Source organism: Rhodococcus sp. FH8 (assembly GCF_019266085.1).
Taxonomy (GTDB): Bacteria; Actinomycetota; Actinomycetes; order Mycobacteriales; family Mycobacteriaceae; genus Rhodococcus_F; species Rhodococcus_F qingshengii.
The window spans coordinates 1,141,838-1,365,398 of sequence record NZ_LPNQ01000057.1 but is presented as its reverse complement, the minus strand read 5'-3'; the positions used below and the strand labels follow the sequence as shown (position 1 = coordinate 1,365,398).

Genomic DNA, 223,561 nt, shown 5'->3' with positions numbered 1-223,561 from the left:
CGCAATCGGCGGCCGGATTGACCTGTGGCGCTCCGGAATCTGCGGGATCGACGCCGGTGGGAGGAATTTCGGTGGTCGTCATGGCAAAGCCTTTCAGATCGTTTGGGGTGCGGGCTGAAGATGAATCGGGGTGAACGAAGTGGTGGCGTCGAACCAGCCGCTGTGGGGGTCGTCCTGACTTCCGTTCCAGACTGTGGTCGACGAGGTAGCGCCTAGATCGTGAAAAGTGCTTCGGTAGAACAGAAGCGGATCCTTGCCACTCGACTGAGCGTCGACGATCTCGCCGATGAAGATGATGTGGTCACCGCCGTCGTACTCCCTCCACGGGACGCACGAGATGGTTGCTGCGGCGCCGTCGAGCAGGGGAGCGGTCGGTCCGTCGATCCACCTCGGCTCGGTGCGCTGCGGTCGGCCGGCAAAATGCATGGCCGTGTCCACTTGGTCGGAGGCAAGGATGTTGACCGCAAACGGCGCGTTGCCGAGGTAGCCGCACGCCTTGGACTTGCGAGTCATCGTGATCTGGCACAGCCGTGGTTCCAGGGAAATGGCCGTGAATGCGGTGACCGTGGCTCCGTGTGGTTGACCGTCGGCATTGGTACAGGTGATGACGGTGACGCCGCTCGCGAATTGACCGAAGATTCCTCGAAGCTGATTTTGTTCCATGACCGGACCTCCTTGTCGGATGGCGGTTGAGTGAGAGTGCCGCGAAGTGCGGGAGGGAAGTAGTGGGCGACTCGCGCCGGGAGTGAAGACGAACGTACGGCGGGCGCAGGCTTCGGTCGATCCGTACAGCGCGGTGGCTATCCGGATTGCGCACCCGATCGCGGCCCGTACCCGTTTTCTCTTGGAAGTGACCGGGGACACAGTGTTCAATGATGTTCAGCGCCCTTGCTCGGCAATGTGGCTGGTCACGGGTTTGGAAGGTGAAGAAGGACGATGGTCGACTCCATGATCGGTACTGCTCCCCGCGACTGGGACGAGGCGTGTCATGCGGTTTCGGACGCCTATTTTCCGCACACGCTGACGCCGTTGTCTCGGCATGCGGCCAGTGGAGTCGGGGTGTGCACCACCGAGTTGGGACCGCTGAGGATCGCTCATATTCGGTGGGGAGCAGACGTCGCCGTCGAATCCGATCATCCCGGTGCCTATGGGGTGAACATCCCGCTCTCGGGCGAGCTCGAGTCGGTGTTCGCGGGCTCGCACGTGCTCTCGACGCAGGGTGTTGCGACGGTATGTCCACCCGACATCACGACAAGAATTACGCGGTGGAGTGCGGACTGCGAGATCGTCGGAGTCCGGATGGACCGTCAGTACCTCGACCGTGAGATGGAAAAGGTTCTCGGTCGACCCGGAATGCACTTGCCTGATCAGGTGGATCTTCGGGGCGACGACGGAGCCAGATGGCTGAAATTTGTTCGCTCACTGTCGGATCAGATACTCGGCCCGGTCGGCGTGCTGCAAAACGAACTGGTCGCAGGTCAGCTCTCCGGCGCCGTGGTCACGGCATTCGTCCTTGCCGCAATGCCCGAAAGCGAGGACGCGGTGCGACACGCCAGGCCACGCATCGTCAAGCGGGTGCTCGACGAGATGCACGACGACCCGGCCCGCGTGTGGACCGCAGCCGAGATGGCGGAGGTGGCGGGCGTCAGCGTACGGAGATTGCAGGAGGGATTTCGGCAGTACGTGGGCCGGAGTCCGTCGGAATGCCTGCTCGACATCCGTCTCGCGCGGGTCCATGCAGATCTGGTGGATGCCGACGACTCGACGACGGTCACCGATGTCGCTGTGAGATGGGGTTTCACGCACACCGGACGGTTCGCGTCGTCCTTTCGGCGTAAGTACGGATTGCTGCCTTCCGAGGTGTTGAGGCGCTAGCTTCGGTACCCCATGTCCGCGCTGAGTTGGTTCGCCTTCTCGACGAGGAAAGGCGCGACGTCGGCGCGGAAAGCTTCCGGGGATGTTCGTCCGGCCGAGGTCGAACACGCTGTCACTCCGACGACGCTTCCACCGGCGTCGCGGACGGGAGCAGCGAGGGAAATCAGGCCGTCTTCCAGTTCCTCCGATGTGAGCGCGTATCCCTGCTCGCGCACCACCCGGAGGGCGGTATGGAATGCGCCTTCGTCGGTGATCGTGGTGGGTGTGAGGGCGTCGAACGTGGAGTTCGCGATGACGTTGTCGACGATTTCGGTTGGCGCCCAAGCTAGCAGGGCTCGACCCATGGAGGTGGCATATGCAGGCACTCGGGTGCCGACGCTGACGTTGATGCTCATGATCCGCCGGACGGGTACACGCGCGGCGTAGACCACGTCGACACCGTCGAGCACCCCGAGCGACGCCGACTCGTGGGTGTGTTCTGCGATCTCCAACAGACGAGGGAGCGCCGCCTCTGTCAAAGCATGTGATGCCGAGAAGTGCTGCCCGATACTCAGAACGCGTGGGGTGAGCGACCACCGACTGTTGTTGCCGGTGACGTATCCGAGCTTCTGCAGCGTGAGGAGGATGCGCCGGACCGCGGGGCGGGAGAGACCCGTTTCGGCGGCAAGATCGGCGAGCGACGGGTTGGGGTTCTTCTCGTCGAAGGCCGTCAGCACAGCAAATCCACGCTCGATGCTCTGGATGTAATCGCGATCGTTCTCGCTCACGGAATGGCCTTTCATCTGCGGGTATGCCCGATCGACGCCTTCGAAGGTTGACAAACCTTGTGACTGGGCGCACAGTACAAGCGTACGCACAGCGTAACAGATGTACGCAAAGCGTACAACCCAAACTTGGGGAGCCGACGCAGCCCAGCAGTACGGCACCCACCCGGTAACAGCCACATACGGCCCCGAGGAGGACCACATGACCACTTCCGAGAGCCCCACCGCAGTAGGTTCGGGTACTGCCGCCACCGACAAGTTCCTCCAGGAACGAGTCAGCGCGGACACCCCGCCCGAACGCGTCTCGGCCATCGCCAAGGACGTGCTCGAGGCACTCGCAGGCGTCATCGACAAGCACGGCATCACCTACCCCGAGTACCGCGTCCTCAAGCAGTGGCTCATCGACATCGGCCAGTTCGGCGAGTGGCCCCTGTGGCTGGACGTCTTCCTCGAGCACAACGTCGAGGAGGTCGCGTACCGCGGCCAGCACGGCACCAAGGGAAGCATCGAGGGCCCGTACTACGTTGCCGATGCCAAGACGTTGCCTGCCAAGTGTGAACTTCCGATGCGTGACAACGAGGTTGGATCGAAGCTGGTCTTCGAGGGCCAGGTTCGCGATCTCGACGGCAAGGGGTTGGGCGGTGCAACCGTCGAACTCTGGCACGCGGACGACGAAGGCTACTACTCCCATTTCGCGCCGCACATCCCCGACGGCAACCTCCGCGGAACGATCGTCGCCGACGACGAGGGACGCTTCGAGATCACCACGATTCAGCCTGCGCCGTACCAGATCCCGACCGACGGCCCCACCGGCTGGTTCATCGAGAAGGCCGGCTGGCACCCGTGGCGTCCGGCTCACCTGCACCTCATGGTGAAGGCTCCCGGTAAGCGCACCATCACCACCCAGCTCTATTTCAAGGATGGAGAGTGGATCGAGAACGACGTGGCAACGACGACGAAGCCCGAACTGATTCTCGATCCGAAGCCAGGTGCCGACGGAACCAACCGGGTCACATACGACTTCGTGCTCGATCCGGCCTGATCCACAACTGCTCTGAAGAAAGTGATTTGATGACAGACCTGTCGATCGTCTCCATCGAGACGACCATCCTCGACGTTCCGCTGGTTCGCCCCCACAAGTTCGCCACCACGTCGATGACGGCGCAGCCGTTGTTGCTGGTCGCGATTCGCACCTCCGACGGGGTGATCGGATACGGCGAAGGAGTCGTTCCGGGCGGGCCGTGGTGGGGTGGCGAATCGGTGGAGACGATGCAGGTCATCATCGAGAAGTACATCGCTCCCGTGGTGGTCGGCAGGCGCGTGGATCACATCACCGCGATCATGGCCGACATCGAAAAAGTTGTTGCCAATGCACGATTCGCGAAGGCCGCCGTCGACGTGGCGTTGCACGACGCCTGGGCGCGTAGCCTGGGAGTCCCCGTGCACACGCTCCTCGGCGGGGCTTTCCGCGAGAGTGTCGACGTCACGTGGGCACTGGGTGCTGCGCCGGCGGACGAGATCATCGAAGAAGCTCACGAAAAGCTCGAATCCCGGCTCAATTTCAGCTTCAAACTGAAAATGGGAGCACTCGATCCAGCAGTCGACGTCGCGCGCATCGTCAACATCGCGCAGGCGCTGGACGGCCACGCCGGAGTCCGTGTCGACGTCAACGCACGGTGGGATCGCTTCACTGCCCTGCGGTACTTGCCACAACTCGCCGAGGGTGGAGTCGAACTGATCGAACAACCCACTCCGGCAGACCAAATCGAGGTCCTCGCCGAACTCAGTAGGCTTCTACCGATTCCGATCATGGCCGACGAGAGTGTGCAGACCCCACACGACGCTCTGGAAATCGCCCGCCGGAGCGCCGCCGATGTCATCGCCCTCAAGACCACCAAATGTGGTGGCCTCCAGCGCAGCCGCGACATCGTCGCGATTGCCAAGGCCGCCGGTATCGCGTGCCACGGTGCGACGTCCATCGAAGGCCCGATCGGCACCGCCGCTTCGTTGCACTTCGCGTGCGCCGAGCCCGGAATCAACTTCGGAACAGAGCTTTTCGGCCCACTGCTCTTCAGCGAAGAGTTGCTTCAGGAACCCCTGAAGTATTCCGAGGGTCAGTTGCACCTCCCCGCCGGACCTGGCCTGGGAGTCGAACTGAACATGGACGCCGTCAAGACCTGGACCAGGAACTAGAGGATAGAAGAACATGGCACTCTTTCACGTTCGGATGGACGTCGATATTCCGCGCGACCTGGATCCGGAAATACGCGCCGATACCGTCGCAACGGAGAAGGCGTACTCGCAAGACCTTCAGCGACAGGGAAAGTGGGTACATCTGTGGCGAATTGTGGGACAGTTCAGCAACATCAGCATCTTCGATGTCGAGTCGGCTGACGAACTCCATGAGATTCTCTGGAACCTGCCCCTGTTCCCGTACATGACCATCGAGGTCATGCCGTTGACGCAGCACGGATCTTCGATCAAGTAGCCCGCCATGTCTGCCGTGTCTGCCACGCCTGCGAGCCTGCCGGAATCTGTGCAGCAGTGGCACTGCGAGATGTCGGAGACCTTCGGTGGCCTGTGCCCCGAGAGTTCCGTCGATGCCGCGCCTGTCGGTACGGTCAGCGGCGTAAGTCTCGGGGACGTAGGCGCTTTCGACATCTCCGGTTCACCGCAGATACTGCGGCGGAGCGCACGCGCAGCAAAGCGACACGGTAGTGATCTGCTCAAGATCTGCACGGTCCGAACCGGGAGCGCGATACTGCGCCAATCGGACCGCGAGTTGACGGCCCCGCCCGGCGCGATGATTCTCTACGACGTCGAGCATTCGTACGCGCTGCGTTTCGACGGTCACTGGTCGTGCACCGTCATGACCCTACCGCGCAGTGCGGTGAGTCTGACCGAGCGAGAACTGAATTGCGCGCTCGAGCGCACCCACGATGGTCGGCGTGGGTCCGGTGCATTGCTGGAAAATTTCATCTCGGGCGCTGTTGCATCCCAGGTCGACGGCAGCGCAGCCGGGCTTCTCGGAGATGCTGGAGTCAATCTCGCTTCGGCAGTTCTGATGCAAGGATCTGCGCCCGCGACACCCGGACGTTCGACGCGAGAGGAGATCTTGCGATATGCGCTTCGGAATCTCGACTCACCAGACCTCTCGGTCGCGTCGATCGCCGGTGCGTTGCACCTGTCGCCGCGAACCGTTCAGCGTCACTTCGGTGACGGGGATCTGACCCTCAGTGCGCTGATTCGCCGCGAACGGTTGATCCGCGTACGCCGCGATCTCACCGACGTCTCACTGCGGGGTCATTCGATCTCCATCCTGGCCGCACGATGGTGTTTCCATGACGCACCAGCGTTTTCGCGTGCGTTCAAAGCGGAATTCGGTGCGGCGCCGTCGGAAGTACGTAACTCGCCTGATCCGAACGCCCGCGAACGTCACTGATCTGTCGCATCCGAACAACAAACGTGTCCGATCACGACAACTGGGAGCCCGAATACCGGGGCAGAGTGTGTTTCAGATCGCTTTTTCAGGCTCGCGAAGAGCTCAGGTCCACGAACAGCGAGGACCGCAGCGAAAGCTACGAATCGAGGAACGCATGACGAATCTGCTCGCTCATCAGCAATGGCACGGAAAGATTTTCGACGGCCAATGGATCGACGGAGGCGGTGACACCGTCGAGTCGCTCGAACCGGCTACCGGCGAGGTGCTCGGTGTGATCGGCACGGCGTCTGCTGCGGATATCGATCGAGCGGCACACATCGCGTCGGCCGCGCAGCCGGCGTGGGCGGCGACGATCGGGCAGGCTCGCGCTTCGGTGATCCGTAAGGCAGCGCAGATTTTGGAAGCCGAGCGAGCCGAGGTGGAGCGCTGGTTGATCCGTGAAGGTGGTTCCGTACCAGGGAAAGCCGCATTCGAAGTTGATCTTGTCATCTCTGAACTGTGGGAAGCCTCGGCACTGCCGACACAGCCGTTCGGGCACCTTCTGCCCGCCAGCCAGGAGGGGCGCACGAGCATCGGTCGCCGGGTGCCCCTGGGTGTGGTCGGCGTGATCAGCCCGTGGAATTTCCCGCTTCTCCTCGCCATGCGCGCTGTCGCCCCCGCCTTGGCGCTCGGAAATGGCGTCGTTCTCAAGCCGGATGTTCAAACCGCGATCAGCGGGGGTGCGGTCATCGCGGAATTGTTCACGTCCGCAGGTCTTCCCGAAGGCCTCCTGCATGTGCTCGCCGGTGACGCGGAACCTGGTCAGGCATTGTGCGAGAGCCCGAGCATCGCGATGGTGTCCTTCACGGGTTCGACCGCCGTCGGCCGTCAGGTCGGGGCAACTGCCGGTCGCACGCTCAAGCGTGTCTCGCTGGAACTGGGTGGGAACAATGCGCTGATTGTCCTCGACGACGCAGACCTGGATGCCGCGAGCTCGGCGGGCGCGTGGGGTTCGTTCCTGCATCAGGGGCAGGTCTGCATGACCGCAGGCCGCCACATCGTGTTGGAATCGGTCGCCGATCAGTACCTGGACCTGCTGGCCAAGCGCGCAGCGGCGGTCCTGCCGGTCGGGGATCCCAATACAGGCGACGTCGCTCTCGGACCGCTCATCAACGCGCGGCAGATTGCGAACGTCGATCGAATCGTCCAGGGCACCAAGGCGGCCGGCGCCGAAATCCGCGCCGGTGGAACATACGAAGGGCTCTTCTATCAGCCGACCGTCCTGGCCGGAGTCACCTCGGACATGCCCGCGTTCCGTGAAGAAATCTTCGGGCCCGTGGCGCCCGTCGTGATCGTCAAGGACGAAGACGAGGCAGTCAGGTCGGCCAATGACAGCGAATACGGTCTGGTTGCTGCCATTCAAACAGGATCGGTTGAACGCGGCGAGCGGATCGCGGACCGACTGCGTACCGGCATCGTGCACATCAACGATCAGACTTTGAACAACGATGCCTATGCACCATTCGGTGGCACGGGTGCCTCCGGAAACGGCGCGAGATTCGGAACTCAAAGCAGTTGGGACGAATTCACCACCTGGCAGTGGCGAACCAGCCGGCCAGCGGCGCAGACCTTCCCCTTCTGAAGTCGAAAGGTACTCCTATGCGCACCATCTCGGCTCACGATCTTCCCATCGTGTTGCAGGACGGCGAATTCGAATTGCGGATGCGAGAAGAAGGCGACATGATCGTCAACTTCGTCAAAATTCCTGCTGGTGCAGACTTCGCCGAACCGTTCGCACAATTGGAAGGCGGGCGCTGTCAATGTCCGCACTACGGATACGTCTTGAAAGGAAGGATCTACACAGATTCCGAAGCAGGTCGGCAAACCTACGATGCCGGCGACGTGTTCTACTGGGCACCCGGTCACGTTCCCGGAGCGATCGACGACTCGGAGTATGTCGACTTTGCTCCCAAGGCTGAATTCCTCGAACTGATCGACGGAGTGCGTAAGGCGATGGGCGGCTGAGCTGTTCGGCTGCCACCGAGGTCAGCGTATTCCGTCGCGACGTAGTGCGACGGACACTGCGGCAGAGCGGTTATCGACACCGAGTTTGGCGTAGATGTGCCCGAGGTGTGTTTTCACCGTCGCTTCGCTGATGAAGAGTGCTTTACCCAGCTCGCGGTTGGTCATCCCCTCGGCGAGCAGGCTGAGCAGTTCGGACTCACGGGCGGTGAGCGCTTCCTGCGGGCGCTGCATCTGCTGGACGAGACGAGAGGCCACGGCGGGGGAGAGGACGCTGCGCCCGGCGAGTGCGCCGCGCACCGCGCCGAAGATCTCGTCAGGAGTCGAGTCCTTGAGTAGGTAACCGATGGCACCGGCGTCCACGGCCCGCACGACGTCGGCGTCGGTGTCATACGTCGTGAAAACCAGTACGGGAACATCGACACCGTCGCTTCGCAGGCGTTTGATCGCTTCTGCACCGTGCATGCCGGTGCCCATGTCCAGATCCATCATCACCAGATCCGGTGAGGCCGACGGTATCGCCGTGGCCGCCTCCTCGCCGGACGATGCTTCGCCTACTACTTCGACGTCCGGCTGAGTGTTCAGCAGCGCTCTCAGCCCGGCTCGCACGACCAGATGATCGTCGACGAGGAACACGCGAATGGTGGTGGTCACCGGATCCTCCGTTCGAGAGGGAACTGGGCCGCGACGACGGTGCCGTCTCCCGGTGCACTTTCCACGGTGAACGATCCGCCGAGCTGTGCGACGCGGCTTCGCATCGCACGCAGGCCGTATCCACCGTACCGAGAATGGTCGGCGAGCTTTCCCGGATCGAAGCCGACGCCGTCGTCGAAGATGTCTACGGAGACGGAGTGGTCGAGATACGTGATCGTCACGCCCGCCGTTTCGGCGCGAGCGTGGCGGGCGATGTTGGAGGACGCGCTCGAGACCACTCGCACGACGGCATGAGCTACGTCCGAGGGCAAGATGACGGCTTCACCGACGGTGCGGATCCGAACGGCCGGGACGAACTGGCGGGCGGCGGCCACGACCAAGGCGTCGAAGTCGCCCGTACCGCCCTTGGTCGGCGCCAGATCGTGGACGAGGTCGCGACTCTGCATCAAGCTCGTTCGGATGTTCTCTGCTGCGGCATCGACATCGGCTCGAGACGGCGAACCCGTTGTATTCCACGTTTGTTCGGCTGCCTCGAGCCGTAGAAGGGCGCTCGCCAGTCCCTGGGTAACGGTGTCGTGGATTTCGCGCGCGAGGCGCTCTCGCTCAGCGGCAACGCCGGCAGCGCGTTCGGTATCTGCCAATGCAGATTGCGCTTCCGCTACCTGACGCAGAAGCCGAAGGCGTTCTCGGGCATCTCGTTCCATCTGCCCGTACGCGGCCGCGACCAGTGCCGCGGTGCACAGCGGCCCGAGAAGTGTCACCAATTCGGCACGACCGGTGACCCGGTAGAACGCGACACCGGCGAGGACGCCCAGGATCCCGACGAGGGGGTAGGCGATCTTGCTCGGATACAGACGAATGCAGAGGAAGAGAACGGGAAACGCACACCACGCGAAACTCGGGGCAAGCCAGACCAGCGCTGCCCATGCGCTCAGTACCGGCCACATCCACAGCCGTTGGCGAACGACATCTCGCGAGGACACCGTGGCCATGACGGCGTAGAGCAGGGCGAGGACCACGGCCAGGACGAGTACCACCCCGAACCGACCGCTGGTCCCGTGGACTGTGACGTACCGAACTCCCGATGTAGACAGCAGTACGAAGAACGACGCGTGGATCGCATACGCCAACGGGCCGCGTAGGCCGCGTTCGGCGTCGGCGTTCATGGCTCCGTTACTCATCCCTCGAATGTTACGGAGGGCACCAGGCCGTCGTATCAACCATTCGGATGATATCCGGGTAGCCGTAGGGGGCACGGTTCGTCACCCGAGCGCCCGATGTGCGCACCCGCCCCCGGACGCGACGCTGTAGTGGACGGTTTCGAACCATTCGATTGAAAGTGTGCCCGACATGAACCACCGCATTTACACACGACTTCCCCGTACGCTCGCTGTCGCCGTTCCGGTTGTCGCAATCCTTGCCAGCGCCGCATGCTCGACCACCGACACACCGGTGGCGAACGCATCGAGCACGACGTCGATTACTGCCACGCAGCAGCCTGACGCGACCGGTGATTCGGCGATTGTCACTCAGAATCGACTCAGTGCCGACGCAGCAGTGAAGGCTGCTGGTGCGGCCCTGGCGAAATGCCGCGCCGACGGTCTGGGCTTCGTCACCGTCTCCGTCGTAGACCGCGCGGGAAATGTCATCGCCATGGTGCGCGGCGACAACGCAGCCCAGCACACGGTGGAAGCCTCACGCGAGAAGGCATACACCTCTGCAGCTTTCGGAGCCGACACCAGTGACCTCTCGCAGCGTACCAAAGGCGAAGGATCAACCATCGCCGACCTTCCCGGCACTCTCTTCCTTGCAGGTGGAGTCACATTGAAGGCTGGAGCCGGGTCGATCGCCGGTATCGGTGTCGGTGGCGCTCCAGACGGAATGCAGGACCAAGCGTGTGCTGCCGCAGGTCGTGATGCGATCGCTTCGTCACTCGGCTGAGTGAGCGCATTCAGCGTGCTTCGTGAATTGTGCTTTTCGCCACCTGGATTCGCTCGGCACGACAGTTGTCCGATTGTTGCGATGACCTCGACTTTGTAACACCGGAGCCCCCGGAAAGGGACAAACACGTCGACAGTGGAACCGACGATGCACTTACCGAAGCGAGTTTCTTGATGCGCAGTTTCGGGGAAAGACACAACCTTGCAGAGAATCAGATTCACGTTGCCCGAACGCAATACACGGCGGGTGCGGGTGCTCGTAGCGGCGTTGTTGTCGATGTTCCTGCTCGGCGGTATGTTCGGTCCGACCGCCGCGAGTGCTACTCCGGCGCGCTCGGCGCCATGGGGTGGGTACGACGAGTTGTGGGTCCCGTCTTCGATGGGAAACATCAAGGTTCAGGTGCAGTGGGCCGCGCGCGGTGGCAACGCCGCGTTGTACCTGCTCGACGGTCTTCGCGCGCAAAACGACAGAAATGCTTGGAGTTTCGAAACGAACGCACTCGATCAGTACCGCAATGACAACATCACGTTGGTGATGCCGGTCGGCGGTGAGTCGAGTTTCTACACGGATTGGTACGCGCCGTCCAATTTCAACGCTCAGCCGATAACGTACAGGTGGGAAACGTTCCTCACCCGCGAGCTTCCGGACTTCCTTGCAGGGTATGGCGTTTCACCAACCAACAATGCGATCATCGGGTTGTCGATGGGCGGCAGTGCCGCGTTGAACCTGGCGGGGCATCATCGGGATCAGTTCAAGTTCGCCGGCTCGCTGTCCGGCTACATCAATATCTCGGGTCCGGGTATGCGTGAAGCGATCCGCGTAGCCATGTTCGACGCCGGCCGGTACAACGTCGATTCGATGTGGGGCCCGCCGTGGTCATCCGGATGGCTTCGCAACGACCCGTTCGTCAACGCGGAATCGCTTCGCGGACTGTCGATGTACATTTCGTCGTCCAACGGCATCCCGGGACCGTACGATCATCCCTCTGCGCCGATCGATTACTTCCACACGGCGACGGGTATGGGGCTCGAGGCGCTCTCGTGGGTGCACGCGCGTGCATTCGAAATTCGCCTGAAATCCTTGGGAATCCCAGCGACGTACAGCTTTCCGCCCGCCGGAATTCACTCGTGGCCGTATTGGTCTGCTGAATTGTGGATGGCCAGAGGACAAATCCTCGACACCATGAATGCCTGGTGAAGCTGTAGTGAGGATCTCTCCGGACTTGCTCTCGATCGAAAGTCCGGAGAGAACTCGCTCAGAAGGTGATGATGCCACGGAGGTTGCGACCGGCATGCATGTCGGCGAAACCGTCGTTGATCTGGTCGAGGGTGTATCGGTTGGTGATCAGTCCGTCAAGTTCGAGCTTGCCGCTGGTGTAGAGATCGATCATCCAGGGAATGTCGGCGGTGGGATTGGATGCACCGAACAGGGATCCCTGAATTCTCTTCTGGTACAGCGTGAGTTCCATCAGGCTCACGGGAATTCCGACGTCCGTCATCTTCCCGAGGCCGGTGACCACGCAGGTTCCTGCCTTGCGGATCGACGAGAATGCCTGCGCGACATGTTCTCCGGTGGTGACACCGACGGTGACGATGGCCGAATCCGCGCCCTGGCCGTTGGTGAACGAGCGCGCTATGTCGGTGGCTTCCTCCATGGTGGCCACGGCATGGGTGGCGCCCAACTTCAATGCACTGTCGCGCTTGAACGCAACCGGGTCCACCGCGATCACGTGGGCGGCGCCGGCATGCGAGGCGCCCTGCACCGCGTTGATTCCGATTCCGCCGACGCCCATGACGATGACAGTCTGCCCGGGATACACCTGAGCGGAGTTGACCGCGGCGCCCCAACCGGTTCCGACGCCGCAGCCGAGCAGACACAAAGCGTCGAGTGGCAGGTGCTTGTCGACTTTCACAGCCGAGAGAGTGCTGACCGTGGTGTATTCACTGAAGGTGGACAGGCCGCAGGTTTGTGCGACGGGCTGACCGTCGAGAGACATTCTGTAGCTCGAGGTTTCGCCGGGTCTGCTGCCAGTCATGATGGCGGCGCCGTTGTCGCAGAGGTTCTGGATTCCGCTTGCACACCAACGGCAACGGCCGCAGGCGGCGAGGAACGAGAACACGACATGATCGCCCTCGGACCATCCTTCCGTGTTCGGCCCGACCTCGACGACGATTCCGGCGCCTTCGTGTCCGCCGCAGATGGGGTAGCGGCCGACTCCGTGGTCGCCGCTGGCGATGTGATCGTCCGAGTGGCACAGGCCTGAGGCGACCATTTTGACAGTGAGTTCGCCGCTGCGGGGTGAATCGAGTTCGAGATCGACCACCTCGTATGTGCCTGGTGCTTGGCGAATGACGGCTCCACGAGTGCGCAAGGTATCTCCTGAGGTAAGAGTTGTTCTTCGGCTTCCTCAGTTGTCTACTCGAGAGTTCAGGACGGGCTCGAGGCCTATCTCACTGATCGGACGTTTCGTATCTTTCAGACTCGTCCGGGGTGCGTCCCAAGATGGCGAGTTGCAGTTCGGTGAGCAGTCGCGTATCCGGCTCGTCCAACGAAATGCCCATGATCTGTTCAGCGCGCCGAATGCGGTAGCGCAGCGTGTTCGGATGTACTTTCAGAGACGAGGCGGCCTTCTTCACATCCCCGAAAGCTGTCAGGTAGGCCGTGAGCGTGAACTGCATGTCAGAGGTGTTCTTGTCGTCGTAGGAGACGAGTCTGTCGATACGAGGGTCTCGCAATCGCTCGTGATCAGCAACGAGGTCGAGTATCTCGCCCAGCAACACCGCGGTGCGTGACGCCGCGAGTGTGGTGACCTTCGAGGTTTCGTGATCATCGGTGGTATCGAGCACGCGGTCCACTTCTCGACGCGCCTCGGGTACGCCGTGCAATCGCGCGATCGGGACCGCGACGGCGGCGCGCACGCTGATGCCCGCACGGGCCTCGACTACTCGCACGGTGTCGTAAGCCCAGTCGCTGATCGCGACCTCGTGTTCGGCCTGAGGAAACAGCACGTAGATCCGGTTGTCGATGATCGTTGTGACCGCGTCGCTGCGGAATGCGCTGGCGCGCAGGCGCAAGGCGTTGGTGATTCGATCGAGATTCGATCCGGGCGCGAGTGATGTCGCAAATCCGATGACCGCAGACGGTCCGTCGGTGTTGATGCCGAAGGAGCCGGCCAGCGAGTGCATGTCGACTCCGCCGGAGCGAACGCCGAACAGCCTTTGCAATTGGGCATTCTCGCGGCTGGAGGCGTCCAAGGTTCGCATGAGAATGCGTGCGGCGACTGCCGCTGCACCCCGCAATACCCCTTGGGCGTCGTCGGAAAGAGGTTCAGAGGCGCGCTGCACCCAGATGCTGCCGAGATTGTGTTGGTGTGCAACAGAACCCGTCGGCGCTGACAGGTCCGGGCGGGTGATGCTCACAGCCAACCTGTGCGCGGCTCCGATGCTCGGCTCGGAGGGCAGACTGATGACCTCGTCCGATCGCCTGAGATGCTCGAACACGCCTCTGCGCTCTATCCATTCGGTGTATTCGATCGGCCACTCCCGGCCCAGTATGGAGAGCTGACGGAGTTCGTCTTCACCTTCGTGAGCAGCTGAATATGCGATGACATGGAGTGCCGTGTCGTCGATCGTCACGAGTCCGCCGGTCAATTCGGCGATCGTCTCCGAGAGCGCGAACAGATCCGAATCGCCACCGGCCACAGCTCCTGAGACGGCCCGCGAACGGTACATGCTCTGTGTCAGAAGTCGTTGTACGAGTGAATAGACGTGTCCGGAACTAGCCTGCGGATGTACCGCGGCCACTGCGATTCCGATGTTGCGTGCGGCGGTGAGAAGCGTTGTCGCCTGGCGCGCATTCTTGACGAGCAAGAGCTTCGGACGACGCCTCGCCGGCCTGCCTTCGAACTTTCGCAGCCACTGCGTCAACGTCGATTCGGGAACCCCCACGGGGAGGTAGATGTCGGAGATCGCACCACGGCTGTCGGTGCCGTCGATATCGGAGGACTCGACGAGGGCGATCGAACGGATTTCGACATCGAGTCCGTCCGGGCTTTCCAGAAGCTCGATCACGGACTTGTCCGTGGAATGCATGAGGGCGCCGAGGGTGGTGCCGACACTCGGCCCGTTATTCCTCGGACCTGTCGACGCTTGCGGGAGGGCTACAGAAAGTGGCTGCACATTTGCTCCTCGGCCAGTGGGTCATTACAGGCTAACCCCGACAGACGAAATGCAGAATAAGGAAATAGGGGACAAATTTATTCGTCAGGCATGGTGATGCCGAGTTCCTGCACCTTTTCGGCGACTGCCTCTGGAAAAACGTTCTTGAACAGATAAAGGTCTTGTCCGATCACCCAACCAGGTGCCAACGCTGTCGCATATCGCTCGAAGTATCCGAGTTGTTTACCGAAAAGAACCAATTCCTCGGGACTCGCAACGCCCCACTGCTTGCCCAACTGAATCAGTGCCATGATCAATTCACTGAGCTTGAGTTCACCCAGGTCACGGCCGAGAATCGGGGCCAGGGCCGTTGCGACCTGCATACCGAGCTGATCGTCGTCGACCTCGTAGTCGGTTGCATATCCCAAGGATCGAATTCCGCGGGCGACACGGGCGAAATCACCGTCGATGAGGGTGGCTCGGAACATGTCGGAAAGGATGGATCTCCAGGTCTCGGGAAGGACGCCGACGATGCCGAAGTCGAGCATCGCTATCCGGCCGTCGTCGAGGACCCACAAATTTCCCGCGTGGACATCTCCGTGGAACGGACCGTGAACGATGACTGATTCGAGCCAGACCTTCACTCCGCGCCGGATCAGCATGCGGGCTTCGTCGATGCCGTCCGGACCGGCGACGAACCGATCCAGTGGAACGCCGCGCATGCGTTCCATACAGATGACTCGGGGGCCGCAGTAGTCCCAGTACACCTCCGGTGTCGTGACTCCTTTGTTGTCACCGAATGCGCTGATGTTGTTCCGGAATGTGGTTTGCCGGTCGGCCTCGACCGCGCTGTTCAATTCCGTCATCGTGGCGTTGTGCAGATCGCGAATGATGGCGGTGGCATTGGCAATTCGAAGGAACTCGACAAATTTCTCGAGGATGTTCGCGCCCCAGTACGCCGCCCGCAGGTCGATCAGCATCCGCGCATAGATGTCCGGACGCTGGATCTTGATGACCGCCTCTCGGCCGTCGTGCAGAACGCACGCGTGTACCTGCGCTACCGATGCGGCCGCGAGAGGTACGTCGTCGAATTTCGCGAACAGGTCGTCCACGGAGTAACCGAGGTCCTTCTGCACGACGCTTCTGGCCTGCTCGGCCGGGAAAGACGGAACATCGTCGAGGCAGCGTAGGCATGCATTGGCGACGGGGGCCGGGAACAGGCCGGACGACGACGCGACCAGTTGGCCGAGCTTGACGAAGGTGGGCCCCAGCGCGATGAAGCCGTCGACCATCCCGTCGGAAGCAGCGTCTGCCCAGGTGCGTCCACGCTTGCGGAAAGGCCACACGATCAGTGCCAGCATGATCGACGTGGACAACACGACGGCGATGATCGCGGAACGCCACAACTGGGCGAGGCCGAAGCGTTCGAGGTCCGGCATGCGGACTTCGAGGGCAGTGGCGGGCACTCCTGACGAGTACGGCCCGACAGGTCGCGTTGGATCCAGCACAGCTCTCCCTCGTTCAACGAGCGCATCCAGCATTTTGCCGTGAGATCACTTACGCGACCCCTTCCGTTAGTCAGTATGCCAAGTCACACATAACTGCCGGAACCGCCTACGCGTTCAGCCTACGATCGGTGAATGCGTGAGCACTTGATCCCGATCGGCGAGGTTGCAAAATCGTTCGGAATCGCGGCGTCGACCTTGCGGTATTACGAGGACGAAGGACTGCTGTCCGCGCGGTCGCGAACTGGCGGCAAACGCTGGTACGGGCAGCGTGAGCTGCGACGGCTGGCATTGATCCGGATGTACACCGAGACGGGAATGTCCTTGGAGCAGGTGCGGTCCTTCATCGAAACCGACACCACGTCCGAGCAGTTCTCCACGGTTCTCGCAGATCAAGTGTCGACGCTCGAGGCACAGATATCCGCAGCCAACCGAGCGAAACTGATACTCGAGCATCACCTGACGTGTCGGCAAGAGCGTCCGATGCAGTGCCCGTGGTTGCTCGAGCAGCTCGACATTCGTGTCGAAGCGGCGCTTGACTTCAAGTTGACTTGAACCTTCATAGTTAGGGCGCACTTACCGCCCTACCTGGAGGTTGACCATGTCGGCACGACGATGGCTGCCGCTCATCGCCGCATGCATCGGAACTTTCCTGTTACTGACGTACGCCACGATCACAACGATCGCGGTGCCGGCCATCGCAGTCGGTTTGGACGGCAGTACGGGCGCGATGTCATGGGTCGTCGACGCCTACACGCTGGCTCTTGCCGCGCTTCTGGTGGGCATGGGCGCACTCGGCGATGCGTGGGGACGCAAACGCCTCTACATCTGCGGACTGGTCGTGTTCCTGGTTGCAACGGCCGTGTGCGCGATTGCTCCGGACGTCACGGTTCTGGTCGTTGCTCGCGGCGCGCAAGGAATTGCCGGTGCGGCGATGTTCGCGACACTCCTGCCTCTGCTCGGCGAGGCATATTCGGGCCGCGATCGGCACGTGGCTTTTGCCGCGTGGGGTGCCGTCGCTGGATTGGCGGCGGGAATCGGCAATGTTGCAGGAGGGCTGCTGACGCAGTTCTTCGACTGGCGTGCGGTCTTCTATTCCGGAATCCCCGTGGCCGCAGTGGCGATCGCAATGGCTGTGTTCTGTTTCGCCGACAGTGAGCGCGGCGACGACAACATCGACTGGGCCGGAATCGTTTTGTTCACCCTCGCTGCCGTTGCCGCGGTTCTCGGCGTGACGTGGGGCGGCGACATCGGGTGGGCTTCGTCGTCGACAGCTCTTGCCTTCCTGATCGCAATCGGTGCGCTGACGGCGTTTGTGTTCTGGCAGCGTCGAGGCAGCAGTCCGATGCTCGATCCGGCATTGTTCCGATCCCTGAAATTCGACGGCGTCCTCGTCGCTGCTTTCGGGTACTACCTCGCGGCCTACGGCCCGCTCGTAGTCCTTTCACTGTGGCTGCAGAACGGGCTGGAACTGTCGGCATTGGCGGCCGCACTCGTGCTCTCGATTCAACCGCTCGCTTTTGTCTTCGTATCGGCCTTGTGTAGATCACGGCTTCAGCGCGTCGACCTTCGACTGTCGCTCGGATTCGGGACGATCCTTTGCGGAATCGGTTGCGTGGCCATGCTGTACGTTCTCGCCGAGCCGGTCTGGCCCGCACTGATCGCCGGGCTGATTCTGACCGGTGTCGGTTCGGCGATGGTGTCGCCGGTGCTGCCGGGTGCCGCGATGTCGGACGCCCCGGCAGAGCGCGCCGGGACGGCTTCGGCAACAGCCAACTCGTCGCGTCAATTCGGGCTTGCCGTCGGAATTGCGTTGTGCGGCTCGCTCTTCGTCGGTCCGGACGAGTTCGCCTTGCTGTGGCCGTTGGTCTTCTGTGCCGGCGTCGGAATGCTCACGGGTTTGGTGTCGATCCTTCTCTTTTCTCGTTCGTCAACTCCTGAAACAGTTCAACCAATCGCCGAAAGGGCACACACATGACCACGCTGTTCACTCCACGACCGCACCGGCGTATCGAGATGGACTGGAATCGCCGCAGGTTCCTCGGCGCTGCAGCAGGATTGGCTGCTGCGCTGGCAGCGGCCGGTTGCTCGCGTTCGGACGCAGACGCCGGGGACGAAGGCGACGCAGGCTGGTCCTTCACCGATGATCGCGACAATCTGATCGAATTGGATTCACCACCAAGGACATTTGTCACCTACACCGGTATCGCGGGTGCTCTGTGGGATTACGGACTGGTGCCTGTCGGAGTTTTCGGGGCACTGACACGATCGCCGGGATCAACGGACACCAGCATCTCCGGCAATTTGGATTTCTCGAAGACCGACATGGTCGGGCAGCTCTGGGGACAAGTGGAACTCGAGAAGATCGCTGCGCTGGAGCCGGACGTCGTCATAGTCCCTCAGCTGCGTGGTTCGGCACTACTCGACGAGGCGAACTTGGATGCGGTGAAAGGCTTGTCGACAGTACTGTTCGTGGAAACGGCAGCAGGAACCATCGACCGAACCGTGCAAGAGATCGTGGAACTCGCCGTGGAACTCGGGGCGGACCAGGATATGGAGGCTCAGCGAAAAGACTACGACGCTGCGCGTGCACGGATCTCCGAAGTTGCTTCTTCGCTGAATAATTCACAGGTTTTGTTCGCGTCCGCAGATCCGGACACGATTCGTGTCAGTCGTTCGGGATTCCCGATCCTTGCAGATCTGGCGGGATTGGGCCTTGCCGGCGTCGATCCGGCCGCGGGATCGTCGGTCTACGTCGAGAAACTGGCTTGGGAGATGGCGGACCACTATCCGGCCGACATGATCTTCCTCGACGATCGCCCGTCCAGTTTGCAACTGGATACGCTCGGAACCAATCCTGCGTGGTCCAACTTGCCCGCGGTGAAGGCGGGGAAGATCGGGACCTGGAATCCGGAACCCGTGCTCAGTTATGCCGGGATCGCCCGTACGTACAACGATCTGGCTGACCAGCTGCTGGCATTCTCACATTCCTGACCGCCGCGTCGTCTACGACGTATGGACCTCTTCACCGCTCTGTCTGCTCGTGTTGAATCCCTCGATTGGCCTGCGCTGATCGAGGGAATCGACTCCAGTGGGTGTGCCCAGACGGCGCCGATACTCGACGAGTCGGAGTGCCGCGAAATTGCTTCCTGGTACTCGGACGTCGACCGGTTCCGGAGCACCGTCGACATGGCTCGATACCGTTTCGGACAAGGGGAGTACCGGTACTTCGGTGATCCCGTACCGGAGCCGATCACGGCTATGCGATCCGCCTTCTACCGACACCTCCTGCCCGTGGCGCGGGAGTGGGCGTTCAAGCTGGGCGAGGGTGCACCGTGGCCGGATTCTTTCGAAGAATGGATCGATCAGTGTCACGACGCCGGTCAGAATCGCCCTACCCCGATCCTTCTGTCCTACGGACCTGGTGACTGGAATGCATTGCATCGGGACTTGTACGGAGAGTTGGTGTTTCCCTTGCAAGTCGTGATCGGGCTCGACAGACCTCGCATCGACCACGTCGGCGGCGAGTTCTTGCTCGTGGAACAGCGGCCGCGCGCCCAGTCGAAAGGGACGGTGACAGTTCTCGAGCAAGGTCACGCGTTGATCTTCACCACGCGGGATCGACCGGTGCAGAGTTCTCGTGGGTGGTCGAGAGCCCCTGTGCGACATGGTGTCAGCGTGGTGCACTCGGGTACGCGTCGAACATTGGGATTGGTGCTTCACGATGCCGAGTAAGACGTACATTCTCCGCGACGCTCGCAACAAACCCTACGAGAGTTCGACGCCCGGTGTGCTTGGCGGGCACCGGAAAACGAAGATCTACGGGCGACTCGACTGTCGAGGGGCTGCGCAGGCAATCGCGCGTGGCGGGTATGTCGCCAGTCGGGTGTTCTTCGCGGACGAGCCGACCGCGATTGCGGCCGGCTATCGCCCCTGTGCCGTCTGCATGCCCGAAGGTTACGCAGCCTGGAAGGTAGTTGCTACGCGCCGAAGCGGTCGCGGTACTCCTTCGGAATGAGCGGCTTGTCGCCGCGGACCTTCAGCTGCTGGACAGCCCAGGTATTGCCGTCCGGGTCGGCGAATCCGAAGAAGGTGCCCCCGTCACGCTCGTCGAAGACGGTGACTTCACTGGCATCGACGCCGCGGCCGATGAGCTCTTGGCGAGCCGCTGCAGCGTCGGCCACGACCAACTGCAATCCCTTCAACGAACCAGGGGTCATCTCGGTCTGCGACGGCAGGTTCCCGATGACGATCGAGCAGCCCGAACCACGCGGAGTGAGCTGGGCGACCGTCATGTGTTCGTTGACGGTGTGGTGGTCGAGATCGAAACCGACCTTGTCACGGTAGAACTCGATGGAGCGGTCGAGGTCACTGACGGGAACGATGACTACTTCGAGGGTCCAGTCCATGAAACTGCCTTTCGCTGAGGAGGTTCGGGCAAACAGGTGGTCAGAGTTGCGCGACGATCTTGTCCAGGCGTTCGTAACCTTCGGTGACGCCGAGCTCCATATTGCTCTCGATCATTCCGTCTCGCGCTTCGAGGCTCGGATATACGGAATGGCCGGAGAGGCGGGTGCGTCCGTTGCCCAGATCCTCGAACGTGATCGATTCGATGCTGACGACGTCGGGAAATCCCTCGTATTCGAAGGTCTGGATGGCAAAGTCGTTCTCGCGAACGACGTGAAATACACCGTTGAACCGGAACTCTTCGCCCTCGGGGTTGCGATGGACGTACTTGTATCGACCGCCGCTCACGAACTCGTATTCGTCGATCTCCATCTCGTATCCGTTGGGGCCGAGCCACTGCTTGACCAGATCGGGATTCGAATGAGCTGCGAAGACGGCACTGACGGGTGCGTCGAATTCGCGGGTGATGTCGATGTACGGCACGCCCTCAGGAGCCGTGATGGTGACGGGATTGGTGGTAGCCATGGCTAAGTCTCCTTCTGTGTGGTGCTGAGTAGGTGATCGAGCTTTCGGAACTGTTGTTCGTGGATCAGTCGATAGCGGTCGATCCAGGCGGTCAAAGCCTCGAGAGTTGCGGCGTTGAGATGTACCGGCCGCCTCTGGGCTTCGCGGCTGCGAGTGACCAAACCCGCGGCTTCGAGTACCTGAATATGTTTGGAGATGGCCTGTTTCGTGATCTCGAACGGCTCGGCCAACTCGTTGACCGTTTGGGGGCCGGTGCTCAGGCGGGCGATGATCCGCCGTCGTACCGGGTCGGCAAGCGCCATGAACGCTTTGTCGAGACGCTCGTCTGCCCCTGGATCCACGATCACTTGTCAACCATCTCCTTTATCAACCAACCTGTTGATTACGATACGAGCCCATGCCGAGGGTGTCAATGCTTCGAAACCGATTAGCGTGGAAACCATGAACGCTCTGATTCCTCGGCCACGATTGGAAGTGGCGCCGGGGGCGATCCTCGTTCCGGATTGGCTCAGCGTCGAACAGCAACGCTTCTTGGTGGCCGAGTGCCGACGGTGGGCGACCGCACCCGTACCGATGCGCTCCGCTGTTGTCCCTGGTGGGCACAAGATGTCGGTGCAAACAGTCTGTCTCGGTTGGCATTGGCAGCCGTACAAGTACACGCGCACCGCCGACGACGTGAACGGTGCGCCTGTCGCAGCGGTGCCTGACTGGCTCGTCGACCTCGGCCGGGCCGCAGTTGCCGCTGCCTATGATGATCCGACTGCGGGGGAGCGGTACACGCCGGACACCGCGCTGATCAATTTCTACGACGAGGGCGCTCGGATGGGCATGCACCAGGACAAGGACGAGCGCTGCGACGCTCCCGTCGTCTCACTGAGCGTCGGGCAGAGTTGTGTCTTTCGATTCGGGAATTCCGAGAACCGGAACAAGCCGTACACCGACGTCGAACTCCATTCGGGTGATCTCTTCGTCTTCGGTGGAGAGTCTCGGTTCGCATATCACGGAGTGCCGAAAGTTATTGCGGGAAGTGCAAGTCCCGACATAGGTCTGCCGTCCGGGCGGCTGAACATCACCCTGCGGGATACCGGAATGTCGTGACTGTCTCACCCCTGCTGTGCCACTGGTGCAGCAGGGTCGAAGTCTGCGCTCGAAGGTCCGTCCCCGACCATCTCGATCAACTCGGTCGACGGTGGAGTTGGCAGCGTGCGCCAGCGCTCTCGTTCGAGGTTGTGGGGTTGTGTCTCGTTCATGCCCTCATTATCGACTTCCGGCTCCGATCCACCAGTCGGGGATGGGCCGGGTGCAATTCGGTAGGCCGTTGAGCGCCCCGCTGTCTCGTCGACATCCTCGGACCTCAGCACGTCGACGACAGTTCGGGTCGCGGCACGGGTCTGGGGAGGTTGGTGGGTGGATTCGAGGCGACCGTGGTTCGCTTATCCCAGTGTCTTGTTGCGGCCGGCGAGGGAGCCGAAGACGAGTTGCACGGCCAGCAGCACCAGCAACGCGATCAGCGGAGTCGTCCAGGAATCGACGGCGTCGTGCAGTGCACCGAAAACGAGAGGACCGGTGGCGGCCAGAAGGTATCCGACGGACTGTGCCATACCCGAGAGTGCCGCTGCTTGACCGTGATTGACAGTGCGTATTGCGAAGAAGGACAAGGCAATGACAATCGATCCGCCGATGCCGATGCCGAGGAATGCATTCCACAGCAGGGCCCAGGAGGGGAGGAGGAGTTGGCCGAGAACTGCCACTGCGGCGACCGACACCAGCCCGAGGACGGCTCCTCTCTGATCCTTGGGCAGTTTGTGCAGGAGCACTGCTGTGAGGAGGCTGCCGACGATCGAGAATATTTGCATGATGCCTTGATGCAGTCCGGCGGTAGCCGCGGTAGTGCCGTGTGATTCTTCAATGGTGGGCCACCATGTCAGAACGGTGTAGAAGAAGAGAGATTGGACGCCCATGAATATTGTGATCTGCCACCCGAGTGCTGAGCGCCAGGGGGAGCGATGGCCGCCTGGATGGGAATCCAAAGCCGCAGCATGATCGTGTTTCGGAAGCGTGCGTCGGCGAAGTTGGGGAAGGAACACCCCAAATCCTATGAGAGCCATAGCAGCCCAGATTCCGAATGCGATCCGCCAACCGTGATCGGTGAGACCGGCGATCGGCACGGCAAGTCCGGATGCGGTTGCGGCGACGGCTGCAGAGACCGCCGAGAAGATGCCGGTCAAACGGCCGGCTTCGGTCGGGAAGTCTCGTTTGAGGAGCGCCGGCAGTAGAACGTTCATTGTTGCGATGGACATGCCGAGCGATACGGTACCGATCCACAGCGCAGGCATCCACGGAACAGAGCGGATCACGATCGCTAAGGCGAGCATGCCGAGTGCTGCTGCGAGTGTCCGTTCCATTCCCCACCGAGCTGCGATGACCGGGGCAACGGGGGAGAACACTGCGAAGCACAGCAGTGGAAGGCTGATCAGCGCTGATGCTGTTGTCGACGAGATATCGAGATCGGTGCGTACCTCACCGAGTAGCGGGCCGACGACTGTGATTGAGGCTCGAAGATTGGCTGCGATGAGAAGAATGCCAGCGATAACGAGTCCTCGGCGCATTATCGGTATCGCGCTCGGGGCAGACGCCACGTTTTCGGTGTCGGAGATGACGTTAGCCATAGGTGTGCCCTTCTGAGATTGTCTGTGCGCTGAACCTCTTGTGTGTCAGCTACTTCGGCATGTTTTGCAGAAAGAGGGATCGGCTGTGGTCCATCAGTCGGACCACTGCGGCGGCTGCGCCGTCCGGATCGCGGTCACGGATGGCCGCAAGCAGCTGCCGGTGTGGGTCGTCGTCGGTCCAAGGTCCGATGAACAGCTGTCGAGTCTCCTTGTCGGACTTACCTTGTGGGATGCTCATGGTGTCAGAGCGATCGAGACTGCGGTAGATGTCCGTGATCAGTTGGTTCCCGCTCGCTGCGAACATCTCCAGGTGGAAGTCGAGGTCGTACTCGACGGATTTGGCGACGTCGGGCTCAGCGTCTCGGCCATCCAAAGCCCGAGTCATTCGGTCGATGTCTTCGGGCAGGGCTCGTTCGGCTGCGAGTCGGGCGGCGTAGAGCTCCAAAGCTTCACGGGCTTCGAAGATTTCGAGCACGTTCTCCGCCGCTGCACGTCTTTGAAGTGCAATTTCGAGTTCTGAGCTCGCGCAGACGTAGGTTCCGTCTCCCGGGCGTGCTTCGAGGAGGCCGGCATGGACGAGGCCGCGAATGGCCTCCCGGACCGTATTGCGGCTCGCGCCGGTCATTTCGACAAGTTGATGCTCGCCGGGGATCTTCTCCCCTAATTCCCAGTTGCCAGAAGTGATCTGGGACCGCAGTTGTTCCGCGATCTGCACTGAAAGTGGGATGTTGCGTGCGGTGGGTGCGATACGGGAATCCGGCATGAGTCAAATGTAGGACATTTGGCGATTTGTGGATAGGTTTACCTTTGTGATCTAGGGCACTCGGGTTCGGATCGGCCTGGGCGGGGTACCGCCCTTCCGCATGTCTGCGTGCACGTGAGTGCTCCTGCCGACCGCGCACGGGGCAGTTGACTCGACTCGAAGGGCAACTGCGATCGATTCCTCACGGAACCTCATGCCTAGCAGACCCTCACGTGCGGGTCATTGCTGCGATTCCAGCGTCCATGCGGGCTGGTCGGTCACTTCCGGGCCGTCGTGCAGCACCCAAGCACACGGCTCGGAAATGTAGGTGGCAGCATCGGTGAACCAGTATGTTTCGTCGGGTGCCCAGCCCGCGATGACGCTCGCCGTCTCGGTATCGACCTCGATCGCGGTTCCTGCTGCCGCGAGGTATCCCGTCACGGTAAGGTGCACTCCCTCAAATCTTTCCGCGACCTGCACCCAGTCGGGGATGACCCACCTGCCTGATCGGCCGGTAGTCCGATACCAAACCTGCCGCGTTTCTGCGGTGACCTCGAGCGGGAACCGTCTGCACAGCTCCGACCAGGCTTGCGCGCTGTCGATCTCGTAGATGCGTGCGCCAGTCGGTGGCCGCAATGCTCGGACGACGACCCGTTCCCATCCCATGCTGTCTTCGACGAACCACAAGCCCGCCGGAGTCCCGTCGAACAGCGCCCTCGTCGAACCCTGAGTGGGTGGATTCGACCACCAATAATCTGACCAGTTCGCCGCGGGGTCCACCGGGCGGTCACGTTCAGCTCTCGCTTCCGATTCCAGGGTGCTCGTGCGCCACTCGCTGAGGAGTTGTTGCGCAGCAGGCACTTCGTCTGTGTCCGGAGATTCCTCACCTCTGCTCAGAATCGACCATTGGTCGGATGAGGCGAGCGAGGTTGACCACCACCGCGCGCATTCGGAGCCGGCGATGTGCTCGGCGACGCGTCGAAGCTCGTCTCGCATAACTTCGGTGGCGACGAGGACGTCTTCTCCGTCGGGATCCTGCCAGTAACGCGCCGCATCGACCGCTTCTGCGAGGGCGGAGCGTAGATCGACGGCGGTGACGTCGGGGAGCGATATTTCCGTGAGGCTGCGCGCCACGCCCTCCGCGGTGACTATGGTCTGCCGGGCCTCTTCGGCGCCCGGGCCGAACAACACTTGGGAGGTTCCTTGTCCGATGTCGAGGTGATACGCCGCCCGGTGAGCGTTGATGCGGAACATGTCGTCGCCTGGCTCGGGACGCAGGGCGCGTTCGGCGTCGATCGCATACGCGAGCAGCATCCGGCGTCCGCGCGGGCCCGACAGCAAAATATCCGCAGTGAGCATCTGTTCTCCCGTTTTCTGGTTCAGATGACGGTAGCCGAGGTCGTTGAGACGGAGAACTTTCTCCTTTGATGTCGGAAATCCCGACGGTCCCGTCGCGCACGACATGATCGCCACACACTGCATTCGGCGGCGAAGGCGGACGGAAGGGAGCCCCAGGCTGCTGCCAGTCGCGTGAACGCCGCTTCTTTGGTGTGCGCGATCACTGCCGTCTTTGTGTAGCCGTGGTTTTCGTCGATCAGAGCTCTCTGTTTGCCTGTAGTGACTGCGAAATAGGTCGTATTGATTGCTGAGGCTGAACAATGGAGAGGGCTGAAAAGGTTGGGAGACAGGTGTTTTGGCGAGAGTGATCCGTGTGCCATCAGTACAGTCTCGACCGGAACCAGTGATCGAGGCTGATCATGTCGATCTGGTGCATGTCGAGACTCAGCTGGGCAGCAGCTTTCACCGCGTCGGCGCGGGGGATGGAGTTCTGGGGCAGAGTCCAGTTGGTCTCCCGTGCATGTTGCTCGAGAAGGTCGATGACTGTCCGCGGGACAGGCTCGTTGACGTGAAGTGTTGAGCCGTAGCGAAATTGCTGTTCTATCGACAACTCGTAGATGGATCGGGCGAGTAGGTCTACGTCGACTACCGACAGGACAGCGCTACCGCCGTCGATGATCGAGTCGAGGCGAGAGACAATTCGCGTCAGTGTCGGAAGAAACCATCTGTCGCCGGGTCCGTACACGAGATGCGGCCGGACGACCAGGCCTCCGGCGTCGCGCACGAACTTCTCGGCGAGAGCGCGCGTGCGACTGGCAGGTGAGAAGGGGCTGAGAGGTGCGCCGTTGACCGGCAAGTCTCGAAACGGTCCCGGCCCGTACACGGCCGCGGTACTGACGTAGAGCAAGCGTTCGACGCCGACGTCGGCGGCCATCGACGCAACGTTCTGTACGCCGTGTTGGTTGACGTGAACGCACTGTTGTTCGTCGTCGCCCACGTACGACACGCAACAGATGACGGTCGACGCCTGACTCATTGCAAGTCGTAGAGAAGCACTTTCGTTGATGTCGCCGATCACGGTGGCGATTCCTTCACGGCCGAACTGTTTGGCTGCGGTGGCCGTGCGAACGAAACCGATTGCAGCGTTTCCGTCGCGGGAAACCAGCTGTTTCATCACTGCGGAGCCGATGAAACCAGTGGCCCCGAGTACCAGAGTCGTCACGGTGTGTCCGTGTCGAGAGCGTTGCTGCGAGCTCTTTCGACGTATCGTTGAGATTCATTCCGTCGGCAACGAGAGCTGGGTAGATCATGCAGGAGCGTGCTGTCCTGACGCGCCAGGCCGTCATTTTGGGTGCTGCGAAGAGCTTCGAGAAGTTCGGGTACTCCGCCAGTTTGGGCACGATCTTGCAGCACGGGGGTGTGTCGAAGGGGGCGATGTATTTTCATTTCGCGTCCAAGGAGGAGCTTGCGCACGCGGTCATCGCAGCGCAGCACGGTATGGCGATGGAGGGTACCCGGCGGGTTGCTGCGCACTCCGACATCGCGGTCGAAACCCTGGTGCTCGTTTCGCAGGAGATGGCTCGGCAGCTTGTGACCGAGCCCATCGCGCGAGGTGGCATGCGGTTGACGATGGAGATCGGCAGTATTCAAGGCCCCATCGAACAGCCGTACCTCGATTGGATCGAGGCTATCAAGCAGGTGGCAACCCAAGCGGCCGAAGCCGGCGATATCGTCCCGGGCACCGATATCGACGCGTTGGCTCGATTTGTGGTGGGGTCGTTCACCGGAGTGCAGATTCTCTCGGAAATGCTGACGGGCAGAACCGATCTGTACGAGCGGTTGAGTCAGATGTGGAACCTGGTGCTGCCAACGATCGTCCGCGAGGACAAGTTGGCGCACGTCATGCAACTGGCGGCGCTTGCACCGAGAGAGTGGGAAGCACCGAGCGCTTGACGTGGAAGACGCGACGAGAAGAACGTGTTCGTTCCCTCTCATGATTGGTCCGCAACTGTAATTTCGAGTTCCGCGGTGGTTTCCAGTTCTTGAGTGAACCGAACTCGGTGCACATGGCCCGACGCGTCAAGGGGGATCATTGACACCTCGCACGGCGTTTCCCATTCAGTGAACCTCGGAAAGACCGCCGAGAGTGAGGCGATCTTTGTTGCTGGGTTGCCGATGTGAAATCGGAGCGCTTGTCGGGCGGCCTCGAAAAGAATCATTCCTGGGATGTGGTCGACGGGGTGATCGAAAAGGGAGTGGTTGCGCGGATCGGGAGCGCAGAACATCGCGTGCCGAGCAGGATCAGTGCTGATGAGCACATCTCCATCGGTTAGGCGTCCGACTCGCTCCGATCCGACCACCGCGACTCCGGAAGGAAGGATGCGTCGGCTCGGGCGGTGGTCTTCTCGTCCTTGCCGAATTCGACGGTATCCCTCGGGGCTGACTCCTCGCGCAACAGCGTTGCATCTGGCGACGTGCCGGTTGCCCTCGCTGAGGATCCCCGATACTTCGACCCCCGAAACCGCTCCGTCGCGATGAGTGAGGTTGTCCACTGTCATCGAGAAACTCAACGGCTCCGCGACTGATTGCACGTCGAGCGCGTCCAGCATCTCGAAGCTGAACGTTTCCATGAGGAACTTGTAGTGCAGTGGAATCTCGTATCGGGTGTGGCACAGAAGCACCACTGCCTGTCGAAATGCTTCTGCCACCCCGAGCGGATCGTGTTGCTCGCTCGATACGTCGAATATCCGGTGCGAGACCGGGAGTTGCACAGCAACCTGGTACGCCGAGTCCGATTCGATCCGGTAGTCCGTCAAGAAAACCTCGGCAACAGCATGTCTGTGGACGAGATGCCGCGGCACTGTGCGTGTGTATTCCATTGATTGAATGCACCTTTCGATGTTCACTCGTGTCTTCGGTGTCGTGTAGGACCTAATATTCGACGTCCGGGCGCGTCATCGAATCGTCAAAATTGACGATCTTTTCGAAGGTCGAGTTCGATCAGGGGCGGCACCCCATCTCGGCGAGTGTGTCTGGGGCACTTCCTGCTAGAAGCGTCCGATCCGAAGTTCCAGTGGGTGTCTGCGTGCGTCGTGACCAGAGCGGCGGAGCATCGCGCATGCCTCCAGCTGGGAATGCACCCCCAGTTTTTGCAGGATGCTTCGGATGTGGGCGCGAACCGTGGTCGGTGCGATGTGGGCGGTTCGAGCAATCGAGTCGACATTCGAGCCTCCGTAGAGAAGGCCCACGATCTCGAACTCGCGATCGGTGAGACTGCTGATTCGTGCGAATTCTTCGGTGCGCAACCGGATGCGTTGTACGAGCGAGGACTTGTCGTGTGCAGACCGAGCGGAGTTGGGGTTGATCGCGGCCTGCAGCTCATCGAGCAGGGATGCGAATGGCAGTTGAGAGTTGAGCACGGCGTGGGCGCCCGCTGCGAGCCCCCGAATCATGGAGTTGCCGCTACTGAGATCGCCGACCAGGACCGATCCCTCGAGCGCGGAGAGCTCCTTCACCTGCCAATCGACGCCCCCGAGTGGTAGGAGAACGAGCGCTCTACCGTGATCGCTGGTGTGATGCCTTAACAGGCTCATGTCTGCGGTTTGTGGCTCGGAATAAGCCCTGGCGCTGATTCCGGCAGCGATTGCATTGGCGAACTCTCGATCGCTATGAGTGGTGTACAGGGTGACTGTGCTGGAGAGTGTCATAGCGACTACATCTCCGGTGGAGGTCCACTCCGCCCGCTCTCTTCGCTGCGGAACCAAAACCGTTGCTTTCAGCGTGGTTTCGTCAGCAGGTTAGCTATCGCAGTGACCTTTCCGCTGATGCGCACGAAGGTTACGGCGATATCGCAGTTGCCCGTCCTCCCATGGAAACTCGCGCGTTCGACACCTGATCGTGGACCTTCGAATTATGCTAGGGCGCTGAATATTTGGGCGATGAGTATCCCGCGTAGACGAGCCATTAGGCGTTCCGTCGACGACGTGAACGACTCCCCAATGGCTCGAGGCATTCAGGCGTCTCGATCGAGTTTCCGCGAGGCCGGTGCGTCGCGCCTCAATGTTCCGTACGCGGCCGGGTCGAGATATTGACTGTTACCGTCAGTTGCACATACCCTGTTCATTGGCGCTGACCTTAGGGAACCCGGCCTGAACCGGCCGATCGTTCTCGGTCACTGCCGACGCCAGAAGTAGCTTCGCGACGACCGACGAAACGAGTTTCCTCATGACACAGCATGTCGACGTACTGATCATCGGCGCTGGCTTGTCCGGAATCGGCGCGGCTTGCCACCTCATTCGTGAGCAGACCGGAAGTACTTACGCGATCCTCGAACGCCGCGAGAACATCGGTGGCACCTGGGACCTGTTCAAGTATCCCGGCATCCGATCGGATTCCGACATGCTCACCTTCGGATTCGGTTTCCGTCCGTGGATCGGAACCAAAGTGCTCGCAGACGGCGCCAGTATCCGTGACTATGTCGAGGAAACCGCCAAGGAATACGGCGTCACCGACCACATCAACTTCGGCCGCAAGGTCGTGGCAATGGACTTCGATCGCGCGACTGCTCAGTGGTCCGTGACCGTCCTGGTCGAGGCGACGGGGGAGACCGAGACGTGGACCGCGAACGTCCTCGTCGGCGCCTGTGGTTACTACAACTACGACAAGGGATACCGCCCCGCCTTCCCCGGTGAGGACGACTTCCGTGGTCAGATCGTGCACCCGCAGCACTGGCCGGAGGATCTCGATTACACCGGAAAGAAGGTAGTGGTCATCGGTTCCGGTGCCACCGCGATCACCCTGATCCCGTCGATGGCCCCCACTGCCGGTCACGTCACCATGCTGCAGCGCTCGCCCACGTGGATCCAGGCGCTTCCGTCCGAGGACCCTGTTGCCAAGGGTCTCAAGCTTGCACGCGTTCCCGACCAGATCGCTTACAAGATCGGTCGAGCCCGCAATATCGCACTGCAACGCGCCAGCTTTCAGCTCTCACGTACCAATCCGAAGCTGGCGAAGAAGCTGTTCCTCACCCAGATCCGCTTGCAACTCGGCAAGAACGTGGACCTGCGTCACTTCACCCCCAACTACAACCCGTGGGATCAGCGCCTGTGCGTGGTTCCCAACGGGGACCTGTTCAAGGTGCTCAAGAGCGGCAAGGCCGACATCGTCACCGACCGTATCGCCACGTTCACCGAGAAGGGCATCGTGACCGAGTCGGGCCGCGAAATCGAGGCCGACGTCATCGTCACGGCGACCGGCTTGAACGTACAGATCCTGGGCGGGGCGACCATGAGCATCGACGGCGAGCCCGTCAAGCTCAACGAGACGGTCGCCTACAAGAGCGTGCTCTACTCCGACATCCCGAACTTCCTGATGATCCTCGGCTACACCAACGCATCCTGGACGCTCAAGGCAGACCTGGCCGCGTCCTATCTGTGTCGCGTACTCAAGATCATGCGTAAGCGCGACTACACGACTTTCGAGGTTCACGCCGAACCTGAGGACTTCGCCGAAGAATCTCTCATGGGCGGAGCCCTGACCTCGGGCTACATCCAGCGCGGCGACGGAGAGATGCCGCGTCAGGGTGCCCGCGGTGCGTGGAAAGTGGTCAACAATTACTACCGCGACCGCAAGCTGATGCACGACGCCGAGATCGAAGACGGTGTGCTGCAGTTCAGCAAGGTCGATATTGCTGTCGTGCCTGATAGCAAGGTCGCCAGCGCATAGTCGGCTCCACCGGGGGATGGACCGGTCGTACCAGTGGGGACGTCGGAGAATGTGCTGGAGATGTTGCGTCGACGTACCCGCGTCACGGGGTTTGCGATCGGTGAGTTCGCTTCCGTAATCGTCGGTTGTGCACCACCACGGGAAGAACATAGGTAGCGACCATGATCACGGCGAGCAGTCCGAGATAGAGATATGGCCAGGTCCATCCCGCTGCTCGTATGGCCAGCAACGATCCGCCCATGATCAAGGGCATCCCGGCCCCGGCGAGCAGGTCGACGTCACGGGGCGAGACGGGTGGGGTTCCGAGCAGAGGTACGCGGCTGCACGAGTTTTCTCTGATCGTGCGCATCACTGACATGCAGTAGAGGGCGGCGCCGGCGATCGCGATCGCCGCGCCAAGTGCAACTTCGACGACGCCGGTTCTCGCGGACATCAATGCGTAGGCAAACACACCCACCGTTCCCAAAGTGACCGGTGCCGACTTCCAGATCGGCGTCGACTTATGGGTGTCGGCGGGAACACTGACCGGGCGCATCGGTTCGAGAGGCTCCATCAGCTCAGCGTGCCATGCGCCGCTCGGGAAACAAACTGCCTGTGCCGTTTCTGGCAGACTCCGGCTGCCTGGCCTGGATGTCGGGACCCCTCACTACGATTCTCGTCGTGACCGATTACGACGATCTCGACATGTTCGGTGGCCTCGACGCCTCCTCCCTGCCGCTCCGCCAGCAGCAGATTCTGATGACCATCCGGGATCTCGTGGCTGCCAACGGGTGCACGCCGAGCACACGGCAGATCGGAGACGCGGTTGGTCTGCGCTCGACGTCGACGGTGTCCAAGCACCTCAAGAGTCTCGAAGAGAAGGGCTTCCTCCGTAGGGGAGCGGCCATGGCTCGGCAGTTGGACGTGCGGCCGTTCCTCGTAGGCGCGAAGGAACAGTCGTCGTCGAATACGGTGACGGTTCCGGTCGTCGGTGACATCGCGGCCGGCGCGCCGATCCTCGCGGAGGAGCACGCCGACGAGGTGCTTGCGCTTCCTCGCGAGCTCGTCGGCTCCGGCACGGTGTTCGGACTTCGGGTGCGTGGTGAGTCGATGGTCGACGCAGCGATCTGTGACGGTGACGTCGTCGTGGTGCGCCGCCAGGACGAAGCTCATTCCGGTGAGATCGTCGCCGCGATGATCGACGGCGAGGCCACGGTGAAGGTGCTCCGGCGTCGCGACGGTCACGTGTACCTCGAGCCTCGCAATCCCGCGTACAGCGTCATCGACGGCGATCGCGCGGTCATCCTGGGCAAAGTTGTTTCCGTGATGCGACGTATCTGAGAGGTGTCCGGTCTCAGCGATGGTTGGCGCGGGGACCGCCGTATTCCTCATCGGTGACTTTGTCGCCCCATGTAGTTTCGGTGCCTCCGTCGCCGGGTCCTTCCCACAGTGCGAGGTGGCTCATGAAACGGTCGGGTGCCGCGCCGTGCCAGTGTTCCTCTCCCGCTGGGGTGTAGACGGTCTCACCCGGGTGGACTTCGACGATCTCGCCGCCGCGAGCTTGAACCAGCGCGGTCCCGGAGACGATGTGGAGGGTCTGTCGGACTGCATGGGAGTGCCAGTCGGTTCGCGCGCACGGTGCAAAGCGAACCATGTTGGCGCGCATCCTCGACGGCTCCTGTCCGGCGTAGATGACGTCCCACCAGACGTCGCCGGTGAAACAGTCGCTGGGTGCTTTGCTGGTGGGCTGGGGCTTCAAGATTTCCATGAGGTCTCCTCGGAATCGAAAGGGGCGGTTCAGTTCTGCGTCAGCGGAACAAGTCGAATGGTGTTGGGTGCGGCGGCGCGGCCGGTGACGGAGCCGACGATCTGCGGGCCGTAGCGGTCGTACTTGGTGTGATAGGCGGAGTCGATCGACGTGTGGGCATCCGGTGCGGCGGACTCGAACGCCACGTCCCGCTCGATTCCTCCTGCTCGGATTCGGCCCGTTCCACTTGCCGTTGCTCGGACGAACCACGGGTTGTCGGTTCCGTAGGCCGAGCGAACGTACAGTTGGTTGTCGGTACGGACAACCCAAATCGTGACGTACGGCCTTGCGGTTCCGTCTCGGCGGTACGAGGAGACCTGCAACTCCTCGGCGTCGCCGATCTTGGTCAGTTCAGCCTCGGTCCACGAGTGCGACATCTCGGCTTCCTTTCTCCTGGTCGAATTGCTTTGCGGTACTTCGCGTTCTCGTAGCCGGGACGATCAGTGCGAGGACGATGACGAGACAAGCGGCGAGCAGGGCGGTGCCTGCGGTGAGAGCCGTTGATACGTGATCGGTGAGTGCCGTTGTAGCGTCGTCGGCAGAGGATCCGGCGCCCGCGGAGACTGCGACGAGGATGCCGAGTCCGAGAGCACTGCCCAGTTGATGTGCAGTGTTGACCAATCCTGATGCGGCACCGGCATCTTCGGCCTGTACCCCGGAGATGCCAGCAGAAGTCAGTGGGGCGAAAGCCAACCCCTGTCCGGCGCCGATCAAGATCATCGGAAGTGCTATCGCAGTGAGGTACGTGCTGCCGGGATGGACCAGACTGAGCCACGCCATCCCGGCTAGGGTGACGGCAATGCCAACCGACAGAATTGCGGAATTTCCGAATCGCGGTGTCAGTCGCGGAATAAGCATCGCCACAGCAAAATTGACGATCGTCATCGGGAAGAAGGCGATGCCTGCTTGGAACGCGCTGAAGCCCATGACGCCTTGGAGTAGCTGAGTCGTGAAGTAGAAGAATCCGATCATGGCACCCAGATAGAGCATTCGGGCGGCGTACGCCCCGGATCGCTCCCGGCTACGGAACAACCTCAGTGGCATGATCGGCTGCTCCGCTCTCGCTTCGTTGAGGAAGAGCAAGGTCAGTAGTATCGCCCCGGCCGCCAGTGTCGCAACGGTGATCGGTGAGGTCCACCCCGCTTCGGCCGAGTTGACGGTGCCGAAGACGAGCGCGGTCATCCCGAGTGTGGCGAGAACAGCGCCGGCCACATCGAAACGTCCGGAGTTGGGCTCGGTTTCCGGAATGAACCGGGGAGCGAGAGCGATCATCGCGATACCGATCGGAACGTTGATGAAAAAGCCTGCGCGCCAAGACACCCAGTCGGCAAGGGCGCCGCCGATCACGAGTCCGAGGCTGGCGCCTATTCCCGCAGCAGCGCCGTACCAGGCAACAGCGCGCGTTCGCTCCGGGCCGGGCGGGAAACTGGCGGTCAGCAGTGACAGCGACGCCGGGGCGACCACTGCTGCTCCGACGCCTTGGAGAGCGCGCGCTGCGATGAGCCACCAACCGTTCGGCGCGACCCCGACGAGAAACGACGCAATCGCGAAAATCGCGAGACCGGCCACGAATACGCGACGACGGCCGAAGATGTCCCCGAGACGAGCACCCAGCAGGAGAAGCCCGCCGAACACCAGGGTGTAGGCGTCCTGGACCCAGGACAGCCCGGTTGCCGAGTAACCCATGCTGCTTTGGATGCTGGGTAGCCCGGTGAAGATGATCGAATTGTCGAGCAGGATCATGAAATAGCTGATCAGAATGATCGCCAGGATCGCGGTGGGATTGATGCGACCGGCAACAGGACGGGTGGCAATGTGGGTCACGCGCATCTTCTTCGCAAGTGGTGGACTTTCGCAAGTGGTGGACTACGGGCGGACGAGGACCTTCAACGATTCACGGGAGTCCATGGCTCGGTAGCCTTCCGCTACGTCGTCGAGTCCGACGGTGTGGTCGAAGACCTTGCCCGGCTCGATCTTTCCATCGAGCACATCCGGCATCAGCTCTTCGATGTACGCGCGCACCGGGGCCGGTCCACCGGTGAGTGTGATGTTGGGTCCGAAGAGTGTCCCGAATCCGATTGGAGCTTCTTCGTATTGGGGTACCCCGACTCGGCTGATGACGCCGCCCGGTCGGACAACTCCGAGCGACTGCTCGTAGGCAGGCATGTGACCTACCGCTTCGAGGACGACATGAGTGCCGTCGCCTCCGGTCAGTTCGCGGACTTTCTCGATGCCCTCATCTCCACGTTCGGCAACCACGTCGGTGGCTCCGAACTCGAGACCGAGATCCGTGCGGGTCTTGTGGCGCCCCATGAGGATGATGCGCTCGGCGCCGAGGCGTTTGGCGGAGAGCACTGCCATCAGCCCCACGGCTCCATCGCCGATGACCGTGACCGTCGTGCGTTGGTTGACGCCACCCTTGACCGCCGCGTGATAGCCGGTGCCGAAGACGTCGGAGAGTGTGAGCAGTGACGGTAGGAGTTCGGAATCCTCACCGACCGGCGCCTTGACCAGGGTGCCGTCTGCCAACGGCACTCGGATGGCCTCTGCCTGACCGCCTCCGATCCCGTTTCCGGCCCAGAATCCACCGTGTCGGCAAGACGTCTGCAAGCCTTCGCGGCAGAAGTCGCACGTCCCGTCGGACCAGGCGAAGGGGGCGATGACGAAGTCGCCCTTCTTCAACGTGGACACCTCGCGACCGGTCTCTTCGACCACTCCGACAAATTCGTGGCCCATCGGGGAACCACCGGGCGTGGCCGGCATGTTGTGGTAAGGGTGCAGGTCAGAGCCGCAAACGCACGCCCTGACGACCCGCACGATCGCGTCCGTCGGCTGCTGCAGTGCCGGATCGGGCACGGTCTCGACTCGAACGTCTCCGGCGCCGTACATGATGGTTGCTCGCATGGTGTCCCCTCTTGCTTCTGGTGTCGCGTGCTTCGAAGTCGACGTTTCGGCGTGGACCGGTCGACTGCAATCAGTCAACGCCGCGCCTCGCGGGCGCGGGAGTGTCTGTTGTTCCAGGTAACGGCAGTACCTCCCTCGGTCTTCTCCGCTCGAGTAACGTGAACTGCATGGACAACCGAGCCGAGATCCGCGAATTCCTCAGCTCCCGTCGTGCTCGCATCACACCCGAGCAGGCAGGGCTGCCGGCCTACGGCGGGAACCGTCGCGTCAAGGGGTTGCGCCGTGAGGAAGTCGCTCTGCTCGCCGGTGTGAGCATCGACTACTACGTGCGCATGGAACGCGGAAATCTGGCGGGAGCGTCGGACTCGGTGCTCGAAAGCCTTTCCCGAGCACTGCAACTCGACGAAGCCGAAACTGCCCATTTGTACGACCTCGCGAAGGCCGCCAGTGCAGGCGCACCGAGTAGAAAGCGGCCCGCCCCCAAGGGCGTGAGCCCGGCGATTCAGCAGATACTCGACGCCATCACCGACGCGCCGGCGTGGGTACGTAATGCCAGGCACGACATGCTGGCGGCCAATCGTATGGCGCGCGCGTTGTATTCGCCGGTGTTGGCCGATCCACGTAGGCCGGCGAACAACGCCCGGTTCGTGTACCTGGACCCGGCATCGCAGGACTTCTTCGTGGATTGGGAGCGCGCGGCAGACGACATCGCCGCGATGCTCCGCTCGGAAGCGGGGCGCAATCCCCATGACAGGGCGCTGACCGAGCTCATCGGTGAACTTGCCACTCGCAGTGAGGTATTCCGCACCCGGTGGGCGAAACACAATGTGCGCTTTCATCGGACGGGATTCAAGAAGGTTCGTCACCCCGTCGTCGGCGACCTGGAGCTGAACTTCGAGGCGATGGAACTGCCGTCCAATCCCGGGCTGACACTGCTGGTCTACACCGCGGCGCCGGGGACGCCCACGGCTGACGCACTCAAACTCTTGGCGAGTTGGGCGGCAACCCAGGATCAGCTGGATCCGGCGAACGACAGCGAAGCGGCGCTCTGAATTCGATCGACAGGTAATCGTGTCGATTCAGCTCAGATGCGTTACTGCCCAAGCTACCTGGTCTCCACCTCGTCGTTTCGCCCGATACATCGCGTTGTCGGCGTCGGCAAGAATCCGATCGATGGTTCCCGAAGCGTCCGGGATTGTCGAGGACAGCCACACGCTGGCTCCGACGCTCACGGAAATCGACTGCCGGCCGGCGGGCCGCGATATCGAATTGTGAATGTCCACCACGGTTTGTTCGATGCGACGTGGCTCCACGGGCATGAGAATCACGAACTCGTCGCCGCCAGTCCGCGCAACCAGTCCGACCTCTCCGACCACCGAGTTCAGGCGCCGGCCGACTGTCACCAGCATCCGATCGCCTTCCGCGTGACCCAGTTTGTCGTTGACGCTCTTGAACGAATCGACATCGATCACCACCGCAAGGACTACGTGTCCTTGGAGTTCGCCGACACCGAACAACTGTTGCCAGACATTGTGCAGCCCACGTCGATTCAGGGCAGCGGTGAGTGGATCACGCCAAGAGTGTCGTGCGTCGTCGGTCAAATACAGGACGAGGAAATGCACGGTCATCGAAGCTGAAGCGATAACACACCCGATGACGAATCCAGTGGACACCGACAGCGAAGAGTCGGTATCCGGATCGGTTACAGCTCGAATTGTCAGTAGCGCAACGACGAACAGCGCGCCGGTGATCTGTGCGGTGACTATTCGAGGGCTGTGGAATACCGACGAATAGTTCGCGACGACCACGAACAGGACGGTGCCGGTCAATGCCAGGAAGCTCGAATGGATTCCGGCGAGAAGTATCAAGGACAAGCAGATATTGGTGAGCGAAACGAAACGAACGGATTGATGGTGACTCGGCCAAGACCGTCCGAGTGACCAGCGAATCATGCAGTAGAGCGCGATCATGCATGCTGCGCCCGCCGCGAGCCGTTCAGGGAGCTCGGTTGCGCCACCCTTCACGAATTGAGCCAGTACGGCGAGTGCCACGAACACAGCACACCAAAAGGTGACGACCACCCTGGCTGTCCCCAACATCGATCGAGCAGCCAGGAACCTCGGGAACCATTCGCCGTCGTACGCAAGAGACCACCAGCGACTCAACAGTCCCGTTGTTTGACGAATGTTCTGCCCCAACCCCGCAGCGCCACTGACTCCCATGAAACCCCCTCCGAGATCTTGCGAAAATTCCCGGAAGATTCTTCGTCAAGATTTGATCCCCGAACAAGGTACCCGATAGTTGAACGATGGATTGCCGTCTCGTGGGGTGTGGGCTGCTCTAGGGTGTGATCGGTGTGGTCAGGATCTTTCTGAGTGCCGGAAGGTCCAGGGTTGCAGCAAGATCTGCAATAGTGACCCCCGACAGTGATGCGCGCCAGGCTTTTTCGGCGTCGGCCATGACCTTGGCGATTCCGCAGGCGGAACGGCACTGTTCCGGTGGGGCGGCGAGGATTCCTTGCTGTCGAATCTCCGTGCACCGGAACGCAGGTTCGGTGCCGTCAACGGCCTGTACGACGTCGAGAACGGTGATCTTCTCGGGAGCCCGGGTGAGAACGTACCCGCCGTCTCGGCCCTCGGTCGGATTGACCAGACCGGCGTGCGCGAGCGCTCGCAGATGCTTCGCCAGGTATGTCTTCGACACCCCGTGAAGTTCGGCGAGTCTGGCTGTGGGTACCGGCCCTTCGGACTGGCTCAGAACCACGCAGCAGTGGAGTGACCACTCCACGCCTCCGGAAAGCTTCATGATTGGACTCTATCGACGCCGCGGAAAGCGGTGCGGGCCGGACGTCGCTCGAGTTGTCGACGTCAGGCCTTCTCGGCAAGCCACGCGTCGTATGTTGTCGGCGCGATCCATGCATCTGCACCGGGCGTCGGGGTCAGTGCCGAGTTGTCGAGTTTCGCGCCGAAGTAGCCGGCTTCGGGATCGGAGATAACCGAACGCTTGTCGCCGGTGACGAGGAACAAGCGCCGGACCAGTTCGTCGATGCCCAGCGGTTCGGGTCCGGCAATCTCGACCGTGCCGTTTTGCGGCGCGCCGGTCACTACCTCGGCGACGTGGGACACGACGTCTCGAGACGCGATGGGTTGCAGATGTCCCGGCGTTGCGTGGACGGCGCCGTCGGTGGTTCCCGCGTCGGCGATTCCGGCGACGAACTCGAAGAATTGGGTCGATCGGACGATCGTGTAGGGGGTCGGGCCCGCTTTGACCAGGTCTTCCTGGGCGACCTTGGCTCGCATGTACCCGGAATCGGGCAGTCGATCGGCACCCACGATGGACAGTATGACGTGGTGCCCGACGCCTGCCTTCTCTTCCGCGGCGAGGATGTGGCCGGTTCCGTCGCGGAAGAAGGCCAAGACGTCGTCGTCCGACCACGAAGGGGAATTGGTCAGATCCACGACGACGTCGGCACCCTCGACTGCCTCGGCGATACCTGCGCCGGTGGTGATGTCGATCCCGTCGCCGCGACCGAGCGCCTTCACGTCGTGCCCGGCGTCAGCGAGCTTGGCGGCGACCTGGCTTCCGATGAGTCCGCTTCCGAAAATGACGATCTTCATGTTTTTCTCCTTTACTCGGATAAGTAGTGTCCAAGTATACTCGGACACTACTTATCCAAGTCAAGGGTTGCCCGGTCAGTCGAAGAGTTCGGCGGCCAGTGCTTCGTAGGTCGCGATCGGATCACCTTCGGCGGGAAGTGCTTGGATCGCAACGTGATCGGCACCCGCCGCGACATGCTCCCGAAGTCGATCCGCGATGGACTTCGCGGTACCCCGCGCAACCAGGGCGTCGATGACGCGATCGTTCCCCTCGTTGGCCAACTCTTCGGGCGCAAAACCGAGGCGCTCGAGATTGCTCGTGTAGTTGCGCAGATACAGATACGGGTTGGCGACGGCGGGGCGACCGATTGCTCTGGCCTTCTCCGGATCGGTTTCCAGGACAACCTTGTGCTCGGGGGCCAGGATCTTCGAAGGGCCGAGGATTTCGCGAGCTTCGGCCGTGTGTTCGGGGGTGGTCAGGTACGGATGCGCGCCGGCGGCGCGAGCGGCGGACAGTTTCAACACCTTCGGCCCCAGTGCGGCGAGGACGCGCCGCGATTCCGGGACCTGGGCCGCGTCGAGTTCGTCGAGGTACGACACGAGTGAGGCGTACGGCTTGGTGTAGTCGCCGGTCGCTTCCGGATGTCCGACGCCTACGCCGAGCAGGAATCGCCCCGGGTGCGCGGCTTCGAGTCGGTGATAGGACTCCGCCACCTCAGCCGCAGGTGAGGACCAGATGTTGACGATTCCGGTTGCCACGGTGATGTGCTCGGTCGCGTCGAGAAGTTTCTCGGCGATCCCTAGATCGGCGCGTGGGGAGCCGCCGATCCAGATGGTGCCGAAACCGAGTTTCTCGATCGCAGTTCCCAGCTCGGGCGGCAAACCAGCCGCTCCTCGCCAGATTCCGTAGGTGCCCAGGTCAGGTGTTTTCGTAGTCTCCGTCACAGCGGGTGCAACTCGGCTGCTGCCGGGATCTATTCCTTCCGTCGTCATTTGCCCGGCGCGCGGTAGTCGGTCGGTCGCTTGACTGCCTCGTCGATCTGCTCCGGCGTGAGCAGTGTGATCGACTCCGAGCGTGCTGCACCTGCCGCAGCCGTGCGAATGCTCAATGCGGCTGCCGCGACGTCGTCCGGCAGGTTGCCGATCACGAACATGTCGTGACCGCCCAGTGCGAAGTGGCAGGATTCGACAGTGCCACCGATGCTTTCGACCATTCGCGTTATCGCGTCGCGCCGCGCAGTGCCTCCCTCCTGCTGCAGACCGGCGGCGCCGGAGGGTGAGTACGTCACTTGCCAGAGGTATTTCGGCATTTCCACTCCTAGCTCGGGATGGGTACTTCGATCGTGTACCCGTAGGGCGCTCGGTGGCAATGGGTAGGGGACAATCACGGCATGGTTGGAACTCCGGTGATCGTGACTATCGTGTCCGTGTGTGTAGGTTTTGTGATCTTCATGCTCGCTGCCAGTGGTGCACGCGGAAAGTGGGACCGTCGCCTCGTGATCGCGTTGTTCATCGGTGCGGTGGTGTGCCTGACCGTCGTACCGGTATCCGTCGCGCTCAGCGCCGGAGTTTGAAACACGGAGTGCCAAAACGCTCGAGTGCCGCTTAGTCTGAATCGATGGCAGATATTCGGGTAGGTATCTCCGGGTGGACGTATCCCGCGTGGCGCGGAGATTTCTATCCGAAAGGTCTTGCTCACCGCAAAGAATTGTCTTATGCCGCAGAGAGATTGACGTCGATCGAGATCAACGGCTCGTTCTACGCGCTGCAGAAGCCGGAAAGCTACACCAAATGGCGCAGCGAAACTCCCGAAGATTTTGTGTTCGCGATCAAGGGCGGCCGGTACATCACACACATGAAACGGCTGCTCGACGCCCGTGACGGACTCGCCAACTTCTTTGCCGCCGGAACGCTCGCCCTCGGCCCCAAGCTCGGGCCGATTCTGTGGCAACTACCTCCGACGCTGCAGTTCGAATCGCAGCGATTGGCCGACTTCTTCGACGGTCTTCCCCGTACCACGCAGGCTGCAGCCGATCTGGCAGCACAGCACGACGACAAACTCACCGAAGACCGAGTGTTCGCCCAGACCGAGAGGGACGTGCCGATTCGCTACGCGGTGGAAGCGCGGCACGCCAGCTTCGAGACCGACGAAGCCGTGGACCTGATGCGCGAGCGCTCCATCGGTTTTGTCGTCGCAGACACAGCCGGCAGGTATCCCCGCATCACCACTCCTACTGCCGATTTTGTCTATGTGCGGATGCACGGGGACAAGGAACTGTATGCGAGTGGGTACACCGACGAAGCTCTGGACAAGTGGTCCAAGCGCTTTCGGGATTGGATGGACGAGGGCCTCGACGTGTACGTCTACTTCGACAACGACATGAAAGGCTTTGCGCCGCACAACGCAATGTCCTTGTTGGAGCGGCTGCGCTGACGGATCGCCTGGCCTGTCGGTGGGATGTGGAAGGCTTCCGCATGAACACGAGGACCGAGGAGATATCACGATGACGCCAGAACAGCGGACGCCAGAACAGAGCTGGCCGACGCATTGGCCGAAGGTCGCCCGTGACATCGCCGATGCCACGGCCGACGCACTCGCCGCGGTGCGGGCGGCAAATCGTGACGGACTACTCGTGGCTGTCGAGGAACTGCGCGGGCTCTCTTTCGAGCAGGTCAGCTCGGTTCACGCGGCGATCGTGCGCGAATTGCTCGAGGACACGCATCCGGACGGCTTGTCCAGCGAGGACGTGCAGGATGCGCTCACCGCCTGCGCCAAGTCCACGATCGTGTGGCTGCCGGATCTGGACGTGCAGGCGCTCGCTGCGGTCTACACCGGGGCGCTCGGGATCTCGGATCTGGAAGACGATTCGTTCCGTATCGGGCACGGCGCGTACCTGCGTTCGGCGGTTCTGGTCATCGGGAGTTTGTCGACCGGAGTGAAGAAAGCTCAGAGCGCGTACATCATTCGTGCAATCGGCGAAATCGCACGTGCTCAGACCATCGAGATGCCCTGAGCGTCAGTTCGTAAATCGAATTAGGCTGAGGTCATGTCCAAGATCGCCAGCGCAGATCGTGTGTCGTTTGCCGAGCTCCTCGAATTCGTCAGGCCGCGCCATCGGGCCACGTTCGTCACGGTGAAGAAATCCGGCGAGTTGCAGATCTCTCCGGTGACGTGCGGGGTCGACGACGAGGGTCGGATCGTCATCTCCACGTACCCGGAACGGGCCAAGGCCGCGAATGTCCGCCGCACCCCGGCGGTGTCTCTGTGTATCCACTCCGACGAGTGGAACGGCCCGTACGTCCAGGTGAACGGAACCGCGGAGTTGATCGACCTCCCGGACTCGGTGGAACCGTTGGTCGACTACTACCGATCCATCGCCGGTGATCATCCCGACTGGGACGAGTACCGCGAAGCCATGCGCAAGCAGGGTAAGAGCCTGATCCGCGTCACCGTCGACTCCTGGGGTCCGATCGCAACAGGCGGGTTTCCGCCCGGACGCTGACGCTATCGAGCAGGCGGCGAGAGTTCGACTACATGCGCGTCTTTGGCGGCCAGCGGCTCTTTGCAGTGCGCGCACACAACTTGGGCGTGCAGGATCTCACCGCAACGGTGTTCGACGACGGTTGGCGGTGGACCCGTCGTCGCAAAGGCGTCCCCCCATTCCATGAGCGCCATCAGAATGGGATAGAGCGCCTTCCCTGATTCGGTGGCGACGTATTCGTAGCGCGGTGGATGGTCTTCGTAGCGTCGCTTCGCGAGGACGTCGGCGTCGACAAGGGTGCGTAGACGCGCGGCGAGGATGTCGCGGCTCGCACCCGTGCCCGCGGCGATCTCGTCGAACCGTCGTTGCCCGAGGGCGATTTCTCTGAGCACCAACAGTGACCACTTCTCGCCGACGACCTCCAAGGCGTTGGCGATGGAGCAGTTGCGTCCTTTTGTCGCCGTCATCTCTGGGCCCCTGTTAGTTGGAAATGTTAGTTGGGAATTCCAACTTAGCACTTGACGGCATGTATTCGAGGGCGGAAGGTAGGTCGAGAAATCCAACGGAGCAGATGAGGGGTCGTCATGACGGAATTGAATCTCGAGGCAGCAAGCGGATTTGTCAGCGCTGCCGGATTGCAACTGGACGAGGTGTCCGGCACGAAGGTTGTCGGGCACATCGATCTGTCCGAGGAGCATCACACGCCGTGGGGCGTAGTCCACGGCGGTGTCTACACGACCGCCGTCGAGTCCGCCGCGAGCATCGGGGCCAGCACTGCAGTGGCGGACCGTGGCGAATTTGCCGTCGGAGTGCACAACGGAACGGATTTCCTGCGGGCGCGTACGGGTGGGCGCGTGGACGTCGTGGCTGTGCCGATACAGCAGGGCCGGGTTCAGCAGTTGTGGTCGGTGGTCATCACCGATCCGGAATCGGGCAAAGAGGTGGCGCGCGGTCAGGTGCGTTTGCAGAACGTGCCGCTGCCGAAGTAGGTCAGTCCCAGATCCCCGAGTCGATGTTGAGTGAGATGCGTTTGAGCAGTGCCGTCAGTTGGGCACGTTCGTCCTCGTCGAGTCCGGTGAGTACTTGACGGTCTCGCTCGACGCGTCGGGGAAACTCTGCCTCGACCAATGCGCGACCGGCAGCGGTGAGTTGAAGCAGAACCACTCGTCCGTCGTGTTCGAAGCGCTGACGCTCGACAAAGCCCAGCTTGGCCAGGCGGTCTGCGTGTTTTGTGGTGGCGGCGCCGCTGACCATCGTGACGGCGGTGACTTCGCTCGCCCGCAGGGGACGGTCACTGCGAGCAAGTGCACTCATCACGTCGAATTCGGCGCGAGAGACCCCGCTGGACGCCAGTGCGCGGTCGAGCTGGTGAAGAGACTGCGCGTTGATGCGGGCGATCCGGCCCATCACCTCGACGGGAGCAGTGTCGAACTCGGGGTAGGCGCGCTTCCATTCGCGACGGACTTTGTCGATGAAGTCGTCTTCGGATCTGTTCGCCGCGCCCATGTCCCTATCTTAGCGACAGAATTCACATTACTTCACAAGTAATTTACTAGTGAAATAAATGTATGCTGATTGGGTGAGCCGAACCGAAACCGCAGCCAGGACGCCCAGCCGTCTCACTCATTCGAGTGAGGCCATTGCACATACCGTCTCCGGGGCGACGTGGCGAGCGGCTTTTCGCGTCGGATCTGCCGACGCGACCATCGCCCCCGCGATCAGGGTCGGGCTCGCCACCGCCGTAGTCCTCGTGGTCGGCGGACTGCTCGGGCATCGGGAATTGGCCGGCTTCGCGGCCTTGGGCGCGCTGTGCGCCGCGTTCGGCAGGTACGAGCCGTATCCACGGTTGGCCGGCAAGCTGGCAATGGTGGGTGCTGCACTGGTGGTTTCGATTGCCTTCGGCGGCGCCATGGGTGTCGCGGGCGTTCCGATGTGGTTGCAGATCGGCATCCTCTCTTTGCTTGCGGGTGCGTCGTACTGCTTCATGTCGGGCTTCCGGATCACCGGGCCAGGGCCCGTCATCCTCGTCTTCGCGGCGACCGGTGCAGCCGGATATGCCTCCAGCGTTGACGATTTGGCGCGGTTGGTCACTGCCGGTGCGCTCGGAGTTCTGGTCGGTTGGGCGGCCGCGATGCTCCCAGCGCTCGTACTGCCGATGGGACCTGCCCGCCTGGCAGTTGCCCGTGCAGTTTCTGCGGTGGGGCGTCTCGAACAGTCCGGCGCAGACGGAGTGGAACCGGCGCTCGGATCGATTGCCAACGCCCGCTTGGTTGTTGCGTCGAGTGGCCGGATCAAGTCGACCGTCGATCACGGACGCGAACTGGTGGCGGTGCTCGACGAAGCGGAAGCGGCAGTTCAGGAGTGGCAGTTGCACGGCGACGCCACCCTGATTCGCAGCATTGCTCGGCACGAGAAGGAGCTTCGGAAGCTCAAGCGTTCCAGCATGATCGAACACGATCTCGCACCGGCAAAGAACCTGGCCGCGCCCGAAGGCTATTTTCTCGAAGGATTGAATCGGCTGTATTCGCGCCCGGTGCGGATGAATGCTCTCCGCATCGTGGCAGCGTCGGCTCTGGCCGGTTGGCTCGCGGCGGGAGCCGGGTTGGAGCATCCGCTCTGGGCGTCGATGGGTGCCATCGCCGCGATGCAGGGGCTGAACTACAAGCAGACCGTCCAGCGTGGGATTCAGCGGTTGGTGGGAAATGTCGGTGGCGCCGTCGTCGCTGCTGCTCTCATCGCATTGACGCTCGGCTACTGGCAAGCGGTTGCCGTGGTCGTGATTCTGCAGACTGCTGCTGAGCTGCTCGTGATCAAGAACTATGCACTGACATCACTGGCCGTCACCCCGATGGCACTGCTCCTCATCGGTTTCAGTGCTCCGATCGGGACCGAAGCGGCAGTGGCTCGCGTCGCGGACACTCTCATCGGCGTGGTGATCGGTGTTGTCGTCGCCGCTGTGACGATCAGTCGATCGGATCGCCACCACGTCACCGTGTAACCGGTTCTGCCGTGTTTCCGGTACTGCCGTGTTTCCGGTACTGCGTAGGCTCCTGCAGGTGGAGGACAGCACGCCGGTCGACGGCCGGAAACTGCGTTACCAGCATCGCCGTGCCGAATTGCTCGAGCAGGTAACCGCGTACGTCACGGCGAACGGCGTCGGTGAACTGTCCATGCGGCCATTGGCCAAGGATCTGGGGATCAGTCATGCGACACTCATCCATCATTTCGGTTCGAAGGAACAACTGCTCACTGAAGTAGTTGCCACCCTGCGAGACAGCTCTTCTCTCGACATCTCTTCCGGGACCGACATCGTCGAGATGTTGACGAGTTACTGGAATGGGCGCACATCAGCGGAATCGTTGCCGAACTTTCGCTTGATGTTCGAGATCTACGGACAGGCGTTGTTGCATCCGGAGCGGTATCGCGAGTTTCTCGACCATGTGGTGGGGGACTGGTTGGGTGGTTTGGCGGAAGCTGCGCTCGCGTACGGATGTCCACCCGATCGCGCTGATCGCTACGCGACGATCGTGTTGGCGCAGATTCGCGGGTTGACGCTCGATTTGGTGACCACCGGTGACCGCGTCAGAATCGACGCGGCGTTCGCCGAATTCGCGGCCGCGATGGGCGCTCTGGCCAGCTCCTGGAAGGCGATCTGACGCTCCGAATGCCGTGACGCTTCAGGCGATCTGCTCGAACAGGGACACGATGATCCCTTCAGGCCCCCGGACGTAGGCCATGCGCACGCTGTTCTCGTACTCGCCGATCCCGCCGATGAGTCCGTAACCGTCCGCAGCCACCGCGTCGACCGCAACCTGGAGATCGCCCACCTCGAAAGACACGTTGCGTATCCCGATCTCGTTGGCCATCGGAGCAGGCGATCCGGGTACGTGCTCGGGCGTGACGAAGGACGAGAGCTCGAGCCGTGATCCTTCGCCCGGCGGGCGCAGCATGGCGATTTCGCACTTGGCTCCAGGGACACCGCAGACGGTTTCCACGAACTCACCCTCCACGGATCCGGTGCCCTCCACCTCGAGACCCAGACCGACGAAGAATGCCGTCGCTGATTCGAGGTCCGCGACGGTGATGCCGATGTGGTCGAAACGCTGTACGTGTGCCATGGACACATCCTCCTACTGTTTTTTCGTGCGGTTCGATGCTAGGTCGGAGTTGGGGCCGGAATCTCGACATATACGTTTCACGAAGCTGCAAGATTTTGCTTGACCGATCGGTTAAACAAAATCTACGATAACGTCCAACGAGGTCGCCCACCGCACGAACCGGAGTCGTCAGACGTGAAATTCCAGTCGAAGTCGTTTGCCCGCATATCCATCGCAGCCCTCTGTGCTGCAACGATCGGCTCCGCCGTTGCTGCGCCCATCGCGTCCGCACAGGCACCGAGCGCGTCGCAAGCCACCGGCACTGTGGTGTCGAGTGAGCCGCTACCGAAAGATCTGTGGATTCCGGGTACCGCCGACGCCAAGCGATTCACGTACTGGACCATCGGTTCCAACGGCGGGCCTGCGCTGAGCAGTGGCGCGTACTACGTCCCGGCCGGTCCGGCACCGGAAGGTGGTTGGCCCGTCATTGCGTGGGCGCACGGCACCACGGGACTCGACGATTCCTGTGCCCCTTCGCTGGTCGGTCCTGGCCTGCCCGAGCGCGACTACCCCTACCTGGGGCGTTGGCTCTCCGAGGGCTACGCCGTAGTCGCCACCGACTACGTCGGTCTGGGAACACCGGGGCTGATGCCGTATCTCGACGGAAAGGTGGAGGCGCACAGCGTCGTCGACTCGGTCAAGGCTGCTCGGGTGATCGACCCCACCATCTCGAATCGGTGGGCAGTGGTCGGGCAGTCGCAGGGCGGCGGTGCGGCCATCACGACGGCGCGCTACGCCACTGAATACGGTGGGGATTCTCTCGACTATCGCGGCGGGGTGGGTACCGGAGTGCCGGCCAACATCGAGTTGACCCTCCTGCCTGCCGGTCCGGGCTTCCCTCCCATCGCCCTCGGCGGCGGATTGACGTCGTACGCGCTCTACATCCTCGCGGGCTTGCGGGAAGCGCACCCCGAGATCGACTTGAATTCCTACCTGAACGACTTGGGAAGGGAAAAGGTCGACTCGGCCGAAAAGCTCTGCGCCGCAGACCTGGACGAGGCATCCAAGGATCTGGTCCTCGGTGACATCTTCTCCCGCCCGCTCAGTCAGATCCCGAACTTCCAGGGTCTGCTGAACGATTACATGGGTGTACCGACCAGTGGATACGATCGCCCCATCTTCATCGGCCAGGGCTTGCTCGACGTGGATGTCCCTGCACCGTCTGCACTTTCGCTGGTTGCAGCGTTGGTCGCCAACGGTGAACCGGTCACGTTCAAGACCTACAACACCGATCACAGCGGCGCTTTGGTCGAATCACAGGCTGACACGATTCCGTTCGTCGCGAACCTGTTCCGTTAGACATATCGAGAATCCAACTCATCCGAGGGTTGCTGTCGCACAACTGCGACAGCGACCCTCGGTCATTTCTGTGACTCCTTGATTGCGTTCAGCCGCGCCTCGAGGCCGTCGAGGACACGGTCGAGTGTGTAGCGATAGTGTTCTGCCCGTGTTGCTTCCGCAGCATCCGGTGGACCGGCGAACTTCCCGATCAGTGTCTCCATCGATGAACGAGGATCTGAGGGTCCGTCGTTACTCAGTCGTTCCAGCATCGCGCTGTGATCGGGTGAAGGCTGTCCGCTGGGAATGCGCCTGGCGTCGTTCATGGCGATCAGTGTGATTGTCGAGGTGAAGGCGACGGTGTAAGCCTGAGCGGCTTCTTCCCCGAACCCGGCGTCGATCAGCGATGCCAATCCGGCCTCCATGAGTTCCCGGCTGCGCTGGGTGGCAACTCCGTTCATCAGCAGCCACTGTGCCGCGCCTGGACACTCGATCAAGGCCTCTCGCATCTGCAAGAGCAGATGCGTCAGCCATTGACGCCAATCTTCTTGTGCAGATGGCACGTTCACGGCCGACACCGCACTGTCGACCACCGCAGCCGAGAGTGCGTCCCGATCTCCGACGAGTCGATAGACGACGGAGAACGACGTATCGAGTTCGCCGAGCAGCTGCCGCAGCGACCAGCCCTCGACTCCGTGCTCGCGACTGAGCCCGAACGCCACGGTCAGCACCGCGTCCGCAGTGATCCCGGTGTTGTAACTCCGGCGGCGCTGTGATTTCGCGGCGGACTTCTTGTCAGGTGATGGCGCAGTCATGGTCCGACCGAGCTTAGTGGCGTCGGATCGGTGTGCGTAGTCGACGCAAGCGATTGACGGATGTACTTAGGTGAGGTTTACTTGCCAAATCCGAGCAGTGCTCGGATTTATGCGAACCCCCCCGATTTTTCGAAGCTGAAGGACACCATGAAGTTGAAAACGCGACCCGGTTACCTATCGAGGCTGGGCGCTTCGCTGCTGGTCAGTGTCGTTGCCCTGACTGCGGCCGCCTGTAGCTCGAGTGAGGCGGGACCGACGACGGAACCTGCCGAGGGAACGCGTGTTGTGTCCCACGAATTCGGTGAGACGTCGGTTCCGGGCGACCTCGGGCGAATTGTTTCCCTCGACGAATACGCCGCACTCGGTCTCCTTGCCGTCGGCATCACCCCTGATGTGGTCTTCACGTCGTGGGGATCGGAGATCGGCCAGGACATCTTGGCGTCAGCTGGTACCGAGGTGGTCACGGTGCCGCCGCTCGGTGCACCCCCGATCGAGCAGGTCCTCGCCCAGGATCCCGGACTGGTCATCTTCACGTCGATGGGCGATCGGAGCTACTACGACTCCCTCGCATCGACCGTCCCCACAGTGCCGGTCCCGGCCGTCACCACTCCGTGGCGTGAGAATCTTGCCTTCTTCGGACGCGCTTTTGATCGTCAGTCGGTTGCCGACAAGCTGACTGTCGCCTTGGAGGGCAAGATCGCTGACGTCTCTGCTCGGTCCGGTGGTGAAGCGAACACCGTGTCGGTGCTGATGAGCAGTTCTGGAATCCTTGCCACCACCACCGAGCAGGCGCCGCCGTCCTTGTTGTTGGCGGAGAGCGGCTTCGGGCGTCCGGAATCCCAGCGATCGAATGCCGCTGGAGGACTGCCGTATGCGCCCCTGTCCGACGAGGCGATCCCGGCGCAGGATGCTCGGATCGTGGCCGTGTTCGACGAGGGCGTGTACGAGTTCGGCAAGGTTGCCGGTGTTCCCGGGTTCTCGAGTCTTTCAGCGGTGCAGGAGAACCGAGTGGCCAAGGTCAACGGAGACATGTGGCTCGCCACTCATCCCTTCGCCACTTTCTGGATGATCGAGGACATGGATGCCATGGCTGCCGGCAATCTGACCGGCACCGGAACCGAAGCTGTTGCCGCGACGCGCTATCAGGAATTCACGGCGCTGACGGCATGAGTTCGAGTGCGTTGAGTCGGCGCCTGGCTCTGCGATGGGGAGCGGTGACGCTCGGCTCTGCGGCTGTGGGTTCTGCGGCTTTGGGTTCTGTGGCATTGAGTGCGTGCAGCCGTGGCTCGGCGAACGAATCCAGTTCTGAGATTTCACCGTTCGACGACGAAGTTCGTGCTGCCGAACAGGCGAGATTTCATAGCGGGCGCACAGTCGAACGGAATCTGACAGCTGCACCGGCTCGGGTGAGTCTGGGCGCCAGAGAGGTCGACACATGGTCGTACGGTGCGGAAGCAGTTGGCCCGGAGCTTCGAATCTCCAAGGGAGACCGGCTCAACGTTCTTTTGCAGAACGACCTTCCGACGGAGACCTCGGTGCACTGGCACGGCATTGCGATCCGCAACGACATGGACGGCGTCCCGCCGGTCACCCAGGAACGAATCCAACCAGGTGCCGAGTTCACCTACGACTTCGTGGCCCCGGATCACGGAACATATTGGTACCACTCCCATTCAGGATTGCAGGCCGATCGAGGGTTATTCGGTGCACTCGTGGTCGAGGACCCGAACGACCGGACCGGAGCCGACGAGGACGTCGTCATCGTGATCGACGACTGGCTCGACGGGCTGGGAACAACCCCGGATGCAGTGCTTCGCGCATTGTCACCGGACGTGCAGGGAGGACACCACGGGCACAGCGGAGCTCCACCGGAAGTCGATGATGCAGAGATTGATTCTGCCGCAGAACTTCTCGCCAGCGGTCACGGCAATTCCGAGGCGCTCGGTGGAATGGCAACGCACATCACGTATCCACTGCACCTGATCAACGGACGGCCTGTGGAAGATCCCTTCGTCGTCAGTGCGACGGCCGGAACTCGGCTTCGATTGCGGGTGATCAATGCCGGGGCGGAGACTCCGTACCGTTTCTCGGTCGCCGGGCACGAGATGACCGTTGTCAGTGCTGACGGGCAGGACGTTGCCTACACAGCCGGAGACGAGATTCTGATCGCACCCGCGCAGCGATACGACGTATTGGTGACGGTGCAGTCCGGCTCGTGGCCCATCGCCGCGAAGGTGGAAGGGAAGTCAGGTGGCGTCGCGTGCCTGCTTCGGACGCCGGATTCGGTAGCGGTCGTCGACCTGACTTCGCCTGCAGTGCTGTCAGGTTCCGGCGGTCGGCTCGTTCTGGAATCGGAGCTTCGCCCGTCAGGAGCGCTGGAGCAGAGGGCACCGGATCGTGCGTATTCGGTGGATCTCATTCAGGCCGGCGATCGATACCTCTGGGGAATGGCGGGCGCCGATGCAGGTCGGTTGAGAATGAAGCAGGGCGAGCGAATACGAATCGTCATGAACAACGACACCGACATGTGGCACCCGATGCACACCCATGGGCACACCTTCTCGGTTCCCTCCTACGGCGGGCTTCGCCGAGACACCGTGATCGTACTTCCGCGTACACAAATGGCGATCGACTTCGACGCCGACAATCCAGGACGGTGGATGTTTCACTGTCACAACGCGTACCACTTCGAGGCCGGGATGACTGCCGACCTCCACTACGTTCGATGAGGAGAGCAGAATGTCATTTCGCACCGGATTGACCACATTGATCGCTGTTGCAGCGGTATTCACACTGACGTCGTGCGGCAACGATTCGACGGGATCTACCGAGCAAGCGCCGGTCGAGATCTCGGTGAAAAACCTTGCGTACAAACCGAACTCCGTCACCGTGCACACAGGACAGACCGTCACGTGGGTTTTCGAGGACCAGGGAATGCCGCACGATGTCGTGTTCGCCGAGTTGGGGATCAAGAGCGATCTCCAAGGAAGCGGAACCTACAGTCAGACCTTCGACAAAGCCGGAACGTTCACCTACACGTGCACACCACATCCGAACATGACCGGCACGATCATCGTCGAAGAGTGAGTGCGGCAATGAAAGTGAACGAGGCCGCAGCCCCGGAAGACTCGCCTGGACTCGTCGACCGCGACGCTTTGGGCAGGATGATCGCGCCGGTGAGAAATCAACTCCTCCTAGGGGCGGGTCTGTCGGCACTGTCGGTGCCGTTGCGATTCCTGCCCTACGTTGCGGTGGTCGAGATCGCGCGGGTGCTCCTGACCGACTCGTCGTTGAACCTGGTCTGGCTGTGGGCCGCAATCGGTGCAGCGGGCACAATTCTCGGTTTTGTCGTCTACAACGCAGCGCTGACCGTGTGCCACACCGCCGACGCGCATTTCAAATACTCGATCCGCTCGCGTATCGCTCGGCATCTGTCCCGAGTTCCTCTGGGGTGGTTTGCAAATGGTGGCACCGGTGAAGTGAAGCAGGCGATGACGGACGACGTGAAGCGGATGCATCTTCTCGTCGCTCACCTTCCCGCCGACGTGGTGCCCGCGATCTTGTCGCCGATAGTGGCCCTGATCTATCTGGTGGCGATGGACTGGAAGTTCAGCCTGGTCCTGGTCGGCTACATCGGAGTGTGTCTCGCTCTCGCCGCGCCGTCGATGCGCAGAGCCTATCGAACGAACGTCGACTCCTGGAATCTTGCAATGTCGACATTGACCTCTGCGACAGTAGAACTGGGCGACGGTATCGAGGTTGTCAAGACGTACGGGAGTGGGAGTCGCGCATTCGCGCGCTACTCGAGCGCTGTCGATTCGATGGTTGCGGTGTGCGTGCGATGGATGTCGGGGATGGGAAGGCCGGTGGTCGCGATGTCGATCCTCCTCTCACCGGCGGTACTCATCGTGGTCATCACGGCGACGGGAACTGCAATGTTGTCCGGGGGTTGGATTACCCCGGTAGCTCTTGTTGCCTTTCTGGTCGTCGGAATCGGTGTTCCGTCGTCGGTTCTGCACATGGGAACGATGGCCAACCTCTACCGCGAAGGCCAACTGGGAGCGACTCACGTCGAGAGCATCCTCGGCGAACCAGAGCTGGCCGAACCTCAGGATGCAGTGCCTGCTCGCAGCACTTTGGTCGAATTCGACAGCGTCGGCTTCGAATACACCACTGGGCAGCGCGTCCTCGAGAACATCTCCTTCGAGATGCAACCGGGCACCGTGACCGCGATCGTTGGCCCCTCCGGCTCCGGAAAGACCACTTTGGCGCGTCTACTTCCGCGGTTCTGGGACGTCACGGACGGGTCTATTCGACTGGGCGGAAGCGATTTACGAGATCAGTCCAGTCGCGAAGTCTTGAGATCGATGGCCATCGTCTTCCAAGATGTTGTGCTCCTGCGGGACAGCGTGCGCGAGAATATTCGGCTCGGTCGACCGGATGCAACGGATCTGGAAGTGGAGACAGCGGCGAGGCGGGCGCAGATTCACGACGTGATCATGCGACTGCCGGACGGGTACGACACCGAGATCGGTGGTGGTTCGGGCGGTGAGCTGTCGGGTGGGGAGAAGCAACGCCTGACGATCGCCCGCGCCATCCTTCAGAACCCGCCGATCGTCATCCTGGACGAGGCGACTTCGCAGGCCGATCCCCACAGTGAATCGGCCGTTCAACGCGCACTGGGTGAGATCAGTGCGGACGGCGGCACCCTGATGGTGATCGCTCATCGACTGCACACCGTCCGATATGCAGATCAGATACTCGTTCTCGACGCCGGACGGATCGTGGAAAAGGGTACGCACGAACAGTTGTCGGCGCTCGGCGGAACCTACGCGCGGATGTGGGCGCTCCAGAACCCCCTCGTCGAAGACATATCTCCGCGAAAGGCGCTGCAATGATTCGAGACCTGGACGAAATCCTCGGGCGCGGCAATGGGATGCGAGGTCAGATAGCAGGTTTCACGCTCGCTGGGATACTCGAGGGTGTCGTCTTTGCACTGATGATTCCGATCCTGAAAGCGGTGGTTCGCGGCGATTACGACGCCGCAGTGCCGTGGGTTGTCACGGCTGCTCTCGTGGCGGTGGCCTGTGGCGCCGTACGGTGGATCGCCGAGAATCGGGCGTACCGCATCGGAATCGAGGGTTTTGCCGGTGGAATCATGCATCGCCTCGGTGAGCACTTGGTGCAGGTTCCGCTCGGGTGGTTCAGCAAGGCAAACCGTGGAGCGTTCACTCGCCTGGTCACCGAGGGCACGGCTATCTTGATGAGCATCCCGGGAATGATCATCGCGCAACTCGTCACCGTCACGGTGACTCCCGCGACCGTGGCGATCGCTGTCTTGTTTGTGGACTGGCGACTGTCCCTCACGATGGTCGTCTTCGTTCCACTGGGGATTCGGGCTTACCGCAACGTGCAGCGTGCGGTTGTTCCCGAATACGAGGCGATCGGCAAGAGCGAATCCGAGTTGGCATCACGCGTCGTCGAATATGCACAGGCGCAGCAAGTTCTACGTTCGGCCGGTAAGAGTGGCGAAGGCTGGACTCGGTTGGACGAAGCTCTTGTGTCCAACCGGGACGCACACCTGCAGGAAATCGGATCGGTCGACAAGTATCTGCTGCGCTTCATGATCGTCGTTCAGGTTGCCTTTCTCACCGTCCTGGTTCTGGCGGCACTGCTGGTCACCACCGGGTCCATCGACACAGCAAGCGTGATCGTTGTTCTCGTGTTGGCCGTGAGGTTCGTGGAGCCGATGCAAATGCTCGCAGGATTCGGTGAAGGTATCTCACTGGCCCGGGTGTCGCTCGGATCTGTCCGCGAGATGATCGATGTACCGGTGCTGGCGGAGCCTGAGGTGCCGAAAGCGCCTACGTCGTATGATATTCGGTTCGATTCGGTCTCCTTCGGCTACGGCCCGGATCGCGTGATTCGTAACGTGAGCCTCGAATTCCCGGATTGCTCGGTCACTGCTCTGGTCGGTCCTTCCGGTTCCGGAAAGACAACTCTGGTTCGGCTGATCTCCAGATTCTGGGACGTCGACGAAGGTGCGGTATCCATCGGGGGAGCCGATGTTCGCGACATCGGAACGAGAGCATTGATGTCTCGGATATCGACTGTCTCACAGCAGGTTTACCTGTTCGACGGAACCATCCTGGAGAACGTTCGGTTGGCGAGACCGGATGCCACCGAGTCGGAGGTACGTCAAGCAGTGGTGGATTCCAGGCTAGGCGAAGTGATCGACCGTTTGCCGAGCGGTGAGGAGACCAGGGTAGGTGAAGGCGGATCACTGCTGTCCGGCGGTGAACGTCAGCGGGTCTCGATTGCGCGGGCATTCCTCAAGGACACTCCGATTGTTCTTCTCGATGAAGCGACTTCAGCCCTCGACGGAGAGAACGAAGTCGCCATCACCGAGGCAATTCACCGATTGGCCCGTGGTCGAACGGTGGTGATCATCGCTCATCGCCTGTCGACTATTCAGGGAGCAGATCGCATCGTCTACCTCGAAGACGGTGGGGTGGAGGAGGTCGGTTCCCACGAAGACCTGATCGCGCGAGGTGGAAAGTACTTGGATCTGTGGGCCGAGCGCAGTGGCGCGGAGGGATGGAGGATCGACCGAGCGCCTAAGCGGTGAAGAAACCGTGTGGTTTGATCGACGAATGGACGAAGCCGCTGCAGATCCAGTGAAACCGCCGCGCAAGCGCCGGTGGCCTCGTTGGGTCGCAGGCATTGCGGTGCTCGGAGCGGTTGTCTACGCAGGCTCGATCGTGTGGATTTCCGTGGCGTCGGCCGGCCACACGTCGGACGCCGCCGATGCTCCCGATGCTCCGGTCGTGATCGTGCTGGGCGCGCAGATCAAGGACGGTAAGCCGATGGCTTTCCTGAAAGGGCGGCTGGACGCAGCAGTAGAACTGGTGGAAGCGGGAAAGGCTAAAGCGGTCCTGGTCTCCGGCGACGCGAACGGCGGCTCGGGTGACGAGATCGCGGCGATGACGAACTACCTGGTGGAGCAGGGAATAGATGAGCGTCGCATCGTGGGGGATCCGTACGGCCTCGACACCTATGACACCTGCTTCCGGGCCATACATACGTATGGGGTGACCAAGGCGTTGATCGTCACTCAGGGGTATCACGTGCCCCGCGCTGTGGCGCTGTGCCGAGACGTCGGCATCGACGCAGACGGGGTGAACAGCGATTGCGGGTGCGCAACTCCGACGCTGATCAAGAACGCCGCCCGGGAGTGGGTTCTTGCCAAGCCCAAGGCAGCGCTGGACATGCTGTGGAGTCGGGACGCAAAGGTGACGTCGCCGTCGGAGGACTCGGTCCAGGTGGCGCTGTCGATTCCCTGACGCGGGGTGAGTGCGCACGGTTTCTGTCGAGCGAACACACGCTCCGGAGAGTCGGAGCATGTGTTCACTCGAGGTGAAGGGTGCTCGGTCGAGAGTCAGATCAGTGCTGCGGCGGCGAATGCTCCCAGTGCGATCAATGCCGCGCCGGTGACGCTCTGCACGCGACGGTCCACGACGCACATGATCGAGAGGAATCCCGGCATCGAGCCACCGCGCTTGGTGTGCACGATTGCCGCGAGGCTGGGCATGCAGCGGCCAAGGGATACGACCGTGAACAGCGCCGCCCCGAGAGCCGGTGTACCCGAAGCCATGACGCCGAGTGCCAAGAGGTAGTACGCACTCGAGCGGATGAAGATCAGAAATCCCGGACCGATGATCGCGCCGAAGATCAGCGAGACCTTCCACGGCGCCATCGTGCGGCGCAGATGGCGCGGAAGCTGTTGGCGCCGCATCGGAGTCGGCATGCTCACCGCACCCAATTCATGCAGCCCGTATGCAACCGCGACGACGGCCCAGACGCCGAGCGCCCAGCCGATCGGCACGTACCCGGACATCGCCGCACCGAGAGCGCCGATCAATGCCCCGGTGACGGCTCCCGTCGTGACCGAACCCAGAGCGTGCCAGCCGAGTCGGCGGACGGGAGTCGAGGATCCCTTCCGATCGACTTGCTTCGGCGCCGCAACAACTCCGGCGACGGACATTCCGCAGGTCGACCAGTTCGCGGCCAGCGACGTAACCAGTCCGGCGCCGATAACAGCTGTGGTCAAAGCTGTTGTCGCAGATGGCGTGGCCACGAGTGCGAGGCCGGCACCCGCAGCGGCGCCCGCCGCGACGAGGCTGACACGGGTCGCGGTGCCGACCGAGCCTTGAAGGGTCGGCCGGATGTCAGGGACGTCGGTCTGCAGTGGGCCGTGTGAGAGAACAGTAGTCATCAGATCCTCCGAAGTGTTTGTGGTTCAGGAAAAGTGTCGAGCCGAAGTCGCAGCGAAAAGTGATGAGCCAGAGTTCACAGCACTGTGATGACTCCGATCATGTACGGGTGCACGGAGCACGAATATTCGTAGACGCCGACGCTCTCGAACGTGTGCCGGAACGTTCCGTCTCCGGTGATACCGCTGTCGAACAGGCCGGGTGATTCCACGTGATGCAGGAGTCCGCCGTCGTCGAAGCGCCACTCGACGGTGCCGCCGTGCTCCACGGTGACGTCCATCGGACTGAACTGAACATTGCTGATCTCGACCAGCACGTCGGGGACGGGATCTTCTGTGCCGCAAGCTGGGACACACGTCGCCGCGACGGCGAGGCCGAAGCCGGCGATCCACCTCCTCACTATTGAACGATCACGGTGCCCACCATCATCGGGTGGGGCGTGCAGTGGTAGGTGAAGGTTCCGGCGTCGTCGAACGTGTACGAGAAGGTTCCCTCGGTGAGCAACTCGCTCTTCAGTTTCCCGTCGAGATCACCGTTGCCGACCACGTCGTGGGGGAGTCCGCTGTCGTCGAACTTCCATTCGACGGTCTGTCCCTTCTCGATGGTGACCGATGCCGGTGTGTACGCCATGTTCTTCACCTCGATCACGACTGCAGGTTCGTCCGACGACGCACCGGCATCACTATTGCAGGCGGTGAGGCTCAGGGCAGCGCACGCGGCCAGGAAAGCGGGAACGAGTTTCTTCATGAGGTGTTCTCTCCATTCTTCGACTTGTCAGCGGACGTAACGCAGATTTGCCGTCATGCCGGCCTCGAAGTGGTAGGCGTTGTGGCAGTGGAACATCCACTCGCCGGGATTGTCGGCGTCGAACTCGATGGCAAGCTCGGTGCCGGGTAGGACGTTGACGGTGTCGCGGCGAAGTCCGCCGTAATCCGGTACCGCAAACGTGTGGCCGTGGGTGTGCATGGGGTGCCACATCGTGGACGCGTTCTTCATCGTGATCCGGACCCGTTCGCCCTGTTTCATGACGAGCTTGCCTGCATCGGCCCCCGCCATTCCCCAGACGTACCGATCGCCGGCCTGGATCAACTCGATGCGGTAGTCGCGATCAGGCGATTTCGTCTCGAGCCGTGCGGATTCCGTGGGCCGGAGTTCGCTTTCGGTGACCAGTCGGCCGGCCAGTTCCGAGAGGTTTCCGCCCACATCCGGGTTCGCCAGCGCCAACGCGTCGGTGCTGCGTAGGACGGTCGACGCATAACCATCTCGGCCCTCGACCTTCGCCACCACCGGCCATGTTCCCGACTTCACCGTCACCAGCACGTCGTAGCGCTGCGCCATTCCGACGATGATGGTGTCGGCGGGAGTTGGTTCCACGTCGTAGCCATCGGTAGCGACAATTGTCATCTCGTGACCGGCCACAGCAAACCGGTACGGAGTTTCGGCGGCTGCGTTGATGATTCGCAGTCGCAGGGTCGAACCGGGCGCTGCAGTCACGACAGCAGGATCATTGGGTGGCCGCCCGTTGATCAAGTGCAGTGGATACGCGATGTGTTGAGTCATCCCGCCGAGTGGTTCGGAAGAACCGTGTCCGCCGCTCACCAACTGTTGCGCGACGGACATGTCGGCTTCCGAGTGTTCCGCCGGAGTTGTTGCCCCACCGCCGTGTCCGCCGTGCCCGCCCGAAATTGCCGGGTTCAGGGCCATCAGGACGGAATCCGGGGTGGTACCCAATCCGTCGAGCCAGTCGTCGAGCACCAGAACGGCATCGGCGTCGGCCCCGGTGATGTCGTTCGGATCCTCGACGATCATGGCGCCGAAGAGCCCCCGATCGGCTTGTAATCCGCTGTGCGAGTGGTACCAGTACGTTCCCGGATCCGGTGCGATGAAGTTGTACTCGAAACTCGAACCGGCACCGATGGGGGCCTGCGTGGTGGGTGCCGCGCCGTCCATGTCGTTGCGGACTCGAATTCCGTGCCAGTGCAGTGTTGTTTCGGCGTCGAGGCCGTTCTGGACGCTGACGTTCACCCGGTCACCGGACTTCAGGCGAAGTTCCGGAGCCACCGCAGCGCCTCCGTACGTCCACGTGTTCACGAGGCGTCCGCCAAGATCTACCGTCGAGAATCCGGCGGCAAGGGCAAACGCAGCGGTGGTCCCGTTCCAGGCTCGCGCCGATTCTGCGGCGGCAACTTCGGGGTCGGTGGGCAGGATGTAGTCGAGATCGGTTGTGGGCGTCGGAGATGCTGCAGTGGAACTGCATCCGGCAATCGTCCCCATTGCGCCGAGCCCGAGTGCTCCGGCGCCGAGTGCTCCCAAACTCAGGAAGCGGCGCCGGCCCATCACCACACCGGATCCGGGACGACTCATCGGAGTACTTCTGGTGTGATCAACCCGCTGACATCCCCGACGTTGCCCGAGACATCGACGGAACTGACCTGCTCGCCGGTGCTCGCGTTGTAACCCACGATCTTCTGCGGAGCGGAGCCTTCGACCTCAGGTCCGGTACCGAGCACGTAGAACGTGGCGCCGTCGACGGAAAAGGTCATGCTCTTGATGTCTGTCAGGCCGAGGTCTGCAAGCGTCAAGCTCTTCACCGGGGCGAAGGTCGTTGCGTCGGACAAGTCGATCGTGACCAGTGAGCCTCCCCGAGCAGAGTCCGGATGAATAGCCGTGTCCGTGTACGCGATTGCGAGCCGGGTTGCGTCGGCGTTGATGACGTTCTCCGAGAATCGACCGGAGTCCTGCCCGGCGTTTCCGATCGGCTTGACACCTTCCTGAGGTAGTCCGTTGGAGAAGTCGAAGACGTACACATCGCCGTTCTCACTGACCAGCAAGGCTTTATTCGCTTTCGATGCCCACGTGACCTTGCGGGTGGAGACAAAATCCTCGGGTAGGACCTTGCTTCGGGCGGTTTCCTTCGGAACACCGTCGTCACCGATCGTGACGTGCAGCAGTTCCCGGGTGTCCTCGCAGACGCTGTACAGCGCGTGATCGACCATCCACGTGAACGGACCGCAGCCGACTATCTGGAGTGCACCGGTCGCTTCCTTCTTCTCGAGGTCGACCACTCTGATGCCGTACAAACCGTCGTCCCACGTGACGAAGAACTTGCCGTCGGAGGTCACGGCGTTCGAGCCGGGACGGGAATGTACGCGTGCGACGTCCGGAAGCATGACCTCGGCTGGTTCCAGCAGGTTTCCGGAGTAGGTGCTGACCGTGAAATCTGCTGCGCCGCGGGAACCTCGGGGCCGCCACACCTCGGCAGCGAGCACCGCAGGATCTTCGGCGGAATCCCCGACGAATCCGTGAATGACCGGATCCCAGATACCCGGGCCGACGGTGATTCGGCTCTCGGCCACACCAGTTTTCGGATCGATGACGTTGACGCTGAGTTCGAGTTGGCCGAATCCACCTTCGACGCCCAGCAAGCGGTCAGCTGCGATCGGGGTGATCGAACCGACGTGCAACGGCTCGGGAATGGTGTCGCCGATTTCCTGGTCGTCGTGACCGAGGGAGATTCCCTCGCCCGGTGCAGTGAACGGAACTGTCGGATAGGTGACATCACCTGCGCTGGAAGGTTCGTCGTTGTCGGACGAACTGCAACCGGCCAGCGCGAGTACGACGGTGAGTGGGATGACGGCAACGGCGGGTCGCGCCAGTTTTCGGGTTCGCGGACTGCTCATGATCCGGCACCGACCTTGGGGCGCTCGGCCGGTCGAGTCTGGCAGTCCTCACCGATGATGGGCGCCATCGTGCAGGTGTATGCCTGGGACTCGTCGGAGACACACCAGATGATTTCCTGGTCGTAGCTTCCGGAGACCGGGTTGTACATCACGGCCTGCATGTCCGGTTCGCCGCAGAATGCGTTGGAACACGAAGGCGCACCGCAGCAGTCGTAGTAGGCGATCAGATAGGTCTTGCCGGTATCAGGGTTGGTGCAGCATCCGACCCAGAACTCTGCGCCGGGCTTGCTGCCGGGGGCGCAGGTGGTGACACCGCCGCCGTTGCATGCGGCACAGGACGTTCCGTCCATGTTGCACCAGCGCCAGTACTCGCACTCGGCCGGATCTTTACCGTCGTAGACAGGGACAAGAGGTTCGGGGCCAGGTGCCGGCGCAGGAACCTCGGGCTCTTGGGCGAAGGCACTACGTGTCACGGGAAGTGTGCTGATCAGTGCCACTCCTGACACACCCATGGTCCACTTGCCGATCCGACTGATCATGGATCGCCGCGAAACTCGTTCGGAGAGTTTACGTCCGGTTCGGCTGGTAAGCGAACCGCCCTGGCCCGCCATCCATTCGGCCTGGGCCTGAACTGTCGCCTCGTCGACGGGATATCGATTCTCCGTCATGTTGTGCTGCGGGAATTCATTGTCGTCCAACGATTTTCTCCTGATTCGTGAAGAGGATCGAACTGTGCAGGAAGATCAGGCCGCGCTGCCGGATTTCGCCTGGGCATGAAGGTGCTGGAGTGAGGGGGTGCCGGATTCGAGCGCATTGAGCAGGCTTTCCACCTGAGCCATGTGATTGCACAGGCCCTTTCCTCTGATCTTGCCGTGCTCGTCGAGAATCACGCCGTACGGAGTGGTGCCCACCTGGTATGCGATACCGACGTCTCGAGCGTCGATGTAACTGAGCTCGGAACCGATCCCGCTGCCGGCCAGGAACTCGCGATGCTCTTCGGGTGTTCCGTCGGAGATGATGATCACGTCGAGATCCGATTCGGCTCGGGCCATTGCCCTTACGCCGGGAAGAAGGCTCTTGCACGTCGAGCAACTCGGTGCTGTGAACAGCAGGAGTTGCGGTTTGTCGCGGTGACCACCGACTCCGACGGTCCGTCCTTCCTGATCGATGAGACCGGCAAACGACGGGCCGGCCTGTTCGACCTTGGGCCCGGTATCCATCATCCGGGCACCGAGAGGTCCGAGACGTACTTGTACGCGGCCGATTTCACGAGCCAGAGCAAGAACCATCAAGAACAGTACGGCTACGGCGATCACCAGGATCACTGTCGCGACAAGGAGGAAATTGGTCATCGGGGTGGTCCTGCCTTCGAGTTTTCAGTGGTGGGGATGTAAGTTCACGAGCCGTACCGGGACGCGGTTTCGGCGGTTCGGAGGCGGATGGAGGCGCTCGACAGATAGTCGTCGACTGGGCGTCGTCCGAGGTGGACCACCGAACGAATCTGTGCGAGAGCAACTCCAGCCAGGACGAGGAGGAATCCGAAGGTCGCCGCCACGGCCTGGACGCCGATCTCAGCCTGTCCGGCGGTGACCGACAGTGCCACAGCGATCACCGCGAGTGTTCCGGCGCGAACGGCGTGGAACCATCCGATACGCGGAATCTCGCCGACTCCGAATGCAAAACATCCGCAGTCCAGATCGCGTCGCCCACGCAGGAGGTTGATCGTGAGGCTTGTGAAGAACGACGCGAACATGACGGCAGCAACCAAGGCGGCGAGGCGATGGGCCACGCCGAGAACCAGGAGGATGCCTACGACGGTTTCCGCGACGGGAAGGATGCGAGCGATCGGTACTTCGAGTCGCACCGGCAACACTTTGTATCCGCGCACCGAACGAAGGACCCCGTCGTGGTCGTTCAGCTTGGGAATGCCGGCGAGCAGGAGAACAAATCCGATGATCGCCGAAGTGGTGGCGCTGACCAAGTGCATGCTTCCTCCGTTCCTCTCGGGTAGTGCCGGTGGTGTGTGGGACACATCCTGTACGGGCGATGCTGCGAATCCGCGTCGACCGCGCTACGCCTGGACGAGGTGCAACTGAGAGAGCAGTTGTCGTGTGAGAATCGGAGAACTCGCAGGTCAAGGTGCTCCCGGAGGGGCCGGATACCGTCGGCCGCCCTTGATCCGGCATGACGCTGGGTGGGAAACAGAGTCGGATTCTCACTTGAAAGTTCTGTGCGCGCCATCGTGGAAACTGCGCGGAAACATAAGCGGACTAACTTGACCGAATTCTGACAATTCGCTCGTAGGTTCGGGCCTGGACGCGACGGACGGTGACTCATGGCCGTGAGTGCGGCACTGCGTGCGGCGATCACGCGAGCGCAGAATGCGGATCAACACAGTGAGCCCGTGTTCTCCCCGCTCCGTGGTCTCGGACGAGGACGTTTGACCCCGATCGACCTGTTGGGGCAATCACTTTCCACGATCGCTCCGGCAACGGGAATGGTGTTCATCGCCCTGTGGATGATCACCTACAGTCCCGGCTACGTCGGGTTGGCTGCGATTGCTGCGACAACTTCGGCGGTGTTTCTCGTTGCGTTCTGCATCACTCAGTTCACGCGGAGACTGGCCGCAGCAGGATCGTTGTACAGCTTCGTCTTCCAAGGCTCCGGTATCCGGGCGACACTGACGGCGGGCGCCGCACTGGTACTCGGGTATCTCGGAATCTCGGTTTCGGTTTTCTCGCAGGCGGTTCCGAGTCTGCTCGATACCATCGCCATTGTCGGCCCCGACGTGCGAGGGCCTGCCGCGACGGTGATCACGACGGTGGCGATTGCCCTGGCCGTCGCGTGGATTGCAGTGCGAGGCGTCCGGTTCGCCACCCGAGCGATCCTGGTCGTCGAAGCGTGCTCGTTGATTCTCATCGTCGTGGTCATGCTGGCGACGCACAGTGACACGACAACTGCTGTTGCCCTGCCGAATCCGTCGCTGAGTGCAGTTCCGTTTCTCGCGATGCTGACGGTGCTCAGCATGGCGGGCTTCGAAAGCTCGGCCTTCTTCGGCCCGGAAGCGAAACGACCACTCATCAGCGTCACACGCACGGTTCTCATTTCGCCGATCATCTGCGGGGTCCTCTTCGTTTTTGCGGCCTGGGCGGCGATGACTGGTCACGGCGCAACGATCGTCGGAGCGTACTTCGAAGGAACGGCATCCGGAGCCAGCGCGGAAGTGGTTCTGGCAGTCAAGATCGGAATGACGTGTTCCTGGTTCGCATCCACTCTCGGTTGTGCGCAGGCGGGTTCGCGGTTGTTGTACTCGATGGGGATCGAACGGGTACTGCCTGCGCCGCTCGCTCGCGTACACAGACGGTTCCGCACCCCGTACGTTGCGGTACTTGCGTTCGTCGCGGTAAGTGCGGCGGGCGTATTCATCTATTCGGATACGGTTCGCGACGATTCGGGATCCTTCGACGGCGTGGTGGAGACCGCGTTGGTCTGCGCTTACACGCTGGTGGCCTTTGCTTCGTGGAAGTTCTTGCGCCGAATCGGGGAACATACTTCGCTGACCCGGATATGCACTGTGTCCGTGAGCGTCGCCGGTGCCGGTCTATTGGTCTACATCGTTCTCGACGGTGCGGTTCACGGGATGTGGGCACTGCCGATCGCTGCTCTTGCTGTTGCTGTGTCGGGGACAGTGTGGAGTTCATTGCTTCGAAGAGCCAGACCGGAAAGCCTTCTGATGGTCGGCGCTTTCGACAGCGTCGAGACGGCGGACCTGTTGCCCGGTGCGGGCACTCTGCTGATCGACGGTGACGGGCGAAGGCGACTCGTTCCGGATCGTGGGACCGCCGAGGGTGACTCGCCGGAGCATGGGCGGTGACCGCGGACCGTGCAACCGCTGGTCCACGATCAGGCAAACAGATCGGCGACGAGACCCACTTCAGTGGACAACAACCGCGTGCGGTCCAGAAGGCGCTGGGGATGCTCGAGGCGGTGGCTCATCTGGGACCGGGAACAACCGCGAAGGAGATCGCCACTTTTGCAGGCGTTCCATCGGCCACGGCGTACCGGATGCTGAATCTGCTGGTGGCGGAGGGCTTTCTCGTGCGGGTGCCGGACCTGTCAGGGTTCGCGTTGGGGCGTCGGACTGCCGAGCTCTCGCATGCGGCGTCGTCGAGTGGTCCGGCGCCGACGCTGCACGAGCGCGTCGAGGACATGCGGACACACACGAGGTTCGGATTGCACGTCGCCTCATTCGCTGGTGGGCGCTTGAGGTTCGTCGACAAGGATCCGGATCACGAGATCATCGGAATAGCGGCACTGGCCAAGAACCTTCACGCGAATGCGCTGGGGAAGGTTCTGTTGGCGCACGACGAGCGGCTGCTTTCGGGTTTGGAACTTCGCCGGGTCACGGAGTTCACCCTCGGTGATTTCGATGCGTTGTATGAGCAGTTGAGGTCTGTTCGCCTGCAGGGTTTTGCATTCGAGAACCAGGAATGTCGCCTGGGTCGATCCGCGGTCGCAGTACCGGTTCGAGATCACGCAGACCAGGTGGCCGGCGGGTTGTGTGTTCAGGGAGCGAGCGGGCGAGTGACGGACGAGGATCGAGAGTTGGTCGGTTTCCTACTCGATTGCGCGCGTCAGCTCACCGGATTGCTCTGACGTCACACGCGCAGGCTCAGGGGGAGCCCGGCGGTCATCAGGACCACGGACTCCGATTCACTGGCGATGCGGCTGTTCACCAGACCGAGTAGATCGCGGAACAGTCTCCCGGACTTCGTGTCCGGGACGACGCCGCTTCCCACTTCGTTCGTGACGGCGACAATCGGAACCGGACAGGCGGTCCAGGCGTCGGCCAACCGGTCGATATCTGCGTGGATGTCGCTGAGATCTTCTGTCGCCCACGCCTGATGTCGGTCCAGACGTGCGGTCAACCACGTGCCTAGGCAATCGAGCAGGATCGGTGTTGTTGCGGCCGCGAGAATCTCGGTCACTTCGGAGGTCTCTACCGTCGTCCACGTCGACGGCCTCCGCGCGCGATGCGACGCAATTCGTTCGATCCAGTCGGGATCGTCGTCCAGCGGATCCCCGGTGGCGATGTACGTGACGTTCCGGTAGCCGGCAAGCAGGCCCTCCGCGTAAGTGGACTTGCCCGAGCGGGCGCCACCGGTGACCAGAGTTCGATGGCTCTGTCCTACCCCGATCTCGAGCACAGCTCCATCCGGAACCGCTCGCGCCCCTGACACACGAAGTGCTTCCGAGAGTTCGTTTTCGACCGGGTTGTGGTGTCCGAGGTGTACGGCGACCACATCGGTTCGATCGGTGATCGCGTCGCAGTTGCGGAGCCGCAACACCGTCTCCGCGAAACTCGACAGATCGTGGTGCCCGGTGCCGTGGTCGGTCTTGTAGCCGAAGGTCTCTTCGAGAAAGACGGCGTCGAAACGCGCGTCGGCAAGGGCGTCGACAGTTGATTCGGGCAAAGGCCCGGTGTCGGTGGCCCAGAAGATTCGGGTTCCGGATGCGTCGGTCATGTCGTAGAGAAGGGTGGGTACTTCGTGCGCGGCTTCGAGTGCGCGAACACGATAGGTGCCCAACATGATCGACTGGCCGGTCTCGAGCGGTGTGAAGGTCACCGGGTCATCCGGGCCTACCCAGTCTCGGCAGAGATCGAGCGCGTCGGGTGGTCCGAGAACCTGTAGTGGTTCGGTGCGCGAGGCCCAGGACCGGAACAGCAATGCCATCGGGCCGAGGTGATCGGGATGAGAATGCGTCAACAGGATGTGTTCGACGTGTGCCAGCGTGCGACCGAATCGCGACGCGGCACGCGGTACTTCGGGTCCACAGTCCAACAGGATTCTGTTGTCCACCAGGGCGGCAGTGTGCCCGCGGATGGTTTCACTCGACAGGGCGGCCAGGCAGGAAGGGCAAGTACAGAACGGGTTCGGCCAACCGTCGGCGGCACCGGTGCCGAGCATCACCAATTCCATCAGCGGGTGCCTTCCTGCCGAATCGGAACAACTATGGGACCGCTGGGCCGGTCCAGGATTTCGACCCGAGCGCCGTACACGCGGCCGAGGATGTCTGCCTTCAGCACCGATGAGGGAGTGCCGTCGGCAACCACGCTGCCCTTGTCCAGCAACACGATTCGTCGACCGTACTGACCCGCGAGAGTGAGGTCGTGCATCGCGGCGATGACCGTGATGTTGTCGGCTTCACGCAGTTCCTCCACCAAGTCGAGAACCTGCTGTTGGTGACCGATGTCGAGCGCGCTGGTGGGTTCGTCCAGGAGCAGTACCTGCGGTTCTTGAGCCAATGCCCGAGCCAGGACCACGCGCTGCAATTCGCCACCGGAAAGTTCGGTGGCTCGTCGATCTGCGAACTCGGTGAGGTCGAGCCTCTCGATCACCGAAGAGATCACCGAACGGTCAGTAGCGGTTTCGGTTCCGAAGCGTCGTAGATAGGGAGTGCGGCCGAGCGCAACCAGTTCCTTGACCGTTGAGCCCTCGGGTACTACCGGACGCTGTGGCATCAACGCGACGACGGCGGACATAGCCTTGCGGCTGGAATTGCGAGGACTCAGTCCCCCGACCGAGAGCTCACCGGTGGACGGAATCAATCCAGCGAGGGCATGCATCAAGGTTGTCTTGCCGGCGCCGTTCGGCCCGACCACGGCAACCCAATCGCCTGGTGTCACATCGAGATCGATGCCGTCGACGACGTCCTTGCCGCCGAGGTTGACTCGGAGGTCGCGGCACCACACTGCGCTGTCGGTCATGCCGAGACCCGGCTGCGGCGCAGAACCAGAAGGAAGAACGGAGCGCCGATCATCGCGGTTACAACCCCGATGGGGAGTTCGGCCGGTGCCATGACCGTGCGGGCGGCAACGTCGGTGAGGACGAGAAACGCCGCACCCAGCATGAGTGACAGGGGGAGAAGCAGTCGATGCGACGGGCCGACGACCAGTCGAACCGCATGGGGAACAACGATTCCGACAAAGCCGATCAGTCCACTTGCACTCACGACCGCCGCCGTTCCCAGAGTTGCGGCGAGCACCAGCACCAGGCGTGATCTGGCCGGGTCGACGCCGAGGCTGGCGGCTTCGACGTCACCTACCGCCATCACGTCGAGTACGCGCCGGTGTACCAGGATGACGGCAGATGCCAGCGCAACGTACGGCAGGACAACCAGAACTTCCGACCAACCGTCGGTGGACAGTCCGCCGAGTAGCCAGGAATAGACCTCGCGCAGTGAATCGTCGAACCGCTGCTGAACAAAAGTCTGTGCTGCATTCGTGAACGCCGCGACTGCGACACCGGCGAGGATGATGACTACCGCGTTCTGCGGCCCGCCAATGCTTCGGCCGAGCGAATAAGTTGCGAACACTGCCAGCACACCACCGACGAAGGCGGCCATGGGAATTCCGAACATGCCCAGCGCTCCACCCGAAACGATGGCGAGGGTTGCGCCCAGTCCGGCTCCGCTGGAAACTCCGAGGAGATACGGATCCGCCAAGGGATTTCGGAACACGCCCTGGTAGGCGGCACCGGCAACGGCCAACATTGCTCCGACCAACGCGCCCAGGACTACTCGCGGAAGCCGGATCTGCCAGAGAATCGCCTGCTGTGTCGCGGTGAGACCGGAATCGAGGTTGATGCCGGGTATTCCGTCCAGAAGTTCGAGAATGGTCCGATCAGGCGTCAAACCGGCCGGCCCCACCAGGACACCGATCAGCAAGGCAGCGCACAGAATCAGCGCGGCGCCGAGCAGAACGGCCGTCCGATGATGGGAGATACCGGCTTTGATCATCGAGTGCTCAGGCCGCGGGAACTTGGGCAACGATGGCCGCGACGGCCTTCACCTGATCGGCGACACGAGGTCCCCAGCGGCTGGAGAGGTCTTCGTCGAGCACATGGATCTGGTTGCCGGTAACCGCTTTCATGCCGCTCCACCCGGGCCGAGCGGTGACGGATTCTGCTGTCACTCCACAGCATTGGGAGTCTGCGAGAAAGATGAGATCGGGATTGGCCTGTACCACGAATTCGGCGGACAACTGCGGATAGTCACCCTGCCCCGCGGCGTCGGCGATGCTCTTCATTCCGAACAGCGAGTAGATCTGCCCGACGAAGCTCGAACTCGTGACGGTGTAGAGCGAGGAGTCGAGTTCGTGGAAGTACGTCAGCGGCTGTTGGCGCGCAGGAACACTGGCGACAGCGGCGTCGATGTCCGAGCGCATGGTGTCGACAACTTCGGTGCCCTTGTCCTCGTGGCCGGTGGCCTTCGCGACGCGCTCGATCTGGGCGTAGACGTCGTCGATGCTTGTGGCTGCGGGTAGTAGGAGGGTCGGCACCTTCGCCTTTTGCAGCCCGGAGACAAGATCGTTCATGTCATCCGATGCGATCACCAGATCCGGTGCGTAGCCGAGGATGGCTTCGACGTTCGGTTGAAAGCCCGAGAGATCGGTGACCGGGATACCGGCCGGGTAGTCGGACTGATTGTCGACGGCCTTCACCTGATCGCCCGCGCCGACGGCCCACAGGGTCTCGGTGGCGCTGGGACTGAGTGACACGATCGACTGCGGACGTGACTCGATGGTGATGTCCGTGCCGGAATCCGTGGGACCGGAAACAACAGTCACCGGGAACGAGCCGTCCGAGGCCGCTGTGGTTGCGGGTGCATCGGACGTCGAGCTACTGCACGCACCGGCAAGCAGTGCGGTGCTCACCGTCAGTGCTGCAAGTACAGATCTGAATCTACGTGTCGGCCGAGTACTCACAGCCACCCCTCCGCTAGTGGTGAAGGGTCGCGAGCAGCGCGGCCGCGAGGCGAAGCGCCACGAGCGGTCCTTCGTCCGAGAACCATCGTGTCGCCACGAGGCCGGTGACCTGACTCGTTCGCCTCGAGTAGTGACGGGCGAATTCACAGTTGCGTCGACAGTGCCGGGGTTTCACCGAACTTCACACGAGCAGCGTGGCACCCCGGTGAACCGGGGCATCTGCACTTTACAGGGGTCGTCTGGCTTGACCCGGGAGGTCAAGGCAGGGTAAATATCTATTCCACTAATGAACTAGTGAAAGGGTTCGGATGATCGACTTCCGTATCGACCGCCGATCCGGCATTCCCACTTACGTGCAATTGGTCCTTCAGGTGAAGCAGGCGCTCAGGCTCGGTGATCTCCAAGTCGGGGATCGGCTGCCCACAGCCAAGGACGTCGTGGGGGCGCTCGCGATCAACCCGAACACAGTCCTGAAGGCCTACAAGGAACTCGAGCGCGACGGACTTGTTGCTCCGCGGCCCGGATTGGGCACGTTCGTCGTCAAGTCCCTGGCCAAGCCCGGTATGGCGGAAAGCTCTGCGCTACGGCGCGAGTTGGCCCGCTGGGTGGCAGATGCCGTGGCCGCCGGACTCGAGCGCACGGACATCGAAGCGTTGGTGAGTTTGGAGCTCGAGAAGACGTTCATCGAATCGGATCCGTCCGGAAAGCAGGGGGAGACATCATGACTGCGCAAGAATTGGCACTGACGATGCAGGACGTGGACAAGCGCTTCGGCAAGAAGAAGGTGCTCGACGCCTGCACATTCGAGGTCGCGACAGGAAGCATCACTGCCCTGGTCGGGGTGAACGGAGCGGGCAAGTCCACACTGATGTCCTTGGCGGTCGGGTTGACGATGCCTGACCATGGTTCGATCTCCGTCCTGGGCAGCACGCCGGATCAGGACGGCATCTGCCCAGGCCTGTCGTACCTCGCTCAGCACAAGCCCCTGTACCCCAAATTCACTGTTGCAGAACTTCTTCGATTCGGCGCATACACCAACGACGAGTGGGATGCGAAGTACGCTCTGGATCTGGTGGAGCGCGCTGGGATTTCTCTCGATGCAAAGGCGAAGACTCTGTCACCAGGTCAACGAACTAGGGTTGCACTGGCTTTGGCGCTCGGACGCAGGCCGCAGTTGCTTCTACTCGACGAGCCTCTGGCAGATCTCGATCCCGTGGCGCGGCGGTCTGTGGCGACCACTCTGCTCGAAGACGTTGCCGAGTACGGCACCACAGTTCTGTTGTCGTCACACATCGTTTCCGAATTGGCAGACGTCTCGGATCGACTTCTTCTGCTGGGCGGCGGAAACGCGAGATTGTCCGGTCCGTTGGATGAATTGATCTCTGCCCATTACGTATTGATCGGGGACGGCGACCCCTCGGACGTGGTCGGCGCCGGTGCGGTCATTCATACCGACAAGGGGATGCGGTCGAATTCTCATGTGGTGGAGGGAATTCGTCCGAGCCCTCGGGCCGGCTGGGTGATCGACGACGCAACTCTCGACGACGTGGTGCTCGGGCACCTGAGCGCAGAAACGATGGTGGCGGCATGATCTGGGTTACGTGGCGGCACCACCGGACATCGCTCGTTGTGTCGTTGGGATTCCTCGCGGCATTAGCAGTCATTGTCTTGTCGAGTGGTGCGATCATCAAGAGCGGCGGACAAGCCCAACTCTTCGGATCGCCTCTCAGTTGCTTCGATGACATCACCGCTATCTGCACGGCAGAGACTGCTCTCACACTGACGACAGTGGTTGCTACTGCTCTGCCGGTGTTCCTCGGCGTGTTGATCGGTGTCACCGTGTTTTCGCGGGATGTCGAACAAGGAACACACGTATTGGGGCTTACTCAATCGGTCAGTCGGACTCGTTGGTTCTGGACCCGGGTGTTAATCGTCTTCCTGCCGATTTCTGTGGCTTCGTCATTGCTCGGATTTGCACTGCAATGGGCTCGATCTCTCCCGGACAACTCCCGGTATGCATTTGTTGCCGGGCGTTCGACTTTCGTCGAGATATCGAACCTGTCGTATCCGCTCTTTCAATCCAGCGGACTGGTCTTGGGTGCATACACATTCATGGCACTCATGCTCGGAGCAGCACTGGCTTTGCTGGTGCGTAGTTCGATCGGCGCAATGGCGATCACGATGGTCGGTGTTGTTGCGATCCTGGCAGCATTTCAGTTGGTTGCACGACCCGATTACGCCGAGCCGAGTGTCCGAACGTCACCCGTCGCCGGATTCAGTTCCTACTATTCGAGCGATACCAGTATCCCCGCGGTCAATTGGGAACTCGCGCAGGGATATGTCGACCTCCGAGGTAACTGGGTCGACGTCAAATACGACGAGTGCACGTGGGGTGGATCAGGCGATGAGGACCCGTACGACCAGCGCCCGGAGGAGACCGGCGCCGAGTACAACCTCCGCATGGATGTGCTCTCAGCGCAGCAGAACAGAGAGATGGAGATCTGTTTGCGGGAACACGGCGTCGACCACTACGAAGTTCGCTACCACTCGGATGATCGGTTCTGGCGTTTCCAGTTCACGGAAGCTGCACTCGTCCTGATCCTTTCAGGCCTGTTCCTCCTGCCGGCGCTCTGGGGTCTACGACGCCTCAAGCCGTGACTCAGCGGGCGACCGGCGCGACCGTCAGCTGGTTGATGTTCGCGCCGGTCATCGAGCAACCCTTGGTGGGGTAGGCGAGGAAGACCGAGTCGTAGCTGTTGGGTGGGTAAACCCTCAGTCCCGCAACGTCGGTCACGCCGCACTGATCTGCCGGGTAGTTCTCGACGTTCGTAGCTCGCACCAAAGACGTTGCGGCAGAGCCAGGGGCAAGGGAGACGAGTGAACCGGATCCGGAGCGGCCGGCTGCAGCACCCACTTCGCTTCCGGACGCTCCCGTGACATACGAGACGCCGGGGAAACCGTCGAGCGTGCACGTGCGGCCGCCCGTGTTGGTGAAGACCACCGGAAGCTCCACAGAACCGGCGGCGCCACTCGACTCGCCGAGGGTGACGTTCAGTTCCCCGATCGCGCAGCCTTCGGGATTGGGTGCCGTCGAGGTTGTGGTTTGGGTGTGATCGGTATGGGTCGTCGAAGGTGAAGCGGTGCCGGTCTGGGTCGTCGGCGCAGAGGCGGTCGTCGTTGAGGCGGGTGCCGGTGAACTCTCGGCCGTTCCCGTTTCATCCGAGCCGCAACCGCTGAGAAGGGCGAGAGCAGCAAGTGGAGCCGCCAACAAGCCGACGTTGCGCATGCGGTTCGAATTCATCGCTCTGTACTCCTCAGGCTGGTCGACAACTGTTTCCGAACATCCGTGTCCGGTATATCCGAGTTTGAAGCCGGATGTGCAGAAACGAATCAGGCTCGCCGGTGATCAGGACCTACTTCCCGGATGGATTGCCGTTGCGGATCTAGCATGAGAAATGACCTGTCCGGATCGCGACCACCGGGAGTAGCGCATGTTCACCTTCACCAGCGACGACGGAGTGGTCATTCATGTCCACGAATGGCCCACCGAGCAGGAACCTCGAGGGGTTGTTCAACTCGCGCACGGTATGGGTGAGCACGCAAAACGCTACGCACACGTTGCCGAAGCCCTGAATGCTCGCGGTTTCCACGTCTACGCGGCGGACCACCGCGGCCACGGTGAGAGCATGCACGCCGGCCCAGGCAACATCGGCGACGACGGCTGGAACCGCTTGGTTGCAGACATGGTGACCCTCACGGGCATCATCCGCGACAAACACCCCGGCCTGCCCGTCGTACTGCTCAGCCACAGCCTCGGTTCGTTCGCTTCGCAGCAGTACATCCTCGATCATTCGCACCTGATCGACGCCGTCGCACTGTCGGGGACCACCGCGGTCGATCAACTGATCGAGAGCCTCGTCAACGACGGCCCGGACGTCCTCGCCCAGTTCAATGCGGAATTCGAACCGGCCCGTACTCCGCACGACTGGCTCAGCCGTGACGAAGCGCAGGTGGATTTGTACATCAACGATCCGCTGTGCGGTTTCAGCCTGGACGACGCCGGCATGGGTGGACTTATCGCAGCGGGACCGAGGTTCGTCGACGTCGAGGGCGTGCGACAAGACCTTCCGATCCTGGTCTTCGTCGGCACCTCGGATCCTCTCAACGCCGCACTGAGCCGTACCGACGTCGCAGTCGAACGGTACAACTCGGCGGGGATCGAAGACGTCACCTACTACACCTATCCGGGTGCCAGACACGAGATCTTCAACGAGACCAACCGCGACGACGTCATCAACGATCTGACGACGTGGATGGACCGCGTACTCGAAGCGTGACCGCCTCACCGGAAAGGGGAACACGATGTCCACAGTTCCGGCCGCACGACCCGATCCAGACCCGCGAGATGTCAAGCGCTGGAGACGATACCTCGCCGACGAACAAGCCGAGGCCGCCGTCTACCGAGACCTCGCGAGTAGGCGCAGCGGCGAGGAGCGCGAAATCCTTCTCGCACTGGCCGACGCGGAGGGGCGACACGAGGCGCACTGGCGAGCGCTACTCGGCGATCACGTCGGCAAACCACTTCGCGGCGATATCCGCACTCGGATACTGGGCTTTCTGGCCAGGCGCTTCGGCTCCGTCTTCGTGCTCGCTCTTGCGCAGCGCGCGGAGACGCGATCCCCGTATCCCAACGACGCCGACGCGACTGCATCGATGGGCGCGGACGAGAAGATCCACGAAGAAGTGGTGCGGGCCTTGGCCACTCGGGGTCGGAACAGACTTTCGGGGACGTTTCGTGCCGCCGTCTTCGGAGCCAACGACGGCCTCGTCAGCAATCTCGCTCTTGTACTCGGCATCAGCGGTAGCGGCGTCTCCAACCAGATCGTTCTGATCACCGGCATGGCCGGGCTTCTGGCCGGCGCCCTGTCGATGGGTGCCGGCGAGTACGTTTCAGTCCGCTCTCAGCGAGAGTTGTTGGAAGCGTCCAATCCTGGTCCCGCGGCCAGCGAAGCTGTCGGCCTGCTCGACGTCGACGCGAACGAATTGGCCCTGGTCTACCGGGCCCGCGGTATGTCCGCCGAGGAAGCGGACCAGCGCGCCGCCGAGGTCCTCGCGAACAGCACCTTCGGCGCCGCGGACGTTGTCGACGACCATGAAGCCGTCGGAACCGGGTTGGGCGCAGCGGCGGCAAGTTTCTGCTTCTTCGCCTCGGGCGCAATCATTCCGGTGCTGCCGTATCTGTTCGGCCTGGAAGGCATGACGGCTCTGATCGTCGCATCTGTTCTCGTGGGGATCGCGTTGCTGACGACGGGCGTTGTGGTCGGGTTGCTCTCGGGCGGGCCTCCGTTCAAGAGGGCTCTACGCCAACTTGCGATCGGCTACGGCGCTGCCGGCGCGACGTATCTGCTCGGCATGTTGTTCGGGACTTCGCTCTGAGCGTCTGCTTACGCGCGTAGGGCGCGACGGAATCCCCTTCCCGTGAGCACAGTCACGGAGTAAATTGTCATATCCCGCGGTCGGTCCTCTCGAAGTTTATCGATATCAGTACTCAGTTCGGCCTTCCTTCAACCAGTCCTTCCAGTTTTGCTTTTCGGTGGTGTTCTGTCCTGAACGCCCGTGAACTGGACCTACTAACTTGCATTGCCAGCATTGATACGTCAGTTCGGTGGACGGTACGTTCTGTTGCGCATTGCACTGCACACATATCGCGACATTCGTTCCAAGTGGAGCAGGCGGGAGGCCGGGGCTCACTAGGGCTGCTGCAAGTATTCCCAACGGACCGAAGCAAAATCCCAACAAGAAAAACCCGAGTTGGCTTCGATTCTTTTTTGCTGCGATCACTCCGGCAATAATTCCGAAAATTAGCCAGATCATTCCCGCGACGAAGAGGATTCCGGCCGTATCGTTGCTCATCTGTACTCCTCGTAGGTCTTCAATAATCTATTTCGACTATCAAGAATTGGCCGCTCACAAACAAACTCAAGTAGCGAAGCGCTACCGGCAAGGTTGTCGTATAGGGGCAAACCCAGTGAAATCCTAAGAATATAAATGCACTTAAATGCTTCCTGTCTGTCCTCCGAACGGCGGACAAAGAAACACACGTTAGTCAGAGCGATTTGTCCTAGTGCCGTGCTGGAATGTGCCTGATCTGCGCAAGGTATTGCCTACCCGATGCGCGAAATCCACGTGGCATTGCGGATCAAATTTGTGGATGGCTGTTTCGACCATCGCGAACAGCACCTTAGGAGCCGCGGATGTTTGTCGACGACCAGTAAGGGGTCGGAACCGGATGGGTGCAGCGTGGGGATCGCGTTGCTGACGACGGGCGTTGTGGTCGGGTTGCTCTCGGGCGGGCCTCCGTTCAAGAGGGCTCTACGCCAACTTGCGATCGGCTACGGCGCTGCCGGCGCGACGTATCTGCTCGGCATGTTGTTCGGGACTTCGCTCTGAGCGTCGGCTTACGCGCGTAGGGCGGGATCGCGGTGAGCCGGATCGATCCGAACCGGAATCTGGCACACCACGGCCTCGGTGTGTTTGCGCAGTGCATGAGCGATCTCATCGGTCCGTTGGCTCGGGAGGAACCGGTGCCATCTGGTCGCCGGGTCGATGGTGGCGACGACAACAAAGGTCTCTCGGTGGGGGAAGTGTGTGCGGATGTATCGGGCGAGGGTGTTCCCCACGGAATTCTCGGTGTCCTCGATGACGATCAAACGCGAATTCGGATGTCGGGCTTGCCATCGGCGTGTGAAGTCCGTCGTCGATTCGTGGGCCAGGCAGACTCGAATTGCGATGGGCTGTGACGACATCGCCGTTGCCGCGGCCATCGCGCGGGTGGAGAGCGACGTAATTTCGGACACCGGTACTAGGACCGCTGGTTTGTATCCGATGGACAGAGAATCGTTCTCACCCTGAACGGTTAACCGCGTACCGATATGTGTGTACGCACCGCGGATGCGTTCCATGCCGAGGACGAGCGCAGGGAGCGCGAGAGCGATCAGCCAGGCGCCCTCGGTGAACTTCATGGCGGTAGTCACCACTGCTGCGATCGAAGTCAACGCAGCCCCGAAACCGTTGAGCGCCAATCGCCACTTCCAGCCCGGTGTCCGTTCGGCGAGCCAGTGGCGCACCATGCCGAACTGCGCGAGCGTGAATCCGATGAACACACCGATGGCGAACAGCGGCACCAAGGTGTTCATGTTTCCGCCGGATCCGATGAGCAGGAGAGCACCGACGCAACCGAGCGACAAGACGCCGTACGTGAAGACGTCGCGCGTCGACTTTCGGCTGAAGCGGTGTGGGAGCACGTTGTCGTCGGCGAGGATTCGCATCAGATTGGGGAGTCCGCCGTACGAGGTATTCGCGGCCAACGCCAACAGAATCACAGTGGAGAATTGGACGACGTAGTAGCCCACACCATTTCCGAGGGCAGCGGAAGTGAGTTGCGACAGGACCGTTGTTCCAGGGACTGGGGCCAGTGAGAACTTCTCGATCAACACGGCAAGGCCGATCAACATGGTGCCCAAAAGGATTCCCAGAGCTACTTCGGCGCGCTGAGCGCTACGCACGCGAGGCTTCTTGAAACTGGGTACGGCATTGGCGATGGCTTCGACACCGGTCAATGCGGCGCAACCACTCGAAAATGCCTTGAGCAGAAGGAGAATGCCGATCGTGTGTGCATTGTCGACGATAAAGGGAGCCGTTGCGGCGGCAGGGTTTTCCCGAAGCAGTCCGGCACCGATCACCGTGAAGATGCTTACGACAAAGATCACGGTGGGCAACATGAATACCCGCGCGGAATCTGCGATACCCCGCAGATTCAGTGCCGTGATGCCGCTGAGTATCGCCAGTGCGATCCAGACCGTGTGGGGGAGAAGTGCGGGGAAGGCGGAGGTCAGAGCCGCGACACCGGCTGCGATCGATACCGCGACGTTGAGGGTGTAGTCGACGATCAACGACGCGGCGGCGGTCAAACTTGCCCGCGGGCTCAGATGCTTCTTTGCGACGGCGTAGGCGCCACCGCCTTCGGGAAATGCGGCGATCACTTGGCGGTACGACGCCACCAGGACCACAAGCAGCACTGCGATGGCGATTGTCACCGGCACGGTGAACCCGATCCCTGCGCCGCCGGCGAGGGCCAACACCAACACGATGGCTTCTGGCCCGTACGACACCGAGGCCATCGCGTCGAGCGAAAGCCCTGCCAGTCCGGTTGCGACGGAGAGCTTCTGATTCTCTGGCCCACGGGCCGGGCGGGTCGTCGACGATATGACTCCACGGTGTCCGAGTATCACTGCATGTCTCACCGAGTCAGTATCGATACTCCCCGTTGAGCTGAGACCGATCTTGACGGTGCTTTGACGCGATGGCCCGCAAATCTGTACGGGTTCACAACGGGGGTTCGAGTCGCGGGAAGCCTTGTGACAGCTGATCAATCCAGCGAGCGCGCGTGGCGAGAATATCGCGGTTCCGAGACTCCGATTGGGCGGCGACGTGCGAAAGTAGGTCGCGAAGTCGGCCCAGAACGAGTGGCGAGTTCGATGCCGAGGCTATGACGTCGTCCAGTCCGGTTCTGACGAAGCTCGTGAAGTCGGGCAGTGGAATCACCACACGCAGATCACCACGCTCGTCGACGGCCCGGATCGAATCTGCGCGTACGGAGGTCACCCGAGAGAGGAGGTCCTCGATCTCGTCCAGAGCCTGCACGGCCGTCGCAGGATCGTTGATAGCGGGTGAGAGCGCTCTGAGCGCGATGTCAGCCAACAACCGAATCGCGAGTAGGGGGTCCTGGGTGAAGGTCCGCTCACTCCCACTGACCAAGGCGTCAAGGATCGTGTTGGCGGGCATGGGTCCGCCGTAGACGTCGGCGAGCGGCAATCCGTCTCGCAGCGTGCTACCCGGCGACACTCGGAGGACCACCATGGATCGGCAGTTCCGAGCGTTCTGCAGCAGATCTTCGACGAGGATCTGCTGCAGAACGGCCGGCGGTCGATGCCACTCGATTGTCGTGATCACCGGAAGTGTTGGTAGAGGAGGCAACTCCAGATCAGTGGTGGGGTACACGGCGGCGAAGACTGCTCGGCCACGACTCGAGATCGTGGTCAGTACCGGAGCCAACTGGATGGCCGAGAATGCGCGCAGCTGGAGCAGCCTGATCAGCGTCAGCGTGGCCAAGAGCGCCAGCACTGCGAGACTTGGCACAACCACGGACACATCCGTTTCGTTGCTGATGGCGAGCGCCGCCGTGATGTCGAAAACCGACTGGCCTATCGCGAAGGCAAATGTCCGCCACACGATGGGGTCGTCGCGGAACAACAACAAGCGAGGAGTGAAGGTGGTCGCGGCCCACTGGACGACGAGGAACAGCAGCGAGAAGATCACTGCCACTACACCCAGTAACCCCAGTCCGAGGGCAACGAGCATCTCGCTGACCTGACGGGCGGGAATCATCGGGCCGCTCCGGATATACGGCATCCCCAGTCCGGCAGCCAGCCCCACGACGACGCACAGGATCTGGGTCAGGCCGGCACGTACACGGCGCCGGGGGACGAGGAAGGCATGCCCGATCGGGGTGGGAGCGAAACGTCCGGGCTGATCCACACTTCAAGCCTCCACGCTGCGGCAATGGTGCGCCTTCACCCGAAACGGATGATGTCGACGTCGTCGTGATCCTGAAACGCTTGAAAGAGCCATGTGAGAGACAGAAGGCGAGACGTCATGACGGATCCGACAGACCAGAGCCGCGCCGTACTACCGATTCCGGATCGACAACATCTTGGTCTGGTGACGTACGACGCGAAGGATCCGGACACCGAGTTTCCGCCGATCACTCCGCTACTACCGCCGGCCGGCGCACCCAATGTTCTGGTGGTCCTGTTGGACGACGTGGGATATGGCGCGAGCAGTGCCTTCGGAGGACCAGCGGACACACCGACTGCTGAGCGATTGCAAAGTAATGGGCTCACGTACACGCGGTTTCACACGACGGCACTGTGTGCTCCGACCCGCGCCGCTCTTCTGAGCGGGCGCAACCATCATTCGGTCGGCATGGGATCGATCACCGAAACCGCTACCTCGGCTCCTGGTCTTTCCGGCCTGCGGCCGAATACCAAAGCCGCACTGCCGATGACGTTGAAACTCAACGGATACTCGACGGCGCAGTTCGGCAAGTGTCACGAGGTTCCGCCGTGGCAAACATCCCCGGTGGGACCGTTCACGTCGTGGCCGACGGGAGAAGGCGGATTCGAGCATTTCTACGGATTCATCGGCGGGGAGAACAACCAGTATTACCCGGCGCTGTACGAGGGCGTCGCGCCTGTCGAGCCGGACAAGTCACCGGAGGAGGGTTACCACCTCACCGAAGACCTTGCCGATCACGCGATCGACTGGGTTCGGATGCAGAAGTCCTTGGCTCCGGACAAGCCGTTCTTCGTCTACTTTGCACCCGGCGCCACACATGCACCGCACCATGTTCCGAAGGAGTGGGCCGACAAGTACGAGGGCCGGTTCGCAGGAGGTTGGGACGCCCAACGCGAATCGATTCTCGGGCAGCAGAAGCAGCGGGGAGTCGTTCCCGCGGATGCGGTCCTCACCCCGCGTCCCGAGGCCATTCCGGCGTGGGAGGATATGAGTGAGGAGATGAAGCCCGTCCTCGAACGCCAAATGGAAGTCTATGCAGGATTTCTCGAACACACCGATTTCCATGTCGGCCGGCTTGTCGATGCGATCGAAGAACTCGGAGCTCTCGACAACACCCTCGTGTACTACATCATCGGAGACAACGGAGCGTCCGCAGAGGGGACGATCAACGGCGCTTTCAACGAGATGGCCAACTTCAACGGACTCGCCGCCATCGAAACACCCGAGTTCATGGCGGAAGTGAAAGACAAGTTCGGTACCAAGGACGCATACAACCACTATTCCGTGGGGTGGGCGTGGGCAATGTGTACGCCGTATCAGTGGACGAAACAGGTTGCGTCACACTGGGGTGGCACCCGTAACGGGACGATCGTGCACTGGCCTGCAGGGATTCGGACCAAGGGGGAGACGCGGTCGCAGTTCACCCACGTCATCGACGTTGCACCGACGATCCTCGAAGTCGCGAAACTACCGGAACCGACCTTTGTCAACGGCGTCCAGCAATCACCCATCGAGGGGACCAGCATGGTCTACACCTTCGACGACGCCGAAGTCGCCGAACGTCACGATCTGCAGTACTTCGAGATGGCCGGCAATCGCGGTATCTATTACAAGGGTTGGAGTGCGGTCACCAGGCACAGCACTCCGTGGCTTTTCGCGGAGGCACTCCCCGCACTCGACGACGACGTGTGGGAGCTCTACGACGGGTCTCAGGATTGGACGCAGTCCAAAGACTTGTCGGCTGAGATGCCGGAGAAACTCGCTGCACTGCAACGCTTGTGGTTGATCGAAGCGGTCAAGTACAACGTGCTTCCGATCGACGACCGAAGATTCGAGAGGTTCAACCCTCACATCGCGGGGCGTCCGCAGTTGGTGTCCGGGAACCGACAGGTTCTGTTTCCCGGAATGAAACGGCTGAGCGAGCACAGCGTGCTGAGTATCAAGAACCGATCGTTCAGTGTCACAGCAGCAGTCGACGTCGCGGATGGCATTACTGCCAACGGTGTGATGATCGCGCAGGGAGGCAGATTTGGCGGCTGGGCACTTTACGCGCGGGAAGGCCGCGCCAAATTCGTCTACAACCTATTGGGCATGACTGAGTTCGTCATCGCTTCCGACGTTGACATTCCGGCAGGATCACACCAGATCAGAGCTGAGTTCACTTACGACGGAGGTGGTCTCGCGAGAGGCGGTGGGGTCACGATCTATCACGACGGTCGCGAAGTGGGCTCAGGTCGCGTCGAGCAGACGCAACCGATGGTGTTCTCCGCGGACGAGACCACCGACATCGGGGATGACTACGGCATGCCTGTCAGTGTCGATTACAGTGGCGCAACCACATTCAACGCACGTATCGACGTCGTGCAGATCGATGTCGGTGACGACGACCATACCCACCTCATCGATCCGGAGGAGGTGGCGCGAGTGGCGGTGTCCAGACAGTGATTCCACAGGCAAGAGCAGCAGTCACAATCTCCTGAGGGAGGGTCGCAATGCCGACCGTCATCCGAACTGTTCACGATCTGGTCCGCCACGCGCGCGGGCCGACGCACCATCACCACCATCAATCCGTGCACGAGGCGCGGCGAATACGTGCCCACCACATTCTGGTCACGCATTCGCTCGCCTGATTTCGGGGCTACAGGTCGCGCGCCAATGCTCGTCCGGCTGCGCGGCCCGAGAAGATGCAGCCGCCGAGGAAGGTCCCCTCGAGTGCGCTGTAACCGTGGACTCCGCCGCCGCCGAAGCCCGCGACTTCACCGGCTGCGTACAGGCCGTCGAAGACACTGCCGTCGGCCTTGATGACCTGCGAATCCAGGTTGGTTTCCAAGCCGCCGAGAGTCTTGCGTGTGAGCAGGTGCAACCGGACCGCGATCAGTGGGCCGTTCTTGGGGTCCAGGATCTTGTGCGGTGCAACGACGCGCACGATCTTGTCTGCCAACAGATTACGGGCACCGTGGATGGCGGTGACCTGGAAGTCCTTGCTGTACTTGTTGTCGACTTCGCGGTCGCGGGCGATCATCTCGCGCTCGATGTCCTCGTAGTCGAGGAGCGGTTCGTCGGTGAGGGCGTTCATGCCGTCGACCAGATCACGAAGGTTGTTGCGCACAACGAAGTCGGCGCCCTTCTGCTTGAACGCCTCGACCGGTCCCGGCGCGCCCTTCTTGATTCGTTCGAGGAGGAGCTTGAAGTCGCGGTTGGTGAAGTCCGGGTTCTGTTCCGATCCCGAGAGTGCGAACTCCTTCTCGATGATCTTCTGGTCGAGGATGAACCACGTGTACTCGTGGCCGCTGTCCAGGATGTACTTGAAAGTTCCCATCGTGTCGAAGCCCGGGAAGTTGGGGACCGGCAGACGCTTGCCGGTGGCGTCGAACCACATCGAGGACGGTCCGGGAATGATTCGGATTCCGTGGTTCGGCCAGATGGGATTCCAGTTCTGGATGCCTTCGGTGTAGTGCCACATGCGGTCGCGGTTCACGATGTTTCCGCCCGCGGATTCGGTGATTTCGAGCATGCGCCCGTCGACGTGCGCCGGTACTCCCGTCAGCATGTGCTTGGGTGCCTTGCCAAGTCGCTCGGGCCAGTTTTTCTTCACCAGTTCGTAGTTGCCGCCGATTCCACCGGATGTGACCACGACGGCCTGTGCGGCGAACTCGAATTCGCCGATGGGGGTGCGCGAGCTCTTCACGCCGCGCAGATCACTGGAAGGTTCGAGGACGGTTCCGCGTACACCAGTGACCGCACCATCGGTGACGACGAGTTGATCGACTTGGTGGCGGTGCTTGAACGTGACCAGTCCACGCTTCTGAGCGGCGATCACTTTGGTCAGAAAGACATCGACGACGCCAGGTCCGGTGCCCCAGGTGAGGTGGAAGCGCGGCACCGAATTTCCGTGTCCGAGAGCCATTCCGCGGCCGCGTTCGGCCCAGCCGACATTCGGCATCAGGCGAAGCCCCAGATCGTGCAGGTACTGACGCTTGTCGCCGGCCGCGAACTCGACGTACGCCTTGGCCCACTGACGCGGCCAGTGATCTTCGCGGTCGCGGTCGAATCCCGCTGTGCCCATCCAGTCCTGCATCGCCAACTCGAGGGAGTCCTTGATGCCGAGTCGGCGTTGTTCGGGGCTGTTCACGAGGAAGAGTCCGCCGAGAGACCAAAATGCCTGCGCGCCGAGGTTGGCAGCGTTCTCCTGTTCCACGACAAGGACTTTGCGGCCCGCGCGCGTCAGTTCGTAGGTGGCGACCAGTCCCGCCAGCCCTGCCCCGACAACGATGACGTCAGCTTGTTCGCTCACGACAACTCCTCTTCCGATTGGTTGTTCTGGATTATTTCGCTGTAGGACAGCAGAATTCGAGTGAAGATATCGCGGCGCAGTGCAAAGGCGGCGTTGGTGTCGGTATCGACGAGGCACTGCACGCTGGTGCCGTCGTGCACTGCAACCAATGCCCGTCCCAACGCCGTCGGGTCGCCGACGATTGTTCGCCCGACGTCGCTGAGTGCGGACTCCACGATGGGCAACAGGGTGCGAAGGATCGCGTCTTCACGGTCGGCAAGGGCTTTGCGAAGTGCCGGGTTGCGGAGCGCGTGGGCTGTGAATTCCGCGTTGATCCGGTACCACTGCGGGTCGACCGGAACCACCGCCACGATCCGGGCGACAGCGGCATGGATGTCGACGGTGTTACCGGCGGTGATCGACTCCGTCGCCAACCGCAGATCGGCGAGCATTGCTGCGGATCGCTGCTCCCACATCGCGAAGAACAATTCGTCGAGTGAATCGAAGTTGGAGTAGAACGCGCCTCGGGAGTATCCGGCGCGTTCGCAGATCTGCTCGACCGTGGCGTGCCCGAACCCGGCTTCGGAGAAGACATCTGCAGCCGCGTCGAGCAGGCGCTGCCGGGTCTGACCACGGCGTTTGGTGACACGCTTGGCCGGCGAGTTGTCCGTTCCAGTCGTCATCGGCGCCTCCGTCAGGGTGGGACCCCAAACGATACACCGATGTATCCGATGCGTAGGCGTATCTCGATCTGTTCTTCTTCGCAGGTATTTCTATGCGTATCTAGTAAATGTCCAAGAGAAGTGAATATTCAGGTGTGATCGCTACAGATGCAGATCACGCTTCCTGATCGCCGCAGTGGCGGCGACGCTGATCGCCGAGGTGGCCACCAGATATCCACAAGCCAGCCACGGTGAACCGCCGCTGGCGCCGATCAGTGCCGTCAGAATCAGAGGTGTGACGCCGGAGGCGTAGATACCCGAGAACTGGTAGACGACCGACAACCCGGTGTACCGGATTTCTGTAGGGTAAAGGCTCGCATACAGGGTTCCCTGGGCACCGTAGAACAAGGCATGAATCACTCCGAAGACCACGACCATCGCGACTCCGAAGAGCAGGAGATTCTCGGTACCGAACAGTGCGAAGGCGGGGAAGATCGCGAGGCCGTACGCGGCGATGCCCACGATGTAGACCCGTTGCGGGCCGAACCGATCGGTGAGTAAACCGGAAAACGGCAGCAAGATCGCCATCACTACTGCGGCCACGGTGACCACAAGAAGTACGGGAACCTTTTCGAAATGCAGCGTCTTGGTTGCATACGTGATTGCAAAGACGCCCCAGGTGTTGAACGCGGCGCCCTCGCCCCAGCGAGACAACATGCCCAGTACGGTGTTTCGCGCGGCTTTTCCTTGAAAGACTTCCCTGAGCGGGGCGGACGAGCGCTGTTCGAGGTCGCGAACGGCCTGAAAGGCGGGCGTCTCGTCCACCTTCAAGCGGACCACCAACCCCACGATCACGAGCACCAGGCTCAGGACGAAGGCGATGCGCCAGCCGAAACGGAGAAACTGGTCGTCGTCGAAGACTGTTTGAAGCAGCGCGAACATTCCTGTGCCCAATGCCAACCCGAGAGCCAATCCGATCTGCGGGATGCTGCCGAACAGTCCACGCTTCTTCTCCGGACTGTGTTCGACCGCCAAGAGAACAGCTCCGGCCCACTCACCACCGAGAGCAAATCCCTGCAGGATACGAAGCAGCAGAAGCAGAATCGGCGCAACGACTCCGATCTGAGCGGCGGTCGGAAGAACGCCCATCATCGCCGTCGCGATACCCATGATGAACATCGTGAGAGCAAGCGTCTTCTTGCGCCCGATGCGATCGCCGATGTGACCGAACGCCACTCCACCGATGGGGCGAACGAGAAAGCCGACTGCGAAGGTCGCAAAAGAAAGCATGGTCCCGACAAAGGAACTCTGGTTGGGGAAGAACAGTTGGTTGAAGACGAGGCTCGCGGCCGTCGCATAGAGGAAGAAGTCGTACCACTCGACCGTCGTGCCGAGCAGGCTCGCGGCGACGACGGTTCTCAGTCTGGATCGCCGCTCGTCGTCGGTCTCGTTCGAGAACGGTGAATTGTGCTCGACTTCGGCAAACGTGGTCATCGGAGCCCCCGGGTCGCGGTGCAAATTCACGAAGCTATCGCCGGAGCCGAAAGTGGGCACCCCTAGCGATCAGGGTGATTTCAACCCTGTTCTTCGAGGTGGACTGTGGTTGTAATGACAGAAGAGTTCTGCCTGTTCGTCGACGAAAGGAATCACCGTGTCACTGCGCTTCCACTGGTTCTTGCCTACTTACGGTGATTCCCGGAATCTGATGGCGGGTGGACACGGCAGCTCGATGTCCGGTGATCGTCCGGCGACGCTGAAATACCTCAATCAGATCGGCGCGGCCGCCGAGACGAACGGCTTCGAGGCCGTTCTCACACCCACCGGCGCGTGGTGCGAAGACGCATGGCTGACGACAGCGATGATGGTCGAGACCACCGAGACGCTCAAGTTTCTGGTTGCTCTGCGACCGGGATTGCTCAGCCCGACGCTGGCCGCTCAGATGGCCGCTACCTTCCAATGGCAGTCGGGTGGTCGTCTGCTGCTCAACGTCGTGACCGGCGGGGAGGACCACGAGCAGCGCACGTTCGGTGACTTCCTCGACAAGAACCAACGGTACGCACGATGCGGCGAGTTCCTCGACGTGATCCGCCAGTTGTGGTCCGGTAACGGTCCGGTTGATTTCTCCGGCGAGTACGTCAACGTGGAAAAGGCTACGCTGCAGCGCATTCCGGATCCGGTACCGCCCATCTTCTTCGGTGGATCGTCGCCGGCGGCCGGAACCGTCGCATCGCGTTACGCGGATACGTATCTCACCTGGGGTGAGACGCCGTCCGCTGTTGCCGCCAAGATCGCCTGGATTCGCGACCTCGCGGAAGTTCAAGGTCGTCACCTCGACTACGGAATCCGTCTGCATGTCATCAGCCGGGACACCTCGGAACAGGCATGGGCAGAAGCGGATCGGCTGCTCAGTGCGCTCGATCCGGCGACCGTCGAGCAGGCTCAGGCGAGTCTTGCGCGATCCGGCTCCGAAGGTCAGCGTCGGATGCTCGAATTGCACGGCGGCGGTTCGGCTTACAAGGAGGGCGTCGGAGCGAGGTCGCTGGAGATTGCGCCGAACCTGTGGACCGGCGTCGGATTGGTGCGAGGGGGTGCAGGCACCGCATTGGTAGGTTCGCACCAAGAAGTGGCTGATCGGATTGCCGAGTACGCGGCGATCGGCCTGGATCACTTTGTATTGTCGGGCTATCCCCATCTCGAAGAGGCGTATCAGTTCGGTGAGGGTGTGCGTCCGATCCTCGAAAAGCGTGGATTGGTAGCACCGCACGGTTCGGTCGGCGGACCGGTGCGGACGCCCTTCGTCTCCAGTGGGAACTGAGTCGAACAGCGAGCTCTTCGAGAAGGGGACGTTTGTCCCGATCTTTCGGGCACGGCCTCCCTCCGGGGCTATTCACGCAATTCGGTCAGTAGATCCGTTCTAGGCTGCGCACTGTTGCCGAACTCAAGGCGCAGTACGAAAGGATCCTCGATGAAGCTGGGCACGAGTGGAGTACGTCGCGTCGTGGGAACCGTGGCAGTCGCCGCTGCAACCGCGGCAGGCGTCGCGATGGTCAATCCTGCAACTGCGTCGGCCGAGGTGGTCCCGCCGGTCGTCTCGTACAAGGTGACCGGAAACGATCTGGCACTGACGATCACGAACAACAACACGGGCATTGCCCCGTTGTGCCAGGCGTTTGTCGTCAACGCCGCGGATTCTGCTGCCGTGCTTGATGATCCGCTCAAGCTGCTCGATCCGAACCTTGTGGTGTACCCCAAGATCACCGACCCGTCCTCACTGTTCGCCGTCGGTAAGGGGCAGACGGTCACCAACACCGTGACCGATGTTCCGGACGGAACCTACGCCGTGCTCGGTGCCTGCTCCGATCTTCTCGATCTGGAGACGTTGGGTAAGCCTGTTCCTGGCGTGCCGAGCCTCGTTGTCATCGGTGGACCGTTCAGCGGCATCAATACCGGAAGCCTGAGCGACCTGTTCGGCAGCGGCAGCCTCGAAGGACTCTTCGGGTAGCTCACCGTCTGTCTCTCCAATTTTCCGACTGAGCGGTCTATTCTTCAGGCATCTGGTGATCTGACCGACTTGCCTGGAGGTTCGGAAATGCGAAGTCGTGGATTCAAACGCGTTCTCGGAAGCATTGTCGCGGCGTCGGCCGCCGTCGTGGGACTGGTTGTCATGACTCCGGCGACGGCGTCGGCATCACCGGCGATTCTCCCGCCTCCGGTGTCGGTGAGCGCAGCGGACAATGCGATCACCTTCACCATCACCAATCCGAACCCGCGGTTCAGCTTCATCAACTGCACAGTGGCGATCCTCAACGCCAGGGATGTCCCCGACGTGATCCGCGATCCGGCAAAGCTGCTCCAGCCCGGCGTGTTGGTGTATCCGACCGTCAGCAACATCCTCGATCTGTTTGCCGTTTCGCCTGGGCAGACGATCACGCGGACCGTCGGCAATCTGCCGGCCGGGGTGTACGCCGTTGCGGGAGCGTGCGTTCGACTGCTCGATCCGACCAATCCCACTATCGCGATTCCGCAGGCCGTTGTGGTCGGCGGCTGGTTCGAGGGCGCCGGAACTGGAAGTCTCTCAGGTTCTTTGGAGGACCTGGGATACAACACGGTCCAGGACTTGATCGACGCATGGAATCGGATCAGCTCGGGAAGCAGCGGCGGTAGCTTTCAGTTCGAGTACCAAGGTGGCTCGGATTTCGAGGTAGTGGGTCCGACGTCGTAGTAGGTGCAGCTCACTTGCGTGCACGATGACGCCGCACCGCGTCGCGATTCGCACACGTGGGGGAGCAGTACCGCTGATTGCCGTTGCGTGAGGTGTCCGCATAGATGTTGGTGCACTCGTCCAGGGTGCACCGACCTAATCTGTGCATTCCGCGGCCGACGAGGTGCAGCGCCGTGCCTACCGAGAAGAGGGCCTTGAGGACCTCGGCGAGCGACTGTTGCGGATCGCGGTAGTGCAGATGCCACCCGTCGTTGGCGTGGTTGGTCATGCGCGGATACGCCGACGCTTGCTCGAGCATGACGTTCACCAACTCGGCGCGGGCTGCCTCCTCCGTGACGTCGACGATTTTCGACCACTCGATCAGAAGGTCGAGGGTCTCGTCGAGGTCCTTCTCGGCGATGGGGAAATCGAGAATGATGCCTGCATCGACGCAGCGTTCGACGAGTTCGGCCAAGGTCTCGGGATTTCGATTGGCCAGGTCGGCGGCCAGCGTCACCGCATATTCGCCGTAAGGGTTGAGATGCACAATGCCATTACATCATGCTCGTCGTATGAAGAAAACAGATTTCGCGCCGATAAGTTGCATCCACCGCTGGGAGATCGAATCTCGGCATCGGACCAGCGAGGGGACGGTCACCTACCTGCGCTGCCATTGCGGGTCGTGGCAGACCTTGCTCGCCGAATGGGTGTCGGGCGGTACGGGCTCGGCCGTCGCTGCGCCGATCAAGGTCAGGTCCAGGTAATGGTCAGCTAATCGCTCCGTTTTGCCTCGGGTGACATGGAACGTGTTCTAGATTCAGGGTTGTATGCCTCGGTATCGCGGCGCAGACTCTGAAAGGGAAGACGATGCAGTTCAACCTCGCTGATGTATTCGAAACCGTCGCCAGCTCGGTGCCTGATCGCGTCGCCTTGACTTACGAGGGAGAGAACTTCTCCTACGCTGAGCTGGACGCGGAAGCCAATCGAACGGCCAACCTGCTCGCGCAAGCCGGCATCTCGCGCGGCGATCATGTAGCCCTGTTCCTGAAGAACAGCGTCGAACATGTCACGTCGATCCTCGGGTTGATCAAGATCCGTGCGGTCCCGATCAACGTGAACTACCGGTACACGCCCGCCGAGCTCGAGTACATCTTCACCAACTCCGACTCGGTCGCAGTGGTCGTGGAACTCCCCGAGCATCAGCGTGTCCTTGCTTCCCTTTTCGGTGCATGCCCGAAGGTGAAGACGGTGATCGTGATCGGCGAGGTCGAGGCCGAACTGGTCGCTGCCGCGAAAGTCCATGAAGTGTCGGTGATTTCCTTCGACGACGCTCGCGAGATGTCACCGGTAGGGGAGTTCGATTCTCGTTCGGGCGACGACGTGTACCTCCTCTACACCGGCGGGACGACCGGATACCCGAAGGGTGTCATGTGGCGTCACGACGACTTCTTCCGTAAGCCGCTCTCCGGCGGAAATCCGTACGGCGAGGAAGCTCGACAGGACCTCGCCGAGATAGCCAGCGCTGCAAAGGAATTTCCGGAACTCTCGTTCCTCATTGCCGCCCCCCTCATGCACGGCGCAGCGTTGTATTCGCTGTTCACGTTCCTCACCCTCGGCGCGCGCGTGGTACTACGACGAGAATTCGTTGCGGAGAAGGTCGTCGAAGCGATCGAGAAGGATTCGGTACAGGTGATCTTGATCGTCGGTGACGGCATGGGACTGCCGTTGGTCGACGAGATGGAACGACGCAAAGACGAGGTCGATTTCAGCACCCTGTTCTCGATCACCTCGGGTGGTGCGATCTGGTCCACCAGCGTTCGGGATCGCATGCTGGCGGTGAAGCCGGACCTGCTGTTGCGCGACAACTTCGGAGCCTCGGAGTCCGGTAACGACGGCGCCTTCTCCATCGACGAGGCGGGGAATCTGCGAATGCCGCCCTCGCCGAACATGATCCTGGTCGACGAGCGGCTCGAAGAGATCCCCGCCGGCTCCGACGACGTGGGCTACATCGCGCGTATCGGAAACGTCCCGCTCGGGTACTACAAGGACGAAGAGAAGACCGCCCGCACGTTCCCGACCCGCGCTGACGGCACCCGTCTTTCGGTGCTCGGCGACATGGGCAAGGTTGAAGCGGACGGCACGATTGTCTTCCTGGGCCGCGGCTCACAGTGCATTAACACCGGCGGCGAGAAGGTTTTCGCCGAAGAGGTCGAGGCTGCCCTTCACGCGCATCCGGCGATCTCCGACGCGCTTGTCGTCCCCGCACCCGACGCGCGCATGGGGCAGCAGGTTGCCGCGGTGATCGCGACCTATCCCGAGTCCGACGAGCTGACTCTCGAAGCGGTTCAGGAACATTGCCGTAAGACGTTGGCCGGTTACAAGGTGCCGCGCACGATCGTGCTGGTCGATGAAGTCAAGAGGACCCCGGCCGGTAAGGCGGACTACCGCTGGGCGACGACACTGGCGTCGTCCTAGCAGTGTGGAGTGGGTGGCGACAACCTTTCACACGGATTTCACCACGACATAAGAGACATACCGGAAAGATGGCGCAGAGTAAGTCGTTCGCGCCTTGCGTCGTCACTCCACGAAAGGGTCTCAGCTCATGCTCATCATCGGAATACTCCTGTTCGGGATCGTCATCGGAGCGGGAGCCCAGCTGATTCTGGGGAAAACGACCGCACGAGTGGACTGGACCTTCGCGTTCATCGCGGGAATCGGTGGTTCGCTGGTCGGCGGATTGCTCGTGAGTTTGATTGCAGGCGACGGATTATCATTGCGCCCGAGCGGCATCCTCGGGTCCCTTGCCGGCGCTGTCATCATCACCGCGGGGTGGCAGTGGTACCGCGGGAGGAACGCAACTACAACTACGCGTCCGTCTGATCGCTGATTTCCACAGTTCCGTCAGGGGACGGAGAGCGTCGACATATGACCGAACTACTCGATGAAGTCCTCACCGCACATGGCGGAGTCGAACGTTGGCAGTCTGTTTCAGCGATCACGGCACGGGGACGTTTGGGCGGTCTGCTGCCTCAGCGCTTCCCCGGCAACAAGCTGGCGAAGTTCACGGTCGAGGTTGAAGTCGCCGAGCAACGCACTGTCCTCCAAGACTTTCCGCGTGTCGGCGAGTGCGCTGTGTTCGACAAGGGCGTCGTGCGGATCGAAACTCGTGACGGCGAAGAACTCGGGAGGCGAACCGACCCACGTCCAGAGTTTTTCGGGTTGAGTGGAGTCCGGCGCAACCTCCACTGGGACGCGCTCGACACCGCTTACTTTGCCGGCTACGCCTTTTGGAACTATCTGAACGCACCGCTGCTGCTCGCCCGCGACGACATCACTGTCACCGAAGCCGAACCTTGGCAGGAATCCGGGCAGCAATGGCGACGACTACAAGCAACATTTGCGCCAGAAATCGACACCCATTGCCGGCAGCAGACCTTCTATGTCGACAACGGTGGCCTCATCCGCCGTCACGACTTCGTCGCCGAACCGGTAGGCAGCTGGGCGAAAGCTGCTCTCTACTGTGACCATCACCGTCAGTTCGACGGTCTCACCTTTCCCACTCGACGGCGCGTTCTCCCGCGGGGCCCAGGCAGTCGCGTTCTCTCGCGGCCGACCCTCCTGGCGCTCGACTTCGACGACATCGAGATCAAGCGATGAACATCAGTTCTCGGTTACCGGTTGTCGAGTGTGAACAAACGGAACACGGTCCGCATGCACAGAACGACGCCGACGAAGCCCAGTACCGCACTCGCGAGTGCATAGCCCGACAGCTGAGGTGTGAGTTGTGGTCCGCCAGGTACGAACAGCAGGATCGCCGCGACGATCAGCGCGGTCACTCCCGCCGCCATACCCAGGGCGTTGTTCGCCGACCGTCGTAGCCATCGCCTGTCGTCGGGGTGTGCAACCGAGCGAGTGCGAAGTGTGAAGCTTCCCGACGCGATCGAGGTCGCGATCTGATCGAGCTGACCAGGCAGGCGCCTGACCACCGCGGTTGTGACCGCCGTCGTCGACAGGATTGCCTGCGCGGCTGCAGTCGGGCTGGCGACATGGGTCAACAGTCGGGGTACTTCGGCCCGAACAGCAGCGACGAGGTCGATCTGCGGATCCAGGAGCCGCAGGGCGCGCTCCAAGGACGCGAGCGAACGGAAAGCGGCGGCGACGTCTCCCGGCACTCCGATTCGGTGTTCGCGAAGCACAGTGAACATTCGCGCGAACGATGCCATGGAAACATTGGGTTGGACACTGAGCAGGGTGATCTCTCGGCCCACCTGGTGACGTAGTGCTCCGCGATCAACTTCGGGCGGCACGTCGAATGCCATCAGCATCGCGTCGACTGTCGCCACCGGATCACCTGCGAGGGCAGCGTTGAGGAGCACGGCGAACAAGATCCGTGTCTCGCCGTCCAGAACCCCTACTGCGCCGAAGTCGAGGAGCCCGATCCGGCCGTCATCGAGGATCATGATGTTGCCGGGGTGCAGGTCCGCGTGAAACACGCCGTGGACAAAGATCCCGTCGAGCAACGACGCAAGAAGTTCGTTGGCGATGCTGCTGCGGGTGTCGCGGTCGAGGCCGGTGAGCGCCGACTCACCGTCGGAGAGCGGTGTGCCGTGAAGACGTTCCATCACGAGCACCCGTCCGCTACTGAGGTTGGGGTAGATATGCGGAACGACGATATCCGGGCGGTTCGACATGGTGGAAGCAATCGCGCCGGTATTCGCTGCTTCGGTGCGGTAGTCGAGTTCCTCGAGCAGTGACGTGACGAGGCCCCCGGCGAGTCGGTGAACGCCGATATCGCGTGCCCAGGGAAAACGGGTCTCCGCGCGGGATGACACGCGAAGGAAGATATCGCAATCCACGCTCACTTGTGCGCTCGCCTCGGGGCGTTGAACCTTCACCACAACGTCGACGCCTTCAACGGTGCGCGCGGAATGTACCTGTGCGACAGAGGCGGCGGCGAACGGCTCCACATCGAACCATGCGAACACCGACTCTGGTGCGTCGCCGAGTTCCGATGCCAGTAGCTTCGCAATGCGGACTGGATCAGCCGGTCGTGCCGAACTTTGCAGAGACGAGAGAGTGCGAGCCAACTCGGGTGGTATGAGGTCGTCTCGCGTGCCGAGGATCTGTCCCAGCTTGACGAAAGTGACACCGCACCGGTTGATTACTTCCACCAGCGCGTCCCCGAACTGAGGCGCTGATGGCCCAGCACGGAGAGCGGGCCCGCCTCCCGCTCGCACGACGATGCCCATGATCTGGACGTATCGCTTGGTTCGTCGCCACGATTTGCGGCTGCGCTGCAATGCTTCTGGCGGTCCGGGGATGGACCCTGTTGGAAGGACAACTTCGAGGAAAACCAATGCGGCCAGGCATGCTGCGAACACCCAGAGCGCGACAACTCCGAAGAATATGAGCGCTGTTCCTACGCTCACCAGAAGTTGATCGTCCTGGCTGGCAATTCCTGCAAGTGTTGCGACGTATCCCGACAGTGGAACCCCCACCGAGAGTGCTATCACCGCGACCGCAAGGGTTCGCGGCCATCCGACTCTCGTCCCCAGCGTTCGTCGCATCACGCCCGCCAGTGCTGCTGCAAGAAATGGCGTCGTGACGATCCAGACCATCAAGTCCATTGCGATAGCGTACGGGTTCGCAATCTGCGATACATCCAGGAAAACCCCGAGCCCACCCCGACTGCCGGGTAACAAGCCCGACAGTGCCCAAGCGTCGAACATGCTTGGGCACTTCGGTGTTCATTCGCTCCGATGTCGACTCGTCCTGATCGACCGTCCAAAACTGCGTTCACTGACCATCCGCGAGGCCGAACTGCGCATCATGCTCGTCAGCGATGTCCCGGCCACCTTTCGCGAGGAGCAGTACAGCCGAAGAACAGGCTGCGATGGACGCCGAGCAGAAGTGAGACCGAGTGGACTCCATTAAAGAATGGGGCCGCCGGTGAACAGGTTGACGAGACTCACCGCGAAGAACTGGACGATCGCTATGGCGGTGGCAAACGGGTCGCCCGCATACGTAGCTTGGTTGACCCATTCGTTGAATGCGTTGATCGAACCCATTGTGATTCCTCCTGAGTAGTGATGGCGTGACTGATTGAAACTGGTGGTGCGACACTCGACACGAGGGACGTCAGTACGGACCCAGCGCAGTTGGGCATATGAGGCCACGAAAGGTCAGTGACGAGCGCCGACAGTACGCTGCGGTTGCGGCCCTCTGTGTTTCGAATGTAGTTCCCCGACTTAGGAATACCGTGAAGGACGGGCGGATTCGGTTACGAGTATCCCGCGACAGACGACATCGTCAATATTATGATGTCGGCAACAAGCGCGACGACGGCACCAATCGGATTCTGGACAATCCACGAAATTACTTCAGTCATGTTCTCGGTCCTTCCTTAGCGTAAGACGCGTGATCGAATACTCGACCAGCTATTGCAGTACCCGGCCCCGTTCGGCGAATTAAGCCTTTGCCGAAAATGATTGGCGCAAACAGATAGATCGCACATCGGGGCGTTGAATCAACTCGCCCAATCGTTGCACCTCTATGCTCGGGGTTCGATTCGTTACCAACATCTTTCGGAGAAGGGGTGATCAGTCCCATCAGCGATCGGTACCCGGCGTGCGAAACCCTTTTCCGTAAACACCTGCCCAGCAACGTCGTAACGTCAGAAGTGGCAGTTGGCGAGGCCGACCGTCTTCTCGAGATCGTGGCGAGTTTTGCTGGGCAGATGTGACACTACCTCGCGGTCTCGCCGGATCAGTCTTCCTTTCGGACATCGATGGCTGTTCTTCGTGTGGTTGTTACACAATCGACGGAATCGCTGTTGGGGGTGGCGATGCGCAGCTATTTCCCCTGCGAATCTTCAGGAATTGCCTGCGACACCCGTGGATACGGATCCTCGATCTCCACCGAGCGCAATTCCGTGTGCCGACAAACATCGCAGTGCTTCCGACCGGATCGATGCACCCAGAACCAATCGCCGTCACGCACAAAGGGCCAGACGGTTCTGGGAAAGACCCAAGCGCTCCTGCAGTTCCCGGCGATCTGTTGCGCCAGTTCGAGTTCACACTTGATCTAACTGGTCGACGCATAGTGGTGTACCGGTAGCCAAAAGAGTCTCGCCGGTCGGTTAGTGTTGACGGTGAGATACGACGCGGAGGTGGCTGTGAGAATCTGGAACTGGTTGATGCTCAAAATTTCAGCAATCGGTGGGTCGCCGAAGTTTCGGAAGATAGTCGACAGTCCGATTTGGGCGGGCGCCAATGACCGCAAGCTCTGACTGAGCGGGCGGCAGATTCTCCAATTTGCAATTGCCGACCTGCGACTGCGAGCACGCTCACGGCCTGCTGCGACGGCGACGCGACTGTCGACCTGAATTTATCCGCAATCGATATGGGAGGGCTTGTGGGAGTCTGGGGTCCGGGAAACTTTGACAGTGACACCGTCGCGGATGGGTTGGGGGCCCTGACCGGTCGAATCGTGGACGACATCACTGCCGAGTTCGAAGACGATTCGAGTCTGGAGCCGGATGAATGGGGCGGGGAGATGGTGCCGGCGTGGCTCGAGATCCTCACCGATATTGCCCAGACGAAACGAGTCGGTGTGACCTTTCCATCGACGCAAGTGCTGATCGACTGGCGCGATCGATATCTGCGCGTGTGGGATGGCTACATTGACGAACTCGAACCGGACGAGGATCACAAGGTCGCTCGACGTGCAGTGCTCGTCCATACCTTCGAACAGGCGGTCGCCCTCGCAGCCGAGCGCGAACAGGCATAAACCTGGTGCGGCCGCGCTACTGACCATAGATCCGTCAGGTCCCCGGTGGAACGACGGTGAACGTGAACCCTCCGGAAGTCATTGCGTTGGCTTCTTCGAACATCGAACAGAGAGCTTCGGCGGCGTCGGTCGCCAATGCTCGGGCAGCGCTGGGGGTTCGACCTCGGGCCGTCACCGCGAGCCCAGGTATGTCCGCATCTGTGATCGTCAGATCGGACTCGTAGTCGGAAGCACTGCCACCGAGTATCTGCGCGAGGAGATGGTCTTCGTCCACCACAGACCTCCCGCCACGACCAAAACGGCGGCGGCAACGGCCACCATTACCCGACCGCGGTGGTCGGAGAGGAATGTTCTCCTCTGTCAGTTGTACCGCCTTGGCCAGCTGATTGACCGGCTTCATCACCACCTTGTCGGCGGCTGGTCCGCGAGATCACGTCCGCTTCGCGTCGTCATGATTGCGGACGAACTTCATGAGTCGGGGAATCACCCGATCGGGTATGTGTCCCAGGATTCCGTGGCCGGTTCCGGCATAGATCTCCACTTCGGCTTCAGGTACAAGATCAGCTAACCTCGCGGCCACCTGCTCGGGGTTGGAGACCACCGTCTCAGCGCCGGAGATTACGAGCATTGGGACCGAGATCGACTGCACTTCTGCATCCTTGAGCATTCGTGCCCACCCGACACCGGGCCGGTAGTTCAATGCCTCTGTAACCAAAGCGAACTCGCGATCGCCGATGACGTACCCGGGGGACAGCCAATCGTTGAGCTTGCGAATATTTTTGTCGGTGCGGCGCATACCGGCGCGGATCATCTTCAGCAGCACACGCCACGAGGGCTTGTCGAAGACTCCACCCGGTTCGATTAGGGTCACACTCGCCAGTCGTTCAGGGGCGTGAAGTGCTACTAGAACGGCGTGCCACGCACCATGCGAGTAGCCGACCAGGTGGACGCGATCGACCCCGAGTTCGTTCAATACCTCGCCCACCCAGGTGGCGAAGTCGGATTCCCCGGTCAATGGAGCGGTCTGCACACTGCGGCCTGCAGTACCGATCGTGTCCAGCGCATAAACGACTCGGTCTCGGCACAGGTCCTCGATGACGATGTGCCATTGCAGACAATTGGCGCCGACTGCGTGCAGCAGGACGATCGGCGTCTCCGTGCCGGTCCCCGACCTACGGACATGGGTAGTTCCGAACGATGTCGGCACGTCGAGTTGTGTCGACGGAACCGGCCAGGTGCCCTCCAGTTCTCGGTAGATGCTCTCGTACGCCTGCTTTGATGCCTCGTTCTTGAATCGTCCGATCTTCGGCATGAGCCTCCCTCTCGCTGCTTTCAATTTTGATGGTATGACCGTATCACTAATGCGGTACGTGCGTATCATTAACGAGTCAAAGTCATCCATTCGAAAGGGGAAGGACAGCCTCATGCCGCGACTGGTCGACCATGAAGTGAGGCAACGGGAGATCACCGATGCGGTGCGGCGAGTGATTGTCGACGGTGGACTCGCGGCGGTGACATTTCAGTCCGTTGCTGCCGAGGCAGGGATTTCGGTGCGACTCGTGCAGTACTACTTCGGCACGAAGCGGGAATTCCTTCTCGCGACGCATCAAGCTGTGCGTCAGGATGCGGGTGCTCGCTTGATGCAGGAGTTGTCTGTTCTTGGCGCGGAAGCGACACCCCGCGAGGTTATTTCAGCGTTCCTTGTTGGCATGCTCCCGCTCGATCGACAACGTCGGGAGGAAGCGATTGTTCTCGGCGCCTTCCACGCTGCCGCACTGACCGGACAAGGAATCGCCGCCGAGGAAACCCTCACTGCGCCAAGAGAGTTGACAGCGCTCATTTCCGGCCAGCTTCAACGAGTGACCAATCGGGACGCGGTTGCGCCGTCAATGGATCCCGACCTCGACGCCGAGCTCATTCTGGCGGCTGTCGCCGGGCTCGCCCAGGGGATGCTTCCCGGCTACGGCACAGCAGAATTGGCGGTGCAGTTGGTTGAGCGTCTCCTCGATCGCATTCTCGGGCCGACGAGACCTCAGGCCACGAATCAACCCGAAGTCGGCCGCCGTTAGTATTCCGGGATGTCTCCTGTGAACCCAGCGCTCGCCGGCCGGGTGTTTCCCTCGTCTTCGTACCTTGTCGGGCGCGAGAAGATTCGCGAGTTCGCTCTGGCGGTGCGTTCGAGCAATCCCTTGCATCATGATGTCGGTGTCGCCAGGGAGGCCGGGTTCGTCGATGTCATCGCGCCGACAACGTTCACAACCGTTGTCCAGCAACGAGCGATCATGGCACTGCTGCGTACGCCGGATACCGGGCTCGATCCGACTCGTGTGGTCCATACTTCCGAGAAGATCGAGCATCAGCGTCCGATAGTCGCTGGCGATGACCTGTCTACGACACTGACGATTACAGGGGTGACAGTGCGAGCAGGCAGTGCGATCCTGTCGACAGTTTCCGAGATCCACGACGTGACCGACGCTTTGGTAGCAACGGTCACCTCGACGCTACTGGCGCGAGGAGAAGGCGCATGACCGTACCCGTCGTGCCGGTTTTCGAAAACCTCGTCCTTGGTGACATCGTCGCGAAGGTTGATCTGGTCCTCACTCGTGATGACCTAGTTCGCTACGCCGGTGCCTCCGGCGACATGAACCCGATCCATTTCAACGACGCAATCGCTACCGCGGCTGGGCTACCGGGAGTTCTGGCTCACGGAATGCTCACTGCCGGAATTGCTTTGCAGGCCATCGTCGACTGGTTTGGTGACCCGAGCGGTGTGATCTCGTATGAAACTCGCTTTACTCGGCCCGTCGTAGTCGATGCCGTCGATGGTGCTGATCTCTCCATCACTGCGAAGATCGCGCGGATCGACGCCACGATGCGGACAACGCGGATCGATGTCACAGTCACGCACAAGGGCCAGACGGTTCTGGGAAAGACCCAGGCGCACCTTCAGTTCCCGGGCGCCTGACAGGTTTTGAGTGCTGTCACTGGTCACATCGGGACCTACGCATCCGGGCGGGAGATCAACTGCATTGTGGCACAGCACTACCGGAAAGACACCAACAGCTCGTCCGACGCTTGCATCGGTGCGTATCCGTCGGCGATGACGCGCCGACAGCCGTCGATCTCGACGGTGAGTAATCGTTCCTCGTTCGTAGGACGGTCCACGTAGATCGTCGACGCCACCTCGGTGGCCACCGCGTCACAGTCGGGAGCGGGTGGAAGTCCGTCGAAGGTTTCCGTCGTAGACGATGTGCCTACGAATTCGGTGGAGGAGAATCGGCAGAAAACGCTGCCCGCCGACAGCGATGTCAGCGCCGTTGTACCTGTCGTGGCTGGTCGGTAGGTCGGCGTGCAATGCGACAGTTCGTAGATCTGATCGTCGGACAACGCTATTCGGTGTTCGGTACTGCCGACCGGTGTCAGTTCCTTGATGGCGGCCAGGCCACCGGGTTTCGGTAGTCCACACGAATCGGAGGGATACCCCGGCCGAGTTGCTCGGTCTCGATCGTCGACCAACCAGAATTGCTCCAGGACAGCCAGGCTGTAGTTGTCACCGCAGCCTTCGGGGAACCAAGTCTTGTGCGCGGACGAGCGGTTCAGCATTTCCACCGCCCGACTGAAATCGCCCTCCCAACGATGAGCAGAGAAGCTGACGGTTCGGTCGGCTGCCACGTTGTCGCTGACAAACGGGTCGCACGTGACGGCGGCGACGGGTACGAAATCGTCTGGAACTGTCGCAGTTGGTGTCGTCTGGAGCGGGCCGATCGGATACGGGGTCGCGCACCCCAGCGTCTCGGCGTCGACTATTGCGGCAACAGGACGGTCGGGGATGGTCACGTGCCAAATGCCGGCAACAGCGAGGATGACGATCACGACTGCGAACCAACGCCAGAGCATGAGCACACCGTATCGGTCCCGATGTGCGCCGAGGCTTAGTCCTCCGTTTACCGCCGAAGTCCTCGCATCCAAATTGAGTGGATCCACGTTGCGGCTCGCAGATATGGTCCACTGGTGACGCATCCGAATGGTCGAAACGACAGTCCGATCCTGGTGATTGGTGCCGGCATCGTCGGCGCGTCGATCGCGTATCACCTGGCGCGCGTTGGTCTCCGAGTCACCGTGCTGGAGCACGGCTCGGTGGCGGGAGGGGTGACCGGCAACTCCTTTGCCTGGGTCGGCCTCTCGAAGAGTGCCGCAGAAACTTACTCAGATCCGTTCCGGCAAGGCGCTGCAGTAGAATTCGACCGCCTGGAGCGCGAACTCGTCGAGCCAATCGGTTTGCGCCGCAGAGGCGCGATCACCTGGGAAGAGACGGAAGGGGAGACTCGAGCGTTCGTAGATGCTCATCGAGCACTCGGCCATCCCGTCGACCTCATCGGTAAAGAGGAGATCCTTGCTCGTGAGCCGGGATTGCGGACGACCCCCTCGGTCGCAGCGTACGCGCCTGATGACGGTGGCGTTGACCCGGTTGCGTTCGCTCGATCGCTCCTGCGAGGTGCCGAAGAGTACGGTGCCACAGTGTATTCCGATGTCAGTGTGCTCGGGGTGCTCGCGGAGGGCATGAGAGTGTGCGGAGTAATGACTGCCGACGGTCCCGTCTACGGATCGGCCACCGTGCTCGCTGCGGGTACCGCGATTCCTGGACTCGCGGCGTCGGCGGGAGTGGACGTCGAGGTCGACGCCTCCCCGTGTTGTCTCATCAGATTCTCGACGCCCCACCCATTGGTGAACGGAATACTCTCCTCTCCGGATTTCGAGATCCGGCAATTGGACGACACGACACTGATTGCGGCTGAAGATGTTCCGGTCGGGTTCTCCGGAGATGTTCGTGAGCTTGCGGGGCCGACGCTGAACGCGATCCGCAGTCAGCTCGAGGACGGTGACCAAGTGGAACTGATCGAGGCGGTAGTCGCTGACCGTCCCATCCCGCGTGGTGGCCGCCCGCTGCTGGGCTTCGCCGAAGGCGTGTCGGGGCTCTATCTGGCCGCGACGCATCCGGCGATCATTCTGGCCGGAGCAATTGGAGCCCACGTGGCCGGGGACTTCGCCCGAGCGGCAGAACTCTAGCTTGCCGCGAAGGTCTGAGTATCGGCATGATTCTGTGATGACAAAGTCCTTTGCGGCGAGTAGCCAAATGGTTGATTTTTGCTGACCGCCTCGCCAGGATTTAGAAAACCCAAAAGAGGGATGCCGTGACATCCTGATCGAAGTGGATTCGATCGCGCCGGGCGATCCGTCCGCGATGACGCTGGGGGGTAAGCAGGATCAGCAAACTCGGAACCACGGTCCTGCCCTCGGGGGACGTATCGAAGCCGCCCGTGGGGTTCGCACTTTCGCAGCGAATGCACTTACATACTGACGGGATCCCGCGAATACTTTCTAGTTGGCACGGTCGGGCTGTATACGCTGTTTGGGTCGCGCAAATGATTGGAGGTGGAATCTGCGTGCTGCTTGCCGTCTAGCTTCCAAAGCTTCCGGTGTTAATGCTTCCTGTCCCATTTTTTCTAATTGTTATTGTCTTGGTCGAATAAGCGGTATCTGTGCCGTCCTCCAGAGATGTACACCCTACCGCAATCACAAATTTTCCTGGTAACGGAAATTCAATCTCCATGGTTGATTCATTCGAATTGGTGAAAATGAACTGAGGATCCGGTGTCGTCAACGCCTGATCGTTGAAGGATTCTGCCTTCTCGGAAGAATCTAAATCGGCCTCGCTGTACCTGGCGCCGTCCCATGCAACCATTGCGCAGGGAAGATTTTCTGGGATCTCTAAAATTCTTGCAGTCACGGTGGAGCCGGATTCTTTGATTTCAATGGTCGGCCCGGCAGCTCTGGCCGATGAGGCGAAGAAGATGCATATGTATGTAGCCAGTGCAACCGAAGCGAGCCCGACGCCCCGCCCCAAGTTTCTTCTAATAGACATCATGGTTTACCTCAATCTGGTTTGTGAGTGCGGGAATCAATCGAATCGATTGTCGATAGCTTGGCGCAAGATGGAACTGCCGGCGTAAGAGGTAAGGTGTAGATTTACCTGTCTGTATAGATCGACTCCTGCAACGACGGACCAGAAAGCGGAACAAGCTTTACTGAGTAATGCAGTGCACCACCAGGGAGGTTTGACGGTGTTCAAGTGAGGTGCGCAGACTATGTCTCCGTCAACGCAAACATTTACCGCGTTAATGTCGAGCGGTGCCAGGGGGACGAATTTGGTTCCACTCATCGGAGGAAATGTAAAGCCGATTCCTTTGGAGTTTGCTCTGGCATTTCCGACCGGTATCGTGCGGTCGTTGGAGTGCCGGTCACCGTTACCGATGAGAATATTGGCAGAGAAAAAGACAGGATGGTTCTTGTTTGGCTCTTGGAGGACTCGATTGATAACCATTGCTCCTTGGGAATATCCGATGAGAACTAGTTGCTTTCCTTTGCATCCGGGCCACGTTTCAAAAGTGTTAATTGATTTCCGGATATCGCTAACACCCTGGGCTAGTCCATCGAAATAGTAACTTTTCCCCGTTAGTGTGAGGGCCAACGATTGGACTTCTTGAGCAGGATACGTGACGGGTATTGCGGCAATGGAGGTGTTGCGCTTGGCTAACTTGTCGGTAAGATATTGATAGGCGGAATAGACCACACTACCCAAGCCGCCGAACTGCCCATCCGACGGGTCTCCTGACCCTCTTGCTCCTATAAGTACATAGTCTGCCGAAGAACATGCTTGTTGAACCGTTAGCTGCACGGGTTTTGGTGTAACGGCACGTGCGGTCGGTGCTGTAATTAACGAACCGAAGAATATTGCGGTTAAAGTTAGTAAAACAGTTAATTGTCGCGAGTGGAATGAGTTTGCCTGCACGGTCCGCCTCAGTAGAAGCATTTCAGTTTCCCTTGGTCTATTTACATTTCCAACTGTCGGTCATGGTAGGACCATCTGGGGCAATCATCAACGGAATTCTGCAGATTCATCCGAACAGATGACACCTCTTCGCCACAAGCAGAAGGCGCCATGTGGGAATTCCGGATCACGCACCCTCGTTTCTGAGAAGTTCGTAGGGCTTCGAAGCGACCTATGGGGAGTGCTTCAGTTCCCGGCACCCGTATTTGAAACGTGTCCGTGCTTACTGGTTTGACGCGCAAGAATGAATGGCATCAGTTCTTGAGTGATTGCAGGAGTAAGTTTGCTGTTCTTAAGATCTGCCGCTGAAGGTACGCCACCGGTTTCGTCGTACGCGTACAGGGAAACAAGACTAGGAGCGCTGGCCCTCATGTAGCCCGGCCCTGGTTTGGTTCCGGTCGAGGGAGAGCTCGACGAGGTAGCGCCGATATTGCGGTTCCTAGTTCTCTCTAGGACACGCGCTAGAGAGCGGGATATTCGTCTACCCTGCTTGTACCGTCGATGGGCATGGACCCCGTGCGCAATCCGTATGCCCCCGGTGCCGGTCAACGCCCGCCGGAACTCGCCGGGCGCGACAAGCAGATCGACGCCTTCGACGTCGTTCTCGAGCGAATTGCGCGTGGCCGCCCGGAACGAAGTGTTGTCCTCACCGGATTGCGTGGCGTCGGCAAGACCGTCCTGCTCAATCAGTTGCGTTCGGCCGCGATCTCCCGAAGCTGGGGGACAGGCAAGATCGAGGCGCGCCCCGATCAGGATTTACGACGCCCACTCTCGTCAGCGCTCCACATGGCAGTCCGAGAGATCGCGGTCTCCCATCGCGATCCGGAGCGGGTCGAGCAGTTCCTCGGAGTCCTCAAATCGTTTGCCCTACGCGCCACTGCGGACAAGGGAATGCGCGAGCGCTGGCAGCCAGGCATCGATGCACCCGCGATCAAAGGTCGGGCAGACAGCGGCGACATCGAGATCGACCTCGTCGAGTTGCTGCTCGATGCGTCGTCGCTGGCCAGGGATGTCGGCGTCGGGATCGCCATCTTCATCGACGAGATGCAGGACCTCGGAGCAGCGGATGTCTCGGCGATCTGCGGGGCCTGCCACGAGTTGAGTCAGGACGCGGCACCGCTGATCGTCGTCGGGGCGGGGCTTCCGCATCTGCCTGCTGTGCTGTCGGCGTCGAAAAGCTACTCGGAGCGCCTGTTCAGCTACCACCGGATCGACCGCCTCGAGCGTGAAGCTGCAGATCAGGCGCTGATTGCACCTGCCGAGCGTGAGGACGTCGAGTTCACCGAATCCGCGCTCGACGCTCTGTACGAAGCGGCTGACGGGTACCCGTACTTCGTTCAGGCCTACGGAAAAGCCACGTGGGATGTGGCGGCGTCGAGTCCGATCACGGCAGAAGACGTGCGCGTCGGCGCGCCGACGGCTGAGGAAGAACTCGCTGTCGGTTTCTTCGGATCGCGGTACGAGCGAGCAACGCCCGCGGAGCGTGAGTACATGCGCGCCATGGCCGATCTCGCCGGTGACGACGGGCCCGTCGCAACCGCGAAGATCGCCGTCGAGTTGGGGCGCAAACCGGCTTCCCTGTCGCCGGCACGGGATGGACTGATCAAGAAGGGGCTGATCTATTCGGCAGAACGTGGATCCATCGGATTCACGGTCCCGCACTTCGGCCGATACCTGCGCGGACAAGCGGAGTGAACGCGCTCGAAACCGCGTGGGATCGGGTGGCGGCGCTCAGTCCCAATCCGCCGGTGTGGGTGGTTCAACTGGCCGCGTTGATCGCCGTGATCATCGTTCTCGAACCACACCTGTGGCGGATCGCCCGCAACGTCGTCACCATCGCACACGAGGGCGCTCATCTGATCGTCGCCGTCCTGGTCGGCCGACGGTTGAAAGGTCTTCGCCTGCATTCGGATACGTCGGGTGTCGCGATTTCGTCGGGCAAACCGACCGGCTTCGGCGTCATTCTGATGACGTTCGCGGGGTACGTCGGACCGTCGATTCTCGGACTCGGCGCGGCCGGGTTGTTGGGCGCGCAGCGTGCGGTCTCGGTGCTGTGGATCGGCGTATTCGTCATCGCGGTGATGATGGTCCTGATCCGAAACCTCTACGGAGTCTTCTCACTTGCAGTCGTGGGAGCCGTGTTGTTCGGGCTCGTCTGGTGGGGGACCCAGGAGCAGCAAGTGGCCGCAGCGTACTTCCTGACGCTCTTCCTGCTCTTTGCCGGACCGCGCCCGGTCGTGGAACTTCAACGGCAGCGAATGCGGCGAGGCGGGGCACCGGACTCGGACGCCGACCAATTGGCCAGGCTCTCACCGATACCCGCGATCGTCTGGGTCGGTTTGTTCCTGCTCGTGAACGTCGCGGTGCTCGTGCTCGGCGGATGGTGGATCCTGCGCCCGGTGGGTGGCTGACCGCATTGATCAGTTGTCCTGACGGGACAATGGATCAACGATTGTTGATGCTCCGCGGCCGTAGTCATCGCGTGAAGGCGCTCATATCGTGGAAGTCGACGAGTGGTCGTGCCGGGACTTCCCGCGGCCACATCCGCAGCGACGAAGACCGTCGACGATGACAAGGATTCGTTTTGGACGACAAGAACTTCCGCGGACGAACCGCGATCATGTCCGGGGGAAGCCGTGGCATCGGACTTGCCATCGCCCGTGCGATAGCGCGCCGCGGCGGAAATATCGTGTTGCTCGCCAAGACCGATACGCCGGATCCCAGGCTGCCCGGAACTGTCCACACGGCTGTGGACGAGTTGAACGAGCTCGAGGGTCATGCCGTTCCGGTCGTCGGCGACGTGAGGAACGACGACGACATCGCGCGGGCCGTGGCTGCAGCGGTAGAGCACTTCGGTGGCATCGACATCGTGGTCAACAACGCGAGCGTCCTCGACATCTCGAAAACCGAAGATCTCGCGATGAAGCGATTCGATCTGATGCAGCAGGTCAACGTCCGTGGCACATTCGCGCTCACCCGCGCCTGCCTTCCGTACCTTCAGGTTTCGGCCAACGCGCACGTGTTGACGCTGTCGCCGCCGCTCAACTTTTCGCCGCACTGGTTGGGTGCTCATCCGGGCTACATGCTGGCCAAATACGGAATGACATTGGCGGCCTTGGGCATCGCCGCAGAGTATTCAGGTGCACCGATTTCGAGTAATTGCCTGTGGCCGGAGACCATGATCGCCACGGCCGCTGTCGGAAACCTGCTCGGGGGAGACGACAGTATCGAGCACTCGCGTTCACCCGAGATCATGGCCGATGCGGCTGTCGAGATTCTCGGGCGTCCCGCCGGCACGGATACCGGTCGTACAGTGCTCGACGTCGAGATCTTGCGCGAGGCGGGGATCTCGGATTTCTCGCAGTACGGCGGTCGGTCACCGTTGGCGATCGACATCTTCGTCGACGCTCCAATTTCGTGATCTCGGGCGATCTACAGGTATCTTGCCAAATCGCTAGATACCTGTAGATCTTCCTCACGCCACTTCGTGCTCGCCGCCCGGGGCAACCTTCTGAAGTCCGCGATATGCGTCGCTGGCACTTTGGCGACCGCCGATGACGGCCTCGACCTCCGCGGCAATCGGCATGTCGACGCCGTATTCACGGGCCAGATCCATGACAGTGGGGGCGGTCTTGACGCCCTCGGCGACCTGACCGAGCTTGGCGACCGCCTCCTCGACGGTCAATCCCTGCGCCAGAGCTTCGCCGACGCGACGGTTCCGAGAAGTCGGAGCCATGCAGGTGGCAATCAGATCGCCGACGCCCGTGAGGCCGGCAAAGGTGCGCGGGTTGGCGCCCATCGCTTCACCGAGTCGGGTCATCTCGGCGAGACCACGTGCGAGCACCATCGCACGAGTGTTGTCACCGACTCCCAGACCGTCGGCCATGCCCGAGGCGATGGCAACGATGTTCTTGAGGATGCCGCCGAGTTCGCAGCCGAGCACGTCGGTGTTGCGGTAGACGCGGAAGACCGACGACGCGAACAGGGGTTGCAGCGCGGCGGCGACGCGATCGTCCTGGGTGGCCACGACCGATGCCGCGGCCATGCCGTCGACGATCTCCTTGGCGATGTTGGGGCCCGCGAGCAATCCGACGGGATGGCCGGGCAGGCACTCGGCGATCACTTCGGTGGGGCGCTGCCGGGTGCCGGGCTCGAGACCCTTGGACAGCGACAACACCGGGACCCACGCCCGAACCTCGTTGGCGATCTCGGCGAGGGTGGAGCGAACGGCGTGCGATGGCACCCCGCATACGAGTACGTCCGCTTCGCGGGCGGCTTCGACCAGATCCGAGGTTGCCTTGAGCCCCTTGGGAAGTTTGCGCTCACCAAGGTATTTGGAGTTGGTCCGTTGCGAATTGATCTCGTCGGCTGCTTCGGAATTGCGTGCCCACAACAGGGTCGGGGTGTTGCGGGCGGCGAGGCCGGCCACCGTGGTTCCCCACGATCCGGCACCGAGGACGACGACGCGTACCGGGCGGGCCATCAGAGTGCGCTGTTCTGGGTAGCGAGTGCTGTCATGGCGCCAAGCGTTCCACTTGCGGAGCAGTTGCGGGCCAATTCCGCCGAGTCTGTGGCTCGACTTACAGATGAGGCGGCGGTTCGGGGCTTTCGCGCATTGTTTCGACCGCTTCTGCGGATTCCGCGACGATCGAGCGCATGGCGGCTTCCGCGGCGTCGGCGTCCCCGGCCTGAATAGCAGATGCGACCACTCCGTGCAGGTGAATCGCTTCGGGGTCGGCCTCGTGGGGCATCAACGAGTGGCGGGTGCGGCCTTCGAGTATCTCGACGACGATCTGCGACATCGCCCGCAGCATCGGGTTGCCGGAAGCGGCGAGCAGTGTGCGGTGAAAGTCGGAATCATGGCCGAGATATGCGTCGGTATCGGCAGCGCGCGAGGTAGCTGACATGCCGATGACGGCTGCAGTGAGAGCGCCGCACTGCTCAGGTGTGGCGCGAGTTGCGGCCAGTCGCGCAGCCAGAGGTTCGATGCCGGAACGGAGTTCACTGAGGATCGAAAGTTGCTCGAACCGATCAGGACCGGCCAGTTGCCAGCGGATGACATTGGGGTCGAGCGAGTTCCAGTGTTCGGAGCCCAGGATGGTGATTCCGACGCGTCGACGAACCGAGGCGAGTCCGAGGGATTCGAGAACGCGGACAACTTCGCGGATGACGGTTCGCGACACGTCGTATCGCGTTGCCACCTCGTCGGCGGAGATCGTGGTTCCCGGAGCGAGCACACCACCGACTATGTCTTGGCCGAGCTGTTCCAGCATCGAGTCGTGTAACTGCTGAAACGGGACAGAAGGCATACGTAGATCGTCCCATGCGTATGGAGTAAGCCCGGTGGAAGCCGAATAAATACTACAAATTAGTGTCTGCTCTTGAAATTGTAGGTTAATTAAGGAACAGTGACCTCAATCACTCATCGGACTGGGAGTCCCTATGAACACCACAGCATTGCTGGCGGCCGAGGTCGTCCCCGCTGGTAGCGACGCACGATTGATCATCGCTGCAGTCGCCGGCGTCGCGGTCATCATCGCGTTGATCACCTGGCTGGACCTGCATCCCTTCCTCGCGCTGTCCATCGGCGCGGTGGGCGTCGGTCTGGCGGCCGGCCTCGGATCGGCCGAGTCGGTCGCGGCGTTCGCCACAGGCTTCGGGTCGACAATGGGAAGCGTTGGAATCCTGATCGGTTTCGGCGCGATGTTCGGCAAACTCCTCGCCGATTCCGGCGGTGCCGACCGAGTGGTCGACACGCTGGTCGGCCGTTCCAGCACCAAGGCGCTTCCGTGGACCATGGCTCTGGTCGGCGCAGTGATCGGTCTGCCGATGTTCTTCGAAATCGGTCTCGTCCTGTTGATGCCGGTCATCATCCTCGTCGCGCGGCGTTCCGGCTTGTCCCTGATGCGCATCGCGATCCCCACCCTCGCCGGCCTCTCGGCCATGCACGGTTTGGTTCCGCCGCACCCCGGGCCACTGGTTGCCGTCTCGGCTTTGAACGCAAACCTCGGCCTCACCCTCGCTCTCGGTGTCCTCGTCGCGATCCCCACGGTTGTTCTCGCCGGACCGGTCTTCAGTAAGTACGCCGCGCGGTGGGTCGACGTGAAGGTCCCGGATCTTTTTGTCACAGGCGAAGATCGAGGCGAGGAAGAGAAGAAGCAGCGGCCCTCGTTCGCGGCTACCCTCGCAGCGATCCTCCTGCCGGTTGTTCTCATGCTGGGCAAAGCATTTGCAGACGTGATCGCACCCGATTCCGAGGCACTCCCCAAGTCCGTCCTCGACTTCCTCGGAACACCCGTTGTGGCTTTGGGTCTCGCGGTTCTGGTCGGTATGGTGCTGCTGGGTCGCGGCGGCGGAATGGACCGCAAGGCCATCTCGAAGTCACTCGAGAGTTCCCTACCTCCCATCGCAGGCATCTTGTTGATCGTCGGCGCCGGTGGTGGTTTCAAGCAGGTCCTGATCGACACCGGTATCGCCGGAGTGATCGCCGACGCGATCAAGGGCAGCAGCCTCCCCGTGCTGTTCCTGGCCTGGCTGGTAGCGGTATTGATCCGCGTCGCAACAGGTTCGGCAACGGTGGCAACGGTGACGGCGTCGGGCATCCTCGCTCCGGTTGCGGCAGACCTCTCGTCCGCACATGTCTCGCTGATGGTCTTGGCGATCGGTGCGGGCTCGCTCTTCCTCTCGCACGTCAACGACGCCGGATTCTGGTTGGTGAAGGAGTATCTGGGCGTCAGCGTGGTACAGAACCTCAAGACCTGGACCGTGATGGAATGCATCATCTCGGTATCGGGCCTGGCCGGAGTGCTCGTGTTGAGCGCATTCATCTAGGTAGGCGAGCACATGAACACCGAAGCGGCACAGCAGAAGCAGTATCCCGTGCTCGTCCTGATGGGTGTCTCGGGTTCGGGAAAGTCGACGGTCGGCGGCATGCTCGCCGGAGCGATGGGTTGGGACCTTCAAGAAGGCGACGATCTCCACCCGCAGGCGAACATCGACAAGATGGCGACCGGGCATCCGTTGAACGACGAAGACCGCTGGCCCTGGCTCGACAAGATCGCCGTCTGGATCAAGAGCCATACCGACGCCGGTCAGCCGGGCATCGTCACGTGTTCGGCACTCAAGCGCAGCTACCGCGACGTGCTTCGCGGTGAGCACGTCGTGTTCGTGCACCTCGCCGGTTCGCGGGATCAGATCGGCCAGCGATTGACCGCTCGCCTCGATCACTACATGCCCGCCTCGCTGCTCGACTCCCAGATCTCGACACTCGAGGCCGTCGACCCGGACGAACAGGCCATCGTCGTCGACGTGGGCGGGAGTCCCGCCAAGATCGCGGAGGAGATCCTGCGACGCGTGGAGACATTCGAATACTGAGCAAGCCCGGCGTGTAAGCACCCGAGGTTCGGGTTACGGTGCTTGGGTGACTGCTGCTGAAGAAGGCCACGACGTCGATCAATTGCGTGTCGATGCCCAAGCGCGTCTGGAAGTCGCGGTGGGTGAGGGGCGTTTGACCCTCGAGGAGTACTCGGACAAGGCGGCAGTGGTGTGGTCGCCCACCGCAGATCGAGGGCAGCTCGAGCAGATCGTGCCGTTCAGTGCGGCACCACCTGCTGTGGTGTCGCCGCCGCAAGCAACGATCGTCGGTGTCTTCGGTGACACGAAGCGCTCCGGCCGTTGGTCTTTGGCGAAAAAGACACTCGCTCTGCTGTTGTTCGGGGACGTCAAGTTCGATCTGCGATCGGCAACCATCACAGCGTCCTCCTCGACGATCACCATCGTGTCGATCTTCGGGGACACGAGGCTGCGGGTTCCGGAGGGTGTTTCAGTCGAGTTGGGTGGCTTCGACCTTTTCGGAGATCGGGAATTCGACGGGGGTCGACAGGATCCCGGCCCAGGTGCACCGGTTATTCGTGTCGTCGCGTATTCGTTGTTCGGCGATCTCACCGTGCGTACCGGCTAGCTCGGACGCCGTGACCGACTTCGACTTCCACAGCGTCTGGACGCTTCCTGCCTCTGCTGACCGCGTCTACGAGGTTCTCGCGGATGCCGAACGGTATTCGCAGTGGTGGCCTCAGATACGCCGAGTCGGGACGATCGACGAGCATTCAGGCTCCATGTCCATCCGCAGCGCTGTCCCTCTGACGCTGCTGGTCTTCGGGCGACGCGAGGTGGAAGACTCAGTTGACCGCTTTCTGAAAGTGCGTCTCACCGGCGCAATGACAGGGTGGAGTAGCTGGGCGGTGCGCCCCGCTGGATCTGGTTGCACAGCCGAATTTCGGCAACAGGTAGCGGTGTCCGGAGCGCTTGGTCTGGCCGCGAAGGTCGCGAAGCCGCTGTTCGAGTGGAATCATGAAGCGATGATGCGTGGAGGGCACCGCGGACTGTGCGCATATCTCTCCCGGCCGTGATCGCGACCAGAACTTGCACACGCTCGAGCAATTGATCCATACCCGTCGTGTCATTTTGACGCAGCGTCAGTTATCGTTCACATCAGCAGCCGACAAGTATGTGTAACTCAAATGCACAAAACGGCTTGACCTGGGAGGACGCTATGCGGACGCGAAATTCGACGGTATGGCATTGGAACGTGAGTCCGCGAGCGCGGGTTATCTTCTGCCTGACCAGGACGTTCGTGAAGCCGATGTTCACCCTTTGGCCGACCACCGAACGTGGTATCCGCCAACTCGAGCGACTCGATGCGATGGCGGACAAACTGCCGAAGCCGAAGAACCTCGATATCGAGCCTTTCACGCTGGGGGGTGTGCCCAGCGAGAAGGTGCAGCATCCACGCAAAGCGCAGGGCGAGTTGGCCGGCGCCACGATCCTCTACTTCCACGGAGGGGGATTCGTCTTCTGCGGTCTGGCAACGCACCGGGCACTGTGCGGTTTGCTCTCTGCGAAGGCCGGAGTACCGGTGATCTCCGTGCGCTACCGCCAGCTGCCGGAAGGTTCCATCGGCACCTCCGTCAAGGACGCAATGGCCGCGTACACCGCGTTGCTCGAGACAGCCGAAGACCCGAACAAGATTGTGGTTGCCGGTGACTCGGCGGGCGGATACCTGGCCATGAAGGTCGCCGAAATTACCGCACTGCGCGGAATCACGCGGCCCGCTGCCGTGGTGGGATATTCCCCTCTTCTCAACGTGAACCTCGAGGACCATGATCCCGATTTCATGAAACGTGATGCCTACCTACCGATGTCACAGGTGGAAAAGCTCAAGGACCGGTGGCTCGAGGGGCCGGACGAGATTCCTGGTGCGCAGTCGCCGATCAACGCCGACGCCAGTCTGATTCCGCCGTCGTTCCTGGTGTCCGCCGAATACGAACTGATGCGTCCGGACGTCGAGATCATGACCGAAAACTTGATCAAGGCAGGACAAGCCGTCGAAACGCACATCTGGAGTGGGCAGATCCATGCTTTCCCGGTGATCGGGAAAGCTCTTCGGGAGGGGAAGGCGATCGTCGATCTCACGATCAAGTTCCTCGAGCGAACGATGGCCTCGCAGAACCAGATCAGCGCCTGACGCTTTTCAGCCGATCGATGTGAGTGTTGCGTAGTCGTCGTTGTCGAGAACGCCGTCGACGACTGCGCGAACTTCCGAGGCGTGCAACGTGATCGAACCGCCGTGATTGTCGAGGAAGGCTGTGTCTGCGGCATCTCGGCCGGTCGAGATGCGCACAAGATTGCTGCGCGGCGCCAATTGCGTTGCATCGACCACGCGCCAGACGTGGTCGATATTGGCTTCGACTACGGCGTGAAAATCCATCGGATCGCAGCCCGGCGCGTAGACGGCCACCAGTCGAGCGGGAATCCCCACGGCGCGCAGCAGTGAGATGGTCAGGTGCGAGTAGTCGCGGCACACTCCGGCGCCGGCGAGCAAGGTGTCGACCGCACTGTCGGTGCCGCGACTGGTGCCGGGAACATAACTCAAATGTGTACTCACCCAGCGAGTGACTTCGAGGAGGAGTTCGGCCGGGGGAGTGGCGAGATCGAATTGCCCGGCGACAAAACCGAAGAACTTGTCGGCCTCGGCATACCGGCTGGGGCGCAGATATTTCGACACGTCGTAGTCGCTGACCGACGCCGGTTCTGCGCGGCCGATGACGGTTGCGTCGTAGCTGACGATCAGTTTGCCTGGGGCACAGTCGAGTAGGTGAATCCGGGTACCGTGTTCGGCGGTGATCTCGCGGGGTTCGAGCGGATTGCCGTCATGGACGAACGACATCGTTTCCAGCAGTTCGACACCCGGCGCGCGCGTCACCGCGATCTTGAACTCCAGGTTGGTCGCCTCGTCGATCTCGATGTCGAGCAGGGCGGCGACTGTACGTTTCATCGGGCCATCTTTACACCGAATACGGACACCCACCACCTGGGAGGATTGTGACGTGCGATCAGGCTTCGGGGTAGTCGACGTCGACGCCGCTGCTGAGGTCGCTGCACTCCACCAACTCGACCCCGTGTTCGCGTAGGTAGGTGTTGGCGCCGCCGTCCCCGGTGAGTGACTTTGCAAGCGTCGGCCAGTGGTCGCGTCCGATCAGGACGGGATGGCCGGGACGGCCGTGAAAGACAGCTCTTCGCAGTATGTTTCGTGATGGGGAGCTGTGACCCACGATCCGCGTCACGGTGTCGGCGTTGAGGTCCGGGACGTCGACCAGAGAGATCGCTGCCGCATCTGCGTCGTCGATTCGCATGGCGGCCTCGAGTCCGCAGCGCAGTGACGCGCTCATTCCGTGTTGCCAATCCGATATCACCACAATGACATCGGTGGTGGGCAGTAGTTCGAGGGCGTCCTCTGCCTGCGCGCCGAGGACCACGATGACCGGTGAGAGGCCTGCGGACTGCAGTGTCGTCACCCCGTGGTGGAGCCAAGACTGACCCTCGGCGTTTGTGACGAGCGCTTTGGGCTTGCCCATGCGGGATCCGACCCCGGCCGCCAGCAGGATCCCGCACGTAGACATGACTATGCTCCGGTGACCCGCGGACGCAGCCACTCGATCAGATCGTTCAGAACTTCTTCCTGCTCAGGCTCGTTGAAGATCTCGTGGTACAGGCCGTCGTACACCTTCAAGGTCACATCCGAAGAGCCGGCCAGATCTGCGACGAGCTTGCTGCCGGCCGGGTCCGTCAAACGGTCGTCCGAGCCGTGTTGAAGCAGTACGGGAATGGTGAGCGAGGGCAGGCGCGCCGGGAAGCCTTCCGCGGCGGTGATCATGCCGCGCGCGATGCCGGCGGGAACCTTGCCGTGGTGAACCAGCGGGTCGGCGTTGTACTTGTCGACGACCTTCTGATCACGCGATACGGCAGCAGCTTCCAGGTTCTCGACGGGCACGTCCGGGAGGTATTTGCCGACGATCTTGCCCAGCTGCATCACGATCTTCGGAGTGCCGGTTGCGATGATCACCGCAGGTCCGGACAGGGCGAGGGCTTTGAGATCGGCCTGATGGTCGAGGGCGTAGGAAAGGGCGATCGCGCCGCCCATGCTGTGCCCGAGCAGGAACTTGTCCTTGCCGGGATGTGCCGCCGTCACGATCGAGAACAACGTGTGGACGTCGTCGGTGAAGTCGGAGAATTCCTTGAGGTGAACGCGCTTGCCGCCAGAGCGTCCGTGCCCGCGATGGTCGGGTGCGTACACGATGAGCCCGAGTTCCCCGAGCCGCGCAGCAACATGGTCGTAGCGCCTCGCGTGTTCGCCGAGTCCGTGGCACAGGACGAGAACCCCGGTGGGTTCGCGGTCCGGTGTCCACACGTCGTAGACGATCTTGGTGCCGGCCACTCCGGTGAACGACGACTCTTCGTGCTGCAATGTTGCGCCCTCTCTGCGACCGGTTCCGGTACGCGGATTCTCACATGCTATTCGCCGCGTGCGCAGGGCGCGGGTGTTCAGGGTGTGAGGTCGTCGAGGAAAATTCGACACTTGTTTGTTACGTCTGGTTACATTAACTTAGGGGCGTGACCGGACAAACCGTTGATCGTTCCGACCCTGTTCCCGCCACCCGCTCGCGCCGATTGTGGCGACCCGCGGTTCGGGCCTTGCTGGACGGCGCGCTACCGCTGATCGACAAGCGAATGGCGGAATCGGTACGCCCGTTCGATCGGCCCGACATGATGCGTCCGCACCTGGCTTCGCGGAAGTTCGCGTGGACGCACTACGGGATCTTCGTTCCCCGGCTGCCAGGGCCTCTCCGTTACCTCAACACCATGACGTTGATCGGTGCAACCGGGACGGTGGTGTTCGACAACGACTATCTCGCTGCACCAGACGCGCGAAACACCGCAACCGTGCTGAGTTCCACCGCAGCGCCGGGCCATCACTTCTACCGGGCGTACGACGCTGCCGATGAGTGTGCATTCGAAGAAGATGGTTCGCGAATCGCCTTCGGTGACAACCTGATCATCGAGAACAGCTATCCGAACTTCCGTGTCACCGGGCGATACGACTCATTCGACGTCGATCTCGAGATCGTGGCAACGGACCAAGCGTCGTGGTTCGTGCGTAATCCCGTCTACGACCACGTCAGTCTGCTGGCACAGTGCTCCGGAACAATTGCGAGTCCGGATGGACCGGTGAGTATTTCGGCTCCGTGCACCGTCGAGTACGCGCGGTGCATGACACCGCAATCGTTGACTCGCCGCGCGCTTCCCGAGTCGTGGAAGCTCCCGGCCGACTTTTTCACCTACCAGATCGTTCAACTGGACGACCGGCATCAGTTGTTGCTCACCGATGTTCGAGCGTCAGGGGTTACGGCGTGCAAGCTCGCCTACATTCGGACTGTCGACGGTAGTGCGAAGGTCTTCGACGACGTCGAGTTCGACGTGCTCGAGTACGCCGACGCATTGCACGTCGACCCACAGGGTCGCGAGATGCGTGTGCCGCGCGTACTGCGTTGGCAGGTACGCGATCACGGCAGGACGGTCGTGGAGTTCGAGGCCGAGATCGACTCGGAGTGGCGCTACGGTCACGGCAAGGGATACGTCGGCGCGTATACCTACCGGGGAAGCTTCGACGGTGCGTCGATCAACGGCACCGGTTACATCGAATGGGTGGACTGCGAAGTGTAAGGCCCCTAGGGTGTATCGGTGCCTTTCGTAGACCCCGCCGCGCTGACGATTCGTCCGCAGAAGATCCTTGTCGCGGGGACTTCCGGTGCCGGAAAGACGACTCTCGCCGGTCGAATCGGGCGGCTTCTCGAGATCGAACACACTGAGCTGGACTCGCTGTTCCACGGGCCCGGCTGGATTCCGCTCGACAGTTTCGAAACCGAAGTACGACGCTTTTCCAGCGAGCCGGCCTGGGTGACCGAGTGGCAGTACGGTGCGGTGCGTGAGCTTCTGGCCGAGCGTGCGGACCTGATGCTGTGGTTGGATCTGCCTCGGCGGACGGTGATGCGCCAGGTGATCACACGAACCGTGCGTCGGCGATTGCATCGAGAGGTGTTGTGGAATCGCAACATGGAGCCGCCACTGCACACCATTCTGTTCGATCCGGATCACGTGGTGCGCTGGGCCTGGCGAAGCGACGGACGCAACGTCGGGCGTATGGCCACGGTCCTTGTCGATGTGCCGTCGTTGCCGATAGTTCGGCTGCGCAGTCGAGAAGAGATCGAGGCTGTGCTCGAAGTCCTCGGCCGTCTGCCCTCAGATCGTCTGAGCTAGGCGAAATCCCAAGTCGTCGATAGCAAGTGTCGGGTGGCTTCGCCTCCTTACGGTAGCGCCGCAACCGCGCTCACTTTCGGCCCAACTGCCGCCGCGGAAGATCCGGTACGTGCCGTAAACCTCGGGGTCGTAGAGATCCCAGCACCATTCCCAGACATTGCCGATCATGTCGTACAGGCCCCAGTTGTTGGGTGTCTTGGTTCCGACGGGATGCGCTCTACCCTCTGAATTGTCGCTGTACCAGGCAATCTCGTCGATCTCGCCGTAGCGGTAGCCGGAGGTGCCGGCCTTGCATGCGTACTGCCACTCAGCCTCGGTGGCGAGCCGGTAGCCAGTTGCGCCCCGGTCCCACTGCGGAGAATCGGTGTCGACGTCTCGATATGCGGGTGTCAGACCGTCCGCGACCGAAAGTGTGTTGCAGGTTGCGATGGCGTCCTTCCATGAAAGGTCGACCGCTGGTTTGCTCGAATCGTCCGAGGAATCTCCGTGAAGCAGCGCCCTGGTGGTGAGATGGCGTGCGAGGCGGAAGGATTCGACTTTCGAGGTCCACGCAGTACCTTTGCGGTCGTCCCGAAGGTGCACCTCGCCGGCAGGGATCTCGATCATCAACTCCGCTGCTCCGGTCATTCGTTCATCATCGCAGAGGTTGTCGCTCACCCGGGGAGACGCTCGAACGCTGCTTGTGGATCAAGGCCGGTGCGCATGCGCCATGCGGTCAGCGCAAGCCCGAGGCAGACCACCTGTGCCGGATCGTCGAGGGAAACACCCATCAGCTTCTCGATACGCGTGAGCCGTGCATAAAGCGACTGACGCCGAATGCCGAGGAAATCCGCGGTTCTCGCCTTGCCGCCCCGATGTGCGAGGTACGCGTCGAGCGTTCGGACGAGATCGGCGGAATGTGCTGTGTCGTATGCGATCAGCGAACCGAGTTGCTCGGTTACGAACACGGACAGCGAAGCGGGTGTCGTTCCGGCGGCGAGCAGTCGTTGGACGCCGACGTCCCTCGCGAGGATCACTCCGGTCCGGGAGCCGAAGCGCCGCGCGATCTGGACGACTTCACGAGCTTGCGCGACCGCAGCCCCGACGCCCGACAGATCCGCGACCGGCGTCGCCACTCCGAGCGTGCGTACCGCGGAACCGCCCGGCCCGCGGCGTAGCAGCTCGTCGGCTTCGGTGAACGCAGTCCGCACTCGAGCGGGGGATGCGGACGCCCACCCGTGCGCGAGCACGATGACGTGATTGGCCGCAGTCCCGACGACACAGGAGCCGAGCACGGCCCGCACGGCGTCGCGTACTTGGTCAGCGAGCTCTCGAACCGGGGTTTGCCGATCGATGTCGACAGCGGCGACGAGGACGTGGTGCCCCTCCGACAACGGCGTCCACCCGGCCGCTGTCAGTCGCTCGGACAAGTCGCCGTGCGATGTGAGCACACCGCCCACCACGTCGGTGATCACCGATTGGGCGAGTGACTGTCTTGGGCCGAGATCGCCGTGACGGCCGAGTTCCAGAGCTACCGCGACGGCGGCGCAGTTTGCGACGGCGGTTCGGCGTGTGGTTGCCGGCCCGCACAGGACAAGTCGACCGAGTGAGTTCGTCGGGCCGCGTACGTCGTGGATAGTGCGTTCGGTCTCGGATCGCTCTGCGCCGGTTGTGCTGCGCTCGACGGTTCTGCCATCCGCGTCGAGCAGATCGACGCCGCACCCCGCGAGTCGTGACACCTTGTCGAGCAGCGCGGTCATGCCCTGGCCTGCAACCACGAGACTCAGAAGTTCTTGCCAGACAGGCTCGCCCGCTTGCGCCGAACCGAGAGTGCGGCGGAGCATGAGGTCGTGAAAGTCTTCGACCATCCGCTCGAAGGGCACTACTGCGTGCAGGGCCAAGAACGCGAGTCCCCGTCGGCGCGAAGCTTCGACGAGTTCGGGAGGGGCCGTGAGGAACGAGCGCCCGACTTCCATCGCGAGTGCGACGCATCCCGCGTCCGCCAATTGGTCGATGTAGGCGGTGAGCTGCTCGGGAGATCGCCCGTGCAGACCGAGGCCCGTGGTCAGAAGGACCTCACCTCCGGACAGCAGCCCACCCATCTCGTACACCTCGGACGAATGGACCCAGCGGACCACCGCGGTATCGATGTCGCCCGCGAGCACCTCGATTGCGGCGGCCTTGAACGAGGGCATCGCAAGAACTTGTCGCAGAGTCGGGAGCATTTCTATATCGTCCGCCGAGGGGGCACTTCGTCATAGAGCTAGTTCTGCCGAACTGACAGGTTGTCCCTTGTCGGGCTGTTACCACCGTGGTCGGATTGTGACACGAGCCACAATCGACGATTTTGGTCAGACTCCAGGAGCGCACATGAATCATCCGGCACACACCGATGAGTATTTTCTCGGACTTGCGATCGAACAGGCGAAGATCGGTTGGGAGGAGGGCGGCGTGCCGATCGGCGCGGCGCTGATTCACCGGGGCGAGGTTCTCGCAGTCGGACGTAACCGTCGGGTCCAGATGAACAGCGCCATCCGTCATGGAGAGACCGACTGCATCGAGCGCGCCGGACGACTGCCGGCCTCGGTGTATCGCGAGTGTGTCCTCTACACGACTTTGTCGCCGTGCTTCATGTGCGCCGGAACGGCGCGCCTGTACGAGATCCCTCGAATCGTGGTCGGCGAAAATCGTTCCTTCGAGGCATCGGAGGAATGGTTGCGCAGCAGCGGAATTCAGGTCGACGTCGTCGACGACGCGGAGTGTGTGGCACTGATGGACCGCATGCTGGCCGAGCGCCCGAGCCTGTGGCTCGAAGACATCGGCGAAGTTGTATGAGCAGCGCCGTCGAACCTGCCACGGTCGCAGGCGATTCGGAGAGCGCAGGCCCCCCGGTCGATCCTGACTATCCCGTTACTCCGGTTCCGCTTCATGCACGAAAGCCGTTCTTCTCGCTCGCGGTGGTGTTGTTGGGGTTCACCATCTTCACACCGACGATGTTGGCCGGAGCAGCGCTCGGTACCGCGTTCTCGTTCTGGAAACTGATGGTGGTGATCGCCGCCGGATCCGCCATCTTGGGGGTTTACGTCGCCATGATGGGGTTCGTCGGAGCTCGAACCGGACTGACAACAGTTGTGATGGCGCGCTACAGTTTCGGCACTCGCGGGTCCAAGCTCGCTTCGATCCTGCTGGGCGGTACTCAGATCGGCTGGTACGGAGTCATCATCGGCACGATCGGCGATCTCACCGCCCAGGCGCTGGGCTGGGATTCCTACCTCGCCAGGGCGTCGGTGATGATCGCGGCGAGCATCTTGATGTGCGTCACCGCCTGCTACGGCTACCGCGGAATGTACTGGGTTTCGCTCGTCTCGACGCCCTTGATCCTGGCGTTGGCCTGCTGGGTCGTGTTCCGGTCCCTCGAAGAGGTCGGTGGATTCTCCGGCCTGGTCTCGGTTCAACCGCAGACGACCATGACGATCGCGCTCGCAATCACCACTGTCGTCGGCACGTTTGTATCGGCGGGAACGCAAGCGCCCAACTGGACCAGATTTGCTCGCTCCGGATCACAAGCGGTGTGGGCCTGCGTTATCGGGTTCCTCCTCGGAAACGGATTGATGATCCTGTTCGGCGCCATCGGAGCCATCACGTTCCACGAGGGTGACTTCGTGTTGATCCTCTACAACCTCGGGCTTGTCGGCTGGGGCCTGGTCTTGCTGTTCGGAAACCTCTGGAAGAGCAACGCAGACACCGCATACGCCTTCGGAGTGGCCGGTGCCGAACTGTTCAGAAAGCCTCGCAAGACCCCGTTCGTCATCGGTGGATGTGTGATCGGCACGGCGCTCGCTCTGACCGGTGTGCACAACCATCTGGTCGACTACCTGAGTCTGCTCGGAACTTTCATCCCGCCATTGGGCGGCGTGATCATCGCTGACTTCCTGTGCCGGTGGCGGCGAGGCATACCCGAGGGGTACACCCCGCAGCCGGTCCACTGGCGAAACCTGGCCGTCTATGCCGTCGCAGCGTTCCTCGCTTGGCTTTCCGGTGAGTTCGAGGTGGGAATCCCGCCGCTGATCGGCATCGTCGTAGCAATTGCTCTGACGATGTTCCTGCACCGGGTGTTTGGCAACAGCTCGGCAGATCGGGAGGTCTCGACCTCCACCGTCTGAATCGTGCTTCAGGCACCAGCGAGCCCCCGGCGGTATCGACCGCGCCGGGGGCTCGCGTACTTGATGGAAAGGGCAGACGCTTCGGTCTCAACCGTCATCGCAGAACAGGCAGGTACGGCGCCTCGATTCCCTGCTCTTCGAACGCAGTCAGCGCCGAGCGCGCAAATGCGCGCTGGACTGCCCATTGGCGCCCAGGCTTGACCTGCGCCGTCACTCGAATGGTAATTGCCTCGGCAGTAACCGAATTGACTCCCAGCATCTCCGGCTTGTCGATCATGTCCGCCCTGATCGGTTCGGACTCCGCCGCCTCGAGGACAGCTCGCGTCGCCACCTCACACGCTTTGTGCACGTTCGCATTGTGGGCGATCGGGAGATCGAGAACTGCAGTGGCGTAACCCTGACTCATGTTGCCCACTCGCAGGATTTCGCCGTTGCGGCAATACCACAAGGTGCCGTTGACATCTCGAATCGTGGTGACGCGCAGGCCCACTGTTTCGACGGTGCCGACCGCGTCGCCGAGATCAACGACGTCGCCGACACCGTACTGATCCTCGAGCAACATGAAGATGCCGGAGAGGAAGTCACGCACCAGGTTTTGTGCACCGAAACCGATGGCAAGGCCGATGACTCCGGCGGATGCGATGAACGGCGCGACGTTGATCCCGAGGATGCCGAGAATCTGCAGCACACACCAGACCAGGATGACGATGGACACCGTCGATTTGAGTACCGAACCGATGGTCCGGGCTCGCTGCGATCTGCGCTCGTTCACCTTGGCGTTCGGAGACTTGCGAGGCTTCGACATTCGATCGATCCCGCGGTGCAGTGCGAAGCGCAGAACGACTGCGAGTGCCACGTAGATCGCGATCTCGACGGGTCGGTGAATCAACCAGTCTCGGTTGGTATCGGTCAGTTCCCATGCTTGTATTTCGGAAATCATCTCCATGCAGTCTACGGATTCGGGCCGATCCGGGCATCGGTGCAGGGCAGACGGTCCAAAGCCGAACAGGCAGCTAGGCTTACGCCATGGCTGCGTTCACTGGCATACCCGTTGCTGCACTCGACTTCTACGAAGACCTGGAAGCCGACAACAGCAAGACCTGGTGGGCAGCGCACAAGGAGACGTACGACGAAGTGGTTCGTCGTCCGATGGCGTCGTTGACCGCGGCGTTGGAGGACGAATTCGGCACGGCCAAGCTCTTTCGGCCGTATCGTGACGTTCGATTCTCGAAGGACAAGATCCCGTACAAGACGCACCAGGGAGCGTTCGTCGGTCTCGCCGAGAGCTGTGGCTACTACGTGCAGATCGACGCGGCAGGGTTGATGGTGGCCGGTGGTTTCTACGCCAGCAGTTCGGAGACCATCGCGCGTTATCGTGCGGCTGTCGACGACGACGTTCGAGGGCCGGAGCTCGAGAAGATCCTGGCCTCCGTCGAGAAGGCCGGATTCACGATCGGCGGCGACAAGCTCAAGACGGCGCCTCGCGGATACACGGTCGATCACCCGCGGATCGAATTGCTGCGTCACAAGTCGCTGACTGCTGGTCGTAGTTACCCAAGCCCGTCGTGGCTGGACAGCGCCAGGACATTGAAGGAAGTTCGCACAGCGTGGCGCGCACTGACGCCTTTGGTCGAATGGTCCGGACAGGTGCTCGGACCGAACTGACCGTCCGACAGAAAAGTGTGACGTAGCCGTAGGAGAGTTCACCTCGAGTTCATCAAAACTCGAGACGCCTGGGGCTAGCGTGGTGTGTGTAACCGAAAGTTTCGGCCCCGCTTCGAGTCGCAGCGCCGCAGTTCGAAGCCATTTTCTCTCGATCGACATCGTGAACAACCCGTGTCAGTGGAGACCATCATGGCTATGTTTCTCGCTCTCGTCCTGATCATCTCGGTCCTCGGAATCGTCGGCACCTACCTCGCGTTCAGTGCGGTCTACTTCGTCGAGATGCGCAAACTCGACAAGTAAGGGGTGCGAATTGGCCTGATTCGACTATTTCTGGGCCGATCGCGACGACCCTCCCTGCGTACGCTGTTAGGGCATCCTTATCCGCTCGCAACAGTGGATGATTCATTTCTTTTGGAGGTTCGACACGCATGCCCGCTCAATCCACGCTCTTGCTTCCCGAGGGCTACTCCGACAACCGCCTCGTTTCGGACCTCACACGTCGGCAGTTCGGCTTCGGTGCCGGAATCGCCGGGCTGGGCGCGTTCCTGGCGGCCTGCGGTGACAGCGGGAGCAGTTCGGGTGAAACCGAAATGCGTTCTGTGACGACACCTCTCGGAACGTACGACATTCCTGTCAATCCGAAGAGGGTTGTCGCGATCGACTCGCGGCTCGATCTGGAACCTGCTGTAGCGCTGGAACTTCCGCTCGTCGGCTACACGTACGCCCAGGCGACACCGTGGGTGCCTATCGATTCGTCGGTACCGTTCCTGTCGGAGATCCCCAACCGCGAGCAGATCTTGGCGCTCGAGCCCGACCTGATCGTGTGCCTGAACTACGAGAGCGAGTGGTGGCCGGTGGCCGAGATGTCCACCATCGCACCGGTTCTGACGACAGAGTTCACCGACGACTGGCGCACAAACCTCTCGCGGTTGTCGGGCTGGCTCGGTCGAACGGCCACACTCGATCGATTGACGCTCGACTACGACAATCTGATTTCCGACATCCGCAGTCGTCATGCCGAGAAGATTGCGTCCAAGACCGTCGCCAGTGTCTCGTTCATGCCGGACACGAACACGCTGTACGTCACGAGCATCCGTACCTCCGAGAAGGGCGACAAGCCCAGCGACATGACGCTCGGCGACATCGGTGGCAAAACCGCCACCTCGGAGGGGCTCGATCCCGAGGGCGGCGTCAGCCTCGAAGGCCTCGACGTGCTGGCCGGCGTCGACGGCTTCATGATCACCGAGAACGAGGACAGTGCCGCGTACCAGGCATTGGTGGCGAGCAAGCTGTGGCAGCGACTCCCGGCAGTGCAGGCGGGCAACGTCACCAGTCTGGGTGGCTCTACGTTCTACGGTTCGATCTACACGATTTCGTACGTGGCACAGGGTTGGGATGCCCTGTACAACAAGATCAGCTGAAGCCTCTGCCGACCGGACCGATGAGTTTCGGTAACGCGGGCGGTCTAATCAGGTAGGCATTGACCAGACCTGAGGAGATCGACGTGCAAACAGAGCAATCCCCAGCGGTAGTGCAATCCCGCGACGGTACGACCATCGCATACGAACGCTCCGGTGCCGGACCAGCAGTGGTCCTGGTCGCCGGAGCGTTCTGCGACCGCGGATGGTTCGATTCCCTGGCTGCAGAGTTGGCGGCGGACTTCACGGTGTACTCGTACGACAGGCGCGGACGCGGGGAGAGCGGTGACAGTCGCGCGTTCTCGATCGACGCCGAGGTGGAGGACTTGCGGGCGGTCGTCGCTGCCACCGGTGAAACACCGCTCGTTTACGGATTGTCGTCGGGTGCCGCGCTGGCTTTGGAGGCCGCTGCGCAGGCCGTTCCGATGCGTAAGCTCGCCGTCTACGAGGCGCCGTACATGGACGACGACCAGCGTGACGAGACTGCCCAAAGTGACCTGGAGCGATTGATTGCGGGCGGCGACAGGGAAGGTGCTGTGACGCGTTTTCTGGATCTGACCGGTGCATCCGCGGAGATGGTCGACGAGATCAAGCGGAGTGCCGATTGGCCCGACATGTGCGCCATCGCGCACACCTTGCCTTACGACGTCGCTGTGTGTGATCACGGCTGTCAGTCGCTCGACTGGCTTGCCTCCATTACCGTCCCCACGTTGGTCATGTACGGCGGTGACAGTGGTCAATGGGCACCTGCCTCGGCGACGAGAATCGCTGCAAAAGTCTCGGGGACAAAGACTTTGGAGATCCCCGGTCAGGGCCACGGCGTCGCCGACGACGCTATTGTCCCGGCTCTGCGTGAATTCTTTTCCGGCTGAGCACTGGGCGGCGAAGACGATCGTCAACCTAGGGTTGACGCTTTCGATTGCGTCAACCTAGGGTTGACGCATGAGCAAACCAGTGGAAATGACCAACAAGGTTCGACTCGACGACCTCATCGACGCGATCAAGAAGGTGCACACCGATGCTCTCGACCAACTCTCCGACGCCGTGATTGCCGCTGATCATCTCGGTGAAGTTGCAGATCACCTGATCGGTCACTTCGTCGACCAGGCGCGCAGGTCGGGAGCGTCGTGGACGGAGATCGGCGCGAGCATGGGTGTCTCGAAGCAGGCTGCGCAGAAGCGTTTTGTTCCCAAGGCGCCGAGTGATCAGAAGCCGATGGATCCGAACGAAGGGTTCAACCGGTTCACTCCCCGGGCGAAGAACGTCGTCATGGCCTCGCAGAACGAAGCCCGCGCCGCCGGTAACGCAGAGATCCAGCCGGAGCACCTGCTCCTGGGGCTCGTCGAGGAGCCTGCCGGGTTGGCTGCGAAGGCGATAGTGGCGCAAGGGGTGGAGCTCGGATCCGTCCGAGCTGCAGTGGCCGGTGTACTACCGGCTCCGACTTCCGAACTACCAGAACTCATTCCGTACGACGCTCGTGCGCGCAAGGTCCTGGAACTGACGTTCCGTGAGGCTCTTCGCCTGGGCCACAACTACATCGGAACCGAGCACATCCTGCTCGCGCTGCTCGAACTCGAAGACGGATCAGGTGTTCTGGCTGATCTCGGAATCTCGAAGTCGGTGGCGGAGTCGAACATCGTTGGAGCGTTGGCCGTCATTCAGGATCAGTGATTCAGAGGTGAATCCGATGCAGAAGAGGGCCGCACCCTTGCGGGTGCGGCCCTCTTCTTGTGTCACTGATCAGACAGCGCGCACATTGGTGGCCTGAGGACCCTTCTGGCCCTGGCCAACCTCGAACTCCACACGCTGGTTCTCGTCGAGCGACTTGTAGCCGTTGCCCGAGATTTCAGAGTAATGAACGAACACGTCCGGTGTTCCGTCGTCGGGAGCGATGAAACCAAAGCCCTTTTCGCCGTTGAACCACTTCACGATGCCCTGTGCCATACCGATACTCCCTACAAACTCGATCCGGGCCCTCACATCGAAGTCCCGATCTCGATATGTCTATCCTCCCACGCCGCGCAAGTCGAACGGTGGGCGACGTGCAAAAGACGGTAATTCGGAAGCTTTCGAGGAGGGAATGGCAACTGATCTTCAACTGATTTTCGACGCTGGAGCGACCCGATCGCCGAAGGCAGGGACTGGTGGCTCGCCCAACTGCCTGCGGTGATAGATCAGCGGGAATGTACTTGTCCGCTCGAGAACGGTCCATTTTGATCGCTCCGATCTCTCGGAATCGCAAACGTAGGAACCCTATGGAAGATGAGGGTGGGCTAACCTCTCTTTCGCTGTGCCCTCGGCGCGCGCAGCAGACGCCGAGAAGGAGAGTGCACACGTGTACGGAACGATTCGCGAATCACCGACTACCGCTGAACTTGTGGACCAGCTCAGTCGCCGTGGGTTCTTCGGCGTCGGCGCGGCGGCAGCGGCCGCCATCCTTGCGGGGTGTTCGACTACATCAGATGCTTCTGATGCCGGCGAACAACGTGAGGTGATCAATGCGCTCGGAACCACCACGATCTCGGGGAAGCCGGAAAGGATCGTTGTTGCCAGCGACTTCACGGATCTCGAATTCCTGCTCTCTCTCGGCGTTCACCCAGTCGCCTACGGCAATACGGGTGCGTGGGACCGCGGTGCACTGCCGTGGCAGAGCACCGCTGGAATAGCCGATCTCGAAAGCTTCGACACCACAGGCGAAATCAGCCCGGAAATCATCGCGCGCTACTCACCGGATCTCATCATCGGAATGAAGACCTATCTCGAACCGGCAGCCGAGAGGCTCAGCCAGATCGCGCCGGTCATCGCGCTGGACTGGACCACCTCGTGGCGTGACGGCGTCGCCATGGTCGGGCAGGCCGCTTTTGTCGACGAGGCCGCTGCTGCAGCGATCGCCCGGACCGACGCCCTGATCTCCGACACCGCCGCTTCGCTGAACGGCTTGGGTGGCAAGACGATCATGATCGGCTCGATGTACGGCGATCAGTTGTATGTGCAGGGGGATGCCAGTGCGCCCGGGGTTCTGCTGCGCGAACTCGGACTCGACTATCGCGGATACAACGCCGAGCAGATGACTGCGCTGTCGATGGAGCAGGCGGAGGTACTCGCACCCGCAGACATTTTGCTCAGCCTCGCTTCTGATCAGGAAGCGACGACGAGGTTGGAGAACTTCGCAGTTTTCCAGAACCTCCCCGCGGTGAAGGCGCGAGCCTATGCGCCGGTCGAACTTCTGCTCTCGAATGCCTTTGTCGACAATTTCGGTCCACTGAGCGCACCGTACGCCTTGCCGCAGCTCGCCGAGGTCTTGACCGGGCTTGCGGCGGGCCAGGGAAAACAACTCCCCTGACCTCGCTTCCGAGCGTACGGACCCTGCGTCGGCCTAGCATCGAAACATGGTGGACATAGATCTGACGGGCCGCGCCGCAGTAGTCGGCGGATCACAACCGCTGCGAGCGATACTCGAAACCCCCACTACCCCCGGCCCGTGGCCGGGGGTAGTGATGATTCACGAGGCCTTCGGGCTCGAGGAGGTGATGCAGCGGCAAGCCAAGCGGCTGGCCGCTGCGGGATTCCTGACGCTTGCTGTCGACCTCTACAGCGCGGGCGGGGCGAAGCGGTGCCTAGTGCCCACCATGACGTCGATGCTTCGAGGACACGGCAAGGCGTTCACCGACATCGAAGTCGCTCGCAGTTGGCTGGTGGAATCCCCGGACTGCACCGGAAAGATTGGTGTCATCGGATTCTGCATGGGCGGCGGCTTCGCGATGGTCAGCGCCGGAGATTTCGACGCTGCCTCGGTCAATTACGGTCAGCTTCCACGCAAACTCGATGAGGCCGTGGTGGATGCGTGCCCGATCGTCGGGAGTTTCGGAGGCAAGGACTTTTCGCTCCGGGGCGCGGCAGCGAAGCTGGAGACGGCGCTCAGCAATGCCGGTATCGAGAACGACGTCAAGGAGTACCCCACCGCCGGCCACGCGTTCCTCAACGACGCGGAGGCCGGACCCAAGGTGCTTCGTCCTTTGGAGCGCATCCTCGGAATCGGTCCCGATCCTGTTGCAGCGCAGGATGCCTGGAAGCGAATCGACTCGTTCTTCGAGCGCCACCTGGCGTGATCAGCGACTGGTTCTCTCACCGCCGTTGACTGCCAATACCTGACCGGTGATCTGCCGGGCACCCGGTGAGGCCAAGAAATGGACGGCTGATGCGATGTCGTCCGGGGTTCCGGCGCGCTTGGTGCTGGTGGATTCGATCAGCATCGCGCGACGCTCGTCCGTCAGAAAGTCCCGGAAGAACTCGGTGTCGGCGATGTAACCGGGGGAGACGATGTTCGCCGTGATGCCTTCTGGGCCCAGTTCGGCGGCCAGATCGACATTCCACGTCGCAACTGCTGCTTTGGCAGCGCCGTACGCTCCAGCTCCCTTGTCGGCGGCAATCGATCCGATGGTGATGACGGCACCGCCACTGGGGATTCGATCTCGAACTGCTGCTGTGGTCAACACTGCCGAGATCAGATTGGAGTCCAGATTGGCCCGCCACCCGGCGGCCAGGGATTCCAGATCTGACGGCGCTTCACGATCGAAGTCCGTGTTACCGCCGGCGCAGTGCGCCACGACGTCGATGGTTCCCGGAAGCGAATCCTGCAGCCGCTTCAGGTCTTTCGGGTCGGAGTTGTCACAAGTCAAGGCGTGAACATTATCGCCCAACTCCTCCGCGGTCTTTTCGAGTGGTTCCGTGCGTCGGCCGGTGACAAAAACGGTGTCTCCGTCCCGGGCGAACGCCGCTGCAACTGCGCGCCCGATCCCTGTTCCGCCGCCGGTTACCAGAACTGTGCGTGTCATGCCTACCTCCGTGAGCTACGTTTAGACCTATACGAAGAACGTATCATTTAGAGCTAAACGAGGTGTGCAGTGGTGGGCGACTACAACCCGGACGACGCGGTGGACGCGGTTGCCTTGGCGTGGCTTCGCGAAAGGCCGGGCACGCCCGTGGAGGGTATCGGCATCGTCACCAGGCTGTGGATGTGCGCCAAGCTGCTCGGTGAGGATCGCCGACGGGTACTCGCCTCGGCCGGTGCGGACACAGCCACGCTGGACCTACTCAGTGTCCTGCGGCGATCCGGCGAGCCGTATCAGTTGACGACTCGCCAGATCACCGAGCAGACCGGAGTCACGGCCGGTGCGATCTCGCAGCGACTCGCACGCGCGGAGAACGCGGGTCTGGTGGAGAGGTCCTCCGCCGCGCAAGGGTCACGAATAGTGCTCGTGACCCTCACTGCCGCCGGTCACGAGCTGGTGGAGCAATTGGTGGACCGAGTTCTCGGCCGTGAAGCCGAACTGACGTCGATTCTCACCGAGCAGCAGCAGGCCGAACTCACCGACCTGCTGCGTGTCTTTCTCGACGGCCTACGCGGCGAACTCGGTGACTCCGGCGTCGCGCACGTCGGGGCTTGATCAGGACAGGCGCTCGAAGACCGCAGCCAGGCCCTGCCCGCCGCCGATGCACATCGTCTCGAGGCCGTAACGCGCTTCGCGACGGTCCATCTCGCGCAACAGGGTGGCCAGGATTCGTCCACCCGTGGCTCCGACCGGATGTCCGAGGGAGATGCCGGAGCCGTTGGGGTTGATGCGTGGGTCGTCGGCCTCGAGATTCCAACTCTGCAGGACTGCAAGTGCTTGTGCCGCAAAGGCTTCGTTGAGTTCGATGACGTCCATGTCCGCCAGGGACAGCCCGAGGCGGCCGAGTGCCTTCTCCGACGCCGGTACGGGGCCGATGCCCATGGTGCGCGGCGGAACGCCCGCAACGCTCCAACTCGCGAGGCGTGCGAGCGGTCGCAGTCCGAGGGTACGAGCTTTGTCGGCGGTGGTGACGATCGCCAGTGCTGCGCCGTCGTTCTGACCGCTGGCATTACCTGCAGTCACGGTGGAGTCGGGGTCGATCTTTGCGCGCATGGGACGAAGGCGCGCAAGCGATTCCATCGAGGTGTCGGCGCGTGGATGCTCGTCGGTGTCGACGAGCAGGGCCTCGCCCTTGCGCTGCGGAACGGATACCGGAACGATTTCTTCGGCGAAGACGCCGTTCTTCTGTGCTGCGACTGCACGCTGATGGGACTGAACCGCGAGTGCATCTTGATCCTCGCGGCTGATGGAGAACTCGGCGCGCAGGTTCTCTGCCGTTTCGATCATTCCGCCGGGAACCGGGAAGTCACGTCCGCCGGCTGTGACGCGGGCGCGCGCGAGACGATCGCTGAGCGCAACTCCTTCACCCTTGACGCCCCAACGCATTCCGGTTGCGTAGAACTCGGCCTGGCTCATCGACTCGGCACCGCCCGCGAGGACCAGGTCACTGCCACCGGACTGAACCTGCATGACGGCCTGGATGACTGCCTGTAATCCCGACCCGCACCGACGATCCACCTGCATGCCGGGAACATCGATGCCCAGACCCGCGTTGAGCGCCGCGATGCGTCCGATCGCCGGAGCCTCACCGTTCGGCGAAGCCTGGCCGAGAATGACGTCGTCGATCTCCGCGCCCGAAATGCCGGTACGCGTGACGAGTTCGGTGATCAGCGTCGAGGCGAGATCTTCCGGGGCTACGTCACGGAAGACACCGCCGAAGCGGCCGACAGGGGTACGGAGCGGTTCACAGATGACAACGTCAGGCATTGGTTCTTCCTTGGGTCTGCTCGGTCAGCGGGTCGCTGCCGAGTGATTGTTGGACGACTGAGTACGTCCGAGATCGACGGAGATTGCGTCTGCGGTGGCGACTGCGGCCGGAACCAGTTCACCGCGAACAGCTTCGGCGCTGTAGCGGGCAGCCTGGGTGGAGATGTTGACGGCCGCGACCACGTCACCGGTTGCGTCCCGGATGGGTGCGGCAAGAGAGCGCAGACCCTCTTCGAGTTCTTGATCGACTATCGCGAATCCGTCGGCGCGAATCTTCTCGAGTTCGGCGCGTAGTCCGTCGGCCGTGGAGATGGTCTTGCCGGTCAGGCGGGCGAAGGACACTCGAGAGAGGTATGCGTTTAATGCGTCGTCGGGTAGGCCCGCGAGCAGGACCCTGCCCATGGACGTCGCATAGGCGGGAAAGCGCGTGCCGATGGTGATGGACACCGTCATGATGCGGCTGACCGGAACACGAGCCACGTAGACGACGTCGTCACCGTCGAGGATCGACACGGACGTGGATTCACGGACCTTGGCGGACAAGGCTTCCAGATGCGGCCCGGCGATCTCGGGAAGGGACAGACTGGAGAGGTAGCTGTAGCCGAGTTCGAGGACACGGGGCGTCAACCAGAACACCGAACCGTCAGTACGTACGTATTCGAGTTCGACGAGCGTGAGTAGGAAGCGGCGAGCAGTCGCACGCGTGAGATCGGTGTGCCGGGCAACCTCGCTGAGGGTGCGACGCGGGTGCTCACCGTCGAAAGCCTTGATGACGGAAAGCCCACGGGCCAGCGACTGCACGTAGTCCGGGGACGGTCCCGGCGCCTGCTCGCTGCTGTTCTCACTCATGTTGTCTCGTTCTCCTCAGGTTCGGCCGAGAGGTCCGCGAGTGCTTGCTTTCCCAGCGCAAAAGCCAAGTTGCTGTTCGGCACACCCGCATAGACCGCGGTATGGAGAAATACTTCCACGAGTTCGTCGGGATCGATCCCGGCACGCAGCGCAGCGCGAATGTGCATGTCGAGTTCGTGTTCGTTGCCGACGGCGGTGAGGATCGCGAGAGTGAGGAGCCTGCGGGTGTGGTGATCGAGGCCGGGGCGCGACCAGATGTCACCCCACGCCGTGCGAGTGATGAAGTCCTGGAAAGGGGCGGTGAACTCGGTGGCACCGGCAATGGAACGGTCGACGTGGGCGTCGCCGAGCACCTGGCGTCGTATGGTCATGCCGGCCGACACCGCGGCGCTACGTTGGGCGAGCGCAGATGTGTGCGAGGCAATATGCGTTGCAAGTAGTTTGGTGACGCGCCCGGCTTGTTCGACGTTGGCCAGGTGTGCGCCCGGATCGACCACGTGCAGTACCGCATCGGCGATGCCGTCGGCGATCGCACCCAACGTCGACGGAGGCGTCGCCGGATCCTGCTCGCCCGCGATGAGGAGCGTCGGAGCGACGATGCGGGCCAGGTCGGCGCGGCCGTCCCACGTCGAAAGCGCCTCGCAGCAGGCGGCATAGCCCTCGTCGGGTGTGGCTTCGACCATCGCGACGTGACGGGCGACAAGCTCCGGATCATTCTCGGCCAGTCCCGGCGTGAACCAGCGTCCGACGACGGCGGCCGCGATTGACGCGATACCGTCCGCACGGACAGCCCGAGCACGATCGATCCACGGCTGAGCCGGGGCGAACTGCGAGGACGTGCACATCAAGGTCAACGTCTCGACGCGAGTGGGGTGGTGTGCGGCGATCCACTGGCTGACAGCGCCGCCGAGGGAGAGCCCGACGAGATGTACGGACTCGAGTTCGAGCGAATCGAGGAGAGCGATGACATCGCCGGCGAGATCGGCAATTGAGTAAGGGCCCGCAGGCACCGGTGACTTGCCGTGGCCGCGATGGTCGACGGCGATGACGCGGTAGCGATTCGACAGCGCGTGAATCTGCGGCTGCCACATGGACAGATCGGATCCGAGTGAACCCAGGAGAACCACTGCCGGGGCATCGAGATTGCCGGTCTGTTGAAAGTTGAGCGCGACGCTCATCGAGATCCTCCTGTGGGGCGTTCGGCGAGGGCGCGGTCGACCAGATCGGTGGCGTGGCCCAGATAGTGTGCGGGGTCGAGTAGTTCGGCGATCTCGGTTTCGCTCAGGTGCTCTGCGATGGCGGGATCACGATCCAATCTGGTTCCGGAAGTGGCTGCCGCGGTGACGATGTCGCGCGCTCGATCAGTGTGTGCGGACAGGGCCTTGGTGACCCGCTCGGCGAGAATCAGGCCACCGGTGATGTCGAGATTGCGAGCCATCGACTCGGTGTGTACTTGCAGGCCGGTGAGGCTCACGGAAAGCTGGTGCGCGGCTCCGCCTGCCAGACGCAGGAGATCGGTGACGGTTTCCCACTCGGCGTGCCAGGGGCCTGCGGCGCGAGCGAATTCGTGATCCATGTTCGACAGGGCTGTGGCCACCAGCGCGGGAGCACGTCGCGCTGCCGCGCGGGCGGTGATCGCGGCAACCGGATTCTGCTTGTGCGGCATGGCCGATGAGCCGCCCGGAGCGCTCTCGGCAACCTCGGACAGTTCGGTGGACGCCATGACGGTGATGTCGGTGGCGGGCTTGGAAACGGCGCCGGCGACGATACCGAGTGTGGTCGCGAGTTCTGCGATAGTCACGCGGTCGGTGTGCCAGGGAGTGACCTGCCTGGCCAGGCCGAGTTCGTCGGCCAGCGCGTCGGCGATCCTGAGCCCGTCGGGATACAACGCAGCGAGTGTTCCTGCGGCTCCGCCGAATTGAACCGGCAACGTGGACAATACGATCTCGAGGCGAATCGCTGCGGCGTCGAGTGCGGTGAACCAACTCGATGCCAGTAGCCCGAAGGTGGTCGGAAGTGCTTGTTGTCCCAGGGTTCTCGCGACCATCGGAGTAGAGCGATGGATGCGGGCGAGGTGGGCGGCGGAATCGGCGGCGCGGGTCAGGTCGGCCAGAACCACCGCGCCCGCGCGTCGCGTCAACAGCATCAGCGCACAGTCCATGATGTCCTGACTGGTGGCGCCCGGGTGCACCACGGAGGCAGGCACACCTTCCTGTCCCACCCTTTCGCGCAGCATCTTCACCAGCGGAATGACGGGATTTCCGCCGGCGGCCGACGCGCGGCCGAGCGCCACGATGTCCAGACCGCCCGGTTGTGAGAGTTCGGCCGCGGCAGCAGCCACCGCGGCGCAATGTTCCCCGTTCGCCAACCCGACTGTGGCCATCGCACAACTCAGTGCGGCCTCCACGTCGAGCAACGCGGTGACCCACGCCTGGTCGGACAGGTGCTCCGATACGCGGGTGGCCCCGAACACCGGGTCGAACAGTGCGCCGCGAGTGGGCATGTGTACTCCTCTTACAGCTCGAAGAAGGGCGTCTCGACGCCGTTCGCGTCCTCGTCCTGAACATAGACCGTCCAGGAGTACCCACCGTCGACCTTGGTTGCAACCAACTTCGCGCGTTCGGTTTCGCTCAGTGACGACAGCACCGGATCTGTTGCGTGTGCGTCGGCGTCTTCGGGGAAGTACAAGCGGGTGACCAGGCGGTCGAGCATGCCGCGAGCGAAGACCGACACGTTCACGTGTGGGGCCTCGTCCGCATCCGTTTCAGTGGGCTGCGCACCGGGCTTGACAGTGTGGACCAATGCAGTGCCCGTGGGATCCGCTGCGCTGCGGGCGAATCCGCGAAAACCAGCCGGAGTGAGCTCCACTGCGCCACGGGGATCGTCCGGATGGTTGAAGCGTCCGAGCGTATCGGCCTGCCATGTTTCGATCATCGCGTCCGCGACGGGTGTACGGGCGCCGTCGATCACCGTGATGGCCAGCATGATTCGTCCGGGGGTATCGCTCGGGGCAGCGTCGGGGCCGTCCGTCCAGGGGAGGCCGATGTGCCAGTACGGCCCGACGGTCTGAGAGGGCGTGACCCCGAAGGGGGCAGTGGTGAAGTCGCCGGGGACGACCGGATAAGTGGGTGCGGGCTTCGCGGTGTGATCAGTCATCGTGGTCTTCCTCGTTCTCGAATACGGAGGCATTACGGCCGCGCAGGACGATGTCGAAGCGGAACCCGAGAGCCCAGTTGGGGACTGTGGCGTCGTAGTCGAAGACGCTGACCATGCGGTGACGTGCTGCTTCGGGTACTGCGTTGTAGATCGGGTCCTGGAAGAACATCGGATCGTCGGGGAAGTACATCTGCGTCACGAGGCGCTGCGTGAATGCCGTGCCGAACAGCGAGAAATGGATGTGTGCCGGTCGCCAGGCGTTGTCGTGGTTCATCCACGGGTAGGCGCCCGGCTTGATCGTGGTGAAGCTGTAGTGGCCGTTCGCGTCGGTGACGCAGCGACCCAGGCCGTTGAAGAACGGATCCAGCGGCGCGGGCCAGTTGTCGCCGGTGTGGCGGTAGCGTCCACCGGCGTTGGCCTGCCACACCTCGAGCAGTGTGTGGGGGACGGGTTTTCCGTCGCCGTCGAGTACGCGGCCGTGAACGACGATGCGCTGTCCCTGTGCTTCGCCGCCGTTGGCAATGGTCAGGTCGTTTTCACCGGCGCCGACGCGATCCTCGCCGAATACCGGCCCGGTGAGCTCCGTGAGCCGCTGGGGGAGCAGCTTCAGCGGCTGCTTCGGGTGGCGAAGGGAAGTCGTCTTGTAGTCCGCGAAATCGGCCGGGGCGTTGACGCCAGTCGGCCGCTGGTACCTCGGCGGTAGATGCAGCATAGGGAACCTCGTCGTTCGGTTACGTGAAGTTGTTCGCAATGTGTACATGTGTTGCGCTCTGCGAACAGAATAGTTCGTAGATGTGACCCAGGCAATGCCGGGGGCGAAAAATGTTCGTTATGCGGACGGGGGTTCACAATACGTACGGGTCGCGCTACTGTGATCGACATGATGGACAAAGTCATTCCCACTGCTGCCGAGGCCGTCGCCGACGTGCCGGACGGCGTCACGATCGCTGTCGGAGGTTTCGGGCTCGTCGGAGTGCCGGAAATCCTCATCGATGCGCTCCTCGAGCAGGGCGCGACATCACTCGAAACGGTGAGCAACAACTGCGGCACCGACGGGTTCGGGCTCGGAGTGCTTCTGGAGAAGGGGCGTATCCGTCGTACTGTCAGCTCGTACGTCGGCTCCAACAAGGAGTTCGCGCGTCAGTACCTTTCCGGTGAGCTGGAAGTCGAACTCACGCCGCAGGGCACGCTCGCCGAGCGCATGCGCGCCGGGGGAGCGGGCATCCCCGCGTTCTTCACCCCGGCCGGCGTCGGCACCCAGGTCGCCGACGGCGGCCTGCCACTGCGTTACGACGGCAGCGGCGGCATCGCAGTTGCCAGTCCGCCCAAGGAAACTCGTGACTTCGACGGCGTCACCTACGTGATGGAGCGCGGCATCGTCGCCGACTATGCACTGGTCCATGCCTGGAAAGGTGACCGGCATGGCAACCTCGTCTACCGCGCGAGTACCCAGAACTTCAATCCGGCTGCAGCAACGTCGGGGCGCATCACCATTGCGCAGGTCGAGCACCTCGTAGAGCCGGGTGAGCTCGACCCCGCCGAGATCCACACGCCGGGCATTCACGTTCAGCGTGTTGTCCACGTCGGCCCCGTGACGGTCGGCATCGAGAATCGGACGGTACGAGCATGACTTCTGTACTACCCACCAAACTCACCCGCGAAGAGATGGCGGCCCGCGTCGCGCGGGAACTCGAGGACGGGCAGTACGTGAACCTCGGCATCGGTATGCCGACGCTGGTTCCGAACTACCTCCCGACCGATATCACCGTTGTATTGCACTCGGAGAACGGCGTTCTGGGCGTGGGGCCGTACCCGACCGAGGACGAACTCGATCCCGAGCTGATCAATGCGGGCAAGGAGACCATCACCGTTCTCCCCGGTGCGTCGTTCTTCGACTCCTCAGCGTCGTTCGGCATGATCCGCGGCGGCCAGGTCGACGTTGCCGTGCTCGGTGCCATGCAGGTCAGTGCCACCGGAGACCTCGCGAACTGGATGATCCCTGGCCACATGGTCAAAGGCATGGGCGGCGCGATGGATCTGGTCCACGGCGCAAAACGCGTCATCGTGATGATGGAGCACGTCTCGAAGAAGGGTGAGCACAAGATCGTCGAGAAGTGCTCGCTTCCGCTGACCGGTAAGGGCTGCGTCCAGCGAATCATCACCGACATGGCCGTGATCGACGTGACTGACGACGGTCTCCGCCTGGTGGAGACGGCGCCGGGCATCAGCGTCGAGGACGTGGTTGCTGCTACCGGAGCGAAACTGATTCTTTGACAGTCTGTTTCATCTGATGGCTCAGCCGCCGGGTCGTGACTTCCATCCGACCTGGCGGCTGTTTTACGCCCCGACGTCGCTCAGCTCGCTCTCGACCGGAATCCAGAGCTCGAACCGTGCGACGGTGAAATCGTCGTTGTATTCGGTACGCATGATCTCGGGACCAGGTACGGAGCGAAAAGGGTTGGCAGGGAACCATTCCGTGTAGATATCTCGCCACAAATACTGCACAGATTCGATTTCCGACCCGTCGGCGGTGAAGACGGCCCACGTGTGTGCGTCGACCGTCAGCACATCGAAACCCGTGGGTGAAGGTTTGCCGGTGACCACTCCCAGGTAGTAATCCAGTTCTGTGCCTTCGGTTCTGGGATGCGCCAAATTGTCGACGACACTGACGATTCCCGCCGGGTCCTGATCGGAGAGCTCGCGCAACCCTCGCAACGCAACCTTGTCCACGGAGCGGGTGAAATCTTCGATCGCAGAATTGGGACCTTCGTGAACCAATGGAACCCGGGTCTTGAACCCGACTACCGTCAGGGCAGGTTTGTCCACAAGCATGTAGTCCATCGGTGTGGCTCCTTCCAGTGTCACGTGAATGACAAGTTTCTGTTGGGATTTGAGAACGGCGGGAGCGCGTTTGACCGCGCCGGGGCTCACGCCGTGAAATGCGGTGAACGCTCGTGTGAAGGCTTCCGCGGACGAGTAGCCGTACTTCACGGCGGTCTCCAACACTCCTGATCTGCTGACGGACAACTCGGCACCAGCCAGGGTGAGTCGACGTCGACGGATGTATTCGGATACGGGAATGCCGGCCAGGGCCGAGAACATCCTCCGAAAGTGATACTCCGAGGTGGTTGCCAGCCTTGCCATCTCGGCTGTCTCGATCTCGCCGCTCAGATTGCTTTCGATGTAGTCGAGCGCGCGGTTCAGTCCGTCGATCATCGTGTCTTCCTGTTCACGGGTTTCACGCTACGCAGATCACTTGGGCCGTACCCGACTATCCGTGCCCGAAAAAGTAGGGCAGGAAATGCATCTGGACAACTCAGTTAATCATCATTATCTTGAATCGAACATCGATGGCTGACCAGGAGGCACAGTGAGCACCCGTTTTCCGCAGGCTGAATTGACCGAGGTGCCCGAGGACATCGCCGCCAAGATTCTCGAGATCCAGGAGAAGTCGGGGTTCGTGCCCAACGTCTTCCTGATGTTCGCTCGGCGCCCAGCCGAGTTCCGGGCATTCTTCGCATACCACGACGCGATCATGCTCAAGGAAGATTCCGCACTCACCAAGGGTGATCGAGAAATGATCGTCACCACGATCTCTGCGGCCAACAAATGTACGTACTGCGTTGTCGCGCACGGCGCAATTCTGCGTATCTTCGAGAAGAAGCCGCTGGTTGCCGACCAGGTTGCGGTCAACTATCGCACCGCAGAAATCTCCGATCGTCAGCGCGCGATGCTCGACTTCGCCACCAAGGTGAACTCCGCCTCACACGAAATCGCCGACGCCGACTTCGACGCCCTCCGTGTGCACGGCTTCGGCGACGAGGACGCGTGGGACATCGCCGCGATCACTGCATTCTTCGGGCTCAGCAATCGCATGGCGAGCTTCTCCGGCATGCTGCCCAATCCGGAGTTCTACCTGATGGGGCGCGTTCCGCGGTCCTGATTCCTGCGGTTAGCGCAGCAGCTCTCAATTTTTCGGACCGACCGGTCGTAACGTCTGGAAGTCAGCCGACGAAGTAAAGGCTGTCCACGCCGGAATTGCCGTCTTCGTAAAGAAGGCCGAAAGGTTGAGCGCTATGTCGGAGAAGTCCATCGCCCATTCTCGGAGGGTCCGCTCTGCGGCCGCCGGTGCCGTACTAGCTCTCGGATTGGCGGTGGGCGGCACGGGAATTGCATCGGCAGAGCCGGAAACCGTGTGTACCCCGAGCGCTGATCCGCTGGTGACCTGCGCCGAGGAAGAGGCAGCTGCCACCACCGACGCCGACGCGGCGACGAGCACCGAGACCACGCCGGAGAAGGTTGAAGCCGGGGTCGCGGGCACGGGCAGTGCCGAAACCGCTGGTACGGACGCTGCAGCACTGGCGGAAGCCGAAGCAAAAGCCAAGGCAGCTGCCGACGCGGCAGCGAAGGCCGCCGAAGCAGCCGCGACGGCAGGGGTCGACTCGTCCGCAGCGACAGACACTTCGGTGAAGGCGACCGAGGCAATGACCCAGGCGAGCGTCGAGGCAACCAAGGCGGCGGTCGAATCGACGCAGGCCAAGGCGGAGGCCGGGGCAGCGGAACAGTCTGCGAAAGAAGCGGAAGAGGCGGCCAAGGTTGCGGCGTCCGCTGCGGCCGATGCCAAGGAGGTAGCAAAAACAGCTCAGGCAGAAGCTGATGCGGCTGCAGCCAAGGCTGCGGAACTCGAGGAAGCAGCGAAGGCCGCCGGTTCGGGGACCAAGACCGAGGAGGCGGCACGCGCTCGCGCCGAGGCTAATGCTCTGCAGGCCAAGGCCGATGAGGCGAAGGCTGCCGCGGATGCAAACGCCAAGCTGGTTGCGGACAAGAACAAGGAAGCCGAGGAAGCCTTCAAGAACTGGGACATCGCGAAGGGACTCGCCGCAAAGGCTCAGGCGTTGGCCGCAGCTTGGAATGCCAAGCAGCTCGCGATCACCGTCAAGGAAACTCAGAAGGTGGCCACCGCCGCCGAAACCACCGCCAAGGCAGCCGAGTCCGCAGCCGCCACCGAGGTAGAAGCTGCCACCGCCGCCCGTAAGGCCGCAGATGAAGCGGCAGCTACCGCAGCTTCCGCACAGAAGGACGCTGCCGCTGCACAGAAGGCCGCGGAGACGGCGCAGGCCGAGGCCGATGCTGCAGGGGAGGCGGCCACCGACAAGCGAGCAATCGCCGACGAAAAGGCTGCCGAAGCCGCCAAGAAGGCCGAAGCTGCCGAAGTAGCGAGTAAGAAGGCGCAGGATCTCTACCTGGCCGCCGAAGACGCGAAGGCGGCGGCCGACGCCGCAGCAGCAAAGGCCAAGGAAGCTCAGGCCGCTGCAGCCGCCGCAAAGGCCGAAGCGGATGCAGCGCAGAAGATCGTCGACGAGCTCAAGGCAAAGGGCGAGAAGGAGATCGACAACGGAACAGGCGTCGGCGGTGAGGTGATCATCGGTGAGCACACCGACGACGGCTCCGGAGTCACGAAGGTCGACGAGACCACCGCTGTAGTGAACAAGACCGGCGTCAAGCTGGTCGGCTACCACAACAACAAGGGAGCCTTCGACGTCGTCGACTACTACGTCACCGACGCCGACGGCGATCCGGCACTCGCTGGAAGCCTGCCCCCGGTCGATCTTGCTCTCGGCGACACCGCAAGCAGCAGCACCAGCGGTAGCAGCAACTCCAACCTGCCGGCTGTATTGATCGGCGTCGGAGTCGTCGGCGCTGCCGCCGCAGCAGCTACGACGGTGGTTGTTCGTCGCAAGCGTCATGACGGCCCGGGCAACACGTCTGCGTAGCCTCGGTCTCTCGGCGGTAGCGATCCTCGCCCTCCTCGTATCCGGATGTTCGGGCGAGAACGCGGGATCGCTACCTGACCGCTCGCCGGTGCAGTCGCATATCGCGGCTGCACCGGCTTCGGTGACCGTCGATCCGGCAGAACCCGAGAGGATCGAGTTGAGGTCTGCGTCCGGGGTCACGTACCTGAGCAGTCCGTTGCACTCGGAGAAACTGATGCGCGGCGGCGAGAGTGGGCAGCAACTGAATCCCGTCGACGAACTGCCGGTGTGGTGGGGTGAAAGCGGAATGCCGGGAACGTCGACCACACAGACCGTTGTTGTCGTCGGCCACAACTTCACCACTCGCGAAGCACCGTTCCGGGCACTCCGGGTGGTGGAGTCAGGAGATCACGTCCTGCTGAGCACACCGAACGGGGTGCTCGAGTACGACGTCGAAACCGTCGGGCCGCTGCACAAAGGTTCGCTGCTGGGAACTCACGAGTTGCGTGAATCAGTTCCCGGGCGGTTGATCCTCGCCAATTGTGATGTCGTCGAAGGAGAGTCGACCGACGACAATTACGTTGTCATCGCCCAGCTGGCAGCGCACTGAATCCGTGGCAGTGCAAGAATAGGGACATGGATTCCCTCGGACTTCTCTCGGAACTGGTAGCTCTCGACACGGTCTCGGGGGAGGCCGCTCCTCAACGGCGGGCGATGGATTCGATTGTCTCGTTGGTTCTCTCACGTGCGCCACAGGCGAAGGTGGAGTCAGACCTGACCGGCAATCATCCCTGGGCCTTGATCACCAACGAAGCTGCACCCTCGGCAGCCAGACTCCTGTTCGCCTGCCACGTGGACACGGTGCCAGTGGGCACTGTCTCCGACTGGGAGTTCGACCCGTACGCCGCACAGGTCGACGGCGAATTGTTCCTCGGCAGAGGGACATCGGATATGAAGGCCGGCCTTGTTGCCGCTACTGCCGCGGTTGTCGAAGCCTTCGAACGTGGAGTCCCGGTCGCGCTGTTGCTGACGAGCGACGAGGAAATCGGATCGCTCGGGGCTGTTCGTTCGGCCGACGCCGTGGCGAATCTCGAGGTCGGGGCCGTCATCGTTCCCGAGGCGACGGGCAACCGAATCAACCTGGGGCACCGCGGCGCACTGTGGCTCGAAGTGTCCGTCAAAGGAAAAGCCGCGCACGGGAGTACACCGCAGCGAGGAACCAACGCCGTCCTCAAACTGCTTGACGTCGTCGACCGAGCCCGGCGTGAGCTTCCGCTGTCGTCCGACGCGTTTCTGGGTGCCGAAACCTGGAACCTCGGCTTGGTCGGCGGGGGTTCGGCTCCGAACATCGTGCCGGACAGTGCACGTGCGGTGATCGATCACCGCACGGTGGGAGACGGCGCCGACCTGCTCGCGTGGTGGCGAGCCCAACCAGAAGTCGACTCGGTGGAGACGTCGATTCATCTGGGAGGTGTGCGTACCGACGCGTCGGACCCGTGGTTGGCCACCCTGCCTATCCCTGTTGCAACCGAACCGGTTTCGTACTTCACCGACGCTTCGGTACTGGCCGCCGCCGCCCCTGGTGCTCCCGTCGTGATCTGGGGCCCTGGCACTCCCTCGCTGATGCATGCGGCCAACGAAAGCGTCAAGGTTTCCGAACTGGACGATGCGATCGCTGCTTACGGTGCGGTTGCCGCCGCTTGGCCGACGGTGGACTGACGGACAATCAGTTCAGGAGCAAGCGCGATGTGGGCTGTCGACTCGGAAGAGTTGTTCATCGCCTGATCCAGAAGTCGCACAGCTTCTTCCGCGATTCTTTCCTGCGGCTGCCCGACGGTGGTCAACGGTGGGTTGCACAATTCGGAGAATGGGATGTTGTCGAAACCGGTGACCAGAACGTCGCCGGGAACGTCGATGCCCAATGTGTGACACGTCTGCAACACGCCAAGTGCGATCAAGTCGTCGGCGCAGACCAGGGCGTCGGGGCGAGTTTTGCCGGTCAGGATGATGTTGGATGCCGTGCGCCCCCACTCGATCGAGTACTCGCCGAGTTGTGTCCACTCGTCACGAGTTTCGATGCCCATTCGATCCGCGTGGCGGAAGAAGCCGGCCCGGCGAAGTTCTGTTGACGAATTGGTCAGCTCGGAACTGATGAAGGCGGCTGATTGCGCGCCACGCTCCGACAGATGCTCCATCACCAGGGATTGAGCGGCGTCGTCGTCGACGCCGACCCAGTCCGTCTGGGTATCCATTGCAAACCGGTCCAGTTGAACGACCGGAAGCGTTGCCGCGCTGGCTCGGACGGCCTCGGCACTCAGTTCGCCGTGGCACGGGCTGATGATGATTCCGTCCACTTGCCGGGAGACGAGCGACTTGAGTCGCTGCGCTTCCACGTCGGGATCGGAACGAGAATCGCACAGGAACAGTTGTAGTCCGCGCCGAGCGAGGACGTGTTCGACGTTGACCACCAGCGAAGTGAAGAAGGGGTTCGCGATACTCGGAACCACCATTCCGACAGTGTCCGTCCGATTACGACGCAGCGAGCTGGCGATGATGTTTCCCGAGTATCCGAGAGAATCCGCGGCTCGTTTGATCGTCGCTGCAAGCTCGTCCGAGACAGGGCGGGATCCGGACAGTGCCCGCGACACGGTGGCCGTCGACACCCCGGCCAGTTCCGCGACATCGCGAATGGTCGCCTTGCGCATGCGTCCCCCGTTTTCTGCTCGATTCGGGTCCGAGGTTATCGAACCGCACGGTCCAGTGTCCCGCATGTAACGCGATTGAGGCAATCGTTTACAAATTCGAATTGTGAAATCCTTGACACAACCCGGTGTTGATCGCATAACCTGCTAATTCATCAAGGCAATCGATTACATCGTGTGCAGATCTTGTGCATGGACATACAGCGCAAATCTTGCGCATGGAATGGGGTAGCTGAAGTGACCGCATCACCGCTCGGAGTCTTTCCGCCCAAGCCCTCGGCGCTGGCAGAGATGTTCACTGGCACGCCATCTCTCATCGGGGCCATTCACCTCCCGGCCCTGCCGGGCAGCCCGCACTACACCGGGCAGCCGGTTTCGGAAATTGCTCGCTTCGCCGTCGAGGAAGCACACGCGTATGTCGACAACGGTTTCGACGGTGTGATCGTCGAAAATCACTGGGACATACCGTTCCTCAAGCCCGGCGAACACGGATACGAAACCGCCGCGAGCATGGGAGTCATCACGGCAGCGGTGGTCGGCGAGTTCGGCAAGGCCGTCGGCGTCAGCATCCTGTCCAACGCCGGCGAGTGCGGAGTGGCCGCAGCGTGGGCGGCAGGCGCGAGTTTTGTGCGCGTCAATCAGTGGGCAAATGCCTACATTGCCAATGAGGGCTTCATCGAGGGCCAGGCCGCCAAGACGACGCGCTTCCGCCATCGCATCGGCGCCGACCCGGTCCGGATCTTCGCTGACGTGCACGTCAAACACGGTGCGCATGCCATTGTCGCGGACCGCACTGTCGCGGAACAGACCGAAGACGCCGAGTTCTTCGACGCAGATGTTCTGATCGCGACGGGTTCGCGCACCGGTGACGCCGCTTCGGTCGACGAGGTTTCCGTGATCCGAGACAACACCGTTCTTCCGGTGATCATCGGCTCCGGCATCACGGCTGCCAATGTCGCAGCGCTGATGAAGGAATGCGACGGCGCGATAGTTGCATCCTCGGTGAAGGACAATGGACGCTGGTGGGGACGGGTCGCAGGCGAGAAGGTCCGCGAACTGTCCCGGGCCGCAGGAAAGTAACCATGATTGTATTTTGTGGATACGCCAACAACGATGTGACGGTACATGTCCCACACGTACCGGTACTCGGTGAGCGCGTTCAGGCAACGGCCATCAGTCAGATCGACGGTGGAATGAATGCAAATGCTGCGGTATCCGCGGCCAGAATGGGCGCGCAAGTGATCTTTGCCGGTGCCGTGGGCCCGGACGCGCGGTCCACCGAGTTTCTCGAATCCCTCGAGGCAGACGGCGTCGACACCAGTTGGTCGCCGCGAGATGCGTTCCTGTCGACGGCAGTTGTTCTCATCGCGCAGGACGGCGATCGCTCCATCATCAGCCAGGACGACCCGAACGATGCCGAACGCATCGGAGTTGTCGTCACCCGATTGGCCGCTGCCGGCGGTGGACGACTGTTCCTCGACGGATACCGTGCGCTCTTCCTCCCGGATGAATTACCGGGAAGCGTAAGTCTGGTAATCGATCTGGACGGTTGTGAAAACAAAGCCGCGGCACTGCGCGCGTTCGCTCTGGCCGACCACGTCGTCGTAGGGCGTGCCCTGTGGGAAGGCGAGTTCGGGATCGGATTCGACCAGTGGCAGACTCTGGCCGCCGAGCACCACACCCACCTGCTGGTGACCGACGGCTCGCGAGGTTGGACACTGGCCACACCGGACGGCGAGGTGACGAGCGAACCGGCAGTAGTGGTCGACGTCGTCGATGCAGTCGGGGCCGGTGATTGCTTCGGCGGTACGTACATCGCTTTTGTCGACGCCGGGCGCTCACCGGTGGACGCCGCACGACTCGCCGGGGCATCGGCTGCATTGGCTTGCGCCACCGCAGGCCCCCGCGGATGCCCCACCCGAGATGAATTGGACAGCTTCACAGCAACATTGACCCCTCACACCCTTTTGGAGACTCGATGATGAAACGTGCATTGCCTCTGGCGCTGGGAGCTGCAGTCGCGCTCACGCTCACCGCTTGTGACTCGGCTTCGTCGAGTGACTCGAAGGACGCATCGGGGGGCTCGTCCATCCCGCAGCCGACCCGGGTCGCCGAAAGCTGTGACGGGACGAACGGCAAGCTCAAGGTCGGTCTGGTGACCATCAACCTCCAGGCGCTGTACTTCAACCAGATCAACAATGCCGCGAAGAACGTCGCGGACAAGGCAGGCGTCGACCTGCAGATCATCAGCGGCAACGACGATTCCGTCGCGCAGGCCAACGCCTTCGACAATCTGATTGCCGCCGGAGTCGACGCGATCATCGTCGATGCAATCGACACGGACGGAATCAAGCCGTCGGTGGTCAAGGCCAAGAACGCGGGCATCCCCGTCGTCGCGGTGGACGCGACCATCGACGATCCGGCACTGTCGACTCAGGTCGGTACGGCCAACGCCGAGGGTGGTGCCAAGATCGGAAACACCTTGGCCGACGTCGCGAACAACACCGGAACGGTCGGTATCGTCGGCGCGCTCAACAGCACTGTTCAGTTGGAGCGGCAGAAGGGCTTCACGGAGACCGTGACCGGCCGCGGAATGACCGTCGGCACCGTCGTGGACGGACGTAACATTCAGGAGAACGCACAGACCGCGGCGGAGAACCTGCTGACCGGCGGTGGCGACATGAAGTACGTCTACGCAACCGGTGAGCCGGCACTGATCGGTCTCGTCGCGGCGGTCAACAGTCAGAAGGCGCAGGATCGCATCGAAGCAGTCGGTTGGGATCTTTCGGATCAGGCGGTAGGCGGACTCAAAGCCGGTTGGCTTAAAGGCGTGGTCCAGCAGAACACCTTCGAATTCGGCCATGAGGCAATGAATTCGGCAATCGACCTGGCTTGCGGACGCGGCGCTCCGGCAAACATCCCGGTTCCCACCCAGATCGTGACCCCGGAGAACGTGGCCGACTACATGTACTACTTGGAGAAGTAATCATGGCACCTCCACTGATCGAACTCTCGGGCATCACCAAGTCGTACGGACCGGTGAAGTCCCTTCAAGGAGTGGACCTTCGGCTGGCGAAGGGTGAAGTACTCGGAGTGGTCGGCGACAACGGCGCCGGTAAGTCCACTCTGATGAAGATTCTCGCCGGTGCGGTTCAGCACGACGGCGGCGAAATGCGCGTCAACGGTGAACCAGTGCGCTTTTCGACGCCTCTCGACGCGCAGCAGAAAAAGATCGGAATCGTCTACCAGGATCTGGCTCTGTGCGACACGCTGGACGTCGCCAGCAACCTGTTCCTCGGCAGAGAACCGCGAAAAGGCCCCTTCCTCGACCGGCATGCCATGCACGAGAAGGCGGCTCACATTCTTGCCGACCTGCATGTCAAGGTGAAGTCGACCTACCAGGAGATCGGGCAACTGTCCGGCGGACAGCGGCAAACCGTCGCGATCGCCCGCGCAGTCTCCTTCCGCCCAGACGTACTGATCCTCGACGAGCCCACCGCAGCGCTTGCCGTCGCCGAGGTCGAGTCGGTGCTCAAGCTGATCACGGACGTCGCAGCGGCCGGCGTGGGCGTCATTCTCGTGACACACCGCCTGCAGGACCTGTTCCGCGTGTGTGACCGAATCACGGTCATGTACGAGGGGCAGAGTGTCGACGACGTTCCGATCGGCGACCTCAACATCGAGTCCCTCGTCGGACTCATCACTCGAACTCCGGTGCCGCAACGGACATCGGCAGCAACACAGGGAGCCACGGCATGACCACTCTCGAGAAGACCCAGGCGCCGATCGAGCGCAAGCTCGCCGCGAAACCCTCCTTGTGGGACAGCGTCAACAAGCCCACCCTCGCGATGCTGGCGGTGACAGTTGCTGTCGCAGCCGTCTTCTCGGCGACCACGTCGTCGTTCCTGACATTTACGAACCTGTCGAACCTGGCAACCCAGATCGCTCCGGTTCTGATCATCGCGGTGGCGATGACTTTCGTGATCACGGCAGGTCAGATCGACCTGTCCGTCGGTGCGATCGTCGCGTTCGTCGCGGCGATGAGTGCCGAGCTTATCCAGGCCGGCGTCGATTCGTCCCTGGTCTTCGTCGCCGCCCCGGTGATGGGTGCGGCCTGGGGCCTGGTCAACGGATGGCTCGCTGCCTATCAGGGTATTCCGCCGTTCATCGTGACCCTGGCGACGATGTCCGTCATTCGCGGTATCGCGCTGTATCGGACCGAAGGATTCTCCGTTCCGGTTCCGGCCGACACCTACTTCGCGAAGCTCGGAACTTCGGAATTCCTCGGGTTCTCCGCCAGCGCCTGGATTGCTCTCGTCGTCGTGGTCATCGGAGCAATTGCGCTCAACCGCATGCGCTTCGGGCGCTACGTCACCGGTATCGGTTCCAACGTCGAATCCGTACGACGGTCCGGTGTCAACACGCGTCGTGTGCTCATGATGACGCTCGTCTTCACCGGCCTGGCTGCCGGCATCGCGGGACTGCTGATCGCGGCTCGACTGGGCTCGGGTTCGGCCAACTCCGCAACGGGATTCGAGCTCACCGTGATCACCGCGGTGGTTCTCGGTGGCACCAATCTCTTCGGCGGTCGCGGCACCGTGATCGGTACCGTCATCGGCGCCGTCCTGACCGGAATCATCGCCAACGGATTGACCCTGCTCGGCGTGAGCCCGTTCCTGACGCCGATCATCACCGGTGTCGTTCTGCTACTGGCCATCTGGATCAACATGCGCGGACACACGCTGAGCGCGCTGTGGCGACACCTGCAGTCCGCACCGTCGGGGCCCGCACGCTCATGAGCAAGGTTCGTACTGTCACGGGAACTGTGGACAGCTCGGAACTCGGACTGGTTCTCCCACACGAACATCTGCACAACGACGTCACCGGTGCGTACACCGAGGCCCCGGATCCGGTTGTGGCACAGCGGTTGGCCGGTCCGGTACGCGCCGAGGATGCCTGGCTTCTTCACGACAATCCGTATTACAGTCTCGACAATTGTCGAGTCGACGACGGATCGGCCGTGGTGGAAGACCTTGCGGACTTCGCCCGCCTCGGTGGTCGGACGATCGTCGATCTGACACCGCCGGGACTGGGCCGGGCACCGGAGAAGCTGGCGGAGTTCTCGCGAAAGTCAGACGTGCGAGTGATCATGGGTTCAGGGTGGTACCTCGAGACGACCCATCCGGTCGAGGTCCACGAACTCGGTGTCGACGATCTGGCAGGTTCGCTCGTCGAGGAGTTCGATCCGGCAAAGGAATTGGCTCCTGGCGTGATCGGGGAGATCGGAGTCTCCCCGCTCTTCACTCAGAACGAGGCGAAAGCGTTGCGGGCGGCATGCATCGCCCAGCGCGAGGTGGACGTGCCCCTGTTCGTCCACCTTCCGGGCTGGCAGCGCGTGGGACATCACGTCGTCGACATCGTGGTCGACGAGATGGGCGTCGATCCGCAAGCAGTGGTCCTGTGCCACATGGACCCGTCCGGACACGACGCCGACTACCAACGATCGCTCGCCGACCGCGGTGTCTTTCTCGAGTTCGACATGATCGGGATGCCTTTCGATTTCCCCGGCGAGGGTCTTTCTCCGCATCCGGCGGAAACAGCCACTGCGGTAGCCGGATTGGTCACCTCCGGTCACGCATCACAGCTCCTGCTCAGTCACGACCTCTTCCTCAAATCAATGCTCAGAAAGCACGGCGGAAACGGATTCTCCTACGTACCACTCGCCTTCGCCGCCCGATTGGTGCGCGCAGGCGTAGATCCCCAGCAAGTGTCCGCATTGATGCGAGACAACCCGAGGTCGCTCTTCGAGCAGGCCGCGAAAGGAAACAGAAGCAGTCATGGGTAAACGAGTACTGATCGCCGGCGAGAGCTGGATGACGACGTCGACGCACGTCAAGGGCGTCGACGAGTTCAGTGTCCATTCCTACGTCGAGGGAGTCGGCCCGCTTCGGGATGCGCTCACCTCACGTGGCCACGACGTGACACACATGCCCGCACACCTGGTGCCGACGCAGTTCCCCGGTACCGCAGAAGCACTGTCGCAGTTCGACGTCGTCGTTCTCTCCGACATCGGAGCGAACTCGCTGCAGCTGGCTCCCGGCGTGTTCGACCAGTTCCGCGCCGGCGAGGATCGCCTTGTCGCGCTTCGTGACTGGGTGAACGCCGGCGGCTCACTGATGATGATCGGTGGTTACCTCTCGTTCTCCGGGTTCCAGGCGCGAGCAGCTTTCCGCCAGACCGCGATCGCCGAGGTACTGCCCGTGACGATGCTGGCCGAAGACGATCGCGTCGAGACACCGGGTGGGATCGTTCCCACCGTCGTCGATGCTGCTCACCCGGCTCTCGGTGGTGCCGGCGATTCCTGGCCGGCGCTCCTGGGATACAACCGCGTCGTCGCGAAGGACGGTGCCGTGGTTCCCGCCACCATCAACGGCGATCCGCTTGTCGCTGCCGGTGAATACGGCGCCGGACGGTCGATCGTCTTCACCTCGGACTGCTCGCCGCACTGGGCTCCGCCGGAGTTCTGTGAGCAGTGGCCCGGATACACCGACCTGTTCGACGGCTTGATCAGTTGGGTCGCCGGCGAATGAGTCGCTCCTCAGACCTGCTCGCGCGGCAGCAGAGTAATCTCGCTGCCGCGCGGGCGGTTCCATTCATCGAGGACACCATCGGCGGGACGTTGAGTGATGAGGGATTCCGCCGGTACCTCGTGATCGAAGAGGCATTTGTACTGACGGCCGTCAAGGTGTTGGGGTTGGTGGTCGCCGAATCCCCGACGCTCGACGACGCGCTCGACCACGTGACGTCGATGTCGAACCTGGTGGGCGAGCAGCGCGAGTATTTCGCGCACTTGCGTTCCCGCTTCCCGTACGAGGGTGACGCAGCGGCGCTGGTCGAGGAGTCGGCCGTGCTGTCCACGCACGCCTTGGCCCTCGCTCGCGAAGAGGGCAGGGCGGCGGCGCTGGTGGGCATGTACGCCGCGGAAACCCTGTATCTGTCGTGGTGCCGGGAGGCGGCGGCAGTGAAGGTAGATCGCGAACCAGCGTTGCAGGACTGGGTGGACATGCATGTCGCTCCGCCGTTCGTGTCCCAGGTGGCAGTGCTGGCGTGCGAAGTGGACGCCATGCCGAAGTCCGTGAGCGACGAGGACCTGGATCGGTGGTTCTCGGGCATGCTGGCCGCAGAGATCGATTTTCACAACGTGGCGGTGTGAGGTACTGCTGTGCGCCTTTATTAACCCCCGGCGGCTAATAAAGGCGCACAGCAAAAGGCCCGTAGGTCGCTTTCGCAACCTACGGGCCTCTTCTTTGTAGCGGGGACAGGATTTGAACCTGCGACCTCTGGGTTATGAGCCCAGCGAGCTACCGAGCTGCTCCACCCCGCGTCGGTGTGAAACCAACAGTACACGACTTCTGGAGGCGCAATTACCACCCCCCTGTCACCGGCTGGAGTGCGCGCTTTCCGAGTAGTAACCGCGGATGTGTCCGACTATGCGCTGACGTGCGAGTTCGCCGTCACCCGCGTTGACCGCATCCACCAATCCTCGGTGTTCGTCACGCAGTCGCATGCAGGTGCTCGGCCAGCTGTCGATCTGGACGCCCGCGAGAACGTAGGCCTCGATGGACTCGCGCAGGCCGGTCATCATGGCTGCGATCACCTGATTGCCCGCCGCGTCGGCGAGCGCCACGTGGAACTGTGCGTCGAGTAGCAAGAATTCCTCGGCCGAGAGAGCTGCGTCCTCCATCGAGTCGAGCAGTTCGACGGCCGCGCGGAGGTCGGGCGTCGGAGTCCGCGATGCCAGGGATTGCATCACCTCGGATTCGAGAACGAGTCGTGTCTTCACCACATCCGAGACCGGAAAGCCTTGTGCTGCAACCTGCATCCGCATCAGCATGGTCATACCGCCGGTCGGTTTGGCTACGATCATCGCGCCGGACGTCGGGCCGGAGCCAGTCTGCGCCTTGAGGAGGCCGAGTGCTTCCATGACCCGCAACGCTTCTCGGACCGATGACCGTCCGACGCCCAACTCTGCGGCCAGAATTCTCTCTCCCGGCAGGCGCTGGCCAGGAGACACCTCGCCTGAAACGAGCCGACGTTCGAGGTGGCTCAGTACTTGTTCCCACGCTCGCGGGCTCGGCTCGGTCGGCATGAGGCAAGAGCATAACCGGGTGGACGCCGTTTATGGGGTGGCCTGTACGGGGATGTATTACTGTGGTCAGACCACACCGACAGATTGCGGGGAACCACATGCGAGTAGCGCTGTTCGCCACCTGCATCGGGGACACGATGTTTCCCGACGCCGTCAAGGCCACCGCCCTCCTGCTCACCCGTCTCGGGCACGACGTCGTGTTTCCGTCCGGGCAGACCTGCTGCGGGCAGATGCACGTCAATACCGGCTATCAGCCGGGCGCACTACCGCTGGTCGCGAAGTACGCCGATACTTTCGGTGATGCGTCGATCGACGCCGTTGTCGCACCATCGGGGTCGTGCGTCGGCTCGGTCCGTCATCAACACGAGATCGTCGCCGAGCGCTACGGCACCGCGTCGCTGTGTGGACAGGTGCAGACCGTGAAGGCAAAGACGTACGAGCTTTCCGAATTCCTCGTGGACGTTCTCGGGGTCACCGATGTGGGCGCGTACTTCCCGCACCGAGTCACCTATCACCCGACCTGTCACTCACTGCGCATGTTGAGGGTGGGGGACAAGCCACTTCAGTTGCTGCGCAACGTCCGCGACATCGATCTGGTCGAACTCCCCGAAGCAGATTCCTGCTGTGGATTCGGCGGCACCTTCGCCATCAAGAATGCGGAGACTTCGACGGCCATGCTGGCGGACAAGATTCGCCACGTTGCGGACACCGGCGCCGAATTCTGCAGCGCCGGAGACTCGTCCTGCCTCATGCACATCGGTGGCGGTATGTCACGACTGCAGATGGGCGCCAAGACCATTCACCTCGCGGAGATTCTGGCGTCGGTGGAAAGCCGGGTGCACGCATGAGCGCTGTGACGCTGGGTCTGCCCAGCTTCCCGCCGAGGTCGCCCGAGGGTGCAGGGTTCCTGCGAGGTACTGAGAAATTCCCCGTCGCAGCACATCACGAGCTGGCCAACGCGCAACTGCGACGCAATATCGGCAAGGCGACGCACACCATCCGTGCCAAGCGCATCAACGTGACTGGAGAGCTGCCCGATTGGGAAGAGCTGCGTGACGCGGGTTCGGCGATCAAGGCCGACGTCATGGCGCGGTTGCCGGAACTGCTCGAACAGTTCGAGGCTGCAGTCATCGCGCGCGGTGGGCAGGTGCATTGGGCGGCGGATGCCAACGAGGCCAACGCCATTGTGACCGAACTTGTCAAAGCCACCGGCTCCGACGAGGTCATCAAGGTCAAGTCGATGGCCACGCAGGAGATCGGTCTCAACGAGCATCTCGAAGCCCACGGAATCACCGCCTACGAGACCGATCTCGCGGAATTGATCGTCCAACTCGGCCACGACAAACCGTCGCACATCCTGGTTCCCGCGATCCATCGCAACAGGTCCGAGATTCGGGAGATATTCCTTCGTGAGATGCCAGATGTCGACCCCAACCTCGGGGAGAACCCGGCCGAACTTGCCGCTGCTGCACGAAAGTTTCTGCGCCACAAGTTCATGACGACGCCGGTCGCCGTCTCCGGCGCCAATTTCGGCATCGCGGACACGGGCACTCTGACCGTCGTGGAGTCGGAGGGCAACGGGCGAATGTGCCTGACCCTGCCGAAAACACTGATCACCGTGATGGGCATCGAGAAGATTCTGCCGACGTATCAGGATCTGGAGGTCTTCCTGCAACTGCTGCCGCGGTCCTCGACGGGGGAGCGGATGAACCCGTACACCTCCATGTGGACCGGCGTCACGCCCGACGACGGTCCACAGGAGTTCCACCTGGTCCTCCTCGACAACGGTCGGACTGCCGCGCTTGCCGACAAGATCGGGAGGGAAGCCCTGAGCTGCATACGGTGCTCGGCGTGTCTGAACGTGTGCCCGGTCTACGAGCGCACCGGCGGTCACGCCTACGGATCGACCTATCCGGGACCGATCGGCGCGGTGCTGACTCCGCAGCTCGCGGGCATGCATGGCAAAGACGATCCCAACTCGACGCTTCCCTTTGCCTCGAGTCTGTGCGGTGCGTGCTTCGACGCCTGCCCGGTCAAGATCGACATACCCTCGCTGCTCGTCGAATTGCGGCACCAGAAGGTCGAGCAATCCGGTGTCACGGCAGAGTCTTTGGCGATGAAAGCCGCCTCTCTGGCGATGTCGACCGAGGGCCGGTGGACGTTGGCTCAGAAAGCTGCCGGGCTCGGACGCGTCGTGGCCGGCAGGAAAGGGAAGATCTCTACGTTGCCACCTCCATTGAACGGTTGGACAGCTGCCAGAGACATTCCCGCACCGCCCAAGCAGACCTTCCGATCCTGGTGGGACTCCGACGAAGGCCGCGCGGCATTGGACGAGGCTCGTCGTGACGGGAAGGCGGACAGATGAATTCACGTGAAGTGGTGCTCGGACGCATTCGTGATGCCATCACCTTGGCGCCCGCCCGCGAAGGCGAGATACCGCGAAACTACCGGACTGGCAGAACCATGTCCGACGAGGAACTCATCGATTTGTTCGTCGACCGTCTGGTGGACTACAAGGCGCACGTTCACCATTGCGCTGCAACAGAAATCGCCGAGGCCGTCGCCGGAATACTGAGAGAGCACGGACTACACAGTCTGGGGATCCCCGCCGGCCTCGACCGATCATGGGTAGCCGGATTCGACGGAACGCTGGTGGTGGACAGCCCGGACGTACCGGCTCCTGAACTCGAGAACCTCGATGCCGTTGTCACCGGCTCGAAGGTATCGTGCGCCGAAACCGGCACCATCTTCCTCGACGCCGGTCCATCGCAGGGACGCCGTGCGTTGACGCTGGTACCGGACACACACATCTGCGTCGTGTATCGCAGCAGTGTGGAAGTGGGAGTGCCGGAGGCGATTGCGAAGCTGACACCGGAGCGCCCCACCACCATGATCAGCGGCCCGTCGGCGACCTCCGACATCGAACTCGAGCGCGTCGAAGGTGTCCATGGTCCGAGGAATCTTCACGTCGTCATCGTCGACGGTTGATTCCCGTCGAGCGGGAACTCGGAGGCAGCGGGCCACATCAGCGTCTAACGTCCCGGCCATGACACAACTGTTGGCAGGCAAGGTCGTTTTCATCACCGGTGCAGCGCGGGGTCAGGGACGCAATCACGCGATTCGACTCGCGCAGGAAGGTGCAGACGTCATCGCTGTCGACGTGTGCGCGTCGGTGTCCGAAGACGTGGGTTACGCGGCCGCGACTGAAGCCGACCTCGAAGAAACGGCTCGTCTCGTGCGAGCGGAGGGGCGCGAGATCGTCACCGCTGTAGCGGACGTCCGTGACCTCGAGGCACTGCGTGCGGCGGTGGCGTCGGGCGTCGACAAGTTCGGTCGCCTCGACGTCGTGATTGCCAATGCGGGCATCGCTACGTGGAACCGTTTCTGGGAGATGCCTGAAGAGCAGTGGTCGACGCTGGTGGACATCAATCTCAATGGTGTCTGGCGCGCGATGACAGCTGCGGTTCCTGCAATGATCGAAGCCGGCAACGGTGGTTCCATCGTGATTGTGAGCAGTGCTGCCGGCGTCGCCGAAGCGCCCGGCTGCGCGCACTACTCGGCGGCCAAGCACGGCCTCGTGGGTTTGGCTCGCACTGCTGCAACGGAATTGGGAAGCTTCGACATTCGAGTCAACACCATCCACCCTGGCGCGGTGGAGACCGAGATGGGCAACGATCCCAACGTCGGTAAGGTACTCACTACTCATCCGGAGTACATGAACTCGTACAAGTGGCCGCTCACGTCCGTCCCGCGCACCACCGTCGAGGACATCTCCAACGCCGTCGTCTACCTCGCGACGGACCTCTCCCGCGCGGTCACCGGGACGAAGATCGTCATCGACATGGGTCAGACGATGGCGTAGTTGCGCTCAGAGGAGATTGAACTGCGCGACCTCGATGGTGTTCTCGACTGCCTCCGAGAGTGTGCGAATACGTTCGTCGGCGCCTGGCGCGGTCAAAATCGCCAGGCGATCGGCGTCACCCATCGGAATGCTCCTGGCGAGGGCATACAGCCGAGAACCCAGCGGATCCAAGGGATCCGGTGGGACGGGCATTCGCGGAGTCTGTTCGCCGGCCCGAAGTGCGAGCTTTCCCAACATTCCGTACATGAACTCGATGCGCTCGAGGAGCGAGTCGTATTCGTAAGCAGTGACTGGTGTTCCGTTGTTCTCGTCAGGCCACAATTCGACCTCGGCGAGTGGGTAGGGATCGTCCGGCAGCCATCGATTGACCCGGATGCGGTCTTCGGTCCGGCAATACAACTGATACCGCCCGGCACCCATGGCGACATGAGACTCGATCCGAGCCAGAGTGCCGACGTCGTGACGTGATTCGCCGCCACCGACCTCGTGGCCACGAGCGATGAGCACTACTCCGAACAGTGGGCCGTCGGCAGCTTCGAGAACGTTCTCGACCAGTGCGCGATACCGAGGTTCGAAGATGTTCAGGGGCAACACCTCACCCGGTAGCAAAGCGGAGCCGAGCGGAAACATGGGGAAGATGGGCATCAGGGGATTCTCAACCTCGGAATCGGAGGGGCGGGGAAATCGCCGGGGCGATCGATTTCGGCGAGCAGGTGCTCGGACCACGTCAGTAGACCGGGGATATCGAGGCCGTGCGGACTCTCGACCTCGTAGTGCCTGATGCGGTCGTGACCCTGGCCGAGGAGTGAGACGGCGCCGGTGTTGTTGCCCCGAAGCAGATGGGTGAGCCCGACGGCCAACTGAGCCAGTCCCTGCCACAGGTCACGTTCCTCGGGCGGCGCGCTTTTCCACGTTCCTTCGAGAATCTCGTGTGCGTGGAAAGGCATGCCGTGGTCGAGGAGGCGCTGCGCCTCGGTGATCGACTCGTCTGGTGGCAGGCGTACATCGTCCGGAATGCGCGGGACACCGCCCGCTGCGTCGCGTGGCAGTGGACGTCCGAGTCCGTCACGGGGCCGCGAATTGAGGGGTTTCCCAGCGGCGTCCCGGTCGCGTTCGGTCATACACTCAGCCTAACGGCAGCGCCTCGGACGAACCCGCCAAAAGTTTTTTCGAGTCGCCTGTCGATTCCGGGGAGAACCGTTCGTCGTCATGTTGTAAGGCAGGAAAGCCGCAAGAAAAACAACAGACCAAGGAGTCAGTCATGAAGTACATGTTGCTCATCTACACCGCACCCGGCGGAGACACCGAACCCCAGTGCACGTTCGAGGACTGGCAGCAATACGACAAGGAAATGAAGGATGCCGGGATCTGGGTGTCCGGCGATGCCCTCGCCGACCTGACGACAACGACGACGGTTCGGGTCTCGCAGTCCGGAGAAAAGACCGTCACCGACGGACCCTTCGCAGAAACCCGTGAGATCCTCGGCGGCTACGACGTCATCGACGTTCCCGATCTGGATGCGGCGCTTTCATGGGCCGCGCGGTGCCCCGGCGCGCGCGACGGCGGCAGCGTCGAGGTGCGTCCACTGGCCGGGTTCGGGGACTGATTCGCCGTGGACGAGCAGGCCGAGAACTCCATCGAGTCAGTGTTCCGGGAGGAACACGGACGACTCTTGGCCTCGCTCGTCCGCCGCTTCGGTGATCTGGATCTGGCCGAGGAAGTCACCTCCGAAGCCGTCGAGGCCGCGTTGGTGCACTGGCCCGTGGACGGAGTGCCGGCTAAACCGGGCGCCTGGCTGCTGACCACGGCGCGTCGTAAAGCCGTCGACAGGCTTCGTCGTGATCAGGCCTATGCGGCGCGATTGGCGGTGATGCAGGTGGACGCCGATCGTGCCGACCCGGCGCCGCCCACGGTCGACGGAGAACTTCCCGACGAGCGGTTGCAGCTGTTCTTCACCTGCTCGCACCCAGCGCTGGCCGAGGACGACCGAATCGCACTCACCTTGCGTTGCCTCGGAGGGTTGACGACGCCCGAGGTTGCTCGGGCCTTCCTCGTGCCTTCGGCGACCATGGCGCAGCGGATCGTGCGTGCGAAGAAGAAAATCCGTCAGGCTCGGATTCCCTTCCGAACTCCCAGCGCCGAAGAACTCCCGGAGCGTCTGCCCGGTGTTCTGCAGGTGATCTATTCGGTGTTCACCGAGGGGTACGCAGCGAGTTCGGGTCCGGATCTGCAACGCGTCGACCTGGCGGTGGAGGCGATCAGGCTGGCGAGGATCTTGCGCGCATTGCTTCCCGATGAGCGCGAGATCGCCGGATTGCTTGCATTGATGCTTCTCGTCCACGCGCGTCGGGATGCCCGTACCGACGCCGCCGGCGGGATCGTGCTCCTCGAAGACCAGGATCGCGGGTGTTGGGACCAGCCGATGATCGAGGAAGGCAGCGACCTCGTCGTGGTCGCGTTGACCGGGGGAGCGCCGGGGCCGTACGGGGTGCAGGCCGCCATCGCCGCATTGCACGACGAGGCCGCAGATGTGGAGAGCACCGACTGGCCACAGATCTGCGCTCTCTACGGAGTGCTCCTCACGCTGACTCCGTCGCCGGTCGTGGCCGTCAATCGGGCAGTAGCGTTGGCGATGCGCGACGGCGAGGAAGTCGGGCTGACTGCGCTGGAGGAACTGGCAGCGGAGCCCAAACTTGCCGACTACCATCCGTATCACCTTGCACGAGCCGAACTACTTGCTCGGTTGGGGCGCACCGACGCAGCGGCATCCGCGTACCGACAAGCTCTGAAACTCGTTGGTACGGAACCGGAGCGGGCCTACCTGGAGCGTCGGTTGGGTGAGATCTCGGACTGAGCGGCGCCTCAGACCAATTCGAGTCTTCGGGCCATGTCGGACACGAAAACACCTGTCGGATCGATATTTCTGCGTATCTGGATCCACTCGTCGATTCGCGGATACATGGAGTGGAAGCTTGCTGCGGTAGTCCGAGAGTCCTTGGCGGTGTAGAGGCGACCGCCGAATTCGAGTACCCGTTTGTCGAGGGAAGCGACGAACTCACCCAGGCCGGACTTGATCGGGAAGTCGAAGGCGACGTTCCACCCGGACATCGGAAAGCTCAGTGGCGCTGCGTTTCCCTCGCCGAAAAGTTTGAAGACGTTGAGAGCTGAGTAGTGTCCCGAACGCTGGATATCGCGGATGATGCTCTTGAATTCGTCCACCGCGTCGACGGGCACCACGAACTGGTATTGCAGGAATCCCTTGGACCCGTAGGCACGGTTCCACTCACCGATGAGGTCGAGCGGATGGTAGAACTGCGTCAGGTTCTGCACCTTCCCGACGTAGTTGCCGCCGGTGCGGTAGTAGAACTCGCCGATCGCTGACGCCGAAAGCTTGTTCATCAAGCCGTTGGGGAAAACATCCGGTGTCGTGAACAGTTGTGGCGCATCGAATTTCAACGGATTCTTCTGCAATTTCAGCGGAAGCTGGTCGACGGTCGCCAACGAACCACGCGTGATCGAGGCCCGGCCGAGCTTCGGCGGCGCACTGACTGCATCGAACCAGGCGCTCGAATACGTGTAGTCGGCTTCGCTGCCGTCGCTGTGAAAAGCGACGGTTTCATCAAGACTCGCGGTCAGAGCGCCGTCGTTGGCGAAATACGCCGTTTCGGTCGGCGTCATCTCGAGGGTGACGCGCAGGATGATCCCGGTCAGTCCGATCCCGCCGACGGTAGCCCAGAAGAGCTCGGATGTCGGGCCATGCGGCTCCAAGGTTCGGATACTGCCGTCAGCAGTGAGCAGATTCATCGAGCGGACATGATTTCCGAAGCTGCCCTCGGCGTGGTGGTTCTTGCCGTGAATATCGCAGGCGATCGCTCCGCCGATGGTTACCTGGCGTGTTCCGGGGAGAACCGGGACCCAGAGGCCGAACGGTAGTGCCGCGCGCATCAGCTGATCGAGAGAAACTCCCGCGTCCATCTCCACGAGACGGGACTCGGCATCGATCTTGTGAATTCGACGGAAGGCGGTCATGTCGATGACCAAGCCGCCGGTGTTCTGCGCGTTGTCTCCGTAAGACCGGCCCAGACCACGAGCGATGACTCCACGTCGGAGGTGCAACGGCTTGTCCGCGTTGTCGTCTGCGACGCGGGCGACGGCCTTAGCGATCGCCTCTACATCAGGGGTCGAAACGACGTGCGAGGTCGTTCGGGCTGTGCGACCCCAACCGCCGAGGACGGTGGACGCAGCGGTTGGCAGATCGGTGGCGTAGTCGGACACGAAATCCGAGGGTACCTGTTTGCGGACCACCCGGTCTGAAACCGATGGATGCTCGGTTCGCCTATCGCGGGACGTCGAGATCGAAGTACAGGGTCTCGGACCAGTAACCGAGGCCGAGCTCGCGTAGCGGTTCCTCGACGCTCTCCTGAGTCGGCGTGAACAGTCGCTCCCAGAAGCTTGGCTTGACGGGTGCGAGCGTGGCCAGCGCCGCCTCCATCTCGGCGTCGATGTCCGCCAGACCGGTCATCAGGGCCGCGCCCTGTTCGGCGAACGGTTCGTCGTCCATGTCGAAGATCTCGCCGCACTCGAGGACGAAGTAGTGGTCGGGTTCGGTGTGGCTGCGCAGGAAACGCAGCGCATCGCCGGCCATCGTGCCGAGTTCGGGGTGATCGATTCGGCCGAGGAAGTCTTCGAGCCGGGCGATACCAGGACCGCAGTGCGCGGTGACCGCGATCAGGTCTGGGGTGTCGTCCCAGATGACCGACTGGTGGGCGAAGGGATTCACGGACACAAGGATCCTCGGGACCAGCGGTATCGCGTACGACCACTCGGAGATACCGGTGAGACCTCGGGCGCGAGCGGCAGCCGGATTCTCATGCGGGGCAACAGGGGTCGAGTAGAGATAGGTGCGGTTGGCCACTGGCCGAGTCCTTTCTGCGGTCGGTGTCACCTGATTCAGGCGGCGCCCACCATCCTCAATGCCAGGTCTCCGTACAATTTTCCGATGTCTTCCGGATTCGTGTAATTGCCGGCCGGGAACCAGCGGCACACGTCGACACACAGGGACATCAGGGCGAGGGTGACGCCTTCGGCATCAGGGATCGTGAAGTCGCCCGACCGGACGCCGGCGTCGACAACCTCCCGAACCACCCGCGTCGTGCTGCGGCGAAGAGCGACGACGGTTCGGTAGTGCTCTGGTGTGAGGGCAGTGAGTTCGTACTGGACGACGCGAGCGAGTGAGTGGTGCCCGGCCTGCCAACTGGCGAAGGTGCTGATCAGTTCCTGCAAACGAACGGACGGTTCTTCACCAGGTCGGTCGGCGCCCTCGACCACCTTCAACGCTTCGGTGTGGCCTTCGAAGCTGATCGCGAAAAGCAGCTCTTCTTTCGAGCGGTAGTGCGGGTACATGGCGGCGGGACTCATGTCGAGTCGCGCGGCGATGTCACGGGTGGTGGTGCCGCCGTAGCCCGCGGAGGCAAAAGCGTCCACGGCTGCCGCGCGGATACGGGCCGCAGCTTTGGAGGGGCTGATCACCACGTCAGGTGAATCGCTCACGGTTTCCTCCAGGTGTGACGGATTTCGATGTTGACAATATCCCGCTCTCGATTCACTATAAGCAGGTGCTTAGATTCTAAGCGAATGCTTAGGAACATCGTTACGTGTGGCTTTGCCACGCCGAAAGGAAGCAACTCGTCATGCGTCGCACTCTGTACGGACCCGATCACGAGGCATTTCGCGAATCTGCTCGCGAATTCGTCAACCGGAACATCCTTCCGGTCGCAGAGAAGCTGATCGACCAGCGCTTCATCGATCGTGAAATCTGGCTCGAAGCGGGACGCAACGGCTTCCTCGGACTCGAGGTTCCGGAGGCGTACGGCGGAAGCGAAGCCGGCGACTACCGCTTCAACGCGGTTCTGGCCGAAGAGCTCTCGCGCGCCAGTGCAGCTGTTGCCTCGAGCTTCGGCATTCACGCCGACGTCGTTGCTCCCTACCTCGTTCAGCTCACCACCGAAGAGCAGAAGCAGCGTTGGCTGCCCAAGTTCTGCACCGGTGAGATGCTGACGGCCATCGGCATGACCGAGCCTTCCGGTGGATCCGACCTCGCCTCGCTCAAGACCACTGCGGTCAAGGACGGCGACGACTGGATCATCAACGGCTCCAAGACCTTCATCACCAACGGCTACAACGCCGACCTAGTGATCGTGGCGGCTCGGACCAGTCCCGAGAAGAAGTCCAAGGGCATCACCCTCTTTGCCGTCGAGACCGGCATGGAAGGCTTTGAGCGCGGACGCAAGCTCGACAAGGTCGGCCAGCACGAGTCCGATACCGCCGAACTGTTCTTCGAGAACGTTCGCGTGCCGTCCACCAACATCATCGGTGAGATCGACCGCGGCTTCATCCACATGATGGAAATGCTGCCGCAGGAGCGCGTCGGCGCTGCGGTGTCCAACATCGCGCACGCCGCTCCGATCCTCGAAGAGACGCTGCAATATGCCAAGGACCGCAAGGCTTTCGGTCAGCCGATCGGCTCGTTGCAGTGGAACAAATTCCTTCTCGCGGATCTCGTCACCCGCATCGAGGTCACCCAGGCCTACGTCGACAACTGCGTCGCGGCACACGCTGCCGGCGAGCTGACCGCCATCGACGCCGCGAAGGCTAAGTGGTGGACCGCGCAGGTGCAGAACGAGGTCCTCGATCACTGCGTTCAGTTGCACGGTGGCTACGGCTTCATGACCGAGTACCGCGCCGCTCGCGCGTGGATGGACGCCCGCGTCACCAAGATCTGGGCCGGATCCAACGAGATCATGAAGGAACTCATCGGCCGCGATCTCGGCCTGTAATTTCGCAACTGCAGTCGATACGTCACTGCAACCGCCACTTCCCGAACCCGACGACACAGGAGCATCACCGCGCATGTCTGTTCTCGACAAGTTCTCTCTGACCGATCGAGTGGTCATCGTGACCGGTGCGTCGTCGGGCCTCGGGGTGGCGTTTGCGAAAGCCGCAGCAGAGGCCGGCGCGGACGTCGTCCTCGCTGCTCGCCGCGTCGACAAGCTCGAAGACACGGCCAAGCTCGTGCGTGACGCAGGCCGCGAAGCATTGTGCGTGGCCACCGACATCGTCGATCCGGCTCAGGCTCAGAACATGGTCGACGCCGCGATGGAGAAGTTCGGCCGCGTGGACGTGCTGGTCAACAATGCCGGCGTCGGAACTGCCGTTCCGGCGACCCGCGAGACCCCGGACCAGTTCCGCGCCGTCATCGACATCAACCTCAATGGGTCCTACTGGGCAGCGCAGGCCTGCGGCCGCGTCATGCTCCCGGGCAGCTCCATCGTCAACATCTCGAGCATTCTCGGATTGACGACCGCCGGACTCCCGCAGGCCGCCTATGCGGCGAGCAAGGCAGGCGTCGTCGGATTGACCCGCGACCTCGCACAGCAGTGGGGAACGCGCAAGGGCATTCGCGTCAACGCGATCGCGCCCGGCTTCTTCAAGTCGGAAATGACAGACCAATACAACGACGGTTACTTGGACGCGATGGCTCCGCGCCTGATCCTCGGCCGCATGGGCGATCCTGAAGAGCTCGCGGCCACCATGGTGTGGCTCGCGTCCGAGGCCGGCGGATACGTCACCGGTCAGACCATCGCCGTCGACGGAGGAATCACCATCACCTGACGCCGATGCCGAGATGTCGCCGGCTTTGCCGTATAAGTAGCTGGTGACCTCTCGCGCCGAACCTCAGGAGAACTGGGAAGACCGTCCGCCACCATCCATGGCTGCGACGGAGCTTCTGCGTGACCTGCCGGTGACTGCCCGCGGCGTCCGTACCAGGGCTTCTCTGGTCGCAGCGGCTCGAACGGTGTTCGAGCGCGCAGGGTATCTCGACGCCCGTCTCACGGACATCACCAAGGAAGCTAACTGCTCCACCGGCACGTTCTACACCTACTTCGACAACAAAGAGCAGATCTTCGCCGCAGTTCTCGACGTCGCGCAGGAAGACATGCTGCACCCAGGCATGGGACGGGTCCGCGACGTCGACAATCCGTATGCGGTCCTCGAATCGAGCAACCGTGCCTACCTGACGGCTTTTCGCCGCAACGCCAAACTGATGGGTCTGCTCGAGCAGGTATCGCACATCGATCCGGCCTTCGCGAAACTGCGTCGGGACCGAGCCGAGACCTTCATTTCTCGCAATGCCCGAGCCATCGAACGCTTGCAAGCAGCTGGCAAGGCAGACGCCTCGTTGGACCCGCTGCTGGCTTCCCGAGCACTGTCGGCGATGGTGAGCCGTCTTGCCTACAGTTCATTCGTCTCCGAGGAACCTGGCGCCGACGGCAACCCCGTCCCGTTCGAGGACGTCGTCAAGACGGCTACTCAGGTGTGGGCCAACGCGCTGGGACTCGAAGGCGACCGCGGGTAGTTTCAGCCTTCGCCGCGGGCCGCGAACTGCTCCTCGAGGCTGTGGCGCAGTGTTTCCTCGCTGTTCTTGACAGCGTTTTCGACGAACGGCCCGATCAATCGGCCGAGTGCCTTGCCGGCAATGCCGCCGGGCAGTTTGTAGGCGAAGTCGACGGAAAGCTCGGTCTTGGAATCGTCGATCGCGGCGAACTCCCACGTGGACGAGTTGGATACACCGCCGAGCGAGGACAGCTTGATGATCCGATTCTTCTCCCACTCGGTGACCTCGAGTTTGGAGCGCAACGTGCTCGGCCCGATCTGCATGGCCGCGTCGAACGTGGCGCCGAGTCCCTGATCGAACTCTCCGAACGGGGTGAACTCGGAAACACCGAACATCCACGTCGGGACATTGCGGTAGTTGTCGATGTAGTCGAAGGCGACATCAACCGGCACGGCAGCAACCGCGGTGTGGCGAACATGGATCATGACTGGTCCCTGTCTTTCGGTGAACACCGACTCTAACCAATGGCTCCGACGTGTTCGGCGGCGGCGCAAGAGCGATCTACGGTATCGGTATGACGAACGAGCTTCCGGTACGCGGGTCCTGGCGCGATTACGAAGACCTGGGACTACCGAAACCGCTCGCTGCGGCGTTGGAGGCGTTCGTCGAGCAGGGCTATCACGGGACTTCGATCCGTGACGTCGCGTCGCGGTCCGGGCTGTCGGTGCCGGGGCTCTACCACCACTACCCGTCCAAGCAGGCTCTGCTGATCGGTCTGGCGACCGTTGTGATGACGGAGTTGTTGGAGCGAAGCCGCGCCGCCGAACTCGATGCCGGGGACGATCCCTCCGATCGCTTCGACGCGGTGATCGAATCTCTGTTGCGGTTCCACATGTTTCGGCGCGAGCAGTCGTTCGTCGCCTCCTCCGAGATCCGCAGCATGGAGCCCGACAGCCGGGCTGGTTACATCGCCCAGCGCGACGAACAGCAGAAGCAGGTGGACCGGATCGTCCTCGACGGCGTCGCCTCGGGCGTGTTCGAAGCCGACCATCCCGAGGACGCCAGCAGAGCCGTGGTGACGATGTGCGTCGCCGTCGCGGTCTGGTACCGACCGGACGGTGAGTTGTCTCCGGACGAGTTGGTGGAGAGGTATTTGGAGATAGCGAGGCGCATGGTGGGGGCGAAGCGGGTGGGGGAGTGACTGTGGGGGCGAAGCGGGTGGGGGAGTGACTGTGGGGGCGAAGCGGGTGGGGGAGTGATCTGTTGACGCAACTGCGCGAATCAGTCTGAATTTTTGAGCAATTCGAGCGCTGCGTTCCGGCCGGCACCGAAGGGGTCGGTGCCGATACCGATCCCGTCTGCGACGAGGGCACCTTCGTGAAGCAGCATGATTGCCTCGACGAGACGTTCGTCGGCTAGTCCGTCCGTCGCCAGAATGCGCCGGAAAAGGTCTGACATCTCCCGCTTTTGTTCGGCGATGACAGCGAACACCGGATGTGAGTGATCGCTGAACTCGGCGTGCGCGTTGATCATGCTGCACCCCTTGCCTCCGCTCGCCTTGGACCAGGAGGCGGAAGCGTCGAATACCGCACTCAACTGTTCGGCGAGGCTAGCTCCGGCTGATGCGAGCTTCTCGTCGCGAAAGATTCGCCACCGCCGATCTCGAGCCCTCAGGTATTCAACGACGAGACCGTCTTTCGAGCCGAACCGTTCGTACAAAGTCTTCTTCGTGACCCCGGCGTCCAGTGCGACGGTATCCACGCCTACGGCATGAATCCCCTTTTCGTAGAACAGCTTCGACGCAGACTCCAGAATGCGACGCGCTTTCGGAGTCAATTCGGGTGTGGATTCCTCTGCCATGGACAAAAGTATACCGATCTGTATAGTCGGGCTCATGAGTAAACAGATCGGTATACCTCGGATCGTGACCTCGAGATCTGCCGTGACGGCTACCTTGTCGGTCCTGTTCGTCGCGTGCTGGAGTTCGGGATTCATCGGAGCCAAACTAGGCGCCGGCAGTGCCGAGGTCCCCACGCTGCTGATGTGGCGTTTTCTCCCGCTCGCGGTGGTACTGCTCCCGATTGTCTGGCTCTCCGCCCGGCGCCGGAACACGATGCCGACACCGCGGGCTCTCGGCAGGCAGGTGGTGATCGGGATGCTCTCCCAGAGTGGCTACCTGTTGTCGGTGTACTGGGCAGTCGATCTCGGCGTGAACACCGGAACAACTGCGCTGATCGACGGTATTCAGCCGCTGGTGGCTGCCGCGCTGCTCGGTCCAGTCCTCGGTGTCGCAGTCCCGCGTGTGCAGTGGATCGGGTTGGCCATCGGAATGGGCGGCGTCGTGATGGTCACGGCAGCCGATGCCGGGGCCGGCACATCGGCGCCGTGGTGGGCGTACGCGATTCCGTTCCTGGGGATGCTCAGCCTGGTTGCATCCACCTTCGTCCAGCAACGCGCTCCCACGTCCACACCGCCACTGCAGGCTTTGGCCATCCACTGCTCAACCAGCGCAATAGTTTTCACAACTCTGGCGATCGTCTCGGATGCTGCCGTACCGCCGAGTGTCAGCACATTCTGGATCGCGTTGCTCTGGTTGATCGTGTTGTCCACCTTCGGTGGTTACGGGCTGTACTGGTTGTTGCTCCGCCGCATCGGCATTACGTCCGTCAACACCCTGATGTTCTTGATCGCCCCCGTCACCGCGGTCTGGGGCGCACTGATGTTCGGAGAATCCTTCACTCCGTTCACCGCGCTCGGCTTGGCGGTGGGCATCGTCGCCGTCGTCGTGGTCACCCGGGTGGGCAATCGCCCGAAGAAGCAGGACGAGGGCACGGATTCCTGCCCGGCGAGAGCTTCGATCACGTCGCGCTGATGAAGGCCGATCGGGATGTGAACCGCTCGCGGAGCGCGGTGAGCTGCTCTGCGGTGAGCTTCAGTCCGTTGATTGCGTAGTCCTCGACGGTGCCGAAGTGCGTGCGCATTTCGTCGAGAGCTGCGTCGAAATAGCTGTCACGGACTCCGAGGAGGGGTCGTAGCACTTCTGCGTCAACGCCTTTGCTCGCGGCGAAGTCGAGGATCGGTTCTGTCATGGGGGCCAGATCGGTGTTCGTCTCCAGGTAGTCGGCGCGTACATCGACTTCGTCGGCCCCGAGGAGGAGTAGGAAAGAGGTCGCGGCCCACCCAGTTCGATCCTTGCCGGTGGTGCAGTGGAAAAGTGCTGCCCCGGAGCGTTTTTCGTCGATGAGGTCGAGGTAGAACGTGCGATAGGCGTCGAGAGCGGACGGCAGGCTGACGAAGTTGCGGTTGGCTTCCTCCATCTGTGCGATCCCACGTCCATCGCTGATGGTCTCGGCGTATGCGACCGGGTCCGTCATGAGTAGTCCAGTGGCCGCGGCGTTTTGGGCATTGTCGGCAAGTACGTCGAGCCAGACTGTGCGCGTCGAGTCAGGGAGATTGTCGAGTGCGCCGTCGCGCTCGGCGGCGGTCCTCAGGTCGTATACCGTCCGCACGTCCAAGTCGGCGACCGCGGCAAGGTCGTCGCCGTCGAGTTTCGCGAGAGTCGCTGAACGGTAGAGCGCGCCCGCGCGGACGGTGCCGTCCGCAACAGGAATGCCACCGAGGTCCCGGAAGTTCGGAGCGGACTTCAGGAGAACGCGGCGATCGAGCGGGTGAGTTGGCATGGCTGACTCCTTGTGGGTTCCGTTTCCGAACTGATCATTCATGCCTTCTGCACACTGCGCACGAGCTTTTCGGCATTGCGTCTCTTGATCCACTTGTCGATGACGAGGGCCATGAAGATCCACCCGCCCAATGCCGTGATCACCCACACGATGATCGGGGCGAGGATCCAGGACCCGACGCCGCTGATCTCGATACCGTCGGGGACCAGGGTCGCAACCCAGAGCGCGAGCAGTGTGGCGACCAAGCCGACACCACCCGCGAGCGGAGCTGCGTAGTGCAGTGCCACGCTGAGCACGAATGGGCCGAGAATCATGTGTGCGAGGGTGAATACACCGATAGCGGCCAAGAAGCCGTTCACGCTCAGGCTGACCCCGGGAAGAGCAAAATGCACGACGATCAGCGCGATCGCGCCGAGAACACATTGCGAAATGAGCTGAAATAACAGACGCATGGCTTGTACCTCCGTGATCAGGTCGAGTCACCCGAGAGTGGTGTGTGCGTGGGGAACGCTTTGCTGCAGGGCTTCGGGACGAGGCGCCGTCCAGGTGCCGTCGAGCACGGAGGGACGGGGGCGGTACAGGCGCAGTACGTAGTTCCACCCGGGCATGATGGGCAGTGCGTTCGCGACGCCGTCGAGATGGACCCCGAAGCGAATGGTGGTGCTGCCGTCGGAGTCTGGGGTGGCCGTGAGGCTGTTGATGCTGTTGACGCCCAGAGCGTTCTCTTCGAAGTATCCGGCCGCGTTGTACAGCGAGACCGACCAGAACGCATCCACGGGAACATCGTTCAGGCGGAGACGGTATTCCCCGACCGGGAGACGTTCGTCGAAGTTGACGTAGGTGGCCTCGTACTCGGGAAGGCCACCCCAGCCGGATGCGGTACCGAGCAGGTGCCTGATCGGATCGACTTCCGCAGCGGTACCGAATGAATGGTCGTACGTGGTGATGCCACGCGCGAGTGCGAGGAGTGCGTCGCGGGTCTCGGTCTGCGATTGCTCGTCGTAGTCGGGCAACGGGAACTCTCCCGTTCCGCCGCCGTCGATGTTGAGGGCGTCTTGCAACCGGTTCACCTCGGCGACGTCTTCGGGGCTGTTCGGATCGACGAGGATGCGCACGATCAGTGCGGCGTAGTCGGTCCCGACCAATTCACGCGTGAGCAGGTGCTCTCCCGGGTCGCGCAGGATGACGGGACCGAAGTGATCTTGACTGACCACCCACACGGAGATGTAGCGCTCGCCGGTATCGGGCACCGTGATGGTGACGTTCTCGCGCACGTCGATGATCGCGCTGCTGTACAGAGTGTCGCGGTTCTGGCGGATGATCGGCTGGTTGTCGAGTGACCCGAGATCACGAGTGTGGTTCCACGTGCCCAGGCCGACGCCCGCGGCCAGGCGAGCGAACATGAGATCGGACTCTGCCCGATTGAAGTTCAGGACGTTGACGGCGATCGTGGACATAGTGGGTTCCAATCGGTGTCGGGGTACGGAAGCGGGCGCGGTAATCCATGGCCCGTCGGGGTGAATCAGCCGAGCAGTCGCGCTTTCGCGGCTTGGAACTCGGCGTCGCTCAGCAGGCCTTGTGATTTGAGGTCGCCGAGTTTCTGCAACTCGGCGACGAGATCGACCGAGGCCGCGGGTGCGGGTGTGGGCATCGGGAGTGCGGCATGCTGCTGGGCAAATTCGTACTGCGCCTGCTCGTATTCGGCTTGGGCTCTCCTTTGCCGGCGGGTGGCCATACCGTCGCTGACGGCGGTCGCAGTACCGGTCACGACCGCGGTGCGTGCGGCGAGGCCCAGTAGTCCGGGGCGGCCTCGTCTCGGGATGTACGGCATGTCAGACCTCCAATTCCGGGATGATCGTGTCCATGAGGGCATTGACGACGGGTGCGGGTATCCGCTCATAACCCAGTAGCACCGCGCCTGACGCAGCGGTGCGGGCGGCGAGTTCGCGCTGATAGACCAGCTCGAGCGCGACCAGCAGCGCTGTGGCACCGGTGGGAATGGCTGCCGCGAGTTCGGTGATGTCCTCATGCCCGAGCAGACCGGACGCGCCGAGCATCTCGACGTTGATCTCGAAGCCGTTCGGCAACTCCTCGACTTCGATGAGGGTGAGTTCACCGTCCTCGGACTTGGAGATGACGATCAGATCGAGCAGCCGCACCAGGCCGGTATCCGTAAGGTCGGTCAGTGCGGAGAGCGCGGCCGGGTCGAGGCTCTGCCCAGGCAGGCCGAGAAGGTAGAAGTCGACGGGGCCGAAACGCGCGGCACTCACGAGAGGACCTTCAGCTTGAGTGCGGCGAACTCGTCCTCGCTGATCGCTCCGGCTTCGAGCAGTGCTGCGGCTGCGGCGATCTCCTCGCTGGGGCTCTTCCCCGCGACCTCGCGGATATACGATTCGGCGGCCTTCTCGGCGTCGCGTGCGGCCTTGTTGCTGCGTTCCGTCATCCCTTCGCCGCGGGCGACGAGATAGACGAGCGCGGTGAGGATGGGCAGGAAGAGTAGGAAGAACACCCAGACGGCCTTCAACCAACCGCTGAGCTTGTGGTCGCGGAACAGGTCGGCGATGATCGCGAACAGCGCGAAGAGATATCCGATGAAGACGGTTGCCCACAGCATCCAGCCGAGGCTTTCCCAGAAGCTCATGTGTCTTATCCGTTTCGTGTCAGGCCTGCGCACCGGGATTCCGCCGACTAGCGCATTTCGGTTGATTCCGGCAATTCTCACTGGTTTCCGCAGGCTTCGATCGCGGTCTCATCCGAAGCGGATGAGACCGGATTTCCACGGACATCGAACGTCTCGAGTATCTTCGACACATGATCGAAGCCGTGCGTGACGCACTCGCCTCTGGTGAGGCGGAGCAGGCTCGACGAGTCCTGCGGAAAAACTGGCTTCGTTTGATTCTCGAATCTCACACCAGGGAACTCGAGCAGCTCTGCCTTGCTCATCCCGATCCCCACGATCCGCACATCCTGCTGATACGGGCGTGCTGCCGCGATCTCAGCGGTGATCCGTACGGCGCTGAGTTTCTCCGCGGGCAGGGTCTGCGGGTGGCGTCCGACGATTTTGTCGTCTGCTTCACCGACCTGCTGCTCGCTCCGGACACCTCGACCAAGGCCGTCATCGCCGATCGCGCGCGTCACGCGCTCGCCCAGTGCGAGCCCGAGGACGATTACCCGTCCGCGCTCTTCCTCCTCGGGTGGACCGAGATCAGGCTTCGTCGTGACCTTCCTCGTGCCATCGCGCTACTTCGCTCGGCCGGCGACGAGGCGCAGTTGCAGTCGCGTACGGAGACGTTGCGTCTCGCACAATCCAATTTGGCTTTCGCGCTCACCCACGCAGGGGTATTCACCGAAGCCGAACAGATCCTCGACGGCCTTCCTGCTCGAGAGGTGGCGTCCGACTGGGAACGCTTCGAAGGCGGTCTCCCACAGTCGAATCGAGGGTGCATCGCCTACTGGCGTGGTGACTTCGACGAGGCGATCGCTCAGTTCGACTCGATCATCGAGGAGGGCAGCCCCGGAACCAATTTCGAGGCGCTCGCCCGTCTGTACCTGGTGATGAGCCTGATCGCTCTGAACCGGGAAGACCGGTACCACAACGCCGCTCGTCTGCTGCGAGGCGTGAGCACTGCGGACAAGCACGGCATTCCTTGGGATACGCTGCGGCGCGTCACCACGGCCTGGCTCGCCCACGCTCAAGGACAGGACGAGCAAGCTCGCCGCATCGCAATGCCCACGCTGACCAGAACAGGTGCTGCGGTCGCTCACGCGCTTCTCGCGGAGCTCTACCGAGTCATGGGGGATCCGGAACCGTCGGCTCAAGCGCTTCGCTTGGCAACCTCGGCCGCGCTGCCGCGATATGCGCTGGTGAGCACCCTTGTCACGTCTGCCGCCCTGAGCTCCGTCGCCGGGCGTGGACCGCAGGCGCACGAGCAGTTGGATCGTGCGCTGGCGGAAGCAATCCCCGAGCGGATTCTCGCCCCATTTCTGAGCGGCGATCCGGTAATCGTCGATCTGTTGAACGCGCACGCAACACAGGGGTCGAGACACCAGGAGCTCCTGCGCACGATTCTGGAAAAACGGGGCCAGCTCTCTGCCAAACTCGCCGGAGTCCTGACGGAACGTGAGAAAGAGATCCTCACTTTTCTGCGAACTACGATGACTGCAGACGAGATCGCTGCGCACCTCGGCATCGCCTATCCCACTGTGAAGACTCACATTCGCTCGATCTACCGCAAACTAGGCGTGACCAAGCGGCGTGCCGCTGTTCAAGCAGCCGACAACCTAGACCGCGGGGTCGGGGGCAATTCCGCGGCGGAGGCTGCGAACCGTCAGATCCAAGGCTTGTAGTCGCGTCCCGGAACCGCGGTTCACGTAGTCCATCGACGTGTAGAGCAGTGACCACAGCAGGTTCTGCACCCAGTCCGAACCCATGTCGGGGTCGATGGAACCGTCGGAGTGTCCGCGCTCGATGGCATCGGTGACTGAGTCGTCGTTCGACGCGGACTCGGCAAACGAATCTTCTTGATACACACCGGGAGTGAAGAACAGGACCGTCAAGAGGTCGGCCAGTTCGAAGTATTCATGGCACAGGCGAACCAGTGCTTCGGCTCCGGTACCCTCGCCGAGTCGAGCTGCTGCTGCGGCCTCTCCGACGGCACGAGTGGCCTCGGCCGCGACTGCGTCGACCAGGTCTGACCGTTCGGGAAAGTAGCGGTGCAAAGTGGTCCGGCCGACCTTTGCGGCCGAAGCGATCTCGCTGAGGGTCGCAGCAGGCTTGGATGCGAACACCGAAACGGCAGCATCGAGGATGGCCTTCCGTGTGCGCTCGCGGGTCGCGCTTTGTTCTGGTGCGCTGTGGATCGTTGTCACGAATCCGAAGCGTAGCCGTGTCCGGTTTCGGTATCCAGTGTTTCCGAATCGGAATTTCTCTTGCCCTTTATGGAACATTCGTGTTCCATAAATTCATGCTTGAATCCGACGCTTCTCAGCCCGCACCGAAATGGAGCAATCTCCGCGTCCTCTCGGAGTTTGCTCGACCGCATCTGCCGTCGCTCCTCCTCGGATTGGTATTGGCGCTGTGCGGCTCGGCGGCGACGCTGGCAACGCCGATGGTCACCAAGTGGGTTCTCGACACCCTCGATACCGGTGCGTCGCTGAAAGGACCTATCCTCACGCTCGTCGTCCTTCTGATCGTCGGTGCCGTGCTCGGTTGTGCTCAGTGGATCGTTCTCGGAACCGCCGCCGAGAAGGTTGTCTTCGACGCCAGGTCGTCGCTGGTGAGGCGATTCCTCGCTGCGACGGTGCCGTCGCTGCAATCGCGATCCGTGGGTGAATTGGTCACCCGGGTCACGTCTGACACCTTGTTGCTGCGGGAGGCTGCGTCGTCGGCCGCGGTGAATATTCTGAACGCAGCCGCGTTGACCATCGGAACGATTGTTCTGATGGGCGTACTGGATCTGCCGTTGTTGGGCGTCACCATGGTGGCAATCGTGTTCGCCTCCATACTCTTTGCGGTTCTGATGCCTCGGATTTCCGCAGCGGAAGCACGAACCCAGGAATCGCTCGGTCAGCTCGGCGGCGTTCTCGAGGGTGGCTTGCGTGCGATCCGGACGGTCAAGGTTTCCCTCGCCGAGGATCGCGTCGGGGCTCTGGTGACGAACAACGCGTCCGATGCGAAAAAGCATGCGATCACGGCGGTGCGAGTGTCGGCAACCGCGTGGACTGTCGCGTGGACCGCCATTCAAGGATCGATCATTGCCATCCTGGGCTTCGGTGCCTGGCGAGTCGCCGACGGCGAAATGGCAGTCTCGACGCTCATCGCGTTTTTGCTCTACGCCTTCACCCTGATGGGGCCGGTGTCGGAGCTTGCGCAGAACGTGACCTCCGTTCAGTCGGGAATCGCGGCAGCTATCCGGATTCGCGAGATGCAGTCGTTGCCCACCGAGCAGTACGACGAGGTCGTGGACGTGGTCGCGAAAACGAGCGCTGCCGCGCCGCTGATCGAGTTGCGCGACGTCACCGTGAGCTACCACGGATCGAACCAGCCGGCGTTGCGCGATGTCTCGCTGGTCATTCCGACGCGTGGGCACATGGCCATCGTCGGCCCGTCGGGCGCAGGAAAGACGACCTTGCTCTCGACCGTGCTGCGATTTGTCGAACCGCGATCGGGTGAGGTTCTCCTGCATGGAGTCGGTTACGACGCGCTCGATCACCGCGCTGTGCGCGAGAGTCTCGCGTACGTGGAGCAGGAGACACCGGTGGTGCCCGGAACGATTCGGGAGAACGTCGTCTTCAGCCATCCCGATGCGACGGACGAAGAAGTACAGGCCGTTCTGCGCTTGCTCCGACTCGACGACGCGATCGAGGCCCTGCCCAACGGACTCGACACCGCTCTGACGGCCACCTCGCTGTCGGGCGGCCAACGTCAGCGGATCGCGATGGCGCGCGCAGTTCTGCGGCCGAGTGCTTTGCTTCTGCTCGACGAAGCCACTGCCCAGGTCGACACGCTCACCGAAGCCGCGATTGTCGACGCGATCAACGAACGTGCGCGCACCGGGGCCGTGGTGACTATCGCTCACCGGCTCTCGACGGTGCGTGACGCCGACTGGATCGTGGTCATGGAAGACGGTCGGATCCGCAACATCGGCAACCATGACGAGCTCATGGACAAGGACGATCTGTACCGCGACATGGTGGTTGCCGGCCGGCTCGATCAGGGCCAGGCAATGCTCGAGGATTGTTGACCCGACGCGTCGGCGTGTGCGAGAGTGCTGATACCGAGCGATCGCTCGGTCGGGATGTTCTTTCGGAGGTGGCTGGTGGCAATCGATCTGACGTACGCGCCCGAGGTGGTGGCGCTGATCGAGAAGACGCGCGACTTCACGCGCAACGTAGTGCTCCCCATCGAAGACGAACACGCCGGTGACATCGCTGTCGCGGGTGGCGATGCAATCCGCATCGAGATGCAGTCGGCAGCAAAAGAAGCCGGTGTCTTCGCCCCGCATGCGCCGATCGAGTACGGCGGACACGGACTCAACATGAGTGATCGCGCGCCGGTCTTCGAGGAAGCCGGCTACTCGCTCTTCGGGCCGACGGCGCTCAACATCGCGGCGCCGGACGAGGGCAACGTTCACATGCTGGCCCACGTGGCGAACGAAGCACAGAAGCAGCAGTTCCTCGCGCCGCTCGCAAGCGGGGACATGCGGTCGGCATTCGCCATGACCGAACCCGCGCCCGGAGCGGGATCCGATCCCTCGGCTTTGAACACCCGCGCCGAAAAAGTCCCCGGTGGCTGGAAGATCAACGGTAAGAAATGGTTCATCACCGGCGCCGACGGCGCCGGGTTCTTCATCATCATGGCGCGCACGTCCGGCGAGCCCGGGCAGCGCGGCGGAGCGACCATGTTCTTGGCGCCGACGGACACTCCCGGCCTGGTAGTGGGTCGACACATCGACACCCTCGACAAGGCCATGATCGGTGGGCACTGCGAGGTCACGTTCGAGGATCTCTTCGTACCCGACGAGGCCGTTCTCGGTGAGGTCGATCAAGGTTTCGCCTACGCGCAGGTTCGCCTCGGTCCCGCCCGCATGACGCACGTGATGCGCTGGCTCGGTGCAGCGCGCCGCGGCCACGACGTCGCCGTGGCCAGAGTTGCCGAACGAGAAGGCTTCGGCTCGAAACTCGGTGATCTCGGAATGATCCAGAAGATGGTCGCCGACAACGAGATCGACATCGCAGCCAGCCGCGCACTTCTGGTGCAGGCCTGCTTCGAACTCGATCAGGGCGGGCACGCGAGCAACGCGACGTCCATCGCCAAGACCTACGCTGCCGAGGCGATCTTCCGGATCGTGGACCGCTCCATTCAGATGTGTGGCGGAATGGGCGTGTCCGGCGATCTGCCGCTGGCACGCTTGTCCCGCGAAGTGCGTCCCTTCCGCGTCTACGACGGCCCGTCCGAGGTTCATCGCTGGGCAATTGCGAAACGTGTTGTCGGAGCTGCGAAGCGCGCTGCTCGGGAGGAGTCGAAGTGACGGACTTTCCAGGACTCGATCTCGCGGCGCTCCACAAGTATCTGCAAGCCGCTGGCGTCGAGGTGAGCGGTGAGTTGCGAGCCGAACTGATTTCAGGCGGCAAATCCAATCTCACCTACGGTATCTTCGACGACAACTCGAAGTGGATTCTCCGTCGTCCACCCACGGCCGGCCTCACGCCGTCGGCGCACGACGTTGCGCGTGAGTTCCGAATCACCTCGGCGTTGCAGAACACCGCCGTGCCGGTCGCGCCGACCGTCGTGCTGTGCGAGGACGCCTCGGTGATGGGTGCGTCGTTCACGGTGGTCGAGTTCGTCACCGGTCAAGTGATCCGAACCAAAACCGAGTTGGAAGCTGTTCCGGCAGCGCAGGTCACGCAGTGCACCGACGAGTTGGTGCGTGTTCTCGCTGCCCTGCACGACGTCGACTACACCGCAGTGGGTCTCGGCGAACTCGGCAGACCCGACGGTTACGTAGCCCGCCAGGTGAAGTTGTGGGCCGGTCAATGGTCACGCGTCAAGACCGAGGACTCGGCCGACGTGGACAGGTTGGCGTCGAGCCTCGCGGAATTGATTCCTGCTGAATCGGCTTCGTCGATCGTGCACGGCGACTACCGGATCGACAACACGATTCTCGCGGCGAACGACGTCACCAAGGTTGCCGCAGTGGTGGACTGGGAACTGTCGACGCTGGGCGATCCGCTGGCGGACATCGCGATGATGTGCGTCTATCGGCATCCCGCGCTGGATCTGGTTCTGGGTGAGCCTGCCGCGTGGACGAGCCCGTCGCTACCGTCCGTTGTCGATCTGGCGCAACGGTATTCGTCCGTGTCGGGTCGTGAACTGGCGCATTGGAACTTCTACATGGCGCTCGGGTTCTTCAAACTCGCCGTCGTGGCGCAGGGCATCGATCACCGATTCCGAGCAGGAGCCACCGTCGGCGGGGGATTCGACAAGGCTGGATCTTCTGTGCCGGAACTGATCTCGGCCGGACTCAACGCACTGCAAGGGAAATTCGAATGACTCGATCAGCACTGGTCACCGGCGCCTCCAAGGGAATCGGGCTCGGCATCGCAACACGCTTGGCTTCGCAAGGGTACGGGCTGACCATCACGGCGCGTGATACCGAGCGGCTCGCCGTTGTCGCCGAAGAACTTACGCGCGCCGGATCGCCGGACGTCGTCGTCTCGGCCGGCGACATGGCGGACGAGAACTTCGCCGCAGCACTCGTCGCCACACACAGTGAGCGATTCGGCTCCATGAGGGCTCTCGTCCTCAACGCCGGAGTGGGAACCAGTGGGCGAGTGGCGGATTACCCGATGCGACGTTTCGACAAGACCGTTGCCGTCAATCTCCGGACACCGTTTGCACTATTGCAAGCGTCGCTGCCGCTCCTGCGTACAGCGGCGGACGCGGACTTCGCCGGCGGAGCAAAGGTGATCGCTCTCGCCTCGATGGCCGGTGTGTACGCCGAGAGCGGCCTGGCCGTCTACGGAGCCACCAAAGCTGCGCTGATTTCGATGGTCGAGGCACTCAACGCCGAGGAATCCGGAAACGGCGTCAGTGCGACGGCCATCGCTCCCGGTTACGTCGACACCGACATGTCGGCGTGGACACACGATCGGATCACACCGGACACCATGATCAAGGTCGACGACATCGTGGAGTTGGTGGACGGTCTGCTCAAGCTCTCGTCTCGAGCGGTCGTTCCGAAGGTCGTCATGGCGCGGGCCGGGACCAACGGCTACTCCGCCTGAAATTTCAATCCAGCTTGGCTTCGCCCCGCTTGCGAAAGAAGTGAAAGCCAGGCACCCCGACGATCGCCTGCCGCAGGTCCTTGACCACTCCGAGGAGTTCGTGGATCTCGGGCGAGACGGAGTCCAAGGTTCCGAGGATGGGCAACACCGCGGCCACCCGGTCGGTGAGCTCCGGTAGTTGGTCGATCAGCTTGATCGCGGCGCTGACCTCTGCCTCGGAAAGGTCGTCGGCGAACCTGGCGGCCAGTGGCGCGAGCTGTAGGGCGATGGGCTCGTAGATCTCGAGGAGTTGTCCCGCGATGTCCGAGGTCTGCTCGACGGCCTCGACCAGCGTCTCAGCGCGAACGGTCACGGCGGCGGCTCCGATGACGACGCGGTCGGCGTTGTCGGCGATCTGGTTGATGCGTGCCACCAACCTCTCGACCGAGAAGAGGAGCGCCTCGAGTCGAGTGGGCAGGGTGACCGCAAAAGCGACCGTGGACAGGGACCAGTGCACCACGTCGCCGACGGAGCGGACGACGGTGGAGCTGCCGGGCAAAACTAGAGCCATCCCTCGATACTGCCTGATGTGACGTCAAAGTACAGGTAAATCTCACATTCACGAGGCCAGCGGCGTCTTCGAGGTGTCGGTGCCGGCGCGGACAATCAATTCACCCGCTGCCTGCTGCACCGCGCAACCTGGAAGGATCGAGACATGACGGCTATCCGTACGCACACTGTGATCGACTCGCCGATCGGAGCGTTGACGCTGGTAGCAGCAGGTGACGACCTCTGCGGTCTGTACATGGCGGAGCATCGCCACAAGCCGGACGAGTCCACGTTCGGTGATCGTTCCTCGGCGGTCTTCGGTGAAGTCGAATCGCAGCTCACCGAGTACTTCGAGGGTGATCGCACGGAGTTCTCCGTGCCGCTGGCGCCCGTGGGCACCGAGTTCCAGAAGCGGGTGTGGGACACCTTGCGAACGATCCCGTACGGCGAAACCTGGACATACATGGAGCTCGCGCAAACTTTGGGTAACCCGCTTGCGATCCGTGCTGCCGCCGCGGCAAACGGCAAGAATCCGATCAGCATCATCGTTCCCTGTCATCGCGTGGTCGGTAGCGACGGAAGTCTGACCGGTTTCGCCGGCGGCCTCGAACGCAAGCGGTTCCTGCTCGACCGCGAGCACGGCGGCGAATCGGATGTCCTCTTCTGATGCGCTCGGCTCACAATTCGGTGATCGGGAACGTCTACCGATCGTGAGACTCAAACCGTTCGAAGACGTCGTGACCGAATACGGTGCAGTGGTCCTCCGTGTCTGCCGCGCGGTGGTCGGTCCCGTCGACGCCGAGGACGCGTGGTCCGAGACGTTCATCGCAGCGATGCGGGCATATCCGGATCTGAATCCGGACGCGAACATCGAAGCCTGGCTGGTGACCATCGCGCACCGCAAGGCAATCGACATCACCCGAGTGCGTGCCCGCGTGGCCGTGCCGACAGACGACGTTCCGGAGTTGCCGACGCGTATCGGCGTGCCGGGCACGTGGAATCACGAACTCTGGGACGCACTCGAACAACTACCGCTCAAACAACGTGCGGCGGTCGCCTATCACTTTCTGGGTGGGCTGCCGTACGCAGAGATCGCGGACATCCTCGGCAACACGCCGGCAGCCGCCAGACGCGCGGGTGCCGACGGTATCGCCACCCTACGAAGAACCTACTTGTCCGCTACCGCTGCGGAAGGGAGTCACTCATGAGTAACGATGTGTTCGAGGCACTTCCAGCCGTTGACGCCGACGCCATGATCCGCCTACGGGCGCGCCTGGCTGCGCAGGCGTCCGAAGCCGAATTGATCGACGTGGCATATCGAACCGTCGATTCGCCGGTCGGAAAGCTGCTGCTGGCGGCAACTGATGTCGGCCTGGTGCGGGTTGCCTTTGCCGTCGAAGGGCACGACCTCGTTCTGGAACGATTGGCGGACACCGTCAGCCCTCGTGTGCTTCATTACCCGCGCAGGCTGGACACTGTCGCTCGCGAGTTGGACGAGTACTTTGCCGGTGCGCGTCGAGAATTCGATCTGCGCTTGGATTTCCAACTCGCGAAAGGGTTTCGACGCGAAGTGTTGCGTCATCTTCCCGAGATCGAATACGGCCACACTGCAAGCTATTCGGTGGTCGCGGCAGCGTCGGGAAGCCCACGTGCGGTGCGTGCCGTAGGGACCGCATGTGCAAAGAACCCGCTGCCGTTGGTGGTCCCGTGTCACCGGGTGGTGCGCAGCGACGGCAGCCTCGGGCAGTACGCGGGTGGCCCCGAACTGAAAGCGATTCTGCTGGATCTGGAAGCCGGCCGGTGAGCGCAGTGACGCTGCGCTTTCAGGCGCCCTATGCAGTCGAACCGCTCACCGGTGCCCTGCGGGCTCACTGCGTCGCAGGCCTCGAGCGTCACGACGACGGTGTTCACACCAGAGTCGTACCGTTGCCTTCCGGACCCGTTGTCGTGTCGGTGTCGTGGACCGACGACGGTGTCGTCGTGGATTCCGATGTGCCGGCGGGGGATTCTGCAGTGCTGGAGGTGATCGTGCGTCGTTGGCTCGACCTCGACGCCGATCACACTGCTGTCGAAGCGGCGTTCGGTAGTGATGAGTTGTTGGCCCCACTTGTTGCCGCCCGTCCAGGATTGCGTGTGCTCGGTTCGGTGGACGGGTTCGAGACCGCAGTGCTCACCGTTCTGGGACAACAGGTTTCGCTCGGCGCGGCGAGGACGTTCGGTGGTCGTTTTGTCAGCGCATTCGGAGCGCCGGTGCAAGGGGATTTTCTTGCCTTCCCTGATCCGGACGTGGTTGCAGCGCAATCAACCGAGGGCATACAGAAAGCCGTCGGATTGACCACAGCGCGCGCAAGAACAGTGCACACGCTGGCAACTGCGGCAGCGAACGGCCTCGACCTCTCCTGGAATGCGGATCCTGTCCAATTTCGGCGAGAGCTGTTGGCGCTAAAGGGGATCGGACCGTGGACCGCTGACTATCTCACCGTCCGGATTCTCGGTGATCGCGACGCATTCGTACCCGATGATCTGGTGTTGAAACGTGCGCTGGGGGTCTCGACGGGCAAAGAAGCCGCAGCGTTGTCCGAGCGCTGGCGACCCTGGCGAGCCTACGCGCTCTTTCATCTGTGGACCAAGGAAGCGTTTCTGTAGTCGGTCAGTCTTTCGCGCGCGCCAGTTCGGACGGCCACCAAATACGTTTCCCGATGTCGTGAGAGAGTGCCGGCACCAGGACGCTGCGCACGATGATCGTATCGAGCAGCACGCCGAAGGCCACGGCAAATCCGATCTCGGCGAGGAAGACCAGTGGCAGGATGCCCAGTACGGCAAATGTTGCGGCCAAGACGATTCCGGCTGACGTGATCACACCGCCCGTCACCGCAAGACCGCGCAGTACACCTGCACGGGTGCCGAATTCTCCGGTCTCCTCCCGGACTCTGGTCATCAGGAAGATGTTGTAGTCGATACCCAGCGCGACGAGGAAGACGAAGGCGAACAGCGGGAACGATTGATCCGCCCCGGCGAACCCGAATACGTGTGTGAAGAAGAATCCGCTCACACCGAGGGTCGCCGCGAATGAAAGCACCACGGTGACAATGAGAATCACCGGGATCAGCAGAGCGCGGAGCAAAGCGGCCAGAACCAGGAAGATCACCACCAGCACGATCGGGATGATCAGGTTTCTGTCGCGGACCGAGGCCGCCTGGACATCAAGGGTGGTGGCCGTGCTGCCGCCGACGAGCGCGTCGGCGCCGGGCACGTCGTGGACGGCAGTCCGCAGTCGCTTGACAGTTTCGAGTGCCTGCGGCGAATCGTAAGAGTCGGCGAGGGTTGCATTGATCATGGTTCGGCCGTCGATCGGTGCAACGGTGAAAGCCGCAGGGGCGCAACCCGCAGCGGCGGCTTGTGCGACGGCAGCGGGGTTGGTCTTGATCAACTCGCTGACCTTTGCGACGTCCACCTGGGTGCAGACGGCGCCGGGATCCTGCGAGATACCTTCGACGCCGCTGGCTGCTTTGATGACGGCGTCGGCCTGGTCGGCGTTTGCGGTGATCACGGCCGGTGCGCCGGCTCCGGGATCGAACTTCGAGTCGTAGAGTTCTTGTCCGACAACAGCGTCGGGACGATTGGTGAAGCTTTCGGTGGATGTCAGGCCATCGGTTTTGAGACTGCCGATCCCGGCCGCGAACAGGATGATCAACAACACTGTGGCGCCGATCCACAGTGGGCGGTCCTTGCTACCGACGGCCTCGGCGATCTTGCCCCACATCCCGTGCGTCGTAAGGTCTGCGGCGTGATCGACCTTGGGCTTGCGCGGCCAGAAGACCCACCGTCCGGTGGCGGCCAGAGCGACCGGCATGAACGTCATCATCACCAGGTAGGTGCAGGCGATGCCGATGGCGGCGACGGGTCCGAGGCTCTTGTTGGAGTTGAGTTGAGAGAACGTCAGGCAAAGCAGACCGAGAATCACGGTGACAGCCGAAGCGGTGATGGCCGGCGCAGACTCGCGCCAGGCCTTGATCATCGCGTCGAAGCGGTTGGAATACGTGTGCAATTCTTCGCGATAGCGAGAGATCAAGAGTAGGGCGTAGTCGGTACCGGCACCGATCACCAACACGAAAAGGATGCCTTGAGATTGTCCGGTCAGAGTGAGTAATTCGGCTTTCGCGAGGAAATAGATCACCATCGACGACAAGCCGATGGCGAGGAGCGCGGAGAACAACGGGAAGAACCACAACACCGGCGATCGGTACACGACAAGCAGGATGAGGATCACGACCAGGAGTGCCGCGCCAAGGAGCGCTCCGTCCAGACCGGCAAAGGCGTCGATGAACGCAACGAGTAGCCCACCTGGCCCGGCTGGGAGTACCTCGACATCACCAGCTGCTTGTTTTGCTGCGTCGATGACGTTCTGCTCGGTGCTCGCCAGGACATCGCCTGCCACGGATGTGTCTCCGTCCTTGGCGACGAGTGGCACGAAGATCGACGCAGTTGTGCCGTCGGCGGAGTACTGAGTGGGCTGCATACCGTCGGCGTCTACTCCGGAGATGCCGGCAATGGCGCCGTAGGCCGAGTTGATTGCAGATTTGTCCGCCTCGGTGAGGGCCGAATCTCGATGGAACAGAACAAAACCAGGGATCGTCTCGACCGCGAGGAAGTTCGCGGATTGATTGCTGACGATCGTCGATTCGGCGGAACTCGGGAGGTACGAGGCGTTGTCGTTCTTCTGAACCTCGGCGAGTTTGCCTTGGAACGAACCGCCGAATCCGCCTGCGACGAAGGCAAAGATTGCAAGCGCGATCACGGTGAAGATCGGCAGTCGACGGCGTTTGACCGTTCCGCGCTCGTTCCGTTCTGCATCAGTTGTATCCAGCTTGGTCATGGTTCTCCTCGAACGCAGTCGACCAGCACCAACAAAGCAACGTTTTCCAGTAGAACACGCAATACGGGCGCGGTGGAACCACTTGGAGTGGAATTGACGACGCTACGAAGTGCCTTTGCCGTAAGTCTCGTGGGCTGCGACGTCCATGGGAAAACGAACGACTGTGTCGCCGAACAACAATCGAGTTGCCGAAGCCGCGGCGGCCAGCACGTGGGCGGCACCTGACTCGGGGTTTCGGGTATGCACGACCACTTCGTCGTGCTGGAAGAAGACCAACTCGCCGTCCGGATCTTCGGCGAGGCGTCGCCTGAGGTCGGCGAGCAGGCACAACGCCCACTCGGACGCAGTGGCCTGAACGACGAAGTTTCGCGTGAAACGACCGCGGGCATGAGCGTCGCCGTGAGAGTAGAAGTCGGGAGACGGTGGGGGACAGGCGCGGCCGAGCAGTGACTTCACCACCTCGCCGCGCTCACCTGCCTTGGCAGCTTGCTCGACGTACTCGACGGCGACCGGGAATCGCTTCCGCAACAAGATGAGCAGTGCTTTGGCTTCACCCGCCGTCGCCCCGTACAGGACTCCGAGGATTGCGACCTTGGCTTTTGCGCGATCCCCGCCGAAGGCTTCGGCACCGACAAGTGCGTACAGGTCGTCGTCCCCGGCGGCGGCCATCATGCGGCGGTCGCCGGACATGGCGGCCAGAATTCGGGGCTCGAGCTGACCGGCGTCGGCGACGACGAACACGTGGCCCGGATCGGCGACGACGCTCGAGCGCATTGTCTTCGGAATCTGGAGGGCCCCGCCGCCTCGACTCGCCCACCTGCCGGACACGACACCACCGGGAACGTAGATCGGACGGAATCGATCTCCCCGCACCCAACTGTCCATCCACTGCCAACCGTTGGTGCTGTACAGCTTGGCGAGTTCGCGATGACGAAGGAGTAGCGGCACAGCCGGATGATCGATCTCCTGCAGAAACCACTTGCGTGTCGACGGAAGTTCGATGCCCTGACGCCCGAACGCCTCGGTGATCTCCACCGAAGACGAAGGATTGACGGTGCGCCCGAAGACCTCACTGATCTGTGCGGCAAGTTCCTGCATACGAGCGGGGAGGTCGTATCCCGTCGGCCGCGGCCCCAGCCGTTCTTCGAGGAGTTCGCGATGCTTCTGCGTCGAGAACGGAAGGCCCGTGTGCGTCATCTCGGCGGCGCTGAGAGCGCCGGCCGATTCTGCTGCGATCAACAAGTCCAGTCGAGCGTCCGCGCCGATGGTTGCGCGCTGCTCGGCGAATTCGGTGACGACGGCGAGGGGATCGAGAACGGGTGCAGTGTCGAAGAGTCCGAGTCGATCGTCGTCGAACTCCTCGGCGGGCGGTGACGGTTTGCCGGCGCGCATTCCGAGTATCGCGCGGGTCAGGGAGATGTCGTGGCACCGCTGAACCCGTACGCCTGCCCGCAGTAGAGGTGGGTACACGGTCGCCGTACTCGGCCACACCCACCGCGGGTGCTCGGCTTCCTCGATGGTGCTTACCGCTGCGATCAGGTCGGGGTATTCGACGGGATCGGCGAGCGGCGTTCCAGCGGGATCGGTCCGTAGGACAGTTGCCGTCACAGCTCCCGTGGACGTTGTACTACCGGGGACCAGGACAACTCGCACGACATCAGTGTGACGGCTGGGTCCGACACGCCATCGCTCGGCGTGCTCAGGCCCCGACGAACTGGATGTGCTGACCCGGGCGGGCTTGGCCGAGTCGGTCGATATCTGCGTCCGCGACCACTCCCACCACCGGATAGCCGCCGGTGATGGGGTGATCGGCGAGGAACACGACAGGTTGGCCGCTGGGTGGGACCTGGATCGATCCGAGCGCCACGCCTTCGGTGGGCAGTTCGGTGTCGTCGGTTCGTCGAAGCAGTTCGTCGGCGCCGACGCGATCGAGGCGTGCACCGATACGGTCCGAGTTGGTCGAAACCGCCCATCGGCCCTGCACGAGTGTTTCGGGGTTGGTGAATCGATCTGCACGAGGACCGAACACGACTCGAATGTCGAGAGTCTCGTTTGTCATCGGTGGCACCGGTGCGAGGTCGACGAGTGAGAACGCGGTTGGCGATGGCCCGATCGGGAGAAAAACACCAGGCTCGAGAGGCGCCGGACCGATCCCGGACATCGTGTCGGTGCTGCGCGATCCCAGGATCTCGGGAACCACAATGCCGCCTCGGACGGTCAGATACGTCCGCAGTCCACTCGGTGCGTAGTCCAGGCGGACGGTCTGCCCAGCCCGCAGATCGATCACGCTCGAATGCCCGACCGGAATGCCGTCGCGGTAGGCCTGTGCAGGCGCACCGGTGAACGCGATCGTTGTCGGTTGCTGCGCCCGAAGACTCAGCCCACCCAGGAGGACCTCGACACCGGCTGCGCCCTCGTTGTTGCCGACGAGCCGATTGCCAAGCCTGAGAGATCGCCTGTCTGCCGCACCGGAAACCCCGACACCCGAGCGAAGATGACCTATCCGTCCGAGGTCCTGGATCAGGCTCAGCGGCCCGGTGTCGAGTATCTCCAGACTGTTCATCGTTGTTCCTCGTTCACGAAGCGCACGCGTCTGCCGGGCTGAACGGTGGCCGGTGGTGTGGCGTTCAGATCCCACATCACGGCATCGGTGCTCCCGATGATCTGCCAGCCACCCGGTGATGCACGCGGGTAGACCGCGCTGTATCCAGCGGCCAGGGCGACGGAACCGGCAGGCACAGCGGTTCGTGATTGCGTTCGACGCGGAACGTCGAGCCGAGTGTCGCCTGAAGTCAGGTAGGCGAAGCCGGGTGCGAATCCGATGAAGGCGCAACGCCACATTGCCCCGGTGTGGGCCGCAACCACCTCGGATCGGCTCATACCAAGTGACTGTGCGACGTCGTCGAGGTCGGGCCCGTCGTACCTGACGGCGATGGTGAGTGCATCCGTCTCGAAATGCTCGTCTGTGGTCGCGGCAGAATCGGTCTGCTCGAGATCGTTCAAGCGCTTCCGGACGTACGTGAGATCTGCCGCCGGGGTGCACGTGACCAGGACCGTGCGAGCTGCGGGGAGGAAGTCTTCGACCCCGACCGGGGTGTTACGCGTCAGTGCTTCGGTGAACGCTAGAACGCCAGCTTCGGAATCGAAGTCCACGAGCAATGCGCGTTCTCCCGCGGGAAGTATGCGAGTCACCGGGAGGGCTCCCTATCGACTCGAGTCCGCTCCACGTCCGCTCGCATCGCGGCGATGAAACTCGCGATGGTGGCTCGCTCTGTGGCGGTAAAATTGCCGAGGGTGCTCACCGCCCGTGAAATGAGTGGGCCGAAGTAACTCTCGCCCAGAGTGACCGCCGATGGTGTGACCTGCAAGAGCACCCGCCTGCGGTCTGCTGAGTCTCGCTCCCGAGCTACGTGGCCCGCTTTGACCATCCGGTCGACGAGCGCGGTCACCGACGCCGAGTTGATACCCAGCTGTGCGCCGAGCCAGCCTGGTGTCGCCGGTGCGTCCGAGCGCTCGGCATCGAGAAGGCAGATCAACGCGCGCACGTCGGTGGAGTGCATTTTGTACTTGTTCGCAAAGCCGGAAACCGCCACGTTCAAGTCGACGGTAAGTGCGCGAAGCGAGTGGACGATCGCCATCGCTTCGTCTTCTGCATCGCCGACGCTCAAGGATGCCTCCAGCCCTGGTGTGTTGTCTCTTGATTGTCTACTATCTCGATAATCGAGAGAAATGGGGGTGGGGGATGGACTTCAATCGCGCATACGACGCTGTACTGACCAAATGGCCGCAGAAACCGCTGGGTGTGGATCTCGCGGGGCGGTTCGGTAACACGCATGTGAACGTCTGTGGGCATGCAGACTCGCGGCCGTTGATCCTTCTGTCCGGGGGAGGTGCCACTTCGACGGTGTGGTTCGACAATGTTGCGACGCTGTCGAAATCCCGGCGTGTCTTTGCTGTCGACACCATGGGCGATGCCGGGCGGAGCGTTCCGAATGGTGATCCGATGAAGTCCGTCGACGATCTGATCGAGTGGATGGACTCGATAGTCGATTGCACCGGGGCCGGCACCGTTGATGTGATCGGACATTCCTATGGCGCAATGATTGCGTTGGCCTTTGCGCTGCATCGACCGAATCGTGTCGGGAAACTTGTTCTGCTCGATCCTAATTCGAGTTTCTCCGGCATGAAGGCGGGCTACCTTCTGCGTGCGCTTCCGCTGTTGCTCTCCCCGTCGCGAGCGCGCCGACGGCGACTGTTGGATTGGGAGACAGGTGAGTTGAGTATCGACTCCGACTGGCTGTCTCTTGTGGAAGTGGGCACTTCGGATCTACCGCGACCCGATCTCGTAGTGCCTCGACGTCCTTCGAAGGAGGCCTTGAGCGCACTGGATGTCGAGTTGCTGGTGGTCCTCGCACAAGACGGACGGGTGCATGATGCGGAAACCGTGTCGAAGTCAGTGCGGGAGAGGGTTCCCGCAGCGCGTGTCGAGGTGCTGAAAGCTTCTTCGCATCACAGCATTCCGATGGTTCCCGCCGATGAAATCAACCGGGTGCTCGTCGACTTCTTGGAGGGCTAGCGGATCAGGGTGCGACGACGCACCCCGGACCGATCGGTGTCGCCGGATTGACATCGACCGTTGTGACCGGCCCGCCCGCGGACGTCTGGTAGGCCATCAGAGAGTGTTCGCCCGGTGCAGTCGGAGTCCACAGCGTGACGGCGTGGCCGAGTACGACCGGCAAGGTGAAGTAGGGATTGACGGTGTCCCAGATCAGTTCCTGCGGGAACATGGTCGACGCCCGGTTCATGTCGACAATCGAGACGTTCGGCTCGTTCAACGCTGCTGTCCTGGCAACCACCAGATACGTGCAGCCCGCTCCGTACGGCGTCGTCGGTCCGCTGCTGAGACCCGGAAGGATCGTGACGTCGACTACGTCCGCGGAAGCTGACGTCGCGGAACAGATGGCTGCGCCCGCGCAGAGGGCGGCGGCGATCACGGAAGTGCGAGCGATACGTGAAAGTGTCATACCAGCAGGTCGGTTTTATCTGGGTGGGTGTTACAGGCAGACTGACCGGATGCGCGCACTTCACGTTCTGCTGGCCGGCTTCGGCTTCCTGCTGGGGTTCCTGATTATTGTTGTCTCCGGCCTGATCGAGTGGGCGTCCTTCGCCTCCCGAACCGATTTCGCCTTCGTCGGTGACTCCGCCGTGTCGGTTGGTGTTTCCAACGAGGCGATCTACACCGCCGTCGCTGCTCCACTGGTGGGTGCACTGTTGGGCTGGGTGTCAGCTGTCATCGCGACGAGGTTCGGGTGGAGCCTCACTCGTGGGGGTGCCACGCCGGCAAGCGAGTGACCAGGCAGCGGACCCGCTTGCTGGTCCGTGGGTTATGAGGAAAGGCCCCGACCTCCATCGAGGTCAGGGCCTTCCTTTGCGCCGAGCTACTTCTGTGTCGAACTACTTCTGTGTCGAACTACTTCTTCGAGACGCGGAGCAGCTTCTTGTTGACGAACTCGTCCATTCCCCACGGACCCAGCTCGCGGCCGACTCCGGAGCGCTTGACTCCGCCGAAGGGCAGACCGGGCAACGTCGTTCCGTGCTCGTTGACGAACGCCATTCCCACGTCGAGATCTGCGGCGACCGACCGGGCGGAATCGAGATCGCTGCTCCAGACGGATCCGCTCAGACCGTAGACCGACGAATTGGCAAGTTCCACAGCCTCGCTGGCCGACTTGACCTTGTAGACGACTCCGGCAGGTCCGAACAGTTCTTCGCTGTAGGCCCGCATGTCCGGTGTCACGTCTGCGAGCAATGTCGGTTGAACGTAGGCGCCCGGGCCGTCGATCTTCTTTCCACCGGTCAGCAGCGTGGCACCCTTGGACACAGCGTCGTCGATCTGCTCGATCAGAGTGTCTGCCGCGCTCTGCGAAGAGAGCGGACCCAAGACTGTGGATTCGTCCAACGGGTCACCGGCAGTGACGGATTCGAAGGACGTCGCCAACTTGTTGGTGAAGTCGTCGTAGAAATCTTCGGTGACGATGAAACGCTTGGCCGCGTTGCAGGCCTGGCCGGCATTGGACAGACGTGCCTTGGTTGCGGACTTGACGGTGGCATCCATGTCGTCGGAATCGAGGACGATGAACACGTCTGATCCGCCGAGTTCGAGGACGACCTTCTTGAGATTGCGTCCGGCAGTTTCGGCGACGCTGGTTCCGGCGCGTTCGCTGCCGGTCAGTGACACACCTTGAACTCGGGGATCGGCGATCATGTCCGCGATCTGCTCGTTGGTCGCGAAGACGTTGACGTAGGCGTCGTCCGGCAATCCGGCTTGTCGCAGAATCTCTTCCATCAGCAGCGCCGACTGCGGACAGTTCGATGCGTGCTTGAGAATGATCGTGTTACCGAGCATCAGATTCGGTGCCGCGAAGCGGGCGACTTGGTAGTACGGGAAGTTCCACGGCATGACGCCGATGAGAGCGCCGATCGGTCGCCGGTACACAACCGACTCCTCGGCCCCGGGAACGTCGAGTCGTTCTTCCTCGAGCAGTGCCGGACCGTGGTCTGCATACCACTGATAGATCGCGGCCGAGAGTTGTACTTCGCCCTTGGCCTCGCGGACCGGCTTACCCATCTCCAAGGAGATCATTCGGGCCAGTTCGTCTGCGCGCTCTGTGTACAGTTCGGCGGTCTTGCTCAGGACTGCCGCACGCTGCTGTGGCGCACTGTTGCGCCAGGTCAAGTAGCCGCGATGCGTGTTCGCAAGTGCGGCTTCAACTCCGGCGTCATCCAAAGTATCGAATTCCCTGACGGTTTCACCTGTCGCGGGATTGACTGTTTTGTAATTAGCCATAGTTGTACAACGTGCGGAAGGGGCTCGAAGATTCCCGAAACGCGCAATCACATTGAATCGGCTCAACAGGTTTCGATCAAATCCCGGCTGGGTACCATGTCACGCCACCTTGGGACGATGGGTGCGCTCGTAGCCCTTGCGGTCGTAGAAACGGGTGGTCACGATGCCGAGTACGACGCCGATCAGTAGCCCCACCAACGTCATCCAGACGGCATGCAGCAGGCCTGCCTCACCGCGTGCGCCGAAGAACAGGATCGATCGCGTGCCCATGTAGATCTGGTGCATCGGCTCGAATTGCGCCAGCCAGGCATACAACCTGGGGCTGGCTTCGAGGGGGATGGTGCCACCGGACGAGGGCAGCGCGAGAATGACGAACACGAACAGGTTGATCAACATGCCCAACGAGCCGAACGCGGCCATCACCGACATCGCCGTGATGCCCACCGCTGTGATGACCAGCGCGCCGTACTCCCACAATGCAAGCCCGTGAGTGACCGGCATTCCGAGGGCGCGACTGATCCACTGGAACAACGCGGAGACTATGCCGGACAACACGATCATGAATGCCCATTTGACGAGCAGCGTTCGAAACCTGTTGATACCCACAACGTCGTTCTGAACGAAGAGTGGACCGAATTCGGTAGGCGCGTATCCGAGCATGCCGTCCACCAAGGAATTGACCACGGTTGCTCCGGTGAATCCCGCAAGGACCAACAGCAGCGCGAAATAGAATGCCACCAAACCGAATCCGGTTCCGTCGGGAGGCGGATCGTGGGCAACCGTGAGTACGTTCACCGGGTTTTCGAGCAGCAGGCGGCTCGCTCCGGAGATCTGGGTTCCGGTGCCTCCCGCTTCCAACTGCGCGGTGACAAGGGCGGTGAGTTGCTCGCCCATGTTCTTGTTGACCGAGGCGAGGGCTGTGGTTCCGATCGACTGGACCAGCGATGCCGAGACGGAACCGGCGCGAGGATTGGTGTAGATCGTGATGATCGGTTGCTCTACGTCACCGGCGACGACGCTGGCCTCCGCCAGGATGATCGTCCTCTTCGTGAAATCACTGGGAATCACGATCGCGCCGTACAGCGTGCCGGAGTTCAACCGCGATTGGGCTTCGGCGATACCGATCTGCTGCAGGTCGATCTTCTGGTGGTCGATTCCGCTTTCGAGGCCGGCGACGATGTCGTTTCCGAAATTCTTGCGGTCGGCGGGGTCGCCGCCGGGGAGGGCGTCGCCCTCGTCCTGGTTGACCAGGGCGATCGGGAACTGGTCCAGGTGTTTCTTGGGGTCGAGTATTCCGCCCATGTACAGCGCTGCCAGCGCCGACATCAAGAGGGTGACCACTATCAATGGTGTCAACCAGAATCGTGGTGTGTGCATGACGGTGCGGGCAGACGGCTCCGTGTTCTTGCTCATCGTCAGTCGACCGGCTTTCGTTCGCGCGGAGTTCCTCGGGCTGAGCGTAAACGCAAAGGTGCGCCGGGGCAGTCTTTCGATCTGCCCGCGGCGCTGGAGACCTGTCCGGTCGGCGACAGGCCGGATTGCCGGCAGTCTCATCCGAAAAGGCTGAGAACGGATCGGTAGGGTATGGCCCGCGGCAACCCTGCCGAGACGATTTCGGAGAAACCGTTGACCAACGTGCTGATAGTTGTCCTGATACTCGTAGTGATCGCTGCCGTCGTGTTTGTGGTCCTGCGTGGACGCCAGGGCAAGCCGAATGCTCGCGTCGACCCGCTCGCCGACTATCCCGAGGTGTACGACCCCCACAAGATCGGGGTCGGCGACATCATCACGTACGCGGGTATCGACCATGTTGTTCGAGGGACCATCACGCTCGACGAAGAGGGGTACATCTGGCGTGAGCACCTTCTCGACGGTTCGACCGGTCGTCGTTGGTTGACGGTCGAGGACGACGAGGGCGAATTGGAGATGACTCTCTGGATGCGTCGAGAAGGAACCAACCTGGTCCCGAACGGCGACGTCATTCTCGACGACAAGGTTCACCGCAAGATCGAAAGTGGAACGGCGAAGTTCACGGCCGAGGGTACGACGGGTACGGCCCCTTCCGGCTCGATGGAATACGCGGACTATGCGACCGCAGACAAGACCGGCCTGATTGCATTCGAGAAGTGGGCGCGCGGACAGTCGTGGGAGGTTTCCACGGGACGGGCGGTCACTCGCAGCGAACTCACTGTCATCCACTCGGGCCCCCCGGAATGAGCCTGTATCTACTCGACGTGGAGCCGACCGACGTGGATGCCTCGGCACTGGGGTTGGTACTGGGAGCTCCTGCGCCACCGACCCTCGCCGAGTTGGTGATCGGAACTTCCGACGCGACGCTGACACTCGGAGTGCTCGGGGCTTCGCACGTGGTGACGGCCTGGGCGTCGGGAAAGGAACTGACCGAGCAGGTTTCGTGCGATGCTCTTGCCGCCGGCGGTGAACCCTTGCCGGCAGTGGAGTCCACGGAAAACTACCGGTTCGAGTCTTCCTCGCTGATCCTGGACCGAGTCGAATTCGATTCGGAAGCTGCATCGTTGAGAGAGTCCGCCGGCCAGGACGGTTGGATCTGCGGATCCTTTCCCGGCGACGACACAGCGTTGACCGCGTTGTGTGGCGTGCGAGACCGCCAGGGGTGGAGTTGGCAGAGTTGGCATTTGTACCCGGGGGAGGGGACAGGAGTGATCGTGAAGACACGCAGCAGGTGGCAGCCGTGAGGGGGCGTACGTGGTTGGCTCCGGTGATGCTGGCGGCCGCAATTGTCTTGTCGGCGTGCGGTGGTGGAGCCAAAGACTTCATCGCGGACAACTATTCCAAGACGTCCCAGGATGGCGACGTCGTGTTGTACTCGTCGAAAGATCCAGTGGGCACGACCGTCTCACGGATTGTCGACGCGGACGAACCAGCGGCGCGAAGTGCTGACGGCGGCAACGAATACCTGCGCTACGACGACGACATCGTCACTGTCAGTTCGGCTTCGAGCGGCGGCAGCACAATCAAGGTAGAGGACATCGACGGCACGTATCGCAGCGGCGGATACGCGTACCTGGGACCGGGTTTCAACCCGGGATCCCCGGCGGGCGGAAGCAGCGGCAGCGGCGGTTCGGGTAGTGCCAAATGACGGTAATGCTCAATGAGAAGGAGAACGGCGTGACGAACATCTTTGCATCCACTTCCGTCGAGATCGGGACGGTGGATCCGGCATTGCTCGTCGGTGGCGTTCTCGGCACCCTCGTCTACTTCGTCGTCGGTGCAGCGGTTCTGGCGACGGGATTCCTGGTCCTCGACCTCATGACACCCGGAAATCTCCGCCATCAGGTTTACGTCGACAAGAATCCGAACGCCGCGATTCTGTTGGCCTCCAATCATCTTGCGCTGGCGATCATCGTGGTGACGGCAATCCTGACCAGTTCGGACGGCTTTGCTCAGGGACTCGCCGACTCCGCGGTGTACGGACTGTTCGCGATCGTGTTGCAAGCGATCGCGCTGCGATTGATGAACGCATTCCTTCCCGGCAAGTTGGTTGCGCTGGTGCAGGATCCGAAGATGTGTGGCGCCGCGTGGGCTGTGGGTGTGAGCTTGCTGTCCATCGGTTTGGTGAACGCCGCAGCGCTCACCTGATGGTTGCCGCTGATCCCGATGTGACAGTTGACGAGCGTTCGACGATGCTCGGCCCGCGCGCACGCGTCCTTCTCCTTGCGGCGGTTGCGGCGTGCGCTGCGTGTGGCCTGATCTACGAGCTGGCCCTGTTGACACTCAGCGTGAGTCTGACCGGCGGCGGCATCACCCAGACGTCGTTGATCGTCGCGGGATTTGTTGCGGCTCTGGGTATCGGAGCGCTGGCCGCCAAACCTCTGCTGGGACACGCTGCCGCTTCGTTCGTGACGGTCGAGATACTGCTCGGGCTGATCGGCGGATTCAGTGCCGTCACGCTGTACGTGACCTTCACGTTCTTCGGTTCCAGCGCAGCAGTTCTGGTGGCGGCGACCGCGCTGATCGGCATCCTCGTCGGTGCCGAAGTGCCTCTGCTGATGACGCTCTTGCAGTCCGGTCGCAGCGACAACGACGCACAGAGCACCGGAAAGGTACTGGCCAACCTCAATGCCGCCGACTACCTCGGCGCATTGATCGGTGGTCTGCTGTGGCCGTTCGTACTGTTGCCGTGGGCGGGAATGATTCGCGGTGCCGCACTCACCGGCATGATCAATCTCGTGGCTGCGGCAGTGGTCGCGCTGATACTCCTTCGGTGGCAGCTCAGCCTGCGCGCACGATCGATCGCCGTCGTCGCAATGCTGTTGGCAGCAAGTTTGATCGGATGGTTGCTGATCGCAGCGTCGGACATCGAGACCACATCGAGGCAGCGGCTCTACACCGATCCCGTGGTGGCCGCCGAGCGATCGGTGTACCAGGAAATCGTCGTTACCGAGCGGGGGAACGACGTGCGCCTGTTCCTCGACGGAGACCTGCAGTTCTCCAGTGTCGACGAGCATCGGTACACGGAGTCGCTGGTGTATCCGGCCCTGGTGAACGACCCCCGGCGCGTGCTGATTCTGGGCGGCGGCGACGGCCTCGCTGCACGGGAAGTGCTGCGAATGAACAGCGTCGAGCAGATCGTTCAAGTGGAACTCGATCCGGCAGTCATCGAGTTGGCCAACACGCGTCTTCGTGATCTGAACGCGGGAGCGCTCGAGGATCCACGGGTGGACGTCGTACTCGATGATGCGTTTCGGTGGCTGCGAGAGCGTCCGGAACCGGGTTTCGATGCGGTGATCGTCGACCTCCCGGATCCCGACACCCCCGCACTCGGCCGCTTGTATTCGATGGAGTTCTACGGACTTGCCGCTGCCGCGATGAATCCGGGCGGGCTGATGGTCGTCCAGTCCGGCAGTCCGTACTCGACACCGGATGCGTACTGGAGAACGGTGTCGACGGTATCGGCTGTCGGACTGAGTGTCTCGCCCTACCACGTTTTCGTGCCGAGCTTCGGTGACTGGGGATATGTGCTCGCGCAAGCGGGATCCACTCCACCCGACCTTCGTCTGCCCGCTGATGTGCCGGAACTACGGTTCCTCGACGAGCCGACGCTGGCGTCGGCCTCGGTGTTTCCTCGCGATCGCCCGAGGCGGGAGTTGGAACCCTCGACGCTCGACCGGCCACGCATCGTCGACGATATGCGCAAGGGCTACGAACGCTGAACTCCCGACCGAGTAGCTTGAATCGAGACTCTCGGCCACGACGGAGGTACGGATGACTGTTCGGATCGAGGAGCACGCACCGGGAGTTCGGTTGCTCACGATGAAGCGCAGGAAGCATTCGCAGCTTTTCATGAAGAAGAGGTGATCGAAATGAACGGTGCACAGTCGCTCATCCAAAGCCTGGTCGACTCGGGCGTCGAGGTGTGCTTCGGCAATCCAGGAACGTCCGAGATGCATTTTGTCGCCGCACTCGATTCCGTTCCGCAGATGCGGGCGGTACTCGGCTTGTTCGAGGGCGCCGTGACCGGTGCCGCGGACGGCTACGCACGGATCGCCGGAAAGCCTGCCGCGACGCTGCTCCATCTGGGCCCCGGTATGGCGAACGGACTGGCGAACCTTCACAACGCGCGCCGCGCCCACACACCGATCGTGAACATCGTCGGGGACCACGCGACCTACCACCACGGTTTCGACGCTCCTCTCGAATCGAACATCGATGCGCTGACCGAATGGTTGGAGGGGTGGAGTCGACGTTCCGAATCCACCGCGACCGTCGGTAGCGACGCGGCCGACGCCGTTGCCGCCTCGATGAATCCGCCCGGACGCATTGCCACACTTGTCCTCCCTGCCGACGTCTCGTGGGGCGAAGGTGGAGTTCTTGCGGGTCCTCGGGACATAACGGGGCGGGCGGAAGTTTCTGCAACACAGATCGACTCGGTGGTGGGCGCGCTCAATGCCGAGGGTCGCGCCACGCTACTGCTGGGCGGCGCAGCCTGTTCCGAAGCTGGGCTGCGCGCCGCTTCCCGAATTGCGGTCGCGACCGGTGCACAGATTCTGATCGAGACTTTTCCAGCCAGGCTTCAACGAGGTGCGGGGCTACCGTCATTCGAGCGCTTGGGATACTTCGCCGAGCACGCCACCGAACAACTTCGCGGAACAACTCAGCTGGTTCTGGCCGGAGCGGTTTCGCCGGTCTCGTTCTTTGCGTATCCCGGAAAACCGAGCGATCTGGCACCGGAGGGTGCTGCGGTGACAACGCTGGCAAGCGTCGGCGACGATGTTGCCGGTGCACTGGAGACAGTGGCCGAACTCGTGGCACCGAGAGTCGAACCTGTTTTGCAGGAAGCGAATCGGCCGGCGCTGCCGAGCGGGCCTCTGGACGTTCGAAATTGGGCCGACGTGATCGGCGCCCTGCTGCCAGGCGACGCCATCATCTCCGACGAGGCGGCGACTTCCGGTTGGGCGATCCCGATTGCCCTTGCCGGAGCGCCGCGCCACGACGTGCTCACGCTCACCGGAGGTGCCATCGGCCAGGGCATCCCGGTGGCGACGGGCGCCGCTGTGGCAGCGCCGGAGCGACCGGTGATCAATCTCGAAGCCGACGGAAGCGCGATGTACACCATCACGGCGTTGTGGACGCAGGCGCGAGAGATGTTGAACGTCACGACGATTCTGCTCAACAATCGCGCATACGCCATCCTGCGTGGCGAACTGCAACGAGTCGGCGCAGAAGGTGGCGGCGTCGTCGCACAGTCGATGCTGGATCTGTCATCTCCGAACATGGACTACGTCAAGATCTCCGAGGGGTTGGGAGTGCCCGCGTCGCGGGCGAACACAGCGGAGGAGTTGGCCGAACAGTTTGCCGCAGCGCTGGCGGAACCCGGCCCGCATCTCATCGAGGTCATGCTGCCTCCGACGTCGTGATTTCGACCTCGAATCGATCGTCGATCGTGCATTCAACTGGAGGTTTTCGGTGCTAGCTGCGATCGGTCTGTCTCTTCCGATTGCCCTCGGCCTGCTTTTCGTCTCGATGCCCATGGCGGTGATCGTGCTCGTCATGATCACCGCTGGAGCACATCGAGGGGCGGCATCTTTTCTACTCGGGTGGGTCCTCGGAATCTCGGCAGTCGTCGCGGTGACCATCGTGATCGCGGACTATTCGTTTGCGGAGTCGGAGTCGTCGCAGACTTCCGTGTGGTCGAGCGTCGTACGAATCGTGTTGGGTCTTGTCCTGTTCGGCTTGGCATACAAGCAGTGGCGCGCGCGTCCGCGAAACGGGAGTGAGCCGACAGTTCCGAAGTGGATGAAGAGCGTCGACGGGTTGACTCCGCGGAAGGCGTTCGGGTTGGCGTTCTTGTCCGCGGCGGTCAATCCCAAGAATGCAGCGCTGGCGGTATCCGGTGCGGCCACTATCGCGGTCGCCACGAATGTCGTTGCCCAACAGATTGTTGCCGCGGTGATCTTCACGGTCATCGCGAGCGTCGGCATCGCGTCGCCGATCCTGGTGAAGGTGTTCTCCGGCAAGCGTGCCGACGAGATCCTCGCGTCCGCGAAGGCATGGATGACCGCCAACAACGCGGTGATGATGACGGTCATCCTGACGATCCTCGGTGCGACCGTGCTGGGCGAGGGGCTCAGTGGGCTGCAATAGGTCGCCTACCATTGGCGGGTGACTGATTTCGACGACGACGCTGCCGGTTCCATTGCCTCCGCTGCTTTGGCTGTTCTGCGCGAGCAAGGCCCGCTGAGTCTCGAAGAGTGGGCGACCCATCTCGAGGAGTACGGAACTGCGACCGAGTTGGCTGATGTACTCGAGTACCTGTCCGAACCGATGCTCGGGTACCTGCCCAACGGAAAGTACGTCGCTCTCGACACGGTCCTCGAAGGGCTCGTGTTCACTCACCGGCTCAGCGAAGTCGAAATTGCGTCGGACATCCTTGACGCGAGCCCCGACCTGGAACCGATCTTGGCATTCGGCGACGACGACGGGGCGATCCGGGTGGCCCTGGCGGAAGAAGCAGCCTCCGAACGCGGAGCTGCTCCCTTCCGGAGTCGACGAGTTGTGGTACTTCCGGCCGGAACCCTCGGCGAGTGCGCCGACGGTGATCTCGTCGGCTTGGCTGTCGAAGACGGAACACTTGCGTTTCGTCTGGTCGAGATCGAGGACGAACCCGATCTTGCTCCGGCGCTCGGCGAACTCTTCGAGGAGGACGGAGTCGAGGCCCTGGATTCTGTGTGCTGGCAACTCCTGATCGAGGATCCGTCACTCTTCACGGTTCCTGTTGCGCCGCTGGGTGAGATCTTCGAGGTGGCAGGTTACGAGCACGAGCGTGAGCTACTGGCTCGGCGGGGATTCGACTTCGACGCCTACGACCTGCAGATTCGGACAGCCTTGGTGGCCAGTACCTACGACCTGACCCACGACGAGGCAGTCTCTGCCGTTGCGTTTGTCGATCTGGCGGACCGCGGATACACCGACGCGGTCATCGCCGACTTCGATATCGCGGACTGGGCCCACCGTCATGTGAGCGCTGCTCCGGACTCTTTTGTCTCACTGGCAGATCCGGGTGCTGCAGTGGCCGTGTTCGATCTCGGATTTCGGAATCAGGACCCGGTGACCGACGCAATCCTCGAAGCGCTTGCCTCCGAACTGGCCGGGCGAGGGCCACGGTCGGTCAGGGCGGCGGCTCATTGGCTCGCCGGTAAGGCCGTCGATCGGCTGGGGCGCGTCCTCGAAGCGGAGGCGCACTACGAGAAAGCGCTCCTTGCCGAATCCGGTTGGGGTCCGGCCTTGTTCGAGCTGGCTCAGTTCGCGTCGGACCGCGGCGATGCGACCCGGGCGCTGTCACTGCTCGGGCGGATCGACGGCGGAACCGAAGAGAATCTCTACGCCGTACTGCAGGACTTCGTCCCAGCCGATCACCCGGAACTCGGGCGAAACGACAAGTGTTGGTGCGGTTCCGGCCGCAAGTACAAGGTCTGCCACCTCGGAAAGGCCGATGAATCCGTCAAGGCGGACGGTCGGTGGCTGTACAAGAAGGCATGCCTGTTTGCGTTTGCCTCCGAATTCGTCGACATCGTGACCGGGCTCGACGATCTCGAAAACGAAAATCTCTCCGAGGACGAACTGATCGCGGCCACGATCTTCGACGGATCGGCACTGGACGTCGCTCTGTTCGAGGGTGGAATCTTTGCCGAATTCTTGGCCAGACGCAGCGAACTACTTCCGGAGGCGGAAGTTGTGACAGCCGCACAGTGGCTCGGAATCCGGAGGTCGGTGTACGAGGTGATCGAAACGTCCGACACCGGCGTCGTGCTGCTCGATCGTGGGTCCAAGGAGACCGTCACGGTTGCTCACTCGGTCGAAGGCAAGCCAAGTGATGTGATCAGTGCTCGGGTCCTGACGGCCCCCACTGGCGCGTTTGCGGTGGGTGTTGTGGTCATGGCAACGGAATCGCAGGCTGCGAGGGTACTCGAGGTTCTCGCTTCCGAAGATCTCGAGGCCGAAGAACTGGTGCGCGAGTTGCGTGGAGGCGCCGATCACTCGACCGATGACCGGTGACGATGTATCGAGTCGACCCCGTTAAAGTTGGATAGGTGAACGAACCGATGGATGCCAATGACTTGATCGCCGAAGCCGCGATGGAGTTGTTGCGTGAGCACGGCCCGCAGACAGCGGCGGACTGGGGCACTCTGTTGGCTGACGCCGGCCACGGCACAGCCGAGGACATGACCGAATTCGTCGAGTACGTCGAGGACCCGTTGCTCGGATACTTGAGTGAGGAACGGTACGCCGCCCTCGACACGTTGTTCGAGCATCGAGTGTTGACCCATCGGCTCACCGAAGCGGAAATCAGGTCCGGCGTTCTCGACGCGAACCCCGATCTGATGATGCTGCGGGTTTTCCTCGATCGTGACGACGACGAGATTCACGGCATCAGCGTCGTGCACCGCGGGATAGACGACGACCTGTTGGCTGATCGTGGGATCGAAGATCCGGAGTTCCCACACGACGAAGGCTTTCTACTCGACACCGACACCCTTGCCGAGTGCTCGGCAGGTGACTTGATCGGATTGTTCGTCGCTGACCGTGAGCTGACGCTCTGCACCATCCCCGAGGTACTGGATCCCGCACCCGGATTCGGCGAGCACCTGGCGACGGTCCTTGCCGACATCGGTGCTGACACCCTCGATGCCATTGTCTGGCAGTTGATGCTCGACGAGCCGTCGCTGTTCCGTCAGCCGACCGCCCCGCTGGGCGAGATGCTCGAGGCGTCAGGTTACGTCCGCGACGGTGACTACGTTGCGGTCGACGGATTCGATTTCGAGGCATACCACCTGGCGAACCGGGCCCGCATGCTCGAGGTCCGCGAGAATCTGCACCCCGAAGAAGCCGCGTCGGTGATCGCCTTCGTCGATGTGGTCATGGCCGCGAAAGCCGAAGGCGTCGAGGATGTCTCGGACTGGGCGCGCAAGCAGATCAAGGAGGATCCGCAGGCCTTCGCCGGCCTCGCCGAGCCGCCCGCGGCTGCGGCAGCGTTGGAGCTGTTGTCCGAACTCGACGATCATGATTCCGTATTGCATTCTGTTGCAACTGCTCTCGCCGAAAAAGGGTCGCGTCGTGTCAAGCCGGCAGCGCACTGGCTGGCGGGCAAGGCTTCGGATCGTCTCGGCAAGATCCTGGCCGCTGAGGCGTCGTACGAATCAGCGCACGATCTCGATCCCGACTGGACTCCCGCGATCTTCGATCTGGCGCTACTGGCCGCCGATCGAAGCGATGTGACGCGCGCGCTGGCTTTGCTGGGCCGAATCGAGGGTGGCGAGTCCGAGGTTCTGCACGAGGTTCTTCAGCGCTACGCCCCGGCCGAGCACCCCGAACTCGGACGAAATGACAAGTGCTGGTGCGGTTCCGGGCGGAAGTTCAAGGTTTGCCATCTCGGTAAGTCTGAGGTGACGTTCGACGACCGGGCCAGCTGGCTCTACGTCAAGGCTCAGTTGTTCTCGCGCACGCCGGAGTACTTCGACGCCGTGTTCGATCTTGCGCTCATCCGTGCCGAGCAGTTCAACAGCGAAGAAGCACTGACGCTGGCCGTCGAAGGTGGATTGGCCGTCGACGCTGCCTTGTTCGATGCGGGTATTTTCGCAGCTTTTGTCGAGCGCCGCGGAGAACTGCTGCCTGCCGACGAACGCGAACTGGCCGATCAGTGGTTGTCGATTCCGCGCTCGGTGTACAAGGTCGCCTCGACGGAGTCGGGACAGTTGGTGACCCTCAGCGACGTCCGCAACGGGCATCTGGTGAAGGTCACGGACGAGTGGGGCTCGCTGAACCTCGAGCCAGGCACACTCGTGTGTGCTCGTGTTCTCCCCGCCGGGTCCACGATGCGCACGTTCGGTGGCATCGAACCGCTTGCGGTAGACGACAAGAAGGAGTTGATCCAACTGATCGAGTCCGAGGACACCGAGCCGGGTCAGCTGGTGGAGTTCCTCAGCCGCGGCCTTGCCGGTGCGCCTTTCCGGTAGCGCGAACTACCAAAAAGGCGCACGGGGCCGGAGGCCCTAGGGCGTTACCTGAGCCAACATCATCTGCTCGAAACCCTCACCGTACGGCGGGAGCATTCCCCATTCACCGCGTGGGTCATGCTGCGCTGCTTCGAATACCGTTCGCGCGTGACTGAACTCGAGGAAACCCTCACGGCCGTGGTAGTGCCCGATGCCCGAAGCTCCGACGCCGCCGAAGGGTGCGTCGCTCAGCCCGGGGTGAGACATCGCGTCGTTGATGGTGACGCCGCCCGAGACGGTCCGTTCGAGTACGGATTCCTTCTCGTCCAGATCGGTTCCGAAGTAGTACAGCGCCAACGGTTTCGGTCGTGAATTGATGTCGGCGACGACGTTGTCGAGTTGGTCGTACGGCAAGACGACGACGGCCGGCCCGAAGATCTCCTCCTTCATGATCTGCGCGTCGGTCGGAGGGTCGACCACGATTCGCAGTGGGCGACGACGAGTGTCTGCGGAGAGTTCTTCGTCGGGAACGGTGATGATTCGTGCCCCACGTTCTTCGGCGTCCGCGATGTACCCCTCGATGCGTGCGAGGTGACGATCGCTGACTATCGAGACCATGTCTTTGTTGTCGGCAATCGTGGGAAACAGTCCCGTGAACTGGTCGGTGAACGCGTCGATGAATGCTTCCGTGTTCTCGCGCGGAACGTAGATCAGATCGGGAGAGACACAGAGTTGACCGGCGTTGGTGGACTTCGCGATAGCCAAACGCGAAGCAGCAGAGCTGATATCGGCACTGCGGCTCAAGACGCTCGGTGACTTGCCGCCGAGTTCGAGGGTGACCGGCACCAGGTTCTTCGCAGCATTGGCCATGACCAGCTTTCCGACGGTCGTGCTGCCGGTGAAGACGAGGTGGTCGAAAGGCAGGGACGTCAGCCGATCAGCGACTTCCGGGCCGCCGGTCACCACCGCGACCTCCACGGGGTCGAGAGTTCGACGCGCCGCCTCGGCCAGGACGGCCGCAGTATTGGGCACGATCTCCGACGGTTTGAGAACGGCGCGATTTCCTGCTCCGAGGGCGCAGGCGAGCGGGCTCAGGAGAGTGAACAGGGGAGCATTCCAGGTTCCGATGATGCCGATCGAACCCTTCGGCTGGTACGACACGTACGCCGTGGCACCCAACTGGTCCTGCATCGCTCCGGTAGCTCTCGGTGAGCGAATCATCCACTCTTCGAGCGAATCACGAACGTGCTTGAGTGAAACCATCGACCCGAGAACGTCATTCATCACCGAGTAGGCCGGGATTCGGCCGCCGAAGTCTTCGTTGATCGCCTCGGTCAGATCCTTGTGGTTTGCCACCAGGAGATCGACGACGCGTTGAATGCGCTCGCGTCGTGTCTGCGCGGACGGAAGACCAGCGGCTCGAGTTGCTTCCTGCTGAGCGCGCAGAATCTCTTCGAGATCAGTGGTGACGGCGGCATCGGTGCTCATGGGCACTCCTCGTAGTGGCGAAGTATTGACCGGACGGTATCGACGCGGTGCGAGTGGATGTCCTTTTCGTCTCGTTGACCGGGACGGATTCGATTGGTAGAGAGAACACATGTCGCAGACACAGGTAGAAGACACTGCAGTGAAGATTTCCGTCGAGGAATCGGTGGGACTCGGTTTCCTGACGCTCGATCGGCCGGCGCGGCGCAATCCGCTCTCGGCGGAGACCATGCGTGAGGTGACGGCTGCCCTTGTCGAATTGTCTGTAGACGAGCGCGTGCGGGTCGTGATCGTGCGCGCCGAAGGCCCGGTGTTCTCCGCCGGACACGATCTGACGGAGATGATCGGGAGAACCCTCGAGGACGAGCGGGCGATCTTCGACGGCTGTACCGAGATGATGGAGACCGTACAGCGGATTCCGCAGCCGGTGATTGCCGCAGTACAGGGCCCGGCTATCGCGGCGGGCTGCCAACTGGCTGCGTCGTGTGATCTGGTTGTTGCTGCGTCGAATGCTGTCTTCGGCACGCCGGGCGTCAAGATCGGACTGTTCTGCTCGACACCCATGGTGGCGCTGAGCAGGGCAGTAGGGCGCAAGCGCTCGATGCAGATGTTGCTCACCGGGCAGACGATCGACGCCGACACCGCTGCGGACTGGGGTCTGGTGAACTTCGTCGTCGCGCCCGAAGACCTGGACCGAGAGGTGCGCGAACTGGCCGCCAAGATCACGACGGCCAGCCCCTTGACGGTGAAGATCGGTAAGCAGGCGTTCTATCGCCAGATCGATCTGCCGCAAGCGCAGGCGTACGAGGCGATGGCGGAAACTATGGCAACCAACGCCGTGACCTGCGACGCTCAGGAAGGTATGCAGGCCTTTGTGGACAAGCGAAAGCCCGAATGGCGCAATAAGTAACGATTGCTCTTCCGGTTTAGTTGGACGTCCTATAACCTGAGGCGCATGAGCCTGGATCCACGCACCAACACTGTCGACGGAGTGCTTCGGCGCTCGGCAGCCAAGTACCCCGACCGTGTAGCCGTCGTCTTCGAAGATCGCACTCGCACCTACCGCGAACTCGACGACGCGGTGACGCGGGTCGCCGCCTACTTGCTCGGTCTGGGGCTCGAACACGGCGACCGCGTCGCGGCATACGGAACCAACTCCGACGCCTATGCAATCGGATTTCTTGCCTGTGCACGAGCAGGTTTGGTGCATGTTCCCGTCAATTACGCACTGAAGGGGGAGGAACTCCGGTACCTCGTGGCGCAGTCAGGCGCCCGCGCGGTGTTGGTGGATCCGGCATTGGCGCCGACACTCGACTCGGTACGCTCCGACCTCGATCTCGATCACGTGATCGCACTGCGGGACGCGGAACTGTCCGTCGTCACGATCGGTGAGGCAGGCGAGGTGCCGGTCTTCGAACCGCGTGCGACGTCGACCGATCTGGCGCAACTGCTGTACACCTCGGGCACCACCTCGAAGCCCAAGGGCGCCATGATGTCTCACGGTGCACTGGTTCACGAGTACGTGTCCTCGGTGATCGCGCTCGGCCTCGACAAGAACGACAACCCGCTGATCTGCATGCCGATGTACCACTCCGCGGGCATGCACGTCTTCATGCTGCCGTACCTGTCCGTCGGCGCGACGGTCAGTCTGATGCAGGCGCCGGACATCCCGGAAATCCTGCGCCGTGTCGAAGCCGAAAAGATCGGATCGCTGTTCCTGGCGCCGACCGTGTGGGTACCGCTGGCCAACCATCCGGACCTCGAGACCCGCGATCTGTCGTCGCTGAAGAAGGCGCAGTACGGCGCCTCGATCATGCCGGTCACCGTGCTCAATCGTCTGCGCGAGCGCTACCCGGACATCGGTTTCTACAACTGCTTCGGCCAGTCCGAAATCGGCCCACTGGCAACAGTTCTCCAGCCCAGCGAGCATGCTGATCGCCCGTCTTCCTGTGGTCGCGCGGTGTTCTTCGTCGAAACCCGCGTCGTCGACGCCGACGGAAACGATGTCGCCGACGGTGAGTCCGGCGAGGTTCTCTACCGCTCACCGCAGCTGTGCAACGGCTACTGGGAGAATCCGGAAGCCACCGCCGAGGCCTTCCGTGACGGCTGGTTCCATTCGGGCGATCTGGTCGTGCGGGACGAAGAAGGTTTCATCACGGTCGTCGACCGGATCAAGGACGTCATCAACACCGGCGGCATCCTGGTGGCGTCACGCGAGGTCGAAGATGCGGTCTACACGCACCCCGCCGTGGCAGAAGTTGCCGTGATCGGTACGCCCGACGAGAAGTGGATCGAGGCCGTCACCGCGATCGTCGTGCTCAAGGACGGCAACGACGAGTTGACGCCCGAGGCGTTGATTGCCCACGTCAAGGAGCGAATCGCTCCGTTCAAGGTGCCCAAGCATGTCCGTTTCGTGGCCGAGCTTCCGCGCAACCAGAGCGGCAAGCTACTGAAGCGGGAACTGCGCACCGTCTGAAGCTTGCTATAGGTTCTGCCTTACCTTCGGTTCGTTTTCAGGTCTTTGACTCCGATTGCCTCACGGTATTGACTTCGGGGGATGGCATGGACTTCGGAAACAGCAAGGTGAGTGGTGGGAATGCAGGTCGACGCAGATGACTTCGCAGATATCTTGGCGACTGCGCGGGAGTTCATCCGTAAGGAAGTAGTTCCGCGTGAGCAGGAGATAGCCGACACCGACGCCATTCCTGAGGACATACGCAAGAAGGCCGCAGCTATCGGGCTCTTCGGTTACGCGATCCCTCAGGAATGGGGTGGGCTCGGGCTCGACCTCACCCAAGACGTCGAACTGGCAATGGAATTCGGCTACACGTCTCTGGCGCTGCGTTCGATGTTCGGTACCAACAACGGAATTGCCGGACAGGTGCTGGTCGGCTTCGGTACCGACGAGCAGAAGGCTCAGTGGCTCGAGCGCATCGCCTCCGGTGATGTCGTGGCTTCCTTTGCTCTCACCGAACCGGGAGCGGGCTCCAACCCGGCCGGCCTTCGGACCAAGGCAGTGCTGGACGGATCCGACTGGGTGATCGACGGCAACAAGCGGTTCATCACCAATGCTCCACTGGCGCAGCTGTTCGTGGTGTTCGCGCGCACTCGCCCGGCGGATTCCGATGGTCCGGGAATTGCAGTGTTCCTGGTTCCGGCTGACACGCCAGGTGTCACGGTCGGTCCCAAGGACAAGAAGATGGGTCAAGAAGGTGCTTGGACCTCCGAGGTCACCTTCGACAACGTCCGAGTTCCCGAGTCGGCCCTCGTCGGTGGCGACCAGGACACCGGATACCGCGCAGCGATGACGTCTCTCGCGCGCGGACGAGTCCATATCGCGGCGCTCTCGGTGGGAGCAGCACAGCGAGCGCTCGACGAATCTGTCGCGTTCTCCGTGGTCACGGAACAGGGCGGCACCGCGATCGGCGACTTCCAGCTGGTTCAAGCGATGCTGGCAGACCAGCAAGCCGGTGTGATGGCAGGGCGCGCGATGGTGCGCGAGGTGGCCGCGCGGTACGTCAGCGGTGAGGATCGCCGTCTCGGGCCTTCGGCGGTAAAGCTTTTCTGCACCGAGATGGTGGGCAAGGTCGCAGATCTCGCCGTGCAGATCCACGGGGGCAACGGGTACATGCGCGGTGTTCCGGTCGAACGCATCTACCGTGAAGTTCGCCTGTTGCGCCTGTACGAGGGAACCAGCGAGATCCAGCGTCTGATTCTCGGTGGTGGGCTCGTGGCGCAAGCGAAAAAGCAAAACCAGCGCTGACACATTTTCCAGACGAGCTTTAACCTCACGAACGGAGTGGACATGGGATTGTTGGACGGCAAGGTTGCGGTAGTGACCGGCGGAGCCCAGGGCATCGGGCTCGAAATTGCGCGCACCTTCATCAAGGAAGGCGCGACCGTCGTTCTCGGCGACATCAACGAAACCGTGGGAACGGCTGCGGTCGCCGAACTCGGTGGAGAGTCGGTCGCCCGTTTCGCTTCCTGCGACGTGCGTGACTCCGGACAGGTCGAGGCCATGCTCGATCTGGCCGAAAGCGCTTTCGGTCCAGTCGATGTCATGGTCAACAACGCCGGCATGACGCGCGACGCCACGATGCGGAAGATGACCGAGCAGGACTTCGACGACGTGATCGCCGTTCACCTCAAGGGCGCCTGGAACGGAACACGCGCTGCCGCCGCCCGCATGCGCGAGCGTGAGACGGGCGCGATCGTGAACATCTCGTCGATCTCCGGCAAGGTGGGCATGCTCGGGCAGACCAACTACTCGGCCGCGAAGGCCGGGATCGTCGGTCTGACGAAGGCCGCGGCAAAAGAGGTCGCGTTCAAGAACGTTCGCGTCAACGCCGTTCAGCCCGGACTGGTCCGCACGGCGATGACCGAGGCGATGCCCGAACGGATCTGGAACGAGAAGCTTGCCGAGATTCCGATGGGGCGCGCAGCCGAGCCTTCGGAAGTTGCTTCGGTTGTGCTGTTCCTCGCGAGCGACCTCTCGAGCTACATGACCGGCACGGTTCTCGAGATCACCGGCGGCCGCCACATCTGATCCGTCCTGTTCGAGTGCAAGAATTCAGAGTGTGAGAATTCTGGGTGTAAAACTTCTGGGGTGACTACTGACATGGGACAGCCGAACTCGGATCTTCCGCTCGACGGAATCACCGTAGTTGCACTCGAACAGGCGGTGGCGGCACCGCTCGCCACCAGGCATCTCGCGGACATGGGTGCGCGGGTGATCAAGATAGAACGCGTCGGCGAGGGTGACTTCGCGCGTCACTACGACCAGGCGGTTCACGGTCAGGCATCACACTTCGTGTGGCTCAACCGTTCCAAGGAATCGATCGCCGTCGACGTGAAGTCGGACCCCGGCCGGCAGATCCTTCTCGATCTGGTCGCGCGAGCCGATGTGTTCCTGCAGAACCTGGCTCCCGACGCAGCCGCGAGACTGGGGTTCGGCGCGGAGGAACTGCGCGATAAATACCCACGGCTCATCGTGATCGACATGTCCGGCTACGGCAGTGCCGGCCCGCGGCGCGAGCGCAAGGCCTACGACATGTTGGTCCAAGCCGAGACCGGAATGATCTCCGTGACAGGCACACCGGAGACGGCCACCAAGGCCGGCATCCCGGTCTCCGACATCGCGGCAGGAATGTACGCGCTGACTTCGATTCTGAGCGCCCTGTTCCGTAGAGAGCGAACGGGCAAGGGAGCGCTCGTCGAGGTCTCGATGTTCGATTCCACCGTCGAGTGGCTGGGCCATCCGATGTACATGAAAATGTATGCGGACAAGCAGATTCCACGTGTCGGACTCGGCCATGCCGCGATCGTTCCCTACGATTCGTATCCCACGGCCGACGGCGAAATCCTGATCGGCGTCCAGAACGATCGTGGATGGCGAGCGCTGATGGTGGACGTGTTCGAGCGAGAGGATCTGGTCGATCATCCGCGTTACCGCACCAACATCGTGCGCGTCGAAAACCGTGGCGAGGTAGACGAATTGGTGGGATCTCTGACGCGTCTGTACTCGACGACAGATCTGGATCAGCGTCTGGCCGCCGCTGGTGTTCCGGCCGCGGCACTCAACGACATGGCTGGTCTGCTGGAACATCCGCAGCTGGAGAAGCGTGCCAGATGGCGGTCCGTGGGCACCGAGAACGGTCCGATCGATGCCGTGCTGCCTCCGATGACGTATTCGGATGTCGAAATGCGCATGGGTGACGTTCCAGCACTCGGCCAGCAGACGGATTCTCTGCTGGCCGAGTTGGGACTTACGGGCGACCGGATCGCGGAACTTCGCCGCGACGGATCGATCGGTTAACGCTTCTAGCGTCGCAGGTTCTCGAACACCGCGGCAATCCCTTGTCCGCCACCAATACACATGGTCTCGATCCCGTACCGTGCCTGGCGCCGGTCGAGTTCGCGCAGCAGATTGGCGAGGATCCGCCCACCGGTAGCGCCGACAGGATGTCCGAGCGAGATTCCGGAACCGTTGACGTTGAAGCGTTCTTCGATGTCCTGCGCGCTCAATCCCCAGGCTTTGGCGCACGCGAGAACCTGGGCGGCGAAGGCCTCGTTGACTTCGATGAGGTCGATGTCGTCCAGCGACAGATCGACACGGGAGAGAGCCTTCGCCACGGCAGGCACCGGTCCGATGCCCATCCGGTTCGGCTCCACACCGGCCACACCCCAGCTGACCAGTTTCGCGAACGGCCGCAGGCCCAGCCGTTCGGCGTTGGCCGCAGTGGTGACGATGGCCGCGGCTCCGGCGTCGTTCTGGCCGCAGGCGTTTCCGGCGGTGACTGTTGCTTCAGGGTCGACGCGACCTCGAATGGGGCGCAGTGCAGCAAGATCGGACAGTTGTATCCCTCGGCGCGGATGCTCGTCTTGGGTGACGACTGTCTGCTCACCACGGCGTCCGGGCACCGAAACGGGAATCGTCTCGTCGTCGAAGTACCCACTGTCTTGGGCGTGAACGGCCCGTTCGTGCGATCGCACCGCGTATCGGTCCTGCTCGTCGCGGGTGATCGAGTACTCCCGGCGCAAGTTCTCGGCGGTCTCGATCATGCCGCCTTCCACCGGAAAGTTGACTCCGCCGGAGTTCGTGCGCGGTTTGGCCAATCGGTCGTGGAACTCGACGGAAGGGCGCTTTGTGCCCCAACGCATGTCGGTGGAGTAGAACTCGGTTCCGCTCATGCTCTCGGCGCCGCCGGCGATGACCAGATCACTCATCCCGGTCTGTACCTGCATCGCGGCGTAGATGATCGCCTGCAATCCCGAACCGCAACGGCGATCGAGTTGTATTCCGGGAACGGACACGTCGAGACCGGCGTCGAGTGCCGCGATTCGCCCGATGGCCGCGGCCTCTCCGTTGGCGTACCCCTGACCGAAGATGACGTCGTCGACATCGGTGGACGCAATGCCGGTTCGTTCGACGAGGCCACGCACAACAGTGCCGGCGAGTGTGGTGACGGGAACGTCCTTGAAGACTCCGCCGAATCCGCCCACCGGGGTGCGAACGGGTTCACAGATGACTGCGTCGTGCATGGAATGCGCCTGTCTCGAGGAGAGGTGGGGAATGCGTCGCGTGAACGGGCCGATCGAAGGGCCCACCGCGACCTGGCCACTCGAATATCCAGCACGCGTGGCGCGGTTGTCAACAGCAGGAACGACCTGTTCGGACATAGTTTCCGCCATACGGTTCGTATGCGAAATCGACTTTGACACCTATACCGTTCGGGGATTGAATGGATGCAGCGTCTCTGTCGCACACACGTCGCGGTGGGATGAAAGTTCCTGGAGTCGAATCAATTTCGTCGACCGGGAGGGCACGAAGTACCGACTGACAGGTGGAACAGTGACTCGTTTGGCGCAGACGGCGGGATTGACCGAAACTCAGACCGATATCGTCGGGGCGGTACGCGAGTTCGTCGATCGTGTGGTCATCCCCGCGGCGCAGGAACTCGAACACTCGGATACGTACCCGACCGACATCGTCAAGCAGATGAAGGACATGGGTCTGTTCGGACTGACCATCGACCCCGAGTACGGGGGTATCGGCGAATCATTGCTCACCTACGCGCTGTGCGTCGAAGAATTGGCCCGTGGATGGATGAGCGTGTCCGGTGTCATCAACACGCATTTCATCGTGGCTCACATGATTTCGGCGCACGGGACGCCGGAACAGAAGGCGAAGTACCTGCCGCGTTTGGCTTCCGGGGAACTCACCGGTGCATTTTCCATGTCGGAGCCTGCCCTCGGTTCCGATGTTGCTGCCATATCGACCAGGGCGAAGCGGACGGACTCCGGCGATTACGTGATCACCGGCCAGAAGATGTGGCTGACCAACGGGGGTTCCTCGACCTTGGTGGCAGTCCTGGTCAAGACGGACGAGGGCGCGGAGAAGCCGCACAACAATCTGACGACGATATTGATCGAGAAACCCGCAGGTTTCGGCGAGGTACTCCCGGGCCTGACCATTCCGGGCAAGCTCGAGAAGATGGGGTACAAGGGAATCGACACCACGGAGATGATCTTCGACGGTTTCGAGATCGGAGCCGAGGAGGTTCTCGGTGGCACCCCTGGCTCGGGATTCCGGCACATGATGGACGGCGTCGAGGTCGGCCGGGTCAACGTCGCCGCGCGTGCCTGCGGAATTGCCCAGCGCGCTTTCGAACTGGCTGTCACCTACGCCAAGCAACGCGAGACTTTCGGCAAGCCGATCGCCGAGCATCAGGCCATCGCGTTCCGGATCGCCGAGATGGGCACCAAAGTCGAAGCGGCACATCTGATGATGGTCAACGCTGCCAGGCTCAAGGACTCGGGTGAGCGCAACGATGTCGCCGCGGGTATGGCGAAGTATCTGGCGAGTGAATTCTGCTCGGAGGTCACCCAGGACAGCTTCCGTATCCACGGCGGATACGGCTATTCCAAGGAATACGAGATCGAGCGGTTGATGCGTGAGGCGCCGTTCCTTCTGATCGGTGAAGGCACCAGCGACATCCAGAAGCAGATCATCAGCAAGGGCCTGCTTCGCACGTACAACTGAGCCGAGAAGCGGCACCGCGAATATGCGCGGTGCCGCTTTGTCTTGTCGGGTCAGCGGGTGAAGGCCAGGGTTGTCACCGGTGACCGGTTGCCGTATGCGTCAACGGCTTCGACGCGGGCTTCGTATGCGGTGCCCGCTGCGGCGTCGGGAATCGGAATGTCGAGGCTGTTCGGCCGCGGCATGAAGTAGAAGTCCGAGAGCACCTTCGACGAGACCACCTTCGCTCCGGTGGCTGTGTCCGTGACCTCGACGGCGTAGTGGTGCACCATCTGATCGTCCTTGGCCTGCGCGATCCTCAGTGCGGTCGCACCGTTTTCGCCGGTCGTCACCGAGAGCGGAGTGCTCGAGGTGAACTCCGGCGCGTGCGTGTTCCGTGCGCCCGAGGTGTAGCGGAAGTTGTCCTTGATCTGCTGGTTGGTCGACCCGTCGAGTTCGACCGTCCACCCCGAACCGCTCAGCGTGCCCGCGCTCGAGTACGGCGGCTGCCAGTTGGCTGACCACGCGCCACCGGCGTAGATGTCGTGCTTGTCTGCTGCCATGTTGATTCGGTTGATTTCCGTGCGGTCCTGGTAGACCTCGACGAAGAGCGCTTGGGCAGTGGGTGATTCGAAACGGTTCGCGAGACCGGACTCGGTCACCATCTGGTAGCCGTGATCGATTTCGATGTACGACATCGAGCCGTCGTTGACCGACGTGAAGTCACGCTGATGGATCGACCGGTCGTCGTTGTTGTTCAGATGTGAGTGCCCGGAGAAGAAGATTGCCTGAGGGAAGGCACTCAGGTCTTCGGTCAATCGAGGGTTCGACGCCTGCTGCCCGTCCATGGCTGTGTTGCTTGCCGGCCGGTGTCCCTGGACCAGGATCGGCTTGGTCAGGTTCCCGGACTCCGCGGTGATTTCGGTCAGGCGGGACTTCAGCCAATCGCGTTGCGCTGAATCATTGTTGTAGGTTTCGGTGTTGACCGTGAAGAGATGGACACCATTGACGTCGGATTCGTAGTATCCGCCACCGGAATCCGGGAACCACTCCGCCGGGTACCCGGCTCTGATCGCCGCGAGACTTGCATCGTGATTGCCGTTGGAGATCAGGAGTTGTGTGTCGTTCATGCCCTTCCGGGCGAGGTTTGCCTGGAAGATTTCTGCGACGATCTTGTGGTCGGGCCCCTTGCCGTCTCCGTTGTCGTTGATCATGTCCCCGTTGGAGAGGATAGCGTCGGGTTTCGGGAAGATGGAACCGATTGTGTCGAAGAAGCTTTCGTACTTCTTGTCGTTGTTCGCGTGATCGCCGACGTGGACGTCGGACATCACGACGACCTGAGCCAGCGGCTTTTCCGACGTCTTGATCAGGTAGCCGAACGAGACGGCCGCGCTCGCGTGATCGCCTCGGAAAGCTGCGACAGTGACGTTGGTGTCCTGCGCGATGTGCAGCGGACGTCCCGGCGTGGCAGCTTGGCTGTCGGTGGTGGGTGTCGTTCCGTCCACGGTGTAGCGGACGGTGGCGCCGCGCTCGGCGGTGAAGGTCAGGTCGACGGGGTGCTCGTACCGTCCGCCGGGGACGCTGACGCCGGGCGCTGCGGGCGGCGTGTTGTTCTCGCCCGAAGAGCTGCCCCATTCGAAGGACGAACTGCCCCAGCCGGGTTCGGCGTGGGATTCGGCGGGTGCGATGCCGGGAACGGCGAGAGCCGCTGTCACGGCTGCTATCGCGATGGTCGTACGTCTCACGAGGATTCCTTGTCTTCGACGCGGTGGTTCAGACCTATCCGTAATTGGTCTGGACCAATTACGGTAGGTGGCGCCGGGTAGAAGAAGGTGTGTCCTGAATGTCCGATTAATGAAGCGTGTGTGAACACCCTGCAGTGCTTGGTACCGGTATACCCGGCTGCGTTTATGGCAAAGTCGATGGAGTGGACCTACGTCAGATCGAGTACTTCCTTGCCGTTGCCGGTGGTGAGTCCTTGTCGACGGCTGCGCAGAATCTGTCGGTCACCAAGCCGTCGCTGTCGCAGGGTATTCGTGGCCTCGAGCGTGAACTCGGAGTCGAACTGTTTCACCGCGTCGGTCGCGGTTTGGTGCTGACGGCAGCAGGTCGGGCGTTGGTAGGGCCGGCGAGGCAGATGACTCGCAGCAGCGCGGCCGCGTTCGACGTCGCGATCGGTACGGCCGACGAGCCTCGTGGCCGGCTCGACATCTGCTCCGCGGCACATGGTCTCGAAGGTCCGATCGCACGCATCGTGGCAGACTTTCGTGAGCGGTGGCCTGCTGTGACCGTTCGGGTCGGTGAGTTGCCGCAGGGTGCAACGTCTGAGCAGGTGTTGGCAGACGGCGCGTGCGAGGTGGTCTTCAGTTACTGGCCACCCGACATGTCGGCGCTGTCCACGAAAGTGTTGGGGGTGAACGAGTACTGGCTGGCAGTGCCGTCGGGGGTTCATCCTGACGTCTGGCCGAATGGTGTGAAACCCGCTGCGGGAGAGCCGGTGTCATTGACGGCATTGCCCGATCTCCCCGTGGTGGGTGTGCTCAAACACTCGCGGGCTCGCCTTGCCATCGAGTCGTCTCTGCAGGCCGCCGGGGCCCGGACTCGGATGTCGACGGAGTTGGCGCAGCGGGAGACCGTCGGCGCGTTCGTCTTTGCTGGTTTGGGCATGGCATTCATGGAGCGTTCGTTGGCCGAGAGGTCGGTCGCGTCCGGCGCGGAGATATTTCCGGTGGAGCCGGCGATCTCACTGAATTACGGCGTCGAGTTCGATCCGGAGACGCTCTCGCCGTTGGGCAGGCTGTTCGTGGAGGGCTTGTGACGTGGGGAGATGTTCTCGATGTACGCAGACCCGGCCGGTGAGAGCGGGCCGTCGCGGTAGACCAAGATCGTCTGCCGGGTGATCGGTGGGAAAAGCGAGCGAACCTCAGATGCCGGGGAGTCTTGTTCGGCGATCGATCTGGGCAGCAGCGCGGCGCCTACACCTTGCCCGACCATTTCCCGGACAGCAAGGCGATCAGGTACTTCCACGACGACGTCGGTGAGTTCCAGATCGTCGTCGATCGAGTGCCCGCGCCGAACTGCGGATGCCTCGACCACCATCGGCAGGCGCGCGACCACGGTGCGCGGAACCGGATCGGGGAGGTCTGTGGCCAGGCGAATGGGGATCGACAAGACCGTTTCCTGGGTGCTCACGGCAATTTCTCGAAGCCCGTCGGAGACTTCGGCACCCGGGTGGGTCTCGAGAAACCCGAGTTCACACGTACCTGCTCTCACGAGCGCGCGCACGTCCTGTGCGTTGGCGGAGGCGTTCGTGGAGAACCGAATTCCGGGTGCCGTCAGATGGAGGCGTCCGGCGACCTCTGCAACAGGGTCGATGGCGAGATCGGACTGAACCGCTATGGCGAGTTCCCCGGCGCGCAAAGCGGTTACCGCAGCCACCGCGGCCTCGGCCCGAGCAACGTCGGCGAGCAACGTACGGGCAGAATCGGCAACTGCCAGTCCGACCGTGGTGGGAGCCAGACCGCGAGTGGTGCGCTCGAAGAGTGTGGCTCCGAGAGCTCGTTCGAGGTTGCGCACGGCCTGCGAGAGGGACGGTTGCGAGATACGCAGGACGTCCGCGGCGGCAGTGACGCTGCCGTGATCGACGACCGCGACGAGATACTGCGCGCTGCGTATGTCCATCCCGGGTGCCTGCATCTGACGAATTCTCCCAGATGACGGACCCTTGGCGGCGGTGACTTGCTGCGACCTGCTGACATAGGTCTGAGCTATGGCTCTGTGCGCCTTCTCGTCTTTGTGGCGCAGGCCATAGCGATGGTCGACTGTTCCAGTACCACCGACCGCGGTTCGTGCTCGGTGAGTACCTGGAACACAGGAGCGTGATGTGAGCGAGCTTCACCTACCCAACCGGATACGCCACTCGGCGTCGACACGGCCGTCCGATCCGGCAATCACGTGCGGCGACCGAACGTTGACTTGGGCTGAGCTGGATGGCGAGACCAGCACCTTGGCGAGTGCGCTGGCAGAAGTGACCACAACGGGTGCTCGTGTCGGTGCGCTACTGCGTATGGGGCTCGAAGGTGCGGAAACCTTCATCGCATGTGCGAAGGCAGGCGCTGTGTTCATACCGTTGAACTGGCGGCTCAACCCACTCGAACTCGTCGACATCGCCGAGGACGCGGAGCTCGACGTCTTGATCGTCGATGACGAGTTCGCCGCGGGGGCGGCGGCGATGTCCGCAGCGTTGCCGGACATCGAGGTCATAACCGTGGGAGCTGCAGGGGGCCTGCCGGATTCGCGAACCTGGGCGGAGTTCGTGGCATCAGGTACCGGTGTCGACCCCGGACACGGGCACGATCCGGACGCAGCAGTTCTGCAGCTGTACACGTCCGGGACAACCGGCCGGCCCAAGGGCGTCGTGGCCACGCACCGGAATCTGTACAACGAGCCCGAGGGGTTCGATGTCTACGAATTCGGTTCGAATGCAGTCGCACTCGATGCACTTCCCCTCTTTCACATCGCCGGTGCCGGCTGGATGAGTACATGCTTGTCGGCCGGAGTGCCTTTGGTGCTGCTCGGAGACATGGCGCCGGCTCGGGTCGCTGATGCCATCGCGACCCACCGCGTCACCCACGCATTTCTGGTGCCTGCAGTCATTCAGACGCTGGTAGATCTGCCGACTCTCGACAGTTTCGATCTGACCAGCCTGGAGGTGGTCGCCTATGGGGCGTCACCGATCACTCCGGCGCTCCTCGCCCACGCGATGACTGTCTTGAACTGCAAATTCGTTCAGCGATACGGGATGACCGAGACGACGGGTTCGGTATCCGTCCTTCGTGCTTACGACCATCATGTGAGCGGGCCGCGTTCGGAGTTGCTTCGCTCTGCGGGCAAGCCGATGATCGGCGTCGAGATCTCGATTCGAGACGTCACCACTGGTGAGGAATTGCCGCCCAATAATTCCGGTGAGATCGTCGCGCGCAGTAGAAACAACACTCGCGGATACTGGCGACGTGACCGTGAGACCGCCGAATTGTTCACCCACGACGGTTTCCTCCGAACGGGGGACGCCGGCCATCTGGACGACGAGGGGTATCTGTTCGTCACCGATCGACTCAAGGACATGATCATCACCGGCGGAGAGAACGTCTATCCGATCGAGGTGGAATCCATTCTGGCCGAGCACCCCTCGGTCGCCGAGGTCGCGGTGGTCGGGGTTCCCGACAAGCGCTGGGGTGAATCCGTGACCGCAGTGGTCAAACTGGTCGACGGTGCCGACGTGCCGAGCGTCGACGAGTTGATCGCTTTCAGCACAGCGAAGTTGGCGTCGTACAAGAAACCTCGCCAGATCCATTTCGTGGACTCCCTACCTCGCAACGCGAGCGGAAAACTGCTCAAGTCGAGCCTGCGGACCATGCTGAACGCGAGCGGAGAAGCATCATGATCGTGACCGAAGACGTCGGTGTCGCACAACGTGAGGCATGGGCGAACAAAGTCCTTCCACCGGTCGAACAGGTGCGGGACGGATTGTGGTCGATCCCCGTTCCCATGCCGGACAACCCTTTGCGTTACGTACTCGTCTACGCACTCGCGCTCGACGACGGACTTGCCCTCATCGACGTCGGTTGGGATCACGAACAGTCCTGGCAGGCTCTCGTCGACGGCATAGCATCGATCGGATACCACGTTTCCGAAGTGCGCTATGCGGCAATCACGCACCTGCATCCCGATCACTTCGGCCTGGCGCCGCGTCTTCGGCAGGTCAGCGGCGCAACGCTTGCGATGCATGTGGCCGACGCGACGCTCCTCGGATACCACGGTCCCGAGCAGACCCGCGACGACATCAGTGGCTGGAACCTGCAATTGTCCGAACTCGGCGCACCGGCCGAAGTGCTCGACGCGTCTCGGGTCGACCTGGTGCGGTTCGCCGAGCACGAAACCATCGACATTGTTCTGGGAGATGGGGATTCACTCAACCTGCCCGGTTGGAATCTCCGCGCCCAGTGGACACCGGGGCACACTCCCGGACATCTCTGCTTCGTGGAAGAGGCCAGAGGCTTGTTGTTCAGCGGCGATCACATGCTGCCGAGGATCAGCCCGAACATCTCCACGATTCCCGGTGAACTCGAGAACCCACTTCATCGTTATCTTCTCTCGCTCGAGGCGACGACAACACTGGGCGAGTGCGAAGTGCTTCCGGCACATGAATATCGATTCCGTGGGATCGCCGATCGTGCACGTCAATTGATGGGGCACCACGAGGAGCGATTGGCGGAGATCGTGGCTGCGGTGCAGGATGAGCCTGAATCCACGGCCTGGGAACTCTCACGCACGATCTCCTGGTCTCGCCCGTTCGAACAGATGTCGCCGCGACTACTTCGCTTGGCAGTCCGCGAAACCCATGCTCATCTTGTTGTTTTGGCCAAGCGGGAGATCGTGACACCGTCCGGCGGCACACCCGTGCGCTGGAGCATTCGCGCGCAGTGACCTTTCAAGAATCTCATCACGGAAGTAGGAACCGAACATGAGCGTCGTGCTCACCGACTTCGCCGACGGCGTTGCCGTCATCACCCTCAATCGTCCCGAGGCCAAGAACGCGGTCAATCTCGAACTTGCCGAAGCCTTGGCTGCGGCCATCGACGAGTTCGAGGAACGCTCCGATCTCACCATCGGCATTCTGACCGGAGCTGGTGGAACCTTCTGCGCCGGTATGGATCTGAAGGGATTTGCGCGCGGAGAGCGGCCATCGCTACCGGGTCGTGGTTTTGCCGGTCTGACCGAGGCTCCGCCGTCGAAGCCGCTGATCGCAGCCGTCGAAGGTTGGGCACTCGCCGGCGGTTGCGAACTGGCCTTGGCGGCCGACTTGATCGTGGCGTCCACGGACGCGAAATTCGGCCTGCCCGAGGTGAAGCGGGGACTTGCCGCGGCCGCCGGCGGACTCCTACGTCTGCCGAAAATTCTTCCGTATCAGTTGGCCATGGAAATCGCGATCACGGGGGATCCGCTCAGTGCCACCGTGGCGCACCATCACGGCTTGGTCAATCGGCTCGCCGAACCGGGACAGGCGCTGACCGTCGCACGCGAGCTCGCGGCCCGAGTAGCGGCTAACGGTCCACTGGCTGTTCGCGCGACCAAGCAGGTACTGGCAATGTCCGCCAAGTACACCGATCCGGATGCCTTTGTCGCGCAACGCGAATTCATCGATCCGGTCTTCACCTCTCGTGATGCCAAGGAGGGTGCCACGGCATTTGCCGAGAAGCGCTCTCCCGTGTGGAGTGGTTCATGAGTGCCGAGACGATCGAGCGTGCGGCCGTAAGCATCGAACGAGACGGTGCTGTCGCGACGATTGTTCTCTGTCGGCCGCACCGCCGCAACGCTCTCGATCTCGACGCCTGGATCGCTCTACGTGAAGCAGTCCTCGAACTTCAAGAGGACGCGCAGATTCGCTCGGTGATCCTGACCGGCGCGGATGGGACCTTCTGCGCGGGCTCCGATCTGGACAAGCGTGGCTCGTCGCACCCGCTCGATCGCATGCGTGTCATCAACGCAACGGCAATCGCACTGAGTGAGTTTCCCAAACCTCTGGTGGCGAAGGTCGACGGGTTTGCCGTCGGAGCCGGATGGAACATGGCGTTGCTCTGCGACTTCGTCGTGGCGGCCAAGGGTGCGAAGTTCAGCCAGATCTTTGCCAAACGGGGGTTGTCTGTCGACTTCGGTGGTTCGTGGATCCTGCCGAGACTGGTCGGCCTCCAACAAGCCAAGCGACTGGTGATGCTTTCCGAGACGATCGACGCACAGGAAGCCTACGAGCTCGGGTTGGTGACTTATCTGGTCGAACCGGCCGAGCTGGACGAACACACGTCAACACTGGCGCAGCGGCTCGCCGCCGGCCCGCCGGCCGCACTGAGTCAGTCTGCCGCCATGCTCGAACATCACACCTCCCTCTCGTTGCGGGAGGCGTTGGACAACGAGGCGAGGGCGCAAGCGGTCAATTTTGCGACGGATGCCACCGACGCGGTTCGTGCCTTCGTGGAAAAGCGGGAGCCGATCTTCACCGGAGAGTGGGCCGTACCAGGGGCAACTCGGGTGGAGTGAGCGACGGATCGCTGGTCGTATGATGGATGAGTGGATCTGCACTTCGTCACCTACTTCGTCGCTGTTGTCGACCACGGTGGGATAACGAAGGCCGCTCAGGCTCTCTACATTTCGCAGCCCTCGCTGTCACAGGCAATTCGTACGCTCGAGCGTCGACTCGGCGCCACGCTGTTCGACCGGACGGGCAGGCGGTTGGTTCTTACCGACGCGGGCCGCACGTTCGATCTCGCGGCCAGGAGAATCCTTGCCGACGTCGAGCGCGCGAAGGCGAAAGTGACCGCCGTTCGCGAACTCGAGTTCGGTCGTGTCGACGTCGTCTCGTACTCGGCGTTCTCGATCGATCCGATGGTCGAGTTGGTCCGGCGATTCCGGGCCAACTTCCCGAAGATCGTCGTGCGTGTTCTCGACACGTACGGCCCGGCCGGGGTCGACAATGCGTTGCGGCGAGGGTCGGCCGAGGTCGGCGTCACCGATCTGAGTATCGGGTACGAAGGTTTGGTCACGGCTCCGATTGCCACTCAGGAGTTGGTGCTCGCCACCCATGCGTCGTTGTCCGGCCGACTTGCAACGCCGTTGGCGGATCCGGTTCCGCGAGCGCTCTTGCACAGTTTGCCGCTTGTGGTCGATCTCGGTGATCAATCGAATCAGTTCCGGGGTCTACTGAGCGAAGGCGCCGAGAACGTAGTCGTGGACTGTGTCCACCCTGTGACCACGTGGGAACTGGTTCGCCGCGGAATCGGCGCCACTGTAGTGCCGAGAAGGGTTGCACAACAGCAGATGACAGACGTCTGCGCCTTCTCCTTCGATCCGCCGCTGACACGCGACGTCGGTATCGTCTATCGCTCGGGCGAGCAATCCCCGGCGGCCGCTGCATTCATCGCGACGGCTGCGGAAATGGCCACCTCCGCCGTTCCGTCCACGGAAGAGGAGTGAACTGTGGAGTTCCGGCAGATGGAGTACTTCCTCGCAGTGGTCGAGAACAAGGGGATCAACGGCGCCGCAGCGGCTCTCGGCGTTGCTCAGCCGACCGTGTCACAAGCGTTGCGCGGGCTCGAACGTGAACTGGGAGTGAGGCTGTTCCATCGCATCGGGCGCGGCATGGTGCTCAGTGCTGCCGGTCGCAGTCTGGTCGGCCCGAGTCGACAGGTCTTGCGAGACGTAGCTGCGGCGGCTGAACAGTTGACGGCATCCGATGGCGCCATCGTCGGTCGCCTCGACATCATGGCTTTCCCTGCACTGACTTCGGGGACGATCGTCGATCTGATTGCGGAGTTCTGTCGACGGTATCCGCAAGCACGAGTCAGATTCTCGGAACTCGAGCGTGAGGACAATCTGGAAAGTCTCATCAGGGACGGCCACTGCGAATTCGCGGTGGCTCATCTGCCGCTCGAGGCGGGCGAAGGGCTCGAAATCGTCGAATTGGGGGAGCAGGAGTACCGCCTGGTCTACCCGGCTGGAACAGAACTACCCGAGGGGCCGGTACGCCTTTCGGAAATGCCGGACATTCCCATGGTATTCGTTCCTCGCGGGGCAGCGATGGGTGACGCGATCGAAGATTCGATCCGAAAGGCCGGTACCAGAACGGAACTCGCGGTGGTGACCGAGCAACGGGAGTCGCGGCTCCCGATGGTCATCGCCGGACTCGGCGGTTCGTTGGTCGAGCGCTCGGTGGCGAAATCGATGCCTGGTCAGGTGGTGGAACGGGCCTGCGAGCCGAGATTCCTGCGTGCGTACGGTCTCGCCTTCGACCCCTCGACGTTGTCGCCGGTGGGACAGGTATTCGTGAACCTGATCCACGAGTACCTGTCCGACGAACGCCGGTCACAGCACTAGAGTCGGCAGATACGTTCTCGCGCTGCAGAGTACTCGGCGGCGAGACGCTCTACTACTGCATGCGTCGGAAGGACTGCATCGATCGCTCCGATGCCCTGTCCGGCGCCCCAGATGTCACGCCAGGCCTTGGTATCGGTGTCGTTGGTCGCGAAACTCATTGCGGATGGATCGGATTCGGCCAGGTTGTCGGGGTCCAAGCCGGCGGCAACGATGCTGCCCCGCAGGTAGTTTCCGTGTACTCCGGTGAACAGGTTGGAATAGACGATGTCGGAGGCCCCTGAACCCACGATCATCTCCTTGTACGCAGGATCCGCGTTAGCCTCTTCGGTTGCGATGAAAGCTGATCCAACGTATGCCAAATCGGCCCCGGCCGCGAGCGCAGCGAGAATCGAATCACCATGAGCGATGGCACCTGACAACAGCAGTGGACCGGCGAACCACTCACGAATCTCCCGAATCAGGGCAAACGGCGACTGTCTACCGGCATGACCACCGGCCCCGGCAGCTACCGCGATCAGTCCGTCGGCGCCCTTCTCGATCGCCTTGCGTGCAAAGCGATTGTCGATGACGTCATGGAGAACGATTCCGCCGTATGCGTGGACTGCGTCGTTGATGTCGGTGCGAGCGCCGAGGGACGTGATGACGATCGGAACCTCGAACTCGGCGATGGTCGCCAGATCCTCTTCCAGGCGGTTGTTGGACCGGTGGACGATGAGGTTGACGGCAAATGGCGCCGACGGATTCTCCGGGTGCTCACGATCATGTTCCTCACGAGCCACGGTGATCAGTTTGAGCCAATCCCGAAGTGCCGACTGCGGACGAGCATTCAGTGCCGGGAAGGACCCGATGATGCCAGAGGTGCACTGCGCGATGACGAGGTCAGGAGTCGAGATGATGAACATCGGTGAAGCGAGAACCGGGACACGCAGTTGCGACGTCAGGTCTGCGAAGGTCGTCACCTGGAACCGCCTTTCTGATCGACGGATTCGAGAAGTCTCGAGCGGAGGTCGGTCTTGAGGACCTTACCGGCAGCCGATGTCGGAAGGAGTTCTACCTCGACGACTTCGCGAATCTTCTTGTACGGCAGCACCTGCTCGGCGACGAACGCCTTGATCTGCTCGGCGTCGAACTCGGCGCCCGGAATCATCACCACGAAGGCTACGGGCTCCTGGCCGTTGCTCCCCACTTCGCGGCCGACAACCGCAGCAGTCGAGATCGCCGGGTGCGAAACCAGAATCTCTTCGAGTTCCCGCGGATAGACGTTGTACCCCTTGTAGATGAGCATGTCCTTGGCCCGGTCACAGATGAAGAGGTATCCGTCCGAGTCCAGGTACGCGATGTCTCCCGTGTCCAACCAGCCGTCGACGAACTGTTCTGCGGTGGTTTCCGGGTGTCCGAGATAGCCGTCGGTGACCTGAGGCCCACGCACCCACAGTTCGCCGCGTTCGTTCTCGCCCAGAACGGTCTTCCGGTCGAGCTGATCGCGAATCTGGATTTCGGTGTCGAAGATCGGGAGGCCGACGCTGCTCTGCCGATATTCCGAGCCGTTGATCAGCGGTGCGGCCGTGACCACACAGGTGGCCTCGGTCAGCCCGTAGCCTTCGACGACGAGCGCTTTGGGAAATGCCCGGCGGAGTGCGGCGAGCGTGACACTGTCGATCGGGGCAGCACCCGAAGACACGACGCACACGCTGTCGGTGTTGCGCACCGTGGCGTCGGGATGAACCGACAGTGCGTGCCACATGGCGGGAGACCCGGTGAGATAGGTGGCCTCGTGCTTTTCGATCAGCTCGAGCATCCGGCCGGGTTCGAACCGACCGGCAAATACCTGGGTGAGACCGGAAATCAACAGGAACGACGTGTTGAGCAACGAATGTGCGTGGAAGAGAGGGGAGACCACGATGGTCGCCCCGGTCCCGGGCGTCGGACCGAGCACGTCGAGGCCGTCGATGCGTCGAGGCGTGACGAGACCTTCAGGACCTGCTTCCAACTCGTGACCGGTTCTCCATCCACACATCTGCGTGATGTTGCCGACGACGTTGCGGTGAAGAACACGAACACCTTTGGAGACTCCGGTGGTTCCGCCGGTGAACGCGATGTGTGCGATGT

The 223,561-nt window shown here is 62.1% G+C and carries 239 protein-coding genes and 1 tRNA gene (2 of these 240 cut by a window edge); 132 read left to right on the top strand and 108 right to left on the bottom strand.

The window, feature by feature from the left end; translation table 11 throughout:
• Positions 1–82: the beginning of a 4-hydroxyphenylacetate 3-hydroxylase family protein gene (locus ATN38_RS09350; RefSeq protein ID WP_003939685.1), read on the bottom strand. 1,547 nt of this gene lie to the left of the window's left edge; only the first 82 of its 1,629 coding nucleotides appear in the window; it begins with the start codon at positions 80–82; the stop codon falls past the left edge of the window.
• Between the two features lie 11 nt (positions 83–93).
• On the bottom strand, positions 94–663 hold the full coding sequence (locus ATN38_RS09345) for a flavin reductase family protein (protein ID WP_007729773.1): 570 nt from the start codon (positions 661–663) through the stop codon (positions 94–96).
• 273 nt (positions 664–936) lie between these two features.
• Here ATN38_RS09345 and ATN38_RS09340 point away from each other — a divergent pair, with 273 nt between their 5' ends.
• A complete protein-coding gene (locus ATN38_RS09340) occupies positions 937–1,875 on the top strand; it encodes an AraC family transcriptional regulator (RefSeq protein ID WP_218747845.1) in 939 nt (312 codons plus the stop codon).
• On the opposite strand, the gene ATN38_RS09335 is transcribed toward ATN38_RS09340, so the two are convergent.
• Positions 1,872–2,642 carry an IclR family transcriptional regulator gene (locus ATN38_RS09335; protein ID WP_003939932.1) on the bottom strand — a complete coding sequence of 257 codons (771 nt, stop codon included), beginning with the start codon at positions 2,640–2,642 and terminating at the stop codon, positions 1,872–1,874. The two genes, ATN38_RS09340 and ATN38_RS09335, sit on opposite strands and share 4 nt — an antisense overlap.
• A gap of 199 nt (positions 2,643–2,841) precedes the next feature.
• Here ATN38_RS09335 and catA point away from each other — a divergent pair, with 199 nt between their 5' ends.
• From catA to ATN38_RS09305, 6 genes are all read left to right on the top strand, one after another.
• Positions 2,842–3,681: a catechol 1,2-dioxygenase gene (gene catA, locus ATN38_RS09330; protein ID WP_218747843.1), complete on the top strand. Its 840-nt coding sequence runs from the start codon at positions 2,842–2,844 to the stop codon at positions 3,679–3,681.
• 29 nt (positions 3,682–3,710) lie between these two features.
• Positions 3,711–4,832, top strand: coding sequence for a muconate/chloromuconate family cycloisomerase (locus tag ATN38_RS09325; protein ID WP_003940572.1), 1,122 nt, complete (start codon positions 3,711–3,713; stop codon positions 4,830–4,832).
• A gap of 13 nt (positions 4,833–4,845) precedes the next feature.
• A complete protein-coding gene (catC, locus tag ATN38_RS09320) occupies positions 4,846–5,127 on the top strand; it encodes a muconolactone Delta-isomerase (protein ID WP_042925169.1) in 282 nt (93 codons plus the stop codon).
• 6 nt (positions 5,128–5,133) lie between these two features.
• A complete protein-coding gene (locus ATN38_RS09315) occupies positions 5,134–6,081 on the top strand; it encodes a helix-turn-helix domain-containing protein (protein ID WP_042447166.1) in 948 nt (315 codons plus the stop codon).
• Between the two features lie 154 nt (positions 6,082–6,235).
• Entirely contained in the window at positions 6,236–7,702 is a 1,467-nt protein-coding gene (locus ATN38_RS09310; RefSeq protein ID WP_218747841.1) for a benzaldehyde dehydrogenase, read from the top strand.
• Positions 7,703–7,719: 17 nt separating this feature from the next.
• Positions 7,720–8,085 carry a hypothetical protein gene (locus tag ATN38_RS09305; RefSeq protein ID WP_065351503.1) on the top strand — a complete coding sequence of 122 codons (366 nt, stop codon included), beginning with the start codon at positions 7,720–7,722 and terminating at the stop codon, positions 8,083–8,085.
• 21 nt (positions 8,086–8,106) lie between these two features.
• On the opposite strand, the gene ATN38_RS09300 is transcribed toward ATN38_RS09305, so the two are convergent.
• Positions 8,107–8,736, bottom strand: coding sequence for a response regulator transcription factor (locus ATN38_RS09300; RefSeq protein WP_125052171.1), 630 nt, complete (start codon positions 8,734–8,736; stop codon positions 8,107–8,109).
• The gene (locus tag ATN38_RS09295; RefSeq protein ID WP_058038292.1) at positions 8,733–9,902 is read right to left on the bottom strand and encodes a sensor histidine kinase; all 1,170 of its coding nucleotides are present in this window, start codon (positions 9,900–9,902) and stop codon (positions 8,733–8,735) included. Before ATN38_RS09295 ends, ATN38_RS09300 begins: the two co-directional genes overlap by 4 nt.
• A 184-nt stretch (positions 9,903–10,086) precedes the next feature.
• Between ATN38_RS09295 and ATN38_RS09290 the strand changes: the two genes are divergently transcribed.
• On the top strand, positions 10,087–10,677 hold the full coding sequence (locus ATN38_RS09290) for a heme-binding protein (RefSeq protein ID WP_209910128.1): 591 nt from the start codon (positions 10,087–10,089) through the stop codon (positions 10,675–10,677).
• Positions 10,678–10,953: 276 nt separating this feature from the next.
• Positions 10,954–11,874 (top strand): alpha/beta hydrolase family protein, encoded by a 921-nt coding sequence (locus ATN38_RS09285; protein WP_233272397.1) that lies wholly within the window; start codon positions 10,954–10,956, stop codon positions 11,872–11,874.
• Between the two features lie 58 nt (positions 11,875–11,932).
• Here the strand turns inward: ATN38_RS09285 and ATN38_RS09280 are convergent, their stop codons facing one another.
• The 3 genes from ATN38_RS09280 to ATN38_RS09270 form a co-directional block, all read right to left on the bottom strand.
• Positions 11,933–13,048, bottom strand: coding sequence for an NDMA-dependent alcohol dehydrogenase (locus ATN38_RS09280; RefSeq protein ID WP_003939726.1), 1,116 nt, complete (start codon positions 13,046–13,048; stop codon positions 11,933–11,935).
• A gap of 79 nt (positions 13,049–13,127) precedes the next feature.
• Positions 13,128–14,855: a helix-turn-helix domain-containing protein gene (locus ATN38_RS09275; protein WP_308255971.1), complete on the bottom strand. Its 1,728-nt coding sequence runs from the start codon at positions 14,853–14,855 to the stop codon at positions 13,128–13,130.
• Positions 14,856–14,932: 77 nt separating this feature from the next.
• Complete coding sequence (locus ATN38_RS09270) at positions 14,933–16,342, bottom strand: AarF/ABC1/UbiB kinase family protein (protein WP_003940433.1); 1,410 nt, start codon at positions 16,340–16,342, stop codon at positions 14,933–14,935.
• 132 nt (positions 16,343–16,474) lie between these two features.
• Between ATN38_RS09270 and ATN38_RS09265 the strand changes: the two genes are divergently transcribed.
• The 5 genes from ATN38_RS09265 to ATN38_RS09245 are packed head-to-tail and all read left to right on the top strand — an operon-like array spanning position 16,475 to position 20,357.
• On the top strand, positions 16,475–16,894 hold the full coding sequence (locus tag ATN38_RS09265) for a MerR family transcriptional regulator (RefSeq protein ID WP_075834569.1): 420 nt from the start codon (positions 16,475–16,477) through the stop codon (positions 16,892–16,894).
• 46 nt (positions 16,895–16,940) lie between these two features.
• Positions 16,941–18,317 carry an MFS transporter gene (locus ATN38_RS09260; protein WP_218747839.1) on the top strand — a complete coding sequence of 459 codons (1,377 nt, stop codon included), beginning with the start codon at positions 16,941–16,943 and terminating at the stop codon, positions 18,315–18,317.
• The gene (locus ATN38_RS09255) at positions 18,314–19,333 is read left to right on the top strand and encodes an ABC transporter substrate-binding protein (RefSeq protein WP_218747837.1); all 1,020 of its coding nucleotides are present in this window, start codon (positions 18,314–18,316) and stop codon (positions 19,331–19,333) included. The genes ATN38_RS09260 and ATN38_RS09255 overlap by 4 nt, the downstream gene beginning before the upstream one ends.
• Before the next feature lie 21 nt (positions 19,334–19,354).
• The gene (locus ATN38_RS09250) at positions 19,355–20,074 is read left to right on the top strand and encodes a 2OG-Fe(II) oxygenase (protein WP_099697100.1); all 720 of its coding nucleotides are present in this window, start codon (positions 19,355–19,357) and stop codon (positions 20,072–20,074) included.
• Positions 20,064–20,357, top strand: a complete 294-nt coding sequence (locus tag ATN38_RS09245) for an Ada metal-binding domain-containing protein (protein ID WP_030536475.1) — start codon at positions 20,064–20,066, stop codon at positions 20,355–20,357. Before ATN38_RS09250 ends, ATN38_RS09245 begins: the two co-directional genes overlap by 11 nt.
• Here the strand turns inward: ATN38_RS09245 and ATN38_RS09240 are convergent.
• From ATN38_RS09240 to ATN38_RS09230, 3 genes are read right to left on the bottom strand one after another with little or no spacing between them, the layout of a single operon-like run.
• On the bottom strand, positions 20,320–20,748 hold the full coding sequence (locus tag ATN38_RS09240; protein WP_007729747.1) for a VOC family protein: 429 nt from the start codon (positions 20,746–20,748) through the stop codon (positions 20,320–20,322). The genes ATN38_RS09245 and ATN38_RS09240 overlap by 38 nt on opposite strands.
• Positions 20,749–20,788: 40 nt before the next feature.
• Positions 20,789–21,271 carry an SRPBCC family protein gene (locus ATN38_RS09235; RefSeq protein WP_003940319.1) on the bottom strand — a complete coding sequence of 161 codons (483 nt, stop codon included), beginning with the start codon at positions 21,269–21,271 and terminating at the stop codon, positions 20,789–20,791.
• A gap of 2 nt (positions 21,272–21,273) precedes the next feature.
• Entirely contained in the window at positions 21,274–21,618 is a 345-nt protein-coding gene (locus tag ATN38_RS09230; RefSeq protein WP_003939956.1) for a helix-turn-helix transcriptional regulator, read from the bottom strand.
• A gap of 94 nt (positions 21,619–21,712) precedes the next feature.
• Between ATN38_RS09230 and ATN38_RS09225 the strand changes: the two genes are divergently transcribed.
• On the top strand, positions 21,713–22,369 hold the full coding sequence (locus ATN38_RS09225; RefSeq protein ID WP_037128920.1) for an alpha-ketoglutarate-dependent dioxygenase AlkB: 657 nt from the start codon (positions 21,713–21,715) through the stop codon (positions 22,367–22,369).
• A 5-nt stretch (positions 22,370–22,374) separates the two neighbouring features.
• On the opposite strand, the gene ATN38_RS09220 is transcribed toward ATN38_RS09225, so the two are convergent.
• The 5 genes from ATN38_RS09220 to ATN38_RS09200 form a co-directional block, all read right to left on the bottom strand.
• On the bottom strand, positions 22,375–22,521 hold the full coding sequence (locus ATN38_RS09220) for a hypothetical protein (protein WP_020723613.1): 147 nt from the start codon (positions 22,519–22,521) through the stop codon (positions 22,375–22,377).
• Positions 22,522–22,704: 183 nt separating this feature from the next.
• Complete coding sequence (locus ATN38_RS09215; protein ID WP_050656055.1) at positions 22,705–23,940, bottom strand: MFS transporter; 1,236 nt, start codon at positions 23,938–23,940, stop codon at positions 22,705–22,707.
• 49 nt (positions 23,941–23,989) lie between these two features.
• On the bottom strand, positions 23,990–24,703 hold the full coding sequence (locus tag ATN38_RS09210) for a FadR/GntR family transcriptional regulator (RefSeq protein WP_003940486.1): 714 nt from the start codon (positions 24,701–24,703) through the stop codon (positions 23,990–23,992).
• A 219-nt stretch (positions 24,704–24,922) separates the two neighbouring features.
• Complete coding sequence (locus ATN38_RS09205; RefSeq protein WP_218747835.1) at positions 24,923–26,041, bottom strand: hypothetical protein; 1,119 nt, start codon at positions 26,039–26,041, stop codon at positions 24,923–24,925.
• A gap of 358 nt (positions 26,042–26,399) precedes the next feature.
• A complete protein-coding gene (locus ATN38_RS09200) occupies positions 26,400–27,242 on the bottom strand; it encodes an NAD(P)-dependent oxidoreductase (RefSeq protein WP_030536480.1) in 843 nt (280 codons plus the stop codon).
• An 86-nt stretch (positions 27,243–27,328) separates the two neighbouring features.
• On the opposite strand from ATN38_RS09200, the gene ATN38_RS09195 reads away from it, so the two are divergent.
• The gene (locus tag ATN38_RS09195) at positions 27,329–27,973 is read left to right on the top strand and encodes a ScbR family autoregulator-binding transcription factor (protein ID WP_003940238.1); all 645 of its coding nucleotides are present in this window, start codon (positions 27,329–27,331) and stop codon (positions 27,971–27,973) included.
• 38 nt (positions 27,974–28,011) lie between these two features.
• Here the strand turns inward: ATN38_RS09195 and ATN38_RS09190 are convergent, their stop codons facing one another.
• On the bottom strand, positions 28,012–28,899 hold the full coding sequence (locus ATN38_RS09190) for a ScbA/BarX family gamma-butyrolactone biosynthesis protein (protein WP_218747833.1): 888 nt from the start codon (positions 28,897–28,899) through the stop codon (positions 28,012–28,014).
• A gap of 168 nt (positions 28,900–29,067) precedes the next feature.
• The gene (locus tag ATN38_RS09185) at positions 29,068–29,727 is read right to left on the bottom strand and encodes a LuxR C-terminal-related transcriptional regulator (protein WP_003939969.1); all 660 of its coding nucleotides are present in this window, start codon (positions 29,725–29,727) and stop codon (positions 29,068–29,070) included.
• Positions 29,728–30,244: 517 nt separating this feature from the next.
• On the opposite strand from ATN38_RS09185, the gene ATN38_RS09180 reads away from it, so the two are divergent.
• Positions 30,245–31,744, top strand: coding sequence for an NAD(P)/FAD-dependent oxidoreductase (locus tag ATN38_RS09180; protein WP_003940522.1), 1,500 nt, complete (start codon positions 30,245–30,247; stop codon positions 31,742–31,744).
• Between the two features lie 82 nt (positions 31,745–31,826).
• On the opposite strand, the gene ATN38_RS09175 is transcribed toward ATN38_RS09180, so the two are convergent.
• Positions 31,827–32,297 (bottom strand): hypothetical protein, encoded by a 471-nt coding sequence (locus ATN38_RS09175; RefSeq protein ID WP_054781331.1) that lies wholly within the window; start codon positions 32,295–32,297, stop codon positions 31,827–31,829.
• Between the two features lie 77 nt (positions 32,298–32,374).
• Between ATN38_RS09175 and lexA the strand changes: the two genes are divergently transcribed.
• On the top strand, positions 32,375–33,064 hold the full coding sequence (lexA, locus tag ATN38_RS09170; protein ID WP_172827072.1) for a transcriptional repressor LexA: 690 nt from the start codon (positions 32,375–32,377) through the stop codon (positions 33,062–33,064).
• A 13-nt stretch (positions 33,065–33,077) separates the two neighbouring features.
• On the opposite strand, the gene ATN38_RS09165 is transcribed toward lexA, so the two are convergent.
• The 4 genes from ATN38_RS09165 to ATN38_RS09150 are packed head-to-tail and all read right to left on the bottom strand — an operon-like array spanning position 33,078 to position 36,434.
• On the bottom strand, positions 33,078–33,491 hold the full coding sequence (locus ATN38_RS09165) for a cupin domain-containing protein (RefSeq protein WP_218747832.1): 414 nt from the start codon (positions 33,489–33,491) through the stop codon (positions 33,078–33,080).
• Between the two features lie 29 nt (positions 33,492–33,520).
• Positions 33,521–33,907, bottom strand: coding sequence for a DUF2255 family protein (locus tag ATN38_RS09160; RefSeq protein ID WP_047271924.1), 387 nt, complete (start codon positions 33,905–33,907; stop codon positions 33,521–33,523).
• Positions 33,882–35,360, bottom strand: a complete 1,479-nt coding sequence (locus tag ATN38_RS09155; RefSeq protein WP_202427086.1) for an MFS transporter — start codon at positions 35,358–35,360, stop codon at positions 33,882–33,884. Before ATN38_RS09155 ends, ATN38_RS09160 begins: the two co-directional genes overlap by 26 nt.
• 36 nt (positions 35,361–35,396) lie before the next feature.
• Complete coding sequence (locus ATN38_RS09150; RefSeq protein ID WP_030536486.1) at positions 35,397–36,434, bottom strand: zinc-dependent alcohol dehydrogenase family protein; 1,038 nt, start codon at positions 36,432–36,434, stop codon at positions 35,397–35,399.
• A 167-nt stretch (positions 36,435–36,601) separates the two neighbouring features.
• Here ATN38_RS09150 and ATN38_RS09145 point away from each other — a divergent pair, with 167 nt between their 5' ends.
• The gene (locus tag ATN38_RS09145; protein ID WP_064073862.1) at positions 36,602–37,486 is read left to right on the top strand and encodes a helix-turn-helix transcriptional regulator; all 885 of its coding nucleotides are present in this window, start codon (positions 36,602–36,604) and stop codon (positions 37,484–37,486) included.
• Positions 37,487–37,513: 27 nt separating this feature from the next.
• Here ATN38_RS09145 and ATN38_RS09140 read toward each other — a convergent pair whose 3' ends face one another.
• From ATN38_RS09140 to ATN38_RS09120, 5 genes are all read right to left on the bottom strand, one after another.
• Positions 37,514–38,656, bottom strand: a complete 1,143-nt coding sequence (locus ATN38_RS09140) for a diguanylate cyclase (protein ID WP_007729732.1) — start codon at positions 38,654–38,656, stop codon at positions 37,514–37,516.
• A gap of 118 nt (positions 38,657–38,774) precedes the next feature.
• A complete protein-coding gene (locus tag ATN38_RS09135; protein WP_039973110.1) occupies positions 38,775–39,239 on the bottom strand; it encodes an Rrf2 family transcriptional regulator in 465 nt (154 codons plus the stop codon).
• Positions 39,240–39,301: 62 nt separating this feature from the next.
• Entirely contained in the window at positions 39,302–40,051 is a 750-nt protein-coding gene (locus tag ATN38_RS09130) for an SDR family oxidoreductase (RefSeq protein WP_047271926.1), read from the bottom strand.
• A 75-nt stretch (positions 40,052–40,126) separates the two neighbouring features.
• Positions 40,127–40,975, bottom strand: a complete 849-nt coding sequence (locus ATN38_RS09125; protein ID WP_175280085.1) for an LLM class F420-dependent oxidoreductase — start codon at positions 40,973–40,975, stop codon at positions 40,127–40,129.
• A 44-nt stretch (positions 40,976–41,019) separates the two neighbouring features.
• Positions 41,020–41,340, bottom strand: coding sequence for a GYD domain-containing protein (locus ATN38_RS09120; protein ID WP_007729728.1), 321 nt, complete (start codon positions 41,338–41,340; stop codon positions 41,020–41,022).
• Positions 41,341–41,421: 81 nt separating this feature from the next.
• On the opposite strand from ATN38_RS09120, the gene ATN38_RS09115 reads away from it, so the two are divergent.
• The 4 genes from ATN38_RS09115 to ATN38_RS09100 all read left to right on the top strand — a co-directional run bounded on the left by ATN38_RS09115 (position 41,422) and on the right by ATN38_RS09100 (position 43,533).
• Entirely contained in the window at positions 41,422–41,604 is a 183-nt protein-coding gene (locus ATN38_RS09115; protein ID WP_003940600.1) for a hypothetical protein, read from the top strand.
• A 44-nt stretch (positions 41,605–41,648) separates the two neighbouring features.
• On the top strand, positions 41,649–42,464 hold the full coding sequence (locus tag ATN38_RS09110; RefSeq protein WP_218747831.1) for a DUF72 domain-containing protein: 816 nt from the start codon (positions 41,649–41,651) through the stop codon (positions 42,462–42,464).
• 70 nt (positions 42,465–42,534) lie between these two features.
• Positions 42,535–43,044 carry a hypothetical protein gene (locus ATN38_RS09105; RefSeq protein WP_030536492.1) on the top strand — a complete coding sequence of 170 codons (510 nt, stop codon included), beginning with the start codon at positions 42,535–42,537 and terminating at the stop codon, positions 43,042–43,044.
• Between the two features lie 33 nt (positions 43,045–43,077).
• A complete protein-coding gene (locus ATN38_RS09100; protein ID WP_030536493.1) occupies positions 43,078–43,533 on the top strand; it encodes a PPOX class F420-dependent oxidoreductase in 456 nt (151 codons plus the stop codon).
• Between the two features lie 2 nt (positions 43,534–43,535).
• Here ATN38_RS09100 and ATN38_RS09095 read toward each other — a convergent pair whose 3' ends face one another.
• Entirely contained in the window at positions 43,536–43,979 is a 444-nt protein-coding gene (locus ATN38_RS09095) for a helix-turn-helix domain-containing protein (RefSeq protein ID WP_030536494.1), read from the bottom strand.
• Between the two features lie 117 nt (positions 43,980–44,096).
• Between ATN38_RS09095 and ATN38_RS09090 the strand changes: the two genes are divergently transcribed.
• Complete coding sequence (locus tag ATN38_RS09090) at positions 44,097–44,501, top strand: PaaI family thioesterase (protein ID WP_003940256.1); 405 nt, start codon at positions 44,097–44,099, stop codon at positions 44,499–44,501.
• Between the two features lies 1 nt (position 44,502).
• Here the strand turns inward: ATN38_RS09090 and ATN38_RS09085 are convergent, their stop codons facing one another.
• The gene (locus ATN38_RS09085; protein ID WP_218695730.1) at positions 44,503–45,018 is read right to left on the bottom strand and encodes a MarR family winged helix-turn-helix transcriptional regulator; all 516 of its coding nucleotides are present in this window, start codon (positions 45,016–45,018) and stop codon (positions 44,503–44,505) included.
• Positions 45,019–45,076: 58 nt separating this feature from the next.
• Between ATN38_RS09085 and ATN38_RS09080 the strand changes: the two genes are divergently transcribed.
• Both ATN38_RS09080 and ATN38_RS09075 read left to right on the top strand, forming a co-directional pair.
• Positions 45,077–46,510: an FUSC family protein gene (locus tag ATN38_RS09080; protein ID WP_218747830.1), complete on the top strand. Its 1,434-nt coding sequence runs from the start codon at positions 45,077–45,079 to the stop codon at positions 46,508–46,510.
• Positions 46,511–46,568: 58 nt separating this feature from the next.
• Positions 46,569–47,168 carry a TetR/AcrR family transcriptional regulator gene (locus tag ATN38_RS09075; RefSeq protein ID WP_118607001.1) on the top strand — a complete coding sequence of 200 codons (600 nt, stop codon included), beginning with the start codon at positions 46,569–46,571 and terminating at the stop codon, positions 47,166–47,168.
• 21 nt (positions 47,169–47,189) lie between these two features.
• Here the strand turns inward: ATN38_RS09075 and ATN38_RS09070 are convergent, their stop codons facing one another.
• Entirely contained in the window at positions 47,190–47,630 is a 441-nt protein-coding gene (locus tag ATN38_RS09070) for a VOC family protein (protein ID WP_218747829.1), read from the bottom strand.
• A gap of 174 nt (positions 47,631–47,804) precedes the next feature.
• Here ATN38_RS09070 and ATN38_RS09065 point away from each other — a divergent pair, with 174 nt between their 5' ends.
• The gene (locus tag ATN38_RS09065) at positions 47,805–48,968 is read left to right on the top strand and encodes a S9 family peptidase (RefSeq protein WP_003940397.1); all 1,164 of its coding nucleotides are present in this window, start codon (positions 47,805–47,807) and stop codon (positions 48,966–48,968) included.
• A 62-nt stretch (positions 48,969–49,030) separates the two neighbouring features.
• On the opposite strand, the gene ATN38_RS09060 is transcribed toward ATN38_RS09065, so the two are convergent.
• Positions 49,031–49,762, bottom strand: coding sequence for a TetR/AcrR family transcriptional regulator (locus tag ATN38_RS09060; RefSeq protein WP_030536498.1), 732 nt, complete (start codon positions 49,760–49,762; stop codon positions 49,031–49,033).
• Between the two features lie 147 nt (positions 49,763–49,909).
• Here ATN38_RS09060 and ATN38_RS09055 point away from each other — a divergent pair, with 147 nt between their 5' ends.
• The 6 genes from ATN38_RS09055 to ATN38_RS09030 are packed head-to-tail and all read left to right on the top strand — an operon-like array spanning position 49,910 to position 57,105.
• Positions 49,910–50,932: an ABC transporter substrate-binding protein gene (locus ATN38_RS09055; RefSeq protein ID WP_050656042.1), complete on the top strand. Its 1,023-nt coding sequence runs from the start codon at positions 49,910–49,912 to the stop codon at positions 50,930–50,932.
• Positions 50,929–52,491, top strand: coding sequence for a multicopper oxidase family protein (locus tag ATN38_RS09050; RefSeq protein WP_218747828.1), 1,563 nt, complete (start codon positions 50,929–50,931; stop codon positions 52,489–52,491). The genes ATN38_RS09055 and ATN38_RS09050 overlap by 4 nt, the downstream gene beginning before the upstream one ends.
• 10 nt (positions 52,492–52,501) lie before the next feature.
• Positions 52,502–52,849 (top strand): plastocyanin/azurin family copper-binding protein, encoded by a 348-nt coding sequence (locus ATN38_RS09045; protein WP_218747827.1) that lies wholly within the window; start codon positions 52,502–52,504, stop codon positions 52,847–52,849.
• Entirely contained in the window at positions 52,846–54,660 is a 1,815-nt protein-coding gene (locus tag ATN38_RS09040) for an ABC transporter ATP-binding protein (RefSeq protein ID WP_228232269.1), read from the top strand. Before ATN38_RS09045 ends, ATN38_RS09040 begins: the two co-directional genes overlap by 4 nt.
• Positions 54,657–56,390: an ABC transporter ATP-binding protein gene (locus ATN38_RS09035; protein ID WP_218695736.1), complete on the top strand. Its 1,734-nt coding sequence runs from the start codon at positions 54,657–54,659 to the stop codon at positions 56,388–56,390. Before ATN38_RS09040 ends, ATN38_RS09035 begins: the two co-directional genes overlap by 4 nt.
• A 25-nt stretch (positions 56,391–56,415) precedes the next feature.
• Positions 56,416–57,105: a vancomycin high temperature exclusion protein gene (locus ATN38_RS09030; RefSeq protein ID WP_019745580.1), complete on the top strand. Its 690-nt coding sequence runs from the start codon at positions 56,416–56,418 to the stop codon at positions 57,103–57,105.
• A 95-nt stretch (positions 57,106–57,200) separates the two neighbouring features.
• Here the strand turns inward: ATN38_RS09030 and ATN38_RS09025 are convergent, their stop codons facing one another.
• The 8 genes from ATN38_RS09025 to ATN38_RS08990 all read right to left on the bottom strand — a co-directional run bounded on the left by ATN38_RS09025 (position 57,201) and on the right by ATN38_RS08990 (position 63,702).
• Complete coding sequence (locus tag ATN38_RS09025; RefSeq protein ID WP_042925930.1) at positions 57,201–58,037, bottom strand: hypothetical protein; 837 nt, start codon at positions 58,035–58,037, stop codon at positions 57,201–57,203.
• A gap of 74 nt (positions 58,038–58,111) precedes the next feature.
• On the bottom strand, positions 58,112–58,435 hold the full coding sequence (locus tag ATN38_RS09020; RefSeq protein ID WP_218747826.1) for a biphenyl 2,3-dioxygenase: 324 nt from the start codon (positions 58,433–58,435) through the stop codon (positions 58,112–58,114).
• Positions 58,435–58,782: a plastocyanin/azurin family copper-binding protein gene (locus tag ATN38_RS09015; protein ID WP_218747825.1), complete on the bottom strand. Its 348-nt coding sequence runs from the start codon at positions 58,780–58,782 to the stop codon at positions 58,435–58,437. Before ATN38_RS09015 ends, ATN38_RS09020 begins: the two co-directional genes overlap by 1 nt.
• A gap of 27 nt (positions 58,783–58,809) precedes the next feature.
• Positions 58,810–60,399, bottom strand: coding sequence for a multicopper oxidase family protein (locus tag ATN38_RS09010; protein ID WP_118606991.1), 1,590 nt, complete (start codon positions 60,397–60,399; stop codon positions 58,810–58,812).
• On the bottom strand, positions 60,396–61,715 hold the full coding sequence (locus ATN38_RS09005) for a hypothetical protein (RefSeq protein WP_047271943.1): 1,320 nt from the start codon (positions 61,713–61,715) through the stop codon (positions 60,396–60,398). Before ATN38_RS09005 ends, ATN38_RS09010 begins: the two co-directional genes overlap by 4 nt.
• Positions 61,712–62,383 (bottom strand): methylamine dehydrogenase light chain, encoded by a 672-nt coding sequence (locus tag ATN38_RS09000; protein ID WP_029256402.1) that lies wholly within the window; start codon positions 62,381–62,383, stop codon positions 61,712–61,714. The genes ATN38_RS09005 and ATN38_RS09000 overlap by 4 nt, the downstream gene beginning before the upstream one ends.
• Positions 62,384–62,458: 75 nt before the next feature.
• On the bottom strand, positions 62,459–63,067 hold the full coding sequence (locus ATN38_RS08995; RefSeq protein WP_047271944.1) for a redoxin domain-containing protein: 609 nt from the start codon (positions 63,065–63,067) through the stop codon (positions 62,459–62,461).
• Between the two features lie 44 nt (positions 63,068–63,111).
• Complete coding sequence (locus ATN38_RS08990) at positions 63,112–63,702, bottom strand: MauE/DoxX family redox-associated membrane protein (protein ID WP_218747824.1); 591 nt, start codon at positions 63,700–63,702, stop codon at positions 63,112–63,114.
• A gap of 348 nt (positions 63,703–64,050) precedes the next feature.
• On the opposite strand from ATN38_RS08990, the gene ATN38_RS08985 reads away from it, so the two are divergent.
• The gene (locus tag ATN38_RS08985) at positions 64,051–65,589 is read left to right on the top strand and encodes an APC family permease (RefSeq protein ID WP_047271947.1); all 1,539 of its coding nucleotides are present in this window, start codon (positions 64,051–64,053) and stop codon (positions 65,587–65,589) included.
• Positions 65,586–66,371 carry an IclR family transcriptional regulator gene (locus tag ATN38_RS08980; protein ID WP_020909339.1) on the top strand — a complete coding sequence of 262 codons (786 nt, stop codon included), beginning with the start codon at positions 65,586–65,588 and terminating at the stop codon, positions 66,369–66,371. The genes ATN38_RS08985 and ATN38_RS08980 overlap by 4 nt, the downstream gene beginning before the upstream one ends.
• A gap of 2 nt (positions 66,372–66,373) precedes the next feature.
• Here ATN38_RS08980 and cobU read toward each other — a convergent pair whose 3' ends face one another.
• Genes cobU through ATN38_RS08960 form a run of 4 tightly spaced genes read right to left on the bottom strand, consistent with a single transcriptional unit; the run spans position 66,374 to position 70,482 of the window.
• A complete protein-coding gene (gene cobU, locus ATN38_RS08975) occupies positions 66,374–67,696 on the bottom strand; it encodes a bifunctional adenosylcobinamide kinase/adenosylcobinamide-phosphate guanylyltransferase (protein WP_218747823.1) in 1,323 nt (440 codons plus the stop codon).
• Positions 67,696–68,484: an ABC transporter ATP-binding protein gene (locus ATN38_RS08970; RefSeq protein WP_218747821.1), complete on the bottom strand. Its 789-nt coding sequence runs from the start codon at positions 68,482–68,484 to the stop codon at positions 67,696–67,698. The genes cobU and ATN38_RS08970 overlap by 1 nt, the downstream gene beginning before the upstream one ends.
• The gene (locus tag ATN38_RS08965; protein ID WP_141488301.1) at positions 68,481–69,515 is read right to left on the bottom strand and encodes an iron ABC transporter permease; all 1,035 of its coding nucleotides are present in this window, start codon (positions 69,513–69,515) and stop codon (positions 68,481–68,483) included. Before ATN38_RS08965 ends, ATN38_RS08970 begins: the two co-directional genes overlap by 4 nt.
• A 7-nt stretch (positions 69,516–69,522) precedes the next feature.
• A complete protein-coding gene (locus ATN38_RS08960; RefSeq protein WP_209910068.1) occupies positions 69,523–70,482 on the bottom strand; it encodes an ABC transporter substrate-binding protein in 960 nt (319 codons plus the stop codon).
• Positions 70,483–70,790: 308 nt separating this feature from the next.
• Here ATN38_RS08960 and ATN38_RS08955 point away from each other — a divergent pair, with 308 nt between their 5' ends.
• The 3 genes from ATN38_RS08955 to ATN38_RS08945 are packed head-to-tail and all read left to right on the top strand — an operon-like array spanning position 70,791 to position 73,140.
• Positions 70,791–71,207 carry a GntR family transcriptional regulator gene (locus tag ATN38_RS08955; RefSeq protein ID WP_007729675.1) on the top strand — a complete coding sequence of 139 codons (417 nt, stop codon included), beginning with the start codon at positions 70,791–70,793 and terminating at the stop codon, positions 71,205–71,207.
• Positions 71,204–72,073: an ABC transporter ATP-binding protein gene (locus ATN38_RS08950; protein WP_209910065.1), complete on the top strand. Its 870-nt coding sequence runs from the start codon at positions 71,204–71,206 to the stop codon at positions 72,071–72,073. The genes ATN38_RS08955 and ATN38_RS08950 overlap by 4 nt, the downstream gene beginning before the upstream one ends.
• Positions 72,070–73,140, top strand: a complete 1,071-nt coding sequence (locus ATN38_RS08945) for an ABC transporter permease (RefSeq protein ID WP_228401389.1) — start codon at positions 72,070–72,072, stop codon at positions 73,138–73,140. The genes ATN38_RS08950 and ATN38_RS08945 overlap by 4 nt, the downstream gene beginning before the upstream one ends.
• Position 73,141: 1 nt before the next feature.
• Here ATN38_RS08945 and ATN38_RS08940 read toward each other — a convergent pair whose 3' ends face one another.
• The gene (locus tag ATN38_RS08940) at positions 73,142–73,783 is read right to left on the bottom strand and encodes a DUF4232 domain-containing protein (RefSeq protein WP_042447085.1); all 642 of its coding nucleotides are present in this window, start codon (positions 73,781–73,783) and stop codon (positions 73,142–73,144) included.
• A 190-nt stretch (positions 73,784–73,973) separates the two neighbouring features.
• Here ATN38_RS08940 and ATN38_RS08935 point away from each other — a divergent pair, with 190 nt between their 5' ends.
• Together ATN38_RS08935 and ATN38_RS08930 are read left to right on the top strand one after the other, a co-directional pair.
• Entirely contained in the window at positions 73,974–74,819 is an 846-nt protein-coding gene (locus ATN38_RS08935) for an alpha/beta hydrolase (RefSeq protein WP_003939910.1), read from the top strand.
• A 25-nt stretch (positions 74,820–74,844) separates the two neighbouring features.
• A complete protein-coding gene (locus ATN38_RS08930; RefSeq protein WP_007729922.1) occupies positions 74,845–75,918 on the top strand; it encodes a VIT1/CCC1 family protein in 1,074 nt (357 codons plus the stop codon).
• Positions 75,919–76,023: 105 nt separating this feature from the next.
• Here the strand turns inward: ATN38_RS08930 and ATN38_RS08925 are convergent, their stop codons facing one another.
• Positions 76,024–76,395 (bottom strand): hypothetical protein, encoded by a 372-nt coding sequence (locus tag ATN38_RS08925; RefSeq protein WP_209910062.1) that lies wholly within the window; start codon positions 76,393–76,395, stop codon positions 76,024–76,026.
• A gap of 387 nt (positions 76,396–76,782) precedes the next feature.
• Here ATN38_RS08925 and ATN38_RS33180 point away from each other — a divergent pair, with 387 nt between their 5' ends.
• The gene (locus tag ATN38_RS33180) at positions 76,783–76,932 is read left to right on the top strand and encodes a VIT1/CCC1 transporter family protein (protein ID WP_270923125.1); all 150 of its coding nucleotides are present in this window, start codon (positions 76,783–76,785) and stop codon (positions 76,930–76,932) included.
• An 8-nt stretch (positions 76,933–76,940) separates the two neighbouring features.
• On the opposite strand, the gene ATN38_RS08915 is transcribed toward ATN38_RS33180, so the two are convergent.
• Both ATN38_RS08915 and ATN38_RS08910 read right to left on the bottom strand, forming a co-directional pair.
• On the bottom strand, positions 76,941–78,773 hold the full coding sequence (locus ATN38_RS08915; protein WP_209911721.1) for an APC family permease: 1,833 nt from the start codon (positions 78,771–78,773) through the stop codon (positions 76,941–76,943).
• A 94-nt stretch (positions 78,774–78,867) separates the two neighbouring features.
• On the bottom strand, positions 78,868–80,079 hold the full coding sequence (locus ATN38_RS08910) for a DUF2254 family protein (RefSeq protein ID WP_218747820.1): 1,212 nt from the start codon (positions 80,077–80,079) through the stop codon (positions 78,868–78,870).
• Positions 80,080–80,196: 117 nt separating this feature from the next.
• On the opposite strand from ATN38_RS08910, the gene ATN38_RS08905 reads away from it, so the two are divergent.
• Both ATN38_RS08905 and ATN38_RS08900 read left to right on the top strand, forming a co-directional pair.
• Entirely contained in the window at positions 80,197–82,563 is a 2,367-nt protein-coding gene (locus ATN38_RS08905; protein ID WP_218747819.1) for an arylsulfatase, read from the top strand.
• Positions 82,564–82,610: 47 nt separating this feature from the next.
• Positions 82,611–82,748: a hypothetical protein gene (locus ATN38_RS08900; RefSeq protein ID WP_156511708.1), complete on the top strand. Its 138-nt coding sequence runs from the start codon at positions 82,611–82,613 to the stop codon at positions 82,746–82,748.
• 8 nt (positions 82,749–82,756) lie between these two features.
• On the opposite strand, the gene ATN38_RS08895 is transcribed toward ATN38_RS08900, so the two are convergent.
• The 3 genes from ATN38_RS08895 to ATN38_RS08885 all read right to left on the bottom strand — a co-directional run bounded on the left by ATN38_RS08895 (position 82,757) and on the right by ATN38_RS08885 (position 86,547).
• Positions 82,757–84,412, bottom strand: coding sequence for an FAD-binding dehydrogenase (locus tag ATN38_RS08895; RefSeq protein WP_003940084.1), 1,656 nt, complete (start codon positions 84,410–84,412; stop codon positions 82,757–82,759).
• Positions 84,409–85,074 carry a TetR/AcrR family transcriptional regulator gene (locus ATN38_RS08890; RefSeq protein WP_003939987.1) on the bottom strand — a complete coding sequence of 222 codons (666 nt, stop codon included), beginning with the start codon at positions 85,072–85,074 and terminating at the stop codon, positions 84,409–84,411. Before ATN38_RS08890 ends, ATN38_RS08895 begins: the two co-directional genes overlap by 4 nt.
• Before the next feature lie 141 nt (positions 85,075–85,215).
• Positions 85,216–86,547, bottom strand: a complete 1,332-nt coding sequence (locus ATN38_RS08885; RefSeq protein WP_042447217.1) for an MFS transporter — start codon at positions 86,545–86,547, stop codon at positions 85,216–85,218.
• A 157-nt stretch (positions 86,548–86,704) separates the two neighbouring features.
• Between ATN38_RS08885 and ATN38_RS08880 the strand changes: the two genes are divergently transcribed.
• The 3 genes from ATN38_RS08880 (at position 86,705) to ATN38_RS08870 (ending at position 89,275) form a co-directional block, all read left to right on the top strand.
• Positions 86,705–87,868: an LLM class flavin-dependent oxidoreductase gene (locus ATN38_RS08880; RefSeq protein WP_042447073.1), complete on the top strand. Its 1,164-nt coding sequence runs from the start codon at positions 86,705–86,707 to the stop codon at positions 87,866–87,868.
• Between the two features lie 150 nt (positions 87,869–88,018).
• Positions 88,019–88,555, top strand: a complete 537-nt coding sequence (locus tag ATN38_RS08875; RefSeq protein WP_007729952.1) for a hypothetical protein — start codon at positions 88,019–88,021, stop codon at positions 88,553–88,555.
• Positions 88,556–88,642: 87 nt separating this feature from the next.
• Positions 88,643–89,275 carry a hypothetical protein gene (locus tag ATN38_RS08870; protein WP_218747818.1) on the top strand — a complete coding sequence of 211 codons (633 nt, stop codon included), beginning with the start codon at positions 88,643–88,645 and terminating at the stop codon, positions 89,273–89,275.
• A gap of 10 nt (positions 89,276–89,285) precedes the next feature.
• Here the strand turns inward: ATN38_RS08870 and ATN38_RS08865 are convergent, their stop codons facing one another.
• A complete protein-coding gene (locus ATN38_RS08865) occupies positions 89,286–89,801 on the bottom strand; it encodes a CGNR zinc finger domain-containing protein (protein ID WP_003940315.1) in 516 nt (171 codons plus the stop codon).
• Between the two features lie 25 nt (positions 89,802–89,826).
• Between ATN38_RS08865 and ATN38_RS08860 the strand changes: the two genes are divergently transcribed.
• From ATN38_RS08860 to ATN38_RS08845, 4 genes are all read left to right on the top strand, one after another.
• Positions 89,827–90,018, top strand: coding sequence for a hypothetical protein (locus ATN38_RS08860; RefSeq protein ID WP_042447067.1), 192 nt, complete (start codon positions 89,827–89,829; stop codon positions 90,016–90,018).
• Positions 90,019–90,121: 103 nt separating this feature from the next.
• A complete protein-coding gene (locus tag ATN38_RS08855; RefSeq protein ID WP_063315715.1) occupies positions 90,122–91,729 on the top strand; it encodes an AMP-binding protein in 1,608 nt (535 codons plus the stop codon).
• Between the two features lie 127 nt (positions 91,730–91,856).
• On the top strand, positions 91,857–92,141 hold the full coding sequence (locus tag ATN38_RS08850; RefSeq protein ID WP_003939785.1) for a hypothetical protein: 285 nt from the start codon (positions 91,857–91,859) through the stop codon (positions 92,139–92,141).
• 38 nt (positions 92,142–92,179) lie between these two features.
• On the top strand, positions 92,180–92,911 hold the full coding sequence (locus ATN38_RS08845; RefSeq protein ID WP_042447058.1) for a hypothetical protein: 732 nt from the start codon (positions 92,180–92,182) through the stop codon (positions 92,909–92,911).
• A 14-nt stretch (positions 92,912–92,925) separates the two neighbouring features.
• Here the strand turns inward: ATN38_RS08845 and ATN38_RS08840 are convergent, their stop codons facing one another.
• Together ATN38_RS08840 and ATN38_RS08835 are read right to left on the bottom strand one after the other, a co-directional pair.
• Positions 92,926–94,881, bottom strand: coding sequence for an AarF/ABC1/UbiB kinase family protein (locus tag ATN38_RS08840; RefSeq protein ID WP_238054086.1), 1,956 nt, complete (start codon positions 94,879–94,881; stop codon positions 92,926–92,928).
• 303 nt (positions 94,882–95,184) lie between these two features.
• Positions 95,185–95,322 (bottom strand): hypothetical protein, encoded by a 138-nt coding sequence (locus tag ATN38_RS08835; protein WP_021345701.1) that lies wholly within the window; start codon positions 95,320–95,322, stop codon positions 95,185–95,187.
• A 1,420-nt stretch (positions 95,323–96,742) separates the two neighbouring features.
• Here ATN38_RS08835 and ATN38_RS08830 point away from each other — a divergent pair.
• Positions 96,743–97,042, top strand: coding sequence for a DUF4259 domain-containing protein (locus ATN38_RS08830; protein ID WP_223304584.1), 300 nt, complete (start codon positions 96,743–96,745; stop codon positions 97,040–97,042).
• A gap of 34 nt (positions 97,043–97,076) precedes the next feature.
• On the opposite strand, the gene ATN38_RS08825 is transcribed toward ATN38_RS08830, so the two are convergent.
• Complete coding sequence (locus ATN38_RS08825; RefSeq protein ID WP_007729961.1) at positions 97,077–97,316, bottom strand: hypothetical protein; 240 nt, start codon at positions 97,314–97,316, stop codon at positions 97,077–97,079.
• A 156-nt stretch (positions 97,317–97,472) separates the two neighbouring features.
• Positions 97,473–98,354, bottom strand: coding sequence for an alpha/beta fold hydrolase (locus ATN38_RS08820; RefSeq protein ID WP_007729964.1), 882 nt, complete (start codon positions 98,352–98,354; stop codon positions 97,473–97,475).
• A gap of 112 nt (positions 98,355–98,466) precedes the next feature.
• Here ATN38_RS08820 and ATN38_RS08815 point away from each other — a divergent pair, with 112 nt between their 5' ends.
• From ATN38_RS08815 to ATN38_RS08805, 3 genes are read left to right on the top strand one after another with little or no spacing between them, the layout of a single operon-like run.
• Positions 98,467–99,111 carry a TetR/AcrR family transcriptional regulator gene (locus tag ATN38_RS08815; RefSeq protein ID WP_007729967.1) on the top strand — a complete coding sequence of 215 codons (645 nt, stop codon included), beginning with the start codon at positions 98,467–98,469 and terminating at the stop codon, positions 99,109–99,111.
• A gap of 9 nt (positions 99,112–99,120) precedes the next feature.
• Positions 99,121–99,570 (top strand): MaoC family dehydratase N-terminal domain-containing protein, encoded by a 450-nt coding sequence (locus tag ATN38_RS08810; protein WP_019745537.1) that lies wholly within the window; start codon positions 99,121–99,123, stop codon positions 99,568–99,570.
• Entirely contained in the window at positions 99,567–100,007 is a 441-nt protein-coding gene (locus ATN38_RS08805; protein WP_007729969.1) for a MaoC/PaaZ C-terminal domain-containing protein, read from the top strand. The genes ATN38_RS08810 and ATN38_RS08805 overlap by 4 nt, the downstream gene beginning before the upstream one ends.
• Positions 100,008–100,084: 77 nt before the next feature.
• On the opposite strand, the gene ATN38_RS08800 is transcribed toward ATN38_RS08805, so the two are convergent.
• Positions 100,085–100,939, bottom strand: a complete 855-nt coding sequence (locus ATN38_RS08800; RefSeq protein WP_054780965.1) for a hypothetical protein — start codon at positions 100,937–100,939, stop codon at positions 100,085–100,087.
• Between the two features lie 114 nt (positions 100,940–101,053).
• Here ATN38_RS08800 and ATN38_RS08795 point away from each other — a divergent pair, with 114 nt between their 5' ends.
• The gene (locus tag ATN38_RS08795) at positions 101,054–102,109 is read left to right on the top strand and encodes an FAD-binding oxidoreductase (RefSeq protein WP_007729971.1); all 1,056 of its coding nucleotides are present in this window, start codon (positions 101,054–101,056) and stop codon (positions 102,107–102,109) included.
• A 391-nt stretch (positions 102,110–102,500) separates the two neighbouring features.
• Here the strand turns inward: ATN38_RS08795 and ATN38_RS08790 are convergent, their stop codons facing one another.
• The gene (locus ATN38_RS08790; protein ID WP_128638041.1) at positions 102,501–102,968 is read right to left on the bottom strand and encodes a hypothetical protein; all 468 of its coding nucleotides are present in this window, start codon (positions 102,966–102,968) and stop codon (positions 102,501–102,503) included.
• 33 nt (positions 102,969–103,001) lie between these two features.
• Positions 103,002–103,892 (bottom strand): cutinase family protein, encoded by an 891-nt coding sequence (locus tag ATN38_RS08785; RefSeq protein ID WP_157838969.1) that lies wholly within the window; start codon positions 103,890–103,892, stop codon positions 103,002–103,004.
• A gap of 546 nt (positions 103,893–104,438) precedes the next feature.
• On the opposite strand from ATN38_RS08785, the gene ATN38_RS08780 reads away from it, so the two are divergent.
• From ATN38_RS08780 to ATN38_RS08770, 3 genes are all read left to right on the top strand, one after another.
• Positions 104,439–105,626 carry an ATP-binding protein gene (locus ATN38_RS08780; RefSeq protein ID WP_007729973.1) on the top strand — a complete coding sequence of 396 codons (1,188 nt, stop codon included), beginning with the start codon at positions 104,439–104,441 and terminating at the stop codon, positions 105,624–105,626.
• Positions 105,623–106,342, top strand: a complete 720-nt coding sequence (locus tag ATN38_RS08775; RefSeq protein WP_007729974.1) for a M50 family metallopeptidase — start codon at positions 105,623–105,625, stop codon at positions 106,340–106,342. The genes ATN38_RS08780 and ATN38_RS08775 overlap by 4 nt, the downstream gene beginning before the upstream one ends.
• A gap of 173 nt (positions 106,343–106,515) precedes the next feature.
• Positions 106,516–107,352: an NAD(P)-dependent oxidoreductase gene (locus ATN38_RS08770; protein WP_218747817.1), complete on the top strand. Its 837-nt coding sequence runs from the start codon at positions 106,516–106,518 to the stop codon at positions 107,350–107,352.
• A 54-nt stretch (positions 107,353–107,406) separates the two neighbouring features.
• On the opposite strand, the gene ATN38_RS08765 is transcribed toward ATN38_RS08770, so the two are convergent.
• Together ATN38_RS08765 and ATN38_RS08760 are read right to left on the bottom strand one after the other, a co-directional pair.
• Positions 107,407–108,414, bottom strand: coding sequence for an NAD(P)H-dependent glycerol-3-phosphate dehydrogenase (locus ATN38_RS08765; protein WP_003940093.1), 1,008 nt, complete (start codon positions 108,412–108,414; stop codon positions 107,407–107,409).
• A gap of 97 nt (positions 108,415–108,511) precedes the next feature.
• Positions 108,512–109,240 (bottom strand): FadR/GntR family transcriptional regulator, encoded by a 729-nt coding sequence (locus ATN38_RS08760; protein WP_047272025.1) that lies wholly within the window; start codon positions 109,238–109,240, stop codon positions 108,512–108,514.
• A 133-nt stretch (positions 109,241–109,373) separates the two neighbouring features.
• Here ATN38_RS08760 and ATN38_RS08755 point away from each other — a divergent pair, with 133 nt between their 5' ends.
• The 5 genes from ATN38_RS08755 to ATN38_RS08735 all read left to right on the top strand — a co-directional run bounded on the left by ATN38_RS08755 (position 109,374) and on the right by ATN38_RS08735 (position 113,454).
• A complete protein-coding gene (locus tag ATN38_RS08755) occupies positions 109,374–110,762 on the top strand; it encodes a GntP family permease (RefSeq protein ID WP_003939838.1) in 1,389 nt (462 codons plus the stop codon).
• Between the two features lie 12 nt (positions 110,763–110,774).
• Complete coding sequence (locus ATN38_RS08750) at positions 110,775–111,305, top strand: gluconokinase (protein WP_030536532.1); 531 nt, start codon at positions 110,775–110,777, stop codon at positions 111,303–111,305.
• Positions 111,306–111,351: 46 nt separating this feature from the next.
• Entirely contained in the window at positions 111,352–111,891 is a 540-nt protein-coding gene (locus ATN38_RS08745; protein ID WP_030536533.1) for a LiaF domain-containing protein, read from the top strand.
• 10 nt (positions 111,892–111,901) lie between these two features.
• Positions 111,902–112,339 (top strand): SRPBCC family protein, encoded by a 438-nt coding sequence (locus ATN38_RS08740; RefSeq protein ID WP_007729979.1) that lies wholly within the window; start codon positions 111,902–111,904, stop codon positions 112,337–112,339.
• A 143-nt stretch (positions 112,340–112,482) separates the two neighbouring features.
• Positions 112,483–113,454 carry an alpha/beta hydrolase gene (locus ATN38_RS08735; protein WP_058037947.1) on the top strand — a complete coding sequence of 324 codons (972 nt, stop codon included), beginning with the start codon at positions 112,483–112,485 and terminating at the stop codon, positions 113,452–113,454.
• A 6-nt stretch (positions 113,455–113,460) separates the two neighbouring features.
• Here ATN38_RS08735 and ATN38_RS08730 read toward each other — a convergent pair whose 3' ends face one another.
• From ATN38_RS08730 to ATN38_RS08720, 3 genes are read right to left on the bottom strand one after another with little or no spacing between them, the layout of a single operon-like run.
• Positions 113,461–114,264 carry a transglutaminase family protein gene (locus tag ATN38_RS08730; protein WP_030536536.1) on the bottom strand — a complete coding sequence of 268 codons (804 nt, stop codon included), beginning with the start codon at positions 114,262–114,264 and terminating at the stop codon, positions 113,461–113,463.
• Between the two features lie 58 nt (positions 114,265–114,322).
• The gene (locus tag ATN38_RS08725) at positions 114,323–114,889 is read right to left on the bottom strand and encodes an NTP transferase domain-containing protein (protein ID WP_058037946.1); all 567 of its coding nucleotides are present in this window, start codon (positions 114,887–114,889) and stop codon (positions 114,323–114,325) included.
• 2 nt (positions 114,890–114,891) lie between these two features.
• The gene (locus ATN38_RS08720; protein ID WP_019745522.1) at positions 114,892–115,734 is read right to left on the bottom strand and encodes an alpha/beta hydrolase; all 843 of its coding nucleotides are present in this window, start codon (positions 115,732–115,734) and stop codon (positions 114,892–114,894) included.
• Between the two features lie 146 nt (positions 115,735–115,880).
• On the opposite strand from ATN38_RS08720, the gene ATN38_RS08715 reads away from it, so the two are divergent.
• Both ATN38_RS08715 and ATN38_RS08710 read left to right on the top strand, forming a co-directional pair.
• Positions 115,881–116,990: a DUF6670 family protein gene (locus ATN38_RS08715; protein WP_042447024.1), complete on the top strand. Its 1,110-nt coding sequence runs from the start codon at positions 115,881–115,883 to the stop codon at positions 116,988–116,990.
• An 18-nt stretch (positions 116,991–117,008) separates the two neighbouring features.
• Complete coding sequence (locus ATN38_RS08710) at positions 117,009–117,584, top strand: AAA family ATPase (protein ID WP_050654565.1); 576 nt, start codon at positions 117,009–117,011, stop codon at positions 117,582–117,584.
• Here ATN38_RS08710 and ATN38_RS08705 read toward each other — a convergent pair.
• Together ATN38_RS08705 and ATN38_RS08700 are read right to left on the bottom strand one after the other, a co-directional pair.
• Complete coding sequence (locus ATN38_RS08705; RefSeq protein ID WP_172827041.1) at positions 117,567–118,211, bottom strand: SUMF1/EgtB/PvdO family nonheme iron enzyme; 645 nt, start codon at positions 118,209–118,211, stop codon at positions 117,567–117,569. The genes ATN38_RS08710 and ATN38_RS08705 overlap by 18 nt on opposite strands.
• A gap of 26 nt (positions 118,212–118,237) precedes the next feature.
• Complete coding sequence (locus tag ATN38_RS08700; RefSeq protein ID WP_228401375.1) at positions 118,238–119,758, bottom strand: PucR family transcriptional regulator; 1,521 nt, start codon at positions 119,756–119,758, stop codon at positions 118,238–118,240.
• 175 nt (positions 119,759–119,933) lie between these two features.
• On the opposite strand from ATN38_RS08700, the gene ATN38_RS08695 reads away from it, so the two are divergent.
• Positions 119,934–120,398 carry a nucleoside deaminase gene (locus ATN38_RS08695; protein WP_003940577.1) on the top strand — a complete coding sequence of 155 codons (465 nt, stop codon included), beginning with the start codon at positions 119,934–119,936 and terminating at the stop codon, positions 120,396–120,398.
• On the top strand, positions 120,395–121,726 hold the full coding sequence (codB, locus tag ATN38_RS08690) for a cytosine permease (protein ID WP_058037944.1): 1,332 nt from the start codon (positions 120,395–120,397) through the stop codon (positions 121,724–121,726). The genes ATN38_RS08695 and codB overlap by 4 nt, the downstream gene beginning before the upstream one ends.
• A 94-nt stretch (positions 121,727–121,820) precedes the next feature.
• On the opposite strand, the gene ATN38_RS08685 is transcribed toward codB, so the two are convergent.
• A complete protein-coding gene (locus tag ATN38_RS08685; RefSeq protein ID WP_003939801.1) occupies positions 121,821–122,666 on the bottom strand; it encodes a mechanosensitive ion channel family protein in 846 nt (281 codons plus the stop codon).
• Positions 122,667–122,752: 86 nt separating this feature from the next.
• Between ATN38_RS08685 and ATN38_RS08680 the strand changes: the two genes are divergently transcribed.
• The 4 genes from ATN38_RS08680 to ATN38_RS08665 all read left to right on the top strand — a co-directional run bounded on the left by ATN38_RS08680 (position 122,753) and on the right by ATN38_RS08665 (position 126,480).
• The gene (locus ATN38_RS08680) at positions 122,753–123,391 is read left to right on the top strand and encodes a DUF2461 domain-containing protein (RefSeq protein ID WP_003939783.1); all 639 of its coding nucleotides are present in this window, start codon (positions 122,753–122,755) and stop codon (positions 123,389–123,391) included.
• A 428-nt stretch (positions 123,392–123,819) separates the two neighbouring features.
• Entirely contained in the window at positions 123,820–124,812 is a 993-nt protein-coding gene (locus tag ATN38_RS08675) for an ABC transporter substrate-binding protein (RefSeq protein ID WP_007729992.1), read from the top strand.
• 83 nt (positions 124,813–124,895) lie between these two features.
• Entirely contained in the window at positions 124,896–125,681 is a 786-nt protein-coding gene (locus ATN38_RS08670) for an alpha/beta fold hydrolase (protein ID WP_218747815.1), read from the top strand.
• A 70-nt stretch (positions 125,682–125,751) separates the two neighbouring features.
• Positions 125,752–126,480 (top strand): Clp protease N-terminal domain-containing protein, encoded by a 729-nt coding sequence (locus tag ATN38_RS08665; protein WP_030536545.1) that lies wholly within the window; start codon positions 125,752–125,754, stop codon positions 126,478–126,480.
• Between the two features lie 69 nt (positions 126,481–126,549).
• Here the strand turns inward: ATN38_RS08665 and ATN38_RS08660 are convergent, their stop codons facing one another.
• On the bottom strand, positions 126,550–126,753 hold the full coding sequence (locus tag ATN38_RS08660) for a cold-shock protein (protein WP_003939930.1): 204 nt from the start codon (positions 126,751–126,753) through the stop codon (positions 126,550–126,552).
• A gap of 346 nt (positions 126,754–127,099) precedes the next feature.
• On the opposite strand from ATN38_RS08660, the gene ATN38_RS08655 reads away from it, so the two are divergent.
• Positions 127,100–128,152 carry an ABC transporter substrate-binding protein gene (locus ATN38_RS08655; protein ID WP_308255956.1) on the top strand — a complete coding sequence of 351 codons (1,053 nt, stop codon included), beginning with the start codon at positions 127,100–127,102 and terminating at the stop codon, positions 128,150–128,152.
• A 46-nt stretch (positions 128,153–128,198) separates the two neighbouring features.
• Positions 128,199–128,918, top strand: a complete 720-nt coding sequence (locus ATN38_RS08650; RefSeq protein ID WP_030536547.1) for a dienelactone hydrolase family protein — start codon at positions 128,199–128,201, stop codon at positions 128,916–128,918.
• On the opposite strand, the gene ATN38_RS08645 is transcribed toward ATN38_RS08650, so the two are convergent.
• A complete protein-coding gene (locus ATN38_RS08645; protein ID WP_054188428.1) occupies positions 128,919–129,644 on the bottom strand; it encodes an SDR family NAD(P)-dependent oxidoreductase in 726 nt (241 codons plus the stop codon).
• A gap of 72 nt (positions 129,645–129,716) precedes the next feature.
• On the opposite strand from ATN38_RS08645, the gene ATN38_RS08640 reads away from it, so the two are divergent.
• Positions 129,717–130,256 carry a MarR family winged helix-turn-helix transcriptional regulator gene (locus tag ATN38_RS08640; protein ID WP_283376011.1) on the top strand — a complete coding sequence of 180 codons (540 nt, stop codon included), beginning with the start codon at positions 129,717–129,719 and terminating at the stop codon, positions 130,254–130,256.
• Here ATN38_RS08640 and ATN38_RS08635 read toward each other — a convergent pair whose 3' ends face one another.
• From ATN38_RS08635 to pcaH, 6 genes are read right to left on the bottom strand one after another with little or no spacing between them, the layout of a single operon-like run.
• Positions 130,257–131,468: an acetyl-CoA C-acetyltransferase gene (locus ATN38_RS08635; RefSeq protein WP_007730007.1), complete on the bottom strand. Its 1,212-nt coding sequence runs from the start codon at positions 131,466–131,468 to the stop codon at positions 130,257–130,259.
• A gap of 24 nt (positions 131,469–131,492) precedes the next feature.
• A complete protein-coding gene (locus tag ATN38_RS08630; protein WP_003940116.1) occupies positions 131,493–132,317 on the bottom strand; it encodes an IclR family transcriptional regulator C-terminal domain-containing protein in 825 nt (274 codons plus the stop codon).
• Positions 132,314–133,495 carry a 3-oxoadipate enol-lactonase gene (pcaD, locus tag ATN38_RS08625; RefSeq protein WP_218747813.1) on the bottom strand — a complete coding sequence of 394 codons (1,182 nt, stop codon included), beginning with the start codon at positions 133,493–133,495 and terminating at the stop codon, positions 132,314–132,316. Before pcaD ends, ATN38_RS08630 begins: the two co-directional genes overlap by 4 nt.
• Positions 133,492–134,820 (bottom strand): 3-carboxy-cis,cis-muconate cycloisomerase, encoded by a 1,329-nt coding sequence (gene pcaB / locus ATN38_RS08620; protein ID WP_218747812.1) that lies wholly within the window; start codon positions 134,818–134,820, stop codon positions 133,492–133,494. The genes pcaD and pcaB overlap by 4 nt, the downstream gene beginning before the upstream one ends.
• A gap of 11 nt (positions 134,821–134,831) precedes the next feature.
• Positions 134,832–135,473 carry a protocatechuate 3,4-dioxygenase subunit alpha gene (gene pcaG / locus ATN38_RS08615; RefSeq protein ID WP_218747810.1) on the bottom strand — a complete coding sequence of 214 codons (642 nt, stop codon included), beginning with the start codon at positions 135,471–135,473 and terminating at the stop codon, positions 134,832–134,834.
• Positions 135,466–136,185: a protocatechuate 3,4-dioxygenase subunit beta gene (gene pcaH / locus ATN38_RS08610; protein ID WP_007730015.1), complete on the bottom strand. Its 720-nt coding sequence runs from the start codon at positions 136,183–136,185 to the stop codon at positions 135,466–135,468. Before pcaH ends, pcaG begins: the two co-directional genes overlap by 8 nt.
• A gap of 171 nt (positions 136,186–136,356) precedes the next feature.
• Here pcaH and ATN38_RS08605 point away from each other — a divergent pair, with 171 nt between their 5' ends.
• Positions 136,357–137,103 (top strand): CoA transferase subunit A, encoded by a 747-nt coding sequence (locus tag ATN38_RS08605; protein WP_030536554.1) that lies wholly within the window; start codon positions 136,357–136,359, stop codon positions 137,101–137,103.
• Positions 137,100–137,747 carry a CoA transferase subunit B gene (locus ATN38_RS08600; protein ID WP_003940102.1) on the top strand — a complete coding sequence of 216 codons (648 nt, stop codon included), beginning with the start codon at positions 137,100–137,102 and terminating at the stop codon, positions 137,745–137,747. The genes ATN38_RS08605 and ATN38_RS08600 overlap by 4 nt, the downstream gene beginning before the upstream one ends.
• A 63-nt stretch (positions 137,748–137,810) precedes the next feature.
• Here the strand turns inward: ATN38_RS08600 and ATN38_RS08595 are convergent, their stop codons facing one another.
• Positions 137,811–138,689: an AraC family transcriptional regulator gene (locus ATN38_RS08595; protein WP_042446982.1), complete on the bottom strand. Its 879-nt coding sequence runs from the start codon at positions 138,687–138,689 to the stop codon at positions 137,811–137,813.
• A 154-nt stretch (positions 138,690–138,843) separates the two neighbouring features.
• Between ATN38_RS08595 and ATN38_RS08590 the strand changes: the two genes are divergently transcribed.
• The 4 genes from ATN38_RS08590 to ATN38_RS08575 all read left to right on the top strand — a co-directional run bounded on the left by ATN38_RS08590 (position 138,844) and on the right by ATN38_RS08575 (position 142,945).
• Positions 138,844–139,416: a peroxidase-related enzyme gene (locus ATN38_RS08590; protein WP_058037940.1), complete on the top strand. Its 573-nt coding sequence runs from the start codon at positions 138,844–138,846 to the stop codon at positions 139,414–139,416.
• Positions 139,417–139,549: 133 nt separating this feature from the next.
• The gene (locus tag ATN38_RS08585; RefSeq protein WP_218747809.1) at positions 139,550–141,247 is read left to right on the top strand and encodes a hypothetical protein; all 1,698 of its coding nucleotides are present in this window, start codon (positions 139,550–139,552) and stop codon (positions 141,245–141,247) included.
• Positions 141,219–141,836 carry a sortase domain-bontaining protein gene (locus tag ATN38_RS08580; RefSeq protein WP_042446974.1) on the top strand — a complete coding sequence of 206 codons (618 nt, stop codon included), beginning with the start codon at positions 141,219–141,221 and terminating at the stop codon, positions 141,834–141,836. Before ATN38_RS08585 ends, ATN38_RS08580 begins: the two co-directional genes overlap by 29 nt.
• 26 nt (positions 141,837–141,862) lie before the next feature.
• Entirely contained in the window at positions 141,863–142,945 is a 1,083-nt protein-coding gene (locus tag ATN38_RS08575) for a M20/M25/M40 family metallo-hydrolase (protein WP_058037939.1), read from the top strand.
• Here ATN38_RS08575 and ATN38_RS08570 read toward each other — a convergent pair.
• Entirely contained in the window at positions 142,906–143,931 is a 1,026-nt protein-coding gene (locus ATN38_RS08570) for a LacI family DNA-binding transcriptional regulator (RefSeq protein WP_003939717.1), read from the bottom strand. The genes ATN38_RS08575 and ATN38_RS08570 overlap by 40 nt on opposite strands.
• Before the next feature lie 234 nt (positions 143,932–144,165).
• Here ATN38_RS08570 and ATN38_RS08565 point away from each other — a divergent pair, with 234 nt between their 5' ends.
• From ATN38_RS08565 to ATN38_RS08530, 8 genes are read left to right on the top strand one after another with little or no spacing between them, the layout of a single operon-like run.
• Complete coding sequence (locus tag ATN38_RS08565; protein WP_003940276.1) at positions 144,166–145,008, top strand: BtpA/SgcQ family protein; 843 nt, start codon at positions 144,166–144,168, stop codon at positions 145,006–145,008.
• Positions 145,009–145,010: 2 nt separating this feature from the next.
• Complete coding sequence (locus ATN38_RS08560) at positions 145,011–145,910, top strand: PfkB family carbohydrate kinase (protein WP_058037938.1); 900 nt, start codon at positions 145,011–145,013, stop codon at positions 145,908–145,910.
• Positions 145,907–146,914, top strand: a complete 1,008-nt coding sequence (locus tag ATN38_RS08555; protein WP_019745494.1) for a substrate-binding domain-containing protein — start codon at positions 145,907–145,909, stop codon at positions 146,912–146,914. Before ATN38_RS08560 ends, ATN38_RS08555 begins: the two co-directional genes overlap by 4 nt.
• A 2-nt stretch (positions 146,915–146,916) precedes the next feature.
• Entirely contained in the window at positions 146,917–147,687 is a 771-nt protein-coding gene (locus ATN38_RS08550) for an ATP-binding cassette domain-containing protein (RefSeq protein ID WP_003939830.1), read from the top strand.
• Complete coding sequence (locus tag ATN38_RS08545) at positions 147,684–148,727, top strand: ABC transporter permease (RefSeq protein WP_007730024.1); 1,044 nt, start codon at positions 147,684–147,686, stop codon at positions 148,725–148,727. The genes ATN38_RS08550 and ATN38_RS08545 overlap by 4 nt, the downstream gene beginning before the upstream one ends.
• Positions 148,682–149,773, top strand: a complete 1,092-nt coding sequence (locus ATN38_RS08540) for a phosphotriesterase (RefSeq protein ID WP_007730025.1) — start codon at positions 148,682–148,684, stop codon at positions 149,771–149,773. Before ATN38_RS08545 ends, ATN38_RS08540 begins: the two co-directional genes overlap by 46 nt.
• Positions 149,766–150,518: a glutamine amidotransferase gene (locus tag ATN38_RS08535; RefSeq protein WP_218747808.1), complete on the top strand. Its 753-nt coding sequence runs from the start codon at positions 149,766–149,768 to the stop codon at positions 150,516–150,518. The genes ATN38_RS08540 and ATN38_RS08535 overlap by 8 nt, the downstream gene beginning before the upstream one ends.
• Positions 150,515–151,141: a TenA family protein gene (locus ATN38_RS08530; protein ID WP_192712185.1), complete on the top strand. Its 627-nt coding sequence runs from the start codon at positions 150,515–150,517 to the stop codon at positions 151,139–151,141. The genes ATN38_RS08535 and ATN38_RS08530 overlap by 4 nt, the downstream gene beginning before the upstream one ends.
• Positions 151,142–151,238: 97 nt before the next feature.
• Here the strand turns inward: ATN38_RS08530 and ATN38_RS08525 are convergent.
• Together ATN38_RS08525 and ATN38_RS08520 are read right to left on the bottom strand one after the other, a co-directional pair.
• Positions 151,239–151,312 (bottom strand) — tRNA-Met (locus tag ATN38_RS08525).
• A 54-nt stretch (positions 151,313–151,366) separates the two neighbouring features.
• Complete coding sequence (locus ATN38_RS08520) at positions 151,367–152,077, bottom strand: FadR/GntR family transcriptional regulator (RefSeq protein ID WP_030536564.1); 711 nt, start codon at positions 152,075–152,077, stop codon at positions 151,367–151,369.
• 98 nt (positions 152,078–152,175) lie between these two features.
• Here ATN38_RS08520 and ATN38_RS08515 point away from each other — a divergent pair, with 98 nt between their 5' ends.
• The 4 genes from ATN38_RS08515 to ATN38_RS08500 are packed head-to-tail and all read left to right on the top strand — an operon-like array spanning position 152,176 to position 155,939.
• Positions 152,176–152,925 (top strand): (Fe-S)-binding protein, encoded by a 750-nt coding sequence (locus ATN38_RS08515; RefSeq protein WP_218747807.1) that lies wholly within the window; start codon positions 152,176–152,178, stop codon positions 152,923–152,925.
• Positions 152,922–154,442 carry a LutB/LldF family L-lactate oxidation iron-sulfur protein gene (locus ATN38_RS08510; protein ID WP_058226613.1) on the top strand — a complete coding sequence of 507 codons (1,521 nt, stop codon included), beginning with the start codon at positions 152,922–152,924 and terminating at the stop codon, positions 154,440–154,442. The genes ATN38_RS08515 and ATN38_RS08510 overlap by 4 nt, the downstream gene beginning before the upstream one ends.
• Positions 154,439–155,065 carry an LUD domain-containing protein gene (locus tag ATN38_RS08505; RefSeq protein WP_042446955.1) on the top strand — a complete coding sequence of 209 codons (627 nt, stop codon included), beginning with the start codon at positions 154,439–154,441 and terminating at the stop codon, positions 155,063–155,065. The genes ATN38_RS08510 and ATN38_RS08505 overlap by 4 nt, the downstream gene beginning before the upstream one ends.
• 58 nt (positions 155,066–155,123) lie before the next feature.
• Entirely contained in the window at positions 155,124–155,939 is an 816-nt protein-coding gene (locus ATN38_RS08500; RefSeq protein WP_030536568.1) for a mycofactocin-coupled SDR family oxidoreductase, read from the top strand.
• 6 nt (positions 155,940–155,945) lie between these two features.
• On the opposite strand, the gene ATN38_RS08495 is transcribed toward ATN38_RS08500, so the two are convergent.
• Together ATN38_RS08495 and ATN38_RS08490 are read right to left on the bottom strand one after the other, a co-directional pair.
• Positions 155,946–156,584, bottom strand: a complete 639-nt coding sequence (locus ATN38_RS08495; protein ID WP_003940076.1) for an LON peptidase substrate-binding domain-containing protein — start codon at positions 156,582–156,584, stop codon at positions 155,946–155,948.
• Positions 156,584–157,060, bottom strand: coding sequence for a DUF309 domain-containing protein (locus ATN38_RS08490; RefSeq protein ID WP_003940372.1), 477 nt, complete (start codon positions 157,058–157,060; stop codon positions 156,584–156,586). Before ATN38_RS08490 ends, ATN38_RS08495 begins: the two co-directional genes overlap by 1 nt.
• 140 nt (positions 157,061–157,200) lie before the next feature.
• On the opposite strand from ATN38_RS08490, the gene ATN38_RS08485 reads away from it, so the two are divergent.
• Both ATN38_RS08485 and ATN38_RS08480 read left to right on the top strand, forming a co-directional pair.
• Positions 157,201–157,545, top strand: coding sequence for a YciI family protein (locus tag ATN38_RS08485; RefSeq protein WP_003939718.1), 345 nt, complete (start codon positions 157,201–157,203; stop codon positions 157,543–157,545).
• Positions 157,546–157,551: 6 nt separating this feature from the next.
• On the top strand, positions 157,552–158,793 hold the full coding sequence (locus ATN38_RS08480; RefSeq protein ID WP_058226611.1) for an RNA polymerase sigma factor: 1,242 nt from the start codon (positions 157,552–157,554) through the stop codon (positions 158,791–158,793).
• A gap of 8 nt (positions 158,794–158,801) precedes the next feature.
• Here the strand turns inward: ATN38_RS08480 and ATN38_RS08475 are convergent, their stop codons facing one another.
• From ATN38_RS08475 to ATN38_RS08465, 3 genes are all read right to left on the bottom strand, one after another.
• A complete protein-coding gene (locus ATN38_RS08475) occupies positions 158,802–160,214 on the bottom strand; it encodes an FAD-binding oxidoreductase (RefSeq protein WP_058226678.1) in 1,413 nt (470 codons plus the stop codon).
• 61 nt (positions 160,215–160,275) lie between these two features.
• Positions 160,276–160,854, bottom strand: a complete 579-nt coding sequence (locus tag ATN38_RS08470) for a hypothetical protein (protein WP_218747806.1) — start codon at positions 160,852–160,854, stop codon at positions 160,276–160,278.
• A 35-nt stretch (positions 160,855–160,889) separates the two neighbouring features.
• Positions 160,890–161,489, bottom strand: a complete 600-nt coding sequence (locus ATN38_RS08465; protein WP_054826293.1) for a TetR/AcrR family transcriptional regulator — start codon at positions 161,487–161,489, stop codon at positions 160,890–160,892.
• Positions 161,490–161,629: 140 nt separating this feature from the next.
• Here ATN38_RS08465 and ATN38_RS08460 point away from each other — a divergent pair, with 140 nt between their 5' ends.
• From ATN38_RS08460 to ATN38_RS08450, 3 genes are all read left to right on the top strand, one after another.
• Complete coding sequence (locus tag ATN38_RS08460; protein WP_007730036.1) at positions 161,630–162,775, top strand: acyl-CoA dehydrogenase family protein; 1,146 nt, start codon at positions 161,630–161,632, stop codon at positions 162,773–162,775.
• A gap of 73 nt (positions 162,776–162,848) precedes the next feature.
• On the top strand, positions 162,849–163,610 hold the full coding sequence (locus ATN38_RS08455; protein ID WP_003939707.1) for an SDR family NAD(P)-dependent oxidoreductase: 762 nt from the start codon (positions 162,849–162,851) through the stop codon (positions 163,608–163,610).
• Positions 163,611–163,707: 97 nt separating this feature from the next.
• Entirely contained in the window at positions 163,708–164,355 is a 648-nt protein-coding gene (locus tag ATN38_RS08450; protein ID WP_007730038.1) for a TetR/AcrR family transcriptional regulator, read from the top strand.
• A 2-nt stretch (positions 164,356–164,357) separates the two neighbouring features.
• On the opposite strand, the gene ATN38_RS08445 is transcribed toward ATN38_RS08450, so the two are convergent.
• Positions 164,358–164,819: an SRPBCC family protein gene (locus ATN38_RS08445; RefSeq protein WP_003940411.1), complete on the bottom strand. Its 462-nt coding sequence runs from the start codon at positions 164,817–164,819 to the stop codon at positions 164,358–164,360.
• 89 nt (positions 164,820–164,908) lie between these two features.
• Here ATN38_RS08445 and ATN38_RS08440 point away from each other — a divergent pair, with 89 nt between their 5' ends.
• The gene (locus ATN38_RS08440) at positions 164,909–165,535 is read left to right on the top strand and encodes a TetR/AcrR family transcriptional regulator (RefSeq protein WP_030536574.1); all 627 of its coding nucleotides are present in this window, start codon (positions 164,909–164,911) and stop codon (positions 165,533–165,535) included.
• Positions 165,536–165,615: 80 nt separating this feature from the next.
• Here ATN38_RS08440 and ATN38_RS08435 read toward each other — a convergent pair whose 3' ends face one another.
• Positions 165,616–166,194, bottom strand: coding sequence for a TetR/AcrR family transcriptional regulator (locus tag ATN38_RS08435; RefSeq protein ID WP_218747805.1), 579 nt, complete (start codon positions 166,192–166,194; stop codon positions 165,616–165,618).
• 34 nt (positions 166,195–166,228) lie between these two features.
• Here ATN38_RS08435 and ATN38_RS08430 point away from each other — a divergent pair, with 34 nt between their 5' ends.
• Positions 166,229–167,206 carry a DMT family transporter gene (locus tag ATN38_RS08430; protein WP_256931594.1) on the top strand — a complete coding sequence of 326 codons (978 nt, stop codon included), beginning with the start codon at positions 166,229–166,231 and terminating at the stop codon, positions 167,204–167,206.
• Here ATN38_RS08430 and ATN38_RS08425 read toward each other — a convergent pair.
• The 6 genes from ATN38_RS08425 to ATN38_RS08400 form a co-directional block, all read right to left on the bottom strand.
• On the bottom strand, positions 167,193–168,014 hold the full coding sequence (locus ATN38_RS08425; RefSeq protein ID WP_256931593.1) for a tyrosine-protein phosphatase: 822 nt from the start codon (positions 168,012–168,014) through the stop codon (positions 167,193–167,195). The two genes, ATN38_RS08430 and ATN38_RS08425, sit on opposite strands and share 14 nt — an antisense overlap.
• A gap of 38 nt (positions 168,015–168,052) precedes the next feature.
• Positions 168,053–168,466, bottom strand: coding sequence for a phage holin family protein (locus tag ATN38_RS08420; protein WP_020970904.1), 414 nt, complete (start codon positions 168,464–168,466; stop codon positions 168,053–168,055).
• A 27-nt stretch (positions 168,467–168,493) separates the two neighbouring features.
• A complete protein-coding gene (locus tag ATN38_RS08415; RefSeq protein ID WP_003940299.1) occupies positions 168,494–169,471 on the bottom strand; it encodes a DUF1214 domain-containing protein in 978 nt (325 codons plus the stop codon).
• Positions 169,472–169,536: 65 nt separating this feature from the next.
• Complete coding sequence (locus ATN38_RS08410; protein ID WP_054825971.1) at positions 169,537–169,845, bottom strand: SHOCT domain-containing protein; 309 nt, start codon at positions 169,843–169,845, stop codon at positions 169,537–169,539.
• A 1-nt stretch (position 169,846) separates the two neighbouring features.
• Positions 169,847–170,284, bottom strand: a complete 438-nt coding sequence (locus ATN38_RS08405; protein ID WP_218747803.1) for a DUF6325 family protein — start codon at positions 170,282–170,284, stop codon at positions 169,847–169,849.
• Positions 170,281–170,655, bottom strand: coding sequence for a PLDc N-terminal domain-containing protein (locus ATN38_RS08400; RefSeq protein WP_030537228.1), 375 nt, complete (start codon positions 170,653–170,655; stop codon positions 170,281–170,283). Before ATN38_RS08400 ends, ATN38_RS08405 begins: the two co-directional genes overlap by 4 nt.
• 170 nt (positions 170,656–170,825) lie before the next feature.
• Here ATN38_RS08400 and ATN38_RS08395 point away from each other — a divergent pair, with 170 nt between their 5' ends.
• A complete protein-coding gene (locus ATN38_RS08395) occupies positions 170,826–172,361 on the top strand; it encodes a LuxR family transcriptional regulator (protein WP_218747802.1) in 1,536 nt (511 codons plus the stop codon).
• Here ATN38_RS08395 and ATN38_RS08390 read toward each other — a convergent pair.
• A complete protein-coding gene (locus ATN38_RS08390; RefSeq protein WP_030537226.1) occupies positions 172,296–172,883 on the bottom strand; it encodes a TetR/AcrR family transcriptional regulator in 588 nt (195 codons plus the stop codon). The genes ATN38_RS08395 and ATN38_RS08390 overlap by 66 nt on opposite strands.
• 95 nt (positions 172,884–172,978) lie before the next feature.
• Here ATN38_RS08390 and ATN38_RS08385 point away from each other — a divergent pair, with 95 nt between their 5' ends.
• The 4 genes from ATN38_RS08385 to ATN38_RS08370 all read left to right on the top strand — a co-directional run bounded on the left by ATN38_RS08385 (position 172,979) and on the right by ATN38_RS08370 (position 177,800).
• Positions 172,979–174,757, top strand: coding sequence for an ABC transporter ATP-binding protein (locus ATN38_RS08385; RefSeq protein WP_218747801.1), 1,779 nt, complete (start codon positions 172,979–172,981; stop codon positions 174,755–174,757).
• A gap of 75 nt (positions 174,758–174,832) precedes the next feature.
• Positions 174,833–176,044 carry an acyl-CoA dehydrogenase family protein gene (locus ATN38_RS08380; RefSeq protein WP_003940162.1) on the top strand — a complete coding sequence of 404 codons (1,212 nt, stop codon included), beginning with the start codon at positions 174,833–174,835 and terminating at the stop codon, positions 176,042–176,044.
• Positions 176,041–177,066 carry a phosphotransferase family protein gene (locus ATN38_RS08375; RefSeq protein ID WP_007729609.1) on the top strand — a complete coding sequence of 342 codons (1,026 nt, stop codon included), beginning with the start codon at positions 176,041–176,043 and terminating at the stop codon, positions 177,064–177,066. Before ATN38_RS08380 ends, ATN38_RS08375 begins: the two co-directional genes overlap by 4 nt.
• On the top strand, positions 177,063–177,800 hold the full coding sequence (locus ATN38_RS08370) for an SDR family oxidoreductase (protein WP_054825972.1): 738 nt from the start codon (positions 177,063–177,065) through the stop codon (positions 177,798–177,800). The genes ATN38_RS08375 and ATN38_RS08370 overlap by 4 nt, the downstream gene beginning before the upstream one ends.
• A gap of 4 nt (positions 177,801–177,804) precedes the next feature.
• Here the strand turns inward: ATN38_RS08370 and ATN38_RS08365 are convergent, their stop codons facing one another.
• Positions 177,805–178,350, bottom strand: coding sequence for a hypothetical protein (locus tag ATN38_RS08365; RefSeq protein ID WP_007729604.1), 546 nt, complete (start codon positions 178,348–178,350; stop codon positions 177,805–177,807).
• A gap of 144 nt (positions 178,351–178,494) precedes the next feature.
• Here ATN38_RS08365 and ATN38_RS08360 point away from each other — a divergent pair, with 144 nt between their 5' ends.
• The 4 genes from ATN38_RS08360 to ATN38_RS08345 are packed head-to-tail and all read left to right on the top strand — an operon-like array spanning position 178,495 to position 180,974.
• Positions 178,495–178,995 (top strand): methylated-DNA--[protein]-cysteine S-methyltransferase, encoded by a 501-nt coding sequence (locus tag ATN38_RS08360; protein WP_003940613.1) that lies wholly within the window; start codon positions 178,495–178,497, stop codon positions 178,993–178,995.
• A complete protein-coding gene (locus ATN38_RS08355) occupies positions 178,982–179,536 on the top strand; it encodes an RNA polymerase sigma factor (RefSeq protein WP_003940104.1) in 555 nt (184 codons plus the stop codon). Before ATN38_RS08360 ends, ATN38_RS08355 begins: the two co-directional genes overlap by 14 nt.
• Complete coding sequence (locus ATN38_RS08350) at positions 179,533–180,132, top strand: methylated-DNA--[protein]-cysteine S-methyltransferase (RefSeq protein WP_007729599.1); 600 nt, start codon at positions 179,533–179,535, stop codon at positions 180,130–180,132. Before ATN38_RS08355 ends, ATN38_RS08350 begins: the two co-directional genes overlap by 4 nt.
• A complete protein-coding gene (locus ATN38_RS08345) occupies positions 180,129–180,974 on the top strand; it encodes a DNA-3-methyladenine glycosylase (RefSeq protein WP_003939965.1) in 846 nt (281 codons plus the stop codon). The genes ATN38_RS08350 and ATN38_RS08345 overlap by 4 nt, the downstream gene beginning before the upstream one ends.
• A 4-nt stretch (positions 180,975–180,978) precedes the next feature.
• Here the strand turns inward: ATN38_RS08345 and ATN38_RS08340 are convergent, their stop codons facing one another.
• From ATN38_RS08340 to ATN38_RS08320, 5 genes are all read right to left on the bottom strand, one after another.
• The gene (locus tag ATN38_RS08340; protein WP_218747800.1) at positions 180,979–183,204 is read right to left on the bottom strand and encodes an MMPL family transporter; all 2,226 of its coding nucleotides are present in this window, start codon (positions 183,202–183,204) and stop codon (positions 180,979–180,981) included.
• Between the two features lie 102 nt (positions 183,205–183,306).
• Positions 183,307–184,857 (bottom strand): bifunctional 3'-5' exonuclease/DNA polymerase, encoded by a 1,551-nt coding sequence (locus ATN38_RS08335; RefSeq protein ID WP_218747798.1) that lies wholly within the window; start codon positions 184,855–184,857, stop codon positions 183,307–183,309.
• Between the two features lie 46 nt (positions 184,858–184,903).
• On the bottom strand, positions 184,904–185,767 hold the full coding sequence (locus ATN38_RS08330; protein WP_218747796.1) for a biotin-dependent carboxyltransferase family protein: 864 nt from the start codon (positions 185,765–185,767) through the stop codon (positions 184,904–184,906).
• Positions 185,764–186,396 carry an allophanate hydrolase subunit 1 gene (locus tag ATN38_RS08325; protein ID WP_003940006.1) on the bottom strand — a complete coding sequence of 211 codons (633 nt, stop codon included), beginning with the start codon at positions 186,394–186,396 and terminating at the stop codon, positions 185,764–185,766. The genes ATN38_RS08330 and ATN38_RS08325 overlap by 4 nt, the downstream gene beginning before the upstream one ends.
• On the bottom strand, positions 186,393–186,872 hold the full coding sequence (locus ATN38_RS08320; RefSeq protein WP_054188402.1) for a MarR family winged helix-turn-helix transcriptional regulator: 480 nt from the start codon (positions 186,870–186,872) through the stop codon (positions 186,393–186,395). Before ATN38_RS08320 ends, ATN38_RS08325 begins: the two co-directional genes overlap by 4 nt.
• A 74-nt stretch (positions 186,873–186,946) precedes the next feature.
• Between ATN38_RS08320 and ATN38_RS08315 the strand changes: the two genes are divergently transcribed.
• Positions 186,947–187,780, top strand: a complete 834-nt coding sequence (locus ATN38_RS08315) for an alpha/beta fold hydrolase (protein WP_050654598.1) — start codon at positions 186,947–186,949, stop codon at positions 187,778–187,780.
• Between the two features lie 4 nt (positions 187,781–187,784).
• Here the strand turns inward: ATN38_RS08315 and ATN38_RS08310 are convergent, their stop codons facing one another.
• On the bottom strand, positions 187,785–188,228 hold the full coding sequence (locus tag ATN38_RS08310; RefSeq protein WP_064074241.1) for a hypothetical protein: 444 nt from the start codon (positions 188,226–188,228) through the stop codon (positions 187,785–187,787).
• Positions 188,229–188,277: 49 nt separating this feature from the next.
• Here ATN38_RS08310 and ATN38_RS08305 point away from each other — a divergent pair, with 49 nt between their 5' ends.
• Positions 188,278–188,556 (top strand): hypothetical protein, encoded by a 279-nt coding sequence (locus ATN38_RS08305; protein WP_003939940.1) that lies wholly within the window; start codon positions 188,278–188,280, stop codon positions 188,554–188,556.
• A gap of 118 nt (positions 188,557–188,674) precedes the next feature.
• Here ATN38_RS08305 and ATN38_RS08300 read toward each other — a convergent pair whose 3' ends face one another.
• Positions 188,675–190,051, bottom strand: a complete 1,377-nt coding sequence (locus tag ATN38_RS08300) for an NAD-dependent succinate-semialdehyde dehydrogenase (protein WP_039973099.1) — start codon at positions 190,049–190,051, stop codon at positions 188,675–188,677.
• Between the two features lie 99 nt (positions 190,052–190,150).
• On the bottom strand, positions 190,151–191,464 hold the full coding sequence (locus ATN38_RS08295) for a YhgE/Pip domain-containing protein (protein ID WP_218747795.1): 1,314 nt from the start codon (positions 191,462–191,464) through the stop codon (positions 190,151–190,153).
• A 171-nt stretch (positions 191,465–191,635) separates the two neighbouring features.
• On the opposite strand from ATN38_RS08295, the gene ATN38_RS08290 reads away from it, so the two are divergent.
• From ATN38_RS08290 to ATN38_RS08250, 9 genes are all read left to right on the top strand, one after another.
• Positions 191,636–192,268: a DUF4178 domain-containing protein gene (locus ATN38_RS08290; protein ID WP_050654601.1), complete on the top strand. Its 633-nt coding sequence runs from the start codon at positions 191,636–191,638 to the stop codon at positions 192,266–192,268.
• Positions 192,265–192,765: a DUF2617 family protein gene (locus ATN38_RS08285; protein ID WP_218747794.1), complete on the top strand. Its 501-nt coding sequence runs from the start codon at positions 192,265–192,267 to the stop codon at positions 192,763–192,765. Before ATN38_RS08290 ends, ATN38_RS08285 begins: the two co-directional genes overlap by 4 nt.
• The gene (locus ATN38_RS08280) at positions 192,753–193,169 is read left to right on the top strand and encodes a DUF4247 domain-containing protein (RefSeq protein WP_007729562.1); all 417 of its coding nucleotides are present in this window, start codon (positions 192,753–192,755) and stop codon (positions 193,167–193,169) included. The genes ATN38_RS08285 and ATN38_RS08280 overlap by 13 nt, the downstream gene beginning before the upstream one ends.
• Positions 193,166–193,669 (top strand): DUF350 domain-containing protein, encoded by a 504-nt coding sequence (locus ATN38_RS08275; protein WP_256931592.1) that lies wholly within the window; start codon positions 193,166–193,168, stop codon positions 193,667–193,669. Before ATN38_RS08280 ends, ATN38_RS08275 begins: the two co-directional genes overlap by 4 nt.
• Positions 193,669–195,243, top strand: coding sequence for a polyamine aminopropyltransferase (locus tag ATN38_RS08270; RefSeq protein WP_218747792.1), 1,575 nt, complete (start codon positions 193,669–193,671; stop codon positions 195,241–195,243). The genes ATN38_RS08275 and ATN38_RS08270 overlap by 1 nt, the downstream gene beginning before the upstream one ends.
• Positions 195,244–195,384: 141 nt before the next feature.
• Positions 195,385–196,947, top strand: a complete 1,563-nt coding sequence (locus ATN38_RS08265) for an acetolactate synthase large subunit (protein WP_218747791.1) — start codon at positions 195,385–195,387, stop codon at positions 196,945–196,947.
• Between the two features lie 49 nt (positions 196,948–196,996).
• Positions 196,997–197,674, top strand: a complete 678-nt coding sequence (locus ATN38_RS08260) for a GAP family protein (RefSeq protein WP_030537205.1) — start codon at positions 196,997–196,999, stop codon at positions 197,672–197,674.
• Between the two features lie 18 nt (positions 197,675–197,692).
• Positions 197,693–199,585: an SEC-C domain-containing protein gene (locus ATN38_RS08255; protein ID WP_058037631.1), complete on the top strand. Its 1,893-nt coding sequence runs from the start codon at positions 197,693–197,695 to the stop codon at positions 199,583–199,585.
• A gap of 35 nt (positions 199,586–199,620) precedes the next feature.
• Complete coding sequence (locus ATN38_RS08250; RefSeq protein WP_308255941.1) at positions 199,621–201,543, top strand: SEC-C domain-containing protein; 1,923 nt, start codon at positions 199,621–199,623, stop codon at positions 201,541–201,543.
• Positions 201,544–201,579: 36 nt separating this feature from the next.
• Here the strand turns inward: ATN38_RS08250 and ATN38_RS08245 are convergent, their stop codons facing one another.
• A complete protein-coding gene (locus ATN38_RS08245) occupies positions 201,580–203,010 on the bottom strand; it encodes a coniferyl aldehyde dehydrogenase (protein ID WP_003940108.1) in 1,431 nt (476 codons plus the stop codon).
• A gap of 109 nt (positions 203,011–203,119) precedes the next feature.
• Here ATN38_RS08245 and ATN38_RS08240 point away from each other — a divergent pair, with 109 nt between their 5' ends.
• The 5 genes from ATN38_RS08240 to ATN38_RS08220 all read left to right on the top strand — a co-directional run bounded on the left by ATN38_RS08240 (position 203,120) and on the right by ATN38_RS08220 (position 208,822).
• Entirely contained in the window at positions 203,120–203,917 is a 798-nt protein-coding gene (locus tag ATN38_RS08240) for an enoyl-CoA hydratase (RefSeq protein ID WP_003939812.1), read from the top strand.
• 45 nt (positions 203,918–203,962) lie between these two features.
• Entirely contained in the window at positions 203,963–205,483 is a 1,521-nt protein-coding gene (locus ATN38_RS08235) for an acyl-CoA synthetase (protein WP_003940405.1), read from the top strand.
• A 120-nt stretch (positions 205,484–205,603) separates the two neighbouring features.
• Complete coding sequence (locus tag ATN38_RS08230) at positions 205,604–206,770, top strand: acyl-CoA dehydrogenase family protein (RefSeq protein WP_256931590.1); 1,167 nt, start codon at positions 205,604–205,606, stop codon at positions 206,768–206,770.
• A 42-nt stretch (positions 206,771–206,812) separates the two neighbouring features.
• Positions 206,813–207,553, top strand: a complete 741-nt coding sequence (gene fabG, locus ATN38_RS08225; RefSeq protein WP_003940214.1) for a 3-oxoacyl-ACP reductase FabG — start codon at positions 206,813–206,815, stop codon at positions 207,551–207,553.
• 72 nt (positions 207,554–207,625) lie between these two features.
• A complete protein-coding gene (locus tag ATN38_RS08220) occupies positions 207,626–208,822 on the top strand; it encodes a CaiB/BaiF CoA-transferase family protein (RefSeq protein ID WP_064443698.1) in 1,197 nt (398 codons plus the stop codon).
• Positions 208,823–208,827: 5 nt separating this feature from the next.
• Here the strand turns inward: ATN38_RS08220 and ATN38_RS08215 are convergent, their stop codons facing one another.
• Positions 208,828–210,048 carry an acetyl-CoA C-acetyltransferase gene (locus ATN38_RS08215; RefSeq protein WP_007729531.1) on the bottom strand — a complete coding sequence of 407 codons (1,221 nt, stop codon included), beginning with the start codon at positions 210,046–210,048 and terminating at the stop codon, positions 208,828–208,830.
• A 310-nt stretch (positions 210,049–210,358) separates the two neighbouring features.
• Between ATN38_RS08215 and ATN38_RS08210 the strand changes: the two genes are divergently transcribed.
• Positions 210,359–211,549, top strand: a complete 1,191-nt coding sequence (locus ATN38_RS08210; protein WP_030537200.1) for an acyl-CoA dehydrogenase family protein — start codon at positions 210,359–210,361, stop codon at positions 211,547–211,549.
• Between the two features lie 50 nt (positions 211,550–211,599).
• Here ATN38_RS08210 and ATN38_RS08205 read toward each other — a convergent pair whose 3' ends face one another.
• On the bottom strand, positions 211,600–213,270 hold the full coding sequence (locus ATN38_RS08205) for a chitobiase/beta-hexosaminidase C-terminal domain-containing protein (RefSeq protein WP_064443699.1): 1,671 nt from the start codon (positions 213,268–213,270) through the stop codon (positions 211,600–211,602).
• A gap of 182 nt (positions 213,271–213,452) precedes the next feature.
• Here ATN38_RS08205 and ATN38_RS08200 point away from each other — a divergent pair, with 182 nt between their 5' ends.
• Positions 213,453–214,343 (top strand): LysR family transcriptional regulator, encoded by an 891-nt coding sequence (locus ATN38_RS08200; protein WP_030537198.1) that lies wholly within the window; start codon positions 213,453–213,455, stop codon positions 214,341–214,343.
• On the opposite strand, the gene ATN38_RS08195 is transcribed toward ATN38_RS08200, so the two are convergent.
• Positions 214,277–215,206 (bottom strand): LysR family transcriptional regulator, encoded by a 930-nt coding sequence (locus tag ATN38_RS08195; protein ID WP_037128875.1) that lies wholly within the window; start codon positions 215,204–215,206, stop codon positions 214,277–214,279. The two genes, ATN38_RS08200 and ATN38_RS08195, sit on opposite strands and share 67 nt — an antisense overlap.
• Positions 215,207–215,408: 202 nt before the next feature.
• On the opposite strand from ATN38_RS08195, the gene ATN38_RS08190 reads away from it, so the two are divergent.
• The 6 genes from ATN38_RS08190 to ATN38_RS08165 are packed head-to-tail and all read left to right on the top strand — an operon-like array spanning position 215,409 to position 221,452.
• On the top strand, positions 215,409–216,968 hold the full coding sequence (locus tag ATN38_RS08190) for a long-chain-fatty-acid--CoA ligase (RefSeq protein WP_003939977.1): 1,560 nt from the start codon (positions 215,409–215,411) through the stop codon (positions 216,966–216,968).
• On the top strand, positions 216,965–218,011 hold the full coding sequence (locus ATN38_RS08185; RefSeq protein WP_042448546.1) for an MBL fold metallo-hydrolase: 1,047 nt from the start codon (positions 216,965–216,967) through the stop codon (positions 218,009–218,011). Before ATN38_RS08190 ends, ATN38_RS08185 begins: the two co-directional genes overlap by 4 nt.
• Positions 218,012–218,048: 37 nt before the next feature.
• Complete coding sequence (locus tag ATN38_RS08180; RefSeq protein WP_047272107.1) at positions 218,049–218,810, top strand: crotonase/enoyl-CoA hydratase family protein; 762 nt, start codon at positions 218,049–218,051, stop codon at positions 218,808–218,810.
• Positions 218,807–219,619 carry an enoyl-CoA hydratase/isomerase family protein gene (locus ATN38_RS08175; protein WP_193594920.1) on the top strand — a complete coding sequence of 271 codons (813 nt, stop codon included), beginning with the start codon at positions 218,807–218,809 and terminating at the stop codon, positions 219,617–219,619. Before ATN38_RS08180 ends, ATN38_RS08175 begins: the two co-directional genes overlap by 4 nt.
• Before the next feature lie 30 nt (positions 219,620–219,649).
• Positions 219,650–220,552, top strand: a complete 903-nt coding sequence (locus ATN38_RS08170; protein ID WP_007729501.1) for a LysR family transcriptional regulator — start codon at positions 219,650–219,652, stop codon at positions 220,550–220,552.
• Between the two features lie 3 nt (positions 220,553–220,555).
• A complete protein-coding gene (locus ATN38_RS08165) occupies positions 220,556–221,452 on the top strand; it encodes a LysR family transcriptional regulator (protein ID WP_003939949.1) in 897 nt (298 codons plus the stop codon).
• On the opposite strand, the gene ATN38_RS08160 is transcribed toward ATN38_RS08165, so the two are convergent.
• Positions 221,449–222,354 (bottom strand): nitronate monooxygenase family protein, encoded by a 906-nt coding sequence (locus ATN38_RS08160; protein ID WP_202427117.1) that lies wholly within the window; start codon positions 222,352–222,354, stop codon positions 221,449–221,451. The two genes, ATN38_RS08165 and ATN38_RS08160, sit on opposite strands and share 4 nt — an antisense overlap.
• Positions 222,355–222,407: 53 nt before the next feature.
• On the bottom strand, positions 222,408–223,561 hold the 3' portion of the coding sequence (locus ATN38_RS08155) for a class I adenylate-forming enzyme family protein (RefSeq protein ID WP_176742040.1). Its footprint extends 502 nt past the window's final position; only the last 1,154 of its 1,656 coding nucleotides appear in the window; the start codon falls outside the window, past its right edge — the gene reads right to left on this strand; it ends in the stop codon at positions 222,408–222,410.

Coding starts and splice junctions, on each gene's coding strand:
- ATN38_RS09345 (WP_007729773.1), bottom strand. CDS start 663: ATGGAACAAAATCAGCTTCGAGGAATCTTCGGTCAATTCGCGAGCGGC.
- ATN38_RS09340 (WP_218747845.1), top strand. CDS start 937: ATGGTCGACTCCATGATCGGTACTGCTCCCCGCGACTGGGACGAGGCG.
- catA (WP_218747843.1), top strand. CDS start 2,842: ATGACCACTTCCGAGAGCCCCACCGCAGTAGGTTCGGGTACTGCCGCC.
- ATN38_RS09325 (WP_003940572.1), top strand. CDS start 3,711: ATGACAGACCTGTCGATCGTCTCCATCGAGACGACCATCCTCGACGTT.
- catC (WP_042925169.1), top strand. CDS start 4,846: ATGGCACTCTTTCACGTTCGGATGGACGTCGATATTCCGCGCGACCTG.
- ATN38_RS09315 (WP_042447166.1), top strand. CDS start 5,134: ATGTCTGCCGTGTCTGCCACGCCTGCGAGCCTGCCGGAATCTGTGCAG.
- ATN38_RS09310 (WP_218747841.1), top strand. CDS start 6,236: ATGACGAATCTGCTCGCTCATCAGCAATGGCACGGAAAGATTTTCGAC.
- ATN38_RS09305 (WP_065351503.1), top strand. CDS start 7,720: ATGCGCACCATCTCGGCTCACGATCTTCCCATCGTGTTGCAGGACGGC.
- ATN38_RS09295 (WP_058038292.1), bottom strand. CDS start 9,902: ATGAACGCCGACGCCGAACGCGGCCTACGCGGCCCGTTGGCGTATGCG.
- ATN38_RS09290 (WP_209910128.1), top strand. CDS start 10,087: ATGAACCACCGCATTTACACACGACTTCCCCGTACGCTCGCTGTCGCC.
- ATN38_RS09285 (WP_233272397.1), top strand. CDS start 10,954: ATGTTCCTGCTCGGCGGTATGTTCGGTCCGACCGCCGCGAGTGCTACT.
- ATN38_RS09265 (WP_075834569.1), top strand. CDS start 16,475: ATGCGTGAGCACTTGATCCCGATCGGCGAGGTTGCAAAATCGTTCGGA.
- ATN38_RS09260 (WP_218747839.1), top strand. CDS start 16,941: ATGTCGGCACGACGATGGCTGCCGCTCATCGCCGCATGCATCGGAACT.
- ATN38_RS09255 (WP_218747837.1), top strand. CDS start 18,314: ATGACCACGCTGTTCACTCCACGACCGCACCGGCGTATCGAGATGGAC.
- ATN38_RS09250 (WP_099697100.1), top strand. CDS start 19,355: ATGGACCTCTTCACCGCTCTGTCTGCTCGTGTTGAATCCCTCGATTGG.
- ATN38_RS09245 (WP_030536475.1), top strand. CDS start 20,064: ATGCCGAGTAAGACGTACATTCTCCGCGACGCTCGCAACAAACCCTAC.
- ATN38_RS09240 (WP_007729747.1), bottom strand. CDS start 20,748: ATGGACTGGACCCTCGAAGTAGTCATCGTTCCCGTCAGTGACCTCGAC.
- ATN38_RS09235 (WP_003940319.1), bottom strand. CDS start 21,271: ATGGCTACCACCAATCCCGTCACCATCACGGCTCCTGAGGGCGTGCCG.
- ATN38_RS09225 (WP_037128920.1), top strand. CDS start 21,713: ATGAACGCTCTGATTCCTCGGCCACGATTGGAAGTGGCGCCGGGGGCG.
- ATN38_RS09220 (WP_020723613.1), bottom strand. CDS start 22,521: ATGAACGAGACACAACCCCACAACCTCGAACGAGAGCGCTGGCGCACG.
- ATN38_RS09215 (WP_050656055.1), bottom strand. CDS start 23,940: ATGGCTAACGTCATCTCCGACACCGAAAACGTGGCGTCTGCCCCGAGC.
- ATN38_RS09210 (WP_003940486.1), bottom strand. CDS start 24,703: ATGCCGGATTCCCGTATCGCACCCACCGCACGCAACATCCCACTTTCA.
- ATN38_RS09205 (WP_218747835.1), bottom strand. CDS start 26,041: ATGCTCACTGCGGATATTTTGCTGTCGGGCCCGCGCGGACGCCGGATG.
- ATN38_RS09195 (WP_003940238.1), top strand. CDS start 27,329: ATGCAGGAGCGTGCTGTCCTGACGCGCCAGGCCGTCATTTTGGGTGCT.
- ATN38_RS09190 (WP_218747833.1), bottom strand. CDS start 28,899: ATGGAATACACACGCACAGTGCCGCGGCATCTCGTCCACAGACATGCT.
- ATN38_RS09185 (WP_003939969.1), bottom strand. CDS start 29,727: ATGACACTCTCCAGCACAGTCACCCTGTACACCACTCATAGCGATCGA.
- ATN38_RS09180 (WP_003940522.1), top strand. CDS start 30,245: ATGACACAGCATGTCGACGTACTGATCATCGGCGCTGGCTTGTCCGGA.
- ATN38_RS09175 (WP_054781331.1), bottom strand. CDS start 32,297: ATGGAGCCTCTCGAACCGATGCGCCCGGTCAGTGTTCCCGCCGACACC.
- lexA (WP_172827072.1), top strand. CDS start 32,375: ATGTCGGGACCCCTCACTACGATTCTCGTCGTGACCGATTACGACGAT.
- ATN38_RS09165 (WP_218747832.1), bottom strand. CDS start 33,491: ATGGAAATCTTGAAGCCCCAGCCCACCAGCAAAGCACCCAGCGACTGT.
- ATN38_RS09160 (WP_047271924.1), bottom strand. CDS start 33,907: ATGTCGCACTCGTGGACCGAGGCTGAACTGACCAAGATCGGCGACGCC.
- ATN38_RS09155 (WP_202427086.1), bottom strand. CDS start 35,360: ATGCGCGTGACCCACATTGCCACCCGTCCTGTTGCCGGTCGCATCAAT.
- ATN38_RS09150 (WP_030536486.1), bottom strand. CDS start 36,434: ATGCGAGCAACCATCATGTACGGCGCCGGAGACGTTCGAGTCGAGACC.
- ATN38_RS09145 (WP_064073862.1), top strand. CDS start 36,602: ATGGACAACCGAGCCGAGATCCGCGAATTCCTCAGCTCCCGTCGTGCT.
- ATN38_RS09140 (WP_007729732.1), bottom strand. CDS start 38,656: ATGGGAGTCAGTGGCGCTGCGGGGTTGGGGCAGAACATTCGTCAAACA.
- ATN38_RS09135 (WP_039973110.1), bottom strand. CDS start 39,239: ATGAAGCTTTCCGGAGGCGTGGAGTGGTCACTCCACTGCTGCGTGGTT.
- ATN38_RS09130 (WP_047271926.1), bottom strand. CDS start 40,051: ATGAAGATCGTCATTTTCGGAAGCGGACTCATCGGAAGCCAGGTCGCC.
- ATN38_RS09120 (WP_007729728.1), bottom strand. CDS start 41,340: ATGCCGAAATACCTCTGGCAAGTGACGTACTCACCCTCCGGCGCCGCC.
- ATN38_RS09115 (WP_003940600.1), top strand. CDS start 41,422: ATGGTTGGAACTCCGGTGATCGTGACTATCGTGTCCGTGTGTGTAGGT.
- ATN38_RS09110 (WP_218747831.1), top strand. CDS start 41,649: ATGGCAGATATTCGGGTAGGTATCTCCGGGTGGACGTATCCCGCGTGG.
- ATN38_RS09105 (WP_030536492.1), top strand. CDS start 42,535: ATGACGCCAGAACAGCGGACGCCAGAACAGAGCTGGCCGACGCATTGG.
- ATN38_RS09100 (WP_030536493.1), top strand. CDS start 43,078: ATGTCCAAGATCGCCAGCGCAGATCGTGTGTCGTTTGCCGAGCTCCTC.
- ATN38_RS09095 (WP_030536494.1), bottom strand. CDS start 43,979: ATGACGGCGACAAAAGGACGCAACTGCTCCATCGCCAACGCCTTGGAG.
- ATN38_RS09090 (WP_003940256.1), top strand. CDS start 44,097: ATGACGGAATTGAATCTCGAGGCAGCAAGCGGATTTGTCAGCGCTGCC.
- ATN38_RS09085 (WP_218695730.1), bottom strand. CDS start 45,018: ATGGGCGCGGCGAACAGATCCGAAGACGACTTCATCGACAAAGTCCGT.
- ATN38_RS09080 (WP_218747830.1), top strand. CDS start 45,077: ATGTATGCTGATTGGGTGAGCCGAACCGAAACCGCAGCCAGGACGCCC.
- ATN38_RS09070 (WP_218747829.1), bottom strand. CDS start 47,630: ATGGCACACGTACAGCGTTTCGACCACATCGGCATCACCGTCGCGGAC.
- ATN38_RS09060 (WP_030536498.1), bottom strand. CDS start 49,762: ATGACTGCGCCATCACCTGACAAGAAGTCCGCCGCGAAATCACAGCGC.
- ATN38_RS09055 (WP_050656042.1), top strand. CDS start 49,910: ATGAAGTTGAAAACGCGACCCGGTTACCTATCGAGGCTGGGCGCTTCG.
- ATN38_RS09050 (WP_218747828.1), top strand. CDS start 50,929: ATGAGTTCGAGTGCGTTGAGTCGGCGCCTGGCTCTGCGATGGGGAGCG.
- ATN38_RS09045 (WP_218747827.1), top strand. CDS start 52,502: ATGTCATTTCGCACCGGATTGACCACATTGATCGCTGTTGCAGCGGTA.
- ATN38_RS09035 (WP_218695736.1), top strand. CDS start 54,657: ATGATTCGAGACCTGGACGAAATCCTCGGGCGCGGCAATGGGATGCGA.
- ATN38_RS09030 (WP_019745580.1), top strand. CDS start 56,416: ATGGACGAAGCCGCTGCAGATCCAGTGAAACCGCCGCGCAAGCGCCGG.
- ATN38_RS09025 (WP_042925930.1), bottom strand. CDS start 58,037: ATGACTACTGTTCTCTCACACGGCCCACTGCAGACCGACGTCCCTGAC.
- ATN38_RS09015 (WP_218747825.1), bottom strand. CDS start 58,782: ATGAAGAAACTCGTTCCCGCTTTCCTGGCCGCGTGCGCTGCCCTGAGC.
- ATN38_RS09010 (WP_118606991.1), bottom strand. CDS start 60,399: ATGAGTCGTCCCGGATCCGGTGTGGTGATGGGCCGGCGCCGCTTCCTG.
- ATN38_RS09005 (WP_047271943.1), bottom strand. CDS start 61,715: ATGAGCAGTCCGCGAACCCGAAAACTGGCGCGACCCGCCGTTGCCGTC.
- ATN38_RS09000 (WP_029256402.1), bottom strand. CDS start 62,383: ATGACGGAGAATCGATATCCCGTCGACGAGGCGACAGTTCAGGCCCAG.
- ATN38_RS08995 (WP_047271944.1), bottom strand. CDS start 63,067: ATGACCAATTTCCTCCTTGTCGCGACAGTGATCCTGGTGATCGCCGTA.
- ATN38_RS08990 (WP_218747824.1), bottom strand. CDS start 63,702: ATGCACTTGGTCAGCGCCACCACTTCGGCGATCATCGGATTTGTTCTC.
- ATN38_RS08985 (WP_047271947.1), top strand. CDS start 64,051: ATGGCCGTGAGTGCGGCACTGCGTGCGGCGATCACGCGAGCGCAGAAT.
- cobU (WP_218747823.1), bottom strand. CDS start 67,696: ATGGAATTGGTGATGCTCGGCACCGGTGCCGCCGACGGTTGGCCGAAC.
- ATN38_RS08970 (WP_218747821.1), bottom strand. CDS start 68,484: ATGACCGACAGCGCAGTGTGGTGCCGCGACCTCCGAGTCAACCTCGGC.
- ATN38_RS08965 (WP_141488301.1), bottom strand. CDS start 69,515: ATGATCAAAGCCGGTATCTCCCATCATCGGACGGCCGTTCTGCTCGGC.
- ATN38_RS08955 (WP_007729675.1), top strand. CDS start 70,791: ATGATCGACTTCCGTATCGACCGCCGATCCGGCATTCCCACTTACGTG.
- ATN38_RS08950 (WP_209910065.1), top strand. CDS start 71,204: ATGACTGCGCAAGAATTGGCACTGACGATGCAGGACGTGGACAAGCGC.
- ATN38_RS08945 (WP_228401389.1), top strand. CDS start 72,070: ATGATCTGGGTTACGTGGCGGCACCACCGGACATCGCTCGTTGTGTCG.
- ATN38_RS08940 (WP_042447085.1), bottom strand. CDS start 73,783: ATGAATTCGAACCGCATGCGCAACGTCGGCTTGTTGGCGGCTCCACTT.
- ATN38_RS08935 (WP_003939910.1), top strand. CDS start 73,974: ATGTTCACCTTCACCAGCGACGACGGAGTGGTCATTCATGTCCACGAA.
- ATN38_RS08930 (WP_007729922.1), top strand. CDS start 74,845: ATGTCCACAGTTCCGGCCGCACGACCCGATCCAGACCCGCGAGATGTC.
- ATN38_RS08925 (WP_209910062.1), bottom strand. CDS start 76,395: ATGAGCAACGATACGGCCGGAATCCTCTTCGTCGCGGGAATGATCTGG.
- ATN38_RS08905 (WP_218747819.1), top strand. CDS start 80,197: ATGACGGATCCGACAGACCAGAGCCGCGCCGTACTACCGATTCCGGAT.
- ATN38_RS08900 (WP_156511708.1), top strand. CDS start 82,611: ATGCCGACCGTCATCCGAACTGTTCACGATCTGGTCCGCCACGCGCGC.
- ATN38_RS08890 (WP_003939987.1), bottom strand. CDS start 85,074: ATGACGACTGGAACGGACAACTCGCCGGCCAAGCGTGTCACCAAACGC.
- ATN38_RS08885 (WP_042447217.1), bottom strand. CDS start 86,547: ATGACCACGTTTGCCGAAGTCGAGCACAATTCACCGTTCTCGAACGAG.
- ATN38_RS08875 (WP_007729952.1), top strand. CDS start 88,019: ATGAAGCTGGGCACGAGTGGAGTACGTCGCGTCGTGGGAACCGTGGCA.
- ATN38_RS08870 (WP_218747818.1), top strand. CDS start 88,643: ATGCGAAGTCGTGGATTCAAACGCGTTCTCGGAAGCATTGTCGCGGCG.
- ATN38_RS08860 (WP_042447067.1), top strand. CDS start 89,827: ATGAAGAAAACAGATTTCGCGCCGATAAGTTGCATCCACCGCTGGGAG.
- ATN38_RS08855 (WP_063315715.1), top strand. CDS start 90,122: ATGCAGTTCAACCTCGCTGATGTATTCGAAACCGTCGCCAGCTCGGTG.
- ATN38_RS08850 (WP_003939785.1), top strand. CDS start 91,857: ATGCTCATCATCGGAATACTCCTGTTCGGGATCGTCATCGGAGCGGGA.
- ATN38_RS08845 (WP_042447058.1), top strand. CDS start 92,180: ATGACCGAACTACTCGATGAAGTCCTCACCGCACATGGCGGAGTCGAA.
- ATN38_RS08840 (WP_238054086.1), bottom strand. CDS start 94,881: ATGGACTTGATGGTCTGGATCGTCACGACGCCATTTCTTGCAGCAGCA.
- ATN38_RS08835 (WP_021345701.1), bottom strand. CDS start 95,322: ATGGGTTCGATCAACGCATTCAACGAATGGGTCAACCAAGCTACGTAT.
- ATN38_RS08820 (WP_007729964.1), bottom strand. CDS start 98,354: ATGCCGAAGATCGGACGATTCAAGAACGAGGCATCAAAGCAGGCGTAC.
- ATN38_RS08815 (WP_007729967.1), top strand. CDS start 98,467: ATGCCGCGACTGGTCGACCATGAAGTGAGGCAACGGGAGATCACCGAT.
- ATN38_RS08810 (WP_019745537.1), top strand. CDS start 99,121: ATGTCTCCTGTGAACCCAGCGCTCGCCGGCCGGGTGTTTCCCTCGTCT.
- ATN38_RS08805 (WP_007729969.1), top strand. CDS start 99,567: ATGACCGTACCCGTCGTGCCGGTTTTCGAAAACCTCGTCCTTGGTGAC.
- ATN38_RS08800 (WP_054780965.1), bottom strand. CDS start 100,939: ATGCTCTGGCGTTGGTTCGCAGTCGTGATCGTCATCCTCGCTGTTGCC.
- ATN38_RS08790 (WP_128638041.1), bottom strand. CDS start 102,968: ATGATGTCTATTAGAAGAAACTTGGGGCGGGGCGTCGGGCTCGCTTCG.
- ATN38_RS08780 (WP_007729973.1), top strand. CDS start 104,439: ATGGACCCCGTGCGCAATCCGTATGCCCCCGGTGCCGGTCAACGCCCG.
- ATN38_RS08765 (WP_003940093.1), bottom strand. CDS start 108,414: ATGGCCCGCCCGGTACGCGTCGTCGTCCTCGGTGCCGGATCGTGGGGA.
- ATN38_RS08760 (WP_047272025.1), bottom strand. CDS start 109,240: ATGCCTTCTGTCCCGTTTCAGCAGTTACACGACTCGATGCTGGAACAG.
- ATN38_RS08755 (WP_003939838.1), top strand. CDS start 109,374: ATGAACACCACAGCATTGCTGGCGGCCGAGGTCGTCCCCGCTGGTAGC.
- ATN38_RS08750 (WP_030536532.1), top strand. CDS start 110,775: ATGAACACCGAAGCGGCACAGCAGAAGCAGTATCCCGTGCTCGTCCTG.
- ATN38_RS08735 (WP_058037947.1), top strand. CDS start 112,483: ATGCGGACGCGAAATTCGACGGTATGGCATTGGAACGTGAGTCCGCGA.
- ATN38_RS08730 (WP_030536536.1), bottom strand. CDS start 114,264: ATGAAACGTACAGTCGCCGCCCTGCTCGACATCGAGATCGACGAGGCG.
- ATN38_RS08725 (WP_058037946.1), bottom strand. CDS start 114,889: ATGTCTACGTGCGGGATCCTGCTGGCGGCCGGGGTCGGATCCCGCATG.
- ATN38_RS08705 (WP_172827041.1), bottom strand. CDS start 118,211: ATGACCGGAGCAGCGGAGTTGATGATCGAGATCCCTGCCGGCGAGGTG.
- ATN38_RS08700 (WP_228401375.1), bottom strand. CDS start 119,758: ATGCCCTCGTTCAAGGCCGCCGCAATCGAGGTGCTCGCGGGCGACATC.
- ATN38_RS08695 (WP_003940577.1), top strand. CDS start 119,934: ATGAATCATCCGGCACACACCGATGAGTATTTTCTCGGACTTGCGATC.
- codB (WP_058037944.1), top strand. CDS start 120,395: ATGAGCAGCGCCGTCGAACCTGCCACGGTCGCAGGCGATTCGGAGAGC.
- ATN38_RS08685 (WP_003939801.1), bottom strand. CDS start 122,666: ATGATTTCCGAAATACAAGCATGGGAACTGACCGATACCAACCGAGAC.
- ATN38_RS08680 (WP_003939783.1), top strand. CDS start 122,753: ATGGCTGCGTTCACTGGCATACCCGTTGCTGCACTCGACTTCTACGAA.
- ATN38_RS08675 (WP_007729992.1), top strand. CDS start 123,820: ATGCCCGCTCAATCCACGCTCTTGCTTCCCGAGGGCTACTCCGACAAC.
- ATN38_RS08665 (WP_030536545.1), top strand. CDS start 125,752: ATGAGCAAACCAGTGGAAATGACCAACAAGGTTCGACTCGACGACCTC.
- ATN38_RS08660 (WP_003939930.1), bottom strand. CDS start 126,753: ATGGCACAGGGCATCGTGAAGTGGTTCAACGGCGAAAAGGGCTTTGGT.
- ATN38_RS08650 (WP_030536547.1), top strand. CDS start 128,199: ATGGTGGACATAGATCTGACGGGCCGCGCCGCAGTAGTCGGCGGATCA.
- ATN38_RS08645 (WP_054188428.1), bottom strand. CDS start 129,644: ATGACACGCACAGTTCTGGTAACCGGCGGCGGAACAGGGATCGGGCGC.
- ATN38_RS08635 (WP_007730007.1), bottom strand. CDS start 131,468: ATGCCTGACGTTGTCATCTGTGAACCGCTCCGTACCCCTGTCGGCCGC.
- ATN38_RS08630 (WP_003940116.1), bottom strand. CDS start 132,317: ATGAGTGAGAACAGCAGCGAGCAGGCGCCGGGACCGTCCCCGGACTAC.
- pcaD (WP_218747813.1), bottom strand. CDS start 133,495: ATGAGCGTCGCGCTCAACTTTCAACAGACCGGCAATCTCGATGCCCCG.
- pcaB (WP_218747812.1), bottom strand. CDS start 134,820: ATGCCCACTCGCGGCGCACTGTTCGACCCGGTGTTCGGGGCCACCCGC.
- pcaG (WP_218747810.1), bottom strand. CDS start 135,473: ATGACTGATCACACCGCGAAGCCCGCACCCACTTATCCGGTCGTCCCC.
- pcaH (WP_007730015.1), bottom strand. CDS start 136,185: ATGCTGCATCTACCGCCGAGGTACCAGCGGCCGACTGGCGTCAACGCC.
- ATN38_RS08605 (WP_030536554.1), top strand. CDS start 136,357: ATGGACAAAGTCATTCCCACTGCTGCCGAGGCCGTCGCCGACGTGCCG.
- ATN38_RS08600 (WP_003940102.1), top strand. CDS start 137,100: ATGACTTCTGTACTACCCACCAAACTCACCCGCGAAGAGATGGCGGCC.
- ATN38_RS08595 (WP_042446982.1), bottom strand. CDS start 138,689: ATGATCGACGGACTGAACCGCGCGCTCGACTACATCGAAAGCAATCTG.
- ATN38_RS08585 (WP_218747809.1), top strand. CDS start 139,550: ATGTCGGAGAAGTCCATCGCCCATTCTCGGAGGGTCCGCTCTGCGGCC.
- ATN38_RS08580 (WP_042446974.1), top strand. CDS start 141,219: ATGACGGCCCGGGCAACACGTCTGCGTAGCCTCGGTCTCTCGGCGGTA.
- ATN38_RS08575 (WP_058037939.1), top strand. CDS start 141,863: ATGGATTCCCTCGGACTTCTCTCGGAACTGGTAGCTCTCGACACGGTC.
- ATN38_RS08570 (WP_003939717.1), bottom strand. CDS start 143,931: ATGCGCAAGGCGACCATTCGCGATGTCGCGGAACTGGCCGGGGTGTCG.
- ATN38_RS08560 (WP_058037938.1), top strand. CDS start 145,011: ATGATTGTATTTTGTGGATACGCCAACAACGATGTGACGGTACATGTC.
- ATN38_RS08555 (WP_019745494.1), top strand. CDS start 145,907: ATGATGAAACGTGCATTGCCTCTGGCGCTGGGAGCTGCAGTCGCGCTC.
- ATN38_RS08550 (WP_003939830.1), top strand. CDS start 146,917: ATGGCACCTCCACTGATCGAACTCTCGGGCATCACCAAGTCGTACGGA.
- ATN38_RS08545 (WP_007730024.1), top strand. CDS start 147,684: ATGACCACTCTCGAGAAGACCCAGGCGCCGATCGAGCGCAAGCTCGCC.
- ATN38_RS08535 (WP_218747808.1), top strand. CDS start 149,766: ATGGGTAAACGAGTACTGATCGCCGGCGAGAGCTGGATGACGACGTCG.
- ATN38_RS08530 (WP_192712185.1), top strand. CDS start 150,515: ATGAGTCGCTCCTCAGACCTGCTCGCGCGGCAGCAGAGTAATCTCGCT.
- ATN38_RS08520 (WP_030536564.1), bottom strand. CDS start 152,077: ATGCCGACCGAGCCGAGCCCGCGAGCGTGGGAACAAGTACTGAGCCAC.
- ATN38_RS08515 (WP_218747807.1), top strand. CDS start 152,176: ATGCGAGTAGCGCTGTTCGCCACCTGCATCGGGGACACGATGTTTCCC.
- ATN38_RS08510 (WP_058226613.1), top strand. CDS start 152,922: ATGAGCGCTGTGACGCTGGGTCTGCCCAGCTTCCCGCCGAGGTCGCCC.
- ATN38_RS08505 (WP_042446955.1), top strand. CDS start 154,439: ATGAATTCACGTGAAGTGGTGCTCGGACGCATTCGTGATGCCATCACC.
- ATN38_RS08500 (WP_030536568.1), top strand. CDS start 155,124: ATGACACAACTGTTGGCAGGCAAGGTCGTTTTCATCACCGGTGCAGCG.
- ATN38_RS08495 (WP_003940076.1), bottom strand. CDS start 156,584: ATGCCCATCTTCCCCATGTTTCCGCTCGGCTCCGCTTTGCTACCGGGT.
- ATN38_RS08490 (WP_003940372.1), bottom strand. CDS start 157,060: ATGACCGAACGCGACCGGGACGCCGCTGGGAAACCCCTCAATTCGCGG.
- ATN38_RS08485 (WP_003939718.1), top strand. CDS start 157,201: ATGAAGTACATGTTGCTCATCTACACCGCACCCGGCGGAGACACCGAA.
- ATN38_RS08460 (WP_007730036.1), top strand. CDS start 161,630: ATGCGTCGCACTCTGTACGGACCCGATCACGAGGCATTTCGCGAATCT.
- ATN38_RS08455 (WP_003939707.1), top strand. CDS start 162,849: ATGTCTGTTCTCGACAAGTTCTCTCTGACCGATCGAGTGGTCATCGTG.
- ATN38_RS08450 (WP_007730038.1), top strand. CDS start 163,708: ATGGCTGCGACGGAGCTTCTGCGTGACCTGCCGGTGACTGCCCGCGGC.
- ATN38_RS08445 (WP_003940411.1), bottom strand. CDS start 164,819: ATGATCCATGTTCGCCACACCGCGGTTGCTGCCGTGCCGGTTGATGTC.
- ATN38_RS08440 (WP_030536574.1), top strand. CDS start 164,909: ATGACGAACGAGCTTCCGGTACGCGGGTCCTGGCGCGATTACGAAGAC.
- ATN38_RS08435 (WP_218747805.1), bottom strand. CDS start 166,194: ATGGCAGAGGAATCCACACCCGAATTGACTCCGAAAGCGCGTCGCATT.
- ATN38_RS08430 (WP_256931594.1), top strand. CDS start 166,229: ATGAGTAAACAGATCGGTATACCTCGGATCGTGACCTCGAGATCTGCC.
- ATN38_RS08425 (WP_256931593.1), bottom strand. CDS start 168,014: ATGCCAACTCACCCGCTCGATCGCCGCGTTCTCCTGAAGTCCGCTCCG.
- ATN38_RS08420 (WP_020970904.1), bottom strand. CDS start 168,466: ATGCGTCTGTTATTTCAGCTCATTTCGCAATGTGTTCTCGGCGCGATC.
- ATN38_RS08415 (WP_003940299.1), bottom strand. CDS start 169,471: ATGTCCACGATCGCCGTCAACGTCCTGAACTTCAATCGGGCAGAGTCC.
- ATN38_RS08410 (WP_054825971.1), bottom strand. CDS start 169,845: ATGCCGTACATCCCGAGACGAGGCCGCCCCGGACTACTGGGCCTCGCC.
- ATN38_RS08400 (WP_030537228.1), bottom strand. CDS start 170,655: ATGAGCTTCTGGGAAAGCCTCGGCTGGATGCTGTGGGCAACCGTCTTC.
- ATN38_RS08395 (WP_218747802.1), top strand. CDS start 170,826: ATGATCGAAGCCGTGCGTGACGCACTCGCCTCTGGTGAGGCGGAGCAG.
- ATN38_RS08385 (WP_218747801.1), top strand. CDS start 172,979: ATGCTTGAATCCGACGCTTCTCAGCCCGCACCGAAATGGAGCAATCTC.
- ATN38_RS08370 (WP_054825972.1), top strand. CDS start 177,063: ATGACTCGATCAGCACTGGTCACCGGCGCCTCCAAGGGAATCGGGCTC.
- ATN38_RS08365 (WP_007729604.1), bottom strand. CDS start 178,350: ATGGCTCTAGTTTTGCCCGGCAGCTCCACCGTCGTCCGCTCCGTCGGC.
- ATN38_RS08360 (WP_003940613.1), top strand. CDS start 178,495: ATGACGGCTATCCGTACGCACACTGTGATCGACTCGCCGATCGGAGCG.
- ATN38_RS08355 (WP_003940104.1), top strand. CDS start 178,982: ATGTCCTCTTCTGATGCGCTCGGCTCACAATTCGGTGATCGGGAACGT.
- ATN38_RS08350 (WP_007729599.1), top strand. CDS start 179,533: ATGAGTAACGATGTGTTCGAGGCACTTCCAGCCGTTGACGCCGACGCC.
- ATN38_RS08340 (WP_218747800.1), bottom strand. CDS start 183,204: ATGACCAAGCTGGATACAACTGATGCAGAACGGAACGAGCGCGGAACG.
- ATN38_RS08330 (WP_218747796.1), bottom strand. CDS start 185,767: ATGAACAGTCTGGAGATACTCGACACCGGGCCGCTGAGCCTGATCCAG.
- ATN38_RS08315 (WP_050654598.1), top strand. CDS start 186,947: ATGGACTTCAATCGCGCATACGACGCTGTACTGACCAAATGGCCGCAG.
- ATN38_RS08310 (WP_064074241.1), bottom strand. CDS start 188,228: ATGACACTTTCACGTATCGCTCGCACTTCCGTGATCGCCGCCGCCCTC.
- ATN38_RS08305 (WP_003939940.1), top strand. CDS start 188,278: ATGCGCGCACTTCACGTTCTGCTGGCCGGCTTCGGCTTCCTGCTGGGG.
- ATN38_RS08300 (WP_039973099.1), bottom strand. CDS start 190,051: ATGGCTAATTACAAAACAGTCAATCCCGCGACAGGTGAAACCGTCAGG.
- ATN38_RS08295 (WP_218747795.1), bottom strand. CDS start 191,464: ATGAGCAAGAACACGGAGCCGTCTGCCCGCACCGTCATGCACACACCA.
- ATN38_RS08290 (WP_050654601.1), top strand. CDS start 191,636: ATGGCCCGCGGCAACCCTGCCGAGACGATTTCGGAGAAACCGTTGACC.
- ATN38_RS08285 (WP_218747794.1), top strand. CDS start 192,265: ATGAGCCTGTATCTACTCGACGTGGAGCCGACCGACGTGGATGCCTCG.
- ATN38_RS08275 (WP_256931592.1), top strand. CDS start 193,166: ATGACGGTAATGCTCAATGAGAAGGAGAACGGCGTGACGAACATCTTT.
- ATN38_RS08270 (WP_218747792.1), top strand. CDS start 193,669: ATGGTTGCCGCTGATCCCGATGTGACAGTTGACGAGCGTTCGACGATG.
- ATN38_RS08245 (WP_003940108.1), bottom strand. CDS start 203,010: ATGAGCACCGATGCCGCCGTCACCACTGATCTCGAAGAGATTCTGCGC.
- ATN38_RS08240 (WP_003939812.1), top strand. CDS start 203,120: ATGTCGCAGACACAGGTAGAAGACACTGCAGTGAAGATTTCCGTCGAG.
- ATN38_RS08235 (WP_003940405.1), top strand. CDS start 203,963: ATGAGCCTGGATCCACGCACCAACACTGTCGACGGAGTGCTTCGGCGC.
- ATN38_RS08230 (WP_256931590.1), top strand. CDS start 205,604: ATGCAGGTCGACGCAGATGACTTCGCAGATATCTTGGCGACTGCGCGG.
- fabG (WP_003940214.1), top strand. CDS start 206,813: ATGGGATTGTTGGACGGCAAGGTTGCGGTAGTGACCGGCGGAGCCCAG.
- ATN38_RS08220 (WP_064443698.1), top strand. CDS start 207,626: ATGGGACAGCCGAACTCGGATCTTCCGCTCGACGGAATCACCGTAGTT.
- ATN38_RS08215 (WP_007729531.1), bottom strand. CDS start 210,048: ATGCACGACGCAGTCATCTGTGAACCCGTTCGCACCCCGGTGGGCGGA.
- ATN38_RS08195 (WP_037128875.1), bottom strand. CDS start 215,206: ATGGACATACGCAGCGCGCAGTATCTCGTCGCGGTCGTCGATCACGGC.
- ATN38_RS08185 (WP_042448546.1), top strand. CDS start 216,965: ATGATCGTGACCGAAGACGTCGGTGTCGCACAACGTGAGGCATGGGCG.
- ATN38_RS08180 (WP_047272107.1), top strand. CDS start 218,049: ATGAGCGTCGTGCTCACCGACTTCGCCGACGGCGTTGCCGTCATCACC.
- ATN38_RS08175 (WP_193594920.1), top strand. CDS start 218,807: ATGAGTGCCGAGACGATCGAGCGTGCGGCCGTAAGCATCGAACGAGAC.
- ATN38_RS08160 (WP_202427117.1), bottom strand. CDS start 222,354: ATGTTCATCATCTCGACTCCTGACCTCGTCATCGCGCAGTGCACCTCT.